A 230,686-nucleotide genomic window follows, 5' to 3' on the forward strand; every position below is an offset into this window, starting at 1 on the left:
CCGCCGGGCCACTGCCCGGTGGCGCACAGCTTCGAACCCGCCCTCGCCGAGCAGCTCGGCGGCGGCGCTCACAAGCGCGTACCGCCTGCGTTCCCCTTTGGGGGTCACTGCTGCTGTCACGCCCACCCATGCTGCCAGTCAAAGTGGTACTGCATTGCCATTTTAGCGAAACGGGCATGGCATGATGGCCCGCATGTCCGCCGTCAGCCGCCGTACCGTGCTGCGCCTCGGCGCGGGCGCGGCATGCGGTGCGGTCGGCGCATATGCGCTCGACATGCTCGTCCAGCCGCACCCGTCCGGCGCCGCCCCGATGTCCGGGAGTGGGACAAACGTTCCATTGGCCCCGGCACGTCCGCTGGATCCGGCTCCGTCCGGACAGGTGGCCCCGACGATGGTGACGGGTTCCTTCAACTCGGCCGCGCGGGGCGGGATTCCCACCAACTGGGCGATCGCGCGGCCGCCCGGTCAGACCAAACCGTTGCGGCCGGTCATCGCGCTGCACGGCAAGGGCAACGACGCGGCCGGCGTGATGGCCGGCGGCGTCGAGCAGGGTCTGGCCCAGGCCGTCAATGCCGGGCTGCCGCCGTTTGCCGTGGTCGCCGTCGACGGCGGTGGCAGCTACTGGCACAAGCGCGCCTCCGGCGAGGACTCCGGCGCGATGGTGCTCGACGAGTTAATCCCGATGCTGGGGGGCCAGGGCCTGGACACCTCGCGGGTGGCGTTCCTGGGCTGGTCGATGGGTGGCTACGGTGCGCTGCTGCTGGGCGGCCGCCTGGGGCCGGCCCGCACCGCGGCGATCTGCGCGGTCAGCCCGGCGTTGTGGACGTCGGCGGGAGCGGCCGCACCCGGCGCTTTCGACGGCGCCGACGACTTCGCGGCCAATTCGGTGTGGGGCATGCCGACGTTGGGTTCGATCCCGATCCGCATCGACTGCGGCGACAGCGACCCGTTCTATGCCGCGACGAAGCAGTTCATCGCCCAGCTGCCCAACCCCCCGGCGGGCGGGTTCTCTCCGGGTGGGCACAACGGCGGTTTCTGGAGTTCGCAACTGCCGGCCGAGTTGACCTGGATGGCGCCGATTCTGACGGCGTGAGCTGGTTTCCCCCAAGTGACCGGGCTGCAATCTGCCGTGCGTGGTTTCGCGGTGGCGTTAGGCTCGTGTGAGTGAATGCACCGTTCAGCTGGGACTTCCCGTACGCGTGGCCGCGGATGCCGGTGCTGGCCGCCAACGCGGTCTGCACGTCGCAGCCGCTGGCCGCCCAGGCCGGGCTGCGGATGCTCGCCGACGGCGGCAACGCGGTCGACGCGGCCATCGCCACCGCCATCACACTCACCATCGTCGAACCGGTGTCCAACGGCATCGGATCCGATGCGTTCGCCATCGTCTGGGACGGCGGCCAACTGCACGGCCTGAACGCGTCCGGCCGTTCCCCCGCGGCGTGGACACCCGAATACTTTGGCGGACAAGGGGTCCCGGCGCTGGGCTGGAACGCGGTGACCGTGCCGGGTGCCGTGTCGGCCTGGACCGAGCTGCATGCAAAGTTCGGCCGGCTTCCGTTCGATCGGCTCTTTGCGCCGGCTATCTCCTACGGTCGCAACGGTTTTCTGGTCTCGCCGACGGTGGCGTCGCAGTGGCAGGCCCAGGTTCCGCTGTTCGCCGACCAACCCGGATTCGCCCAAGCGTTCCTGCCCGGCGGCCGGGCACCGAAACCGGGGGAACTGTTCAGTTTTGCAGACCATGCCGCCACGCTGGAGCGGATCGCTGCGACCGGTGGTGAGGCGTTCTACCGGGGCGAGTTGGCCGAAAAGCTTGCGGCACACTCGCGCGCCAACGGCGGCGCGATGCGGGCCGACGACCTGGCCGCGCACCGCGCCGACTGGGTCGGCACCATCAGCGCAGACTATCGCGGGTACACGCTGCACGAAATACCGCCCAACGGTCAGGGCATCGTCGCACTGATCGCACTGGGGATCCTGGAAAACTTCGACTTGTCATCGCTGCCAGTCGATTCCGCCGACAGTGTGCACCTGCAGATCGAGGCGCTGAAGCTGGCGTTCGCCGATGCCCAGGCTTACATCGCCGATCTCGACCACATGGTGGTGCCCGCCGGGCGGTTACTCGACCGGGATTATCTGAAACAACGTGCCGCGTTGATCGACCCCAGCCGGGCTCGGGACGCCACCGCCGGGACACCAAGGGGCGGAACCGTTTACCTGACGGCGGCCGACTCCGCCGGACTGATGGTGTCGATGATCCAGTCCAATTACCTGGGCTTCGGTTCTGGCGTGGTGGTGCCCGGTACCGGCATATCGCTGCAGAATCGAGGAGCGAATTTCACTGCAGAACCGGGACATCCGAACCAGGTTGGTCCGGGTAAGCGCCCGTTCCACACCATCATCCCCGGTTTCGTGACCAAGGACGGCGCACCGGTGATGAGCTTCGGGGTGATGGGCGGCCCGATGCAGCCGCAGGGCCATGTGCAGGTGCTGGTCCGCATCGCCGACTACGGCCAGAACCCGCAGGCTGCCTGCGACGGCCCCCGGTTCCGCTGGGTGCAGGGCCTGCAAGTGAGCTGCGAGACCAGCTTTCCCGCAAAGACTCTCGACGAGTTGGGCCGGCGCGGGCACGAATTGCTCACCACCGACGACTACAACTCTTTCGGTAGCTGCCAGGCGATCTGGCGGCTCGACGACGGGTATCTTGCGGTCAGCGATCCGCGCCGCGACGGCCAGGCCGCCGCATTCTGACCCCGCAGCAGCCTCGATCGGACCGCGCTTCTCGTTTTGCCCGCACTCCCCGACCGAGGTCCGTTCAGGTCAAATTCAAAGGTGAACAAATGGTGAACTGCGGGTAGCTCGGTAGTAAATCGCAGGTGACGGCCATACACTATCCGCAGGCCAGCGACGGAGCCGGTCTGACATGGGTACGGGAGAGAGTTCGATGGTTGGGATAGCTGACATGACCCCTGGCGGCAGGTTGACTGCCGGTGAGGTGTTTGCCGACTACACGATCGTCCGGTTCTTGGGATCCGGCGGGATGGGCGAGGTCTACCTCGCCGAACACCCCCGGCTGCCCCGGCGTGAGGCGCTCAAGATCTTGGGCGGCGAAGTCTCCGCCGACGACGACTACCGGCGCCGCTTCATCCGAGAGGCCGACCTGGCGGCCGAACTCTGGCATCCGAACATCGTGCGCGTCAACGACAGAGGCGAGTTTCACGGACAGCTCTGGCTCGCAATGGACTTCGTCGACGGATCCGACGCGGCGACGCTGGTGCGGGAGCACTATCCGGTCGGCATGCCGGCAGATCAGGTGGCCCCGATCCTGTCGGCGATCGCCCGCGCCCTCGACTACGCCCACGAACACCATCACCTGATGCACCGCGACGTCAGCCCCGCCAACATCCTGCTGACCAAACCACAGCACGACAATCAGCGAATCCTGTTGAGCGACTTCGGAATAGCCCGCAGCATCAGCGACACCAGCGGCCTGACCGCGACCAACATGACGATCGGCACATTTCCCTACGCCGCGCCCGAACAGCTCACCGACGAGCCGATCGACGGACGCGCCGATCAGTACGCATTGGCGGCCAGTGTCTACCATCTGCTGACCGGATCGCCGCTGTTTCCGCACACCAACCCGGCGGTCGTGATCGGCCGCCACCTGAGCGCGCCGCCTCCCAAACTCGCCGAAACCCAGCCCATGCTGCGGGTTTTCGATCCCGTGCTCGCCGTGGCGCTCGCGAAGGATCCGGCCGATCGCTTCGCCCGCTGCACCGATTTTGCCGAAGCGTTCATCCGCGCCACCAGAACCGGCCGACACCCGGCGACGTCGGTTTCCACCATGCCCAGACCGCTGGCCATCAGACCGGCGAAAGCCGCGCCAGCCACGGATGCGGATACCGATAGCCCGCAGCGGCGCGGCAGTGGGTGGGCGGTGCTTGCGGCGGCATCCGCGGTCATCGGATTGACCGCGATAGCCGCCAGCGGCGGGCAACCGGAGGCCGGCAGGACCGCCGACGGGCAGAATACGCCGTCGGTGGCGTCCCCGGTTGCGGCGCCGCCGCAGCACCAAGTCGCCGAACCACCACCCGCCGCGCCTCCCGCGCCTCCCGCAGCTCCCACCCCGCAAGCGGCACCATCGCCGGCACTTCCCGCTGCGGCCGCGCCGGCTCCGCGAGCGCCGGCGGGGCTACCGAAACCACCGGCCGCGCCGGCACCCGCCGCCAAGCCACCGGTCGCGCAACCGCCGGCGCCGCCGCAACCGCCGGCCAACCCCGACCAGACCTACCTGAATCTGGTCTCCGGAATTCCCGGGGTCACCGTCACCGACCCCTCCGTGGCGGTGACCACCGGCCGAAACCTGTGCACGGTCCTGCAGAACGGCGGCAGTCCGAGCGACGCCGCCAACGCGACCGTCAACAACAACGAAGGAATCACACCCGCGCAAGCCGCCGCCGGAGTCAACGCGGCCATCACCGTGTACTGCCCGCAGTATCAGCGGTAAGGACTTAGACGCTGATCTTGCCCTCGGCCGCCCGCTGGCCGATGTCGGTCCGGAAATGGCTGCCCGGCAATCGAATTGAGTCCAGAATGTGGTAGGCATTTGCCCGCGCCTCGGACAGGTCGCTGCCCGTCCCCACCACCGAGAGCACCCGCCCGCCGGAGGAGACCACCGCGCCGTCGTCACGCCGCGCCGTCCCCGCGTGCAGGACGCCGTCCGCCTCGGATCCGGTCACGACGTCGCCGACCCGGGGCCGGCCCGGATAGTTCTCGGCGGCCAGCACCACCGTCACCGCGGCGCCGTCGTGCCAGCGCAGTTCGCCGAACTCAGCCAAGTTGCCACTGCCGGCGGCATACAGCAGCTGCCCCAGCGGTGACTCCAGCAGCGCCAGCACCGCTTGGGTTTCCGGATCGCCGAAACGGCAGTTGAATTCGACCACCGCCGGCCCGGCGGGCGTGATCGCCAGCCCAGCATACAACAACCCAGTGAACGGGCTGCCTCGCCGAACCATCTCGGCCGCAACGGGTTTCACGATCTGCTCGACGATCTCACGGTAGACGGTGTCGGGCAGCCAGGGCAGCGGCGCGTAGGCGCCCATGCCACCGGTGTTGGGACCGGTGTCCCCGTTGCCCACTCGCTTGAAATCCTGGGCGGGCAGCAGCGGCACCACGGTGGCGCCGTCGACCACACAGAACAGCGACACCTCGGGGCCGTCGAGGAACGTCTCCAGCAAGACCGGGTGCCCCGACTCGAGCAGGGCCGACGCATGCGCGCGGGCGACGTCACGGTCGGCTGTCACGACCACACCTTTGCCGGCCGCCAGCGAGTCGTCCTTGACCACCCACGCGGGTTCGCCGACCGGCGGCCCGAACCGGCCCAGCGCCGCATCCAAATGCGCTGGGTTGTCCACGATTTCGCTGGACGCGGTGCGCACCCCGGCCGCAGCCATCACATCTTTGGCGAACGCTTTGGAGCCCTCGATCAGCGCGGCACCCTTGCTGGGACCGAAGCAGGTGATGCCGGCGGCGCGCACCGCATCGGCCACCCCGAGCACCAACGGCACCTCGGGACCGATGACCACCAGGTCGGCTTCGACCTTGCGGGCCAGCGCGATGACCGCCGCCCCGGAGGTGATGTCGACGTCGTGCTGCTCGGCCAGCCGGGCCGTGCCGGCGTTGCCGGGCGCCACACTGAGCCCCGTCACCTGCGGGTCCCTGCTGAGGGCCAGCAGCAGGGCATGTTCACGGGCACCGGAACCGATCACCAGGACGCGCACGAGAGGTCAGACTAGCCGCAACCCGGCGGCCAGTCTTTTCCAGCGCATATCTGCTGACGCGGACGGGTAGCCACTGCCCGGAGAAGGAGGCGGGATGACTCAAGACGACGGCGCCGTCGACGACTTGCTGCAGGAACTGCTGTGGACCTACGGGCCGTGCGGTCAAGAGGACGCCGTGCGCGCGGTCTGCGCCCGCGAACTCCAACCGGTCGTCGACGACATGTGGGTGGACGAGGCCGGAAACCTGATCGGGTTCGTCGGCGCCAGCGCGCAGTCCGGGGCGGGCGGCCACCGGGGGAAACAGCCGGGGGCCCGCGGGACCGCCACACTCGTCATGGCGCACCTGGACGAGCTGTCCATGCTGGTCAAGCGGGTGGAACCGGACGGCACGCTGCACGTGACCCAACTGGGCGTGATGTATCCGGGCAACTTCGGCCTCGGACCGGTCGCCGTGCTGGGCGACCAGGAAACCTTCACCGCCGTGCTCACCCTGGGCTCCGAGCACACCACCAAGGAGAGCCCGCGGATCTGGGAGACCAAACCCGATCAGGGCGATCGGGCGCTGGACTGGCAGCACGTCTACGTGTTCACCGGCCGCACCCCCCGAGCAACTCGCCGCCGCCGGAGTACACGCCGGCACCCGGCTGTGCGTCGACCGCAGCAAGCGGACGCTGGTCGACGTCGGCGACGACTACATCGGCTCGTACTTCCTGGACGATCGCGCCGCGGTGCGGGCGCTGCTACGCGCCGCCCAGCTGCTGCGCGCACCGGACCGACGTCCCACCGCCGACGTGTACCTGGTGTTCACCACCAACGAGGAGATCGGCGGCGTCGGTGGCAGTTATGCCAGCGCGACGCTGCCCGGCACCCTGACCCTGGCGCTGGAGGTCGGCCCCACCGAGCGGGAGTACGCGACCAGTGTCACCGGGGGGTCCGATCGTGGGCTACAGCGACGCCCTGTGCGTCTACGACAAGGACGTCGCCGACCGGTTGATGCAGACCGCGAGCGCCCGGGGACTCTCACCCCAACCGGCGGTGCTCGGCGCTTTCGAGTCCGATGCCTCGCACGCGAAAGCCAACGGTTTGACGCCGCGCGCCGGGCTGCTGTGCCTGCCCACCCTCAGTACCCACGGATTCGAGGTGATCGCCCGCTCCGCGATCGAGGACATGGCCGGAATCGTCGCCGACTTTCTGACGCTCAGTCCCGCGTCTTGCCCGAGTGCATCTTCAACGCATCGTTGACGTTGCCCTTCTTGTCCTCGGCGGCGCCCTTGGCCGCGGCCTTCCTGCGCTTGGCCACCACGGTGTCGACGGCGCCGTTGAACGCCGAGCCCAGCGGGAAACCGAGGTAGTGGGTGAGGAACAGGGCCATCTCCTTGAGTTCGGTCTCGTCGAGTTCGCCGTTGAGCAGCGCAGCGTTGATCTGGATCTCGGCCAGGTCGCGGCTGCCCAGAGCCGTCACCGCGGTCAGGGTCATTATGCGTTTGTCCCGCATCGACAGCCCCGGCCGAGTCCAGATGGAGCCGAACAGGTGGTCGACGGTGAGGTCGAAGTAGGCGTCGCCCTCGATGTTGGGCATCTCCCAGCCGTAGACCTCGTTCATCTTGTCGAGACCCTTGCGGCGTAACTCGTCCATCAGGCTTCCTTCTGTGTGTGCGGGGCCTGTGCTTGCCCGACCTGTGTGTGCGGGACACCGAGCGCGGCCCCGAGCCGATCGAGCGCCAGCCTGGCCAGCGGTAAGTCCACCGAAAGCGAGTCCGCCAACGCCAGGGCCAGGCTCAGGTCCTTCTCCCCGAGCTCCCGGGTGTGGGTGAACCCGTCGTACAAAAAGTGGCCCGGCTCAAGGTCTTTCGCGTCATCGCGGTACATGATCGACCCGGCCCCGCCGGTCAGCTTGTCGGTGTGGCGCACCACCGCGCCCAGATCCTGCAGATTCAGCCCGGCGGCGTCGGCCAGCTTCCACGCCTCCCCCTACCGCCGCCCACGTGGTGAAGGTGATCATGTTGCGGGCCAGCTTCATTCGGGTACCCGCACCGGGCGGTCCGGCATGCACCACCAACTCCGCCCAGTGTTCGAAGGGTTCCTTCACCCGGGCGAAGACCTCGTCGCTGGCGCCCACCATGGTCGCCAGTTGACCGAACCGTGCGGCCCGCCCGCCGCCGCTGACCGGCGCATCGATCACGTGAATGTTCTGCGGTTCCAGCTCGTTGGCCAGCTCTTCGGCGGTGCTCTGGCTGATCGTGGAGTGAATGGCGATGATGGTGCCCGGTTTGGCATGTGCTGCAAGCTCGCTCACCACGCTGCGCACCTGTTCGTCGTTGAGCACGGTGACGCTGATGATGTCGGCGCCGGCGACGTCGGCGAGGCTGTCCGCCAAGATGGCGCCGCGTTCGGCCAGCGGGGTCATGGCCTCGGGCCGGATGTCGTAAATCGTCAACCCGCCGGGCCATTCGACCATCTTCTTGGCCATCGGCGTGCCCATGTTGCCCAGGCCGACGTAGCCCAGCTTCAGCTGCGAACTCATGACCGGATGATCTGTCCGCCGTCGACGTTGAAGATCTGCCCGGTGATCCAGGATGCCTGATCGCTGAGCAGGAACAGGCACATACCCACCAGATCCTCCGGAGTCCCCATCCGGGACAACGGAAGTCCCTTCACGATGTCCTGCACGATCTCCTGGGGTGTGGTGGTGCGATTGGCCTCGGTGTCGATGGGGCCGGGCGCGATGGCGTTGATCCGGATGTTCTGGCCGCCCAGTTCCCGCGAAAGTTGTTGCGTCAGACCGTTGATGCCGACCTTGGCCAGACCGTAGAAGTTCGCGTACAGCCACGCCGCGGTGGACGACTGATTCACGATCGCCCCGCCGCCGCGCTTGGCCATCTTCTTGTAGACGGCGCGGGTGCACCACAGGGCCCCGTCGAGGTTCACGCTCATGAACCTCCGGTAGTACTCGGGGTCGACGGTGAGCAGGAAGTCCAGCTTCATGCCGCCGAAGATCGCGGCGTTGTTCACCAGGTAGTCGATGCCGCCGAACTCGGCCAGGGTGCGGTCCGCCATCGCCTTTGCCGACGCCGGGTCAGACACGTCGACCGGGACACTGATGGCGGTGCCGCCGTCGGCGACGATCTGTTTGGCCACCGCATCGGCCGCCTCGGCGTTGATGTCGGCCACCACCACGGCCGCGCCCTCCCGCGCCAGCGCCTCGACGTACGCTTGGCCGATGCCACCACCGGAACCGGTGACGATCGCAACCTTGTTCTCGAACTGTCCCACGCGGTGCTCCCTCTGATTCGCTCTAATTCGCTTTAATTCGCTGCCGTCGCAATAAGTTTGATTTCCAGGTACTCCTCGAAACCGGCCAGGCCCATCTCGCGGCCGTTGCCCGACTGCTTGTAACCGCCGAACGGCGCGTCGGCCGAGTACCAGACGCCGCCGTTGACGTTGATGGTGCCGGCCCGGATACGCGCGGCGACGCCGGCGGCCCGGTCCGGGTCGGCGCCGTACACGGTGCCGGACAAGCCGTACGGGGAGTCGTTGGCGATGCGCACCGCGTCGTCGTCACCGTCGTGGGCGATCACGGTGAGCACCGGCCCGAAGATTTCTTCCCGCGAAACCTTCGCGTCGTTGCCCAGGCCCGCGATCACGGTCGGTTCGATGAAGAAGCCGACGTCGCGGCCTTCCGGGCGGCCCCCGCCGCAGGCGAAGGTTCCTCCTTCGGCGATCGCCGAGTCCAGGTAGCCCTGCACCCGGTCGCGTTGCCGGGCCGAAATCAGCGGTCCGCAAATGGTTTTCGGGTTGGTGGGGTCGCCGGCCCGGATCCCGCCCATGGTGGCCGCCGCGATGGCGACCGCCTCGTCGTAGCGGGCCCGCGGCACCACCAGCCGGGTGGTGATCGCACACCCCTGCCCGGCGTGCATGCACACCGAGAAACCGGCCACCCCGGCGGCGGCACCCAGATCGGCGTCGTCGAGCACCACGAACGCCGACTTGCCGCCGAGTTCGAGGAAGACCTTCTTGATGGTGGCCGCACCGTCGCTCATCACGCTGCGTCCGGTGGCGGTGGAGCCGGTGAACGAAACCATGTCCACCCGAGGGTCTTTGGCCAGCATCGCACCCACACCGTGGTCGCTGGAGGTGACGATGTTGACCACGCCGGGCGGAAAATCGGTGTGCTCGGCGATCAGTTCGCCGAGCACCGCCGCGCACCACGGGGGTGTCGGGCGCCGGCTTGAGGACGACGGTGTTGCCCGCGGCCAGGGCGGGTCCGAGCTTGGCCAGGTTGATCTGGTGCGGGAAGTTCCACGGGGTGATAGCGCCGACGACACCGACCGCCTCCCGGGCGATGGTGCGTTTGGTGGGGATGCCCATCGGCGCCGCCAGGCCCAGATCCTGTTGCCATTCATAGGATTCGGCGGTGTCCGCCGCGAAGGCGAGGTCGTTGACCGGCCCTTCCAGCTGTGCCATCGAGGTGAGCATCCGGGGCGCGCCGACCTCGGAGATGGTGATATCGCGCAGTTCTTCGATGTGCTGTTGCATCGCCTCGCGCAGCTGCCGCACGCAGCGCACCCGCAGTTCGGTGTTGCGCGACCAATCGGTGTCGTCGAAGGCCCGGCGGGCAGCTTCGATGGCGCGGTCCATGTCGGCCGCGTCGGCGTCGGCCGCCACGCCCAGCACCTCTTCGGTGGCCGGGTTGAGAGTCGGGAATGTTCCCGCCCCGCCTTGCGTCAACTTGCCGTCGATGAACAAAGCACTTGCGCCGTCGGCCAACAGGGCCATCTACCACTCCCACCAGAGTTCAGACTGAAATGGACAACTGTCCGATATTCTCGTTTCGAACCATAGCCCTCAGGTCCGCAGCAGGGCAAGGCCCGATCCCGTCGGGCTTTCGTCGACATCCCGATAATCTATCTTGACGTGCATATTCGCCTGGAGACCTTGCTTCCCGCCGTGCTGATCCTCTAGTTTGGACATGTGTCCAGCGATGCTCTGGCGACCACGCCGGTGACAGCACCGGCGGCGGCCCAGCCCCAGCCCCCGGCGGGGAGAATGCCGCGCAACCGCCGGCAGGAAGAGACCTTTCGCAAAGTGCTGGCCGCCGCTATGGAGACGATGCGGGAGAACTCGTTTGCCGACCTGACGGTGCGCATGGTGGCGGCGCGGGCCAAGGTCGCCCCGGCGACCGCCTACACCTACTTCTCGTCGAAAAACCATCTGATCGCCGAGGTGTATCTCGACCTGGTCCGGCAGGTCCCCTACTTCACCGACGTCAACGACCCCATGCGCACCCGGGTGCAGCAGGCGCTGCGTCATCTGGCGCTGGTGGTCGCCGATGAACCCGAAGTCGGCGCTGCGTGCACGGCAGCCCTGCTCGGCGGCGGCCCCGACCCCGCGGTGCGCGCGGTTCGGGACCGCATCGGCGCCGAGATCCATCGGCGCATCGCCTCGGCGATCGGGCCCGGCGCCGAACCGGGCACCGTGGCTGCGTTGCAGATGGCGTTCTTCGGCGCCCTGGTGCAGGCCGGCAGCGGGGAAATCACCTATCACGAGATCGCCGACCGGTTGGCCGGAGTGGTGAGCCTCATCCTTGCCGGGGCCGGCTCCGGTAACAGTGCCGAAAAGGGCGGTGACGCATGACCATTCACGTGGGTGGCCCCGAATTGGTGCTGGATCCCTACGATTACGACTTCCACGAGGATCCGTACCCCTACTACCGGCGACTGCGCGACGAAGCCCCGCTGTATCACAACGCCGAACTGGGCTTCTGGGCCGTGTCCCGGCACAGCGACGTGCATCAGGGATTCCGCAACAGCACCACCCTGTCCAACCGCGACGGCGTCTCCCTGGACCCGGTGTCCCGCGGGCCGCACGCGTCCAAGACGATGTCGTTCCTGGCCATGGACGACCCAGCGCACCTGCGACTGCGCACCCTGGTGTCCAAGGGCTTCACCCCGCGCCGAATCCGCGAATTGGAGCCCCGGGTAACCGAACTCGCCGTGCAGCACCTCGACGTCATGCTGGAGAAGTCCGGATCGGAAACGGTCGATTATGTCGCCGAGTTCGCCGGCAAGCTGCCGATGGACGTGATCTCGGAGCTGATGGGCGTGCCGGTGGCGGACCGCGACAACATCCGGGCCATGGCCGACGGAGTGATGCACCGCGAAGATGGCGTCACCGACGTGCCCGCCTCGGCGATCGAGGCGTCGATCAATCTGATCGTCTACTACCAGGGGATGATCGCCGAGCGCCGTAAGAAACTGACCGACGACCTGACGTCGGCGCTGCTGGAAGCCGAGATAGACGGCGACCGGCTCACCGACGAAGAAGTGCTCGGGTTCATGTTCCTGATGGTGATCGCCGGCAACGAGACCACCACCAAACTCCTTGCCAATGCCGCGTTCTGGGGCCACAAGTATCCCGATCAGCTGACGCCGGTGTATGACGACCTGTCCCGGGTGCCGCTGTGGGTCGAGGAGACCCTGCGCTACGACACGTCCAGCCAGATCCTGGCCCGCGTCGTCTCCGGGCCGCTGGAACTGTACGGCACCACCATTCCCCAGGGCGAGGTGATGTTGCTGTTGCCCGGCTCGGCGCACCGCGACGAACGTGTCTTCGACAATCCCGACGACTACGTGATCGGTCGCGAGATCGGGTCCAAATTATTGAGTTTCGGCAGTGGCGCGCACTTCTGCCTGGGCGCGCACCTGGCCCGGATGGAAGCCCGGGTCGCGCTCACCGAACTGTTCAAACGAATCCGTGGATACGAAGTCGACGAGGCCAACGCCGTCCGCGTCCACTCCAGCAATGTCCGCGGCTTCGCCCACCTACCCATGACCGTGGAGGTTTCCTAGATGCCCCGCTTCGATCCGCACCCCGCCCGCCGGCCCGCCATCGTGGCGGGCGCGTCTTCGGGCATCGGTGCGGCCACTGCGGTCGAGCTTGCCGCACATGGCTTTCCGGTGGCGCTCGGGGCACGCCGGGTGGAGAAATGTCAGGAGATCGCCGACAAGATCCGCGCCGACGGTGGCGAGGCCGTCGCGCTGCCCCTCGACGTCACCGACCCGGAGTCGGTGAAGAACTTCGTCCACCAAGCCACCGAACAGCTTGGCGACATCGAGGTGCTGGTCACCGGCGCCGGCGACACCTACTTCGGCAAGCTGCACGAAATCGACACCGAGGCTTTCGAATCGCAGCTGCAGATCCACCTGATCGGGGCGAACCGGTTGGCCACGGCCGTGCTCCCGGGCATGATCGAACGCCAGCGCGGCGACCTGATCTTTGTCGGATCGGATGTGGCGCTGCGCCAGCGCCCGCACATGGGCGCCTACGGCGCGGCCAAGGCCGCACTGGTCGCGATGGTCACCAACCTGCAGATGGAACTCGAGGGCACCGGCGTGCGGGCCTCGATCGTGCACCCCGGTCCGACCAAGACGGGAATGGGCTGGAGCCTGCCCGCCGAACTGATCGGCCCCGCCCTGGAGGACTGGGCCAAATGGGGCCAGGCCCGGCACGACTATTTCCTGCGCGCGGCCGACCTGGCCCGCGCGATCACCTTCGTCGCGGAGACCCCGCGGGGTGGCTTCGTGGTCAACATGGAGCTGCAACCCGAAGCGCCGTTGGCCGCGACGAAGGAACGCCAGCAGCTCAAAGTCGACGAGAAAGCGTTGAACAAATGACCGCGACAGTTAGTGTGCCCCGGGTTTCCGGCGGCGAGGAAGAACACGGCCATCTCGAGGAATTCCGCACCGACCCGATCGGGCTGATGCAGCGGGTCCGCGACGAGTGCGGCGACGTCGGCTGGTTCCAGCTGGCCGACAAGCACGTCATCCTGCTGTCCGGCGCCCAGGCCAACGAGTTCTTCTTCCGTTCCAGCGACGAGGAGCTCGACCAGGCGGCCGCCTATCCGTTCATGGCGCCGATCTTCGGCAAGGGCGTGGTGTTCGACGCCAGCCCCGAGCGGCGCAAGGAGATGCTGCACAACTCCGCGCTGCGTGGCGAACACATGAAAGGGCACGCCGCCACCATCGAGGACCAGGTGCGCGGAATGATCGCCGACTGGGGCGACGAAGGCGAAATCGACCTGCTCGACTTCTTCGCCGAGCTGACCATCTACACCTCGACCGCCTGCCTGATCGGGGTCAAGTTCCGCAACCAGTTGGACAGCCGATTCGCCCACTTCTACCACCAGCTGGAGCGCGGCACCGACCCGCTGTGCTACGTCGACCCGTACCTGCCGATCGAGAGCTTCAGGATCCGCGACGAGGCGCGTGTCGGCCTGGTGGCCCTGGTCCAGGAAATCATGAACCAGCGAATCGCCAACCCGCCCAAGGATAAATCCGACCGCGACATGCTCGATGTGCTGGTGTCGATCAAGGACGAGGAGGGCAACCTGCGGTTCTCCGCCGACGAAATCACCGGGATGTTCATCTCGCTGATGTTCGCCGGGCACCACACCAGCTCCGGTACCTCGGCGTGGACGCTGATCGAGCTGATCCGCCATCCCGACATCTACGCAGAGGTACTCGCCGAGCTCGAGGAGCTCTACGCCGACGGTCAGGAAGTGAGTTTCCATGCGCTGCGCCAGATTCCGAAGTTGGACAACGTGGTCAAGGAGACGCTGCGCCTGCACCCGCCGCTGATCATCCTGATGCGGGTCGCCCATGGCGAGTACGAGGTCGAGGGCTACCCGATCCACGACGGCGACTATGTCGCCGCGTCGCCGGCGATCTCCAACCGGATTCCGGAGGACTTCCCCGACCCCGACGAGTTCAAGCCGGACCGCTACAACAAACCGGAACAGGCCGACATCGTCAACCGGTGGACGTGGATTCCGTTCGGCGCCGGACGGCACCGCTGCGTCGGGGCGGCCTTCGCACAGATGCAGATCAAGGCGATCTTCTCAGTGCTGTTGCGCGAGTACGAGTTCGAGATGGCGCAACCGGCCGACAGCTACCACAACGACCACTCGAAGATGGTCGTGCAGCTGGCCCGGCCGGCCAAGGCCCGCTACCGCAAACGCGGCGCGTAGGGGTTGCAGCGCATGGGCTTTCGTATCGAGGTTGATCTGGACCTGTGCCAGGGCCACGCCATGTGCGAACTGGAGGCACCGGACTATTTCCGCGTGCCCAAGCGGGGCAAGGTCGAGATTCTCGACGCCGAGCCGCCCGAGGACGCCCGCGACGAGATCGAGCGAGCTGTCGAGATGTGCCCAACCCAAGCACTATTCATCAAAGAGAAAGAAGATTGACATGGCTTCACATCCTCGTGAGCAACTCGAGGCCTGGGTCGAGCGGTGGCTGGAAGCCAACCGCCTCGCCGAGCGGGAGGGCGATTGGAAGCCACTGGCCGACTTCTACGCCGACGACGCGACCTACGGCTGGAACATCGGGCCCAAAGAGGACGTGATGTGCGTGGGCATCGACGAGATCCGCGACATCGCGCTGGGCCTGGAGATGGAAGGCCTGGAAAACTGGCAGTACCCGTACCAGAAGGTTCTGATCGACGACAAGCAAGGCGAGATCGTCGGCTTCTGGAAGCAGATCGCCACCGACGCCGACGGCACCACCTCGGAGATCTACGGTATCGGCGGCAGCTGGTTCCGGCTCAACGCCGACGCGAAGATCGAGTGGCAGCGCGACTTCTTCGACTTCGGGCACGTGCAAGCGCTCTACCTGGATTTAATGAAAGCCGGCAAGTTGTCTCCGGGCATGCAGAAGCGGATCGAGCGCAGCCTGGCCGGGGAGAAGCTGCCGGGCTACTACCCGCTGGGTAAGGCACCCCCGCCCCGATCTGGTGAGGGCCCTGCCTTGCCCGCCGGCGCGGGCAAGAGCTGTTACAGTTAACGACCGTTCCCGTCAGAGAAATTGCATGACGCGACGAGTTCCCTGCTGGGAACAATGTCGTCCGGCCCGCACGAACGATCGTTACGGACGGCCGAGGCGTCGCGTCCGTTCGGAAGGAGCGGCGGGTGGATCGATCCGCGGTGGTCGTCGGCGCAGGATTGTCCGGACTTGCAGCGGCCCATCGTCTGCGGCAGGCGGGCCTGCAGGTCGTCGTCCTCGAGCGGGCCTCACGCCCCGGCGGGCTTGCCCGCACCGAGATGCACGACGGCTACCTGATCGACACGGGTCCGGATCTGATCAACTCGAGCTTCACCCGCTATCTCGACCTGGCCCGCGAGGTAGGGCTGGGCGACCGGATCGTCCCCAGCAGCCAAGTGGTCGACGTGCTGCGCGACGGGCACGCGGTGACGGTCGACCGCAGCCGGCGACTGGCATTGGCCACCAACCCGGTGCTGTCGGTGCGCGGCAAACTCGCCCTGGCGTCCGGATATCTGCGGCTGCTGCCGCGGCTGCGGCGGCTTGACCCCTATGCGCTGACCGATCACGCCGCGTCGGATCATGGGACCGCCCACGATCTGTGCGGCGACTACTTCAACGACGAAGTGACCGAGCAACTGGTGGATCCGATCCTGCGGGGATTCGCGGGCACCGGCACCAAGAACGCCAGCGCCCTGTCGGTGCTCGCCGCCTTCTCGATCGGGACCAAGCCGATGCTGGCGCTGCAGGGTGGCATGGCAACTCTGCCCGAGGCCCTGGCCGCGCGCCTCGACGTCCACTACCAAGCCGAAGTCACCTCGGTCGAGGAAACCCGCGACGGCGTCGCCGTCGGTTTCCGGGCGAACGGCAGTGTCACCAACGTCGAAGCCGGCACCTGCGTACTCGCGGTGCCCTACCACCAGGCGATTTCGCTGTGGCCCGCGCTGGACGACGCCGGAGGCGATTTCGGCCGCAGCCTCAAAGACGTTCCGCTGCTGAGCATTTCACTCGGATATGCCGCACCGTCGCCCACGCGCTCGTACGCGGTGCTGGTGCCGACCAAGGAATCCCCGGAGGTGTTGTTGGTGATGATGCAGCAGAACAAGTCGCCGGACCGCACGCCCCCCGGCAAGACACTGGTCACGCTGTACACCGAGGCCTCCGTCACCGCGAAGATGCTGCAGCGCAGCGATTCCAGGCTGGTGGACTGGGCGTCGGGATTCGTCGAGAAGTATTACCCGAGCCTTCGGGGGCACCTCGAGATGTCCACCGTGGCCCGCTGGCCGCACACCGGCTATTGGCCCTCGCCGGGCTACTGGAAGGGGATCGCCGATATGCGTGCCCGTCTGCCGAAGGGCAACATCCACACCACGAGTACCCTGTTCGGCTCCGGCGGCATGGAGCGCGCCGTGCTCGGCGGGCAACGCGCGGCGGACAGGGTGCTGCGCAGCGCCAAGCTCGAGATCGGGGCCGCATGAAACTCGGGGTGACCTTGCCGAGCCGGGTCGGGTCGATGGCCAACGTCAGCGCGCTGGCCGGCCTGGCCGATGCCGCCGGATTCGACGCGCAGTGGTCCTACGAGGTGTTCCGCAACCCGCTGTTGGTGACCGCGGCAGCAGCGATGTCCACCAGAGTCTCGCGCGTGGGCACCGGGATTGTCGCGGCGCTGTCCCGCAGCCCGTTCGACCTGGCCAACTCCGCCGCCGATCTCGACGACCTGTCCGGCGGACGGATGATGCTCGGTATCGGTACCGGAGCGCCCGAAGCCCTGCGCGCATTCCACAGCACCCACGGCGAGAGCCCCATCCCCCGCATGCGCGAGTACCTCGACGTGCTGCGGCGGTCCTGGGAATACCTGGCGACCGGCACCGCGCAACCTTTCGAAGGCGAGCACTTCAGCTTCCGCCCGCCGCCGATAAATCCTTGGGGTGCAAGGGAAATGGTGCGCGCGCAGATCCCCGTCTATCTCGCGGCGATGAGGCCGCACATGCTGCGCCTGTGCGGCAGCCGCGCCGACGGGTGGATCGGCTACTTCTACACCCCCGAACTGCTCGACTCCCACGTCCGCCCGCATCTTGCCCAAGGCGCGGCGAAAGCAGGGCGCGGCGACGTCGACATCGAAGTCTGCGTCGAGATGGTCTGTTCGATATCGCCAGATCGCGAGCTGGCGATGATGCGCGCTCGCCGCCAGGTCGGGTTCTACGCCGTCCATCCGATCACCGACTCGCTGCTGACCCAATACGGACTGATCGACGACGTGTGGGAGTTGCGTAAGCGGTTCCGGGCGCAAGGCGTGGACGCTTTCGCGCACACCAGCGACCGTCTGGTCGAAACGCTCTCGGTCACCGGCACACCCGACGAGGCCCGGCAAAAGCTGGCGGCCTACCGCGGCCATGTCGATCTGATGATGTTGCACACCCCGTACGTGCCACCGCTGACCGTCGACGACGCGACGGACGCGTTTTCCAACATCGTGACCACGTTCGCGCCGGGAAGGGTGGACGGCGCCTGCTGACTCGGCCGTCGTTCGGCCGATGCCAGGCGGCGACGACCCGTCTTGATACCAGCGCCCTCCCTACCGGTTGGTGGACCCCCCGGCTGTTTACGCACCGGTGACACAAGTCATAATGGTCGGCGAATGAGAACACGTTCTAAATCGTCATCCGGCCGCGGCCGGACCCTTTCACCGGCATTCGGGTCAGGGCTCGTTAGTGGAGGTCCTTCGTGAAGACAAAAGGCGCACTGATCTGGGAGTTCAATCAGCCCTGGTCAATCGAGGAAATCGAGATCGGGGACCCGCAGGCCCACGAGGTCAAGATCCAGATGGAAGCCGCCGGCATGTGCCATTCGGATCACCATCTAGTTACCGGCGGCATCCCGATGGCGGGCTTCCCGGTGCTCGGCGGCCACGAGGGCGCCGGCATCGTGACCGAGGTCGGGCCCGGCGTTGAGGACATCGCCCCGGGCGACCACGTGGTGCTCTCCTTCATCCCGTCCTGTGGGCAGTGTCCGACCTGTCAGGCCGGCATGCGCAACCTGTGCGACCTAGGCGCCGGCCTACTCGGTGGCGCCGCCGTGTCCGACGGCACCTTCCGCATCCCAGGCCCGCGGCCAGAACGTCTTCCCGATGACGCTGCTCGGCACGTTCTCGCCGTACATGGTCGTGCACCGCAGCTCGGTGGTGAAGATCGACCCGTCGATCCCCCTTCGAGGTCGCCGCCCTGGTGGGCTGCGGCGTGACCACCGGCTACGGTTCGGCGGTCCGCACCGCCGACATCCGGCCGGGCCAGGACGTCGCGATCGTCGGCGTCGGCGGGGTCGGTATGGCCGCGCTGCAGGGCGCCGTCGCCGCGGGTGCGCGCTACGTCTTCGCCATCGACCCGGTGGAGTGGAAGCGCGACCAGGCCCTGAAGTTCGGCGCCACCCACGTCTACCCCGACATCAACGCCGCGTTGATGGGCATCATGGAGGTCACCTACGGCCTGATGGCCCACAAGGTGGTGGTCACCGTCGGCGAGCTGCAGGGTGCCGACATCGACAACTACCTCAACATCACCCAGAAGGGCGGCACCTGCGTGCTGACCGCCATCGGCAGCCTGCTGGACACCAACGTCAACCTGAACCTGGCGATGCTGACCCTGATGCAGAAGAACCTGCAGGGCACCATCTTCGGTGGCGGCAACCCGCAGTACGACATCCCGCAGCTGCTGTCGATGTACAAGGCCGGCAAGCTCAACCTCGACGACATGGTCACCACCCAGTACCGGCTGGAGCAGATCAACGAGGGCTACCAGGACATGTTGGACGGCAAGAACATTCGCGGCGTCATCCGCTACACCGACGCCGACCGGTAGGTCCACCATGACGCAAACCGCGCAATCCCCGGCACTGACCGCCTCCCAATCGTCGTGGCGCTGCGTGCAGGCTCACGACCGGGAGGGCTGGCTGGCCCTGATGGCCGACGACGTGGTGGTCGAGGACCCGATCGGCAAGTCGGTCACCAACCCGGACGGCACCGGGGTCAAGGGCAAAGACGGCGTTGCGGCGTTCTACGACACCAACATCGCCGCCAACCAGCTGACGATCACCTGCGAGGAGACCTTCCCGTCCAGCTCGCCCAACGAGATCGCCCATATCCTGGTGCTGGACAGCCAGTTCGAGGGCGGCGTCACCAGTTCGGTGCGCGGGGTGTTCACCTATCGCGTCAACGACGAGGGACTGATCGAGAGCATGCGCGGCTACTGGAATCTGGACATGATGAAGTTCGGCCAGGAGTGAGTCGCTAACCGATCCGGCCCAGTCCGGTGATATTGCCCTGCATGATCTTGTTGTCCATCAACACCATCGACGCCGTCTGAATCGGGTCGCTGAGGATGGTCGCCGACTTCGGTTGCTGATGAAGCAATTTGCCGGTGTTGGGGTCGATGACGGAATAGGCGAAAATGTCCAGCGGCGTGGTCTGGTCCAGCCCGATCCGGGTGATCGTGTAGATCAACCCGTCCCCGGTGGACAGGTGCGGCAGCGCCGCGCTGCGAACCTTGCTCTCCCACACCGTATGACACCCCGGGTTGTCGACGTCGACCCGGGTCATGCCCCCCCACGAACGGAGCCGTCGCCGGTACGGCCGGACCGGCGTTCGCCGGCACCTGCGGGTAGGGATAGCCGTATGTGCTGGCGATGAACAGCGAATTGCCCACTCCGATAGGCGAGTTCTCGCTGCCCGGTCCGCCCTGGGTCAATACCGGTTGCTGACAGATCGGCACTCCGGTGCCGGCTTGGTAGACCAGGGCGTGCACCTGCGTGTCGGCGTTGTCGACAATCGTCAGGTAGTCGGCCCCGTTGGGTCCGAAATACGTTGGGGTGGAACCAGTTCCCCAACTCAGCTGGCCGGGCTTGCGTGCCGAGCCCCGATCGTAGGGTTGTCTCCACACCTGCTGCCGGGGTACCGCCGCCACCGAGGTCTATCTCGTAGAGCGCGAAGGTGGTGGCCACCGCGATGTGGTTCTGCGGTGAGGCCGAAATGCTGTTCGCCACTTGCTCTCCGGCCGGCAGTTGCAGACTGGCGACGCCGCCGCCGATCTTCGCCACCCCCACCACGCCGTTGGCCGTGGCGAACCAGACGTTGCCCTGGTAGTCGGGAACCACGCCAACGGAGCTGTCCCCGGCCGGGATCACGCCCGAAAGGTCGGTGGACTGGGTGACCTGCAGATGCCACGCACCGCGCTCGTCCCGGTTGTGCGCGATGCGTAGCAGGTGGTTGGTGCCGTCGATCAGCACCATCTGGTTGTTGTTGTCCAGGTAGGCGTAAACACCGCCCAGCAGACCCCCTTTGGCGATATCCATGCTGGCCAGTGGGATGACATCGGGCAGGATTCCGCCGGGGTTGATCAGATGCAGCACCGGCGCCTGTGCGGTGATCGTGGTACACAGCGCCAGCACCAGGCCGTCGGTGCCCTGCGTGATCGTCGGGCAGGCCGCCAGCAACGGGAAGGCGAAGACAGGCACCAGCCGGGCCCCCGGGCCGGGCAACGGACCCGCGTCGGCCGATCCGGCGTCGTTGTGCATCGACGCGATACCGTTGGGCGCCATGAACGGATTCGGCGGCGCCAGTGGCCCGAACGCGTCGGCGGCCCGTGCCGGGGTGATCAGGGACATCGCGCAGGCGGTCACCAACGCCACCGGAATCGCCAGCAGCGCTTTGGGAAACCGCACCAAGGTCCCCTATCGTGAGTTGGGTCACCTGGGATTCTGGCGTGGTTCGGGAACGACACCGCAACGGTGCGTTAACGATTCGGCCTCACCGGTTTAGCAGCGCTAAGCGTTGTGCGGTACGTACACTCCGATGCCCTGGGACATCCGCTGCAGCGTGTCATAGGCGATCCACACGAATCCCTGGTCGCCCCACCGTTTTCCGAAGCTGTTCTGCACACGGACCGCCGACAGGTGGTCGTCGTAGGCGGTGACGAGCATGACGTGGCCGGCCTTCTTGCCGGTGCTGTCGTGCATCCATTGCCCGTTTCCCACGTAGGGCGAGGGCTTGGCGCGGTAGTGCGGGAAGTCCGAATAGAGCCAGACTCCGAAGGCGACCGGCATGCCGTTGGCGACGACGGTCCGCAGATTGTCCAGACCGGCCGGCCCGGTGATCTTCGTGGTCTTGTGCTCAGGGATGCGGAACATCGGGTCGGGCGCGATGGTCTGCGACCCGTAATCCGCCCAGTTGGCGGCACAGGACGACGTGGCTTTCCGCCGGCCGAGGTTCGGTGCCGCCTGCAGCGACGGGGTGCCGCCGTTGTCGCGCAGCCAGTTCAGGCACTTGACGATCTGTCCTCCCTCACAAGTGTTTTCGGCAATCTTGTTGGCCTGCTGATAGCGGATGTAGGCGTAGTCCGGCCCGGCCCGGCGGGCGGGTGTGGTGGGCGCGATGTTGGACTTGCGGGCGGCATAGAAAGTCGCCAGCCCGTACACGGTGGCCCACACGAAACAATTCGGCATGGTCTGGCGGCCCACCGGGGGTAGCCACTCGGTTCGTACCGACGCTTTGGCCGGCAACTGACCGCGCCGCTCGGGCCGCTCCGGGTTTCCGGGCTCGGGGACGTCGGGGTCGTAGCCGTAGGCGGTGAGGTCGACGGGTTCCTCGTCGTCGGCCGCGTCACCGCAGCCCGGCAGCGCCGCGGCGGCTGCCGTAGCGGCCGCCAGCGCCAGCATCGAACGTCTGCCGAACCGTGCCTCCATCCGACTGACCCTAATTCGGCCCCACCTATGCTGGGGCGATGGCATCGATCTTCACCAAGATCATCAACCGTGAAATCCCCGGTCGCTTCGTCTACGAGGACGACGACATCGTCGCGTTCCTCACGATCGAGCCGATGACGCAAGGCCACACCCTGGTGGTGCCGCGCGACGAGATCGACCAGTGGCAGAACGTCGACCCCTCCGTGTTCACCCGGGTCATGGAGGTGAGCCAGCTGATCGGCAAGGCCGTGACCAAGGCGTTCGACGCCGACCGCGCCGGGCTGATCATCGCCGGACTCGAAGTGCCGCACCTGCACGTGCACGTGTTCCCCGCCCGCGATCTCAGCGATTTCGGCTTCGCACACGTCGACCGCAATCCGTCGGCGGAATCGCTGGACGAGGCGCAGGCCAAGATCAAGGCGGCGCTGGCCGAGTTGGTGTGATCTAACCGACCTGCGCCGGCACCTCGCTGATCCGCGGCAGCGCGACGCGGAAACAGCACCCCTGCCCCGGCGCGGTCGTCACGGTGACCCGGCCGCCATGCGCCTTGACCAGCGAGTCGACGATCGACAGTCCCAGCCCGGTGCCGCCGCTGGCGCGCGCCCGCGACGAGTCGGTGCGATAGAAGCGCTCGAAAATCCGGTCGGCATCCTGCTGGCTCATGCCCGGCCCCTGGTCGGCGACCTCGAGGACGGCGTCGTCACCCTGAGTGCCGACCCGCACCGTGATGTCGGCGGTGTCCGGGGTGTGCTGAATCGCATTGGCGACCAGGTTGCTCAGTACCTGGCGCAGCCGCGGTTCGTCGCCGAGCACTTCGGGGGTGCCAGGACCGTCGAGAACTTCCATCGTGATGTTGCGTCGGGGGCCCATCGCGCGCCCGTCGTGCACGGCGTCGCTGGCCAGCGCGAGCAGATCCACCCGATGGCTCTCCAGCGGCCGTTGCACGTCCAGTCGGGCCAGCAGCAGCAGGTCCTCGACCAGCAGACCCATCCGGCTGGCTTCACTTTCGATGCGCGACAGCAGCATGGACACGTCCGACGCGGCGCCCTGCCGGTACAACTCGGCAAACCCGCGAATAGTCGTCAGCGGGGTCCGCAGTTCATGACTGGCGTCGGTGATGAAGCGGCGCATCCGCTCCTCGGAGGTGCGGGCCGTCTCCGCCGAAGCCTCCGAGGCGGCCAGCGCTTCCTGAATCTGGGCCAGCATCCCGTTGAGCGCCGACGACAGCCGGCCCACCTCGGTACGAGGGTCGCGTTCGGTGACACGTCGATCGAGCTGTCCCCCGGCGATGGCCGCCGCGGTCTCCTCGACCTCGCCCAGCGGACGCAGACTGCGATGCACGACGGCGAAACTGGCGATCCCCACCACCACCAACACCACCGCCCCGATACCGACCTGCAGCCAGACCAGCGCCCGGACCGTGTGGTCCACGTCGGACAGGTCGATGGCCACGGTGGTCAACCCGCCCTGCGGACCGTGCACCGAGACCACGCGCCACTCGATGTCGGAGTCGCTGACCGAGGGCAGCGTCGTGGGATTGGGGCCGACATCGTTGTCGGCGGGCAGCGCCGGCTCGGCATTGCGGTCGTTGATCGCCGTCATCGTCTTGCCGTCGGGGCTGATCGCGCGGACGTAGAACTTCGACGGCGGACGGGCTGGGTCGGGACCGTCGGCGGTGGGCGGATGTGCTTCCACGGCGGCCTGCGCCCAGCTGCGGGTGGCGTCCATCAACGCCGAGTCGATGCGGCTGATCAGGCTGTGCCGCAGGATCGAGGTGACCGCCACGCCTGAAGCCAGCAAACCGCACAGCACCAGCGCCAGGGTGGCCGCAACCAAACCCACCCGCAACGGCACGCCGCGCCGGTATCTTCTGGCCGTGCCGGCCCGGGGCACGCTCAGCGGGGCTCCCGCAACACGTAGCCGACCCCGCGCAACGTGTGCAGCAGCCGCGTCTCGCCGGTGTCGATCTTGCGGCGCAGATACGACACGTAAGACTCGACGACGTTGACGTCACCACCAAAGTCGTAGCGCCACACATGATCCAGGATCTTGGGCTTGCTCAGCACGGTGCCCGCGTTAATGACGAAGTAACGCAGCAGCGTGAATTCGGTGGGCGACAACGAGACCGGCTGCCCAGCCTTCCACACTTCGTGCGTTTCCTCGTCGAGTTCGATGTCGGCGAACGTCAGGCGGGAGTTGCGCGGCTCATTGTTGTTGCCCTTACCCGCTCGCCGCAGGATCACCCGCAGCCGCGCGACCACCTCTTCCAGACTGAACGGCTTGGTCACGTAATCGTCGCCGCCGAGGGTCAGCCCGGCGATCTTGTCCTGCAACGAGTCTCGCGCGGTGAGGAACAACGCCGGCGCGTCGATGCCGTCGGCGCGCAGCCGGCGCAGCACCCCGAACCCGTCCATACCGGGCATCATCACATCGAGAATCACTGCGTCCGGCCGGGATTCACGGGCCCGGTCGAGCGCTTGCGGCCCATTGGAGGCGGTGAGAACCTCGAAACCCTGGAATTTTAAGCTGACAGACAGCAATTCGACGATGTTGGGCTCGTCGTCGACGACGAGGATGCGCGCCTCCGGCTGGGCGGCGGCTCCAGGATTTCCCATAGTCATTATCAGTACCTCAACCCGATCTTGTGTATTAGCTCCACACTAGTTGGAAGCTTCCTGTGAGGTAGGTGCGAGACTCCTGCAAGCATCCTGCCAGTGGGTCGTCGAATCGGCTCGGACCCGAGCGGCAAAATCGGGGTGCGCCGCTCGTAGACTCGCAGGATGAACCTCGTCAAAGCCGCCCTGGGCATCGCGACCGCACCCGCGCGTGCCGGCCTCGCGGCGGCCGAAGCCAGCCTGAACCTCGCCGGCGCGGCGGTGGGTGTGGCCAAGCAGGCACTGGGCGAGACCGGCGGCACCGGGTACAACCCGATGGCCAACATGCTGGGCCTTGACGACACGCTGGCGCGGGCCAACCGGCTGGCCCGGCTGCTCGACGACGACATGCCCCTGGGGCGGGCCATCGCGCCGAACGGGCCGATGGACCGGATGCTGCGTCCCGGCGGACTGGTCGACCTGCTGACCTCCGACGGCGGGCTCATCGACCGCCTGACGGCCGAAGGTGGCGGGCTGCAGCGCGCGCTTCAACCCGGCGGGCTGGCCGATCAGCTGCTCGCCAACGACGGGCTGGTCGAACGGGTGCTGGCCGAAGACGGGCTGGCCGACAAGCTGCTCTCCGAGGGCGGCCTGGTCGACAAGCTGACCGCCAAGAACGGTCCGCTGGAACAGCTGGCCGACGTGGCCGACACGCTGGCCCGGCTGGCGCCGGGGATGGAGGCGCTGGAACCGGCGATCGCCACGCTGCAGGAGGCGGTGATCTCGCTGACCATGGTGGTCAACCCGCTGAGCAGCATCGCCGACCGCATCCCGCTGCCGGGACGTCGTCCGCGGTCGTCGCCGCGGACGGTGCGCTCGCAGCGGATCGTCGACAGCGACTGACCCCAGCTAGGCTTTTACCGGTTTCACCGGTATTCACCGGTAAATCACCGGCCTCCTTAGCTCAGTGGTAGAGCACTCGCCTTGTAAGCGAGCGGTCGTCAGTTCAATCCTGACAGGGGGCTCCGAGCTGCTATCGGGTCAACTCCGGCACGCTGAGCACCGCGTCCAAGAACTCGGCGCTCCTCCGACCGATCGGCTACCACGAGATCCGCCTGCTGTGGGCCGTGCACGTGGTGCACCACAGCAGCCAGCGGTACAACTTCTAAGTCGCGCTGCGCCAACCCTGGGCGGTGCTCACCACCCTGCCCTTCCTGGTGCCGGTCGCACTGCTGGGCATCGACGCGCGGATCATCCTGGCCTGCTACGGATTCAACCTGCTCTACCAGTTCTTCCTGCATACCGAGCTCGTCGACAAGCTCTGGGCGCCAATCGAATTCGTGTTCAACACGCCCAGCCATCACCGCGTGCACCATGGATCGCAGGCCCGCTACCTCGATACCAACTACGGCGTCATCCTGATCATCTGGGATCGGTTGTTCGGCAGCTTCGAACCCGAGGGTGAGCGGGTGCGCTTCGGACTGACCAAGAACATCGACACCTACAACATCGCCAGGGTCGAGACCCACGAATTCGTGGCGATCTGGCGCTGCATGCGAAGCGCCGGCAGCCGGCGGGACCGATTGGGGTACCTGCTGCGCAGGCCGGGCTGGGCACCCGCGGTGAATCAGCGGGGCGGTGCCGCAGAACTGCGACCTCAACCACTGCCGGCCAGCGCCTGACCGCGGCCGCCGGGCCGCCGCCGCACGAACGTATGTGGAATATATGACCTTCGCCTGAATCCCCTGTTCAGCGCCTGCCAGGCCTTGATTTTGCCGGTTGAATCAGCTGCTTAACGGTTTTTGACAGCTGCACAGGGGGTCTGGTGGACCACGAGGGGACGCCGTTCGGCCGGTACCGGTTGATCGACTTGCTAGGCCGCGGCGGCATGGGCGAGGTGTGGCGGGCCTACGACACCGAAACCCAGCGGGTGGTTGCGGTGAAGGTGCTGCCGCCCAACCTGGCCAGTGATTCCACCTTCGTACAGCGATTCCGCCGCGAGGCGCTGGCCGCGGCGGGCCTCAGCGACCCGCACGTCATTCCGATCCACCACTTCGGCGAAATTGACGGCCGCCTCTACGTCGACATGCGGCTGATCACCGGCCGCGATCTGCACTCGATCATCGCCGACGGCGCCATGGACCCGGCGCGCGCCGTAACGATCATCGAACAGGTCGCCGCCGCCCTGCACGACGCGCACCGGATCGGGCTGGTGCACCGCGACGTCAAGCCCTCCAACATCCTGGTCACCCCCAACGACTTCGCCTACCTGATCGATTTCGGTATCGCCGCCGCCTCCGGGGACACCAGGATGACGGGTACCGGCAGCGTGATCGGGACCTGGGCCTACATGGCGCCCGAACGGCTCAACAGCGGCCAGAACGATCCGCGCAGCGACACCTACGCGCTCGCCTGCGTGCTGCACGAGTGTCTGACCGGGAGCCAGCCGTACCCGGGCAACAGCATCGAGCAACAGATCGGCGGGCACCTGGGACTGCCGGCGCCGCGACCGTCGGCCTTGCGCAGAGACTTGCCGGTACAGCTGGACGGGGTCATCGCCATCGGCATGGCCAAGAAACCCGAACAACGCTATTCGACCCCGACGGAGATGGCCGCGGCCGCCCGCGCGGCGATCACCCAGCCGACCCGGCTGCCACCGCCACCGCCGCGCGACACCGACCCGGGCCCATCCGATTCGCACACCATTGCCATCCCGACCGGCCCGCCGCGCAACTACTACCCGTCCAATCCCCAGGGCAGTGTGTCGAACACCGATCCGACCCAGTACCAGCAACTGGCCCCCGCGGGGGGACCGGACGTATCGGCGGGCCGACCCGGCGGTCAGCTGCCCCCACCGCCGTCGGCGGGGCCGGCCAGACCCGCATCGAACCCGTCACCGAACAAACGGCGGCGCAACATCATCCTCGCCAGCAGCATTGCCGCGGCGCTCGCGGTAATCGGTCTGGTCGCCGCCCTGGTGCTGCTCCCGGGAGACAAGAGCGCCCCCACAGCCGTTGCGCCGCAAGCGAATTCCGGACCGCTGACCGGAACCTACACCCTTGCCTTCGGCCAGAGCATCGGCATTTCGGGCAAGCCCGAACCGAACCAGGAACCGCCGGGCAACGAGACCTGGAAGCTGCGCTCGGTATGCGGCGCCAAAGGGTGCGTGGCAACCGCCGCGCGCAGCTCCGGATCCTTCAAGCACCCGGCAAGCCTGGTGTTCGACGACATCAACGGACGCTGGATCGCCGTCACCCTGGACACCGAACGATGCAACAACCAGGACATCGAGGAGTGGCACTGGATCTATCTGCTGCCGCGTCCGGACGGCAGCATGGCGGGCGAATGGATCGACGATTCCGTCCAGTGCTACAGCAAACGCAGCGTGACGTTCACCCGCACCGGTGACGCCGACCTCGCCGGGCTGCCCGACCCCGCCGCACTGCCGGCCCGGGTGGCATCACCGGCCCTGGGCCTGCGCGGCTTCTACCGCTCCCGGGTCACCACCGCCTCCGGCCAACCCAAGCTGGCCGACCAGGACTTCAGTGTGGACACCTTCTGCCTGCGCGGCGGCGATCGCTGCCTGAGTCGTTTCGTGCTGACCGATCTCACCGACCATCAACTGTTCATCTTCGCCAACAACGCCTGGACGGAGAACTCCGAAGAGGACGTGCCCTGCCCCGCCGGCGGGACGAGTCACGTCCGGATGACCGGCGTGTTCCCGCTGCCGAAGCCTGCCGCGGACCCCATCACCACACTGTCCGGCCACGGCATGGAGGACGTCTCGGGCAGTACCTGCAAAGGCGGCCCCTACGACCAGGTCTTCAACCGGATCAGGGACTGAGCGCGCCGGTCGGAGGAGCGCATCGGGCGCATTTAGAAAGTCTCAAGGCCGCCATCCCAGACTTCACTTCACCAGGAACAGCCCGTCCACACCGAAGTGAGCAAGCAGGCCAAAATGAGCAACCTCCGAACGATCAACCTGCACGGTGACCGTATCGCTTACCGCGACGAAGGCGCCGGCGACGTGCTGCTGCTGATCCACGGCATCGGCGGCAGCTCGAACAACTGGCGCGAGATCATCCCGGCCCTGTCCAAGAGGTTCCGCGTCATCGCCCCCGACCTGCTGGGCCACGGCCAGTCCGACAAGCCGCGCGGCGACTACTCGCTGGGCGCCTTCGCGGTGCTGCTGCGCGACTTCCTCGACGCGCTGGGCATCCCGCAGGCCACCATCGTCGGTCACTCCCTGGGCGGCGGCATCGCGATGCAGTTCGCCCACCAGCACCGCGACTACTGCGAGCGGCTGATCCTGATCAGCAGCGGCGGCCTGGGCGCCGAGGTGAGCCGGATGCTGCGGCTGGCTTCGCTGCCGGGCTCGGCGAGCGTGTTGCGGCTGATCTCGTCGAAGCCGGTGATCGCCGGGCGCAAAGCTATTTCGGCGCTGCGGACCACCGAACGAAGCGAGGCCAGGGCCAGCGACCACTGGGAAGCGCACGCGGCGCTGTCGAACCCGGAGAACCGCAAGGCATTGCTGCGCACCCTGCGCGCCGTCGTCGACAGCCGCGGCCAGTACGTGTGCGCGCTGAACCGCCTGCACTTCAACTCCGCCGTGCCGGTGCTGATCATCAGCGGCGACCAGGACCGGGTCATCCCCGTCAGCCACGCCTACGCCGCGCACGAGGCGATGCCGCACAGCCGCCTGCACATCATTCCCGGCGCCAAGCACCACCCCCACATGGAGCGCACCGACACCGTCGCGGCCCTCATCGACGACTTCATCGACGCCTCCGCCGACGCCGACGCCTACCCGCACCCGGCCCCGGCCGCGGTGTCCCTGGCCGACTGGTCGGCCACCCACTCGCCGCGCTCGGGTCTGCGGTCGGCGGCGGTGATGCAGCGCATGAACCGCCGCCGCGGTCGCCGCCACCTGCAGGCGGTGTCGGAAGCCAGCTGACCCGAAGCGGGAAGCCGCTCAGGCCACCGGCCGGCGAGGTCGTCGACCACCCCGACCGGGAAGCCGAGGGCCGCCCGCGGTCATCGCGTGCAGACCGTCGCGCACAGCACTGAGCAACGCTAAATCGCGCCCCTCGTGCCGGGCTTGCCGGACTTGCCGGACTTGCCGGACTTGCCGGACTTGCGGGACAGGAACGCACGCATGTGCTGCTGGGGTTCGCCGGTGAGGAACGCCAGGCCGAACTGTTCCACGCTGTCCTCGATCGCACCCTGCACCGTCATGTCGAACCACTTGTTGAGCAGTCGCTTCTGCTGCCGGACCGCGTGCGGTCCGAACCCGGCCAGCCGCGCGGCGAGCTGGGCGATGCGGTCGTCCAGCGTGTCGGGGGCCACGACCTCGTGCACCAGACCCCAGGTCGCGGCGGTCTGCGCATCGATGGTCTCGCCCGTCAGCAGCAGCCAGGCCGAGTGCGAGGCCCCGATCAGTGCCGGCATCAGCGCCGCATGGATCACCGACGGGATGCCGACGGCCACCTCCGGCATGCCGAACTTCGCGCCGGACTCCGCGATGCGCAGATCGCAGCACATCGCGACTTCCAGACCGCCGCCCAGACACCAGCCCGCCAACCGGGCGATGACCGGGACCGGGCACTGCCGGATCGCCTCGCAGAGCCCGGCCAGGCCGCGGATGAAATCTTCGGCGCTGGATCGGTCGAGGGTGACCATCTCGTTGATGTCGGCGCCGCCGATGAACGCCTTGTCCCCGGCGCCGCGCAGCACCACCACCCTGATCCCGTCGTCGCGCCCGACGGCGCGAAATGTTTCGGCGAGTTCCGAATTAGCTTGGCTGCCAATGATATTCAACGGTTGGGAGTAGATCAGTTCGATGGTGGCCAGACCATCGGCGCGCTGGTATCTGACCAACCGCCCTTCGGTGCTGCTCATCGGCTTGAGTGTCTTTTCGCGTTACGGCGCGCTGCGCCGGCCGAACCGAAACCGGCGCGATCGGCGCCCGTCAGTACAGCGGAACCCAGGTACCGAAGAACCAGTAGCCCCAGCCCCCGTACTGCCAGTTGAAGACCGGCAACACGGTGAAGGTGTTGTAGTTGAACGGGCCGAAATCACGCTGCCCGTAACCGATGTCGCGTGCCGGCGGGCCGTCCCACGGCCGGTTCCAGCCACCCGGAGGCGGCGGGCCGTTCCACCTCCGGGAGGCGGCGGGCCCTCCCAGTTGGGCGGCGGGTGGCCGGGGCGGGCCCGTCGTTGTAGCCGAAGCCACGCTGCGGCGGCGGAGGCGGCGCGCCGCGGTCGGGGAAGAGAATGCCGGCCAGGGTGTTCCGGGGCCCGCCGAATTGGTTGTTGGGTTGCGCCAGCGGACCGCGCGGGATGAACGGGGGATGCGGCGGCTGGGTGGCCGGTGCGTTGATGACGATAGTGATGCCGGGAGCGGCCGTCGTCGAGGTACTCGACTGCCCCGCCGGCACCGTCGTGGTCGTCGACCCACTCGCGGTGGTGGTCGACCCGGCCGCCGTGGTGGTGGTCACACCCGAGGAGGTGGTCGTCGTGGTGGTGGGCGTCGCAGCCGTCGTCGTGGTCTGCGAGGACGGTGCCGCACTGGATGCCGTGGTCGACGGCGGCGCCGACGTGGTCGCCGGAACCGTCGTGGTGGCCGGCGGCGCGGTGGTGGCCGGCGGCGCTGTAGTGGCCGGCGGCGCGGTGGTGGCCGGCGGCGCGGTGGTGGCCGGCGCGGCCGTGGTCACCGGCGCCGGCGAGTTCGTCTGCGCGGGCGGGGTGTGGGGTCCCGGCGTGTTCGGCCCCGGAGTCGGGGTGTCCGGCGCCAACGGACTGGGCACGAACGGCGCGGAGCTAGCGGTGCCCGCGTCGAACAGCACCGCCGAGATCCCCAGACCCGCCGCGACAGCCGCCGCGCCGACGACACGTTTCATGGTCATAGCTGCGTCCCCTCCTGGGATTCGACTGCCCGCCCTACGGGCAGGTCACGCTCATCTCGAACGGTTTGGTCACCGGCTTCGGGTCCTGCGGGTTGCTCACGTCGACACCCGAGGCGGTGCCCTTGATCGCGTACGTCTTGTCTTTGAGCGCGGCCCCGGCGTTGGTGGCCTGGTTGGGAGCGGCGTCGGAGAACCCGAGGGTGACGCCGTTGACCGGCCCCAGTCCGACCGCGTGCACGATCGGCGGATTGTCCTTGCTGACCACCGCGCCGATTCCGGCCGACGCGTCACCGATGCCGATGTTGATGTTGTTGCCGGACGGGTTGCACGTCACCGCGCCGGTGACATTGAGGTTCTGACCGTCGACGATCACGACCGGTCCGGAAGGCGCCGCGGCCTGCGGAGCCGAGGACGCCGCGCCCTTGTCGGACTTGCTCGAACAGCCGACGCAACCGCCCACCAATGCCAAACCGGCCAGCCCGGCCGCGATACCACGCTTCAAGACGCTTCTCCTCGTGTCGCAGGTGTCACAGGTGTCGCCCCAAACAAATGCGCGCTGCGCGCGGATACCCAATGCGCGGACACCGCAAACTAAGTCATACAACGTTCAGATGTCACCGACAAGGCCGTCAGCCAGCATCAACGTGCCGCTGGATGAATTCCAGGACGGCGTCAGCAAAGATGTCGTTACGGTCGCCGGCGACCATATGGCCGGCGCCGCGGACGTCGGTGAATTCGACCTGCGGGAAACGTTCCAGGAATTGGTCCGCGCGTTCCTGGCTGACCAGGTCACTCACCTGACCACGGACCAGCAGCATCGGCACACTGTCGGCGAGGATGGCGGCTACCGCCGCGTGCATGCGGTCGGATTCGACTACCTCCAGCGGCGGGTAGGCCGAGGAACCGTTGATGAACTGTGGATCCCAGTGCCAGTACCATCGGTCGCCGCGGCGGCGCAGATTGGTGGTCAACCCCTGCAGATCCGTGGGCCGCGGCCGGTGCGGGTTGTACTCGGCGATCGCGTCGGCCACCTCTTCGAGCGAGGCGAAGCCGGACTCCATCCGGTCGGCCATGAAGTTGTGGATGCGGTTGGCCCCGGACTGTTCCATGTCGGGCACGATGTCGACCAGCACCACGGCGCTGGCGATGCCCGGCGCCAGTTCTCCGGCCAGCAGCATTGAGGTGAAGCCGCCCAGCGACGCCCCCACCAGCACCGGGCGCGGGGGCAGGCCGCGCAGCACCTCGTGCACGTCGGAGGCGAAGCTGACCACGCGATAGTCGCCCTCGCTGGACCAGTCGGATTCGCCGTGGCCCCGCAGGTCGACGGTGACGGCCTGATAGCCGCGCTTGGCGACGGCGCTGGCCGCCCGGCCCCACGAGCGCCGGGTCTGGCCACCGCCGTGCAGGAAGACGACCGCGCGGGCCTGCGGATCGCCGTGCCGGTCCGAGACGATGCGAACCCCGCCGGGACCGTGCGTGATGAATGGTTCGGCTGCCGTCACCATCAGGAAATACTAAGACGCCGCCCGCTCGCGGCGGCGCCGCGTAAGCCGCAACCGTCGGCCGTCCCGGCCCGGTGCGATCAGCGAGATCAGGACGGCTGCTACGGCCACGATGACGGCCATCACCGTGTAGGAGGTGTTGGCGGCCGCCACGAACGCTTCCTTGCTGCGCTCGGCGAGTGCAACACCCTGCGGACCCAGTCGATCGGCGACAGCCAGGGCCGTGGCCAGTGAGTCCGACGCCGGAGCGCGCACCTGCTCGGGGTAGCCGGCCAGCGCGGCGCCGACGTGACGGCTGTAGCTGCCGGCCAGGATGGAACCGGCCAGCGCGATCCCGAACGCGCCACCCACCTCCCGGGTGGCATCGTTGACCGCCGACGCGACACCCTGTTTCTTCTCCGGCGCCGCGGTCATGATCGCCGATGTGGTTGGCGCCGTGCACAATCCGAAGCCGGTGCTGATCACCACCAGCGGCCAGGCCACCTCGAGGTAACTGGAGTGGGTGGTCAGCGTGCCCATACACAGGAACCCGATCGCGACCAGCGCCATGCTCGCGAACACCACGGCACGCAGCCCCAGCCTGGGCAGGTACCAGGGCGACAGGATCGACAGCGACAGCAACGGTAAAGCCATGGGGCTCAAGGCAATTGCGGCTGTCAACGCCGAGTAGCCGCGGACCTGCTGCAGATATTGGACCACCAGGAAGAACAGCGCGAAGGTGGCGAGAAACACCACGGTGATGGCGGCGGCGCCGGTGCCGAAGCTGGGATCGCGGAACAACCGGATGTCCAGCAGCGGTTGCCGGCGCCGCAACTCGACGAAACCGAACATCACCGCCAGCACCGCCCCGGCGAGGAGGCACCCGATGACGCGGGCGTCACTCCAACCGTGCGCGGGCGCCTGCAGGATGCCGAACACGAAGACGGCGACCGCCGCCCCGATGGTCACCGCACCCGGCACGTCCAGGCGCGGGGCGTCGTCGTCGCGGGACTCGGCGATGGTCAGCGTCAGCGCGAAAACCATCGCCGCGCCGATCGCCAGGGTCCAGAAGATCGACCGCCAATCCCAGAGCTGCACCAGCACTCCGGCGCCCAGCAGGCCGAACACCCCGCCGCAGCCGGCGACCCCGGCCCAGATGCCCACCGCTTTGGTGCGCGCCTCGGGCGGGTAGGCGGCCGTCAGCAACGACAGCGTCGCCGGCATCACGAACGCCGCCCCGGTCCCGGCCAGCCCCCCGGGCGGCGATGATCTGCAGCGGAGTGCCGAACACCAGCGGTGCGGCCGAGGCGACAGCGAACGTGGCCACCCCGACCAGCAATGCGCTGCGGCGCCCGTACCGGTCGCCGATCGCACCGGCCGGCAGCAGCAGGCAGGCCAGCAGCAGGGTGTAGCTGTCCACGATCCAGGTCAGCTGCGTCTGGCTCGCCGAGGTGGCTTTGGCGATGTCACCCAGCGCGGTGTTCAGCGCCACCATCGACGCGATGACCAGCACGACACCCGCGCACGCGATGAACAGAGTCCAGCCGCGCCGGGCCCGGGAGCCCCTGGGCGAACGAGTCGGCGGGGGCGCCGTCGGCAAGACTGGATGTGGTGACCGTAGGACCAGTCATGGGCCCGCTTCCTATGGACAGGAGCAAATCAAGACTGACAGTCTCGGTACGGGACTAATGGCCTCAGTACCCGTCCGGTAGCGGGGAGAAACGGCCGAGGCCTGATTCGGGCCCTGATTCTCGCCGATGCGGCGTCAGGCCCGGGACGCTCCGGGCAGCCGGTCGCGCACCCAGCCCGCGGCTCGGGCCAGCGGGTTGTCCGACCTCGTCGACTTCTTGATCCTGTCCAGGGCTTGCTCACCCTCGATGGCGTAATCCCTGACCGATTCGTCGCCTTCTTCAGCACGCATTGCCGAACTCCGTTCTCGTCTTCCACGTCGCGATCTCGACGTTGGACCTTCAACGGCCTACCCGCGCGGCGCGCGTTTGAAAACCGGCCCGGCCCAACCGGCGGTCAGCCGCCGGTGCGGGTGAACTTCATGTCGTACGGGCCGCCCTTGCACGAACTCCCGGATTCGTCCTTGACACCGTTACCGCTGAGAACGGCTATCGGGTCCTCCGGCGGTTCGGGCAGCGGAAAGGTCCCCTTGATCTTCACGTGCGAGGTGCCGCCGGCCGGACAAGCCGCGTCGTACTCGTCGTCGCGGGTCCAGACATTGTTGGCGAACTGCAGTAGCTGGGTGCCAGTGCTGGCGTTTCTGACAAAGCGGCTCAGACAGCGGTCACCGGTGCGCAGACAGAAGGTGTCCACGCTGTAGTCGGCTTCCTGCGGCTTGGGCGCGTCCGGGCCGGTATAGGTAGTCAGCAGGTGGTAGTTGCCGCGCAGCGCCTCGGCCGGTGAAACCACGCGGGCGGCCAGCTTGGTGGGGTCGGGCACGTTCGTACCGTCCGGGTCACCGGTCCGGGTGAACGTCACTGTCCGTTTGCTGTAGCAGTCCAGTGAGTCGGTGATCCATTCGCCGACCATGGTGCCGTCAGCGTGCGGCTGCAGCCAGACGTAATTCCATTTCTCGATGTTCTTGTCGTTGCACTTGCCGCCCTCCAGCGCCACGGCAATCCAGCGCCCCCGCACATAGTCGAAAGTCAGCCTCGGCGTGTGGTTGTAGGTGCCGTCGGTTCGCTGCGCCGAGGCCACGCATCCGTTGCCGTCACTGCCGCACGCTGAATGCAACACCCAGGTCTCGTGATCCGGCGGCTCGGAGTTTTCCACCGGCTTGCCCGCCAACGAGACCTTCGGACCGAAGTCGGCGGTGTAGGTGCCGGTGAACGACCCGGCCCCGGCTGCTCCGCCGGTGGGCTCGGCACCGCCGGGATGCGCTGCGGGCTGCTCGCTACCGCTGCTGCCGTGGCCGCCGGTCAGCACGATCGCAGCGACGACCCCGACGACGGTCACCAGCGCACCCACCCCCGCCAGCAGCAACGCAGTGCGGCGCCGCTTCGGCGCTGGCGCGGCGGGGCTGGGGCTGCTCTCCTCGGCAGGTGCCGGCCACGGCGGTGGCGTCTGAGGATCGCTCGGCAGCCGGAACACGGTCTGCTCTCCGCTGTTGGGGCGATAGATCTTCGGGTCGCTACTCGGCCGCCGCAACGTCGGGTCGGTGTTGGGTCGCTGCACGGCCGGTTCGGCCGGCGGGCGCTGCGGCACCGGTTCGGGGGCCAGCCGCTGCGGCTCGGCGGGCGGACGGTACCGATTCGGGTCGGCCGTCGGCCTGGGCTGGCTCTGCCGAACCGGCCCGCGGCGCTGGTTCGGGTCAGCGGGCGGGCGGCGGTGTCCAGGATCGGCATACCCCTGCCCCGGAGCGCCCCGCATCGGCGGTGGCTGGTTCGGCGGCGGCTGCTTCGGCGGGCCGGGCGGCGGCGCCAACTGAGTGCGTTGCTGCACGGGTTCGGGCCGGCGCACCGGAATCGGGCGGGTTCCGGTGACCGCCTCCCGCGCCGCCACCGCCAGATCGGTCACCGTCGGATAGCGCTGCTCGGGGTTCTTGGCCATCGCGGTGGCGATGACAGTGTCGAGTTCCTCCGGAATGCCCCGACGCAAGGTGGACGGGCGCGGCGGCGGCAGACTCAGATGGCCACCGATCTGCTGTTCGAGGCTGGCGCCGGGGAACGGTTGGCTGCCGGTCAGGCACTCGTGCAGCACACATCCGAGCGCATAAGTGTCACCGCGTGGGTCGGTCCGGCCGTTCGTGACCCGCTCAGGCGCCATATACGCCCAGGTCCCGATCACGTTGCCGGTCCCGGTCATGTGCGAATCGCCCTCCGCACGGGCGATCCCGAAGTCGATCAGGTACGCGAAGTCGTCCTCGGTGACCAGGATGTTGGATGGCTTGACGTCGCGGTGCACCAACCCGATCCGATGCGCGGACCGCAACGCCGAAGCGATCTGCTCGATGATGTTGACCGCACGCTCGGGGTCCAGCGGGCCTTCGGCGATGATGGCCTGCAGGTCGCGGCCCACGACCAGGCGCATGTCCACGTACAGCCGGCCCTCGATCTCGCCGAAATGGTGGATGGGCACCACGTGCGGATCGTTGAGCCCCGCCGCCGCCAGTGCCTCGCGCCGGAATCGCTGTTCGAAAGTGGGGTCGTTGGCCAGATTCGCCGGCAGGACCTTCACGGCGACGACGCGCTGCGTCTCGGTGTCGTAGGCGCGCCACACTTCGCCCATACCGCCGCGGCCCAGCAACTCGATGAACCGGTAGCGGCCGAAGGTCGTACCTTCCACTCCGCCCCCTCAAGCGAATTCTCGTCGATACTCAGCAAATACATTAAGGCCGCACATGCAGGGATGCACGACTGCACCGACAAGCTAAGCACGAAAGGGCACCGGCGCATACCACGGTTCGTCGCTCAGGATGCGCCGCAGCGGAACCGGCCTGCGCCATGCGACGGTGACCTCGGCCGTGACGCCGCCCGGCTCGTCAGCTCAGCGCACTGATCCCGTTGTAGAGCACCATCAGACCGATCAGGATCAGGACGGCGGCCAGCATGCCCAGGTGATTGCTCTCCATCCAGTCCTTGAGTTTGGTCAGTTGGTCCTCGAGGCGGTCGCCGGCGCTGAGGTAACCCAGGATCGGGAGGGCGGCCGTTGACGCGGACAGGACGACGAACACCGTGGCCAACACCCACTTGCCAGCCACCCCGAGTGAGCTGGTGCCGATAGCCAAGCCGCCCGCCAGGCACATGATCGACACCTCGAGTCGCACCACCGTGAGCACCAGCCCGGTGAGGCCTGCCCGTCGCGGGGTGATGGTGTCGAACGCCCGCATCCACCGGGGCGTGTCGGACTCCCGGTGCCGGGTCAGCCACCGGTAGATGCCGAACAGGATCAGCGCCGAACCCAGCACCACACGCGTCCAGGATGCCCAGTGCGGCGGCGACTTGTGCAGGCCGCCGAACAGACCGGATCCGGCCGTGAAAACGGCGGTCAGCGCGGCCAACCCGAGCACCCATCCGCCAAGGAACGCCAGACTCGTGGGCCGGGGCCGCGGCGAGTGCAGGACCAGCACCGCCGGGATGATCGTCAACGGTGACACCGCGATCACCAGAGCCAGCGGTATCAGCGTGGCCAGCAATGAACCCCAACTACCCGTCACGGGCAGCAATCTTCGCATTGAAACGCGCACCCTGACCGCATTGGGCGCAAAACCTCGCTTTCCGGCCATTTGCGTGCGTTGCCGGACCGGCACGAGTGGCTAGGCGCGGATCACTGCGTCCTACTTTCCTTGCTGGCCCTGACCGGATCGGCGCTCGGGGGCAGTTTGAGCAGGTTGCCGTGCCAGCTGCCCCGCGCGGTGCGCACCGTCACCAAGATCCAGGTGAACAGCAGGCCGACATACGCGGCGGCCGCGGCCACCTTGAACGCGGGCAGCTGGGTGTGCGAAGCCAGCTGCGAAGTTCCGGTGACGAAGGTGCCGACCGGAAACGTCAGGCTCCACCAGGTCAGGGCGAACGGCATGCCGCGCCGCAGGGTGCGCACCGTCAGCGAGGTGGCCAGCGCGATCCATAACACCGCGAAGCCCCACACCGGGACACCGAACAGGACGGCGAACGCGTTCATCGCCGCGGCCAGTCGGTGGTCGATCGCGCCGGTCGCCGCAGCCGACGCGAGCAGACCCGCGGCGGTGATGGACTGGCCGAGCGGCCCCAGCACGATCCACAGCGTCGGCACCCGCGCCGTGCCGGAGGTGCCGTACAGCACCAACCGGCTCCAGATCATCGCGATGATGTTCAGCGAGGCGAACAGCGAGAGTCCGAACATCGCGTAGCAACCGAACAGCATCGTCTCGCGTGGGGTGCCCGGCGGCAGGTGCGGCAGCAACAGCGCGCCCGTGGCGGCCGACACCATCGGCGGCACCACCGGCATCAGCCAGCCTCCGAACGCCGCGTCGGGCTCCACCTCCAACTGGGTGAACATCAGGTACGGGATGCTCACGGCGGTGAACAAGCCGCCGAGGGTGCCCGCCGTCCACAGCACCCAGTCCAGGTCGACGGCGACGCGCTGCCCGATCAGATCCCCGCTCACCAGCACCGCGCCCGCACCGACGGTCATCAGCGCCATCGGCGCGGCCCCGTAGAAGTGGGCCATCTGCGGATTGCGGGCATGGGCGCGCGCCACCCTCGGGTTGCGCAACCAGTGTCCGCCGACCAGCACGATCAACAGCACCAACAGGGTGGCGGCCAGCATCCACACACCGTGGGTGAAGCCACGCAACCCGGGCACGTGGACGGGCAGCGTCGCCCCGGCGATGGCCACGATCCCGGTGCCCATCACCGACGCGAACCAGTTCGGGCCGACATTGCCCAGGACTTCGACGCGGGTGGTCGGCGCCGGGGCGTCACCCGGGCTGGCAGGGGCCATAGCTGTGCAACCTACTGCCTTGCGGGGCCGTGCCCAGCGTCAAGACGCGCCTACACTGCGGTCAGGTGCCCCTCAGGAGTGGAAAGTGCAGATACGGACCCGCGCTCGAACCAAGACGTCGTTGGTGATCACGCTCGCCGCGGTGGCGGTGATCGCGGCGCTGGCGATGCCGATCAAGCAGCGATGCGGCGCCCCCGGCCATACCTGCGGCACCGCGGTGGACACCGACGGCAACGTGCATTACTACTACGAAGTCGAACCCTTCGGGATCGTACTGACCGAGATGGTGACCGGTTCGGACATCCCGCTGTTCTACCGGTCCGGCGAGGAGATCGTGAAGGTCCGATGAACGCGCGAATCGCGGCAGTGGTGGCGGTGGCGCTGCTGCTCGGCGGCGCCATCGCGGCGATCCCGATGACCGACGTGTCGCTGGCGACCAGGACCGAGAATTTCTGCGTCGTGGGCTATTCCTGTCCCGCCAGTCCCGCCGCCGACGGCGGCGACCAGGCCACCGCGGAGCGCCGAATCATCGACGGTTATGTGGCCAAGCAGGCCGGCTGCACACCGGAGGCCACGGCCGATCCGCAGTCGGTGACTTGGCAGCCGCCGGGGTTCACGCCCAACGTCGGCGGTGCGGGCAACGTCAACGACGCGGACGCGAGCCTGGGGGGCCATTTCGTCGCCGCCTACGTCAACGGCCGCTGGCATATCGACTACCAGTACTGCTGACGCCGCCGCAGCAGGCCCCCGGGCCGGGGCAGAACGTTCTGCTCAAGGCGGTTTTGGCGACTGGATCCCGGCACTCGGCTGGGCAGGATACCGGGCCTGGAGTGGGGGCTGCACAGCAATCTGCCGCATACTAGACGTCATGTCTGGAATGCCGTCACCGCAAACCGCCGGCCGTACGCCGGCCGGGCGGTGGCCGCTGGGCCGAGGACATTAGTGACACGTTCCGGCGGTGCTCACCGCCTCCGATCAAATCGACGTGCGGTCAAGCGGACGACGCTGCGCAAACGCGTCGCGCGCACCTTCATGACCGTGGTCTCGGTGGTGGCTGTCGGAACGACCGGCGCGGGTTACTGGGTAGCCCACGGCGCCCTCGGCGGCATCACGATCTCGCAGGCGCTGACCCCCGAAGACCCCAGGTCCAGCGGCAACAACATGAACATCCTGCTCATCGGCCTGGACTCGCGCAAAGACCAGGACGGCAACGACCTACCCTGGTCGATCCTGAAGCACCTGCACGCCGGCGACTCCGACCAAGGCGGCTACAACACCAACACGCTGATCCTGGTACACGTCGGATCGGACGGCAAAGTCGTCGCCTTCTCGATCCCGCGCGACGACTGGGTGGCCTGGAACGGCATCCCCGGCTACAACCACATCAAGATCAAAGAGGCGTATGGGCTGACCAAGCAGTACGTCGCCAACCAACTCGCCAACCAGGGCAACCTCTCGCAGCGTGAACTCGAAGCCCGCGGCCGCGAGGCCGGCCGGGCGGCAACGCTGCGCGCGGTGCGCAACCTGACCGGCGTCCCGATCGACTACTTCGCCGAGATCAACCTGGCCGGCTTCTACGACCTGGCCCAGACCCTGGGCGGCGTCGAAGTCTGTCTGAACCACCCGGTCTACGACTCGTACTCCGGCGCCGACTTCCCGGCCGGCCGCCAGCGGCTGGACGCGTCGCAGGCGCTGTCGTTCGTCCGGCAGCGACACGGCCTGGAGAACGGCGACCTGGACCGCACCCACCGGCAGCAGGCGTTCCTGTCGTCGGTGATGCACGAGCTGCAGGACACGGGCACCTTCACCAACCTCGACCGGCTCAACAGCCTGATGGCCGTGGCGCGCAAGGACGTGGTGCTGTCGGCGGGCTGGGACGAAAACCTGTTCCGCCGGATGGGTGAGCTGGCCGGCGGCAATGTGGAGTTCCGCACGCTTCCCGTGGTGCGCTACGACAACATCGACGGCCAGGACGTCAACATCATCGACCCGGCCGCGATCAAAGCCGAGATCGCCGCGGCTTTCGGTACAGCCGCCACCCCGTCGACGGCGGCGACCACGTCGACGAAGCCGAACCCGTTGACCGTCGTCGACGTGGTGAACGCCGGCGCCATCAGCGGGATGGCCTCCCAGTTGTCCAGCGCGCTGAAGAAGCGCGGCTACACCGCGGGTCAGGTCCGTGACCGCGAGTCCGGCGACCCGACGTCCACCACCATCCAATACGGCGCCGGAGCGGAGACGGACGCGCAGAACCTGGCCAACGTGCTGGGGGTGGACCCGCCCACCAAGCCGGACCCGAGCATCGCTGCCGGGCACATCCGGGTGACGGTGGACACCAACTTCTCGCTGCCCGTCGCCGAAGAGAGCGCGTCCACGACGACGTCCACCACCACCACGACGACCACGACGGCCCAGTCCAACGGCTACTACTACAACGGCACCTTCACGCCGTACCCGACACCCGATCGGGGCAAGCCGATCGACGGCGGCGGGGTGCCCTGCGTCAACTGACCGACGACCGCTCAGGCGTGCGTGCCGCCGTCGATACGGATCTCGGTTCCGGTGATGAACTGGCCGTCGTCGGACACCAGCATGGCGATGACGCCCGCCACCACCGACGGGTCGGCCATTCCGGCGCCGCTGGAGGTCTCGGTGGTGGGCAGGATCGGCATCAGCCGGCCGAACAGCGACCAGTCGGCGTCGGTGGGTATGTATCCGCCGGTGGCATCGGTGATACCGGACTTGATGCTGCCGGGCGCCACGCACACCGCGCGCAGCCCGGCCTTGGCGTATTCCAGCGCCACCGCATGCGTGAAGGACTGCACCCCACCCTTGCTGGCCGCATAGGCTGCCATGTATGGGTGCGCGAAGCTGGCCGAGGTCGAACTGAAGTTGACGATCGAGCTGCGCGGGTTGGCCAGCAGCGCCGGCAGCGCCTCGCGGACCACCAGGAACGTGCCGGTCAGGTTGACGGTGATGATCTGGTTCCACAGTTCGAGGCTGGTCTGGGTGGTGTGCGCGGCCCGCAACATGCCCGCCGCATTGACCACCGAATCCAGCCCGCCCAGGATGTCGACAGCCGAGCGCACCCCGTCGACCACCGAACGCTCGTCGGCGACGTTCATCTCGAGCGGGGTGAACCGGTCACCGCGGTTGCCGCGGGTTACGGCAAGGCCCGCTGTGTCGATGTCCGCGCCGACCACCGTCGCCCCCTCGTCGACCAGTCGCAGCGCTGTCGCCTGACCGATCCCCGACCCGGCGCCGGTGATCAAGATCCGCCGGCCCGCCAGCCGGCTCACCGGAATGCCCGGTTGCCGTACCGGTCCAGCGACACGAACTCGCCGACCGGCCGACGGCTGGTGGGACCGTACTTACCCATCGGCCAGCCCAGCGGGATCACCGCGCACGGGGTGACATTCCACGGCAGGCCCAGCACTCGCTTGGCGGCGAACGTGCTCCACAGCGGCATCGTGATCAGCGCCGCGCCCAGTCCGGCCGCGCGGGCCGCCAGCAACAGGTTCTGCACCGCGGGATAGATGGAGCCGTAGGCGCTGCTGGCCGCGATCGGCGGCACCGGCGGGATGATCCCTTTGAGGCAGGCCACCACGACGACGGGGATGTCGTCGAAGTGCTCTGCCTGCCAGCGCACGGCCTTCTCGACGCGCAGCATCTTGTCGTCCATCCGCTTTTCCAGGGTGCGCTTGTACAGCGGCCCGAAGGCCTTCATCGCCGCGCGATTCAACCGGCCCAGCCTGGCGACCACCTGGCGGTCCTTGACGACGATGAACTCCCAGTTCTGCGCGTTCGAACCGGTGGGTGCCTTCATCGCCAGTTCGAGGATGTGCAGGATCAGCGAGTCGTCGACCGGATCACTCTTGAGCCGACGGATCGCACGCTGGGTGCGCATCGCCTCTTCGAGCGGCATGTTCAGTGGTTCTTGTTGGGCCATGGCCCTCATTCCAGCACGGCCAGGCCACCGCCGGAACCGGCGGTGACCCTCAGACCACGCCGCGCAGCGCGTCGGCGCCGAACATCTGCTCCATCATCGACGAGTAGTCCGGGCCGCGGCGCACCATGTGGCCACCGTCGACGTTGATGCACTGCCCGGTGATGTAGCTGGCGGCGTCGCTGAGCAGGAACATCGCCAGGTTGGCCACATCCTCGACCTCGCCGACCCGCGGCAGCGGCGTGCACTGCGCATAGTCGCCGCTGATCTCCGGTGACTGGATGACGCTGGCGTCCACCAGGTCGGTGCGGATCAGACCCGGACGGATGCTGTTGGCCCGCACCCAGGAGGCGCCGAGTTCGTCGGCGGCCAGTTGCATCATGTGGTCGATGGCCGACTTGGTGACGCCGTAGGGACCGAACCAGCGGTGGGTGTTGCTGGCGGCGATCGACGAGATCGCCACGAACGATCCGCCGCCACCGCGCACCAACTCCCGCGCCACGTGTTTGAGCACGTACATCGTGCCGTTGACGTTGAGGTCGACGGTGCGACGCCACTGCTCGGAGTCGGTGTGGGTGAGCGGTCCGATGGTCAGCGAACCGCCGGCGCTGTGGACGGCGCCGTGCAGCCGGCCGTGCCACGCCGTGGCGGCGTCGACCACCCGGGCTACCTCGTCCTCGTTGGTCACGTCGGCGGGTTCATAGCGGATCGAGCCGGGCAGTTGCAGGCCCTCGATCTCCTTGACGGCCGCGGCCAGCCGGTCGGCGCTGCGGCCCATGATCATCACCGAAGCGCCGCCTTCGACCAGCCCGGTCGCCACCCCCTTACCGATACCGCTGCCGCCGCCGGTGACCAGATACGTCCGGTCCTGGAATGAAAGCTGCACTGGAAGCCTCCCGCGCCGAAAACTGAAACAGGTTCTAGCTATCGAATCATTGCGCGTCAGGGCTCGTCGCGGCGGGCGACCTGGGTGGGCCGGGCGGTGCGCCAGTCCTCGACTTCCGGCGGCAACCCGACCGGCATCCGGTTCTCGTTGTGGGCCGCCCAGTGCGCGTGGCCCAGTTCGTGGATGTGGAACGCGTGCCGCAGCGCCTCGGTGAAGCCCATCGCGTCGGACGCCGCGTTGACCGACGACTTCACCAGCAGCGCGGCCATCGTCGGACGCTCGGCGATGCGCCGCGCGAAAGCCAGCGTCTTCTGTTCCAACTCGTCGAGCGGGAAGACCTTGGACACCATGCCGAGCCGGTAGGCCTCGTCGGCGTCCAGCGAATCACCGGTCAGCAGCAGCTCTTTGGCTTTGCGCGGGCCGAATTCCCAAGGGTGCGCATAGTATTCGACGCCCGGCATGCCGAGCCGCACCGCGACCACGTCGCTGAATTTCGCGTTGTCGGCGGCGACGATCAGATCGCACGCCCAGATCAGCATCAGCCCCGCCGAGATCGCGTTGCCCTGCACCTGCGCGATGGTGATCTTGCGCAGGTCGCGCCAGCGGGCGGTGTTCTCGAAGAAGAAATGCCACTCCTGGTGGTAGAGCTTCTCCACGATCGGTTCCAGGGTGGCCCCGTGCGAACGGAACGTCGGGTGCTGCGTCGGACCCGGCTTACGCTCGGCCAGCGCCGCCTCCGAACCCAGGTCGTGGCCGGCGGAGAAGTTGCGGCCGCGGGCGGCCAGGATCACCACCCGGACGGTGTCGTCGGCCTCGGCCCGCAGGAATGCCTCGTCGAGCTGCACCAGCAGGGTGCGATTCTGCGCATTGTGCTCCGCCGGCCGATTCAGCCAGATACGGGCGATGCGTCCCTCGTCGAGGGTTTCGTAAACCACCATCTCGGGGGCCGCGGGCGCCTCGGCGTTGGTGTCGGTCTGGTCGGAGAGTGTCATTGCCCACCTCACTAGTCACGGGCTGGTCTTTACACATTACGGCCAGTGTGTAAGCGGAAATCGCTGGGGCTGCCGCGGCTGCCGACACCGAAAGAGATACTCGAGTGGCTTCCCTTACAGTTGAGGAATGCCTACCAAGACCGACCACGGTGATATCGGCGACGTCGAACCGCTGGCGGACAGCACCGCCAGCCAGGCCCGGCGCGTCGTCGCCGCCTACGCCAACGACGCCGACGAGTGCCGCGTCTTCTTGTCCATGCTCGGCATTGGTCCGGCGAAACACGAGAGAGCTAATGGCTCGAAAAGGCGGCGCCCGCTACGGCGACTCTGACTTCGTCGTCGTCGCCAACCGGCTGCCGGTCGACCTGGAACGCCTCCCCCGACGGCAGCACCACCTGGAAACGCAGCCCCGGCGGCCTGGTCACCGCGCTGGAGCCGCTGCTGCGCAAACGCCGCGGGGCCTGGGTGGGCTGGCCCGGTGTGGTGGATGCCGACGAGGACCCGATCGTCCAGGACGAACTGACGCTGCATCCGGTGCAGCTCAGCGCCGACGACGTCGCGGAATACTACGAAGGTTTCTCCAACGCCACGCTGTGGCCGCTGTATCACGACGTCATCGTCAAGCCGATCTACCACCGCGAATGGTGGGACCGCTATGTCGACGTCAACCGCCGCTTCGCCGAGGCCACCTCCCGCGCCGCGGCCGAGAACGGAACCGTCTGGGTACAGGACTACCAGCTGCAGCTGGTGCCGAAGATGCTGCGTGAGCTGCGTCCGGACCTGACCATCGGGTTCTTCCTGCACATCCCGTTCCCGCCGGTGGAGCTGTTCATGCAGCTGCCGTGGCGCACCGAGATCATCGAGGGACTGCTCGGCGCCGACCTGGTGGGCTTCCATCTGGCCGGCGGCGCGCAGAACTTCCTGATCCTGGCCCGACGGCTGCTCGGTGCCGAAACGTCGCGGGGAGCCGTCGGGGTGCGATCCCGGTTCGGCGAGGTGGTGCTCGACGCGCGCCGCATCCGGGTGGGTGCTTTCCCCATCTCCATCGACTCCAGCGCGCTCGACCAGGCCGCGCGGGACCGGAGCGTGCGGCGCCGGGCCCGCGAGATCCGCGCCGAGCTGGGCAACCCGCGCAAGATCCTGCTCGGCGTGGACCGGCTCGACTACACCAAGGGCATCGACGTGCGGCTCAAGGCGTTCAACGAGCTGCTCGACGAGGGCCGCGCCAAGCGCGACGACACGGTGCTGATCCAGCTCGCCACCCCGAGCCGGGAACGGGTGGAGAGCTACCAGATCCTGCGCAACGACATCGAACGGCAGGTCGGGCACATCAACGGCGAATACGCCGAGGTCGGCCACCCGGTGGTGCACTATCTACACCGGCCCGTCCCGCGCGACGAACTGATCGCGTTCTTCGTGGCCAGTGACGTCATGCTGGTCACCCCGCTGCGCGACGGCATGAACCTGGTCGCCAAGGAGTACGTCGCCTGCCGCAGCGACCTGGGTGGCGCCCTGGTGCTGTCCGAATTCACCGGCGCCGCAGCCGAACTGCGTCAGGCCTATTTGGTTAACCCGCACGACCTCGAAGGCGTCAAGGATGCCATCGAGGCCGCGCTCACCCAGTCCGACGAGGAGGGCCGCCGCCGGATGCGCGCGCTGCGCCGTCAGGTGCTCGCCCACGATGTGGACCGGTGGGCCCGCGCGTTTCTCGACGCGCTGGGCGAAAGCCGTCCGCAGGGCTGACCGGCAAGTCCCACCGAACCCGTGGTGTTGGCGGCGATTCGCTGTGATACTCAGATGCGGCGCTGCGGCGCGGAGGGAGGGGTGCAGGTGAAGATCCGTCGCGGGCTGGCCGCCGGTGCCGTCGTCAGCACAGCCGTCGCATTCGGCATGGCGCTGGATTCGGACACCCCGGCCTACGCGATCGGGCCGCCCCCGGACGGCACCTACGCGTTCAACCAGGCCGGCGTGTCCGGCGCCACCTGGACCATCGGCGCGCTGTGCGTGCAGCCGTCGGGAACGCGCAACATGAACGACTATTCGGACCCGATCGTCATCGCGATGAACTGCGCGCTGAACATCGTCAGCACCACCCCGGCGAACAACACCCGCGCCGAACATCTGCAGAACTTCAGCGGCCGGGCCCGGATGACCAGCATGCTGTGGACGCTGCAGGTCAGCAAGGCCGAAGGCGTGGTGTGCCCGGACGGCACCTTCGCCCCCCAGCAGCGAGACCTACGCGTTCAGCGACGAAACCCTGACCGGCACCCACACCACCCTGCACGGGGGCGGTGTGCGGCCTGCAGCCGGACATGAAGAAGGAGCCGTTCTCGCTGTCGCAGGTGGGGCCGCCGCCCAGCCCGATCGAACGTTATCCGTTGGAGTGCAACGACATTGCGATCTGCTTCTGATCGCGATCAGATCGGTTTGATGAAGGCGATCAGCCACTTGCCGCCGATGCGCTGGAACTCCACCCGCACCCGGATGCCTTCGTAGATCGGCTGGCGCGCCTTGTCGGTGACGGTGCGGTTCATGAACACCATCACCGCGGCGGAATTGCGGTTGGCCTCCATGACGCCCACGCCCACGACGTTGGCCTGGATCACCACCTCGCGCTTCTTGGCCTCCGGGATGATCTGCTCGTTGGCCCGCTTCTTGAACTCTTGGCGGTAGTCGGGCGTCATCATCGGATAGGTGTCGCCGAGGCTGCGCTCGACGGTTTGGAAGTCGTAGCCGAGGACCTGCGGCATCTCCTTGGCCACCAGCGTGGGCAAAGCGTCGCGCGCCGCCTGGGCACCGCGCGCCTGGACCCGGTCCCAGTAGTACCAGCCCCCCACGGCCGACAGCCCGACGATCGCGACGATCGCCAGGTAGGCGGCGGCGGTGGCAAGCCACCGCGACCATCGCATCAGTTGCCCCCGTCGGGGTACATCAGGTCGTAGGCGGTCATCCGGCCCGTCTCGTCCCGTGCACGATGACCCGCATCCGGTAGGGCTCCGACGGCTTGTTGACCCCGTCCATGTCGGCGACCGTCACCCGAACCGCCACCAGCACCGCCGCGTTGTCGCTGACCGAGTCGATGCTCTCCAGGCCAGCGCCGGTGATGACCGCTTCCGAGGACGAGTTGGTCTTGCGGAAGATCGTCTTGAGGATCTCGATGTTCTCCGCGCCGAACTTGGCGCGCAGCGGGCCGCTGGTCCCGTTGACGAAACGGCTCACCGCCTCGTCGATGTTGTCCATGGTGTGGCTGTACATGTTGACCACGGTCTGGGTGGCGGTGTCGACGAACCGCTGCTCACGGGCCTGCTCGGCCCGCGCGTTCCGATGTTGGGTCACCAGCGCGGTGACGCCGGCGGTCAGTGCGGCGATCACCATCACCGCCGCCACCAGCGACACCCAGCCGACCACGCGGCGGTTGGGCTGCCGGCGCCGCGGCGGCCGGACCGTCGGGCGGGTCTTGCTGGCTGCGGCCGGGTGTGCGGTCTTCTTCGGGGCGACGACGACGGTCTCGGCGGCACCCGCCGTCGCCTCGCGTTCGACCTGTTGGGTTTTCGGGGGGCCTGCTGCGCGCGCGGCCTTGCGGCGCACACGCTGCGTCGTCGGTACTTCTTCGGTCACCACTGAATCCACGTCGGCTGCTCGGCTAAAGCGGTTTGGGCGCGAGCATCAGGTCCACCCAGTTCTCGGCGCCGGCTGCGCCGGTCACGCCGGACGCGAAGATACCAGTGCCGCCCGCCGGATCCTTGAACAGGCCGGTCGACGGGTCATAGGTGGTGTAGGCCGGACCACTGGCCTGCGGTTCCGGACCGGGCGCCGGACCGGTGCCCAGCGGTGGCGGCGGCGGCTCGAGGTACTTGGGGTACGGCAGCTGCGGCGGCACCGGCGGGTAGTTCGGCGGCATGTACGACGGGTTGCCCGGCGGCGGCGGGACGTTGTTCGGCGGCGGCGGGTCGTAGGCCGGCTGATGCGGAGCCGGACCGGGGCCCGGGGTCACTCCGGGCGGCGGCGGGCCGACGATCGGGATGCCCGGGTCTGGGTCCGCACCCGGCGGAATGAAGGGGAAATGGTTGGGCGGCAGGATGTTCAGCCCGTTGGTGACCGGTGTGCCGTACGGGATCGGCGGTCCGCGCCACGGGTTGGTGCCCAGCGGCACGTACCCGCGCGGGTCACGGCACATCTGCACGGTGGGTGCCCGCTTGCCGGGGAATTCCTGGCAGGGATAGTTGCGGGCGCCACGCACCGTGGTCGGGTCGTTCTGCGCGGCCTTGCAGTACATGTCGCGCGGGACTTCGCGCACCGTCTCGTCGGCCGGTGTGCGCATCAACGGGGCCGGGATGAAGCCGGTGCTGCATGGCGGCGGGTCGTTGAGGTCCAGCTTGAAGTCCAGTTTCGCGCCCTCGTCCTGGGGTGCGCCGCCGGCCGCGGTGGTGATCGCGGCGAACAGGGCCGGGAACACGACCAGCAGCTGCTCGATCGACTTGTGATAGATCACGCCCACCCGGCCCAGGTTGGCCATGTTCGCCGCCAGCGCCGGGAACGACGGGCGGATCCCGGTGAGCGTCTCGTTGGCCTGGTCGATCGCCCCGGGCGCGATGGCCAGCGTGTCACGCAGCCGCGGGTCGGCCTGGCGGACCTCGGAGGTGAACCGCGCCAGCCCCTCGGCCAGCGTCTTGATGTCGGCGCCGGCGCGGACCTGTGCCTGCAGGAACGGCCCGGCCTGGTCGATCAGCTGCGACACCTGCGGGTAGTCGGCGTTGGCCTCGTCCACCAGCAGCCGGGCCGACTCGATCATCCTGGCCAACTCCGGACCGGTGCCGTTGGTGGCCAGGAACGCTTCGTGCAACACCTCCCGCAGCCGGGTGTCACCCAGGCTGTTGACCAGCGTCTCGGCCTTCTTCAGCAGGTCCGCGACGTCCTGACCGATGCGGGTGTTGGCGCGTTCGATCTTGGCTCCGTTACGCAGCTTGCCCGGCGCCGGATTCGCCGGGGGCACCAGGTCGATGTACTGCTCGCCGATCGCCGACACGCTCTTGACGGTGGCGGTGACGTTGGCCGGGATCGGGGTCCCGCTGTTGAGCCGCATTTGCGCGGTGACGCCGCTGGGGTTGAGCCCGACGGATTCCACCCGGCCGACGGCCACCCCCCGGTAGGTGACGTTGGCGTTCTTGTACAGCCCGCCGCCGGCCTCGAAGTCGGCGCTCACACCGTAGGTTCCGATGCCGAACGTGGCCGGCAACCGCAGGTAGAAGACGCCCATCACGGTCAGGGTGATGACCGTGATGATGGCGAATATCCACAGCTGGATTCTGGTGAGTCTGTCGATCATCTGGGCCGCCTCTACTGTGACGCCGTGCCGGGCGGGATCTTGAACGGGTCGGCCGCTTGTCCGGACAGGTTGGCCAGCTCACCCATCAGGAAGTTCGGCGCGTTGAGCACTTCGTCCATGTGCATCATGTTCGGGTCCAGCGCGTAGCTGGTGGTGAAGAACGTCTCCCCGATCCGGCGCAGGGTCAGGTCGAACGTGGTGAACACGTTGAGGTAGTCACCGCGCACCGCCTGCTTGATGCCGAAGTTGGGGAACGGGAACGTCAGCATGATCTGCAGCGACGTGACGAAGTTCTTGCGATTGTCGTTGAGCGCCTTGATCGCCGAGTACAGATCTTTGACGTCGGCGGCGAAGTCCGACTTGGTCTTGGACAGCACGTTGGAGGCGACGTTGGCCAGTCGCCGCAGCGAGCTGAACGCCTCCACGATGTGGTCACGGTTCTTGTTGAGCACGCGGATCGCTTCGGGCAGCGTGTCCAGCGTGCGACCCAGGTTGTCCTTGTCGCGCGCCAGGATCGACGAGAACCGGTCCAGCCCCTCCATCGCGCCGATGATGTCGTTGACCTGGCGGTTGAGGCCGGCGGTCAGCTCGGCCAGCCGGGGCACCAGGTCGACGAACTGGCCTTGGCGGCCGGCGACGGCCTGATACGTCTCGTCGGTGATCTCTTCCAGCGCACCGACATTGCCTTTGTTCACCACCACGCCCAGCGCCGAGAAGACCTCCTCGGTAGTCGGGAAGCGGCCGGTGTTGGCCTCGGGGATCCGCGCCCCGTTGCCCAGCCGGCCCTGCGCGGGCTTGTCGGTGGGCGCGGCCAATTCGATGTGCAGCGAACCCAGCAGCGAGGTCTGGGCAACTCTGGCGACTGCGTTGGCGGGCAGCACCACGTTTTTGTCCAGCGCCAATTTGACTGCCGCATAGAAAGATCCGTCGGCGCGCTGCTCGGCCGCGACACCGGCGACGCTGCCCACGGTGACGTCGTCGACGAACACCGGCGAGTTCTGCGGCAGGGTGGAGATGTCGGGCAGTTCCACGGTCACCGAATAGGCCCCGCTGCCGTGGCCCGCGGTTCCGGGCATGGACAACGAGTTCAAGCCGCCGAACGAGCAGCCGGCCAGCAACGTGCAGCCGACCAGCAACACGCTGCCGCGCAACAAGATTCGCCTCATCGGCCGCCCCTTGTTCGGCCGGCAACGGGCCGGGGGCGGGTCCCGGAGTGGCCCGGGGCTGCGGCAGGCGCGGCGGGACCGGGAGCTGCGGCGGGGCCGGGACCGGGCGCTGCGGCAGGGCCCGGGGCGGGACCGAAGCCCGGTGGCGAGCCCGCGGCCGGGGCCGGAGCCGCCGGCGGGTTCAACAGGCTCTGCAGGTCGGTGACGTTGCTGGGCGCCGGTCGTCCCGAACCGGGCGCAGGAATCCAGGTCAGCTCCGGAACCGGCGTCTCCGCCTTGGCCTGGGTGGCGGGCGTGTCGTAGATGATCTGGCCCTTGTAGGCGGTGATCGTGTTGATCGGGTGGAACATGATCGGCGGATAGTTCACGGTGAGCCGGCGCAGCACCGGCCCCAGCCGCTCGCGGCAGATCTCGGCGCGCCGGTAGTAGTCGGGCGCCGACGGCCCGCCCGCGGTGTCGAAGGATCCGCCGCAGATGAATTGCACCGGGTTCAGGAAGTTGGGCAGCGACAGCAGACCGTTCAGGGTGCCCTGCGCCGGGTCGTAGATGTTGTAGAAGTTCGAGATGCCGGGCCCCGCGACGTGCAGCACCTGCTCGATGTTGTCGCTCTGATCGCTCAGGGTCTGGGTGAAGTCCTTGAGTTGGTTGACAGTTTCGATCAGGTTCGAGTTGTTCTCCTGCAGAAAACCCCGCACGTCGGACAGCGCCTGGTTCAGGGTGCCCAGCGTCTGGTCGAGGTCGCGCGAGCTGTCCGCCAGCACCTGCGACACCGACGCCACATGGCCGGCGAACTGCACGATCTGCTCGTTGCTCTGGGACAGCGCGTCGACGAGAACCTGCAGATTCTTGACCGTGCTGAAAATGTCGCTACGCGAATCCCCAAGGCGCCCAGCCACTTGCGCGAGCTCGGTGAGTGCGCTGTGGAACGACTGGCCGTTGCCGTCCAGGGTGTTGGCGGCCTGGTTGATCGCCGCGCCCAGCGGACCCTGCATTTCGCCCGCGGCCGGGCTGAGCGACACCGACAGCTGGGTCAGCGCTTCCTTGACCTCGTCCCATTCCACCGGCACGCCGGTGCGGGTCAGGTCGATGACGGCACCCTCCGGTAGCACCGCGCCCCCGGTGTAGGCCGGCGTGAGCTGAATGAACCTCGCCGCCACCAGGTTCGGCGAGATGATCACGGCCTTGGCGTCCCTGGGGATCTTGACGTCGTCGGACACCTTCATGACGATCACCACGCGTTTGTCCTGCGGCTCGATCGATTCGATCTTGCCCACCGGCACACCCAGCACACGAACCTGGTCGCCCGGGTAGAGCCCGACGGCGGAGGTGAAGTACGCGGTCACCTTGCGGCCGCCGCCGCCGGCGGAGAACAGCACGTAGGCACCGCCCACCAGCGCCGCGACCAGCGCGACGATGGTGATGGTCCGCAGCCCCTTGCTGCCGAGTCGTCTGGGGCCGGTCATGGTGACTTCGGCCTGATCGTCCAGCGTTCCTGGATCATTCCGCGCAGGTAGTCGGCCAGGCTGTCGGGCAGCTTGCCGGGCTGGAAGACCACGTCGAACATGGTCGCCACCAGCGGGGCCGGGATCGCACCGAAGACGTTGACGTTGAATCCGGGACCCGAACCCACCACCTCGCCCAGGGTGGTGGCGTAGGTGGGCAGCCGCTTGAGCGCCTCGGTGATGTAGTCCCGGCGTTCGTTGAGATTGGCCAGCACCTGGTTGATCTTGGTCAGGGCCGGGCCGAACTCCCGGCGGTTGTCGTTGACGAAACCGGAGAGCTGCGCGGAGACGCCCTGGATGCCGGAGATCAGCGAACTCAGTGCGGCGCGGCGCTCGTCGAGAGCGGCGAACAACGCATCGCCGTCGTCCACCAGTTTGCGGACCTGCCCGGCCCGGTCGGACAGCACCGCCGTCACCGACTTGGCGTGCGCCAGCAGGCCCTGCAGCGCCTCGTCGCGGCTGTTCAGGGTGCGCGACAGCGTGGTGACGCCGTCCAGCGCGCCGCGCAGACCCGGGGTCGCGTCGTGCAGCGTGTCGGTGAGCACCTTCAGTGCGTGCTCGAACTGCGGCTTGTTCAGGTTGTTGGCGTTCTGGCCGAGATCCTCCAGCGCGCCGGCCAGCGTGTACGGCGTGGTGGTCCGGCTCAGCGGGATCGTGGTGGCATGCCCGGAGCCGCCCGGGCTCACCGAGATGGAGCGCTCACCGAGGATGGTGTCGGTGCGGATCGCCGCCAGCGACTGGTCGCCGACCACCACGTGGCGATCGACGCTGAACGTGACCTTGGCGCTGTCTCCGGCCAGGGCCACGTCCGACACCTTGCCCACCTTCACGCCCGACACCGTGACGTTGTTGCCCGGCGTGATGCCGCCGGCGTCGCTGAAGTAGGCGGTGTAGCTGTTGCCCTGCGGCCAGAACGGCAGGCTGGCGTAACCGAAGGCGATGAGCACGACGAAGGTGACCACCGCAAGGCCGATGATGCCGGTGCGCAGTGGATCCTGGTCGCGCTTGCTGGCCGGCTGTTTACTGCTTGGCAAAGGCACACCTCCCCTTGCTGGAGTCGACCTGGCCACCGAGTCCCAAGCGGATGTCCGAGCCGGCCGGCCCGTTGATTTTGATGGTGACCGAGCAGAAGTAGATGTTGAAGAACGATCCGTAGGTGCCGAGCGCGGCCAGCCGCAGGTAGTCCTCGCCCAGTTGCTCCACGTCGTTGTTGATCTCGGCTTTGCGGGTGTCCAACTCGGTGGCCAGCGGCCGGGCGTTCTCCAGCACACCCTGCAGCGGCCGACGCGAATTACGAAGCAGCTCAGCCAGATTCGTCGTGGTCGAGGCCAGCGGCGGGATGGCGCCGGCGATTGGATCACGGTTTTTGGCCAGCCCTTCGATCAGCTGCTGCAGTTGGTCGACGCTGGTGGAGAACTGAGCGCTGCGTGCATCGACGGTCCCCAGCACGGTGTTGAGGTTGGTGATCACGTCGCCGATGAGCTGGTCCCGCCTGCCCAGCGCCGAGGAGAAGGAACTGGTGTCGGCGAGCAGATTGGACAACGCCCCGCCCTGGCCCTGCAGCAGTTCGATCAGGGCACCGCTGATCGCGTTCACCTTGTCCGCGTCCAGCCCCTTGAGCACCGGCTTGAGCCCACCCAGCAGGGCGTCGAGGTCCAGGGCCGGCTGGGTGTGCGAGGAGTTGATGGTGCCGCCGGGCGGCAGTTTGCGCAGCTCGCCGGGCCCGGAGGTGATCTCCAAAAAACCGGTCACCGACCAGGTTCTCGTAACGGACCACCGCGCGGGTGGACGAGTACAGGGTGTAGCGCTCGTCGACGCCGAACTCGACGTCCACGGTGTTGTCCGGGTTCAGCTTGACCCCGGAGACCGCACCGACGGGCACGCCCGCGATCCGGACCTTCTGGCCGCCCTTGAGCCGGGACGCGTCCAGGAAGGTGGCGTGATACGTACGCTCCGAACCGAATCGGAAGTCGCCGAACACCACCACCAGCGCCGCACTCACCAACAGCATGACCACGGTGAAGATGCTCACCTTGATCACCATCGAGCGGTGCGACGGAACTGACCCGGCGGCCATCAGAAGTCGTCCCGTTCCGCGAGGGCGCCGTGGAAGAGGAACTGCAGCGTCGAGGGCGCGTCGAACTGGAACTCGGTGAACGGCTCGTAGGGAATCAACGCGTTGTCGGTGACCAGGAACGGCGCCCGGTAGAACGAGCCGCCGGTCTGCTTGGTCGGAATGTCGGGCAGGCCACGACAATTCGGCCCACCGGAGGCGTTGACCAGCGGCAAGCTCTCCGGATAGGTGTAGGCAGGCGAGCCGATGACGAAACTCGACGAGGTGAACAGGCCGGCCTTGCGCACGCCGAGCAGCGGGGCGAATTCCTTGACGCCACGGTCGATACCGGCCAGCAGGCAGCCGAACTCCGGTGAGTAGTCCGCGGCCACCTTCAGCGGGGCGCGCAACCGGTTGACGGTGTCGATCAGGTTCTGCTCGGCCGGGGCCAGCGTCTCATAGCCGTTGTTGGCCAAGCCGATTGCGGCCAGCAGCGTGGTGTTGAGGTTGTGCTGCTGATCCACGACCGTGCGGTTGATCGTCGGCAGGTTGTCGAACAGTGTGTTGAGGTCCGGTGCCGCGTCACCGTAGACGTTCGTCACGATGCTGGCCTTGCGGAAATCCTCCTGCAGCGTAGAAAGTTTTGGATTCGCTTGGCGGGTAAGGGTATTGAGGCCCGTCAGCAGCGACCCGAGGTCGTCGCCGTGGCCGCGCAGACCCTCGGACAAGGCGCTCAGCGTTCCGTTCAGTTCCACCGGGTCGACCTTGTGCAGCAGGTTGATCAGCGACTGGAACAGCGTGTTGACTTCCAGCTGCACCGCCGATGCCTGCACCTGTGCGCCCGGCCGCAGCGAGGTGGCGGCCGGGTCCTTAGGAGCAATGAACTCCACCGACTTGGCGCCGAAGATGGTGTTGCCGGCGATATGCACGGTCGCGTTCGACGGAATCCAGTGCAGATCACCGCTGTAGATGGCCAGCTTCAACCGGGCCTGGTCGCCGCTATAGGAGATGTCCTCGACCTTGCCGACCTGGATGCCGCGGAACTTGACCTTGGCGCCCTGCTCCATCACCAGGCCGGCGCGCTGCGACGAGACGGTGACGGTTTCCACCGGGGTGAAGTACGCGGTGTAGGACAGGTAGGTCAGCACGGCCGAGGCCACCAGCAGCCCCGCGAGCACCGCCGCGGCCACCCGGCCCGCGGTCTTACGTGATTGCGTATCTGACATCGCCTCAGCCCGAAAGGTTGAAGTTGCCGGTCGCGCCGTAGACGGCGAGCGAGATGAACAGGGTGATGACCACGACCACGATCAGCGAAGTGCGCACCGCCTGGCCGACGGCGACGCCCACCCCGACCGACCCGCCGCTGGCGTTGTAGCCGTAGTAGGTGTGCACCAGCATCACCGCGATCGCCATCGCGATGGCCTGCAGGAACGACCACAGCAGATCGGACGGGATCAGGAAGGTGTTGAAGTAGTGGTCATAGAGGCCCGCGGACTGGCCGTTGACGAACACCGTGGTGAACCGGGCGGCGAAGAACGCGGCGAGCACCGACAGCGAATACAGCGGAACGATCGCGACCAACCCCGCGACCAACCGGGTCGACACCAGATACGTCACCGAGTGCACCGCCATGCATTCGACGGCGTCGATCTCCTCGGATACCCGCATCGCGCCGAGCTGGGCGGTGGCGCCGGCGCCGATGGTGGCCGCCAGCGCGATGCCGGCGATCACCGGCGCGACGACGCGGACGTTGAGGAAGGCGGACAGGAACCCGGTGAGCGCCTCGATGCCGATATTGCCCAGCGACGAATAACCCTGCACCGCGATGACGCCGCCGGAGGCCAGGGTCAGGAACGCCGCCACCCCGACCGTGCCGCCGATCATCACCAGCGCGCCGGCGCCCAGCGTCATCTCGGCGATCAGCCTGATCGTTTCCTTGCGATACCGGGTGATGGCGCTGGGGACGAAGCGCAAGGTATCCCCGTAGAACAGCGCCTGCTCGCCGAAGTTGTCGACCGGTTCGGCGAACCTTGAGAAGAAGCGCTTGAAGCGGAGGGTGGAGTCGTAGCTCATCGCATCAACACCATCGCCGCTGCGTCGCCCATCGTTACGGTCATCCCTACTTGGCCGAGATTCTGACGCCGATGGCCGTCATGACCACGTTGATGACGAACAAGCAGATGAATGCGTAGACGACGGTTTCGTTGACCGCGTTGCCGACCCCCTTGGGGCCGCCCTTGACGGTGAGCCCGCGGTAGCACCCGACCAGTCCCGCCATCACCCCGAACAGGAGCGCCTTGACTTCGGCGAGGATCAGCTCGCGCAGACCGGTCAGCACGGTCAGGCCGTTGATGAAGGCGCCCGGGTTCACGCCCTGTAGGAAGACCGAGAACGCGTAGCCCCCGGACAGCCCGATGATGCACACCAGGCCGTTGAGCAGCAGGGCGACCAGTGTGGAGGCCAGCACCCGGGGCACCACCAGCCGCTGAATGGGGTCGATGCCGAGCACCCGCATCGCGTCGATTTCCTCACGGATGGTGCGCGCGCCCAGGTCCGCGCAGATCGCGGTGGCGCCGGCGCCGGCCACCACCAGCACGGTCACGATCGGCCCGAGCTGGGTGATGGTGCCGAAAGCCGTGCCCGCACCGGACAGGTCGGCCGCGCCGATCTCGCGCAACAGGATGTTCAGGGTGAAGGCGACGAGCACGGTGAACGGGATGGACACCAACAGCGTCGGCACCAGCGAGACCCGCGCGACCATCCAGGTCTGCTCCATGAACTCCTGGAACTGAAACGGCCGCCGAAAGGCGGCACGCGCTGTCTCGATCGACATCTCGAAAAATCCACCGACCGCACGGGCCGGTACGGCAAGTCGCTGCAACAACCGGGTCCCCCAATCTGCGGCTCGCGGCGTAGTTTTCGTGACCGGAACACACCGTTGGATGACTCGTTGCTTGGTGTGAGCGCGCTCATAGTAACTAGAACATGTTCGGGGTGTCGATGAACCCCGATATTTTTGCGGCAATAATGTCTAGCTGGTACTTCTCCTCCACAGACGCGCAATAAGGGCGATCCGGTCAGTCCATCAAATGGGTGGCGGCGAAGGTCACTTCCGGGTCCCGGCCGGCGAAGTAGCCCTGCAATGTGGTGCTCAGCTGGGCGGGATCCCAGGCCGCCGCGCCGGCGTCGAAGCGCTGCTCCACCGTCGGCGCGGCGACCAGTGTGACGCGCGGGCCGTACACGATGAACACCTGACCGTTGACCTCCGCGGCCGCCGGTGACGCCAGGAATCCGACCAGGGTGACCACGTGCTCGGGAGACAGCGGGTCCACCTCAGCGTCTTCGGGGGCGGCGCCGAACACGTCGGCGGTCATCGCGGTGCGGGCGCGCGGCGCGATCGCGTTGGCGCACACCCCGTACCGTCCCAGCCCGCGCGCGGCGGTCAGGGTGAGCGAGATGATGCCGGCCTTGGCGGCCCCGTAGTTGGCCTGCCCCACCGGTCCGACCAGGCCGGCCTCCGAGGAGGTGTTGATGATGCGGCCGAAGACCCGGCCCTCCTTGGTGTCTTTCGCCTTGGCGCGCCAATAGGTTGCGGCGTTGCGGGTGAGCAGGAAGTGGCCGCGCAGGTGCACGGCGATCACCTGGTCCCAGTCCTCGTCGGTCATGTTGAACAACATCCGGTCGCGGGTGATGCCGGCGTTGTTCACCACGATGTTCAGGCCACCCAGGCCGTCGGCCGCGGTGAGCAGGTCGTCGGCGGTGGACCGCGCGCTGATGTCGCCGGCCACCGCCACACCCTTGGAACCGGCCGCCTTGATCTCGTCGAGCACGTCGGAGGACTCCAGCGCCGGGGCGATGTCGTTGACGACGACGGTCGCGCCGAGTCGGGCCAGGCCGATCGCCTCGGCGCGGCCCAGGCCCGCCGCGGCGCCGGTCACCACGGCGACCTTGCCGGACAGATCGGTTGCGCTCGCCTCGCCGGCCGGAGCAGCGGGGTCAGTGGGTGCAGTCAATTTATGAATACCTCTAGTTTCGGTGTCAGTCTTCTCTTAGCAGGGCGGCGCGGGGGCATTCGGCGATCGACTGCTCAGCCAGATCCTCCTGGTCGGCCGGAATCGGATCCGTCTTGACCACGGCGTAGTCCTCGTCGTCCAGGTCGAAGATATCCGGCGCTATTCCCACGCAAACGGCATTACCTTCGCAACGGTCACGGTCTACTTTCACTCGCACGGCATCCTCCTTGAACTTGGGCTGGAAGTTGGGGAACACGCCTCTTTCGTCGGCAAATCAGTATGCAGCACCACCATAGAACGCACGCCCGCCTGAACAAACGGTCGCTGGATTCCCAGACTAGAACGTGTTACAACCGGGGTGACGAATGGGTGGCCGCCGCGCGTGTCAGGTGCCTGCCCTCAGACGGACGATCGCTCGATCGGAGGCGGCGGGAATGCAGATCAGTTACACCCCTGAACAGGAGGAGCTGCGTCGCGAGCTGCGTTCGTACTTCACCGCGCTGATGACCCCGGAACGTCGGGAGGCGCTGACCTCGACGCAGGGCGAGGTGGGAACCGGCACCGCATACCGGGACACGGTGGCCCAGATGGGCAAGGACGGCTGGCTCACCCTGAACTGGCCCAAGGAGTACGGCGGCCAGGACCGCTCCCCGATGGACTCGCTGATCTTCACCGACGAGGCGGCCGTCGCCGGTGTGCCGGTGCCGTTTTTGACCATCAACAGTGTGGCGCCGACCATCATGGCGTTCGGCACCGAGGAGCAGAAGAAGTTCTTCCTGCCCAAGATCGCCGCCGGCGAGCTGCACTTCTCCATCGGCTACTCCGAGCCCGAGGCCGGCACCGACCTGGCGAACCTGCGTACCACTGCGGTGCGCGACGGCGACGACTACGTGATCAACGGCCAGAAGATGTGGACCAGTCTGATCGCCTACGCCGACTGGGTGTGGCTGGCGGTGCGCACCAACCCCGAAGCCAAGAAGCACCGCGGCATCTCGATGTTGGTGGTGCCCACCACCGCCGAAGGTTTCTCGTGGACGCCGGTGCACACCATGGCCGGTGTGGACACCAGCGCCACCTATTACTCGGACGTGCGGGTCCCGGTGACAAACCTGATCGGCGAGGAGAACGGCGGCTGGAAGCTGGTGACCAACCAGCTCAACCACGAGCGGGTCGCCCTGGTGTCGCCGCAGCCGATCTTCCTGGCGCTGCGCGAGGTTCGGGAGTGGGCGCAGAACACCAAGGACGACGGCGGCGCCCGGTTGATCGACTCGGAGTGGGTGCAGCTCAACCTGGCCCGGGTGCACGCCAAGGCCGAGGTGCTCAAGCTGATCAACTGGGAGCTGGCCTCGGCATCCAGTGAAGCCCTGAACCCGGCGGATGCGTCCGCGGCCAAGGTGTTCGGCACCGAGCTGGCCACCGAGGCCTACCGGCTGCTGATGGAGGTGCTCGGCACGGCGGCCACGCTGCGCCAGGACTCCCCCGGTGCACTGCTGCGCGGCCGGGTCGAGCGGATGCACCGGGCGTGTCTGATCCTGACCTTCGGCGGCGGCACCAACGAGGTCCAGCGCGACATCATCGGCATGGTTGCGCTCGGCCTGCCGCGAGCCAACCGCTGATTCCCCTCTTTTTCCTCTCCAAAGGACGGTCCCCCCATGGATTTCTCGACGACCGAAGCGGCCCAGGACCTCGGCGGCCTGGTCGACAGCATCGTGAACTCGGTGTGCACCGCCGAGCACCAGCGTGAGCTCGACAAGCTGGACCAGCGCTTCGACCGGGACCTGTGGCGCAAGCTGGTCGACAGCGACATCCTGACCAGCGCGGCCGCCACCCAGGTGGGTGGCGATGGTTTCGGGGTGCTCGAGCAGGTCGCCATTCTGGTGGCGTTGGGTCACCAGTTGGCGGCGGTGCCGTATCTGGAGTCGGTGGTGTTGGGCTCCGGTGCGCTGGCCCGGTTCGGTTCTGAAGAGCTGCAACAGGATTGGGGCCGTGCCGCGGTGAGCGGCGAGAAGGTGCTGACGGTCGCGCTGGACGGTGAGATGGGCGAAGGGCCGGTGCGGGCGGTGAGCTCTGGTGACGGTTACCGACTCACCGGGACCCGCACGCAGGTGAGCTACGGCCCGGTCGCCGACGCTTTCCTGGTTCCCGCCGAAACCGATTCCGGCACAGTGGTATTCCTCGTCGCCGCCGATGACCCAGGGGTGACGGTGACGCCGCTGCGCACCACGGGTCTGGGCAGCGTCGGGCATCTGGCGCTGGACGGCACCGAAGTGCCGGTGGCCCGCAAGGTAGGTGACGCGGTGACGGTGGCGTGGCTGCGGCTGATCTCCGCGTTGGGTCGCAGCGCCTACCAGCTCGGCGTGCTCGAGCGCGGCCTGCAGATGACGGCCGAATATGCGCGCACCCGGGAGCAGTTCGACCGCCCGATCGGCAGCTTCCAGGCGGTGGGTCAGCGACTGGCCGACGGTTACATCGACGTCAAGGGCCTGCGGTTGACGCTGACCCAGGCCGCCTGGAAAGTGTCCGAGGACATTCCGGCCGAGGTCGACGTGGCGTCCGCGGCGTTCTGGGCCGCCGATGCCGGGCACCGGGTGGCACACAGCATCGTGCATGTCCACGGCGGCGTCGGCGTCGACACCGACCATCCGGTGCACCGATACTTCTTGGCGGCCAAGGAAATCGAGTTCGCGCTGGGCGGCGCCACTGGTCAGCTGCGCCGGATCGGACGCGAGCTAGCCGAGACCCCGGCTTAACCCGGTCGCGCGCGTTGACCGAGCCCACCGTCACCGACCTGCTGGTGCCGCTGGCCGAAATCGAGGACCGCGGCGTCTATTTCGAGGACACCTTCACCAGTTGGCGGGAGCACCTGCGGGACGGCGCTGCCCTGGCGGCTGCGTTGCGTGCCCGGTTCGATCCCGCGCGGCCGCCGCATGTCGGGGTGCTGTTGGAGAACACGCCGTCGTTCTCGGCGGCGCTGGTTGCCGCCGGGCTGTCCGGCATCGTCCCGGTGGGCCTGAACGCGGTGCGCCGCGGCGCGGCACTGATCCGCGACATCCGGCACGCCGACTGCCAACTGGTGCTGGCCGATGCGAATTCGGCTGCCGCGCTGGGTGATACCGAATACATCGACGTGGATTCGGCGGAGTGGGCCGAGGAGGTGGCCGCCTACCGGGACGCCGAGTTTCGGTTCCAATCCGCTTCTGCGGCAGATCTATTCATGCTGATTTTCACGTCGGGCACCAGTGGTGAACCTAAAGCGGTGAAGATCACCCACCGCAAGGTGGCCAGCGCCGGCCTGGGCATGGCAATGCGATTCGGCCTGGATGCCGACGACGTCTGCTATGTGTCGATGCCGTTGTTCCATTCCAACGCCGTGCTGGTGGGCTGGGCGGTCGCGGCGGCCTGCCGGGGCTCGATGGCGTTGCGGCGCAAGTTCTCTGCGTCGGGTTTTCTGCCAGACGTGCGCCGCTACGGCGCCACCTACGCCAACTACGTGGGCAAGCCGTTGTCCTATGTGCTGGCCACCCCCCGAGCAGCCCGACGACGCCGACAATCCGCTGCGCGCGGTCTACGGCAACGAGGGCGTTCCCCGCGACATCGAGCGCTTCGCCCGCCGCTTCGGTTGCCGGGTGCAGGACGGCTTCGGTTCCACCGAGTTGGGGGGTGGCCATCGCCCGGCTACCCGGCACTCCGCCGGGGTCGCTGGGGCCGCTGCCCGACGGGGTGGCGATCCTGCATCCCGAAACCGGACAGCCCTGCCCGCCGGGTGTGGTCGGCGAACTGGTGAACACCGCCGGCGCCGGCGGCTTCGAGGGCTACTACAACGACGCGGCCGCCGAGGCCGAGCGGATGCGCGGCGGCGTGTACCACAGCGGCGACCTGGCCTACCGCGACGAAGACAACTACGTGTATTTCGCTGGGCGACTAGGCGACTGGATGCGAGTCGACGGCGAGAATTTGGGCACCGCTCCCATCGAGGCAGTGCTGCTGCGCCATCCCGCGGTGACCGAGGTCGCGGTGTATCCGGTGCCCGACCCGGTGGTCGGCGACCGGGTGATGGCCGCTGTGGTGCTGGCGCCCGGTACCGGTTTCGACGCCGACGAGTTTCGCGCGTTCCTGGCCGAGCAGTCCGACCTCGGTCCCAAGCAGTGGCCGTCGTACGTGCGGGTCAGTACGGGGCTGCCCGGGACGGTGACCTTCAAAGTCCTCAAGCGACAGCTGTCGGCAGAGGGCGTGGACTGCGGCGAACCGGTGTTCGAGATTCGCCGGTAGGCGAGTCGAATCGCGGTCCTCGAGAACCCCTTTCAGCGGCGTCGACAGCCCCGTTCGGGGTTGCGTGGTCGCTGGTGCGTCCGATTGCGCGCGAATCCGGCCCGGCTTCACCGCGTTCGGTCAGACCAACTGGCCGCTGGCCCGGCAGGCACGGGTCGCCGCCAGCTCCACCGGACACCTGGCGCCGATCGGTGAATCTGCTTGTTCCCGAGCATCGTTGGGGGTTGTCCGGTGCCGGCTTCGCCGCGAAGAGCGGCTGGGGCCCCGGCGTCAGCGGCGACGACTACCTGGTCCGCCAGTTCGGCATGGTGCCCGCCGGCTCGACGCGCCTCGGTGTCGCCCTGGCCGCCGAGGCACCGAAGTTCGAGTCGGGCGTAGCTGTGCTCGACCAATTGGTGGAGTGGTTTATCCACCATTTGTTGGACCTCACGAAAATGTTTTCTGATTCAAATTTGATTTGGCGTTCTAGAACAGCACTCTAGAATCTGAACCCGCAAATATTCACTCGAAATACATTGCAAAATAAAATCTTCCGAACTTCATCATCCATTCGGCAGCTGCGTAATACTATCCCCGCATAAATAGCTGCGTCGCCATCGAGTGTTGCTGGCCCGCACTTCGAGCGACGGGAAATGTTGCCATGTCATTCGTCTCGATTTCACCCGACTTTGTGGCGGCGACGGCCGGCGAAGTGGCCAGAGTCGGCTCCACGATCGAAGCGGCCAACTCGGCGGCCGCAGCGTCCACGACACACATCCTGACCGCCGCCGCTGACGAGGTGTCCACGCGCATCGCAGCGCTGTTCGGCTCCTACGGCCAGGAGTATCGGGCGATCAGCGACCAGGTGGCTGCCTATCACAGCCAGTTCGTCGCCACGCTCAACGCCGGCTCCGGCGCTTACGCCACGGCTGAGGCACTCAACGCCGAACAGGCCCTGTTGGACGTCATCAACGCACCGACCCAAACCCTGTTGGGACGACCGTTGATCGGCAACGGCGCGAACGCCACCACGCCGGGCGGCGCCGGCGGTGCGGGCGGGATTCTTTACGGCAACGGCGGCAACGGCGCGGCCGGAACCGCCGGGCAGGCCGGCGGCGCCGGGGGCGCAGCGGGATTGTGGGGCAACGGCGGAACCGGAGGCACCGGCGGCGCGGGCGGCGCAACCGGAGGCGCCGGCGGCGCGGCCGGGCTGCTGTTCGGTGTGGGCGGCGCCGGCGGTGTGGGCGGCACCGGTGGCGGTACCGGTGGAGCGGGCGGCAGCGGCGGCTGGCTCTGGGGCGGCGGCGGAACCGGCGGAACCGGCGGGTTCGGGGGCGGTACCGGCGGCGCGGGCGGTCGCGCCGAGCTGCTGTGGGGTACCGGCGGTGCGGGTGGTGACGGCGGGGCGGGCACCGACGCGTCGGCCGGCGGCAGCGCCGGCGCCGGCGGCACCGGCGGTCATGGGGGCGGCGGCGGACTGTTCGCCGGTGGCGGGGCCGGCGGCAATGGTGGAGCCGGTGGGGCCGGCGCGGCGGGCAGCACCGGCACCGCGGTCGGGAACAGCGGCGGGGGCGGCGGTGCCGGTGGCAATGGGGCGCCGGCGGCCAGGGCGCTGTGTTCTTCGGGGCGGGTGGACACGGTGGCCTGGGCGGTTCCGGCGGCGTCGGCGGTCTGGGGGTCACGGCGGCGACGGCAGCGTGGCCGGTCTCGGCGGTATCGGCGGGGCCGGTGGAACCGGGGAACCGGCGGACACGCCGGTCAGGGCGGCGCGGGCGGTTCCGGTCAGTTGTTCAGCGCCGCAGGCTCGGTGGGTGCTGCCGGTATGGGCGGTCTGGGTGGCGACGGTGGCGCAGGAGGCGCCGGCAGCAACGGTGGTGCTGCAGCAGCGGGGACAGGCGCGGCCGGCGGCACGGGCTTCGCCGGCGGCGTAGGTGGCGCCGGCGGTGCGGGCGGTGATTCCGGCGCGGGCGGGGTCAATGGTTCCGGCGGCCGCGGCGGGGCCGGTGGCCTCGGCGGCGTGGGAGGCAACGGCGGCTCTGGCACCGTCGGCGGCTCCGACGGGGGCGCCGGCGGAGACGGCGGCCAGGGCGGTGCCGCAGGTGCCGGCGGGGCGGCCGGGACCGGCGGCAGCGGCGGCACCTCGGGCAACGCGGGCACCGGAGGCCATGGTGGCGACGGCGGCAAGGGCGGCGCGGGCAGCAAGGGTGCCAACGCGGCCGCAGGCTCGGGCGCGACGGGGCAGACCGGGTTCCGTGGCGGCGCGGGCGGCCAGGGTGGCGCAGGCGGCGACACGTTCCTGGGCGGAACCAACGGCACCGGCGGCACCGGGGGCTCAGGCGGGGGCGGCGGCCAGGGCGGCACTGGTGCGGCCGGCTTGACCTCGGGCGGTGACGGCGGCGCCGGCGGTGGCGGCGGCGACGCGGGCGCGGGCGGTAACGCCGGATCTGGCGGCTCGGGCGGCGCCGTCGGGAAGGCCGGCACCGGCGGCAGTGGCGGAGCCGGCGGCGACGGTGGCGCCGGTGCGGTGGGGATCGGCGTCGGTCAGGGCGGCTTCACCGGTGGTGACGGCGGCGTGGGCGGCGACGGCGGTTCGGCGGGTGAAGGCGGCACCAACGGCGCGGGTGGTGCCGGCGGCCACGGCGGCAACGGCGGTGCCGGGAAGGCGGCCGCCAACGGTTTCGGTGGCACCGGCGGACTCGGCGGTGACGGCGGCAACGGCGGCAATGGCGGCAAAGCGGGCGACGGGGCCGGCGCCGTGGCCGGCGGCGGCGCCGCCGGTACCGGTGGCGACGGAGGCGCGGGCGGCCGCGGTGGCGACGGCAGCCTCAACCGGGGCGGCGGCGACGGCGGTCAGGGCGGTCGCGGTGGTCAGGGTGGCATCGGCGGCCTGGACACCGGCTCTGCCGGCAGCGCCGTCAGCGGAACCGGTGGCAACGGCGGACTCGGCGGGAACGGCGGCACCGGCGGCAATGGCTCGGTCGGCACCGCCGGCATGGGCGGCGCCGGCGGGGCGGGCGGCGAGGCCGGTACCGGCGGTGTGGCCAATACCGGTGGCGTCGAAGGAAACGCCGGCACCGGCGGCGCCGGAGGCAACGGCGGAGACGGTGGAGTCGGCAGCGCCGCCGGGGGTGCCGGTCAGAACGGCTACCAGGGCGGCGACGGAGGTCGGGGCGGCGACGGCGGCGCCGCGGCCGCCGGTGGCACCAACGGAGCCGGCGGTGCGGGCGGGCACGGCGGAAACGGTGGTGCGGGCAAGGCTGCGGCCAACGGGTTCGGCGACACCGGCGGGCAGGGCGCCGACGGCGGGCAAGGCGGCGACGGCGGCAACGCCGGCTCCGGAGTGGGCGCGGCCGCCAGCGGCGGTGCGGCCGGTACCGGCGGCAACGGCGGCGACGGCGGCCGCGGCGCCGACGGCGGCCTCAACCAAAGCGGCGGCCAGGGCGGTCACGGCGGCCAGGGTGGCCGTGGCGGTCAGGGCGGCCTCGACACCGCTGCCAGCAGCAGCGCCGCCAGCGGAACCGGCGGTGACGGCGGCCGCGGCGGAGCTGGCGGTACCGGGGGTACCGGCACGGTCGACACCGCAGGAATGGGCGGCACCGGCGGGTTCGGCGGGGACGCCGGCGCCGGCGGTCTGGCCAACATCGGCGGGACCGAAGGCAGCGCCGGCAACGGTGGCAGAGGCGGAGACGGCGGCAACGGTGGCATCGGTGCCGCAGGCACTGCTCCGGGCCAAGCGGGTTATCAGGGTGGTGAAGGCGGTCTCGGCGGCAACGGCGGCTATGCCGGCGCGGGCGGTATCAACGGCGCCGGCGGCAACGGCGGTAACGGCGGTGACGGCGGTGCCGGTAAAGCGGCCGCCAACGGCTTCAGCGGGACCGGCGGCCAGGGCGGCGACGGCGGCGACGGCGGGGCCGGCGGAATCGCTGGATCGGGCACTGGCGGGGTCGCCAGCGGTGGCGCAGCGGGTACCGGCGGCGACGGCGGCGCTGGTGGCCGGGGTGGTGACGGTGGCATCAACCAAGTCGGTGGCGACGGTGGCAACGGCGGCCGCGGCGGCCAGGGCGGCGCCGGCGGCATCAACACTCCCGTAGCCGGCGGTGCCACCAGCGTCGCGAGTGGCACCGGCGGCGACGGCGGCCGCGGCGGCGACGGCGGTACGGGTGGCGCCGGCACCGCCACCAACGCGGGCTCCGGCGGCAACGGCGGACAGGGCGGCGACGCAGGCGCGGGCGGCCTCCCCAACCTCGCCGGTACCGTCGGTAACGCCGGCACCGGCGGCGACGGCGGCACCGGCGGGTCCGGCGGAAACGGCAACGACGGTCCCAATCTCGGCCAGAACGGCTTCTACGGCGGCAGCGGCGGCCAGGGCGGTGGCGGTGGCAACGCCGGTGTCGGCGGCACCAACGGCGACGGGGGCGCGGGCGGGCGAGGCGGCAACGGCGGCGACGGCAAAGTCGGCGCCAACGGCGTCGCCACCTCCGGAAGCGACGGCGGGTACGGCGGCAATGGCGGGGCCGGCGGCGACGGCGGCAACGCGGGTACCGGCAGCGGCGCGAGCGGCAGCGGCGGGGCCGGCGGGCTGGGCGGCAACGGCGGCGACGGCGCGCGGGGCGGAACCGGAGATGCCTACTTCGAGGGCGGCTTCGGCGGCAGCGGCGGCGAAGGAGGCCAGGGCGGCAGAGGCGGTCTCAACACCGATGGCGTCAGCAGCGTCACCAGTGCCAACGGCGGTAACGGTGGCACCGGCGGTACCGGCGGCACCGGCGGAGCCGGGTCCTGGGGCCCGCCGGGAGCGGCGGCACGGGTGGCATCGGCGGCGACGCGGGCGCGGGCGGTGACGCGAACGTCGGCGGCGCGCAGGGCTTCGCCGGTACCGCCGGCGACGGCGGTCAGGGCGCCGGCGGCACCGGATCCAACGGCGCTACCGGTACCGGCAACGACGGCGCGGGCGGCGGCACCGGTGGCCGCGGCGGCGACGGCGGCCGGGCCGGTGTCGGGGGCGCCAACGGCAACGGCGGGGCCGGTGGCCGCGGCGGCGACGGGGGTGACGGCGCCGGGGTGGACATCGTCGGCGGCGGTCCTGGCGGGCACGGCGGGAACGGCGGCGACGGTGGTCAAGGCGGCTTCGCCGGCAATGGTGCCGGCGCGACCGCTCTCGGTGGTGCCGCGGGCACCGGCGGGAACGGCGGCGACGGCGGTCGCGGCGGTGACGGCACGGCGAGCCAGACCGGCGGCCTGGGCGGTGACGGTGGCCGCGGGGGCGCGGGCGGCATCGCCGGCCTGAACTCCGGCGGAAACGGCAGTGTCGTCAGCGGTCTCGGCGGCAACGGCGGCAACGGCGGCACCGGTGGCACCGGTGGCGACGGGTCTGGCGGCGTCGTGGGCGCCGGCGGCCGGGGTGGCCTCGGCGGCGACGCCGGCGACGGCGGAGTGGCCAACACCGGCGGCGCCGACGGCAACGCCGGAGTCGGCGGTGACGGCGGCAACGGCGGTCGCGGCGGCAACGGCCTCAACGGCAATGTGGGCGGCCGCGGAGGCAACGGCGGCGGCGGCGGATCGGCGGCACTGGGCGGCACCAACGGCAGCGGTGGCGACGGCGGCAACGGCGGGCAGGGCGGCGCCGGTACCCAAGGCGCGAGCGGCACCGGCGGCACCGGCTCACCCGGCGGCACCGGCGGTGACGGTGGAGATGGCGGCAACGGCGGTGCGGGCAGCGGTGCGCCCGGCAATGGCGGCGACGCGGGCAACGGCGGCGCCGGAGGGGACGGTGGCAAGGGTGGTTACGGGTCGAACGCGAATAGGGGCGGCAACGGTGGCAGCGGCGGACATGGCGGCGAGGGCGGCCACGGCGGCCACCCCAGCGCGGGCGGCACCGGCGGGGAGGGGCGACGGCGGCACCGGTGGCACCGGCGGCGACGGCGGCGATTCGCAGTACGACCAAGCGGGCAATGGCGGCACGGGCGGCAACGGTGGCGACGGCGGTAACGGCGTCGGCTCGCCCGGCGGCACCGGCGGCAGCGGCGGCAGCGGCGGCCACGGCGGCACAAGCGGTGGCAACCTCAACGGCACGGGTGGCTCGGCCGGCAGCCCCGGCCACCACGGCCAGGTCAGCTGAGCACGGCTACCCCAGCAGCGACGGCACCACCGCGTCGATCAGGTGCGGACCGGGTTCGGCGAAGGCGTCCCGCAGCGCCTCAGCCAGCTCCTCGGCCGTCGTGGCCCGCCGCGCCGGCACCCCCATGCCTTGCGCGATATGCACGAAATCCATTGTGGGACGGGATATGTCGAGCAGGTCCAGCGCCTTGGGGCCGGGGGCCGACCCGGCGCCGACGCGTTGTAGCTCCAGTCGCAGGATGTCGTACCTGCCGTTGTTGTAGATCACGGTGGTGACGTCGAGGTTCTCTCGCGCCTGGGTCCACAATCCCGAAATCGTATACATGGCAGAGCCATCCGATTCCAGGCACAGCACCGGGCGGTCGGGGGCGGCGACGGCGGCGCCGACCGCGGTCGGGATGCCGTAGCCGATCGCCCCGCCGGTCAGGGTGAGCCAGTCATGGGCGGGCGCGCCGGCGGTGGCCGCGGGGAGCAGCAGGCCCGAGGTGTTCGACTCGTCGACGACGATGGCCCGTTCCGGCAGCAGCGCACCGACCACGTCGGCCGCCGACGCCGCCGTCAACGCACCCGACGGCAGCGCCGGACGCGATGCGGCCGCTACCGGAGCGCAGACGCCGGGCGCCACTTCGTCGGCCAATGCCGTCAAAGCTGCTGCGGCACCGCCGAATTCGGCGAGCGCATGGACTTCGCAGCCAGCCGGCACCAGATCGCTGGGCATGTCGGGGTAGGCGAAGAACGACACCGGGGACTTGGCACCGGCCAGCACCAGATGCTTGCTTCCGGTCAACTGCGCGGCGGCGGCTTCGGCGAAGTAGCCGAGTCGTTCGATCGCGGGCACCCCGGCGCCGCGCTCCAGCCGGGTGGGGAATGTCTCGCACAACAATCGGGCCCCGGTTGCTGCGCCGATCCGTGCTGCAGCGGCCAGGCCGGCGGCGCGGGTGGCGTCTCCCCCGACCAGGATCGTGGTGGGTTCGCCGCTGCGCAGCACCTCGGCCACTGCTCGCACGTCTGCGGGAGCCGCGGCCGCGCTCACCGCCACCGGTGTAACCGGTTGCCCGCCTTCGGACCACGAGGTGTCGGCGGGCAGAATCAACGTCGAGATATGCGAGTTCGAGAGGCTGGTGGCAATCGCTTCGGCGGCATCAGCGCCGACTTCGGCAGCGGTGGCGGTGCGGCGCACCCAGCCCGAGACGGTGCCGGCGACCGAATCGATGTCGGATTCCAGTGGGGCGTCGTACTTCTTGTGGTAGGTGGCGTGGTCGCCGACCACCACCACCATGGGCACCCGGGCGCGACGCGCGTTGTGCAGGTTGGCCAGACCGTTGCCCAGTCCGGGTCCCAGGTGCAGCAGCACCGCGGCGGGCCGACCGGCGATGCGCGCATAGCCGTCGGCGGCACCGGTGGCCACACCCTCGAAAAGGGTTAGCACGCCACGCATTTGGTCGACTGTGTCCAGGGCGGCGACGAAGTGCATCTCCGAGGTGCCCGGGTTGGAGAAACACACGTCGACCCCGCCGTCGACCAAGGTCTTGATCAGCGCCTGGGCACCGTTCATCGGTCCGCCTTTCCTGGGTGCATTTCGCGTGGGTCTTGCGGCGGCGCCGGCAGTTTGAACACCCGCTCGGCATTGCCGTGCACGACGTCTCGGCGAGACTGTTCTCCGAGTCCGAGTTCACTGCGCAGTAACCGCTGGGTTGGATGCTGCATCCACACGTCGATCGTCATCGCGCCTTGACTTTAGCTCGCTGACGATGCGCGCCGCGGAGCGGCGTGAGAAGGAAGCGGGCCATCCAACACAACTCGCTGACGATGCGCGCCGCGGAGCGGCGTGAGAAGGAAGCGGGCCATCCAACACAACTCGCTGACGATGCGCGCCGCGGAGCGGCGTGAGGAGGAAGCGGGCCAGGCCGGCCCCGGCAACGACGTCAGGATTCGAACGCGGCACGCGCCGCCGCACGCGTCTGACCCAGGTACCCCGTCCCGAACAGCACCACGTGCGCCAGCAGCGGGAACAACTGGTGCAGCCCCGCCCGCTCCCGCCACCCGGCCCGCAGCGACCGCACTTCCTGGTAGCCGGCGATCACCGCCTCGTAGTGCGGGCAGCCGAACAACGCCAGCATCGCCAGGTCGGTCTCGCGGTGACCGGCGTGCGCGGCGGGATCGATGAGCACCACCCCGTCGCGTGTCCACATCACATTGCCGCTCCACAGATCCCCGTGCAACCGGGCCGGCCGGTCGTCGTCGTCGAAGTCGCCTGCGCGACAACGTTTTACGACGCTCTCGACAGCGTCGCGGGTTGCTCCGTCGAGTCGCGAGCCGGCCAGCTCGGTCATCGGGACCAGCCGCTCGTCGGCGTAGAACTGCCCCCAGCGCTGGTGTCGTCGCAGCGACATCGGCAACGGTTGCGACAGCGGCCCGAAGAACCCCGGCCCGTCCCAGCCGTCGGGTCCGGCGCCGAACGCCGCGGCTCCGGCGTCGTGGGTGACGGCCAACCGGTTGCCGAACACCCGCGCCGTATCGATGCCCGGGCGCACCGATTCAAGTCGTTGCAGCGTCAGGCTGGTCGGCCCCACCGACACCACCCGCGCACACGGCACGCCGCCGTCGACGTCGGCGAGCCAGCGCAACCCGGCGGCCTCCCACGCGAAGAACCCGTCGGGTGCGTCGGCCCGGCCCTTGACGAAGTCGCTCACGACGCGACTGTAGACACCGGCTCCGGGTTCAGCCCGACGGCCCGGCTCGGCTTCCGGAAAACGCCACGCGCACAGCGCAATTGCGATAGATTTCAAATTAGTTGACGTTGACGTTAATTCTAGAATGATCCTCCAATATTCGTCGGAGTCGCGTGATGTCGTTCCTATTCGCCTCGCCCGCTGTGATCGCCGCCGCGACCGAAGACCTGACCGAGATCTGGTCGGCCCTGCACCAGGCGAACGCTGTTGCCGCACGTTCCACCACCAACCTGGCCGCAGCGGCCGCCGACGAGGTATCGGCGCAGATCGCCGCGCTGTTCGGTGCGCACGGCAGCGCCTACCAAGCGGTCAGCGCGCAGGCGGCCGCCTTCCACCAGCAATTCACCGGCGCGATCAGCGCCGCGGCCGCGGCCTACTCGAGCACCGAGTCCGCGTCGGCCGCCGCCATCGCCCAGCCCGCCATCTTCGGGCGACCCCTGTTCGGCAACGGCGCCGACGCCACCACCCCCGGCGGCAACGGCGGCGACGGCGGCTGGTTGTTGGGCAACGGCGGTAACGGCGCGGCCGGCGCCGCGGGACAGGCCGGCGGCAACGGCGGGTCGGCGGGGTTGTTGGGCCGTGGCGGCGCCGGCGGCACCGGCGGCGCGGGCAGTAGCGGCGGTGCGGGTGGCAACGGCGGCTGGCTACTCGGCGTCGGCGGCGCGCACGGGCGGCTCCGGCGGCGGCACCGGCGGTGCCGGAGGCAACGGCGGGCTGCTCTGGGGCGGTGGCGGCGCCGGGGGTACCGGTGGAACGGGAGGTGGCACCGGCGGGGCCGGCGGACGCGCGGAATGGCTGTTCGGTGCCGGCGGTGCCGGCGGGCGGGCGGCGCCGGCGACCCGGGGATCGACGGCGGCGGCACCGGCGGCGGCGGCGGGCACGGCGGGACCGGCGGCGCTGGTGGCCTGCTGGCCCGCGGCGGTGCCGGCGGCGCAGGAGGCATCGGTGGCACCGGCGGCACCGGCGCTACCGGCTCCGCGGGCGGCACCGGCGGAATCGGCGGCGACGGCGGAGCCGGTGGCCACGGCGCGCTGCTGCTGGGCCCGGGCGGGCACGGCGGAGCGGCCGGCGCGGGCGGCACCGGCGGCGTCGGGGAACCGGCGCGGACGGCGCACTCGCCGGGCTTGGCGGTATCGGGGGCAGCGGCGGCACGGGCGGTCAGGGCGGTGTGTCCGGCCACGCCGGTGCCGGCGGGCCGCCGGCGGGTTGTTCGGTGTCGCCGGCCATGCGGGCAGCACCGGCACCGGCGGCACCGGCGGCACGGGCGGCGCCGGCGGGACCGGACTGCAGGGCACGAACTCCGGAACCGGGCTGGTAGGCGGTGACGGCTTCGCCGGCGGGCGGGGCGGTCAAGGCGGCCAAGGCGGCAACGCGGTCGACGGTGGAATCAACGGCTCGGGCGGCACCGGCGGTAACGGTGGCGGGGGCGGCAAGGGTGGGTCGGGCGGCGCAGCCGCGGCCGGCAGCAACGGGGCGACAGGCGGAAGCGGCGGCGCGGGTGGCGATGCCGGACTCGGTGGCGCGGCCGGCACCGGCGGCCAGGGCGGCGCCGTCGGCAACGCCGGCACCGGCGGCACCGGAGGCCGCGGCGGAGACGGAGGCACCGGCAGTAACGGCACCGACGCCGCCGCCGGCTCCGGCGCCCCGGGCAATGCCGGGTTCGCCGGCGGTGCCGGCGGACAGGGCGGGGCGGGTGGCAACACCGGCACCGGCGGCACCAACGGCACCGGTGGGCAGGGCGGCACCGGCGGGCAGGGTGGCACCGGCGGCACCGGCGGGTCGGGTGCCACCAACCCCAGCGGTATCGGCCACGACGGTGGCGCCGGCGGCACCGGCGGAGACGCCGGCCAGGGCGGCGCGGGCGGAGCCGTCGGCAGTGGCGGGCACGGCGGTGCCGATGGTGCCCACGGCGACGCCGGTACCGGCGGTACCGGCGGAACCGGCGGCACGGGCGGGACCGGCGGCAACGGCACCACCGGGGCGTCGAATACCGGAGCCGACGGCACCGACGGTTTCGCCGGCGGCAAGGGCGGCAGAGGCGGCCAGGGCGGCAATTCCGGCGCCGGCGGCACCAACGGCAGCGGCGGCCACGGCGGTCTGGGCGGTGGCGGCGGCTACGGCGGCAACGGCGGATCCGGGTTCGCCAACGACACCGGCGTCGGGGGTGACGGTGGTAAAGGAGGCGCCGGCGGCGATGCGGGCGCGGGCGGGGCCGGTGGCGACGCCGGCAGCGGCGGAACCGGCGGCACTACCGGCGCCCAGGGACAACTCGGGTCCGGGGGTAACGGCGGCAAGGGCGGCAACGGTGGTGGCGGCGGGCCCGGCGGCAAGTCGACCAGCACGCCGGGCGCGTCGGGTGCCGCCGGCTTCGCCGGCGGCAACGGTGGCCAAGGGGGCGCCGGCGGCGCGGGCGGCGGTAACGGTGGCGCCGGCGGCAACGGCGGGCAAGGGGGCGACGGTGTCCGCGGCAACGACGGCGGCGCCCTCGGTCAGGCCGGCGGTGACGGTGGTGGCGGCGGTAGAGGAGGCAACGCCGGTGCCGGTGGCGCGGCCGGTGCCGGCGGCGGTAAGGGCGGCGACGGTGGCATGGGAGGCAGGGGCGGCGCGGGCGCCCGAGCCGGGGCCGGCACCACCGACGGTGCCCGGGGCGGCGACGGCGGCGACGGCGGCCGCGGCGGCAACGCCGGAGCCGGCGGCGACGCAGGCGTGGACGGCACCGCCGGCAACGTGGGCCAGGGCGGTCTCGGCGGAAATGGCGGCAATGGTGGCCAGGGTGCCACCGGTGCGCGCGGCGCCGACAGCACCGACGGCAGCACCGGCGGCACCGGAGGCACCGGCGGCCAGGGCGGCAACGGAGGGAACGGCGGCAAGGGCGGTGACGGCGTCGACGGTGTCGGCGGGGGCACCGGAGGCGACGGCGGGAAGGCCGGCAACGGCGGCCAAGGCGGGGTAGGCGGAACCAGCACCGGCGCCGCTGCGCACACCACCGGCGGCGACGGCGGCCGGGGAGGGATCGGCGGGAACGGCGGAAACGGCGGCCTGGCCGGTGCGGGCGGCGACGGCGGCGGCGCAGACGGCAACCCGGGCACCGTCGGCAACGGCGGAACCGGCGGGCAAGGCGGCTCGGGCGGTACCGGCGGCAAGGGCGTCAATCCCCCGCAGATACACATCGACAATGCCGTCGACGGCGCCGACGGCAAACCCGGCATCCCCTGGGGTACGGACGGTGCAGACGGCGTAAATGGCGTGACGACCGGCCAAAAAGGTGGCAACGGCGGCGACGGCGGCACCGGCACCAGCGGCAACATGATCGTCGCCAAGGGCGGCGCCGGTGGCGACGGCGGCAATGGCGGCACCGGCGCGAACGGCGGCAACGGTGGGCGCGGCGGCGACGCCGACCGCACCGTCAACAACAACTTCCCCAGCCAGGGCGGCCACGGTGGTGACGGCGGTACCGGGGGCGACGGCGGCAACGGCGGAAACGGTGGCGACGGCGGAGAAGTGCTCAGTCCGAACGCCTTTGATGTCGACTTCTACTACCACGCAGGCGACGGTGGCAACGGCGGAGCGGGAGGCATCGGCGGCAACGGCGGCAACGGCGGCAACGGTGGCCTTAGCTACAGCGCGTACGAGCCAGGTGGTAACGGTGGAACCGGTGGCCGCGGCGGCGACGCCGGCGGACTGAACAGCACCGGCGGCACCGGCGGCAACGGCGGCACGGGCGGCGCGGGCGGCAATGCCGGCACGATTGGCGATCTGACCGGCGCGGTCGGTGGCAAAGGCGGCCTGGGGGGCGAGGGCGGCACCGGCGGGGTAGGCGCGGCCGGCGGCGACGGCGGCAGTGGCGGCAACGGCGGTCCCGCCGCATCGAATGCCGCCAGCGGTAACGGCGGCAACGGCGGAAACGGCGGACACGGCGCCGACGGCGGGCAGGGCGGCAACGGTGGGCAGGGCGGGGCCGGCGGCTTCGGACCCACCGGTCAGGCCGCCGGCGGCTCGGGCGGCGATGCGGGCTTCGGTGGCCTCGGCGGAGCGGGCGGCGACGGAGGTGACCGTGGCGCCCCGGGCACCGCCGCCAATCCCGCCAATGTGGGTGAGTACGGAGTTGACGGCGTCGACGGCACCGCCGGGAACACCGGCGCCCGGGGCACGGTGGGCGCCCCGGGCTAGCAGCCGGCTATGTCAGGCGGTCACGTGTGCGGCGTGCACGTCGTCGGCCGGCCGGGCCTCGGTCTGCTCCTTGGCCCAGCGGTAGTCCGGCTTGCCGGCCGGTGAGCGCTTCACCTCGTCGACGAACCAAAGACTGCGCGGCACTTTGTATCCCGCGATCTCCGAGCGCACGAACCGGTCCAGCTCGGCCAGCGACGGGCGTGCTCCCTCCCGGGCCTGCACCACAGCCGCGACGTGCTGTCCGTAGCGCGGGTCGGGGACCCCGACCACCAACGCGTCGAACACGTCGGGATGGCCCTTGAGCGCCGCCTCTACCTCTTCGGGGTAGATCTTCTCACCGCCGCTGTTGATCGACACCGAGCCGCGGCCCAGCATGGTGACGCTGCCGTCCTCTTCGACCAGTGCGTAGTCACCGGGGATCGCGTAGCGCACTCCGTTGATGGTCTTGAACGTCTCGGCGGTCTTCTTCTCGTCTTTGTAGTAGCCGACCGGAATGTTGCCCTTTTTGGCGATGAAGCCGCGCTTACCGCTGCCGGGCTTGACCTCGTTGCCGTCTTCGTCGAGGACGACGGTGCGGTGGTCGATGGTGACGCGGGGTCCCCCACTGGGCGGGGAATCCTTTGTGACGATGCTGGTGCCGCCGAATCCGGTCTCGGATGCCCCGATCGAGTCGGTGATGACCCGGTTCGGCAGCAGCTCGAGGAATTTCTCCTTGATGCTCGGCGAGAACAGCGCGGCGGTGCTGGCGAGCAGGAACAGCGACGACAGGTCGTACTCGTTGCCGGCGTCCTGATGGGCCAGCAGAGCGTCCAGCAGCGGGCGGGCCATCGCGTCACCGGTGAAGAACAGCAGGTTCACCTTGTGCGTGTGGATGGTGCGCCACACCTCGTCGGCGTTGAATTCCGGTGCCAGCACGGTGGTTTGGCCGCTGAAGATCGACATCCAGGTGGCCGATTGGGTGGCGCCGTGGATCATCGGCGGGATCGGGTAGCGGACCATCGGCGGGTTGGCGGCCGCGGCCTTGGCGAGGTCGTACTCGTCTTTGATGAATTCGCCTGTGGCGAAGTCGGTTCCGCCGAACAGCACCCGGTAGATGTCCTCGTGGCGCCACATCACGCCCTTCGGGAAGCCCGTCGTGCCACCGGTGTAGAGCAGGTAGATGTCGTCGGCGCTGCGCTCGTCGAAGTCCCGCTCCGGGGAGCCCTCGGCGATCGCTTCGTAGAACTCGACGCCGCCGTAGCGCCGGTAGTCCTTGTCGGAGCCGTCCTCGACCACCAGGATCGTCTTGACGTTGGGGGTGTCCGGCAACACGTTGGCGACCCGGTCGGAGTACTGGCGCTCATGTACCAGCGCCACCATGTCGGAGTTCTCGAACAGGTAACGCAGTTCGCCCTCGACATAGCGGAAGTTGACGTTGACCAGGATGGCGCCCGCTTTGATGATGCCAAGCATCGCGATCACGATCTCGATGCGGTTGCGGCAGTACAGGCCCACCTTGTCGCCTTTTTGCACCCCGTGGTCGAGCAGGTAGTGCCCGAGGCGGTTGGACTTCTCTTCCAGTTGGGCGTAGGTCAACTGCTCGTCACCGCAGATGAGGGCTACACGGTCGGGCACAGCGTCGATGGCGTGCTCGGCGAGGTCAGCAATATTCAGAGCCACGGCCACCAAATTAGAACGTGTTACATTTCTTGACAAGCTGACTCCCCCTGACGCGCGAAAGGCGGTTGTAGTGTCTGAGACGCCAGCAAACGAATCTGGACCGGACGCACTGGTCGAGCAGCGTGGTCATACCCTGATCGTGACGATGAACCGACCGCATCGCCGCAACGCGCTGAGCACCGAAATGATGCAGATCATGGTCGAGGCGTGGGACCGCGTCGACAACGACCCCGACATCCGCGTCTGCGTTCTGACCGGCGCCGGTGGCTACTTTTGCGCTGGGATGGACCTCAAGACGGCAACCGCGAAGCCGCCGGGCGACTCGTTCAAGGACGGCAGCTACGACCCGTCACGGATCGATGCCCTTTTGAAGGGCCGGCGGCTGACGAAACCGTTGATCGCGGCCGTCGAGGGCCCCGCGATCGCCGGTGGCACCGAGATTCTGCAGGGCACCGATATCCGGGTGGCGGGCGAGAGCGCCAAGTTCGGCATTTCCGAGGCGAAGTGGAGTCTGTATCCGATGGGCGGATCCGCGGTGCGCCTGGTCCGCCAGATCCCCTATACGGTGGCGTGCGACCTGCTGCTGACCGGACGACACATCACCGCCACCGAGGCCAAGGAGATCGGGCTGATCGGCCACGTCGTGCCCGACGGTCAGGCGCTGACCAAGGCGTTGGAGATCGCCGAGGTGATCTCCAACAACGGGCCGTTGGCGGTCCAGGCGATCCTGAAGACCATCCGCGAGACCGAGGGCATGCACGAGAACGAGGCGTTCAAGCCCGACACCGCTAACGGTATCCCGGTGTTCTTGTCCGAGGACGCCAAGGAGGGGCCCCGGGCGTTCGCCGAGAAGCGAGCGCCGCAGTTCAAGATGCGCTAAAGCCCTCCCCCGGTGCCGAAACCGCCACACATCGCAGCGCGCGATCAGCGTCATCGACCGTGCGCCGCGCAGTGCTGCTGAATAGACCGGCCCTTTTTGCGATGCACGCCGGTAGGATTTCTTGGCATCAGTTAGCTGTCGGCTAGCTGCGGGGGAAGGAGCGGGGCAGCCGATGACTCTCAGGGTCACTCCGAGCGAGTTGCGTTCGGGCGCAAGCAAACTCGACGCCGAGAAGGCGGTGATCGCCGGGATTGTCGTGCCCGATGAGACAGCCGCAAAAGCAGGGCTGGAAGGTTTCGAGACCGCCGGCAAGCTCAGCGCGGCTAATGATGCGGTGAAGTCAGCGTTGAAAATCGTGGGGGGACGCGACGAAATCATGGCGAATCTGTTTCGCAACACGGGCAACGCGTACGAGCTGTCAGACTTGACCCTGGGGGGCACCGTGAAGCCGCCGTGGATGTCTGAGCAGGTCGCCGCCGGCTTGACCGGTATGGGCGATATGAACCTGTCCCGCAAGTAGCGCCATGGGTCGCCCGCAGAAGAGTCAGGTGTTCAAGGCCAACGTCAACGCCCTGGGGAATATCGCCCAGCCGCTGCGCGATGCCGCGAAAACCCTGGCCTCCTCCGGCGAAAGGGTCCACACGACGGTCCAGGAGTTCGACTGGGAGGGAGCGGCCCGCGAATCGGCCGTAGCCCGCTCAGATCGTGAGCTGACCCAGAACCGTATCGTTGCCGCCGACCTGGACGCGTTGGCCGATGCCTACGAGAACGGCAAGAAGACCATGGGGCCGATGATTGACGGCCTGAAATCCAAGGCCCGGGGCTTGGAAGGGAACCACTTCGAGGTTTCCGAAAACTGGGATGTCAAAGACACCTACGACTACGCCGCTGCTCGGAAACTCGCCACAATGATGGACCCCGCCGACACGGCGGGCCTACAAGAGCAGATCACCCAGCTACAGAACCGGCGAGCAAACGAGGCCGCCACCGAGGGCGGGAACCTAGGGCGATTGGCCGACGAGTTAGGCGTAGCCGACACCAACACCGCCACCGCCATCAGCAACGCAGTCGCCGCGCTGGGCGGAGCGAACGGACCGAAGCTGGCACCCCCGCCGCTGGCACCTGGTCAAGTCGCCAATCGCGGCGCTGTCGCCGGCACCGACAACCCAGGCGCCATTCCGGGCATCAGGGCTGCTGATCTCGGCGAAGTCATCCAGCTCCCCAACGGCAAATACGTGGCCATATTCGGAGATTCCTACGCCAACCCCGGGGTCGGTGGTGAAGGCAACCCGCACTACTCCTCGGTGGCGGTACCCGTCACTTTCGACGAACAGGGACGACCACATTTCGGGTCCCCGTTGAATGGGACAACGCTCAATCCGGGCTTACCCAACGAGGTGCAGGGTTCGAGCCCGTTGTTCCCGTTGCCGCAAGCAGCCATCAAGGCAGGAGCCAACAACACCCTGCCGGCAGGCAGCATCACTACCCGCGACGGACGCACCTACATGATGGTCGTGGGCACCAACACCACCGCCGCCGACCCACTCAAACCCGTGGGTTCCTGGCTGGTCGAAGTCAACAACAACCCGGCCGGAGGGTGGCGCGCAGTCGAGACCGACGGCCACGGCCACCCCCTGGACACCTACCGGTCCACCGGATCAAGCAGCGCACCCACCCAAATCAGCGGCTTCCAAGGAAGCGACGGCAACGTTTACATCGCGGCCGATAACTTCGACCGCAACAGCGGCGTCAGCGTGTACCGCGTGGATCCCGAACACATCGCCGACCGCGGCGCCTGGCAGCCCTACAAACCCCGCCAACAACTCCTGGGGAACCGCAGGGCAACCAGCCACCGCCACGATCACCCCGCCCAATCAGAAATGGGGGAGAAATCAGCTTCCGCGAAATCGACGGCAAAGCCGTCCTTGCTGGAGCAAACTTTCGCAACGGTCAACCGGAGAATTTCACCGTCGAGGTTCACGTCGGTGACAGCCCTACCAGCGTAGTACGGTCTAGCCCTATCGTGGTGATGAGCAACGCCCCTGGATCCCCCAACAACGTCCCAGCCCCCTACGGCGGCTACATCCTGCCAGGATCAACCCTGAACAACGTTGGAATCTTCGGTAGTCAGTGGTGGGGACCCAAAGACGCATTGGGCAATCCGCTCCCTGTGCACTACGACGTGCAGGACATCCGAGTGAATACGCCCGAACAACGATGACCGATGCTTCCAGGAGCTATAGGACAGCCCGATGATTCGCCTCATAACGGCACTCTTGCTCACCCTCGCGGGGCTGGCTTCGGCGTGCACAGCCACCGCCGACACACCCACACCCACCACCGAGCCCAGATTTGCGGATGCCGCACGGTTCCCCAACATGGACAGTTACACGGCAGCAAACCCCGACAACTACAAGACTGAATACGAAACCCCAGGCCGACCCGGTGCCAAGATGACCAGATACGGCTTCACCACACCAGACGGGATCGAGTGCGGCTTCGAACAAAGTCCGTCAGCAGGCTGTACCGGAATCCATTTCCCTTCGATGCCCCGAGCACTATGTGATCCATCGAATCAAAAATTCGCATTGTACGGGATAAGTACTAATAGCGGATTGCAACAATACGGCGACAGCAAGTGCGATGCGCCACCCGCCGCGAAGGTATTGCCGCCATTCCACACCCTCACGGTGTACGGCGTGACATGCGGCGTCGATGACAAGGGAACGACGGCCTGCAAAGACCCGCAAGGACAGGCTTTCGTGTTGTCACCGACGTGGTCCGGCTGGATTCCGAAAGTCTGAACATGTCAGACAATGCAGCGGACTGGCAGGCGGGCGAGCTGGACGTGATGCGTGCCTTGACTGATTTCGGCGGCCGACCCCCGTTACTGCCCACGCGCGCGAGCAGATCGAGCAGAACTGTGAACGCCGAATCTAGCCACCGTTGGGGCTCTCTGTCGTACGTCTACGCAACCCACCCGACGGCGACCGCGAAATCGACGGCAAACCTTTCGGGTAACAACTTCAAGACAACCACGCGAAATGAATTCCGACTTTCGAAGTTCACGTCGGTGATAGCCCCGCCTGCGTCGTACCGCCTAACACCACCATGGTGATGAGTAACGCGCCCCTGGATCTCCCAACAGCGTCCCAGCCCTTGAGGCGGCTATATCCTGCCAGGATCAACCCTGGACAATCTTGGCCTTTTTGGCAGCCAATGGTTCCAACCAAAAAAGATCACCAAGGCAACCCCATCGGACCCGTGCACTACGACGTACAGGACATCCGTGTGAACACCCAATCAGCACAGCGATGACCTACATTTCCCCGATCCACAGGACGATTTGATGATTCGTCTCATAACGGCACTGCTGTTCTCCACCACCGCAGGGCTAGCCTCGGCGTGCACGGCCACCGCAGACACACCTACACCCACCACCGACCCATCCAAATCACCCGAAGCCGCCAGATTCCCAGACATGAGCAACTACACCCCAGCCAACCCCGACGACTACATGTGGCAAACCGAAAACCCCGGACGACCCAACAAGTTGACTACCTACGGTTTTCGAACCCCTGATGGTGTCGAATGCACTTTCGGGCAGTCATCGTCTGCAAGCTGCGTAGGCAACAGGCTTCCGTCCATACCCCCGGTATGTGATCCGCCAAAACGAAATTACGGCGCGAATGAGATCAGCACAGACATCGGGTTACGAGAGGTTGGAATGCCCTGCGATGACACCTCGCTCAGCAACGTGTTGCCGCCATTCCACACATTGACGGTGTTTGGCGTGACGTGTGGTGTCGATGACAAAGGAACGACCGCCTGCAAAGACCCGCAAGGACGGGGTTTTGTGTTGTCACCGACGTGGTCTGGCTGGATCCCCAAGATCTGATCATGTCGGACATCCCGCATCTACACCCGTTGATGCAGGAAGCTCTGCGCTCAGGCACGGTGCCGTCGCGGGAAGAGCTGGCCCGCGCGTTGGGTAAGCGGGTCGAGGACATCCCTGACCTCGACACCGGAGACGAGGAAGACACCGCAGAGCTGGAGGACCCGGCTGCTGAGGAGTTCCGTGCCCGCTACCACCACATGGTGGCGCAGCAAATCGCGGACTGGCACGCCGCCGAGCAGGAACGTGAGGTGCGTGCATTAACCGATTCGGCGACCGACCCATTCCTGCCCACGTGCGAGAGCAGATCGAGCAGGACTGTCAACGCCGAATCCAGCAAGCGTGGCGCACTTTCTTGCATCAGCGCAACCAACCCGACGACGACCCCGACGGTGAAGGCGGTAGCCCTGCCTCATGGATGCAGTCGGTCCTGTAGAAACACACCCTGGTCACGTAGGCGGCCCCTTGGGCGATGCCGGGTCGGCGGGCTGACGATCAAATGCGCTGGCGCCGGACCTCTGCGCGTGTCCCGAACCTACGACAACACCGGCGCGCTCGGCGTGAACACCACCGGCATCGACTCCAGCCCACTCACGAAGTTCGCCGGCCGCAGCGGCAACGCCGACTCGTCGGCCAACCGCAGATCCGGCAGCCGCCGCAACACCCGTTCGGTCATCATCGACAGCTCCAGCCGGGCCAGCTGATTGCCCATGCAGAAGTGCGTTCCGAAGCCAAAGGCCAAGTGCGAGTTAGGGTTCCGCCGGATATCGAATACCTCTGGCTGATCGAACTGCGACTCGTCGAAGTTCGCCGACTCGAACAGCAGCATGATCTTCTCCCCGGCCTTCAGCGAGGTGCCGTGGAATTCGGCGTCAGCCGTCAACGTCCGGCACATGTTCTTCACCGGCGAGGTCCAGCGCAGCATCTCCTCGATCGCACCCGGCAGCAACGACGGGTCGGCCACCAGCTCCGCAAACTGCGCACGGTTGCGCACCAGCTGTTCGGTGCCGCCGCTCAGCGTGTGCCGGGTGGTCTCGTCGCCGCCGATCAGGATCAGCAGCGTCTCCATGACGATCTCGTCGTCCGACATCCGCTGGCCCTCGACCTCGGCGTTGATCAGGATCGAGTAGAGGTCGTCGGTGGGCTCGGCGCGACGCTTGCCGATCAGGTCCATGGTGAACGCGGTGTATCCGGCGAACGCCTCCATCACCGTCTGGAATTCCACGGACGTCGGGTCGATGTGCGACGAGAGCCCGCACACCAGGTCGTCGGACCACTTCAGCAGCATCTCCCGGTCCGAGGGCAGCACCCCGAGCATGTCGCCGATCACTGCCATCGGCAGCGGCGCGGCGATGTCGCGGACGAAGTCGCACTCGCCGCGTTCGCACACCGCGTCGATCAGCGTGTCGCACAGTTCGCCGATCGCGGCTTCCTTGTCCTTGACCCGCTTACGGGTGAAGCCCGCGTTGACCAGCTTGCGCCGCACCAGGTGCGCCGGATCGTCCATGTCGATCATGTACGGCATGCCCGGCTGGTCGGGCCGGATTCCGCCGGTGCTGGAGAACAGCTCCGGATTGCGTTCGGCATCGAGGATGGCCTGATACGTTGTCGCGCCGGCCAATCCGTTGCGGTCACGAAAGATGGGCTGATTCAACCGCATCCAGCGATACGCCTCCCGCGCCCCGACTCCGTCGGCATAGAAGTTGCCGTCGGCCAGGTCGATGTTCAGGATCGTCTCAGGGATAGTCGAAGTCATCTACAGCCTCCAGTTTTCTGCCTCGAGCCCATTACAGTAAGCCCCATGTCTGTCTCGCAACACACCATCGCCGGCACGGTCCTCACCATGCCGGTGGTCATCCGCAAAGCCGACCAGCACTCCGCGATGTTCTCGGTCGACGCCAAAGCCGCGCAGCGGCTGATCGACTACAGCGGCCTGCAGGTCTTCGAATACCTGCCCGGTCGGGCGATCCTGCTGCAACTGCTGGTCCGCTACATCGACGGCGATCTGGGCCGCTACCACGAGTACGGCACGGCGTTCCTGGTGAACCGGCCGGGCACCCACGCCAAGGGTTTTCGCGCGATGGCCGATGCGGCGACGTTCATCCACCGTCTGCCGGTCGATCAGGAATTCACCCTCGAGGCCGGCCGCACCATCTGGGGCTACCCGAAGATCATGGCGGACTTCAACGTTCAGGAGGGCCGCAAGTTCGACTTCGACGTCAGCGCCGACGGCCAGTTGATCGCCGGGATCGAATTCAGCCCCGGCCTGCCGCACCCGGCGATGAAGGCGCAGACCCTGACGACGTATTCGCATTTGGACGGCGTCACCCGGGAGACGTCCTCGACGATGACGACGACGGGCGCCCGAACCCGACTCGGCGGCGCCCGCATCAGGCTGGGCGACCACCCTTACGGCAGGGAGCTGGCGTCGCTGGGCCTGCCCAAGCGGGCCTTGATGACGCAGTCGGTCGCCAACGTGGAGATGTCGTTCGACGACGCGCGTCCCCTGTGAGCCCACCGGGCCAATCTAGAACGTGTTCTAACGAAGCCGCAAGCCGCCCCGTCAGGTCAGCGCGGCGAGGTCGCGTACCTGCTCAACGCTGCGGGCGCCGACCACCATCATGGTGACGCCGGCCGCCTCCCAGACTTCGATTTGCTTACGCACGTAGTCCAGGTCGCCGACGATCATGGCGTCGTCGACGAGTTCGTCGGGGATCACCTTCGCCGCTTCGTCCTTGCGGTCGGACCGGAAGAGTTTGGTGACCTCGTCGACCACCTCGGCGTAGCCCATCCGGCGGTAGACGTCGGCGTGGAAGTTGGTGTCCTCGGCACCCATGCCGCCCATGTACAACGCCAGGAACGGCTTGACCGCGGCGAACGTCCCGGGCCGGTCGTCGGTCACCACCACCTGCGCCGTCGCGCAGATCTCGAAGTCCTCTCGCGAGCGCCGGGCACCCGGCCGGGCGAACCCCTCGTCCAGCCATTCGTTGTAGGTGTCGGCCATCCGCGGCGAATAGAAGATGGGTAGCCAGCCATCGCAGATCTCGGCGGCCAGCGCGACGTTCTTGGGCCCCTCGGCGCCCAGCATGATCGGGATGTCGGCACGCAACGGGTGTGTGATCGGCTTCAACGACTTGCCCAAACCCGTTGTGCCCGCACCGGTCAACGGCAGCGGGTAGTGCGGGCCGGCACTGGTGACCGGAGCCGAGCGGGCCCACACCTGGCGCACGATGTCGATGTACTCGCGGGTGCGGGCCAGCGGCTTGGGGAACTTGGCTCCGTACCAGCCTTCGACCACCTGCGGCCCGGACACGCCGAGCCCCAGGATGTGCCGCCCACCGGAGAGGTGGTCCAACGTCAGCGCGGCCATCGCACACGCCGTCGGGGTACGCGCGGACAGCTGCACCACCGAGGTGCCCAGTCGTACCCGCTTCGTCTCCCGCCCCCACCAGGCGAGCGGCGTGTAGGCGTCCGACCCCCACGCCTCGGCGGTGAAGATCGCATCGAATCCGGCCTCTTCGGCTGCGGCGACAAGTTCCGCGTGGTTCTCCGGCGGCCGGGCGCCCCAATATCCGAGTTGCAGACCGAGCTTCATCGATGTCTCTCCCAGACCAGTGTTGAAACGATTCTTAGAACCTGTTCTACTCGAAGGCGTGACAGCCAGTTCGAGCGGCCCAGCCCTGATCGATCACCCTGAGCCGCCCCTCTCCGCGCCGTTGACATTGTCCTTCGACTACACCCGTTCGGTGGGTCCCACGCTAGGGAAGTTCTTCACCGCACTGCGTGATCGCCGCGTTCTGGGAGTACGCGGTTCCGATGGCCGGGTGCACGTGCCGCCACCGGAATATGACCCGGTCACCTACGAGCCGCTGGGCGAAATGGTACCGGTGGCCAGCGTCGGGACCGTGGTGTCCTGGACCTGGCAGCCCGAGCCGCTCGGCGGTGAGCCGCTGGACCGCCCGTTCGCCTGGGCACTGATCAAACTCGACGGCGCCGACACCCCCCTGATCCACGCGGTCGACGCGAAGACGCCGGACCAGATCAAGACCGGCGACCGGGTGCGCGTGCACTGGGCCGACGAGACGGTGGGCGCGATCACCGACATCGCCTACTTCGTGCCTGGCGACGAGGAAGAGCCGGTCGAACCGGCCTCCTCCGATAAAGACCCGGTCACCATGATCGTCACCCCGGTCTCGCTGACCATCCAGCACACCGCCTCGCACGAGGAGAGCGCTTACCTGCGGGCGATCGCGCAGGGCAAGCTGATCGGGGCCAGGACCGGCGAATCCGGAAAGGTGTACTTCCCGCCGCATGGCGCCGACCCGGCCACCGGCCTGCCCACCACCGAATTCGTCGAACTGCCCGACAAAGGCACGGTGACGACGTTCGCCATCATCAACATCCCGTTCCAGGGCCAGCGCATCAAACCGCCGTACGTGGCGGCCTACGTGCTGCTCGACGGCGCCGACATCCCGTTCCTGCACCTGGTCGCCGACGTCGACGCGCACGAGGTCCGGATGGGCATGCGGGTGGAGGCGGTCTGGAAACCCCGCGAGGAGTGGGGATTCGGCATCGACAACATCGAGTACTTCCGGCCCACCGGCGAACCGGACGCCGACTACGACACCTACAAGCACCACCTGTAAAGGGCTCAACCACACATGAGTGATCGCAACGTTGCGGTGGTCGGCTTTGCCCACGCTCCGCATGTCCGCCGCACCGACGGCACCACCAACGGTGTCGAGATGCTGATGCCGTGCTTCGCCCAGCTCTACCAGGACCTGGGCATCACCAAGTCCGACATCGGCTTCTGGTGCTCGGGTTCCTCGGATTACCTTGCCGGACGGGCCTTTTCGTTCATCTCGGCGATCGACTCGATCGGTGCCATGCCGCCGATCAACGAGTCGCACGTCGAGATGGATGCGGCCTGGGCGCTGTACGAGGCTTACATCAAGATCCTCACCGGCGAGGTGCAGACCGCGCTGGTGTACGGATTCGGCAAGTCCTCGGCGGGAATCCTGCGCCAGATCCTGACCCGGCAGACCGACCCCTACACCGTCGCGCCGCTGTGGCCGGACTCGGTGTCGTTGGCCGGCCTGCAGGCTCGGGTCGGTTTGGACTCCGGTAAGTGGACCGCCGAGCAGATGGCGCAGGTCGCTCTCGACTCGTTCGCCCAATCGGAGCGCAACGACTCGGTGCAGCCGGCCGAGAGCATCGACGAGCTGCTCTCGCGGCCGTTCTTCAACGACCCACTGCGACGGCACGACATCGCCCCGATCACCGACGGCGCCGCGGCGATCGTGCTGGCCGCCGGTGACCGGGCTCGCGAGCTGCGCGAAAACCCGGCCTGGATAACGGGAATCGAGCATCGGATCGAGACGCCCGCGCTCGGGCTGCGCAGCGACCTGACGGTGTCGGCGTCCACCGCGGCGTCGGCCAAAGCGGCCAAGAACGGCAACGACGCGATCGAGGTCGCCGAGATCCACGCCCCGTTCACCCACCAGCATCTGATCCTGACCGAGGCGATCGGGTTGACCGACAGCACCAAAGTGAATCCGTCCGGCGGCGCGCTGGCCGCGAACCCGATGTTCGTCGCCGGGCTGGAACGTATCGGCTTTGCGGCACAACACATCTGGAACGGCTCGGCGGGGCGGGTGCTGGCGCACGCCACCAGTGGGCCTGCGCTGCAACAGAATCTGGTCGCGGTCATGGAAGGACAGAACTGATGGCCGGCGCAGGAGCCAACCTGGCCGCGGTGCTGGGCACCGGGCAGACCAAGTACGTCGCCAAGCGCAAGGACGTGTCGATGAACGGCCTGGTGCGCGAGGCCATCGACCGCGCACTGGAAGACTCGGGGTCCACCTTCGACGATATCGACGCGGTCGTGGTGGGCAAGGCGCCCGACTTCTTCGAGGGCGTGATGATGCCCGAGCTGTTCATGTCCGACGCGATGGGCGCCACCGGCAAGCCGCTGATCCGGGTGCACACCGCTGGCTCGGTCGGCGGTTCCACCGCGATCGTGGCGGCCAGCCTGGTGCAGTCGGGCAAGTACCGCCGCGTGCTGGCGATGGCGTGGGAGAAGCAGTCGGAGTCGAATGCCATGTGGGCGTTGTCGATTCCGATCCCGTTCATCAAGCCGGTCGGTGCCGGTGCGGGCGGATACTTCGCGCCGCACGTGCGGTCCTACATCCGCCGGTCCGGGGCGCCCAATCACATCGGCGCCATGGTGGCGGTCAAGGACCGGCTGAACGGGGCGCGTAACCCGTTGGCGCATCTGCACCAGCCCGACATCACCGTCGAGAAGGTGATGCAATCCCCCATGCTGTGGGACCCGATCCGTTACGACGAGACTTGCCCGTCCTCCGACGGCGCCGCGGCCGTGGTGATCGGCAACGAGGAGAGCGCCGATGCGCGGCTGGCGCAGGGACATCCGGTGGCCTGGATCCACGCCACCGCGCTGCGCACCGAGCCGCTGCAGTTCTCCGGTCGCGACCAGGTGAACCCGCAAGCCAGCCGGGACGCTGCCGCCGCGTTGTGGAAGGGCGCCGGGATCACCAGCCCCATCGACGAGATCGACGCCGCCGAGATCTATGTGCCGTTCTCCTGGTTCGAGCCGATGTGGTTGGAGAGCCTGGGTTTCGCCCCGGAGGGCGAAGGCTGGAAGCTCACCGAGGCCGGCGAGACGGCGATCGGCGGACGGCTTCCGGTGAACCCGTCCGGCGGGGTGCTCTCGTCCAACCCGATCGGCGCCTCCGGCCTGATCCGCTTCGCCGAAGCCGCGATTCAGGTGATGGACAAGGGCGGCGACCACCAGGTGCCGAATGTGCGAAAGGCGTTGGGCCACGCCTACGGTGGCGGCGCCCAGTACTACTCGATGTGGGTGGTCGGTAAGGACAAACCGCAGCGGACCGGCGAATGAAGTACACCTGCAGCATCGCGATGGGTCAGATCGACCAGCTGATCGAACTGGCCAAGACCGCCGAAGAGGTCGGGTTCGACTCGATCGCGCTGCCGGATTCGATCTTCTATTTCGAGAAGCAGTCCGTCGACTACCCCTATACCGCGGACGGTAAGCGGATGTTCGACGAGAACACGCCCTGGGTGGACCCGCTGATCCTGGCGGGCGCGATGGGCGCGGTCACCACCAAGCTGCGGTTCTACACCAACGTGATGAAGCTGGGGTCGCGCAACCCGTTGTTGGTGGCCCGACAGGTGGGTTCGGTGGCCAACCTGACCAACAACCGGTTCGGCTTCGGGGTCGGGATCGGCTGGGCGCCCGAGGAATTCGAGTGGTGCGGGGTGCCTTATCAGCGCCGCGGCAAGCGCGTCGACGAGATGATCGAGGTCATCAAGCTGGTACTGGCCGGCGGCATGGTCGAATTCCACGGCGAGTTCTACGATTTCGACCGGCTGCAGATGAGCCCGGCGCCCAGCGAGCCGGTGCCGTTCTACGTGGGCGGCCACACCGACGTGGCGCTGCGCAGAGCGGCCCGCGTGGGCGACGGCTGGACCAGCGCGATGATGACGCATGCCGAGCTGGCCGAGACGATCACCAAGCTCAACGAGCTGCGCGCCGAATACGGCCGCGCGGAAAAGCCTTTCGAGTTCCAGGCGGTGTGCATCGACAAGTTCGGGCTGGACGGACATCGCGAGCTCGCCGAGATCGGGGTGACCGACTACATCACCGTGCCCTGGATTTTCGACGGTCACGGCTTCGACGCGCCGCTGGACAAGAAGCAGGATTCGTTGAAGCGCTTCGCCGACAACTACATTCATTCCGGTTGGCAGGACAAGTGAGCAAGGTCGACGACGAAGGCCGAATGCTGGCGCTGCGCGCCTATTGGGAGCTGGATAAGGCCACCGCCTCCGCGCGGCGGATGTAATCCCTCAGTACCCGCGCGTATTGGCGACTTCCGCACCGTCGACCCTGACGACATAGTGTGCCGGCCGCAGGCCGCCGAACATCTGCGGACGCACTTTCTCGATCTCTACCGTGTGCCCGCGGTGGGAAACTCGCCAGGTCTTGAGCGTTTTCATGCTGAAGTACGTGGCGGGGTTGAAAGGGCTTGACACCGAAGTTTTCTGGGAGTCGACGATCACGGATGCGCTTCCGGTGATCGGACTCCGACGGAACTGCGCCGCGCTCCCGCCGACCTGAAAGTTGATCTCCATGGCTCCCTCCGGGGGTCGGGTTCATCGAAACGCCGTTGCACGAGGAGCCGCGCTTGACGTCTCAGCACGGTCGCATGCGGTACTTGACGGATTCTTGAAGCAGGCCGCCCCTCTTCAGGCCTTCATTTCCGGCACGGGTTTGCGCGCGCGCACCGCGAACAAAACCAGCAAAACCAGCGCGGTCATGCCCCAGACGCTGCCCAGCAGATGCTGCCCGGCACTCCACAGGCGTTCGCGGTCGTCGCTGTTCGGCAGGTGCGCCCACGGCGCCCACAGCGAGATGCCCGCGACCAGCACCCCGGCAACTACGTCGGATGCCGCCCCCACCGCGGCCCAGCGCACCAGGAAGTACACCGCAGCCGCCGGCAGCCACACCCAGTGGTGACCCCAGGACACCGGCGAGCACAGCAACCCGATGAACGCGGCGGACAGCAGCGCGGCGACCGTGTCGCCGCGCCGCCGGTTGACCTCGATCGCCGTCACGGCCAGCGCCAGCACCAGCACCGTCGCCACCATCCAGACCGCGCCGTGCACGGAATCGAGCTTCGGCAGGCGCTCGAGGATTCCGCGCACCGACTGGTTCGAGGAGTAGGCCAGCCCGCCGATCCTGGCCGGGTCGAACGCGGTCGAGGTCAGGTAGCGCACTGTGTCGGCGGGCAGCACAAGCCAGCCGACCAGCACCGCAAGCACCGTCGTCACCACCGAGACGACCAGCGGCCGCCACGCCCGGGTCACCAGGAAATAGCCGACGAAGACGGCGGGCGTCAGCTTGATCGCGACCGCGATGCCGACCAGCAGGCCCCGCGGCCACGGCACCCGCGGCGGCAGAATGTCCAGGGCGACCGCGGCCGCCAGCAGCAGGTTGACCTGGCCGTAGGTCATGTTGTGCTCCACCGGCACGCTCAGGGTGAACACGATCGCGGCGATCACCAGCACGACCGCGGTCTTGACCGAGACAGCCCCGGTCAGCGCGTGCCGGCTGCGCAGTCGGTCCCAATTTCCTTGCGTCGCAACAACGATCAGCGTGAACAGCAGCAACGCGGCGGAGGTGTTGAACAACAGCATCAGGGTCTTGGCGACACCGACCGGGACGATCGCCAGCGGCACGAAGACCACGGCGGCGAACGGCGGATAGGTGAACGACAGTCCGTTCGGCGACTGGTTGGCCGCGGCGAAGTCGGCCGCGTAGATCGAGTGGCCGTGCAGCACCGCGTGACCACCGGCGCGGTACACCAGCAGGTCGATCAGGTCGGTGTAGCTGCGCGCCCACAGCAGATATCCGACGAACAACCAGGCGAACACCGCGGCCACCACCGCCAGCGTCACCAGTGTCAACCTGCGCCCGGCTCGGGTCTCGGGTGAGCTCTGGGTCGCGCTGTCCTCGATAATCTGCAACGTCCAATCGGTTGTCGACGCCGCTGCGGCGTCGGCGTAACCCTAAACCGGTTTCAACCCGGCGATGTGCCGCTGTGCCAGATCACGATAAGCCTGCGGGTTGACGTTGACCCACATTTCGGCGCCGGTTCCCTCAATGGGCCCCTTGACCTTTGCCGGGGTGCCGGTCACCAGCATCCCCGGCGGTACCTGGGTGCCCCCGACGACCAGCGACCCCGCTGCCACCATGCAGCGAGCGCCGATCACGGCGCCGTCCAGCACCGTGGCATGGTTGGCGATCAGGGCCTCCGAGCCGATGTGGGCGCCGTGAATGACGCACAGGTGTGCGACCGTGGCGCCAGGACCGATGTCGACGGGGATACCGGGCGGCGCGTGCAGCACCGACCCATCCTGGACGTTCGCGCCCTCGCGAACGACTACCGGCGCATAGTCACCGCGCAGTACCGCGTTGAACCAGACCGACGCGCCCGCTTCGACGGTGACGTCACCGATCAGGGTCGCCGTCGGGGCCACGAACGCGGTGGGATCGACCTTCGGCGCGCGACCCTCGAAACTGAACAGCGGCATGTTCTAGATATACCGTAGCCATATACCGCACCATGCATATGCCGTGGTTAGGGTCACCGTCGTTGCGCTCTCCCGCCCCAAAACTGTAACGTGTTCTAGTTAGCAGCCCAATCTGGAGGTGACAGCGGATGACTACCGACACAAGCGACGTCGGCGTCCGGGAGATCGATGCCGGCGACCTGCCGACCCGCTACGCGCGCGGCTGGCACTGCCTGGGCGTCGCGAAGGACTTTCAGGACGGCAAACCGCATTCGGTTCAGGCGTTCGGCACCAAGCTGGTGGTGTTCGCCGACTCACAGGGCGACATCAAGGTTCTCGACGGCTACTGCCGGCACATGGGCGGCGACCTGTCCATGGGCACCGTCAAGGGCGACGAGGTGGCCTGCCCGTTCCATGACTGGCGCTGGGGCGGCGACGGTCGCTGCAAGCTGGTGCCGTATGCCAAGCGCACCCCCAAGCGGGCCCGCACCCGGGCCTGGACCACCGACGTGCGCGGTGGCCTGCTGTTCGTCTGGCACGACCACGAGGGCAATCCGCCCGACCCGGCAGTCCGCATTCCCGAGATTCCCGAGGCGCACAGCGACGAGTGGACCGAGTGGCGGTGGAACCGCATCCTCATCGAGGGATCCAACTGCCGCGACATCATCGACAACGTCACCGACATGGCGCACTTCTTCTACATCCATTTCGGGTTGCCGACGTACTTCAAGAACGTCTTCGAGGGTCACATCGCCTCGCAGTACCTGCACAATGTGGGCCGGCCCGACGTCGACGACCTGGGCACGTCTTACGGTGAGGCGCACCTGGATTCGGAGGCGTCCTACTTCGGACCGTCGTTCATGATCAACTGGCTGCACAACAGCTACGGCGGTTACAAGGCCGAGTCGATCCTGATCAACTGCCACTACCCGGTCACGCAGGATTCGTTCGTGCTGCAGTGGGGTGTGATCGTCGAAAAGCCCAAGGGCATGGACGAAAAGATGACCGACAAGCTGTCGCGGGTGTTCACCGAGGGGGTCAGCAAGGGCTTCCTGCAGGACGTGGAGATCTGGAAGCACAAGACCCGGATCGACAACCCGCTGCTGGTCGAGGAGGACGGCGCCGTCTACCAGATGCGCCGCTGGTATCAGCAGTTCTACGTCGACGTCGCCGATATCACCCCAGAAATGGTGGAGCGCTATGAGATCGAGGTCGACACCTCCCGCGCCAACGAGTTCTGGAACGCCGAGGTGGCCGAGAACATGAAGGCCAGGGAGGCCGAAGCGGTGTCCGACGAAGTTCCCGCCGAGCAGCACTAGTCGCCATGGCTGACGATCGTCCGGAGGTGCCCGACGTCGATCGCCTGGCGCGGTCGATGCTGCTGCTGCACGGCGATCAGCACGACCACGACGAGGAGCCCACCAGCAACGACGGGTCCGGATCGTGGTCGAAGTCAAGGGATTTCAGCAATGATCCACAGCGCGCCGCGTCGGTGGCCGAAGCCAGCCGCGCCGACCGGGAACGCTACCTGACCGCGGGTCTGCAGCCGGTGGACTGCCGGTTCTGCCACGTCACGGTGAACGTGCGGCGGCTCGGGCCGGGGCACACGGCGGTGCAGTGGAATACCGAGGCATCGCAGCGGTGTGCTCACTTCGCGCAGGTGCGTGCCGCCGGCGGTGACACGGCGCGAACCAGATCGTGCCCGCGGCTGTCCGACAGCATCGAGCACGCGGTGGCCGAAGGCTACCTCGACCGCAGCGCGGAAGACTGACAGCGAAGCCGAGTCTGCGAGCACCGGACAATCGTCGGTGAACTCTGTCTACATTTCATGTGAACTTCTCCGGCGAGCAGTGTGATGCCCGTAGTAGAGGGTTACCCATCCGCTACGCGATGCTGCGTCGTTGCAGCGCAACAGCACCAAAGCGCAACAACACCAAAGCTTTTTCAGGAGGTATCTCTCATGCGGAAGCGCCTTCTCATAGCCGTGGCGTTCGGGTTGCTCGGACCCCTGGCGTCGGTCTCGGCCGCTCACGCCGACGCCAACGATGCCAAATTCCTCTCTACGCTGCGCTCTGAGGGCATCACCGACCACGTACCGGACGACTACGCGATCCAGGCAGCTCATGCCGTCTGTGACAACCTGGACAGCGGCAAGTCGCCCAAGGAGATGGCGGCTGAAATGGTCGACAAGGCTGGGATGACCGCCTACCACGCCGGCTACTTCGTCGGGGCCAGCATCGACGATTACTGCCCGAAGCACCTACCCGAACTCTTGGGCAAGAAGTCCAGCTGACGTGCCTCACAAGCCGGCGAAGCGCTCCTTGACCTGCTCGGCGGTCAGCCCGTAGTCGGCCAGCGAGTACTTGTGTTTCGGCGCGCGCTCACCCTGCTGGCTCTCGGAGTGGCTGGCTTCCATGGCCTTTCGCGCCTCGTCGGTCAGCGTCAACCCGAAGTGGCGGTAGATGTCGGCCACCGTGCCGAGCGGGTCGGCGACCAGGTCCTGGTAGTCGACGTCGTAGAACTGCGCCGAGTCGTAGTTGGCGCGGGCGGTGTTGAACCGCTCCAGCCCGCGCGACCAGGTGTCCATCGAGTCGGTACCGATCTGCTCCGGGGTGAACGCCTTCGACCAGCCTTCGGCGGTGTGCTGGGCCAGCGAGCACATCGAGGCCATGATCGTCTCCACCGGCCGGTGGGTCTGAATCACCAGTGCGTCAGGGTAAGTCGCCATCAGCGCATCCAGCGCGAACAGGTGGCTGGGGTTCTTGAGCACCCAGCGCTTGTCGGTGTCGTTCATCCCGATCAGCTGTAGGTTGCGGCGATGCCGTTGGTAGGACGGCGTCCAATCCTGCTCAGATAGCCACTTCGCGTAGCTCGGCACGTGCGCCAGCGTCTCGTAGGACACCGAGTGCACCGACTGGCGCAGCAACTGCCAGCACTCCTCGAGCTCGTAGGCGGCCATGAAGTGCAGACCGGTGTAGCCGGGGTTGTCGGCGTGGTGCTGGTTGAACTGGTCATCGAGCCTGCGGTACAACGGGTTCGAGTCCCAGGTTTCGCGCGGCGGTCGCGGCTGCGGGAACTCGGCCAGCCACATGTGCAGGCCTTGGGCCGCCGGGTCGGCGCCCAGCAGCCGGTGCAGCACGGTCGTCCCGGTGCGCACCAGGCCCGTCACGAAGATCGGCCGCTGGATCGGTACGTCGGCGTACGCCGGGTGCTGCTTCCACGCGGATTCGGACAGCAGCCGGGCCACCAGCGCGCCGCGCAGGAAGAACCGATTCATCTTGCTGCCCAACACTGTCAGGTCGGCCTCGCGCCGATAGGCGTCCAGCAGGACGCCGAGCGCTTCCCGGTAGTTGTCGTCGTCGGTGCCGAAATCGTCCAGCCCGGTCAGCTTGGTCGCCGACGCGTGCAGTTCTTCGACGGTGCCGACGTCAGTGCGTTCGGGGCTCATCAGGCGTGGTACTCCCCGCAGTTGACGTCCAGGGTCTGCCCGGTGATGCCGCTGGACAGATCGCTGGCCATGAACAGGATCGCCGAAGCCACCTCGTCTTCGGTGGGCAGCCGCTTGAGGTCGGAGTTGGCCGCGGTGGCCTGGTAGATCTGCTCGGCGGTGGTGCCGTACTTGCCGGCCTGGTGATTGAAGTAGCCCTGCAACGTGTCACCCCAGATATAGCCGGGCGCAACGGAATTGACCCGGATGCCCTGCTCGCCGAGCTCGGTGGCCAGGGACTGCGACATGGCCAGCAGCGCCGACTTGGCCATCTTGTAGGCGCCGTACTTGGCTTGCGAGTGTCTGATCACCATCGAGTTGACGTTGACCACCGAGCCGTGCGTCTGCGCCAATACCGGGGTGAAGCCCTGGATCAGCCGCAGCGCGCCCAGCGCGCTGAGCTCGATGGCGTCCCGGATGTGCTGGAAGGTGGTGCCGGCCAACGGTTTCATCGACGGCACCCGGAAGGCGTTGTTGATCAGCACGTCGATTTTGCCGAACGCCTCCAAGGCGGCGTCGACGAGGTTGTTCACCTGGTCGTCGTCGGTGATGTCGGTGGGCACCGGCACCGCTTTGCGGCCCAGATCGACGACCTGCTTGGCGACGTCGTCCAGGCGGTCGGCGCTGCGCGCCGCCAGCACCAGGTCGGCGCCTTCGGTCGCGCACCGGCGCGCCAAGGTGGTGCCCAGGCCGGGACCCACCCCGCTGATCACCACCACCTTGCCGTCGAGCAGCTTCGTCATCCCAGCATCCTTGCCGCAATTTGGATCTGGCGCAGCGCAATTCGCGCCCGCCAGTCGTCGTCGGAGATCTTGTTGTGGTCGAAGTACGGCAGCGCCGCGGGCACCGCGTCGATGTCCACCAGTTCGACGGTGGGGCCGTCGGCCTCGGTGAGCTGCCGGGACACCCGTTGCCAGCGGAACTGTAGAAAACCACGTCGATGACCCAGTGTCTCAACCCAATTGGTCACGCCCGGGTTCTGGTCGCTGACGACGATGCGCGCCTTGCCATCCGGATCCGGCTGTGCCTGGGTGTTGTTCAGCGACGTCTGGTGGTTGATGTAGTCCAGCGAGATGTACCACAGGCTGCCCAGCTGGAAGCCGAGGTAGGGCGCATCGCTGACCGGCACCGTGATCACCAGCGCCTGGTCCGGGCGCAGGTCGAAGTGACCCACCGAGGAGTACTGCGTCGCCAGCCCACCCGGGGTGAGCCGCGGCGGCACCATCGTGTTGACCGGGAGGTCTAGGTAGAACCACTGCGGGAACTGCAGCCAGGTCTTGACCCGGTTGATCAATTGCTTTCCGGCTGTGACATAACGTTTTTCGATCGTCGCGCGGGTCAGCGGCGGCGGCGCGGTGCCGGCGGTGTCCAACCGTTGGATGGTCAGCGTGCCGCGCCGGGCGGACCAGTCGCCGTACACCTCGCGCATCACCAGTTGCCCCGGAGCGGTCGGCCGGAAGCGCCACTCGAAGCTGCCGTCGGGGGCGATGTCGAGTTCGCGGTCGTCGAACGCGGCCTGGCTGGCCGGCACGTTGTCGTCGGTGTACTCGCCGCCGAGCAGTTGGAAGCTCAGGTCGGTGGTGGTGCCGCGCACTCCCCGGACCACGTAATCGCGGTCGGCGTGCACGCGGGTGCCGAAGTAGAGGGTGTCGGGGTTGTCCAGGCCCATTTTGGTGAACGGCCCGGTGCCCGACTGCAGGAAAGGGTGGTCGCGGTCGTAGTCGAACGCCAGATGGATGCAGGCGGACACGCAGCCGGCCAGGTACTGCAGCCCTTCCAATAGGTCGGCTTCGGTCTCGATGAATGGAGCTGCGGCCACCAATTTCTCGGCTTCCGCGATTGCGGCGGTCAAGGGCTCGGAGACGCGTGGGTCGGACACGACATCGACGCTAGAACGTGTTCCTGTTTTGAGTCAACCGCTAACATTTCCGCGCGTCGTAGGCGCGGCCTCGGGACGAAGCCCGCTCACCTCACGGCATGCAGGTGTTGGCCCCGTCGACCAGCGTGTGCCGCACGTCGGGGTGCTGATTCAGGAAGTCGACCACGGAAAGGCCGTTGTTCGCGGCGCGCGCGGTGATCGTAGCCTTCACGTCCGGGTGGCGGTCCAAGTAGGCCATCGCCTCTTGGATAGCAGTTTGCCCAACGGTGGTGCACGGGGGTGCGGCATTGGACACGGGCGCGGCGATCACTGCCGTAGCAGCAACACCGGCCAGCAGCGCGGCAATACTCGGGATCTTGATCATCAATAGAGGTTACTGCGACGTCAGGTATTTATATATCGCTATTTTGCTGGGCCGCTATTCTGCTCGCGCCGGGCTGCGATCGCAGCGCAATTCACGACGTGCATTCGTTGGCCAGGGTGATCAGCGCCTGCCGGACATCCGGGTGCCGGTTGAGGTAGTCGATCACGTTGGTGCCCGACCCTGCCTTGGCTTGCAGTTGTGCCTTCACGTCGGGATGGCGGTCCAGGTAGCCCTGGACCTGTTGGGACGCGGTCTGGCCGAACGTGGTGTTGCACGGTTCGGCGCCGGCGACCGGCAACGCGATGGTCATCGCTGCGACTGCGCTCAGCATGCCGCCGACAACCAGGCCGGCAGTCCTCGAAATCGCCATCGGAATACCCCTTCTACCGGTGCAAGCTGCTGGTATTTCGAGGCTACGCGCGCCGAAGCCGGCATCGCTGTGAGCGGTCTGGCCTCACCGGGAAACCGCGTCAGCCGGCCGCCGAACTCACCTGGGGGTTGCGCCGCTTTCCTGCTCGCGTTTGATCTCCAGCGCAATGTCGATGAGTTGGTCTTCCTGACCGCCGATCAGCTTGCGCTGCCCGGCCCGGTGCAGCAACTGGTGGGCCGGTACGCCGTAGCGCTCCGACTGGCGCACGGCGTGCTTGAGGAAGCTGGAGTAGACGCCCGAGTAGCCCATGATCAGCGCGTTGCGGTCCAGCAGGCATTCGGCCGGCATGGCCGGGCGCACCACATCCTCGGCGGCATCGGCGATGTCGAAGAAGTCGATGCCGGTCTTGACGCCGATCTTGTCGAACACCCCGATCAGCGCCTCGACGGGCGCGTTGCCGGCCCCGGCGCCGAACCGGCGCACGCTGCCGTCGATCTGCTTGGCGCCGGCGCGGACCGCCTCCACCGAGTTGGCTACCCCGAGTCCGAGGTTCTCGTGTCCGTGGAAGCCCACCTGGGCGTCGTCGCCGAGCTCGGCGACCAGCGCCGACACCCGGTCGGCGACGCCGTCGAGCACCAAGGCACCCGCCGAGTCGACGACGTAGACGCACTGACAGCCGGCGTCGGCCATGATGCGCGCCTGGGCGGCCAGCTTCTCCGGCGGGATGGTGTGCGACATCATCAGGAAGCCGACGGTCTCCAGACCGAGTTCGCGGGCCAGCCCGAAGTGCTGGATGGAGACGTCGGCCTCGGTGCAGTGGGTGGCGATGCGGCAGATCGATCCACCGTTGTCCTGGGCCTCTTTGATGTCTTCCTTGGTGCCGACCCCGGGCAGCATCAGGAAGGCGATCTTGGCCTCGGTCGCGGTCTCGGCGGCCAGCTTGATCAGTTCCTGCTCGGGGGTCTTGGAGAAGCCGTAGTTGAAGCTGGAGCCGCCCAGGCCGTCGCCGTGCGTCACCTCGATCACCGGCACCCCGGCGGCGTCCAGCGCCGTGACGATCGCCCGCACCTCGTCCTTGGTGAACTGGTGCCGCTTGTGGTGCGACCCGTCCCGCAACGACGTGTCGGTGATCCGGATGTCCCAGGCCGCGTCGAAGAAGATGTCGGTACTCATGCCTGCGCGCCTCCCGTCACGGCCAGTGTCTCCTTGGCGATCTCCTCGCCCACCTTGGTGGCGGCCGCGGTCATGATGTCCAGGTTCCCCGCGTAGGGCGGCAGGTAGTCCCCGGCGCCTTCCACCTCGACGAACGTCGTCACCAGGTGGTTACCGCCGTTGACCACCGAGGGCTCGTCGAACTGCGGCTCGTTGAGCAGCCGGTAGCCGGGCACATATGTCTGAACCTCGGCCACCACCTCTTTGATGGACTTGGCGATCGCGTCGTGGTCGGCGTCCTCGGGGATGGCGCAGAAGATGGTGTCGCGCATGATCATCGGCGGGTCGGCCGGGTTGAGGATGATGATCGCTTTGCCGCGGGCGGCACCGCCGATGGTTTGTACGCCGCGCGACGTGGTCTTGGTGAACTCGTCGATGTTGGCGCGGGTACCCGGCCCCGCCGAGACCGAGGCGACGGAGGCGACGATCTCCGCGTACGGCACCTGCACCACGCGGCTCACCGCGTAGACGATCGGGATGGTGGCTTGGCCACCGCAGGTGATCATGTTGACGTTCGGGGCGTCGAGGTGTTCGCGCAGGTTCGCCGGCGGGATCACCGCCGGACCCACCGCGGCCGGGGTCAGGTCGATGGCGCGGATGCCCGCCGCCTCGTACTTGGGTGCGGCGTCGCGGTGCACGTAGGCGCTGGTCGCCTCGAACACCAGGTCGGGCTTCTCGGACTGCTCCAGCAGCCAGTCGGCGCCCTTGTGGCTGGTCTCCAACCCGAGCTTGCGGGCCCGCGCTAGGCCTTCGCTGTCCGGGTCGATGCCCACCATCCAGCGCGGCTCCAGCCAGTCCGAGCGCAGCAGCTTGTAGAGCAGGTCGGTGCTGATGTTGCCCGACCCGACGATGGCCACAGATGCCTTAACCGGCATGAGATCGCTCCTCTTATTCGAATTATTCGAATGACAGCCGGACCGGACCCAGGCCCGCGAAGTCCGCGACGAACTCGTCGCCGGCATGCACGTCGACCGCGAAGGTGCACGATCCGGGTAATACGATGTCACCTTTTTTCAACCGCACCCCGAAGCTTTCCACCTTGCGGGACAGCCAGGCCACCGCGGTCGCCGGATTCCCCAGCACCGCGTCGCTGCGGCCCTCGGCGATCAGCTCGCCATTGCGGGTCAGCTTCGCGTCGATCGCGGTGACGTCGATGTCGGCCGGCGCCACCCGTGCCGCGCCCAGCACGAAGCCTGCCGAGGAAGCGTTGTCGGCGATGGTGTCGCACAGCGCGATCTTCCAGTCCCTGATGCGGGTGTCGATCAACTCGATCGACGGGACCACGGCCTCGGTCGCGGCCAGCACGTCGGCTTCGGTGCAGCCCGCGCCGGGCAGGTCGTCGCCCAGGATGAATCCCACCTCGACCTCGACCCGGGGCAGCAGGTAGCGGGCCGTCTTGACTGGGACGTCCTCGAACACCTGCATCTCGTCGAGCAAATGCCCGTAGTCCGGCTCGTCGACGCCCATCATCTGCTGCATCACCTTCGACGACAGACCCACCTTGTGCCCCACCACGCGGGCGCCCTCGGCCACCCGTTGCCGGATGTTGATCAGCTGGATCTCGTAGGCGTCGACGACGTCGATCTCGGGGTGGAGGGACGTCAACGGGGCGATGCCGGTCCGGTTGCGCTCGGCCTCCGCCAGGTCGGCAGCCAGCTCGTCGCGGGTCGCAACATCGAGCATTTACCGAATTCCCTTCGCGCTTGTGACCGGGCCAGTAGCGCCCGACCGGGGCAATTCTATAACGTGTTCTACATGACAGCACAGGAGTACGACGTCGTCGTGGTTGGCAGCGGCGCCGCCGGCATGGTGGCTGCTCTCACCGCAGCGCACCGCGGCCTCTCGACAGTAGTCATCGAGAAGGCCGCACACTTCGGCGGCTCCACCGCCCGCTCGGGCGGCGGCGTCTGGATTCCCAACAACGAGGTCCTGCAGCGGGCCGGGGTCAAGGACACACCCGAAGCGGCGCGCAGGTACCTGCACGGCATCATCGGCGACGTCGTGGAGCCGGAGCGCATCGACACCTATCTGCAGCGCGGACCGGAGATGCTGTCCTTCGTCCTCGAGCACACACCGTTGAAGATGTGCTGGGTGCCGCGCTACTCCGACTACTACCCGGAGGCGCCGGGCGGCCGGGCCGAGGGCCGGTCCATCGAGCCGAAACCGTTCAACGCCCGCAAGCTGGGCCCCGACGAGGCGGGGCTGGAGCCTGCCTACGGCAAGGTGCCGCTCAATGTCGTTGTGATGCAGCAAGACTACGTGCGGCTCAACTTGTTGAAGCGACACCCGCGGGGAGTGCTGCGCAGCCTGAAGGTCGGCGCCCGCACCATGTGGGCCAAGTCGACCGGCAAGAACCTGGTCGGCATGGGCCGTGCGCTGATCGCTCCGTTGCGAATCGGGCTGCAGCGCGTCGGTGTTCCGGTGGTGCTCAACACCGCCCTGACCGACCTCTATGTCGAGGACGGCGTGGTGCGCGGAGTTTACGTGCGCGATTCTGGATCGGCCGAGTCTGACGAGCCGCGGCTGATCCGGGCCCGGCGCGGGGTCATCCTGGCCTCGGGCGGATTCGAGCGCAACGAGCAGATGCGGGTGAAGTACCAGCGCGCACCCATCACCGCCGACTGGACCGTCGGCGCGCAGGCCAACACCGGCGACGGCATCGTGGCCGGCGAAAAGCTGGGCGCCGCATTGGAATTCATGGAAGACGCCTGGTGGATCCCCACAGTGCCGCTGGTCGGTGCGCCGTGGATCGCTCTGTCCGAGCGCAACTCACCCGGCGCGATCATGGTCAACATGTCCGGCAAGCGGTTCATGAACGAATCGCTGCCCTACGTCGAAGCCGGTCACAAGATGTACGGCGGCGAGCACGGCCAGGGCCCCGGGCCAGCCGAGAACATTCCGGCCTGGCTGGTGTTCGACCAGCAATACCGCGACCGCTACATTTTCGCCGGACTGCAACCGGGGCAACGTATTCCGCGCAAGTGGCTGGAGTCCGGCGTCATCATCACGGCCGACACCATCGAGGAGCTGGCCACCAAAGCCGGCCTGCCGGTCGACGAATTCACCCGGACCGTCGCGCGGTTCAACGGCTTCGCCCGCTCCGGCGTGGACGAGGACTTCCACCGCGGCGAGAGCGCCTACGACAAGTACTACGGCGACCCGACCAACAAGCCCAACCCGAACCTCGGTGAGATCAGCCACGCACCGTACTATGCGGCCAAGATGGTCCCCGGTGACCTGGGCACCAAGGGCGGCATCCGCACCGACGTGCACGCGCGTGCCCTGCGCGACGACGGCAGCGTCATCGAAGGTCTTTACGCCGCAGGCAATGTCAGCGCGCCGGTGATGGGCCACACTTACCCGGGGCCGGGCGGCACCATCGGTCCGGCCATGACCTTCGGTTACTTGGCAGCGCTGCACATCGCGGGAGAGAACTGACATGCCGATCGACGTCGACGTCGCGCTGGCCGCCGAGTTGGAGCCCATCGAATTCTCTTGGACCAGTAGCGATATCCAGCTGTATCACCTGGGTCTGGGTGCCGGCGCGGATCCGATGGACCCGCGCGAGCTGCGCTATCTGGTCGACGACACCCCGCAGGTGCTGCCGACCTTCGGCAACGTGGCGGCCAGCTTTCACATGACGGCGCCGCCGACCGTCCAGTTCCCCGGCATCGACATCGAGTTGGCCAAAGTGCTGCATGCCTCCGAGCGAGTGGAAGTGCCTGCGCCGCTGCCCCCTTCGGGCTCAGCCAATGCAGTTACCCGGTTCACCGACATCTGGGACAAGGGCAAGGCCGCGGTGATCTGGAGCGAGACGACGGTTACCGACCCGTCCGGTGAGCTGCTGTGGACGCAGAAGCGGTCGATCTTTGCCCGCGGCGAAGGCGGATTCGGCGGCGATCGCGGCCCGTCGGGGTCTGATGCCGCGCCGGACCGGGCCCCGGATCTGGAGCTGTCAGTGCCGCTGCTGCCGCAGCAGGCGCTGTTGTATCGCCTGTGCGGCGACCGCAACCCGCTGCACTCGGATCCCGAATTCGCTGCTGCAGCAGGTTTTCCCAGGCCGATTCTGCACGGTCTATGCACCTACGGCATGACCTGCAAAGCGATCGTCGACGCGTTGCTGGACGGCGACGCCGCCGCCGTCCAGGCCTACGGCGCCCGCTTCGCGGGTGTGGCGTTCCCCGGCGAGACGCTGCAGGTCAACGTCTGGAAGGAGTCCGGCCGATTCCTGGCCGGGGTCGTCGCGCCGGCACGCGACAATGCAGTGGTGCTCTCCGGCGTCGAGCTGGTGCCGGCCTAGCCGCAGTTCGCCCCGGCCGACCCCGGTCCCATCTCGCCGGTACCCCTTTCCCGTTCCCCTTTCCATTCTCTTCTCGCCGAGCGTCACCCCAGCGCAACACTCGACACCGACCGTCACGCCAGCGCAACACCCCGCAACCGGTCGGTGCACCCCCAACCACCCCCCTCGCCCAACATCACCCCAGCGCAACACTCGACACCGACCGTCACGCCAGCGCAACAGCCCGCAACCGGTCGGTACACCCCCAACCACCCCACCTCGCCCAGCATCACCCCAGCGCAACACTCGACACCGACCGTCACGCCAGCGCAACAGCCCGCAACCGGTCGGTACACCCCAACCAGCCCACCTCGCCCGACATCACCCCAGCGCAACACTCGACACCGACCGTCACGCCAGCGCAACACCCCGCAACCGGTCGGTACACCCCCAACCACCCCACCTCGCCCAACATCACCCCAGCGCAACACTCGACACCGACCGTCACGCCAGCGCAACACCCCGCAACCGGTCGGTGCAGCCACAGCTGGCCCGCGCGGCAGCGACCCGCCGAATGATGACGGCCGGCCGATCCCCCGCCACGACCCGGACCACAATCCAGCCGCATCGCTGAATCTTTTCTTGCCGCTGGATATCCCACGTGTACCGCCACCTGTTGGTTCGATGTTGTTCACCGTCGTATTCGACGGCAACCTGCACGTTTTCCCATCCCATATCCAGGTGGGCGAACTCGTCTCCGAGTCCGTCACTCACGGCGATCTGCGTCTGTGGACGCGGGAAACCGGCCCGGATCAGCAGCAGTCGTAGCAAAGTTTCCTTCGGCGATTGCGAACCACCATCGGCCAGGTCGAAAGCGATCCGCGCGTTGCGGATCCCACGCCGGCCGCTATAGCGCCCGGCCAGTGCCTCGACCTCACTGATCTTCACGTCGACAGATGCCAGCAAGGCGTCGATTGCAACGACCGCGTCGTCCGTCGGATACCAGCAGCCCAAGTCGAGGACTGTTCGCGCCGGAATCGTCACCGGCATCCCGTCGATCCGGGCGATCTCGTCGGCTTCGATGTGATCGCCACGAACCTGTAAGCCCGGCAACGAGTTTCGGTTGGTGTGCAGTATCTCCAAGGGCGCGTCGGGCGCAACCCATTCGGCACCGTGCACCGCGCTGGCAGTCAAGCCGGCAACGGTGCCCCGCCGTCGTGACCACAGCCACACCGCTCTGGCCCTGAGCTCGGGCGTCATCTCGACGTACGGGCCGACGTACACGTCACGAAGTAACTTCTTGTACCGCGCCCGCAGCTCGGTCTTGGTGACGTCCCCATTGGCAACGGCTTCGCTGCCGATAAATGGCTGTGACATGGGGTAGGAGAGTTTCACGGTCGCGGCCAGTGGGCACTTTAGCGGTGGTGAACAGTCCACAAACCCCCATGAAGCAGCACGCCGGCTTGACGTGCGGGGAGAAACCCGTGCGGCGAGATGCCCCCACCGGGTGTCACGCTGGCGTGACGCCCGGCGACACAAGTCACGCCAGCGTGACGTTCGGCGCGAAGACCGGCGGCGCGAAGACCGGCGGCGCGAAGGCGGTCGACGCGGAAACGGACGGACAACCTGCGGCTTTCGGGGGGAATCGGCCCAGCACCGGTAAGGTGGGCCGACTGGTCTGCGCTGACCGACCTATGCCTGGCGAAGCGCCGCTGAACCGCGCTAATCAAACAAAAAACGGAAAGTTGTTGCGATGCCCGAAAAGCAATCAAATACTGAGCAACTGAAGCCGCATTTCGACGATGTTCAGGCACATTACGACCTTTCCGACGAATTCTTCCGGATCTTCCTCGATCCGTCGCAGACCTACAGCTGCGCTTACTTCGAGCGCGACGACATGTCACTCGAGGAAGCCCAGCTAGCCAAGATCGACCTCTCGCTGGGCAAGCTCGGCTTGGAGCCCGGTATGACGTTGCTGGACATCGGCTGTGGCTGGGGCGCCACCCCTCGCGCGGGCGCTCGACCGCTATGACGTGAACGTGGTGGGTTTGACACTGAGCCGCAATCAGCAAGCGCACACCCAGCGGTTGCTCGAGGAGCATCCCAGTTCACGTAGCAAGCGGGTGTTGCTGCAGGGCTGGGAGCGGTTCGACGAGAGCGTGGATCGCATCGTCTCGATCGGGGCGTTCGAGCACTTCGGCCGTGACCGCTACACCGACTTCTTCAAGATGGCCTACGCGGCGCTTCCCGATGACGGCGTGATGCTGTTGCACACGATCATCCAGCCCAGCGGGGAAGAGTTCAGCGAGCGTGAACTGCCCGTCACCATGACCAAGCTGCGGTTCATCAAGTTCATCATGGAAGAGATATTCCCTGGTGGCGATCTGCCGGCCGCGCAAGCCGTGGTGGACCATGCGGAGGCCGCCGGGTTCTCGGTAAAGCGAGTGCAGCAGTTGCGCATGCACTACGCACGCACCCTGGACATCTGGGCCGCCACTCTGGAGTCTCGTCGCGACGAGGCCATCGCCGTGCAGTCCGAGGAGGTTTACGACCGGTACATGAAGTACCTGACCGGTTGCGCCGACCTGTTCCGTGAGGGCTACACGGATATCGCCCAGTTCACTCTCGCCAAGGACTAACCGGCCCCGACTCCCGTTGGTCGACCGACGGCCCGCACCGAACGCGTTTCCCGTGCATATTTCGGACAGTAGCGGGTCAGGTCCTCCCACCGCGTGATACGGTACTGCATGTTGCATAAGCCGTTATGCCACCCGCGCCGGCGGCACGAGGTGACCAGGAGGCCGCGTCATGAACACGCTGGAGCAATATCGCCGGAACTGGCCACGGGTGGGTGCGGTGATCGGCATGGCCGCCGGCGGCGCACTCGCGTTGGCCTCCCGCGGCCGGATGACGAATCTGCGCGCGCTCTCGGCATTTAACGGCATCGCGCTACTCGCGCACCAGTATGAGGAGTACGAAGACCCGGGCTACTTCCCCCGGACAGTTCAACCGCGGACTGTTCAACAGCGACCAGCCCCGGAACTATCCGCTGAACACCCAGACCGCGATGTGCATCAACACCGCCGTTGCCTACCCGTTCTACGCGCTGCCCGTGTTGTTCCCCAAAGTGAAGTGGCTGGGCATTGGACCGGTGCTGTTCGGAATGGCGCAAGCGGTCGGACACGGCGTCGTCTTCCCGGTGCTTTCGCGATCCAGGTACAGCCCCGGCTTCTTGGCATCGATCTTCTTGCACACCCCCATCGGCTTGGCCTACTTCGCCGCACTGAAGGCGGAAGATCCTGTGGCAAAGGCTGATTGGGCTAAGGGCATCGCCTATACGGTGAGCGTCGCGGCGCTCGGGGTGGCGGCTCCCAACGTGCTGGCCAGGAACAGGCACAGCCCCTACGCCTTCACGGAAAAACAAATGGGCCGGTTCGCCGTCCCAGCCGTCGGCGTTGCCGACTGAAGCGATGAACGTCGCCAATTACGAGCCCCCCCCGGGCCGGCTTCGCCAGGAACACCACCCACGGGCCACCAGCTTGATGCATTGAAAACGTCAAGGACACAGCGGTTCTCGTTGTTACGCAAACTCGGTCGACGCTGGGTGCTGGTAGTCACCGTGGTAGTCGTCGCGCTGGCCGGCTTCACGGTATATCGCCTACACGGCATCTTCGCGTCCCAAGACGTGACGTCGACACCTAAAGGCATCAGCGACGACTCGGCTCCGTTCAACCCCAAGCACGTGGTCATCGAGGTTTTCGGTCCGCCCGACACACAGGCAACCATCACTTATCTCGACGTGGACGCCCAGCCTCAGCGCGCCGACGCCGTGATGCTGCCGTGGTCTTACGATACGACCACCACCCAACCGGCGGTGTTCGTCTCCGTCTCCGCTCAGGGCAACCGCGACTGGATCGGCTGCCGGATCAAGATCGACAACGACGTCAAGGACGAGAGAAGGGTGAACACCTTGCACGCCTTCACCTACTGCCTGGACAAGTCCGGATGAGCACTCAGAGCGGCTCGCGACAACATTCGGTCCCGAATTTCATCCGCCGGTTCGCCGTCCTGATCGCATTCTTCTGGATCGCGGTGGCCATGGTCACGAATGTCTTTGTGCCGCAGCTGGAGAAGGTCGCCCAGGCGCATAACGTGTCGCTGAGTCCGCACGACGCGCCATCGCTGCAAGCCAGCAAACGCATCGGCAAGGTCTTCGGAGAGTTCGACTCCGACAGCGCGGCGATGATCGTGCTGGAAGGAGATCGGCCGCTGGGCGCCGAGGCACACCACTACTACGACGGCTTGGTCGACCAGCTCACCCGAGACACCAAGCATGTCCAGCACATTCAGAATTTCTGGGGGGGACCCACTGACCGCCGCCGGCTCGCAGAGTTCCGACGGCAAGGCGGCATTGGTGCAGGTGTACCTCGCCGGTAATCAGGGCGAGTCGTTGGCCAACCAATCCGTCGATTCGGTGCGCAACATCGTCGACCACTCCACACCGCCGCCGGGTGTCAAAGCTTATGTCACCGGTCCCGCGCCGCTGGTCACCGACCAGTTCGAAGTAGGCGGCAAGGGGACGCTCAAGACCACACTGATCACCATCGGGGTGATCCTGGTGATGCTGATCTGGATCTACCGGCGGGTCAGCACCGCGGCGCTGGTGCTTTTTCACTGTCATGATCGAGTTGACCGCATCGCGCGGAGTCGTCGCGGTGCTGGCCAACGCCGGCATCATCGAACTCTCGACGTACTCGACCAATCTGTTGACGCTGCTCGTCATCGCCGCCGGCACCGATTACGCGATCTTCATCCTCGGCCGCTTTCACGAGGCGAGATACGCCGGGCAGGACCGGGTTTCGGCATTCGAGACGATGTACCACGGGACCGCCCACATCATCCTGGGCTCCGGCCTGACGATCGCGGGCGCAGTGTTCTGTCTGACTTTCACGCGGCTGCCGTATTTCCAGAGCCTCGGCATCCCCGCGGCATCCGGGGTCCTCATCGCGGTGCTCGCAGCCCTGACCCTGGCACCCGCCATGCTGATCATCGGACGGCATTTCGGTTTGCTCGAGCCCAACCGCCAGATGAACACGCAGCGGTGGCGGCGGATCGGCACGTCCATCGTGCGCTGGCCCGGCCCCATCCTGCTGGTCACGCTCGCCATCGCCCTCATCGGTCTGCTCGCCCTGCCGGGCTTTAAGACGAGCTACGACGTCCGCCCCTACATGCCGGCCAACGCCCCGGCCAATGTCGGTTATGCCGCTGCCGAGCGCCACTTTTCGCAAGCGCGGCTCAATCCCGAACTGCTGATGATCGAAGCCGACCACGACCTGCGCAACTCCACCAGCATGATCCTGCTCGAGCGGGTCGCCAAGGCGATCTTCCATACCGACGGCATCGCGGAGGTGCAATCGATCACCCGTCCATTGGGTACACCGCTGGATCACACCTCGATCCCGTTCCAGATCAGCGCGGGCAGCGCGTCGCAGATCAATAACCTCCCGTTTCAGCAGTCCCAGACGTCGGATCTGCTCAAGCAGGTCGCGGTGATCAACAACTCGATCGACATTCTGCGGCAGCAGTATGCGCTGCAGCAGCAGTCCAGCGCCGTCACCGACGAGCAGGCGAAGGCATTTCAGCGCACGGTTGCCATCGCCCAGGATCTGCGCGACAAGATCGCTAATTTCGACGACTTCTTCCGGCCGATCCGCAGCTATTTCTATTGGGAGAAACACTGTTACGACATACCGATCTGCGCCACGCTGCGGTCGTTGTTCGATGCCCTCGACGGTATCGACGCGCTGACCGACGAACTGAGCAGCGTCTCGAGCAGCATTGCGAAATTGGATGCGCTGCAACCGAAGCTGCTCGCGCTGATACCGCCGCAGATCGCGAGCCAGGAAACCAACCGCGACCTGACGATGTCGAATTACGCCACCTCCTCGGGGCTGAACAATCAAGCGGCAGAGGCATTGCAGAACGCCACCGCCCTCGGTCAGGCTTATGACGCGTCGAAAACCGACGATTCGTTTTATCTACCGCCGGAAGCGTTCACCAACCCCGAATTCCAGCGCGGCCTGAAGTTGTTCCTGTCGCCGGACGGTAAGGCCGCCCGGATGATCATCACCCATGACGGCGATCCGGCTACGCCCCAAGGCATTTCGCACATCGCCGCGATCAGGCACGCTGCGCAGGAGGCCGTCAAGGGCACCCCGCTGGCCGGATCCAAAATCTACCTCGCCGGCACCGCCGCCACCTACAAGGACATCCAGGACGGCGCCAAATACGACCTCATGATCGCCGGAATCGCTGCGCTCAGCCTCATTCTGCTGGTGATGATGGCCATCACCCGCAGCGTCGTCGCCGCGCTGGTCATCGTAGGCACCGTGGCCCTGTCGCTGGGTGCGTCGTTCGGACTTTCCGTGCTGATTTGGCAGGATATCCTCGGCATCCAGCTGTACTGGATTGTGTTGGCGCTGGCCGTGATCCTGCTGTTGGCGGTCGGTTCTGACTACAATCTGTTGCTGATCTCGCGGTTCAAGGAGGAGATCGGTGCCGGCCTGAAGACCGGCATCATCCGGTCGATGGGCGGCTCCGGCGCAGTGGTGACGTCGGCCGGTCTGGTGTTCGCGGCCACCATGGCTTCTTTCATATTCGCAGACCTGCGCATCCTTGGGCAGATCGGAACCACGATCGCTCTCGGCCTGCTGTTCGATACGCTGATCGTGCGCTCGTTCATGACGCCCTCCATTGCCGCGCTGGTCGGCCGATGGTTCTGGTGGCCGCTCAAGGTGCGCCCGCGCCCCGCCAGTCAGATGCTGCAGCCCTACGGATCACGCCAGGCGGTCCGCCAATTACTGCTGTGGGAGGACGACGATCCGGTGGCGCCCGGGTCGCTGCCACGGTCGTCGCCCACCGCCGGCAGCACGCACACCTGAGATACGAAAGCAAAGGAACAAGCAGCATGGTTTCCGGACCCTGGGGGTTCCTCACCGTCGTCGCGGCGGTGTCCGCGGTGGCCTGCGCCGCATGCGTGTTCGTCTACATCGGGCGGCTGGAGAATCGAACGCCGGCACCGCTGGGCGAGAAAGTGGGCGCCCACAAGGCCGTGCTGGCCAAACTGCGCAAACGGGAACCGCTGACCCAGGACGAATTCGACTACGCGAAGGAACTGGTGGCCGACGCCCGATCACCGCTGGCCTATGCGGTACCCGCCACCTTGTTCTCCGCCGGATTCTTCTACATCGTCGGCTGTCTGTTCGAGCTAGAGATGTACGGCGGAAACCCCTCGTTTCGAACGTTCATCGGGCTACTCCCGATGTTGGGCTCCTTCAACATATTCGCTCAGCTGCGCCGAGTCGCGCGACTGCACAAGCGGCTCGAGGGTGTCGAGATCGTCGCCGATGACCAGACCGACGACGCCGATGTCGCGCAGAGCAAGCGCTGACCGGGCCGCCATCGTGGTCGACCATCCCCCCCGTGCCCCCGGAGTTGATCGAGGCCGCGGTGCGGGCCGCCGAAGTCCTGAACCGCGACATCGCCGAGGTTCCGGTCAGTGCCATTGCCGCCGAGGCCGGCATCTCCCGCAGCACGTTGCTGCGCAGACTCGGCGGATCACGTAGCCCGCTGGATGCCGCAGTTCGCGCCGCCGGCATCGATCCTGGTGGCCGGCCGCCGGTACGCCTGCGGGCACTGACCGCTGCAGCGGCCCTGATCAGTGAGAACGGCTTGGCGGCAGCCACACTCGAGGCGATCGCCGAACGCGCGGACTGCTCGGTGTTCAGCTTGCACGCCGCATTCGGGGGGGCGTGACGAGCTCATGCGCGCGGTGTTCGATCAATTCAGTCCCATTCGCGACATCGAGGAGTTCCTGGCCCGGGCGCAGGGTGATTTCGACGCCACGGTGCACGGCTTCTACCGCACCGTGGCCAACGCGCTCAACCGTGAACCCCGCGTCACACCAGCGGTGTTCGCCGAGGCGTTCTCGCGGCCGACGAGTACCGCGGTGCAGTCGCTGGCCCGCTATGCGGTACCTCGGATGTTCGGCACGCTCGGGGTGTGGTTCGAGGCCGAGATCCGCGCGGGACGCATCCGCGATCAGCCGGTAATCGTGCTGACCCAAAACCTTCTGGGACCGATCCTGATCCACATGCTGATGCGTCCCGCCTTCCCCGATGTTCCCGGGCTCGCCCTGCCGGACGTCGACGACGTCTGTGATGCCTTCGCCGCCAACTTCATTCGCGCGGTGGCGACGCCGGAGCACCGGAAGCCCACGTGACCGCCGAGAAAGTTGCACTGTCTGCAAGGTTTTCGCCGCGATGGCGGGGATCAACCGCCCGGCGTAGGTACCGCCCGGTGGCCGATTCACGAATATGTTGCCGTTGGCGATTGCCTCGTCTCGCCGCCGCTCGATAATCTCGGGTGCGATGACTTTCGCAACGGTACCTCAGCACCTCGGAACCGGTTCCGGGATCACACCGGTTCGGCTCCACCACCCAACACAACGGCGGCCAGCATGGCAGCGCTGAGAACGGGTGAGGGCTTTCCCGACGTCGTCGTCACCGCGGTGGCATCGACCACGTCGATCGCCCCGGACGCCGAGGAGACCTGGCAGCAGCTGCCTGCAGGGGCGCAGCGGGATCCGGGAGCTCGACAAGCCGTTCGTCGCGGAGTTCCACTCGCCGGTTCGGATCGGCGGCGCGCTGCGGGAGAACTTCGACGAGCATCTGAGCCGGATCGAACTGCGCCGATTCGCATTCATGCAGAAGATGGCCGCTGTGCTGGGCCGGCGGGTGTGGGAGCAGGCCGGGTCGCCCGAAGTCGACGTCAACCGGCTGATGGTGTCGGTCGGCCTGGGCCTGGGCAGCACCGAAGACATCCCCTACTGGTACGACATCTGGAAGGTCAAGGGCCTGCGCGCGGTCACGCCGCTGTCGGTGCAGAAGTACATGCCCAACGCGCCCGCCGCCGCGATCGGGCTGGACCGCAAGGCCAAGGCGGGTGTGGTGTCGCCGGTGATGGCCGACGCGTCGGGCACGGCGGCGATAGCGCAGGCCTGGCAGCACATCGTCCTGGGCGAGGCCGACATCGCGATCTGCGGCGGCATCGAGACCGTGGTCGAGGCCGTCCCGGTCGCCGCGTTCTGGCGGCTGGGCATCCTGTCCACCAACAACGACGACCCGCCGGGCGCCTGCCGCCCGTTCGACGCGCAGCGCGACGGGATGGTGTTCGGCGAGGGCGGCGCGCTGCTGGTCATCGAGACCGAGGAGCACGCCAAGGCGCGGGGCGCGCCGATCCTGGCCCGGCTGATGGGCGCGGCCGTCACCTCGGATGGATACGACATCGTGCAGCCCAACCCGACAGGCGAGCGGGCCGGGCACGCGATCATCCGCGCGGTCGAGCTGGCCGGGTTGACGCCGGCCGACATCGATCATGTCAACGCGCATGCCGCCGGCACCACCTTCGGCGACGTGGCCGAGGCGCGCGCCATTCGCCGGGCGCTGGGCGACCACGCGCCGGCGGTGTACGCGCCGAAGGCGGCGCTGGGTAACTCGCTGGGAGCCGCCGGCGCCATCGAGGCGGTGCTGACCGTGCAGGCGCTGCGCGACGGAATAATTCCGCCCACACTGAATCTCAGCGAGCCCGACCCCGAGATCGACCTCGACATCGTCGCCGGTGCGCCCCGCCGCGGGAACTACCGCTACGCCGTCACGGAGTCGTTCGGCCTCGGCGGCAACAACGCCGCGGTGGTGTTCGGCGCCGCCTGACCGCGCCCAAAGCCGGGGATCAGCCCAGTATCAATCCCGATGTCGGCACGCCGGTGCCGGCGGTGACCAGCACGTGCTCCACGTCGGGTACCTGGTTGACCGAGGTGCCGCGCAATTGCCTTACCCCCTCGGCGATTCCGTTCATGCCGTGGATGTAGGCCTCGCCGAGTTGCCCACCATGGGTGTTGATGGGCAGTCGCCCGCCGATCTCGATCGCGCCCTCGGCGATGTAGTCCTTGGCTTCGCCGCGGCCGCAGAATCCCAACTCCTCCAACTGAATCAGGGTGAACGGCGTGAAGTGGTCGTAGAGCACCGCGGTCTGGATGTCGGTGGGCTTGCACCCCGACTGCGCCCACAGCTGCCGGCCCACCACGCCCATCTCGGGCAGCCCGAGTTCGGGCCGGTAGTAGCTGACCATGGTGTACTGGTCCGGGCTGGAACCCTGCGCCGCCGCCTCAATGACGGCTGGGCGGTGTTTGAGGTCACGCGCCCGCTCCGCCGAGGTCACCACGATCGCCACCGCGCCGTCGGTCTCCTGGCAGCAGTCCAGCAACCGCAACGGCTCGGCGATCCACCGCGAATTCTGGTGGTCCTCAATGGTTATCGGCTTCTGGTAGAAGTACGCCTTCGGGTTTTTGGCGGCGTGCCTGCGGTCGGCCACCGAGATGGCGCCGAAGTCCCGGCTGGTCGCTCCGGACATGTGCATGTAGCGCCGCGCAATCATGGCCACCTGGGCGGCCGGCGTGGACAACCCGTGCGGGTAGGAGAAGGAGTTGTCTGCGGTGGTCGAATCCGCTTGGTCCCCGCCGCTTCCCACCAACCTGGTCTGCACCTGCCCGAACCGCATCCCGGAGCGCTCGTTGAATGCCCGGTAGGCCACCACACAGTCGGCGACCCCGGTGGCGACCGCGATTGCGGCCTGCTGCACGGTCGCGCACGCCGCGCCGCCGCCGTAGTGGATCCTGGAGAAGAACTTCAGATCCCCGATACCGGCCGCGCGTGCCACCGCGACCTCGGTGTTGGTGTCCATCGTGAACGTGGTCAAGCCGTCCACGTCGGACGGCGACAGGCCCGCGTCGTCGAGCGCGTCCAACACGGCCTCGGCGGCCAGCCTCAACTCGGAGCGGCCGGAGTCCTTGGAGAAGTCGGTGGCCCCGATCCCGACAATGGCGGCTCGACCACTGAGTAATCCGGTCGACATCTACACGTCCCCCATCGTCAGCGTCACCGTGGCAATGACATGGTGGCCAAGACTGTTGGCGCCCAACACTTTCACGGTGATCAGGCCGTCCTCGACGGCGGTCACCTCACCGGTGAACGTCACCGTGTCGTAGGCGTACCAGGGCACGCCTAGTCGCAGCCCTATCGACTTGATCCGCGCCGACGGTCCGGCCCAGTCGGTGATGAAACGCTGCACCAGCCCGGTGTCGGTGAGGATGTTGACGAAGATGTCCTTGGAGCCTTTGGCCTGCGCCTTGTCCCGGTCGTGGTGCACATCCTGAAAGTCCCTGGTGGCCAGGGCTGTCGAGATGATGAACGTCGGGTCGCCGTACAGCTTGAGTTCCGGCAGCACGGTGCCGACCTCGACGGTGGGGGCGCTCATGCGTCCGGCTCCCAGGCGTAGAGGGTCCATTCGGGGCCGCTGTCCCCGGCGGGGAAGTCGATGTATGTGGCCCGCACCGGGGTGCCGATCTGCACCGCCGCCGGGTCGATACCGCGCAACTCGCCGAGCATCCGCACCCCTTCCTCCAGTTCCACCAACGCGATCACGAAAGGCAGTGTGCGGCCTGGGACTTTCGGTGCGTGATGCACCACGAAGCTGAACACGGTGCCGCGTCCGCTGGACACCACGTAGTCGATCGGGGCGGCGGGGTCCTGCCACAGCGCCGGCACCGGTGGGTGCTGCAGCGTGCCGTCCGCCAGCTTCTGGATCCGTAACTCGTGCGCCTTGACGCCGTCCCAGAAGAACGCGGTGTCCCGCGACGACGACGGCCGCATCATCGCATCGGCATCCAGATCGTCGGGCACCGAGCCGCCCGAAGCCGAATCACTCTCGGCCGGGCGGAATTTGAGGATGCGCCACTCCATCTCGGCGACGTCCTCGTCTCCCACCCGCCACACGATGTGCTGGTTGATGAAGAAGCCTTCACCGAGCGCGGTCCGCTTGGGGCCCACCACGTCGCGCATCTCGGAGTGGATGGTGACCTGCTCGCCGGGTCGCAGATAGCGGTGGTAGGTCTGTTCGCAGTTGGTCGCCACCACACCGATGTAGCCGTTGTTGTCGAACAGCTCCATCATCGGGCCCATCGGGTCGTCGGTGGGACGCTGCCCGCCGAGGCCGAACATGGTCCACACCTGGATCATCGCCGGTGGAGCGACCAACCCCGGGTGCCCAACCGCGCGCGCGGCGTCCTCGTCGATGTAGATCGGGTTGCGGTCGCCGAGGGCTTCCACCCAGTTGTTGATCATCGGCTGGTTCACCGGGTCGCGACCGGTGCGCGGCTTGGGGCCGCCGGCCGCGACGATTTCCGCGACGGCTGCGTGAATGTCGGTCATCGAGGAACCCTCGGCACCTTCAATCCGGACGCGGCGATCATCTCCCGCATGACCTCGTTGACACCGCCGCCGAAGGTGATCACCAGGTTTCGCTTGGTCTGGGCATCCAGCCATTGCAGCAACTCGGCGGTCTGCGGTTCGGCCGGGTTGCCGTACTTGCCGACGATCTCCTCGGCGAGCCGCCCGATGTACTGAATCTTCTCGGTGCCGAAGACTTTCGTCGATGCGGCGTCGGCCACGTTGATGTCCTCGCCGGCGGCGGCCACCTGCCAGTTCAGCAGTTCGTTGATCCGCCACAGCGAATAGATCTCGCCCAGTGCACGTTTGACGTCGTGGTGGTCGATCGGGGTGACGCCGTTGCCGCCCGGCTGGGACGCCCAGTCGCGCACGCGGTCGTAGATGCCGGCGGTGCGGCCCGCCGGCCCCAACATCACCCGTTCGTTGTTGAGCTGCGTGGTGATCAGCCGCCAGCCGCCGTTCTCCTCGCCGACCAGCATGTCGGCCGGCACCCGTACGTCGTTGTAGTAGGTGGCGTTGGTGTGGTGGGCGCCGTCGGACAGGATGATCGGCGTCCAGGAATAGCCGGGGTCCTTGGTGTCGACGATCAGTATCGAAATACCTTTGTGTTTAACGGCTTCCGGGTCGGTTCGGCAGGCCAGCCAGATGTAGTCGGCGTCGTGGGCGCCGGTGGTGAAGATCTTCTGGCCGTTGACGATGTATTCGTCGCCCTGACGCACCGCGGTGGTGCGCAACGCCGCCAGGTCGGTGCCGGCATCCGGTTCGGTGTAGCCGATCGCGAAGTGCACCTCGCCCGCCAGAATGGCCGGCAGGAACTTCTTCTTCTGCAGTTCGCTGCCGAATTGCTGCAGGGTCGGGCCGACGGTCTGCAGCGTGACGGCGGGCAGCGGCACGTCGGCGCGGTGCGCCTCGTTGACGAAGATGGACTGCTCAATGGGGCCAAAACCCAAGCCGCCGAACTCTTTCGGCCAGCCCACGCCAAGTTTGCCGTCTTTGCCCATCCTGCGGATCACCGCCCGGTAGGCCTCATTGTGCCGGTCGGACTCCATCGCTTTCGCCTCATCGGACGAAATCAGGTTCGAGAAGTATTCGCGAAGCTCCGCCTGCAGCTGCCGCTGCTCGGGAGTCAAGTCGATGTACATTACGGAGCTCCCACCAGATTGTCTGGGCGGCGACCCGCAGCGCCCGGCTCCGCCGCGCTCGCGATCCCCACCAAATCAAGACGATGCGAGGGCCCGCCCAGCAACCGGGTCAGGGTCAGGTCCTTGATCGTGGAGTAATACCGGTGCATCGGATAGGTGACGTCCATACCCATGCCGCCGTGCAGGTGATGGCAGATCTGCATCACCGGCGGCGCCTGCGACGCCAGCCAGTAACCGAGCACGTCCAAATCGGTTGCGGCGTCCCGATCTTCGGACAGCTGCCAGATCACCGCCTTGGCCGCCAAATCGATGGTGCGCGAGGCGATGTACACCTCGGCCCAGCTGCGCGGCCACCGTCTGGAAAGTCGAGAGCGGTTTGCCGAACTGTTTGCGGCCTGCGACGTAATCGGCCGTCAGCCGCAACGCGCCGGCCACCAGTCCGTCGGCGTAGCCGCCGATCGCGGCCAACGCCAACTGGTTCACCCGAGCCGCTGTCGCGCCCGCCAGCACATCGGAGTCCGGCACGGCCACATCGGCGAACGTCACGGTGTATTCGTCGGAACCGTTGGAGGTGGGCGTGCGTACCACCGCCACGCCGTCGGCCTTCGGTGAGACCACCACCACCGCGCTGTCGGCGGTGACCACCATCCAGTCGGCCGAATCGGCATATCCGACACCGACTTTCACACCCGACAGTCGACCGCCACGGAACGCGGTCGACGGCCGGTCGGGCAGCGCCGCCCCGGGCTCGTTGAGCGCGGCGGTCAGCACCGAGCCCTTGGGCACCCCGGCCAGGAACCGGTCCTGCTGCTCCTCGGACGCCAGGTCCAGCAGCGGCAACATCCCGAAACCCAGCGTCGCCAGGGCGGGGGTGATCGCGCCATGCCGGCCTACCTCGGTCAACACGGTGCCCACCTCGGGCAGGCCCACCCCGTCGCCGCCGAGGCGCTCAGGTACCGGCAGTGCCGTCACTCCCCCGTCGACCAACGCCGTCCAGGTCAGCTCGCGCTCCAGCACGGACGTGACGACGTCGGCGACGGCTTGCTGCGTCGCGGTGAGTTCGAAGTCCATCAGGACGTCACCGACGCGTTGCCCGCGTAGTCGACCTGCCAGTGCTTGATGCCGTTGAGCCACCCCGACCGCAACCGCTCCGGCTCCGAGAGCGGCGTCAGATCCGGCATGTGGTCGGCAACGGCGTTGAAGATCAGGTTGATCGTCATCCGGGCCAGGTTGGCGCCGATGCAGTAGTGCGCGCCGGTGCCACCGAAACCGACGTGCGGGTTGGGGTCGCGCAGGATGTTGAACGAGTACGGGTCGACGAAGACGTCCTCGTCGAAATTGGCTGAGCGGTAAGACATCACCACCCGCTGGCCCTTTTTGATCAGCACGCCGCCCAGCTCGATGTCCTTGTTGGCGGTGCGCTGGAAGGCGCTGACCGGCGTCGCCCAGCGGACGATCTCGTCGGCCGTGGTGGACGGGCGTTCCTTCTTGTACAGCTCCCACTGGTCCGGGTTGTTCGCGAAGGCGATCATGCCGTGGGTGATCGAGTTGCGGGTGGTCTCGTTGCCCGCGACGGCGAGCATGATGACGAAGAAGCCGAATTCGTCGTCGGAGAGCTTCTCCCCGTCGATGTCGGCCTGGATCAAGGCGGTGACGATGTCCTCGGTCGGGTTTTTCGTCCGCTCCTCGGCCATCGCCATGGCGTAGGTGATCAGTTCCAGCGAGGACTGCGCGGGATCGATGTCGGCGTATTCGGGGTCCTCGCCGCCGGTCATCTCGTTGGACCAGCGGAACAGCTTGTCGCGGTCGTCCTGCGGCACGCCCAGCAGGCCGGCGATCGCCTGCAGCGGCAGCTCGCAAGAAACCTGCTCGACGAAGTCGCCGGCACCCGCGGCGGCGGCGGTCTTGGCGATGTTCTGGGCGCGCTGGTTGAGTTCGTCCTCCAGCCGGCCGATCGCGCGCGGGGGAAGCCGCGGGAGATGATCTTGCGCAGCCGGGTGTGGTGCGGGGCATCCATGTTGAGCATCACGTTGCGCTGCAACTCGACGTTCTCGCGGGTCATCTCTTTGGGCCAGGTCGGTATCGCGCCGTTCTCCCAGCTGGAGAAGTCGTCGCTGCGGCGCGACACTTCCTTGACGTCGGCGTGCTTGGTGAGCAGCCAGTAGCCGTGGTCCCCGAAACCTCCGCAGCCGTCGGGCACGTCGACCCAGTGGATCGGCTCGGATTTGCGGAGCTGCGCGAGCTCCTCGACGGGGAGACCGGCCAGGTTGATGTCGGGGTCGAGAAAGTCGTAGTCGGCCGGAATATTCGGGGGTGCCATTAGGGGTGATCTCCTAAATTGCGACGTGGTCTAGTGTCAGTAAAACATGCCTCTACCGCAGACAAAAGGCGCTAAGGCATCCTCGCTTGTCATAGTAATGAAACGTGTTCTAGCCTGACCTCATGGGTAACCCGGTAATCGTCGAAGCCACCCGTAGCCCGATCGGCAAGCGCATGGGATGGCTGTCAGGGCTGCACGCCACCGAACTGCTCGGGGCTGTCCAGAAGGCGGTTGTGGAGAGGGCCGGCATCGACGCGGGCGACGTCGAACAACTCATCGGCGGCTGCGTGACGCAGTTCGGCGAGCAGTCCAACAACATCACCCGGGTGTCCTGGTTGGTGGCCGGGCTGCCCGACCATGTCGGCGCCACCACGGTGGACTGCCAGTGCGGCAGCGCCCAGCAGGCCAACCACCTGGTGGCCGGGCTGATCGCCGCGGGTGCCATCGACATCGGCATCGCGTGCGGCATAGAGGCGATGAGCCGGGTGGGCCTGGGCGCCAACGCCGGGCCGGACCGCGGGATTCTGCGGCCCGCGTCCTGGGACATCGACCTGCCGGATCAGTTCACCGCTGCCGAGCGGATCGCCAAGCGGCGCGGCATCACCCGCGAGGACATCGACCAGTTCGGTTTCGATTCGCAGCGCAAGGCCAAGCAAGCCTGGGCGGAGGGCCGGTTCGACCGGGAGATCTCGCCGATCGAGGCCCCGGTGCTCGACGAGAACAAGCAGCCGACCGCCGAACGCGCCCCGGTCACCCGTGACCAGGGCTTGCGCGACACCACCCTCGAAGGCCTCAGCCAGCTCAAGCCGGTGCTGGAGGGCGGCATCCACACCGCGGGCACGTCCTCACAGATCTCCGACGGCGCGGCTGCGGTGCTGTGGATGGACGAGGACAAGGCCAAGGCTTTGGGTCTGCGGCCGCGGGCCCGGATCGTCGCCCAGGCCAATGTCGGCGCCGAGCCCTACTACCACCTCGACGGCCCCGTGCAGTCGACGGCCAGGGTGCTGGAAAAGGCCGGGATGAAGATGGGCGACATCGACATCGTCGAGATCAACGAGGCGTTCGCGTCGGTGGTGCTGTCCTGGGCGCGGGTGCACGAGCCCGACATGGACCGGGTGAACGTCAACGGCGGCGCGATCGCGCTGGGACACCCGGTGGGCAGCACCGGCAGTCGGCTGATCACCACCGCCCTGCACGAGCTGGAGCGCACCGACCAAAGCACCGCGCTGATCACCATGTGCGCCGGCGGCGCGCTGTCGACCGGGACCATCATCGAACGTCTCTGATCCGCGGATCCAGCTGCCGCGAGCGGGCCGGGCCGGGCGCCTGACCCAGGATTCCGACGACAAAGGAGTGGTGATGCCGAAATCCCGTCCGCGGTTTCTGAATTCGCCGTTCACCGACCACTTCATGAAGTGGATGGCGCGGGCGAACACCTGGATGTACCGCCGCAACGGCGGGGAGGGCATGGGCAGCACGTTCCAGAAGAGCCCGGTGGCGCTGCTGACCACCACCGGCCGCAAGACCGGTGAGCCCCGGGTCAGCCCGCTGCTCTTTCTGCGCGACGGCGACCGGGTGATCCTGGTGGCCTCGCGCGGCGGCTCCGACAAGAACCCGATGTGGTATCTCAACCTGAAGGCCAACCCCGCGGTCAAGGTGCAGATCAAGCAGGAAGTGCTGGATCTGACCGCACGCGACGCCACCGACGCCGAGCGCGACCGGTACTGGCCACAGCTGGTGCAGATGTACCCGGCGTTCGAGGACTACCAGTCCTGGACCGATCGCAAGATTCCGATCGTCATCTGCGACCCTTAGCAGCTATGACCGATCGGCTGAACGACGTCGTCTCCAACCAGTACGAAAAGTGGACCTACCCCGAACCGATCCAGGACATCGGCGAATGGCTGGTCGACGGCTGGCAATGGTTCGACCCCAGCCACGCCTACCTGCAGTTCTGGCCCGACCGCGAGTACAAACCCGACCTGGACATCCTGATCGCGGGTTGCGGTAGCAATCAGGCGGCGATCATCGCCTACAACAACCGCGCCGCCCGGGTGGTGGCGATCGACGTCAGCCAGCGGTCGCTGGATCACGAGCAATACCTCAAGGACCGGCACGGGCTGTCGAACCTGGAACTGCATCGGCTCCCCATCGAAGAGGTGTCGACGCTGGGCCTGGATTTCGACCTGATCATGTCCACCGGCGTGCTGCATCATCTGGCCGATCCCCCCGCTGGGCATGAAGGCTCTGGCTGATTGCCTGCGGCCTGGTGGCGCCGTCGGCCTGATGCTCTATGCGCGGTACGGCCGCATCGGTGTCGAACTGATGCAGTCGGTCTTTCGCGACCTGGGGTTGCGGCAGGACGAGGACGGCATCCGGGTGGTGAACGAGACCATCTCCATGCTCGACCCCAACCACCCGTTCCTGGTCTACCGGGACGCCGCGCCCGACCTGTATTACGATGCGGGACTTGTCGATACGTGCCTGCACGGCCGCGACCGCAGCTTCACCACCGAGGACTGCATCGACCTGCTCGGCTCGGCCGGGCTGGTGTTCCAGCGCTGGTTTCACAACGCGCCGTACTACCCGCACGACATCAACAGCCTGTCGTCGCCGGCGACCGAGTTCTACGAGATCATGAGCGCGTTGCCGGAGCGGAAGATGTGGTCGCTGCTGGAGAAGATGCGTACCTCCAACTCGTGTCACTTTTTCGTTGCCGCCCATCCCGACCGTCCGAAAAGCAGTTACCTCATTGACTTTTCGTCGCCGGAGGCGCTGGACTACGTGCCGCGGATGCGGCTGAGCTGCGGGCTGTCCGGCGCGGAGCTCCATCGCCCGCATTGGGACATGACGCTCAACGCCGCCGAACTGCCCTACGTCCAGCACATCAACGGGCAGCGCACCATTCGCGAGATCGCGGCCGCCGTCGGACGTAACGAGACCGACAGCTTCAAGCTGGGCCTGTACGAGAACTTCGGCCGCGGGCTGTTCCAGTCGCTGTGGCGACTGGACTTCATCGAGATGAGCCTGGAAGCGGTGCGCCGATCCTGAGCGGGCGCTAGGAACCCGCGCCGTAGACCGGCACCGGTGGGCGCGACTTTGCCAGCAGGTCGCTGACGACGGGCCCCAACTCAGCGGGCTCCCACCGTGCACCCTTGTCGATCTGCGGGCCATGGGCCCAGCCCTCGGCGACCCGGATCAGGCCCGCCTCCACCTCGAACACCTTGCCGGTGACGTCGCGCGACTCGACGCTGCCTAGCCAAACCACCAGTGGGGAAACGTTTTCCGGTGCCATCGCATCGAACCCGCCGTCCTCGGGTGCGGCCATCGTCTCGGCGAACACCGCCTCGGTCATCCGGGTTCGGGCGGCCGGCGCGATGGCGTTCACGGTGATGCCGTAGCGCCCGAGTTCGGCCGCGCCGACCAGGGTCAGCGCGGCGATCCCGGCCTTGGCCGCCGAGTAGTTACCCTGCCCGACGCTGCCCTGCAGTCCGGCCGCCGAACTGGTGTTGATGATGCGGGCATTGAGATCGTCGGGCCCGACGGTGCCGCCCTTGATCTGCCGGCGCCAGTAACCTGCCGCGTGCCGCAACGTCGCGAAATGTCCCTTGAGGTGGACGCGGATCACGGCATCCCACTCACTTTCGCTGGTGTTGGCCAACATTCGGTCGCGAATGAAGCCGGCGTTGTTCACCAGGACGTCCAGGCCGCCGAAGGTGTCCACCGCGGTGTCGATCAGATTCTGCGCGCCCGTCCAGTCGGCGACGTCGTCGCCGTTGGCGACGGCCTCGCCGCCGGCCGCTTTGATCTCGTCGACGACCTGCTGGGCCGGGCTTTCGCCGGCGGACCCGTCCAGGCCGACACCGATGTCGTTGACCACCACCCGGGCCCCCTCGGCCGCGAAGGCCAAGGCGTGCGCGCGGCCGATGCCGCGGCCGGCTCCGGTGACAATGACCACTCGGCCGTCAACCACACCCATATTTCCTCGTCTCCTCTACTTGATCGCGCTCGCGTTCGTGGTGGCCAGATAGTGCGGCGGCTCGCCCCCGCCGTGTACCTCCAACGCGGCCCCGCTGATGTAGGCCGCCGCGTCGGAAGCCAGAAATGCTGCAGCCCAACCGACATCCTCCGGTTTGGCCAATCGGCCCAGGGGCACGTTCTTGGAGATCGCGGCGATCGAGTCGGCGTCGCCGTAGAACAGGTCGGCCTGCTCGGTCTCGACCATGCCGACCACGCAGGCGTTCACTCGGACCTTCGGTCCCCATTCGACAGCCAGCGTCTCGGTGAGGCTTTCCAGGCCGGCTTTGGCCGCCCCGTACGCCGCGGTGCCCGGGCTGGGCCGTCGGCCACTGAGACTGCAGATGTTCACGATCGACCCGCCACTGGGTTGGGTTTGCATCTTTTCGTTGGCGAATTGCGAAACCAGCAGGCCGCCAATCAGATTGAGTTCGATGATCTTGCGGTTGAACTTGGGGCTGGAGTCGGCGGTCAGCACGTAGGGCGAACCGCCGGCGTTGTTGACCACGACGTCGAGCCGGCCGTGCCGTTCGACGATCGAGTCGATCAGCGACTGGACGGCGTGTTCGTCACGGACGTCGCAGCTGTGGAACTCGTGCGGGAAATCTTCGACGGACCGTCGCGCACAGGCGATCACCGTCGCGCCCTGCGCGGCGAAAACCGCGCTGATACCGGCGCCGACACCGCGGACGCCGCCGGTCACCAGCACCACGCGGCCGGCCAGACCGAAGTTGAGGCCGTCGGTGCTCGGGGGGGCTGAGTCCGATCGGGTCACTGTGCTAGCGTACCAAGCAAGTGCTTGCTTAGGTAATTGCCCCCCAGTTCCGAAGGCCCCGACCAGGAAGTGCCATGACCATCACCTCCAAAACACTCGAGCCCGGCATCGTGGCGGTCACGGTCGACTACCCACCGGTCAACGCCATCCCGTCCAAGGGCTGGTTCGAACTCGCCGACGCCATCACCGCGGCCGGCGCCGACCTGAGCACCCACGCGGTGATCCTGCGGGCCGAGGGCCGCGGCTTCAACGCCGGCGTGGACATCAAGGAGATGCAGCGCACCGAAGGATTCACCGCGCTGATCGACGCCAACCGCGGCTGCTTCGCCGCGTTCCGCGCGGTGTACGAGTGCGCGGTGCCGGTGATCGCCGCGGTCAACGGGTTCTGCGTGGGTGGCGGCATCGGTCTGGTCGGCAACGCCGACGTGATCGTCGCCTCCGACGACGCCACGTTCGGGTTGCCGGAGGTGGAACGCGGGGCGCTCGGTGCGGCGACCCACCTGTCCCGGCTGGTGCCGCAGCACATGATGCGGAGGTTGTTCTTCACCGCGGCCACCGTGGACGCAGCCACCTTGCACCACTTCGGCTCGGTACACGAGGTGGTTCCGCGCGAGCAGCTCGACGAGGCCGCACTACGCGTAGCCCGCGACATCGCCGCCAAGGACACCCGGGTCATCCGGGCCGCCAAAGAGGCGCTGAACCTCATCGACGTGCAGCGGGTCAACTCGAGTTACCGCATGGAGCAAGGGTTTACCTTCGAGCTGAACCTGGCCGGAGTGGCCGATGAGCACCGCGACGCGTTCGCCGGCACCGAGAAGGGCAAGAAGTGAGCAACAAGCTGACCTCTCTCGACGACGCCGTCGCCTGCGTCGAAAGCGGCATGACCATCGGCATCGCGGGTTGGGGTTCGCGCCGCAAGCCGATGGCGTTCGTGCGCGCCCTGCTGCGCACCGATGCCACCGACCTGACCGTCGTCACCTACGGCGGTCCCGACCTGGGCCTGTTGTGCTCGGCCGGCAAGGTCAAGCGGGTCTACTACGGGTTCGTGTCCCTGGACTCGCCGCCGTTCTACGACCCATGGTTCGCCAAGGCCCGCACCAGTGGCGCCATCGAGGCCCGCGAGATGGACGAGGGCATGCTGCGCTGCGGGCTGCAGGCGGCAGCACAACGGTTGCCGTTCTTGCCGATTCGTGCCGGGCTGGGCAGCTCGGTGCTCGACTTCTGGGAAGGTGAACTGAAAACCGTCACTTCGCCCTACCAGGCGCCCGGTGGCGGACACGAGACATTGATCGCGATGCCGGCGCTGAAGCTCGATGTCGCCTTCGCGCACCTGAATATCGGTGATGCCCGTGGTAATGCCGCCTACACCGGCATCGACCCCTATTTCGACGACCTGTACCTGATGGCCGCCGAAAAGCGATTCCTGTCGGTGGAGCGGGTAGTGCCCACCGAGGAACTCGTCAAGTCCGTGCCCCCGCAGGCACTGCTGATCAACCGGATGATGGTCGACGGCGTCGTCGAGGCTCCGGGTGGAGCGCACTTCACCACGGCCGCACCGGATTACGGCCGCGACGAGAAGTTCCAGCGACACTACGCCGAGGCCGCGTCGACCGAGGACGGCTGGGCGCAGTTCGTGGCTACCTACCTGTCCGGCAGTGAGGACGACTACCAGGCCGCGGTACGCAAGTTCGGCGAGGAGGCAGCCAAGTGAGCACCCGGGCAGAGGTCTGCGCGGTCGCCTGCGCTGAATTGTTTCGCGACGCAGGCGAAATCATGGTGAGCCCGATGACCAACATGGCTGCGGTCGGTGCCCGGTTGGCTCGGCTATCGTTCTCCCCCGACATCCTGCTGACCGACGGTGAAGCCCAGTTGCTGGCCGACACACCCGCGTTGGGCAAGACGGGAGCCATCGAAGGCTGGATGCCGTTCGGCCGCGTTTTCGAGACCCTGGCCTGGGGACGGCGGCACGTCGTGATGGGCGCCAATCAGGTTGACCGGTATGGCAATCAGAACATCTCGGCGTTCGGTCCGCTGCAGAAGCCGACCCGGCAGATGTTCGGCCTGCGCGGCTCGCCGGGCAACACCATCAACCACGCGACCAGCTACTGGGTGGGCAACCACTCCAAGCGGGTGTTCACCGAATCCGTCGACATCGTCTGCGGCATCGGCTACGACAAGGTCGACCACGACAATCCGGCGTTCCGGTTCGTCAACGTCTACCGCGTCATCTCGAATCTGGGCGTGTTCGATTTCGGCGGCCCGGGCCGAACCATGCGGGCGCTGTCCCTGCACCCCGGGGTTACGGCCGACGAGGTCCGCGAGGCCACGTCGTTCGAGATACACGGACTCGACGAAGCCGGCGAGACCCGGCAGCCGACCGACGAGGAGCTGCGGCTCATCCGCGAGGTAATCGACCCGAAAGCACTGCGCGACAGAGAGATTCGCTAGTGAGGATCAAGACGCCGCTGACCGAGTTGGTCGGTATCGAGCATCCGGTGGTGCAGACCGGGATGGGCTGGGTGGCCGGTGCGCGGCTGGTGTCGGCCACGGCCAACGCCGGCGGCCTGGGCATCCTGGCCTCGGCCACCATGACGCTGGACGAACTGGCTACGGCCATCGGCAAGGTCAAGTCCGCCACCGACAAGCCGTTCGGCGTGAACATCCGCGCGGACGCCGCCGACGCCGGCGACCGCGTCGAACTGATGATCCGCGAGGGCGTCAAGGTGGCGTCGTTCGCCCTGGCTCCCAAGAAGGAGCTGATCGACCGGCTCAAAGAGGCTGGCGCGGTTGTGGTTCCGTCGATCGGCGCGGCCAAACACGCCCGCAAGGTCGCTGCCTGGGGTGCCGACGCGATGATCGTGCAGGGCGGCGAGGGCGGCGGGCACACCGGCCCGGTCGCGACCACGCTGTTGCTGCCGTCCGTACTGGATGCCGTTCAAGGGACCGGAATCCCGGTGATCGCCGCGGGCGGCTTCTTCGACGGCCGCGGCCTGGCCGCCGCTTTGTCCTATGGCGCGGCCGGGGTGGCGATGGGGACCCGCTTCCTGCTCACTTCGGACTCCACCGTGCCCGACGCCGTCAAGCGCCGTTATTTGGATTCCGCGCTGGACGGCACGGTGGTGACCACCCGGGTGGACGGCATGCCGCACCGCGTGTTGCGTACCGGCTTGGTGGAGAAGCTGGAAAGTGGCTCGCCGATCAGGGGTTTGACCGCCGCAGTGCGCAACGCCGGCAAGTTCAAGCACATGTCGGGGATGACGTGGCGATCGATGATCCAGGACGGCCTGGCCATGCGGCACGGTAAAGAACTGACCTGGTCGCAGGTGGTGATGGCGGCCAACACCCCGATGCTGCTCAAAGCCGGCCTGGTCGAGGGCAATACCGAGGCCGGGGTGCTGGCGTCGGGCCAGGTGGCCGGCATCCTCGACGACCTGCCGTCGTGCGCCGAGTTGATCGAGTCCATCGTCGCCGACGCCGTCAAGCACCTGCAGGCCGCGTCGGCTTACATCGAGTAGTCAAGCCTCGACGACCATCAGGGTGTGCCCGGTCGGGTCGCGGAACCAGAACAGCGGCGGAACCGGCTCGCCCATTCGCGAGACCTGGGGGTCGATATCGACACCGAGCTCTTTCATCGCCGCGTGGGTGGCGTCGATGTCGTTGGTGTTCAAGGTGATTCCGGTGACCGTCGGCTGCACCGGCCCGCTGTCCGGCGGCGGCGGCGCGAGCGCGATGCCAGTCGTTCCACCCGGCAGGTACACCTCGATCCACCGCTGGCCACCGTGAAACGGCGTGTCGGTGCGCTTCTCGAACCCGAGCGACTCGTAGAACGCGACCGCCTTGTCCTGTTCGATTGTCGGCACACAGACCAGGTTGATTCCCTGCAGACCAGTCGTCATCGGGCATCCTTTCCGTAAGCACGTGCGATGTCCTGCGAGCTCCCCCAGCGACTGAAGGTCGGTGACTGCGGCCAGCCGTCCGGCGAGTCCTGCCACTCCTCCTGACGGCCATAGGGGAGGAGGTCGAGCAGGCCGAAGACGTGTTGCATCAGCTCGGTGCCGCGGCCGTTGGTGTGCCAGGTCCGGTAGACGTTATCCCCTGCGCGCAGAAAGACATTCACGCCGAATCCGCCGCCCGCCGGGGCATCGACGTCGGCGCCGAACGGGCTGTTGGCGGTGGAGTACCAGGTCATCTGGTTACCCACCCGCGCCTTGTAGGCCAGCGCTTCGTCGATCGGCCCCTGGGTGACGACGACGAAACGGGCGTCCCAGTTGTCCAGGAACTCCAGCCGGGTGTATTGCGACGTGAGGCCGGTGCATCCGGGGCACTGCCACTCCTGGCCGGCAAACCACATGTGGTGGTAGACGATCAGCTGCGACTTACCGTCGAAGATGTCGACCAGCCGCACCGGTCCGTCCTCGCCTTCCAGGGTGTATTCGGGCATTGCGACCATCGGCAGCCGGCGCCGCTGCGCGGCGATCGCGTCGAGTTCACGAGTGGCGGCCTTCTCCCGGACTCGCAGCGCCTGCAGTTCCCGTTCCCAGGTCCGCTGGTCCACAACGGGCGGCAAAGCTGCTGTGCGCAACACAATCCCCCTCCAATTCAAATGTTCACGGCGTACACATGGTAATGTTCACACCGTACACTTCTACGTCGGGAAGGGTCAAGAGTTGGCCACCGCGAAGACCGGCTACCACCACGGCGATCTGCGGACGGCGTTGATCGACGCCGGCTTGGCGCTGACTCGGACCGGCGGACCGGAGGCGTTGACGATCCGGGAAGCGACTCGGCGAGTGGGCGTTTCACCCAACGCCGCCTACCGCCACTTCGCCGACCGGGAAGCTCTGCTGAGTGCGGTTGCGTCGGCGATCCAGCATCAGATGGCGGCGCGGATGGCGCGCAGACACGGTTCGGAGCTTCAACTGAGCGCCGTCGGGTTGGGCTACATCAAATTCGCGCTTGACGAACCGGGATGGTTCGCGGTGGCATTCTTCGGCGCCGGTGCCGGCGAGACGGCTGGCGCACCGCCGTATCTGGCATTGGTCGAGGCGCTGGACGCAATGGTGGAGTCCGGTCAGCTCTCGGCGAAACGCCGTGCGGGCGCGGAGTGGCCGTGCTGGTCGGCAGTGCACGGGTTCGCCGAACTGGCGCTGCGCGGACCGCTCAAGAACGCGGGCCGCCGCGACGTCGAGGCGCTGGCGCGGCGGACCGTCGACGACATCATCGCCGGAATACGGTAAACCGGCGCGCGGTACCGGTCGATGTCCCGTTTACGCTGCTGCGGATCGTCCAACGGTGCGAACGACAGGGCATCGTCGGATGCACGCCCGGCGGGAAAAGCGAACTAGAGTCGCTCGATGATGGTGACGTTGGCGGTGCCGCCGCCCTCACACATCGTCTGCAGACCGTAGCGGCCGCCGGTGCGCTCCAACGTGTTGAGCATCGTAGTGAAAAGCTTTGCGCCAGTGGCACCCAACGGGTGGCCCAGTGCGATTGCGCCGCCGCTGGGGTTGACCTTCTCCGGGTCGGCCTTGATCTCCTTGAGCCAGGCCATCACCACCGGCGCGAACGCCTCGTTGATCTCCACGGTGTCGATGTCGTCGATGGAGAGCCCGGTCTTCTCCAGCGCGTAGCGGGTGGCCGGAATGGGACCGGTGAGCATGAACACCGGGTCGGCGCCCCGGGTGCTGATGTGGTGGATGCGAGCGCGCGGAGTCAGCCCGTGATCCTTGACGGCCTGCTCGGAAGCCAGCAGCACCGCCGAGGCGCCGTCGGAGATCTGGCTGGCCATCGCCGCCGTCAACCGACCGCCTTCGACCAGGGTCTTGAGCCCGGCCATCTTCTCCAGCGACGACTCGCGGGGTCCTTCGTCGATCCGGAACGGACCGGTTTCCGTTTCTACCGTGAGGATTTCGTTGTCGAAGTTGCCGCCGCGGATTGCGGCGAAGGCACGCTCATGACTGGTCAGCGCGTACTGTTCCATCTCTTCGCGGGACAGGTTCCACTTCTCGGCGATCAGCTCCGAGCCGCGAAACTGAGAGATCTCCTGATCGCCGTAGCGGTGCAGCCACTGCTTGGATTCGTTTGTGGGCGAAGTGAATCCGAATTGTTCGCCGACGATCATCGCCGACGAGATCGGGATCTGGCTCATGTTCTGCATGCCGCCAGCCACGATCAGGTCGGCGGTCCCGGACATGATCGCTTGTGCGCCAAAGGAAATCGCCTGTTGACTGGAGCCGCATTGGCGGTCCACGGTGACGCCGGGCACCTCTTCGGGATAGCCCGCGGCCAGCCAGGACAGCCGGGCGATGTTGCCGGCCTGACCGCCGATGGCGTCGACGCAGCCGGCGATCACGTCGTCGACCGCGCCCGGGTCGACGTCGTTGCGGTCGAACAGTCCACGCCATCCCAGCGCGCCCAGGTCCACGGGGTGGACTCCGGCCAGCGCGCCACCGCGCTTGCCAACCGCGGTACGCACAGCGTCGATGACGTACGCTTCCGGCATTTTCAGACTCCTTCTTTCTGGATTCCGCCCAGGACTATGGCGAGGTATTTCTGGCCCACCTGTTGGGCGGTGAGCGGTCCGCCGGGTTGATACCAGCGCACCGACACCCAGGTGGTGTCACGGATGAAGCGGTAGACCAGATCGACATCGAGGTCGGTGCGAAAATAACCGCCCTCGATGCCCTGGTGCAGCACGTCCAACCACATCTGGCGCTGCTGTTTGTTGCGTTCCTCGAGGTAGGAGAACCGCGGTTGCGAGGACAGTCGCTGGGCTTCGTCCTGGTAGATGACGACTTGTGCATGCCGATGCTCGATAGCCTCGAACGACGCCATGAACAGGCCCTTGAGCCGTTCCAGCGGGTTGGGTTCGCTGTCGACGATCTCGCGGTACCTGGTGAATAGCCAGTCCAGGAAGCCGCGCAGCAGTTCGTCGACCATCTCCTCCTTGGAGGCGAAATGGTGGTAGAGGCTGCCGGACAGGATGCCGGCGCCGTCGGCAATGTCGCGCACGGTGGTGGCGCGCAGGCCACGCTCGGCGAACATCACCGCGGCGAGCTCCAACAACTCGTCGCGGCGGCTGTTCGCCTGACCGGCCACCCGTTCCACCGAATCAGCGTATCAACCAAGCGCTTGCTCGGCCAGCGGGTGCGGCACCCGCTCCGCAGAGCGGGCGTCAGGTCAACGTCACCACTGGCGGGGTCTGGGAGACGTCGGCCTTAGCACCCACGAAGGCGCGGACCTGACCCGTCTTGGTTCCGCCGGATTTCGTCTGGGCGCTGAGCGGGAACACCACTTCGCCCATCACCCGGACCTCCAGCTGGTACGGGTCGAAGAAGGAGACCTTCAACCCACTCAAATCCGGTTGACCCCAGGCCACAGTGCCGTCGACGATCTCCGGGTCGCGGGCCCGTTGCGGGCAGTTGGGCGGCGCCAACTGGTTGGACCTGGTGCAGGCGGCCAGGCTCGCCGAGATTCCCGACATGATCGCCGACTGTCCGTTGTCGCTCAGCGAGTAGTCCATGTCGTTGAAATAGCCACCGCCGGAGAGGCTGTCGAGCAGGAATGGCTTTTTCAGCTTGACCGCCACGTTCGCGTTGTCGCTACCCACTTCGACGTAGCCGGGGAACACATACGTCGGCGACCTGCCGACCGAACTTCCGAAGAACGTCAAGGTATCCCGGGCCTTGTTTTCGGACACGGTCGACGGGTCCACCTTGATCGCACTGTGTTCCAGCTTCCAATCCTTGCCGGACTTCTTCACCGACAGCGTGACGTCGGAGACGTTGTCACCGAATTTGGCCGAGACGTGCACCTGTCCGTAGGAGAACGCCCCGCTGTCGCTGAGGATCCTGATGTCGCTAATCGGCCACCGAGCGATCTGCTTCTTGAGGATGTCGTCGGTGAGCAAATCCCTCGACCCGGGCTGGTCGTCGCTGTAACTCAACGCCGCGGCCGCATCACCCTTGGCGAGCGCTTCGAGGTAACCCCGGACGGCGTCGCCCGCGCTGCCCGATTTGCTGCTGCCGGTGAGCGCGATCACCGCCACGACGACGACGATCACGATGACGACGACGGCCGCGACGCTCAGGCCGATGATCAGGGGCTTGCGGCTGCGTTGCCCCGGCGGGCCCGGCGGGGGCCCGAATTGGCCGCCCATCGGAGGGCCCGACGGCCACGCCTGGTAACCGGGCGCCGAATTTCCCTGCGCAGGCCAGCCCGACGGTGGCGCCGGTGGCCCCGGTGGCGCCGGTGGCCCCGGTGGCAACCAAGCGGCTTGGGTGGCGTCGTCAGCCGGATTGGGAGGTTGGCCCCACGGATGCGGACCCGGCCCATAGTTCACGGACAACCCCTCCTACCGAAGCTTTAACTGACCATCGAATTCCCCCGTTGGACGGCTACCGATGGGCACGCCACATCGTGAGCTCGCAGGTAATCGTAAGTCACCTGCACGGAGCAATTGCTCACCGGAATTCACGGACGGTCTGCAGCCTCGTTCGCCGGCCTCAGTTCAGTCCCACGAGGTTCCACGGGTCGGGTTGATGTTGATCACCGCAGACCTGCCGAGCGCGCGACGAGGTATTCCAACTGGGGCTTGTCCTGACGAATGTCGCCGACGTCAGCAGGATCCGCGGCTTCGGCATCGGAAACTCGAGCGACATCGGATTCCGGAATTCCGACCGGGCGAACTTCGGTCTCGGGATTGAGCTACGCATTTTGCTCACTTCGGCCGCTGGCAGAGCAAATTCCGCGAAACCGCATACCAACTCCGCCCCAGCGCCGTATGTTCTCTGCGTCGGGTCTCGGTTGGCGGGTAATGGAGGTCAGCGCAATGAGCTTTTTCGGATTCCCACCGGAAGTCAATTCGTGGCGAATGTTCAACGGCGCGGGACCAGCCCCCATGTTGGCCGCCGCCGCATCCTGGACCGGGCTCGGTGAAGAACTCGAGACCGCCGCGCAGTCCTTCGCCTCGGTAACGGCCAACCTGGCCGGCCAAGCCTGGCAAGGCCCCGCCTCGCTGGCCATGACGCGGGCGGCCGCACCCTATTCGGCGTTCCTGCAAGCCGCAGCCCAGCAGGCGCACAACGCATCCCGGGGCGCCAACGCCGTGGTCGCGGCCTTCGAACAAGCCCAGGCCGCCACCATCCACCCGCTGGAAGTCCTGGCCAACCGCAACGCATTCGTGCTGGCCGCCCGCACCAACCTCTTCGGCCTCAACAGCCACCTCATCGCGTCGCTGGAAGGCCTCTACAACGACTTCTGGGCCGCCGACGTGACCGCGCTGGCCAACTACCATGCGGGCGCCTCCGCGGCAGCCGCACAACTCTCCTCCTGGCAAACCACCCTGCAGAACCTGCCCGGCATCGGCCAAATCCTCAGCGGTGCAGCAGCATCCACCAGCCCCAACATCGGTGTAGGCAATAAGGGTGGCGGCAACTTCGGTGGTGGCAACACCGGTGACAGCAACATCGGTAATGGAAACACCGGCAACTCCAACTTCGGCGGTGGCAACCACGGCAGCAACAATGTCGGCAGCGGAAATATCGGCAACGGGAATTACGGCCTGGGCAACCTCGGCGACAAGAACATCGGCCTGGGCAACGTCGGTAGCGTCGGGGGCAACGTCGGCCTGGCCAACGCCGGAAACAACAACATGGGACTGGCCAACTCCGGCACCGGAAACCAGGGTGCTGGAAATACCGGCAACAACAACGTGGGCTTCGGACTCACCGGCAACAACCTGACCGGCATCGGCAACGCCTATTACGACCGGACGAACGGCACCTTCCACTTCACCGGCCTGAACTCCGGCACCGGCAACATCGGCTTCGGCAATTCCGGCACCAACAACATCGGGTTCTTCAACTCCGGCGACGGCAACGTCGGCCTCTTCAGCTCGGGTGCCCACGTCGCCAACCCCGCCGACATCGGCAAGATCCAGAGCTTCGGCATCGGCAACACGGGCCTCGGCAATATCGGTCTGGGAAATTCAGGCCAGGGAAACTTCGGGTTCGGCAACGCCGGTCAACTGAATACCGGCATCGGGAACGGGGGCAGCTTCAACACCGGCATCGGAAACGCCGGAGGGTTGAACACCGGCATGGACAACTCCGGGACCGCAAACACGTTCGGGGGGAACTCGGGCAGCATCAACACCGGCTACTGGAATTCCGGCAACTTCAACACGGGCCTCGGCTCCGCCACCAACGTCAGCGGCACCACCACCTCAGGCTTCTTCAACAGCGGTTCCTACGTCTCGGGCATCAACACCCACCTCAGTGGCAACGGGAACGCCTATGCTTCGGGCTTCTTCAACAGCGCCAGCGGCGGTTCATCGCAGAACGGCTACGTGACGGGCTTCTTCAACACCGGCATCACCGGCCCAATCCAGACTGCCCCGAGCGGTGTGATCAGCGGCTACAACACCGGTGTGTTGAACTTCGGCACCGGCCTGTCAGGGTTGTTCAGCATCACCCAGTTACTCAAACTCGTGACCGGCTGATCGGCCCACCGAGTGTGAAATCGACGACGCGACACGCCGATTAACCGTCGCTAGATTGCGCCGCCAACCACAAAAGCTCAGGGGTGCTGGCTGGAAACCGAGATCACCTCTCCGGTCAGGTAACTCGAGTAGTCACTGGCCAGAAAAGCTATGGTGGCCGCCACCTCCCACGGCTCGGCGGCACGGCCGAACGCCTCACCGGCCGAGAGCCGGTCCAGCAGTTCAGACGACGACGTCTTGTCCAGGAATTTGTGCCGCGCAATGCTGGGTGACACCGCGTTGATGCGCACCCCATATTCCGCGGCTTCGATTGCGCTGCAACGGGTTAACGCCATGACGCCGGCCTTGGCCGCGGCGTAGTGCGATTGCGAGTGCTGCGCCCGCCAGCCCAGCACGCTGGCGTTGTTGACGATCACCCCGCCGTGATCGGCGTCCCGGAAGTATCGCAACGCCGCCCGGGTGGCACGGAACACCGACGTCAGCGAGACGTCCAGCACCCGGTCCCACTCCTCGTCGGTCATGTCTGCCACTGGCGTCTGCCCACCCAACCCGGCGTTGTTGACCAACACGTCCAGGCGCCCGAAACGCGCTGTCGCCGTGGAGATCAACGCGTCGACCTGGGCGGTGGATGCCACGTCGCACACCACGTGCTCCACCCGGCCCAGTCCCAGCGAAGCCAATTCCGCGGCGGTCTCACCCAACCGTCGTTCGTGGTGATCGGAGACCAGCACGTCGGCCCCTTCCACCAGGGCACGGCGGGCAGTCGACGAACCGATACCGGTTCCCGCGGCCGCGGTCACCACCACCACCTTGCCGTCCAACAGGCCGTGTCCGGCAATCTCTTTCGGCGCCTCGGACAAGCTCACCCTTTTACCTCCCTGGGCAGGCCGAGCACCCGCTCGGCGATGATGTTGCGCTGAATTTCGTTGGAGCCGCCGTAGATGGTGTCGGCACGGGTGAACAGGTACAGGCGTTGCCATTCGTCGAACTCGCCGTCGGTCAGCGTCAGCCCCGGCTTGCCGATGACGTCCATGGCCAGCTCGCCCAGGCTGCGATGCCAGTTGGCCCACAACAACTTCGACACGTTGTCCTGGCCCGGTTGCTCGACATCCATGGTGGCCAGCGCGTACGAGCGCATCGCCTGAAGACCGGTCCACGCCCGGGTCAACCGCTCCCGGATGAACGGGTCGTCGATCGCGCCGGTGCGCCGCGCGAGGTCGATGAGGTTGGAAAGCTCACGGGCATACACGATCTGCTGGCCCAGCGTGGAGACCCCACGTTCGAACGTCAACGTCCCCATCGCCACCCGCCACCCGTCGCCGGGCTGGCCGACCACCAGCGAGGCGTCGGTGCGCGCGTCGTCGAAGAACACCTCGTTGAATTCCGCGGTCCCGGTGATCTGGATGATCGGGCGCACCTGCACGCCCGGCTGGTCAAGTGGCACAAGCAGATACGACAACCCGGCGTGCCGCTTGGAACCTTTCTCGGTGCGCGCCACCACGAAACACCACTGCGACAGATGTGCCAGCGACGTCCACACCTTCTGGCCGTTGATCACCCACTGGTCGCCGTCGAGTTCGGCGGTGGTGGCGACGTTGGCCAGGTCGCTGCCCGCGCCGGGCTCGGAATAGCCCTGACACCACAATTCGGTGACGTCGAGAATCCGCGGCAGGAACCGCTGCTGTTGCTCCGGGGTGCCGAACGCGATCAGGGTGGGCCCCAGCAGCTCCTCACCGAAGTGGTTGACCTTGTCCGGGGCGTCGGCCTTGGCGTACTCCTCGTAGAACGCCACCCGGTGCGCGGTGGACAGCCCGCGACCGCCGTGCTCGACCGGCCAACCCAGGCACGTCAGCCCCGCAGCGGCCAGATGTTGATTCCAGGCCCGGCGTTCCTCGAACGCCTCGTGCTCGCGCCCCGGGCCACCGAGACCCTTGAGTGCTGCGAATTCGCCGACCAGATTGTCCGCGAGCCAATCGCGGACCTCCGACCGGAACTCTTCGACGTCCTGCATAACCTGTAGGCTAACCTACCAAGCACTTGCTTTGTTCGCCCGGTCCGGCTCGGCCGGGCCCAGAAGGAGCATCCCCGTGACCGGCGTCCCCCGCACCATTCCCGCGGCGCTGGATCGTCTCGCGCGCTCCTACCCCGACCACGACGCGCTGATCACCGACGACCGCAGCTTCACCACCACCGCCCTGCGCGACGAGGTCCATCGCGCCGCGGCCGCCCTGGTCGCGCTCGGCGTCGAACCGAACGACCGGGTGGCCATCTGGTCGCCGAACACCTGGCATTGGGTGATCGCGTGCCTGGCCATCCACCACGCCGGAGCGGCCATGGTTCCGCTGAACACCCGCTACACCGCCGAGGAGGCCTCCGACATCCTGGCCCGCACGCACGCGCCGGTGCTGTTTGCCGCCGGCCGGTTCCTCGGTGTTGATCGCGCGGCCGACCTGGACCTTGGTGCGCTGCCCGCGCTGCGTCACATCGTGCGCATCCCGATCGACGAAGACGACGGAACCTGGGCGCAGTACGTCTCCCGCGGCGACGACGCGCAAGCCGCCGCGACCGCACGCTCGCGCGCCGCCGCCGTCAGCCCCGAGGACGTCAGCGACATCCTGTTCACCTCCGGCACCACCGGCCGCAGCAAAGGCGTGTTGTGCGCGCACCGCCAGTCGCTGAGCGCCTCCGCCGCGTGGGCGGCCAACGGGAAGATCACCAGCGCCGACCGCTACCTGTGCATCAACCCGTTCTTCCACAACTTCGGCTACAAGGCCGGCATCCTGGCCTGCCTGCAGACCGGCGCGACGCTGATCCCGCACCTGACGTTCGACCCGTTGCGCACCCTGCAGGCCATCGAGCAGCACCGCATCACCGTGCTGCCCGGCCCGCCCACCATTTACCAGACGCTGCTGGACCACCCCGCCCGCGGCGACTACGACCTCAGTTCGCTGCGGTTCGCGGTGACCGGGGCGGCCACGGTTCCGGTGGTGCTGGTGGAGCGCATGCAGTCCGAACTCGACATCGACATCGTTCTGACCGCCTACGGTCTGACCGAAGCCAACGGCATGGGCACCGCCTGCCGCCCCGAGGACGACGCGGTGACGGTGGCCACTACCTGCGGCCGCCCGTTCGCCGATTTCGAACTGCGCATTGACGATTCGGGTGAAGTCCTGTTGCGCGGCCCGAACGTGATGCTGGGCTATCTCGACGACCCGGAGGCGACCGCGGCCGCCATCGATTCCGACGGCTGGCTGCACACCGGGGACATCGGCGTCATCGACGACGCCGGAAACCTGCGGATCACCGACCGACTCAAGGACATGTACATCTGCGGCGGGTTCAACGTCTATCCGGCCGAGATCGAACAGGTGCTGATGCGACTCGACGGCGTGGCCGACGCCGCGGTGATCGGGGTTCCCGACGAGCGCCTCGGTGAGGTGGGCCGCGCGTTCGTGGTGACCCGGCCCGGCGCTGATCTCGACGAGGCAGCGGTGATCGCCTACACCCGTGAACATCTGGCGAACTTCAAGACACCGCGATCGGTACGGTTCGTCGACGCGTTGCCGCGCAATCCGGGCGGCAAGGTGCTCAAACCACAACTGCGAGAGTTGGCTTGAATTGGATCTGAACTTCGACGAAGAAACATTGGCCTTTGCGGCCGAGGTACGCGAGTTCCTCACTGCCCACCGGGACTCGATTCCCACCAAGTCGTACGACAACGCCGAAGGCTTCGCCCAGCACCGCGTTTGGGACAAGGTGCTGTTCGACGCCGGCCTGTCGGTGATCACCTGGCCGAAGAAGTACGGCGGCCGGGAGTCGCCGCTGCTGCACTGGGTGGTCTACGAAGAGGAATATTTCCGCGCCGGCGCACCGGGGCGGGCCAGCGCCAACGGCACCTCGATGCTGGCGCCGACCCTGTTCTCGCACGGCACCGAGGAACAACTGGACCGTATTCTTCCGAAAATGGCCAGCGGGGAACAGATCTGGGCACAAGCGTGGTCGGAGCCGGAGTCCGGCAGCGATCTGGCATCGCTGCGGTCCACCGCAACCAAGACCGACGGCGGCTGGCTGCTCAACGGGCAGAAGATCTGGAGTTCACGAGCGCCGTTCGCCGACATGGGATTCGGGTTGTTCCGCTCCGACCCCGGCTCGCAACGCCATAACGGGCTCACGTACTTCATGTTCGACCTGAAAGCCGACGGCATCACGGTGCGCCCCATCGTCCAACTCGGCGGCGACACCGGGTTCGGTGAGATCTTCCTCGACGACGTCTTCGTGCCCGACCAGGACGTGATCGGCACTCCGCACGACGGCTGGCGCGCGGCGATGAGCACCTCGAGCAACGAGCGCGGCATGTCGCTGCGCAGCCCGGCCCGCTTCCTGGCCGCGGCCGAACGACTGGTGCAGCTGTGGCGGGACAACGGTTCGCCCCCCGAGTTCGCCGACCGCGTCGCCGACGGCTGGATCAAGGCACAGGCCTACCGGCTGCAGACATTCGGGACGGTAACCAGGCTGGCCGGCGGCGGCGAGCTCGGCGCGGAATCCTCGGTGACCAAGGTGTTCTGGTCGGATCTGGATGTGCAGCTGCATCAGACCGCGCTCGACATCCGGGGCGCCGACGGTGAATTGGCCGGCCCGTGGACCGAGGGGCTGCTGTTCGCGCTCGGCGGCCCGATCTACGCCGGCACCAACGAGATTCAGCGCAATATCATTTCGGAACGGCTGCTCGGACTGCCCCGAGAGAAGAAGGGGTAGAAGCGATATGGACTTCGCACTCGACGATCAGCAGCGCGATTTCGCTGCCAGCATCGACGCAGCCCTGGGTGCCGCGGATCTGCCCGGCGCGGTGCGGGCCTGGTCGGCCGGCGACGCCGCACCCGGCCGCAAGGTGTGGCAGCAACTGGCCAACCTCGGCGCCACCGCGCTGCTGGTGCCCGAGAAGTTCGACGGTATCGACGCCGCACCGGTGGACCTGGTGGTCGCGTGCGAGCGGCTCGGCTATTGGTGCGTGCCCGGCCCGGTCACCGAATCCATTGCCGTCGCACCGATATTGCTTGCCGACGACGAGCGGTGCGGCGAGCTGGCCGCCGGTGAGCTGATCGCCACGGTGGCGTTGCCGCCGGACGTGCCGCGCGCCGTCGACGCCGATACCGCGGGCCTGGTGTTGTCGGTGGGGCCCGATGGGGTGCGGGAAGCCGAAGCAGGCGACCGCCACGAGTCTGTCGACCCCAGTCGCCATCTGTACGACGTGACCGCGACCGGCGACCCCTGGCAGGCAGACATCCAGCGCGCCTACCAGTTCGGCGTGCTGGCCACCGCTGCGCAACTGGTGGGCGCGGCCGAAGCGTTGCTGGCCGGCAGCGTCGACTACGCCAAGCAACGTTCCCAGTTCGGCCGGGTGATCGGCTCCTACCAGGCGATCAAGCACAAGCTCGCCGATGTACACATCGCGATCGAGTTGGCCCGGCCCCTGGTGTACGGGGCGGCGGTGACGATGGCACCGCGCGATGTCAGTGCGGCCAAGGTCGCCGCCGGAGAGGCCGGGCTGCTGGCCGCACGCTCCGCGTTGCAAACTCATGGAGCGATCGGTTTCACCCAGGAACACGACCTGTCGCTGCTGTTACTGCGGGTGCAGGCGCTGCGCTGCGCCTGGGGTACCCCGGAATCGCACCGACGCCGAGTACTGGAGGCGCTATGACGTCCGATACCGCCGGCGACGACGCAGCGCGAAGCAATGAGGAGGAGCGGCGCCATGTCTGAAGAGCGGGCGATGCTGGCCGACACCGTGGCGGCCCTGGTGGCCAAGCATGCCGGTCCGGCTGCCGTGCGTGCGGCGATCGAATCCGAGCACGGCTACGACGAGTCGCTGTGGCAGCTGCTGTGTGAGCAGGTCGGTGCCGCCGCCCTGGTGGTGCCCGAGGAGCTGGGCGGCGCCGGGGGCCAATTGGCCGATGCCGCAACGGTTCTACAGGAGTTGGGTCGCGCATTGGTGCCGTCGCCGTTGCTGGGCACCACGCTCGCCGAGCTCGCCCTGCTGGCGGCGGGGGAACCCGACGAGGAAACACTCGGCGCGCTGGCCGAAGGCAGCTCGATCGGGGCGCTGGTGCTCGACCCGGACTACGTGGTCAACGGCGACATCGCCGACGTCGTCGTCGCCGTCGAAGGCGGCCGGCTGAGCCGGTGGACCAGGTTCAGCGCGGAGCCGGTCACCACCATGGACCTGACCCGCCGGCTGGCCCGGTTGACACCCGAGGAGACCGCCGAACTGGGCGAGGATCCGGGTCTTGCCGACGCGGCGTCGATCCTGCTGGCGGCCGAGCAGATCGGTGCCGCCGAGCGCTGTCTGGACCTGACCGTCGAATACACGAAGAGCCGGGTGCAGTTCGGTCGCCCGATCGGCAGCTTCCAGGCGCTCAAACACCGGATGGCCGACTTGTACGTCACCGTCGCAGCTGCCAAGGCCGTGGTGAACGACGCCTGCAACGAGCCCACCGGGCGCAACGCAGCCGCGGCGCGGCTGGCCGCTACCGAGGCGCTGAATATCGTTGCCGCCGAGGGTATCCAGCTCCATGGCGGCATCGCGATCACCTGGGAACACGACATGCACCTGTACTTCAAGCGTGCACACGGCAGTGCGCAATTGCTCGACCCGCCGCGTGAGCTGCTGCGCCGACTGGAGCCCGAGATACTCTCGAAATCGTGACCGGACATGTCGCCCTGCGCGCGGGCATCCCACCGTTCTACGTGATGGACGTCTGGCTGGCCGCCGCGGAGCGGCAACGCACCCACGGCGATCTGGTGAACCTCTCCGCCGGCCAGCCCAGCGTCGGCGCCCCGGAGCCGGTGCGGGCCGCAGCCGCATCCGCCCTGCACCTCAATCAGCTCGGTTACACCGTGGCGCTGGGCATTCCGGAGTTGCGGGCCGCCATCGCGACGGATTATCAACGCCAGCATGGCCTTTCCATCGAACCCGACGCGGTGGTGGTGACCACCGGATCATCCGGCGGCTTCCTGTTGGCATTCTTGGCCTGCTTCGACGTGGGTGACCGGGTAGCCATGGCCAGCCCCGGCTATCCCTGCTACCGAAACATCCTGTCCGCGTTGGGTTGTGAGGTGGTGGAGATCCCGTGCGGACCCGAGACCCGGTTCCAGCCCACCGCCGCGATGCTCGCCGAACTCGATCCGCCGATCAAGGGCGTCATAGTCGCCAGCCCGGCCAACCCCACCGGCACCGTGATTCCGCCCGAGGAACTGGCGGCGATCGTTTCCTGGTGCGACGACAACGATGTGCGGCTGATCAGCGACGAGGTCTATCACGGACTGGTCTACCAAGGGGCGCCACCGACCAGCTGTGCGTGGGAGACGTGTCGCGAAATGCCGTGTTGGTCAACAGCTTTTCCAAGTATTACGCGATGACCGGATGGCGACTGGGCTGGCTGGTGGTACCCGAAGAGTTGCGTCGCGCGGTGGATTGCCTGACCGGCAATTTCACCATCTGCCCACCGGTGCTGTCCCAGATCGCGGGCGTGTCGGCGTTCACGCCCGAGTCGAGGGCCGAGGCTCAGGCGAATCTGCAGCATTACGCCGTCAACCGGCTGATGCTGCTGGACGGGCTGCGCCGCATCGGAATCGAGCGACTGGCGCCGACCGACGGGGCGTTCTACGTCTACGCCGACGTCTCCGACTTCACCACCGATTCGCTGGCGTTCTGCTCGAAGTTGCTGACCGATACCGGAGTTGCGATCGCGCCGGGCATCGACTTCGACCCGACCCGCGGCAATTCCTATGTCCGGCTGTCGTTCGCCGGGCCGACCAGTGATATCGAAGAGGCGCTACGCCGGATTCGCGGCTGGCTGCCGAGCCAGTAGCGCTTCGACGCGCGATTGCAGCGCGGCGCGGTCGAAGTCTGCCAGGTTGATCCCGAACCGCTCCTGAAGGGCGTCGAGCACCGCGGCGGCACCGTCCAGCCCGATCTTCTCGCTGCCGTCGCCACGGTGGATGACCAGGTTACGGCCGGCCAGATTCAGCCGCGCATCGCCGGCCACCCGCGCCACCATCAGGCCGGTGACGAAATGCGACGACGGGTGCGTGGAGACCCACCAACTGCCCACCGCCAGGTCGATCTGTGGGCAGGTCTGGGTGGTGAACTCATACAGCGACTGCCACCCGTCGCGGATCTTCGCCTGCAGCACCAGGCCGTCGCCGTGGTCCTCGAGGCGGTACGGCTCGTGCGTAGTCGCCTGCTCCCCGCCGGTCAGCAAGCGCAACGGTGAGGTGGGGGTCTGCCCGCCGAATCCGACGTCGACCAGGTACGGACCCGCGCCCCCGGGGAAGGTCACCGCAAGCACGGTGTGAGTCATGGCCGGGGTCGGGGCACCGGTCGGCTGCATCCAGACCACCCGGCCGGCCAGCCGACGCACCCGGAAGCCGAGTTCGGCCAGCACGTAGCCCATCAAGCCGTTCTGTTCGTAGCAGTACCCGCCGCGGCGGCGGTGAACCAGCTTGTCGGTCAACGCTTCCGGGCTCAGGTCATCGACCGGTATGCCGGTGAACGGGTCCAGGTTCTCGAACGGGATGGCGCCGGTGTGCGCGGTGATCAGGTCCTGTAGCACAGCCAGGCCCGGCCTCGTGTCACCCCCGTAATCGACCCGGTCGAAGTATGCGGAGAGATCCATGTCCATGAAGGTAGCCGCCGACCACCGCGGGCGGTGTTTTATCTCTGTCGAATATGGGGACCCGTTGAAGACGACAGCTATGCACACCGATCTAGCAACGGGAGTCAGTGATGAGTACCAGCAACATCGTCTGGATTGTGATCGCCGCACTGGTGGTCGTCGCGCTGATCGTGGCAGTGGTCGCTGTGTCGGCCCGTGCCAAGCGGCGCCGCCGCGTGCAGCAGGCCGAGGAGATCCGCGAGCAGGCCAGATTGGAATCCGCGCGCGTCCAGCGTCGCGAAGCGCTCGCCGAGGAGACCGCCGCCAAGGCCCGTGCCGCGCAGGCCGAGGCCGAGGCCAAGGCCGCCGAGGCGGCCCGACTGCAGGACCGCGCCGCCGCGCACCAGAACGAGGCGGCCACATCTCGCGAACAACTCGACGAACAGTGGAAGCGCGCCGACGACCTCGACCCGACAGCCCGCACCGAGCCACCCCACACCGAGCAGCCCGGCCAGGCCCGCGACACCGAGCACTACCGTGGGGCACACACCTGAGCGGTCCCGATCCCGTAACGCTGCTGCGACCCCTCCACTCACTTTGTCGCAGCAGCGTTACCTGGTACCTAGTCCCAGGGATAGGCTGGTTCGCCACGCCGCCGGCCAGTCAACTGCTGTACGACCCACTGGTTCATCGACACTCCCTCTTCCTGGGCTTCCAGCGCAAGGCGCAGGTGCAGCGCAGTCGAGGTTCGGACGATGAAGGTGCCGCTGTAGTTGCGGTCGGTGAGCGACGGCGGCGGATGCTCGCCCAACTCCTGCATGATCGCCAATTTCTCGTCGAGGGCTGCCACCACCAGAGCGACGGCCTGTTGCGCGGTTGGCGCCCGCTCCCTCAAGTACGGGAATTCCAGACACTTTGCGACGTATTCGTCGTTGTCCGGGCACCACTGCGCGCGGTACGTGTAGCGGTTCACCCGGGATTGTTAACACCCGCGGCACTGGGTTCGGTAGTCACCCGGCGGACCGGCTGGCTAAATGGAGTCATCGCTCTTTTCGCGAAAGCGCTAGCGCCGGTGATATCAACTTTCAGAAAAGACAACCGACTACTGGCGGGGCTCCTGCGTGCCCGGCGGTCTGGCGGCCGATGCCGCTCAGAGCCCCCGCACCGCCTCCCGGCTGCGCGCCGCGACCTGCTGCTCGCGCGCATAGAGCAGCCCGTAGGTAAAGCCGTTCTCACCCTGAGCCGTTCCCGCTGTCACCGCCAGGCGACGCAACACATCGCAAGCCACCACCGCATCCTGATGATCACCCAGAACGGTCTGAATTCGCTTGTACTTCTTGATATTTCGACGATATCCCGGCTGCACAGGCCGGCACAGCTCGGCGGCGTAGCGGGCCCGCTTGGCGGCCTTCCGGGCGCGGTGCAGCATCTCACCCGAACCGTCGGCCAGGGCGGCCTCCAACCGGCGATCCGCCTTACGGCGCGCGTGGTCCGCCCGTTTGCGTAGCCGCTTCTCCGTGATTCCTGCTACGACAGGCGGTTTGGTGCGCAGTTCGAGCAGCGTCGCCATCAGTTGCTGGTAGCGTTCGGAATCCATCTCCTCGCCCACCCGGGCACGCGCCGGCAGTTCGATCGCTTTGAGGTCGTTGCGGATCCGCGACTTGACCGGACCCAGCACCAGCACGTCGGGAAGCTCGTCGACGGCCTCGGCGAAGCGGCGCAACTGCACTTGACAGTCACGCACCTCGCCGAGCAGGCCGGCGAACCACTTCAGCTCGTCGTCCAGGCCGTCGATCGCCGCGCCGTCCAGCACCGCACCGAACACGCGCAGTGTGCTGCGCAGCCGGCGGATCGCCACCCGGGTGTCATGTATCGGGTCGTCCCCGCCTCGCAGGCCGACGTCACCGGCCATGACCTGATCGATCTGCGTGTTCAGATATCCGACGAGTACGTTGGTGGCGGGCTTTTTCGACATTCCCAACGTATTTCCGCGTCAAGCGGTGCCAAACCTGCGTCAGCGAGCGTTCTTGTGGGACAAGGTTCCGCGCACCCGCATCAGAGCCAGGTGTCCTCGGTGGTGGTGGTCAGGAACGCCTCCAGGTCGTCGCGCCACTGCGCCGGGGTGTTCTTGTCCGGCTCGATGCCGGTGTACTCGCCGCGATAGAACAACAGCGGACGGGGCTTGATCTTGGGCGCCTCCGACAAGGACTGCACCGCACCGAACACCACGAAATGGTCGCCGCCGTCGTGCACCGAGGCCACCGTACAGTCGATGTAGGCCAGCGAACCGTCGATGATCGGTGAACCGAGTTCCGAAGGGCGCCAATCGATCCCCGCGAACTTGTCCGGCTCCTTGGAGCCGAACCGGGCCGAGACGGGTTTCTGCGCCTCGGTCAGCATGTTCACGCAGAACCGGCCGCTGGCCTCGATCGCCTGCCAGGACCGTGACACCTTGGTGGGGCAGAACAGCACCAGCGGGGGATCCAGCGACAGTGCCGCGAACGACTGGCAGGCGAAGCCGACCGGTACGCCGTCATGCACGGTGGTGATGATGGTGATCCCGGTGCAGAACTGGCCCAGCACATTGCGGAAGGTGCGCGGGTCGATCGGCGGAGCGGCCATGATGCAGGGTAGGAATCTAAGCCTTGAAGCCGACGCTGAAGTCGTGGCCCCACAAGCTGATTGCCGTGCTCTCCCGGGCGATCCAGTCGTCGTCTTCGACTTGTCTTCCCTCGCAACCGAATTCGACATCGAATCCACTGGGGGTCTTCATGTAGAAGGACAGCATCAGATCGTTGACGTGGCGACCCAGCGTCGCCGACATCGGTACCTTCTTCCGCAGCGCGCGGTCCAGGCACAGCCCCACGTCGTCGGCCTCTCCCACTTCGACCATCAGGTGCACGATGCCGCTGGGGGTCTGTCCGGGCATGAAGGCAAGGCTGTGATGACGCGGGTTGCAACCCAGGAACCGCAGCCAGGCGGGTGGACCGTCGGCCGGCCGGCCTACCACCTGCGGCGGCAGTCGCATCGAGTCACGCAGCTTGAAGCCCAGGACGTCGCGGTAGAAGTGCAACGTCTCTTCGTCGTCGCGAGTGGTCAGCACCACATGCCCCAGGCCCTGCTCGGCGGTGACGAACTTGTGCCCGTACGGGCTGACCACCCGACGGTGTTCCAGCGCGGCGCCGTGAAAGACCTCCAGGCAGTTACCGGACGGATCGGAGAACCGGATCATCTCGTCGACCCGGCGGTCAGCCAGTTCGGCGGCGGTGGCTTCCTTGTAGGGCGTGCCCTCGACATCGAGCCGGTTCCGGATCTCCTGCAGCCCAGCGGCGTTCGCGCATTCCCAGCCGGCCTCGATGAGCCGGTCCTGTTCGCCCGGCACGATCACCAACCGGGCCGGGAAATCGTCCATCCGCAGATAGAGCGCGCCCTCCGTGGTGCCCTTGCCCTCGACCATGCCGAGCACCTTAAGACCGAATTCACGCCAGGCGGCCATGTCGGTGGCCTCGATGCGCAGGTAACCCAATGACCGGATGCTCATCTGGAACCTCCCAGGAAATCGATGGTCAGGTTGTTGAACTCGTCGAACTTCTCCACCTGAGCCCAGTGCCCGCACTGCCCGAACACATGCAGCTGCGCGCGGGGAATGGTCTTGAGCGCCACCAACGCACCGTCGAGTGGGTTGACACGGTCTTCCCGGCCCCAGATCAACAGCACCGGCTGGCGCAGCTTGTACACCTCTCGCCACATCATGCCGAGCTCGAAATCGGCCCCGGAGAACGACATTCCCATTGCCCGGGTGGCGGCCAGCGACTCCGGGGTGCTGGCCAGCTCGAAACGCTGGTCGATCAACTCGGGGGTGATCAGCTTCTGGTCGTAGACCATTACGCGAAGGAACGCCTCGAGGTTCTCCCGGGTGGGCTCAACGGAGAACTTGCCCAGCCGCTTGACCCCCTCGGTGGGGTCGGGCGCGAACAGGTTGACGCTCAGACCACCCGGCCCCATCAGCACCAGCTTGCCTGCCAGCTCCGGGTAGTCCAGCGCGAACCGCACCGCAGTACCGCCGCCCAGCGAATTGCCGACCAGCGGAACGCGTTTGAGGTCGAGTTGGTCGAACAGGCCCTTGAGCGCCCGGGCCGCGTAGCGGTTGAACTGCCCGTGCTCGGCGCGCTTGTCGGAGTGCCCGTAGCCCGGCTGGTCGACGGCGAGGACGTGGAAATGCTGGGCCAGCACCGCGATATTGCGGGAGAAGTTCGACCAACTCGAGGCCCCGGGCCCGCCACCGTGCAGCAGCACCACCGTCTGATGGTTGCCTGCCCCGGCCTCGTGATAGTGCAGCTTCAGCGGCCCGTCGACGTCGACTTCGGCGTAGCGCGAGGTGGATTCGAACGTGAGCTCGTCGGTACTGGTCATCAAACCATGGTGTCGCCGGGCGGCAACCCGAACTCGTTGTTGCCGAAGATCACATACGCCCGCTCGGGGTCGTTGGCCGCGTGCACCCGGCCGGCGTGGGCGTCGCGCCAGAACCGTTGCACCGGTTGGTCGATGCCCAGCGCGGTGGCGCCGGATGCCTCGAAGAGCCGGTCGATCGAGGCGATCGCGCGGCCGGTGGCACGCACCTGGTCGCGACGGGCGCGGGCGCGCAATTCGAACGGGATCTCCTTGCCGGCCGACAGCAGCGCGTACTCGTCGGCGACGTTGCCGCTCAGCTGGCGCCACGCGGCGTCGATGTCGCTGGCCGCCTCGGCGATGCGGATCTTGGCGAACGGGTCGTCCTTGGCCTTCTCGCCGGCGAACGCGGCGCGCACCCGCTTGCCCTGATGCTCGACATGCGCGGCGTAGGCGCCGTAGGCCATTCCCACGATCGGAGCCGAGATAGTGGTGGGATGCATTGTGCCCCAAGGCATCTTGTAAACCGGTGCAGTGTTGCGCTGGTACCCCCCGGCGGTGCCGTCGTTCATCGCCTTGTAGGACAGGAACCGGTGCCGGGGCACGAACACGTCCTTGACGACGACGGTGTTGCTGCCGGTGCCCTTAAGACCGACCACGTGCCAGACGTCGTCGATGCGGTAGTCGCTGATCGGGATCAGGAAGCTGCCGAAGTCCACCGGCCGGCCGTCCTTGATCACCGGCCCGCCCAGGAAGGCCCAGGTGGCGTGGTCGCAACCCGAGGACCAGTTCCAGGAACCGTTGACCAGGTAACCGCCGTCGACCACCACGCCGGCACCCATCGGGGCGTAGGAAGACGAGATGCGCGTCGAGGTGTCCTCGCCCCAGACCTCCTCCTGAGCCTGCTGGTCGAACAACGCGAGGTGCCAGTTGTGCACCCCCAGGATCGAGCTCACCCAACCGGTGGAGCCACACGCACTGGCGATCCGCCGCACCGCCTCGTAGAACAGCGCGGGGTCGCACTGCAGGCCGCCCCACTGCTCGGGCTGCAACAGGGTGAAAAAGCCCGCTTCGTCGAGTTCGGCCACCGACTCCTCGGGCAGCCGGCGTAGGTCTTCCGTCGCCTGCGCACGTTCGCGAATCCGCGGGAGCAGATCGTCGACGGCAGCTAACACCTGCTGCGCATCACGCTGTTGAATGGTGGTCACTTACGTTTGCCTCCTGTGGGAGTGCGGGCTGAGTCGCACCTAGACCAAGACTAGACAAAGACTAGAACACGTTCCGATTTGTGTCGAGCAGGGTATTCCTGCGGCTGGTAGAGATATGAATCGGGTTTTCTATAACATGTTCTAGTTGAACCGGAAGAGAGGGCGCGCCTTGACCGAGGCGGATCTGGACCAACTACCCGACGAACCGCTCGGCGACCACGTCCTTACGCTGCGGATCGCCGAGGTCGTCGCGGAAACCGACGATGCGCGGTCGCTGGTGTTCGCGGTCCCCGACGGACCAGACGACCCGCAGATCCCGCCCGCCCGGCTGCGCTACTCCCCGGCCAGTTCCTGACCCTGCGGGTGCCCAGCGAACGCACCGGATCGGTGGCGCGCTGCTACTCGCTGTGCAGCTCACCGTTCACCGACGAGGCGTTGACGGTGACGGTCAAACGCACCGCCGACGGCTACGCCTCCAACTGGCTGTGCGACCACGCGCACCCGGGCATGCACATCCACGTGCTCGCCCCGTCGGGCACCTTCGTGCCCAAAACCCTCGACGACGATTTCCTGCTGCTGGCCGCCGGCAGCGGCATCACCCCGATCATGTCGATCTGCAAGTCGGCGCTGTCCGAAGGCAGCGGCCAGGTGACGGTCATCTACGCCAACCGCGACGAGAACTCGGTGATCTTCTGCGATGCGCTGCGGGAGCTGTCCGGAAAGTACCCCGACCGGCTCACCGTGCTGCACTGGCTGGAATCGCTGCAGGGACTGCCCAGCGCGGCCGCGCTGGCCAAACTGGCCGCCCCGTTCACCGACCGGCCGGTCTTCATCTGCGGACCCGGCCCCTTCATGGAAGCGGCGCGGGTTGCGCTGGAAACACTGAAAGTCCCTGCGGCGCAAGTGCATATCGAGGTGTTCAAGTCGCTGGAATCGGACCCGTTCGCGGCGGTCAAAATCGACGACGCCGCCGACGAGGACGACGCGGGTCCGGCTACCGCGGTCGTCGAGCTGGACGGGGAAACCTACACGGTGTCGTGGCCGCGCAGCGCCAAGCTGCTCGACGTGCTGCTGGCCAAGGGTCTGGACGCGCCGTTCTCCTGCCGCGAAGGCCACTGCGGCGCGTGCGCCGTCACCCTGCGCGGGGGCAAGGTGAGCATGGAGGTCAACGACGTGCTGGAGCAGCAGGACCTGGACGAGGGCCTGATCCTGGCCTGCCAAGCGCACCCGGAGACCGATTCGGTGGAAGTCACTTACGACGACTGATCACAGCGGTTAAGTTCAGCTGGTACCCGGCGGAAGGGGAGCAGGATGAAGCGGCTGATACCGGGTGTTGCGCTGGCCGGGCTCCTGACGGCGCTGCTGCCCACTCCGATCGCCGGCGCCGGCGCCAACACCGCAACCACGCTGTTCCCGGTGGACGACGTCACCCAGATCGAGACGCACTCCTTCGTCGACTGCCACGGCGGTGGCAACTGCGACTTCGTCGCGGGCGCCAACCTGCGCACCCCGGACGGGCCGGCCGGCTTCCCGTCCGGCCTGTGGGCGCGCCAGACCACCGAAATCCGGTCGAACAATCGCCTGGCGTACTTGGACGTGCACGCCACCAGCCAATTCGAGCGGGTCTTCAAAGAAGGCGGGATCGACACGGTCACCACCGTGTATTTCGGCGACGGACCACCGGAGAAGTACCAGACGACCGGGGTCATCAACTCGACGAGTTGGTCGACGGGCCAGCCGCTGTCGGCGAACACGGTGGTATACGTGTGCACACACATGCAGGTGGTCTATCCGGGAGTCAACCTCACCTCGCCCAGCACCTGCGCACAGACGCCGATCACCTGAAAGCTCGACCGAGCCAGCGGCTACGGTGACTCAGAAGGCGACTTTTCCTCCCAGGCCTGAAGTGCCTGATGGAGCTCGGCGCGGGATCGGATGCCGAGTTTGCGATAGATGTGGCTCAGGTTGACCTCCACGGTTTTCGGGCTCACGAACATGGCGGCGGCAATGTCGCGGTTGGTCATGCCCAGGACGGCCATGCCGGCGACGCGTTCCTCGGTGGCGCTCAAACCTGGGTTGCGGTCCCGGACCGGCACGCCGCGTGCCAGTTCGTAGTCGGCGCGCTCGACCCACACCGCAGTCCCGAGTTGCTCGAATGTCCTCCGCGCCTCGCGCAGCGCCACACCAGCCGCGTCGCGGCGGCGCTGACGGCGCTGCAACTGGCCGGACAACAGCAGGGTGCGAGCTCGTTCGAACGGCATCGGAAGGCGCTGGTGCTCGGATAAAGCCTGCTCGACACTAGCGATGGCGCCTGCGACGTCACCGCGCGCGGCCTGCAGCATGGCACGACAGCGCAGACCCACCGCCAGCGTCCATGCGCGGTCGAGTCGGCGGCCATTGCGTTCCAACTTGTCCACCATCGGCTCGGCCTCGTCCAATCGACCAAGACCTATCAGGGCCTCGACGGCCTCGGGGACAAACGACGACGAGATGATCTCGCAGGTGTCCGGAAAGAGTTCCAGCATGGGAAACAGCGGTTCGAGCGCATCCAGGGCGGCGTGGTAGTTACCCGCCGACACCTCGACGAATCCGGCCAACGTCGCCGACCACTCGCCCAAACGTGTTGAGCCGCAACGTCTGGCAGCTGCTATCGCCTGGCTCAGATCGCTTCGCGCGTCGTCCAGGTGGCCGACATAGGCGGCGACCGCCGCCCGAAGGGTGAGTGCGATGAACAGGGGGGAAGTCTCCGCCCAGCTGGAGTGCCCGTTCCATGGTGACGTCGGCGACGGCCGCCGCGCCGGTGAGGTCGCCGCGCCAGATATCGATCATCACCAGGTGAAAGCCGATGAACACCAGCTCGGCTTCTTCACCGAGGGCAAGACACTCCTGTTCCACCTGCGCCAACTCCGCACGCGCACGGCCCAATTCGCCCGTCCAGGCCCGCAGCAGGTTCATTTGTACGCGAGGCCGCTGAGCCAACGGGACGAGCGAACGCGGCACCTCGATTTGCACCGCGCGGTGGAGGGTCGGCTCGTCAAACCCCCTTGCCGCCCATGAAGTCCAGCACCGCGCGCATGCCCAGAGCGGGAGCGAGCAGAGCAGCGGCCCCCAACTGCTCGGCATCGGCCACCGCCTGCCGGACGCGGTCGCAGGCGTCCTCGTGCCGGCCGGCGTTGACGAGGGCGAACGTCAAGCTGATCAGGATGAGCACCCGCAACCCGGTGTCGGCGTCACTCTCGTTCAGTGCCTCTTCGAGTAGTTGCGCTGCCTCGTGGAAGCTGTCGTCGGAGAGGACGACCAGCCCCAGTTGATGCAATGCCTCGGCGCGGATCGGGCCGGACGGGACCGCCCCGACAGCCACGTCGAGCATCCGTCTAGCTCGGCCGGTGTCGCCTGCAATGAAATAATCTGTCGCACAGCGAATTTTGCGTCGCGGATCGTTGTCACCGGCTAGACCGACGGCTAGTTCGAGAAGTTCGGCGGCAGCGGCCGGCGCTCCTCTGTCACGGGCGATCGCGGCGGCCGCGTCCAGCGCGGCGATGGTCTCCGGCTTCCCGGATGTATCGGCAAGCGCGAGGTGTCGGGCGTGCAATTCGGGCTGATCGATGAGTTCGGCTAGCCGCCGGTGCATTTCGCGGCGACGACCGGGCTCCGTTGTGCTGTAGACGCCATGCGAAAGAAGGGGATGGGTGAAGCGGAGTCGGCTCCCCTCGATGGTCACCACCGCCTGGTTCTCGGCTGCACTGAGCGATTTCACCACCCGCTCCGGCGTCGAGTTGGTGGCCTGCGCCACCATCGTCACCGTCGGATCAGGCAGGCTCGCGATGGCGAGCAGAACATCTTCGGCGCCGACCCGACTGATCCTCGCACGGACCAGGCCACTGAGGCTGTCCGGCAAGCTCCATTCGACGGCTCGGTCGCCGGTGTCGAGCTCTCGGGCCAACTCGAGTGCGTAAAACGGGTTGCCGCCGGTCATTTCGTGAATGCGCAGCAGGGTGGGACGCGCCGCTGACTGCCCCAACCGGATCAACAGCAACTGATGTAACTCGCCCACGGTGAATGGCCGCATCCGGACCCGACGTACTGCGTCGGAACTCGGCAACTGCAACCGCGCACCGGCCTCCTCCGTGCGCGTCGTGCACAACAGACCAGCACCGGACGGCAGCCGGCGCGCGGTATACGCCACCACATTGGCGCTGGAGGCGTCTGCCCACTGCAGATCGTCGATGGCGATGACGATGGGACGAAGCGCCGAGAGCCGAACAACAACCGCCAGGAACGCCGCCGCCACGGCCCTGGGATCAATCCCGGAAGCCGCGACCGGGCGCCGCAGCAGCGCACCATCCAGGGCCTGCTGCTGCGGAGCGGGCAGGTCCGCCCACACGGTGTCGTCCACGGCACCGAGCAGATCGGCCAGCACCGTATATGCCAGCACCGACTCGGCCGCGGCGGCGCGGCAACTCAACACGCGATATCCGCGCTCGCCGGCCCGACGGACCGCGTCCCCCCACACCGTCGTTTTGCCGATCCCCGCCTCGCCCTCGATGACCAGGGCACCCGGCCTGACTGGCACAGAGTCGAGGAAATCGCCGACGGCCAGCTCTTCGGCCTGCCGACCGACAATTCGCTCCGTCACATCAAACTCACACAATCCAAATATTCTGCCCCCTCGCCTTCACCGGCAACGTAGCGACAGCGGCCTGTCTTCATGCCCGACACGCATGCCGTTGACTCCTTACAATCTTGGAGTCCGACCGGCCGGTGTTACCTAGAATATTCTCGCAGAACTGCGCTGACCCGGTCGATGTACTGACTCGAGGACGTGCCGGGGCGGCTTGGCGGCGCCGTCGAGCCGGGCGTCAGCAATTCTCGGGCCGCACCCAACCGACGCCGCCGCTGATCCGTTCCGCGGGTGCGCCGACGTCGCCGCAGATCAGCGCGACGACCTCGGCTGATTCGGCGGCGAAGACCCCGAACGTGTAATTGTCGCCCGGCACCGTCATCGCCGTCAGGAGCCGGACCACCGTCCCACGAGTAGCCATGAATTCAGCCCGGCCGTTGAGCAGATCGACGATCTCCCCTATCGGGCGGGCGCACGTTCGCGGCCCGTACCACTCGACGAGGAACTGTTGTGGTTGCGCCATGGTGTTCGCCACCGTTCCAGAGGATATGGACGCCGTCGATCCGGGTTGTGCGCACGTCACACCCATTTCCGTTGCCGCAGTGCAGGATTGCCTGCGGGCTGAGTTACCGTCGCCGTCAGTACAGCGGTATCCACGTACCGAAAAACCAGTAACCAAAGCCCCCGTAGTCCGCGTTGAAGACGGGTAGGACGGTGAAGTCGTTGTAAGTGAACGGCGCGTAATAGTTCTGTCCGTAGGACGCGTCTACCGGCGTCCCTTGCCAGGGTTGGTTCCAGCCGCCGGCGGGCGCCGGCCCGTTCCAGCCACCGGCGGGCGGCGGGCCTTCCCAGTTCGGGGGCGGGGACCCGGGGCGGGACCATTGCTCCACCCGTAACCGCTGGGCGGCGGCGGGGGCGGCGCTCCTGCCCTGGCACGCAGAAGCCACTCGGCACGTTGGCGGGACCACCTATTTCACCGGTGGGACGCAAGATGGGCGGGCGCGGCGGGTAGTACGGCGGGTGGGGAGGTTGGGTCCACGGCGCGTTGAGGACGGGGCGAGTAGCCGTCGGCGGGTATGAGGTGCGCTGGCCCGGTTGACTGGTGGTTCCGGTCCAGGGTGCCCCGGTGGTTGGCGACGTACCGCTCCATTGCGCCCCGGTGGTGGGTGGCGTCGAGCCCCCGTATCCGGGACCGGTGTTGGGGGCCGCGGTGCAGTTCTTGTACCAGCTGGGACATTCCGTCGGCAGCGATGACGTGGTGCCGATCGTCGGCGTCTGCTTCCAGGAGCTCGGTGGCGTGGTACCGGCGCCCCCGGTCCCGGGCGTGCTGGGGGCCGCGGAGCAATTCCTGTCCCAGCTGGGACATTCCGTCGGCATCGGGGACGATGTGCTATTCGCGGGCGGCTTCTGCCAGGTACTGGACGTCGGCGGTGGTGTGCTGCGCGTCGGGGTCGACTGCCAGGTGGTCTGCGGTGGCGGCGTGCTGTGCGTCGGGGTCGGCGTCGTCTGCGGCGGCGTGCTGTGCGTCGGAGTCGGGGTCGGGGTCGGCTGCCAGGTGGTCGGGGGCGGCGTGCTGTGGGTCGGCGGCGGCGTGGTGCGCGGCGCGGGGCTGCCGGCGGCAGCGTGGCGGTGCCCCCGTAACCGGGATTGGGATTAGCGGGATTGGGGTTACCGGAGCAGCCCCGCTCCCAACTGGGACATGGCGACGGGTCCAGCGGGGCCGAATTCGCCGGTCGCTCGTTGACCGCCAGCACCGATATGCCCAGGCCCGTCGCCACCGCCGCTGCTGCGGCTAAACGCTTGACAGACATTGCATTCGTCCCCTCTCGGGCGTTCTAACGATTGCTGGGCCAGGGCTACGGACAGGTCACGTCCATCTCGAACTGTTTGGTCACGGGCTTGGGCCGGTGCGGATCGCTCACATCGGCCCCGCTCGCCGTGCCCTTAATCTGGATCGCGTTGTCGGCGACCGCTGCTCCGGCGTTGCCGCCCTGACCCTTTGCGGCGTCGGAAAAACCGAGCGTAATGCCGTCGACGTTGCCCAGTCCGACCGCGTGAACGATGGGCGGATTGTCCTTACTGACCACTGCCCCAATGCCTTTGGACGGGTCACCGATGCCGATGTTGATCGTGTCGCCGGTCGTCTTGCAGGTGACCGGACCGCTGACGTTCAGGTTTTTACCGTCCACGATCACCTGTGGCCCAGCCGCGGCCGGTGCCGAGTTCGACGCTGACGAGTTCGAATTATGGCTGGAACATCCAGCAACACAGGCGATTACCGTGACCAGGCCGATGAGACCGACGACGATCTGACGCTTCACCGCTGCTCTCCCTTACCTCGGCGGGTTTGCACTGTCCGAGACTCTCACTTCGCAGCCCCGATGCAATTACTGTGCGGGGCCGGGGATTTGGTAGGCGCACCTACCGGCCTTGTGTTCGGTGAGCGCGACGGGTTGGCCGTCCACCTCGATCGCGCAGTCGTGCGGTCCACCGGATTTGTCGGTGTAGTTCAGCGCCAGGTACGGGCTTCCGGTGACCTTCACGGTCTGCGACCAGGGGACCGGGACCCAGGTCGTGGTGCTCGCCGGATAAACCGCGGTCCCGGGGTCGGGTATGACCGAGTACACATCGCCGCCGCCGAGGATCCGGTAGACGACGGTGTGCCGTGCCGGATCGGCATTGGCTGCGGGCGGGATGCCCAGCGGGACAACAACAATCGCTGCGGCCGCAGCAGCGAGCAATCCGGCGGAGGCGCTCGGCCCCCGCCCCCGGGCCGCACGACCCCGTGGCCGAGAGCCGACGTGGCTGCGTTGGCAAGCTGAATCCCTCGACATGGTCTCCCTTTCCACGCGACTGCGCGACACGCAGTCATGCCGCCCGATCTCGTGTGTTCGGCGATGTTGGCAACTACGCCTCCGCGATGGCTCAACCTAAAGCCGCTGGCGCACCCGTCTCAATTAGGGATTTCCCTATGTTTTCAGTCCCGACGGTTTCGCCGGCTCGCGGTCGACCGGCCACACCGGCGGTTGCCCGTCGCGCACCCGAGCAGCCGGCTGGGGACCGGCGTTGGATGAACCCGCTAGCGGGGCAGGCCGAGCAGCCGCTCGGCAGCGACGGTGAGCAGGATCTGCTCGGTGCCCCCGGCGATGGTCAGGCAGCGGGTGTTGAGGAAGTCGAACACCGCCCGGTCGTTTCGCGCCCGGTTGTCGACGAGTCCGCCGCCGTCGGAGACGTCCATGGTGAACTCGGCCAGTTCCTGCCGATACCGCACCCCGATCAGCTTGCGCACGCTGGACTGGGCGCCGGGGTCCTGGCCGCCCACGGCCAGCTGGGCGATGCGCTGATCCAGCAGCGCGCCGGTCTGTGCCAGCAGGATCAGCTGGGCGAGCCGTTCCTGTTGGGAGACGTCAAGATCGAGCGCGGCGAGCAGTTTGAGCAGCTCCTCCATCGGATTTCCCAGCGCGGTGCCGTTGGCCATCGCGATCCGCTCGTTGGCCAGCGTGGTGCGGGCCAGCCGCCAGCCGTCGTTGACGTTGCCGACCACCATCTCGTCGGGAACGAAGACGTTGTCCAGAAAGACCTCGTTGAACAGTGAGTCGCCGGTGATCTCGCGCAGCGGTCGGATCTCGATGCCCGGTGCCTTCATGTCGACCAGGAAGTAGGTGATGCCTTTGTGCTTCGGGACGTCCGGGTCCGTGCGGGCCAGGCACACCCCCCAGGCGGCCTTGTGCGCCGCCGACGTCCACACCTTCTGGCCGGTGAGCAGCCAGCCCCCGTCCCCCCGGACCGCCTTGGTGCGCAGCGACGCCAGGTCCGACCCGGCGCCCGGTTCGGAGAACAACTGGCACCACAGGAAGTCGCCGCGCAGGGTGGCCGGCACGAACCGCTCGATCTGCTCGGGCGTGCCGTGCTCGAGGATGGTCGGCGCCGCCCACCAACCGATCACCAGATCGGGTCGCTCGACGCCGGCGGCGGCCAGCTCCTGGTCGATCAGCAGCTGTTCGGCCGGACCCGCGCCGCGCCCGTAGGGCGGCGGCCAGTGCGGTGCCTGCAGGCCCTTTTCGGCCAGCGCCGCCTGCCGCTGGTCGGCGGGCAGCGCGGCCACCTCGGCGACGGCCGCGGCGATCTCGTCGCGACGACCCTCGACCTCGGTGAGGTCGATCGACAGTTGCCGACGGACGCCGTCCTGGGTGAGCGCGGCGACCCGGCGCAGCCAGCGTTGCGGACCGCCCAGGAATCGGCCGATGCTGTGGGCACGACGTAAATACAGATGCGCGTCGTGTTCCCAGGTGCAGCCGATGCCGCCAAGCACCTGGATGCAGTCTTTGACGTTGGCCTTCGCGGCGGCGATGCCAAGGCTGGCGGCCAGCGCAGCCGCGATGGCGAACTGCTCGCCATCGGATTCGCCGGCGGCGCGAGCCGCGTCGGCGGCCGCCACCTCGGCCTGCTCGGCGCGGCACAGCATCTCCGCGCAGATGTGCTTGATGGCCTGGAAACTGCCGATCGGCCTGCCGAACTGCTCGCGCACCTTGGCGTAAGCGACCGCGGTTTCCAGCGCATAGCGGGTGACGCCGGCCGCCTCGGCGGCCAGCAGGGTGGCCGCGAGGTCCGTCACGTCGGTGGCCTGCAACGCGACCGCGGGCGCCGACGTCAGCGTCACCCGGCCCAGCGGCCGCGAGAAGTCGGTGGCCGGCAACGGCTCCACGACGACGCCCTCGCCGTCCAGGTCGACCAGCAGCCACACCCCACCCGAAGACACCAGTAACACACCGCCGGCCGCGGCGCCCAACGCCCAGGGAACGGCACCGGAGGCGGCCTGACCGTCGAACTGCACGTCACCTTCCAGCGCCAGCCCGGCGAAGCGCTCACCCGTCGCCAGCGCGCCCAGCAGGTCCGCGTCGGTGACAACAAGAGTGGCCAGCGCCGTCGTTGCGACCGGCCCGGGCACCAGCGCCTTGGCGGCCTCCTCGACCATCGCGCAGAGGTCCTCGACGCTGCCCCCGGCACCACCGGCGTCCTCGGACACCGCGACACCGAACAGCCCCAGCTCGGCCAGCCCGGCGAACACCGGCCGCCAGGCGTCGACGTCGCCCTGTTCGACTTCCCGGATCGCGGCGATCCCGGCCGCACTGCGCGCCCAATCGCGCACCAGTTCGCGCGCCGCGAACTGTTCATCGGTGACGGTCGCTACCACCAGCAGTCCTCCGAGTCGTCAAATTCACACACCAAGATATCTTTTCTCCACACTAGAACGTGTTCTAATAGTGCATACAATCGACCGTCAAGTAGGCGGTTATCGAGCCAGTACACGTCGTTGTCCCGGCTGCGGGGAGGTGGGAGATTCACGCCGAGAATGCGTATCGTTTTCAACCATGTCGCCACCGAACGCCAGCCAGGGCCGCGCTCCTGACAATCAGCCTCGCGAGGTTGTGAACGTGGCGGTGCTGGCTGAGTCCGAGCTCGGTTCCGAGGCGCAACGCGAACGCCGCAAGCGCATCCTGGACGCCACCATGGCCATCGCCTCCAAGGGCGGCTACGAGGCCGTGCAGATGCGCGCCGTCGCCGACCGCGCCGATGTCGCCGTCGGCACCCTGTACCGGTACTTCCCGTCGAAGGTGCACCTGCTGGTGTCGGCGCTGGGCCGCGAGTTCAGCCGCATCGACGCCAAGACCGACCGGTCCGCGGTGGCCGGCGGCACCCCTTTCCAGCGGCTGAACTTCATGGTCGGCAAGCTCAACCGGGCGATGCAGCGCAACCCCCTGCTCACCGAGGCGATGACGCGGGCCTACGTGTTCGCCGACGCCTCGGCGGCCAGCGAGGTCGACCAGGTGGAGAAGCTGATCGACTCGATGTTCGCCCGCGCGATGGCCGACGGCGAACCGACCGAGGATCAGTACCACATCGCGCGGGTGATCTCCGATGTGTGGCTGTCCAATCTGCTGGCCTGGCTCACCCGCCGCGCCTCTGCCACCGACGTGAGCAAACGCCTCGATCTGGCGGTGCGGCTGCTGATCGGCAACCACGAGAACTGCTAGTCGCGATCGCAAGCGCGGCCGCAGGCGCGGCCGCAGCGGGTCGCGACCATCGGGCTAGTCGCGATCGCAAGCGCGGCCGCAGCGGGTCGCGCGATGATCGGGCTAGGCCGGCGGCCCGCAGGTACGACCGCGGACCAGCTCGGTCTGCAGCAGTTCGACCACCGGCAGACCGTTGCGTGGCGGATTTAGCACCAACTCCCCCGCCCGGCGACCCTTCTGCAGGCTGGGTTGCGCGACCGTGGTCAACCCGCGTCCGAGCGCTTCCTGCACGCCGTCGAAACCGGTGACGGTCAGCTGCCCCGGCACGTAAATGCCATGTGCGCGAAGGTAATCCATCGCCGACAAGGCCAGGATGTCCGCGGTGCACAGCAGCGCGGTGATCCTCGGATTGGCCTCCAGCGCCACCTTGGCCGCATCCCCGCCCGAAGTCGGCAGATGCTCGTCACTTTCCACCACGGTCAACGAATCCGGGTCCAGGCCGGCGGCCGACATCGCCTCCCAGACACCGATGATGCGCTCACGCTGCACGTCGAACGTCGGGGACCTGAGCCGTTCGGGATCAACCAACCCCTGACGCCGGACCCGACCCAGCCGCATGGTCAGCAGCCCGATCTCGCGGTGGCCGAGCCCTAATACGTATTCGGCCAGCTCCCGCATCGCGGCCCGGTCGTCGATGCCCACCCGGGACACTCCGGCCAGACCAATCGGCTGATCGACGACCACCACCGGCAGCCGCCGCTGCAACACCACCTGCAGATAAGGATCGTCGTCACGGACCGAATACACCACGAAGCCGTCCACCCCGGCGCCCAGGATGGCGGTGGTGCCGTCTTCGATGCTGCGACCGGGGCCGACGGCTACCAGCAGCAGGCCCTGCCCCAGCTCCTCGCACGACTGTGCCACCCCCGCAACGAAATCCCGCGCCGCCGGATCGCTGAACGAGTAAGTCAGCGCCTCGGTCATCACCAGTCCGACGGCGCCGGCCTTGCGGGTGCGCAACGACCGTGCCACCGGGTCCGGTCCCGCGTAACCGAGCCGTTTGGCGGTGTCCAGCACCCGCTGACGAAGTTCGGGCGAAAGCTGATCGGGCCGATTGAAGGCGTTCGAGATCGTGGTGCGCGATACCTTGAGCTCGGCCGCCAACGACGCCAGAGTCGCCCGCCTGCGCGGTGTGGGACTCACGTTTCGTGAGGCTACCGGGCGTTCAGCGGGCGTTCGCGCAGGACGACGCGGTCGACTTTCTAATGGAAACGATTTTCATTATGATGGTGTGTCGGCCTACCGGCCCCGAGAGGACACCGAGTGCGAATGAGCTGGCGCAGACTGCTGCGCGTCGGCGTTCCCGCGCTCGGCTCCTGCCTGCTGGCCGCGACCGCTCTGAGCGGCTGCGCCAGCAATGGTCCTTCCCACCCGGGCGCCGTCGCGGTGGTGGCCTCCACCGAGGTGTGGGGCAGCGTGGCGCGCGCCGTGGCCGGCAACCACATCCCCGTCAAGTCGATCCTCTCCGGCGCGGGCGCCGATCCGCACTCCTACCAGGCCACTCCTGCCGATGCGGCGGCATTGGCCGATGCCGACCTGGTGGTCTACAACGGCGGCGGCTACGACCCCTGGGTCGACCGAGTGCTGGCCGGCCACCCCGACATCCCGGCGGTGGACGCCTACACCTACCTGGGACCGCACGCCGGGTCACCCGACGAACACGTCTTCTACAACCTCGGCGTCGCCAAAGCGGTGGCCACCGAGATCGCCGAACGGCTGGCGGTCATCGACCCGGGCCACTCCGCGGACTATCGCGCCAACGCGGCCACCTTCGGACACGGCGCCGACGCGATCGTCAGCGCCGAACGCGCGATCGCCACCGACTACCCCGCCGCCGGGGTGATCGCCACCGAACCCGTCGTGCATTACCTGCTGGACGCGTCGGGACTGATCGACCGCACCCCGGTGGCCTTCGCCGCTGCCAGCGAGAACGACAACGACCCCGCCCCCGCCGACCTGGCCTCGGTGCTCGATCTGATCAACCACCGGCAGGTCGCGGCGCTGCTGGTCAACCCGCAGACCGCCACCGCCACCACGGCAGATCTGCAAGCCGCCGCCCGCCGGTCGGGGGTACCGGTGACCGAGGTGTCCGAGACCCTGCCGAGCGGTTCGGACTACCTGAGCTGGCAACGCGACACCGTCAACCGGCTGGCCGCGGCGCTGCGGTCCGGCCGCTGATCACCCCGCCATGAGCACTGTCGCGTTGACCGGCGCCCGGCTGGCCTTCGGGAACCGCGTGCTGTGGGACCACCTCGACCTGTCGGTGTCACCGGGCGAGTTCATCGCCGTGCTGGGCCCCAACGGCACCGGCAAGACCTCGCTGCTCAAGGTGCTGCTCGGCCAGCTGCGGCTCAGCGCCGGCTCGGTGCGGGTAGCCGGCCCGATAGGCTATGTGCCGCAACATCATCCGATCGACCCGGACGTGATGTTGCGCGGGCGCGACCTGGTCACGCTGGGCGTGGACGGGCATCGCTGGGGAGCGATGCCGCTGCGCCGGGCGGGTCGGTCCCGCCGCCGCGAGGCGGTGCATCGGGCACTGCAACAGGTCAACGGCGAGGCGCTGGCCGACGTGCGGGTGGGACTGATGTCCGGCGGCGAACTGCAGCGGATGCGCATCGCCCAGGCCTTGGTCAGCGACCCGGCTCTACTGCTGTGCGACGAGCCGCTGCTGACCCTGGACCCGGCCCACGCCCGGACGGTCGCCGGCCTGATCGACCGCCGCCGGCGCGAGGCCGGAACCGCGGTCATCGTGGTCACCCACGAGGTCAACCCACTGCTGCCCTACGTCGACCGGGTGCTCTACCTCGTGGACGGGCGGTTCCGGGTCGGCACCGTCGAAGAGGTGATGACCAGCGAGACACTCTCGACGCTGTACCGGTCCGACATTCAGGTGGTCCGGGTGCAGGACAACTACATCCTGGTCGGCGGGCCGCCCGAGCAGGGCCGATGAACGACCGGCTCACCGACCTGTTCGGTCACCTTTTCGCGTTCGACCTCACCGCCCATCTGCTGCGACACGACTTCGTCCAACAGGCGCTGGTGGCGGCCGCGCTGCTGGGTTTGGTCTCCGGGCTGATCGGGCCGTTCATCGTGATGCGGCAGATGTCTTTCGCCGTGCACGGTTCGGCCGAATTGTCGCTGACGGGAGCGGCATTCGCGTTGCTGACCGGTTTCGAGGTGGGGCTGGGGGCGCTGATCGGCAGCGCACTGGCCGCGGCGCTGTTCGGCATCCTCGGCCGCCGGGACCGGGAACGCGATTCGGTGATCGGGGTGGTGCTGGCGTTCGGGCTGGGTCTGGCGGTGCTGTTCATCCACCTCTACCCCGGCCGCAGCGGAACCAGTTTCGCGCTGCTGACCGGCCAGATCGTCGGGGTGGGGTATTCCGGCCTGACCATGCTCGCGGTGGTGTGCGCGCTGGTGATCGTAGTGCTGGTGATCTGTTATCGGCCACTGCTGTTCGCCACCGTCGATCCCGACGTCGCGGCCGCCCGCGGGGTGCCGACCCGCGCGCTGGGCATCGTGTTCGCCGCACTCGTCGGTGTGGTCGCCGCCCAGGCGGTGCAGATCGTCGGGGCGTTGCTGGTGATGTCGCTGCTGATCACCCCGGCCGCCGCGGCCACCCGGGTGGTGTCCGCGCCGGTCGCGGCAATCGCCGTCTCGACGGCCTTCGCCGAGGTGGCCGCGGTGGGCGGAATCGTGCTGTCGCTGGCGCCGGGCGTGCCGGTATCGGTGTTTGTGGCCACCATCTCGTTCGTGATCTACCTGGTTTGCTGGTTGCTCGGGCGACATCGTCGGAGCCAGCGCATAAGCTGTTGAGCACCCAGTGAGCGAGGTTAGGGGAAGGGGGAAGGTGCGTCAGCAGATTGCCGCAGTAGCCGCACTGACCGGTGCGTGTGTGCTCTTAGCCGCCTGCACGAACATCGTCGAGGGTAAGGCCGCACCCGGCCCGAAAGCCGGGCTGGCGAATCAAGCCGAAATCCCGGTCGGTTCGCTGGACAACGTCTTGCTGGACACCAGCCAGATCAACACCGTGCTGGGCGCCACCTCGATGAAGGTCTGGTTCAGCGCCAAGGTCATGTGGGACTGGAGCAAGAACGTGACCGACATCGGCTGCCTGGCGATCGACGGGGCGGCCCAGGAAAAGGTGTACTCCGGCACCGGTTGGACGTCGATCCGCGGACAACGCCTCGACGACAGCCCCGACAACAGCACCAATCGCTCGAATCTCGCGATCCAGGCCGTCGTCGCGTTCCCGAAGGCGACCGACGCCAACAACTTCTACAACAACTCGGTCCAGAGCTGGAAATCCTGCTCGAACCGTCAGTACAGCGACGTCAACAACTCCGGACACGAAACGGTCTGGTCGGTGAGCGGAGCGAACAACGACAACGGCATGCTGAGTTCGGCCCAGGTAGAACAGGCCGGCGGCGGCTGGGGCTGCCAGCGTGCCTTGACCGTCCGCAGTAACGTCGCGATCGACATCATGACGTGCAAGAACAACGCCAACGGAAACCCCGCGGTCGACATCGCCAACCAGATTGCCGGCAGGATCGCCAAGCTGCAGTGACCCGCATCGATCTCAACGCGGACCTGGGCGAAGGATTCGGCGCCTGGCAACTCGGGGACGACGAAGCCATGCTCGAGATTGTCACCAGTGCCAATTTGGCTTGCGGCTTCCACGCCGGCGACCCGGCCGGACTGCTCCGCGTATGCCGGTCGGCAGCGCAGCGCGGGGTACGCATCGGCGCGCAGGTCGGCTACCGCGATCTGGCCGGATTCGGTCGACGCTTCATCGACGTCGCCCCCGAGGACCTGCTCGCCGACGTGGTGTATCAGATCGGCGCGTTGCAGGCGCTGGCGCACGGTGCCGGCTCGGCGGTTCGTTACGTCAAACCGCATGGGGCGCTTTATAACTCGATTCTCACCCATCGGGAGCAGGCCGCCGCCGTCGCCGAGGCGGTGCATCTGGCGGATCCGTCCTTGCCGGTCCTCGGAATGCCGGGATCGGCGTTCTTCGAAGAAGCCGACCGGCTCGGCTTGCGCACCGTTGCCGAAGCCTTCGCCGACCGCGCCTACACCCCGGAGGGGCATTTGGTCTCCCGCCGCGAGCCCGGCGCCGTGCTGGACGATCCGGCGGCGATCGCCCACCGGGTAACCACCCTGGTCACCTCCGGAGAGCTGACGGCCGTCGACGGCACCACCGTCAAACTGAACGTGGAATCGATTTGCGTGCATGGTGATTCACCCGGGGCCGTCCAGATCGCCGCTGCCGTACGCGACGGCCTGCAAGCCGCCGGCCTGCAGCTGGAAGCGTTCTGCTGATGCGCCTCAAACTGGGTCGTCCCGATCTTGCCGACTATGCGAACCGCTTCGATGTTCCTGTTGCAGAGCAGGATTCGCCGCTATCGGCGACTTGGCTGGGCGTGGCCACCTTGCTACTCGACGACGGCTCGTCGGCGCTGATGACCGACGGTTACTTCTCCCGCCCGGCACTGACGCGGGTGGTGGCCGGCAAGGTGGCACCGTCGGCGGCGCGGGTGGACGGCTGCCTGGCCCGGGCCAACATCTCCCGACTCGTCGCCGTCATTGCGGTGCACACCCACATCGACCATGTCATGGACTCCGCCCTGGTCGCCGAACGCACCGGCGCACAGTTGGTCGGCGGTGAGTCGGCCGCCAATGTCGGCCGCGGACACGGGCTGCCGGAGGACCGGCTCGTCGTCGCGGTCTCCGGTGAACCAATCACGCTGAGCGCCTTCGATGTTACGTTGATCGAGTCACACCACTGCCCACCGGACCGGTTTCCCGGCGTGATCGCCGCGCCGGTGGTGCCGCCGGTGCGGGCGTCGGCCTATCGTTGCGGCGAAGCATGGTCCACGCTGATCCGGCACCGTCCGTCGGGGAGAGGCGTGTTGATCCAAGGCAGTGCCGGTTACGTCCCCGGCGCACTGCAGGGCAGGCAGGCCGACGTCGTCTACCTGAGCGTGGGGCAACTGGGCGTGCAGCCCCGGTCGTATGTCGTCGAGTACTGGAACCAGACGGTGCGCGCCGTGGGCGCCCGCCGCGTCGTCCTCATCCATTGGGACGATTTCTTCCGCCCACTGTCAAAACCGTTGCGGGCCTTACCCTATGCCGGTGACGACTTGGACGTATCCATCCGGGTGCTCGACGAACTGGCCGCACGGGACGGCGTCGGGGTGCACCTGCCAACACTGTGGCAGCGTGCCGACCCCTGGGCTTAGCCGGTTTCAGCCTGCCGCCGGAGGCCTGGTCATGAATGTCAGCCGCTGCCCGTAGGCGGGAGTTCTGCGGCCGTTGCCGGCGTTGACGAACTGCCCGAACGGCGGGGCAACCGGGACATTGCTGCCGACGGCGCCTTCGGCCGCGGCCGAAATAGAGGTGGCGTTGCTGATGGCGGTCACCCCGGATCCGGCCTGCGCGGTCGCCGAAGTCCAGCTCACCGGTACCGACAACCCGCTGCTCAGCGGAACGGCCCGACCCAGGCCCGCCGCAACTCCCCCGACGCTGCTGGACAGTTTGGGTACGGCAGCGGTGGCGGCTTGCGCTGCCGCCTCGGCCGCCTGCGCCGCGCTGCCGATGTCGTTGGCGACGCTGCCGAGTTTGGCGAAGCCCGCGGTTTCGTCGCCCACGAAAAGGGTGTCCTGGAAGAAGAACGCCACCGAATTCATGTACGGCGAAATGTATTTGGTGTAGAGCGGCACGAGGTCGTCGAACGGCGTGTCGGCAACCAGCCACTGATCAATCAAGCTGCCTTCGCCATTCAACGGCGACGAAAGCGTCTGTAGCACATCACCGATTCGTGGTATCAGCTGTGCCCCAACGTTGTTCAGCTGGGTCTGGACGGCCTGACCCGCGCTCTTGAACACCGCTACCGCTTGGTCGGCCACTCCGCCCGGATTCACGACCTCGGCCGGTTCCGGTAACTCGGTCAGCTCGGAGGCTGCCGCCGAACTTCCCGCATAGTTGTACATGGCCGCGGCGTCCTGCGCCCAGAATTCCAGGTAGAGGGCCTCGGTTGCCGCGATCGCCGGGGTGTTCTGCCCGAGGAAGTTGGTCGCGACCAACGCCGCCAGTAGCGCCCGGTTGGCTGCGATCACCGGCGGCGGAACCGATGCCGCGAACGCAGTCTCGAAGGCGGCCGCGGCGGCGAACGCCTGAACCGCCGCCTGCCCGGCCGAGTCGGCGCTGCCGTCCAACCAGCTGATGAACGGTGTGGCGGCCGCGACCAATGCCGCCGAGGCCGGCCCCACCCACGGGCCACCGGTCAGCTCGGAGATCACCGATCGATGCCCCCGCCGCGGCGGCGGAAAAGTCCGCGGCCAGTCCGCTCCATGCGGCCGCGGCGGCCAGCATCGGCCCTACCCCCGGCCCGGTGTAGATGCGCCCGGAGTTGATTTCGGGCGGCAAAAAGGCCATAGTCGACCATCGCTTGTATCCTCTGATGCCTGTTGACAGCTCAGCTTTGTGAATGTTGCGGTGATCGTGCCGGTTAACCGGCGGCCGGCGGTTTGGCCATGATCGACGGCTTGAAGCCGTACTGCGGGGCATTGCGTCCGTAACCGCCGTTGACGAACTGCCCGAACGGCGGTGCCATCGGGAAGCTGTTGGAGCCTGCCCCCGTCTCCAGAGCGGCCGGAATCGCGCTAGCCACACCGGGATTGGTGGTTGATTGCCATGGGACCCAGTTCGCGGGCACCGACAAGCCTCCGATCGGCACCGCCTTGCCCAGGCTGCCGGCCACCCCGCCCAGACCCGCTCCCAGATTGCCCGCGGCGCCTGCCGCGGCCTGGCCGGCTCCGCTGGCCGCCGCTGCCGCGCCTTCGGCCGCCTTGGCCGCTGCCGGGGCAGCGGGCTTGAGCAGCGTGTTGGCAAGGTTGCCGATACCCGACCAACCGCTGGTGTTCTGCCCGATCGTCTGCGTCGACTGGATCATCGCCGCGAGCGAGTTGACGTACGGCGAAAGGTATTTGCTGTAGAGCGGGACGATGTCGTCGAACGGCGTGTTGGCGACGATCCACGAATCGATCGCGGTGCCCTGCCCGTTGAGCGGCGAAGAAAGCGTCTTCACCACGTCACTGAATTCCGGAACCACCTGTGCGCCTATGGCGTTGAGTTGGTTCTGCACGCCTTGGCCCCCGGCCTTGAAGACCGCGACAGCCTGGTCGGCCAGCCCCTTCGGATCGACAACCTCGGCCGGCGCTGCCAACGGCGTCAATTTGGTTGCCGCCGCGGAACTTCCGGCGTAGGTGTACATCGCCCCCGAATCCTGCGCCCAGAACTCGCCGTACTGAGCCTCGAGCAGCGAGATCGCGGCGCTGTTCTGGCCGAGCAGGTTGGTGGCGACAAGCTGTTGCAGCAGGGTGCGGTTTGCGGCGATCAAGGGTGGGGGGACGCTGGCGGCGTACGCCCTCTCGTAGGCGGCCGCGGCGGCGGTCGCCTGCCGGCCTGCCTCGGCGGCCTGCTCAGAGCTGCTGCTCAGCCACGAAATGAACGGCGCGACAGCCGAAGCCAGCTGCGCCGAAGCCGGACCCAGCCATTGCCCGGTGGTCAACGCCTCGATCACCGAACGATGCCCCGCGGCCGCAGCCTGAAAATCAGCGGCCAGCCCATTCCACGCCGTCGCCGCGGTTACCAGCGAGGCCGCTCCGGGCCCGGCATAGATACGCGCAGAGTTGATCTCGGGCGGCAACATACCGTAGTCCACCATCGCTATGACTCCTATTGCCTCGGGGTCGGTCAGTGCGCCGATGCGGCGTTGGCCGCTTCGGTTTCGGCGTAGGAGCCCCCACTGGTGGCCAATGTCGCCGAGAGCATCGCCTGGATCCTGGACGCCTGCGCGCTCAGCTCCTGAAACCGCTGCGCATGCGTCGCGAACTGCATGGCCGTCAGAATCGACACCTCGTCGACGGCCGCGGGCACCACGGTGGTGATTGGCACGTCAGCAGCCGCGCTACCGACGTTCAGTGCCGCACCCAATGACTGCAGGTTGCTGGCGGCGGCCGCCAAGTGCTCTGGATACGTGCGTACGAAAGACATGCGGATACCTCCGGCGAGACGTGTGGGGTTGCTGCAACACCCAGCTGCGTTGTCTGGGTGTTGCCATTGATGAGCCGTCGTTAGATTCAGGCACTCACGGGGTATTCAGCGCCAAAAAACGGCGCATTATACCCGTAGTTGGTGTTCTAGACCAGAATCAGCGGTCGACTCATGCGACACACAGTAAGTTGAAAGCTATTGCGCAGAAAGCAGAAGCGCCGACTGTTCACCTCGCGAGGACTTTTGTTCAGCGTGCGTTCAATGCAGCGCAAGCGGTACGGCCCAGTGAGCTGCGGAAATGACCGGCCGCGCACTGATCGCCCGGAAGAGTTGTCGGCTCGCCGACGTCTATGAATCCCTTATGCGGCGGCTGGATTCTGTGAACGCTCACAGGAAAGCGGCTGCGCATGACCGAACCGCAACGAGCCGACGCTCGACCCTCGAGGGGTCCGGTGGCCCGGTGTGCGCCCGACGATCACCGAATGCGACGTTGGCGCGCGATCTCGGCGAGCACTACTCCGGCGGCCACCGCGGCATTCAGCGACTCGGTCTGACCGGCCATCGGGATGGACACCACTTCATCGCAGGTTTGGCGCACCAGGCGGGACAGTCCCTTGCCCTCGGAGCCGACCACCACCACGGTCGGGTCGCGGCCGTCGAGCTCGTCCAGCACGGTGTCACCGTCGGCATCCAGCCCGACCACCCGCAGGCCGCGGCCGGCCCAATCCTTCAGCGTCCTGGTCAGATTCGTTGCCCGGGCCACCGGGATCCGCGCCGCCGCGCCGGCGCTGGTGCGCCAGGCCACCGCCGTCACCGAGGCCGACCGGCGCTGCGGGATCACCACGCCGTGGCCGCCGAACGCCGCGACAGACCGCACGATCGCGCCCAGATTGCGCGGGTCGGAGATGTTGTCCAACGCGACCAGCATCGCCGGCGGCGCTGCGATGGCGGCGGCGACCAGGTCGTCGGGGTGGGCGTAGTTGTAGGGCGGCACCTGCAACGCGATGCCCTGATGCAGGTGGTTGGCCGTCATCCGGTCCAGGTCGCCGCGCGGCACCTCCAAGATCGAGATACCGGAATCGGCTGCCCGGGAGACGGATTCGGTGAGCCGCTCGTCGGCCTCGGTGCCCAGCGCAACATAGAGTGCGGTCGCCGGCACCCCGGCACGCAGACATTCCAGCACCGGGTTGCGTCCCAGCACGGTCTCGGCTTCGTCGACCTTCTTGGCAGGGCGCTGCTGCGTCGGCTTGGACCGCTTGGCGGCCGGATGGTGGGGGCGCAGGTGAGCCGGCGGAGTGGGGCCACGGCCTTCCAGGGCGCGGCGCCGCTGGCCGCCCGAGCCGACGGTCGGCCCCTTTTTGCTGCCGGCCTTTCGGATCGCCCCCCGGCGTTGGGAGTTGCCGGCCATCTACTTGCCGCCCCCGCCCAGCGTCCATTGCGGACCGTCCGCGGTGTCGGTGACCTCGATACCGGCCCGCTTGAGCCGGTCCCGGATTTCGTCGGCCAACGCCCAGTTGCGTTCCGCACGGGCCTTCTGCCGGTTTTCCAACTCGGCCCGGACCAGCACGTCCACCGCGGCCAGCGCGGCCAGCGTCTCGTCCTTGGACTCCCAGCGCTCGTCGAGCGGGTCGCAGCCCAGGATGCCCATCATCGCGCGGATGGCGGCGGCGCTGCGCAGGGCGCCTTCGTGATCCCCCGCGTCCAGGGCGCGGTTACCCTCGGCGCGGGTGTGGTGGATCTCGGCCAGTGCCGCCGGGACCGCGAGGTCGTCGTCCAGCGCCGCGGCGAATCGCGGGGTCCATTCCCCGGGGCATACCGCCCCCACCCGGCTGCGCACCCGGTGCAGGAACTCCTCGACACCGACGTAGGCGTTGACCGCGTCCTGCAGTGCGGTCTCGGTGAACTCCAGCATCGAGCGATAGTGCGCGCTGCCCAGGTAGTAGCGCAGTTCGGCGGGACGCACCCGCTGCAACATCGCCGGGATGGCCACCACGTTGCCCAGCGATTTGCTCATCTTCTCGCCGCCCATCGTCACCCAGCCGTTGTGCAGCCAGTAACGGGCGAACCCGTCCCCGGCAGCGCGGCTCTGGGCGATCTCGTTCTCATGGTGCGGGAAGATCAAATCCATTCCGCCGCAATGGATGTCGAACTCGGGACCCAGATAGGTGCGGGCCATGGCCGAGCATTCGATGTGCCAGCCCGGGCGGCCGCGCCCCCACGGCGACGGCCAGGACGGCTCGCCGGGCTTCTCGCCCTTCCACAGGGTGAAGTCGCGCTGGTCCCGCTTGCCGGTGGCCACCCCCTCGCCCTGGTGGACGTCGTCGATCCGGTGCCCGGACAGCTGGCCGTAGTCGGGGTAGCTGAGCACGTCGAAGTAGACGTCGCCGGCCGCTGCGTAAGCGTGCCCGGTTTCGATCAGCCGTTGCATTAATTCGATCATCTGGGTGATGTGGCCGGTAGCCAGCGGCTCCGCCGAGGGCGGCAGGACGTCGAGGGCGTCGTAGGCCGCGGTGAACGCGCGCTGATGGGTCGCGGCCCATTCCCACCACGGCCGCCCCGCGGCGGCCGCCTTGTTCAGGATCTTGTCGTCGATGTCGGTGACGTTGCGGATGAAGGCGACGTCATAGCCACGCGCCAGCAGCCAGCGGCGCAGGATGTCGAAGGCCACGCCGCTGCGGACGTGGCCGATGTGCGGCAGCCCCTGCGGAGTTGCGCCGCACTGGTAGATGGAGACGTGCCCGGCCCGCAGCGGCAGAAAATCACGCACGGCGCCGGTCGCCGTGTCATGGAGCCGCAGGACGGCACGATCGGTCACGACGTGCCAGCTTACTGCCTATGCCCTGCGGTCCCATTCAGCGGAGCGGAATCAGCATCGCCGTCGCGATAGCTGCCAGGCCCTCGCCACGTCCGGTGAGACCGAGTCCGTCGGTGGTGGTGGCCGCCACCGATACCGGCGCGTTGAGCAGCCGGGACAGCACCGCCTGAGCCTCGGAGCGTCGCGGACCGATCTTCGGCCGGTTACCGACCACCTGGACCGCGGCATTACCCACCCGGTATCCCTCGCCGGTGAGCAGCGCCACGACGTGCCGGAGCATGTCGGCGCCACTCACCCCCTGCCAGCGCGGATCGTCGACACCGAACACACCGCCGATGTCGCCGAGCCCGGCGGCCGAGAGCACGGCGTCACACAAGGCATGCACCGCCACGTCGCCGTCGGAGTGGCCGGAGCAGCCGTCCGCACTGGGGAACAGCAGACCCACCAGCCAGCACGGGCGGCCGGGCTCGATCGGGTGGACGTCCACCCCCAACCCCACCCGGGGCAGCTGCATCATCGGCCCACGATCGACTTGGCCAGCAACAAGTCCAGCTGGGTGGTGATCTTGAAGGCCAGCGGATCGCCGTCGACGACCTGGATCTGGCCGCCGATCTGCTCCACCAGTGCTGCATCGTCGGTGAACTCGGCTCCACCTGGCCGTGCGAAGGCCTGTTGGTAGGCGCGCAGCAGCAGGTCGGTGGCGAAACCCTGCGGTGTCTGCACCGCCCGCAGCCCGGCCCGCTCCGGGGTGCCCAACACCACCCCGTTGGCGTCGACGGCTTTGACGGTGTCCGACAGCGGCAATCCGGGCACCACGGCGTCGTGGCCCGCCCGCAGCGCGTCCACAACCCGCACGATCAGCGACGGTGGCGTCAGCGCGCGCGCTGTCGTGCACCAGCACGAACGACGGACGCGACCCGGAAAGCTCGGAAATGGTTGAAAGCGCCAGATTCACCGATTCGGGACGGCTGCGGCCACCGGCCACGATCGTCGCCAGATGTCCGAGGATCAGTTTGGCCTCGTCGGTGCGGTCGGCGGGCACCGCCACGATCACGCTGTCCACCACGCCGGACGCCCGCAGACCTTCGACGGCCCGCTCGACCAGCGACTCACCCTCGAGTTGATAGAACGCCTTCGCCATACCGGCGCCGAGCCGCTCACCGGACCCCGCGGCCGGGACGATCGCGACTACGTCTTCGGCTCCCGTGCCCACTCAGAGCCCCGGGCTATTCAGGAGGCGGCAGCCAGAACCTCGTCCAGGATGGTCTCGGCCTTGGCGTCGTCGGTGCTCTCGGCCAACGCCAGCTCACCGACCAGGATCTGCCGCGCCTTGGCCAGCATCCGCTTCTCGCCCGCCGACAGGCCTCGCTCCTGGTCACGACGCCACAGGTCACGCACGACCTCGGCAACCTTGTTCACGTCGCCGGAAGCCAATTTTTCGAGGTTGGCCTTGTACCGGCGCGACCAGTTGGTGGGCTCCTCGGTGTGCGGAGCACGCAGCACCTGGAAGACCTTGTCCAGACCTTCCTGGCCTACGACATCGCGGACGCCGACGTACTCGGCGTTGTCGGCAGGGACTCGAACGGTCAGGTCGCCCTGCGCAACTTTCAAGACGAGATACTCTTTTTGCTCCCCTTTGATGGTTCGAGTTTCGATCGCCTCGACTAACGCAGCACCGTGGTGTGGGTAGACAACGGTGTCACCGACCTTGAAGATCATCTGATTCGAGCCCCTTTCGTTAATTCAGTCTAACACGCGGGACCGACGCGTGCGGATCAACGGTGCAGGTCAGGGGCATGCCACGCGCATATTGAGGGTTGACAGGCGGGCTCTGACGTGCAGGGGGACCAGCTCTGGCGTCGCATTCGGCCCCGGTGCACGGGCCCGAATCCGCCCATAAAGAATAGCTGGTCGACCGGTCCGAAATTCAACGGGGACCGGGACGGGGCCCGCCCAGATGTCCGGCAGGGGTCCGGCGCCCGACATCGGGAGTCCCGCGCTACCGCGGACGGTGCCTTGCTACTACTGTGCATAGTTGAAATTCGGGGTTGAGCAGCAGGAGGCACTGAGTGAACCGCTTCGACATCCGCCTGCCGTTGCGCCCGGCCAGGCTCACCACCTGGCTGGCGGCCGTCGGCTTGGCCGCGACCGTGCTCACCGGCTGCGGAACCGGCCAGATCGCCCAGACCGCGGCGCAGGAGCCCGCCGTCAACGGCAACCGGGTCACCATCGGCAACTTGGCGCTGCGCAACATCCGCATTCAGGCCACCCAGACCGGCGACTTCCTGCAGCCCGGCCGCAGCGTGGAACTGGCCTTCGTGGCGGTGAACAATTCGGCGGACGTCGACGACCGCCTGACCGGCATCAGCAGCGACATCGGCCCGGTGGCGCTGTCCGGGGACGCCAAGCTGCCGGCCGGCCGGATGCTCTTCGTCGGGTCGCCGGAGGGGCAGGCCGCGGCGCCGGGGCCGCCCGGACCCAACGGGGCCGCCAAGGCGACCGTCAACTTGACCAAGCCGATCAGCAACGGCCTGACCTACAAGTTCACCTTCAAGTTCGAGAAGGCCGGCGAGGGCAGCGTCGAGGTGCCGCTGGCCGCCAGCTCGGAACAGCCGCGCGAACAGGGCGCCAACCACTCCTAGGCCCGCCGGTCCGGCCTGTCGGCACCGGCCTGTCGGTCGCCGGAGATACGGTCACGGCGTGGCCAATGCACGTTCGCAGTATCGCTGCTCGGAATGCCGCCATGTCAGCGCCAAATGGGTCGGGCGCTGCATGGAGTGCAATAGCTGGGGCACGGTCGAAGAGGTCGCCGTGCTCGCCGCGGTGGGCGGCGGACGGCGCGCAGCCGCCACCGGTTCGCAGGCGGTGCCGATCAGTTCCGTCGAACCCAACACCAGCCGGCATCGCTCGACCGGAGTCGACGAACTCGATCGGGTGCTCGGCGGCGGGGTGGTGCCGGGATCGGTGACGCTGCTGGCCGGGGAGCCCGGCGTCGGCAAGTCCACGCTGCTGCTCGAGGTCGCCCACAGCTCGGCGCAGCGCGGCCAACGGGCGCTGTACGTATCCGGCGAGGAATCCGCCGGGCAGGTGCGGTTGCGCGCCGACCGGATCGGTTGCAGTGGTGGCGGGTTCGACGAGGTCTACCTGGCCGCCGAGTCCGATCTGCACACGGTGCTGGGCCACATCGACACGGTGCATCCGGAATTGGTCGTCGTCGACTCGGTGCAGACGATGTCCACCAGCGAGTCCGACGGCGTCACCGGCGGTGTCACCCAGGTGCGCGCGGTGACGGCCGCGCTCACCGCCGCGGCCAAGACCAAGGGCGTCGCGATGATCCTGGTCGGGCACGTCACCAAGGACGGGGCGATCGCCGGGCCGCGGTCCCTCGAGCATCTCGTCGACGTCGTCCTGCACTTCGAAGGCGACCGAACCAGCTCGCTGCGCATGGTCCGCGGCATCAAGAACCGCTTCGGTGCGGCCGAGGAGGTCGGGTGTTTCCTGTTGCACGACAACGGGATCGAAGGTGTTGCCGACCCGTCGCACCTATTCCTGGACCAGCGCCCGGCGCCGGTGCCCGGCACCGCGATCACGGTGACCCTGGACGGCAAGCGCCCGCTGATCGGGGAAGTCCAGGCCCTGCTTGCGGTGCCGAACGGCGGTTCGCCGCGGCGGGCGGTCAGCGGTATCGACCACTCGCGAGCCGCGATGATCACCGCCGTGCTGGAGAAACACGGTCGGCTCAAACTCGGCGCGGTCGAGATCTACCTGTCGACGGTGGGCGGCATGCGGTTGACCGAGCCGTCCTCGGACCTGGCGGTCGCGGCGGCGCTGGCCTCGTCGTACACCGGCCTGGCTCTGCCCACCACCGCGGTGGTGGTCGGGGAGGTGGGGCTGGCGGGCGACCTGCGCCGCGTCCACGGCATCGAGCGGCGGCTGGCCGAAGCCGCCCGTCAGGGCTTCACCGTCGCGCTGATCCCACCGGGATGCAAGGAAGTCCCGGCCGGCATGCGGGCGTTGAGCGCGGCGACCATCGGCGAGGCGCTGAACCACCTCGTCGACATCGCCGAGCGGCGCACCCCCACGCGCGTGAAGTCGTATCGGCTCGACAGCGCCGAGTAGGGGTCCCGCATCGATGGCCGGCGTAGCAGAATGCACGCTGTGACTCGTCCGACCCTGCGTGAGGCCGTCGCCCGACTGGCACCCGGCACCGGGCTGCGCGATGGCCTGGAGCGCATCCTGCGCGGCCGCACCGGCGCCCTGATCGTCCTCGGGCACGACGAGAACGTGGAAGCCATCTGCGACGGCGGCTTCGCGCTCGACGTGCGGTACGCGCCGACCCGACTACGCGAACTGTCCAAGATGGACGGAGCGGTGGTGTTGTCCACCGACGGCAGCCGCATCGTGCGGGCCAACGTGCAGCTGGTTCCGGATCCGTCGATCCCCACCGACGAATCGGGAACCCGGCACCGCTCGGCCGAGCGGTCGGCGATCCAGACCGGATACCCCGTGATCTCGGTGAGCCACTCGATGAACATCGTGACCGTCTACGTAGCCGGCGAACGTCACGTGCTGACCGATTCCGCGACGATCCTGTCCCGCGCCAATCAGGCCATCGCCACCCTGGAGCGCTACAAGACCAGGCTCGACGAGGTCAGTCGGCAGCTGTCGCGGGCCGAGGTCGAGGACTTCGTCACGCTGCGGGACGTGATGACGGTGGTGCAGCGGCTCGAACTGGTCCGCCGCATCGGGTTGGCGATCGACTACGACGCCGTCGAACTGGGCACCGACGGGCGGCAGCTGCGGCTGCAGCTCGAAGAGCTGCTGGGCGGCAACGACACCGCCCGCGAACTCATCGTGCGCGACTACCACGCCAATCCCGAACCGCCGTCCAGGGCGCAGATCGCCGCCACGCTGAGCGAGCTGGACGCGCTGTCGGACAGCGACCTACTGGAGCTGACCGCGCTGGCCAAGGTCTTCGGGTATCCGACCACGGCCGAGGCGCAGGATTCGGCGCTCAGCCCTCGCGGCTACCGCGCCATGGCCGGCATCCCCCGGCTGCAGTTCGCCCACGTCGACCTGTTGGTCCGCTCGTTCGGCACGCTGCAGGGGCTGCTGGCCGCCAGTGCCAACGACCTGCAGTCGGTGGACGGGATCGGTGCTATGTGGGCCCGGCATGTGCGCGAGGGATTGTCCCAGCTGGCGGAGTCGACGATCGCCGACCACTGATATCCCGCGAATGTGTTATCCGCCCGCGGCAGGCGGTGCTTCCGGAGGCGGCGCCTGGGCCGGCCCCGGCGCGGGCACCGGGCCCGGTGGCTGCGGCGGCTGGTTCAGCACGAAGGGGACCGGTTGCGAGCGCAGGTTGCCCAACTGGACCACCAGGTTGTAGGTGCCCGGCCCGATCGCCGGCCTCGGCAACGGGCATTTCGGCGCCGAACCCATCCCGGTCCAGGTCACGGCGGTGGTCACCTGCTCGCCCGGGGTGAACGTCTTGACCAGCGTCTCGTTGGAGGGCGCGCAGTCCAGGTTGGACCACAGCCGCTTGTTGTCCAGCGAGTACACGTAGGCCGCCAGCACCGCCGCGCCGACATCGCGCTTGCAGGACACCAGCCCGATGTTGGTCACCACCATGGTGAATTTGGGCTGGTCGCCGATGTAGTACTGGGGCGCGTTGGTCAGCCCCTTGACGGCCAGCGTCGAGTCGGGGCAGTCGTCGCCGTCCTTGAGTACGGGTGGCGGCTGCACCGCGGCGGTCGGGGTGGGCGACTCCGGGTTCAGGGTCCCCGGCGGCGCGCCGGGCGCGGGGGATGCGCTCTGTCCGGCCGGCTCGGGGCCGGCCGGGGCGCCGGGAGCCGGGGACGCGCCGGGATGCTCCTGGGCCGCCGCGGGCTTATTCGCGGGCTTGCTGCCCGAGTTGCTGCTGACGACGGCGATGACGATTGCGACGGCAATCCCGATCACGACGGCCGCGATGCCCAGGGCAAGTCCCCTGCGCCGCCAATAGATCTCGGTAGGTAGCGGGCCCCGCGGTTCTAGATCCAGCACGTTCACACCGTAAGGCCAGGTCACACCGACTCGGCTGACCCGCCTCGGCGTGTCGTCAGGTTAGTCGGTGAGCGGTCGTGTAGTGACGGTCACGCCTGCTCGCCGATGTCGCCGATGTGGTCGACCAGCGCCGCCTTGCCGTCGGCCAGCTTGTAGGTGACCCCGGCGAGCGCGAGGGTCCCGGCGGCGACCCGCTCCGCGATGGCCGAGGAGCGCGACACCAGCTGGGCCAGCGTCTCGCTGACATGCCGCGCCTCGATCTCGTCGACGCGGGTCAGGCCGTCCCGCCGGCCCGCCAGCACCGACGGCACCACGCGCTCCACCACGTCACGCACGAAACCACCGGGAATCTCGCCTTCGTCGAGGGCGGCGATGGTGGCCTTGACCGCGCCGCAGCTGTTGTGGCCGAGCACCACGATCAGCGGCACGTTGAGCACTGCGACGGCGTATTCGATGGAGCCCAGCACGGCGGTATCGATCGCCTGTCCGGCGGTGCGCACCACGAACACGTCGCCGAGGCCCTGGTCGAAGATCAGTTCGGCCGCCACCCGGCTGTCCGCGCAACCGAAGATCACCGCGGTCGGCTTCTGCCCGCCGGCCAGGCTGGCCCGGTGGTCGACACTTTGGCTGGGGTGCTCGGGCTTACCGGCGACGAATCGCTCGTTACCCTCTTTGAGTGACTTCCAGGCGCTTATCGGGTTGCTGCTAGGCATGGCACACATTGTGCCGCACGGACCCGCGCACGTCTGCCCAAACATATCCGCCGCAAATCTGCTGTCCTGGTACCGGAGTTCGCGCCGCGACCTGCCCTGGCGGGAACCCGGCGTCGACGCCTGGCAGATCCTGGTCAGCGAGTTCATGCTGCAACAGACACCGGTCTCCCGGGTGCTGCCGATCTGGACCGAGTGGGTGCGCCGGTGGCCCACCCCGTCGGCCACCGCGGCAGCCACCGCCGCGGACGTACTGCGCGCGTGGGGCAAATTGGGCTACCCAAGGCGGGCCAAGCGTCTGCACGAGTGCGCCGTCGTCATCGCACGCGACCACGGCGACGTGGTACCCGACGATGTCGATGTGCTGCTGACACTGCCCGGCGTCGGAAGCTACACGGCGCGCGCGGTGGCCTGCTTTGCCTACCGGCGGCGGGTACCGGTGGTGGACACCAACGTGCGCCGGGTGGTCGCCCGCGCGGTACACGGCCGCGCCGACGCGGGCCCACCTTCGGCCACCCGCGATCACGCCGACGTGGCCGCACTGGTACCGAATGACGAACGCGCACCTGAGTTTTCGGTGGCCTTGATGGAGTTGGGTGCGACGGTGTGCACGGCGCGAAGCCCGAAGTGTGGGCTGTGCCCCCTTGATTCGTGCGCCTGGCGCCAGGCCGGCTACCCGCCGGCGACCGGACCCGCCCGCCGTGTGCAGACCTACGCCGGCACCGATCGCCAGGTTCGCGGACGACTACTCGATGTGCTGCGCGACAACAACTCTCCGGTCACCCGCGCTCAACTCGACGTGGCCTGGCTGACCGATACCGCACAGCGGGACCGGGCGTTGTACTCGTTGTTGGACGACGGCTTGGTAGTGCAGACCGCTGACGGGCGATTCGCGCTGGCTGGCGAGGAGTAACGGCTAGCCCAGGCCGGAAACGAACGACTCGACCGCGTGCCGGTAGGCCTCCGGAGCGTCGTCGTGCACCAGGTGGCCTGCCCCTGCAACATGCAGATATGTTGTCGGAGAATCTGTTTCGTGCATCTGGCGCATCTGCCCCGGCGGGGTGACCGAACTGCCGGCCTCGATCAGCAGCGCCGGTGCGCGGACCGCCCGCCACTGCGACCAGTAGTCGCGGGTACCCCACTCCGCGGCGATCTCGATCCAGCGCGCCGTGTGCCCGTGCAGCCGCCAGCCGGTGGCGGTGCGGTCGAACGCCTCCAGGAAGTACTGTCCGGCGACCGGCCCGAACTCGGCGAATACCCGTTCAGCAGAGTCGAATTCGACGGGCAAGGCGTGCAGCCACGGCTCCCACGGCCCAGTGGTCCGGCCGACGAAATCCGGGGCCATGTCCTCCACCACCAGCGCGCTGACCAGGTCGGGACGTTCGGCGGCCAGGCACCAGGAATGCAGGCCACCCATCGAATGCCCGACGAGTGTGACCGGCACTTCCAGCCCGCTCACCGCGTCGCCCAAGTCGGCCACGAAACGCTCGGTGCTGATCGGATGCGGGTCCGCGACGTCCCGGCCGCGGTGCCACGGCGCGTCGTAGGTGTACACCGAGCCCAACCGGGCCAGCCACGGCAGCTGACGTGACCAGGTCGTTCCCCGGCCCATCAGTCCGTGCACCAGCACCAAGGGTCTGCCCTGTCCGCCGCGATGGGTCAACAGATCGGTCGGCATGCGGGGCACGGTAACCTAACCGCATGCCAGTGGTGAAGATCAACGCAATCGAGGTGCCCGCCGAAGCTGGCCCGGAGCTGGAGAAGCGATTCGCTCACCGCGCTCACGCGGTGGAGAATTCGCCCGGGTTTCTCGGCTTCCAGCTGCTGCGGCCGGTCAAGGGTGAGGACCGCTATTTCGTGGTGACGCACTGGGAGTCCGAGGAGGCCTTCCAGGCCTGGGCCAACGGGCCCGCCATCGCAGCGCACGCCGGGGAGCGGGCGAACCCGGTGGCAACCGGGGCGTCGCTGCTGGAGTTCGAGGTTGTGATGGACGTTGCCGGGAACCCGAAGGCTGAATAGCCGCCCGAGTCAACGACGCACCCGGGTCCTGGCGTCGAGCGCCGCGGCGGTGCTGGTGTTGGCGCTGGCGCCCGGGTGTGCCACGTCACCCACCCCGTCGGCCAACGCAGCCGACGTCGGGCATCGGATCGACACCACGACGCCCCCCGGGCTGCGGGCACAGCAGACGATGGACATGCTCAACTCGGACTGGCCGATCGGGCCGGTCGGGGTCGGCACCCTGGCCGCACCGGAGAAGGTCGAGTCGGTGGAAGCCACCATGGAAAGTCTCTGGTGGGACCGTCCGTTCACGCTGGACAGCGTGGACGTCGGCGCCAGCGCGGCCACCTTGCACCTGATCTCGTCCTACGGCGCGCACCAAGACATCCGGATCCACACCAACGACGGCGGCTGGGTCGACCGTTTCGAACTCGAAACGCTCCCGCCACCGACGATCAAGGCCTGGCGTGACATCGATGCCGTGCTGAGCAAGACCGGCGCCCGCTACTCCTATCAGGTGGCCAAAGTCGACGACGGCCAGTGCAACCGGGTTGCGGGCACCAACACCGCCGAGTCCCTGCCACTGGCGTCGATTTTCAAGTTGTACGTGCTGCACGCGCTCGCGAACGCCGTCAAGAACGGGACCGCATCCTGGGACGATCAGCTGACGGTGACCGCCAAGGGCAAGGCCGTCGGCTCCTCCGGCTTGGAACTTGCTGTCGGCGAACATGTCTCAGTTCGCACAGCGGCCGAGAAGATGATCGCCACCAGCGACAACATGGCCACCGATCTGCTGATCGGCAGGCTGGGGACCCATGCCATCGAGCAGGCCCTGGCCAGCGCCGGCCACCACGACCCGGTCAGCATGACGCCGTTTCCCACCATGTACGAACTGTTCTCGGTCGGCTGGGGTCAGCCCGATCTGCGCGAGCAGTGGAAGAACGCCTCCCAGCAACAGCGCGCTGCACTGCTGCAAGCAGCGAATTCCACCGATTACCAACCAGATCCGACCCGCGCCCACACTCCCGCCTCAGCGTTCGGCGCCGAGTGGTACGGCACCGCCGAAGACATCTGCCGGGTGCACGTGGCGCTCCAGGCGGATGCCGTCGGCGAGGCCGCGCCAGTCCGCAAGATCCTGTCCGCCGTCGCCGGCATCCAGCTGGACCGCAACGTGTGGCCCTACATCGGTGCGAAAGCCGGTGGCCTGCCCGGGGATCTGACGTTCAGCTGGTATACGGTAGACAAGACGGGGCAGCCGTGGGTGGTCAGCTTCCAGCTGAACTGGCCTCGTGACCACGGCCCCACGGTGACCAGCTGGATGTTGCAGGTCGCCAAGCAAGCCTTCGCGCTGGTCGCCCCCAACTAAGCCGTCACACAACTAAAGTCGCAGCGTCCAGCGTTGCCCACGGTAATGCAGACTGGTCCGGCTCAGTGGAGCAACGTCGATGCGCCAGAACGATTTCGGCGGTATCTCCAGGGCCACCAGCAGCGCGGCGCGCACCACCGCCGGATGCGTCACCGCCACCGTCCGGCCGGCCTGGGACGCCACTCCGGCCAACCAGCCGGCCACCCGATCGACGAGGTCGACGACGGATTCGCCGCCGTGCGGGGCCTGACCCGGATCGGTCAGCCAGGTCTGCAGATCGGCGGGCGCCACGTCGGGCAGCGCGGTACCGCGCCATTCGCCGCAATCCAGGTCGGCCAGCCGGGGTTCAAGCACGGGTTGCAGCCCGAGGAGTTCCGCGGTCTGCCGGGTCCGCCGCTCGGGGCCGGCGAGCTGACGCGTGTCGTCGTTGATCCGCAGCGCCGTGACCTGGCGGCCGGTGTCACGCAGCGGCTCGTCGGCGGGAAACCGTCCGGCCGCCATCGCTTCGGTCATGGCGTGCGACACCAGGGTCAGCCGCGACACCGCACTCACCGGGGGGTGCTCGCCTCCTGCTGCGCGCCGGCGGGCAGTGCCCGCGTTGCGAGCACCCCGAACACCAGCCCGATCCCCACCCACAGCACCAACTGCGTGGCCAGCGACACCAGCCTGAATTCGTAGAGGACATCCGCGGGAAATCCGGCGGGTACCTCGGCCACCGCAGGCAGCACCAGCGCCACCAGCGCGACTGCTGCGGCATAGGCGGCCGCGGCCACCCAGCCGGCGTTGAACGCCCCGAACCGCGCCGCCAGCCGCCGCGCCAGCCAAAGCGCGGCGATGGCCAGCACCACCGACGCCAGCACCATGATCAAATACCACCAAGTGCGCGCGCCGATGGTGTCCGCTTGACCGACGGCAGGCGGATTCGCCGGGTATTTCAGGAACGGCACCAGGTACGCCGCTACCAACCCGCCCAGCGCCAGGCGAATCGAAAGTAGCTGCGGCGCAACACATTCCGAGTTCCGGTAAGCGAGGCAGAACGCTACCGCGAACAGCGCACCCAGCGCGACGCCGAAGACGAGCACGCCGAAACCCAGCCCGGCATTGCCCTGTACCCCGCGGGAGAACAGCTCGGCACCGTGTTCATGCACCCCCGGGGCGGTGCGGGCTTCCTCGAATTGCACCGCACGGGAAATGACCGGCTCGGCGAACACGCGGCCGAAGACGAACGCCAGCACCGCGCCCACCGCACCCGCCAGCAGCCCGCGAAGGATCAGCCGCTGCTCCACCTGTCAGCCGACCGCGGGTCAGTGGCAGGGAAACCCGAGCAGATGCCTTGCGTCGTGGAAGAATTCGTGCACATGCGTGTCGCTGCCGAACAGCGACACGGCGCCCTGGTCGACGCCGACGAAGTAGATCGCGAGCAGCGCCAGCACGGCGGTGGCCACCAGCCACACCGTTGCGCGTGCCCCCGACAGGTCAACCGATCCGGCCCGGGCGGTCTGCGATGTGGCCACAATCATCTCCTTCTGGGATCTCGCGTCCCACGGTCAATGCTCCCGCGTGCCGGGACCAGGTCTGACTATCGACAGTGGCGCGACCGTTCTGGAGTTTCACCAGATTCCGGTACCCGACAACAGTGGCCAGTGTAGACCCGCTGCCCAATGCAGCATCGGAGTAAGCCCCGGGTGGGGCTTACTCCGATGCGGTCAGGCTGTTGCGGCTACTGGGCTTCGTGCGCTCCGGCCTTGGCCAGATCCACGTCGACCGGCGGCTTGCGGGTGCCGACGAAGGTGAACTTCGCGTCCTCGCCGGCGCTTTCGCCGTCCCAATCCGCCACGTCGACGGTGACGACCTGCCCCGGACCGACCTCGTCGAACAGGATCTTCTCCGAGAGCTGGTCTTCGATCTCGCGCTGGATGGTGCGCCGCAGCGGACGGGCACCCAGCACGGGGTCGAAGCCGCGCTTGGCCAGCAACGCCTTGGCCTTGTCGGTCAGCTCGAGCGCCATGTCCTTGCTCTTGAGCTGGTTGGCGACGCGCCCGATCATCAGGTCGACCATCTGGATGATCTCGTCCTTGGTCAGCTGGTGGAAGACGATGATGTCGTCGATGCGGTTGAGGAACTCCGGGCGGAAGTGCTTCTTCAGCTCGTCGTTGACCTTCTGCTTCATCCGCTCGTAGTCGTTCGCACCGCCCCCCTGGGTGAAACCGAGGCCGACGGGCTTGGAGATGTCGGACGTGCCCAGGTTCGAGGTGAAGATCAGCACGGTGTTCTTGAAGTCGACCGTGCGGCCCTGACCGTCGGTGAGCCGGCCGTCCTCGAGCACCTGCAACAGGCTGTTGTAGATCTCCTGGTGGGCCTTCTCGATCTCGTCGAACAAAACGACGGAGAACGGCTTGCGTCTGACCTTCTCGGTGAGCTGACCGCCCTCCTCGTAGCCGACATAGCCCGGCGGTGCGCCGAACAGCCGCGAGGCGGTGAAGCGATCGTGGAACTCGCCCATGTCGATCTGGATCAGCGCGTCGTCATCGCCGAACAGGAAGTTCGCCAGCGCCTTGGACAGCTCGGTCTTACCGACACCGGACGGCCCGGCGAAGATGAACGATCCCGACGGCCGCTTCGGGTCCTTCAACCCGGCGCGGGTACGACGGATCGCCTTGGAGACCGCCTTGACGGCGTCCACCTGGCCGATGATCCGCTTGTGCAGCTCGTCCTCCATGCGCAGCAGACGAGTGGTCTCGGCCTCGGTGAGCTTGAACACCGGGATGCCCGTCCAGTTGCCCAGCACCTCGGCGATCTGCTCGTCGTCCACCTCGGCGACGACATCGAGGTCGCCGGAACGCCACTGCTTCTCCCGCTCGGCACGCTGCGCGACCAGCTGCTTCTCCCGGTCGCGCAGGCTGGCGGCCTTTTCGAAGTCCTGGGCGTCGATCGCCGACTCCTTCTCCCGGCGCGCCTCGGCGATCTTCTCGTCGAACTCGCGCAGGTCTGGCGGCGCGGTCATGCGGCGGATCCGCATCCGGGCGCCGGCCTCGTCGATCAGGTCGATCGCCTTGTCCGGCAGGAACCGGTCGTTGATGTAGCGGTCGGCCAGGGTGGCCGCGGCCACCAGGGCACCGTCGGTGATCGACACCCGGTGGTGCGCCTCATAGCGGTCGCGCAGACCCTTGAGGATCTCGATGGTGTGCTCCACCGTCGGCTCGCCCACCTGGACCGGCTGGAAACGACGCTCCAGCGCGGCGTCCTTCTCGATGTACTTGCGGTACTCGTCGAGCGTGGTGGCGCCGATGGTCTGCAGCTCGCCGCGGGCCAGCTTCGGCTTCAAGATGCTGGCGGCGTCGATCGCGCCCTCGGCGGCGCCCGCTCCGACCAGCGTGTGCAGCTCGTCGATGAACAGGATGATGTCGCCGCGGGTGTTGATCTCCTTGAGCACCTTCTTGAGGCGTTCCTCGAAGTCACCGCGATAGCGGCTGCCGGCGACCAGCGAACCCAGGTCCAGGGTGTAGAGCTGCTTGTCCTTGAGCGTCTCGGGCACCTCACCGTGCACGATCGCCTGGGCCAGACCCTCCACGACGGCGGTCTTGCCGACGCCGGGCTCGCCGATCAGCACCGGGTTGTTCTTGGTGCGCCGGCTGAGCACCTGCATCACCCGCTCGATTTCCTTCTCGCGGCCGATGACGGGGTCCAGCTTGCCTTCCATGGCGGCCGCGGTGAGGTTGCGACCGAACTGGTCGAGCACCAGCGACGTGGACGGGCTGCCGGACTCGCCGCCGCGACCACCGGTGCCGGCCTCGGCGGCCTCCTTGCCCTGGTAGCCGCTCAGCAGCTGGATCACCTGCTGACGCACCCGGGTCAGCTCGGCGCCCAGTTTGACCAGCACCTGGGCCGCCACGCCTTCACCCTCGCGGATCAGGCCCAGCAGAATATGTTCGGTGCCGATGTAGTTGTGGCCGAGTTGCAGCGCTTCGCGCAGGCTCAGCTCGAGGACCTTCTTGGCGCGCGGCGTGAACGGAATGTGGCCGGACGGCGCCTGCTGGCCCTGGCCGATGATCTCCTCGACCTGGCTGCGGACGCCCTCCAACGAGATCCCCAGCGACTCCAGCGACTTGGCCGCCACGCCTTCACCCTCGTGGATCAACCCCAACAGGATGTGCTCGGTGCCGATGTAGTTGTGGTTGAGCATCCGGGCCTCTTCCTGGGCCAGGACGACCACCCTGCGGGCACGATCGGTAAAACGTTCGAACATTGGTGGTTACCTGCTCTCCATCACCATGGGTACTCCGTGTCGCCAAGACTCTGTCGGCACAGGGGCCGACACCGCGTACCTGCCGTCCACTCTAATGGTCGGCCCGCGAGGGTTCATAACCTCACCGTGCGCAGCGGCGCCGAAGCACAAGAGACTAACGGCGCAAAGCCGCGGCGTGTTTCCCGGGCACGGCATTATTGCGTTCGCCGCAAGCGAAACAAATAAAAATCCGGCGCCCGGGCTGCGGTGAGCACGGGCGCCGGAAATTGCTTGTCTGGCTGCTACGTCGCGGCGTGGAAAGCGTCGATGACGTCGGCTGGGATGCGGCCGCGGGTCGACACGTTGTGCCCGTTGCGACGCGCCCATTCCCGGATCGCGGCACTCTGCTCGCGGTCGATGGCGCCCCGGCCCCGGCCCGAACCCGACCGCCCACGCCGCCTGCCGCCGACGCGCCGCCCAGCGGCCACCCAGCCTTTCAGGTCGTTGCGCAGTTTCGCCGCATTTTTACTGGAAAGGTCGATTTCATAGGTCACCCCGTCAAGCCCGAATTCGACCGTTTCGTCGGCTGCGCCGGCACCGTCGAAATCATCGACCAGGGTGACGGTCACTTTCTTCGCCATTGGCTTACCCTCACGTTTCTTCCCGAGCGGTTACAGAACCAGTTTAGATAGACTCCCCGGGAACCAATGTGCCATAAGAACGAAAAATGCACAATCCGACACAACTCCGAGCAGTTCAGTTCGAGTGCGGCCGAACAATCGGGAACAAAACTGTCTCCCTAATTGACAGGCCGGTCAAACACATCAACAGCCGGTCGATTCCCATTCCCGTTCCCGTGCACGGCGGCATACCGAACTCCAGCGCCGCGAGAAAATCCTCGTCGAGTTGCATCGCCTCGTCATCGCCGGCCGCCGCGGCCCGCGCCTGATCGGCAAATCTTTCACGCTGGACTACCGGGTCGTTCAATTCCGAGTATCCGGTGGCCAGTTCGACTCCGTGCAGGTAAAGGTCCCACTTCTCGGTCACTCCGACGATACTCCGGTGTTGTCGCGTCAACGGCGTGGTTTCAACTGGGAAATCCCTGACAAATGTCGGAGCGGTCAACCGCTTACCCACGACATGCTCCCAAAGTTCTTCGACGAGTTTGCCGTGACCGAAGCCGCGGTCGTCGCGAATCTCCACATCGAGTCGGGCCGCGATACGTCGCAGGCTTTCGACCGACGTCTGCGGGGTGATCTCTTCGCCGAGTCCATCGGACAGCGAGGAATACATCTCAAGAGTTGCCCATTCGCCGTCGATGTTGTAGACGGTGCCGTCCGGCATCGGGAGTTCTCGAGTGCCGATCGCCTCGTCGGCTACCTCTTGAATAAGCTCTCTGGTGACGATGGCGGAATCGTCATAGGTGCCGTAGGTCTGGTACGTCTCCAGCATGGAAAATTCCGGGGAATGGGTGGAATCGGTTCCCTCGTTTCGAAACACTCGATTAACTTCGAAGACCTTGTCGAAACCGCCGACGATGCAGCGCTTGAGGAACAGCTCGGGCGCGATCCGCAGGTAAAGGTCGATGTCGAGCGCATTGGAATGCGTGACGAAGGGCCGCGCAGCCGCGCCACCGGCCAGCGTCTGCAACATCGGCGTCTCGACTTCCAGGAACCCACGCCGCTCCAACGAATTCCTTATGGCGCGGATCACCGCGATGCGCTGCCGGGCCACCGAGCGAGCCTGCGGACGCACGATCAGGTCGACATAGCGCTGCCGCACCCGGGCTTCCTCGCTCATCTCCTTGTGGGCCACCGGTAACGGCCGCAGCGCCTTGGCGGCCATCCGCCAGGAATCGGCGAGGACGGACAATTCGCCGCGCCGCGAGCTGATCACCGTGCCGTGCACATAGACGATGTCGCCCAGGTCGACGTCGGCCTTCCACGCGTCCAGCGCCTGCCGGCCCACCTTGTCCAGGCTGATCATCGCCTGCAACTGGGTGCCGTCCCCGTCCTGCAATGTCGCGAAGCACAGTTTGCCGGTGTTACGCGCGAAGACGACCCGGCCGGCGATGCCGACCACGTCCTCGGTGGCGGTATCGGTCGGCAGATCGGGGTAAGCGGCGCGGACCTGCGCCAGCGTGTGGGTTCGTTCGATGGCCACCGGGTAGGGGTCACGACCCTCCGCCAGCAGCCGGGCACGCTTGTCCCGACGGATCCGGAACTGTTCGGGAAGGTCCTCGACGGGGTCTTGATCGGCGGCACTCACGACGTGCCAGCTTAATTGCAGTCGGGCGGTGCTCAGCGTGCGGTCTTGAGCCGGCCGCGCTGGGCGTCGCGGTTGCGCTCGAAGACCAGCCGAAGACCGTGCAGCGTCAGGTGCTGGTCGTAGTGCTCGACGCTGTGCAGTTCGGGCAGCAACAACGGCGCGGTGTGCCCGGTGGCGACCACCGCGACGTCGTCGGAGGCGGAGAAACCCTGGACGTCGTCGCGGATCCGGCCGACCAGCCCGTCGACCAGCCCGGCGAACCCGAACACGGCGCCGGCCTGCATGCATTCCACGGTGTTCTTGCCGACCACGGAGCGGGGCCGGGACAGCTCGACGCGGCGCAGCGCCGCCGAACGTGCGGCCGCGGCGTCCGAGGACACCTGCACCCCGGGGGCGATGGCGCCGCCGAGGAACTCCCCTTTGGCCGAGACCACGTCCACGCAGATCGACGATCCGAAATCGACGACGATCGCGGCCTTACCGAACCTGCTGAATGCCGCCAGACAGTTGACGATCCGGTCGGCACCGACCTCTTTGGGGTTGTCGACCAGCAGCGGGATGCCGGTACGCACTCCGGGTTCGATCAGCACCTGCGGCACCGACGGCCAGTACTGCTCGAGCATGATCCGCACCTCGTGCAACACCGACGGGACCGTGGACAGCGCCGCGGCGCCGGTGAGCTGTTCGGAATCCTCACCGATCAGGCCGTCGATGGTGAGCGCCAGCTCGTCGGCGGTGACTTCGGGTTCGGTGCGAATCCGCCACTGCTGCAGAACTTTTTGCGTGGTCCTTGATTCCGGACAGCAGGCCGACGACGGTGTGGGTGTTGCGGACGTCGATCGCCAGTAGCACGGCTACCGCACACCGATCCGGGGGGTCGAGCAACTCGTCCACGCCGTCCGGCACGAACGCCGGGTCGCTTCCCAGGTCGATCTGCTTGTTCGCTGCGTCCACGAAAACGATCCGAGGCTGGTAGGCGCGCGCCTCGGCGTCCTCCATGACGCCATAGGCGATCAGAATCACCAGGTCGCCGGGATGCACGAGATGCGCTGCGGCGCCATTGATCCCGATGATCCCACTGCCGCGCTCGCCGGTGATCGCGTAGGTGACCAGCCGAGCTCCGTTGTCGATGTCGACGATGGTGACCTGCTCACCCTCGAGCAGGTCGGCGGCATCCATCAGGTCGGCGTCGATGGTCACCGATCCCACGTAGTGCAGATCGGCCTGCGTGACGGTGGCACGGTGGATCTTCGACTTGAGCATCGTCCGTAACATCAGTTCCTCCATTGTGATTCGACGTCCGGCCCAGTGGTGCCGGCGAGATTCCCGATTTGGATTGCGACATTGTCCAGCAACCTGGTGGTGCCCAGCCGGGCCGCGACCACCAGCCGGCCCGAACCGCCGGTGGGTTCGGGGCCCAGGTCGGTGTCACGCAGCTGCAGGTAGTCGACCACCACGCCAGGGGTGGCGTCGAGCACCGCACGGGCTGCGTCCAGCGCGGCCTGCACCCCGTGCGACGCGGCATGCGCGCCGGCGGTGAGGGCCGCCGAAAGTGCCACTGCCGCTTCACGTTGCACCGGGTCGAGGTACCGGTTGCGCGACGAGCGGGCCAGACCGTCGGCTTCGCGTACCGTCGGCACCCCGACGATCTGGGTGTCGATGTTCAGATCGGCCACCATCTGCCTGATCAGCACCAGCTGCTGGTAGTCCTTCTCGCCGAAGAACGCCCGGTCCGGGCGCACGATCTGCAGCAGTTTGAGCACGACCGTCAGCACTCCGGCGAAATGCGTTGGGCGAACGGCTCCTTCGAGCTCGGCAGCCAGCGGGCCGGGCTGCACGGTGGTGCGCAGGCCGTCGGGATACATCGCCGCCGCGGTCGGGGCGAACACGATCTCGACACCTTCGGCCCGCAGCAACTCGAGATCTTCCTGCAGAGTACGGGGGTAGGCGTCGAGATCCTCGTTGGCGCCGAACTGCAGCGGGTTGACGAAAATCGACACCACCACCACCGAGCCGGGCACCCGCTTGGCGGCACGCACCAGCGTCAGGTGACCCTCGTGCAGCGCTCCCATGGTGGGCACCAACATGATCCGGCGACCGGTTTGTCGCAGGGCGCGGGCGACATCGGAGACCTCCCGGGGCGTGGTGTAGACGTTGAGTTGATCCCGCTCGAACGTCGGGGTCTTGGCCGGTCTCATCGGGCCAGCACCTCGACGACCTCCTCGGGGGCGTGCGCACGCGCCGCGGTGCGCAGCGCGTTGACCCGATACGCCTGAGCCAGTTGCGGATCCGCCTCGTGCAGCGCTCGCAGATGCCCGGCGACGGCGGCCGCGTCACCGCGGGCCACGGGTCCGGTCAGCGCGGCCTGGCCACGTTGCAGGGTGTTCTCCAGCGCGGCGCGGGCCAGCGGTCCGACGATGCGTTCGGCGATCCCGCCCGGCTGGTTGTCCACCCGCTGCTGCCCCAGCAATTCGTCGCCGCGCACCGCCACCCGCAACGCCTCCAGCGCATCCGCAAGCACCGTCACCAGGTGATTGGAGGCGTGCGCCAGCGCGGCGTGATAGAGCACGCGCGCCTCCTCGCGCACACAGAACGGTTCGCCGCCCATTTCCAGCACCAGCGACGCGGCGATGGCATAGCCCACCTCGTCGGCGGCGGTGACACCGAAGCAGGTGTCGGGCAACCGGGCGATGTCCTCGTCGGAGCCGGTGAACGTCATCGCCGGGTGAATCGCCAGCGGAATGCAGCCCAACTCGGTCAGCGGCGCCAGGACGGCGATACCGTTGGCGCCGGAAGTGTGCGCCACGATCGTGCCCGGCCGTACCGCCGAGGTGGCGGCCAATCCGGACACCAGGCCGGCGAGTTCGCTGTCGGGGACCGCCAGCAACAGCAGCTCAGCTCCGGCTGCGACGTCGGGGGGACCCAGCACCGGGGTGTCGGGCAGTCGGCGCGCGGCCCGCTGCCGGGACGCGTGCGAAACGGCGCTGCAGGCGACCACGACATGGTCGGCGCGCTCCAGCGCGACGCCCAGCGCGGTGCCCACCCGGCCCGCGGAGATGATTCCGACCTTGAGCCTGGCCGGCCGCAAACCGTCGAACTGCTCCATCGCAGACGACCTCACAGTGATCTTCGTTCGTTCCAGTCCCGCTGCTGGGGTACCGGACGGTCACTAAGACTGTAGTCGATGCGCCGAAGGCAGCACAGCGTGTCAACCGTCACGCCGGCGCCGGCGGCCACCGCCGCCGGGCTGCACCTGCAGCCGCGCCATCAGGTCCGCGACCGTCTGGCCACCGGATTCCTGGTCGGCCTGGTCCGGCGTGTTCTCGATCTCCTCGGCGCTGCGATGCCGGGGAGCCGGCGGCGGGGCCAGTCGGGGCGGCACCGGCTCGGGTGCCGGAGACTCCGGCGGCGGCGGCGGCTCGTCGGCGCGGGGCCCCGACTCGGCCTCGGGCGGGCGGCCGAAATTGCCGACCCCGTACTGGCGGTATTCCGCCGAGTGGCGGGATCGCGAACGGCGACCGCCGTATTCGGGTCCGGTGTCGGCCGGCGGGCCGATGCCTGCGCCGGGCGGGACGTCGGCGGCGGGAGCAACGGGAGGGATATAGCCGCCCGGCGGCACATTGACGCCACCGAACGGCGTCGCGCCGTCCTGGGGTTCCGAGTGCCGGGCGCGCCGGCGCCGTCCGGACGGCTCCGGGGCCCCGGGGCTTCGCCGGATGCCCAGTGGCTGCCCGGCGCACCGGGCGGCAACCACTGGCCCTCGGCGGCGACCGGCTGCCACGGCGAGGGCTGCGGCGGTGGGGGCGCTGGTGGCGGGACCGGCGGCGGCCGATGACGCGGCGCGAACCCCGGTTCCGGCTGCGGGAAGGACGGCTGAGGCTGCGAGAAAGCCGGCTCGGGCTGCTGGAACGGCGGTTCGGGCTGCTGGAAAGGCGGTTCGGGCTGCTGGAACGGGGCTGGGGTGCCGGCGGCGGCGTGTACTCCCGTGGGGGTGCCGGCGGCCGGGGCGGCACCAGTGGCTCCTCGGGCACGTCGATGATGGCGGAGTCGTCGGCGCGGGTGGGCCGGTCGTCGCGGCGAACCGCGGTGACCCGGTCGCTGGTGACCCAGTCAGCCGGTGGGATCTCACCGTTCTGGGCGCCGCGGCTGGCTCGATCGGTCAACGCCCGGGCGGATTCCCGGTCCAGGGTCTCCAGCGCCGGACGCTGCTCGAGATCGGTGTCGAACAGGATCTCCAGACTGGTCCGAAGCGAAGATAACTCGGCGCGCAGTGCCGCGATCTCGTCGGCGGCCTGCGCGTGTATCTCGGCGGCCAGCTCACGACGCAACTGGGACTCCACAGTCAGCTCGTACTCGCGACGCGCCGAGATCTCCCGATCCAGCTGCAGGTCGTACACCAGTTTCATGTCCCGGGCCCGCGCTTGGTCGGCTTCGGCCTGCCGCCGGTACAGCACCGACACGAAAGCACCGGCGACGGCGGCCCACAGCGCCAGGATCACAGCCAGCTTGAGAAGTTCCACGCGATCGGTGAAAACCAGCGCGGAACTCGCCCCGATCGCGAGGACCAGCAACGTCGTCAAGAGCACCCACCCCGGCCTGCGGCCGCCGCGCCGGACCCGGGCGCCGCGGGACAGAACGGTCATGGGCTGACTGTACCCGGGCGAGGTCATTCCGCGTGTCGCGCCAGTCCGGCGATTCTCAGGCTGGACGGCCCGCGCTCAACTCTCTGCGCCTTCCCCGTGTTCGGGTGGATCCGGCGGTGACTTGCAGCAATGCTGCAGCCACAGGGCGGCGACCACCAGGGCCAAAGCGCTGGCCGCGGCGACCACGGCTCCGGAGGTGTCCTGCGCGACCACCCGCAATGACCTGCGTGGCAGGAAATACACCAGTACCCCCAGCCACCAGCCCAGCACCAGCGCGCCCACCCACGCGGACGCCTTGGCCACCACCAGGCTGCGCGCCACCGCGAGCGGGTGCAGCCGGCCGGCCCCGTCGCCGATCTCGCCGTCGTCGATCTTGGTGCGCACGAAGCGACCCCACCGCCACTCGGCCGCCGCGACGACCAGCAGCGAGATACCGGTCCACAGCGTGATCGGCGGGAACCAGCGGTACAGCACGGTGATGAGCAGGTAACCGACCACTGCGGCGCCGACCGCCACCGCGGTCAGATCGCGTTTGCGGGTCGGTCCCATCAGCGACCCAGATGCACTGCGGCGGGCCGCACGCCGGCCCGGTCGTCGGGGTGCAACCGGGCCAGCAACCCGGCGACCGGATGCGGGCCGTCCGCGAGCGTCAGCACCGCGCCCGGATCGACGTCCAGCCACGGGATCAACACGAACGCCCGCAGGTGGGCCCGCGGGTGCGGCAAAGTCAGGTCCGGGTCGTCGCTGACGATCTCTTCGTGCCCGTCGTAGCAGGCGATCAGGTCTACGTCGAGGGTGCGCGGCCCCCAGCGCAACCCGCGCTCCCGTTGCGCCGCCCGTTCGAAGTCGCCGGCTCGGTGCAGCCAGCCCCGGGCATCGCAGGCCGGGTCGTCGGCGATCAGGACCGCGTTGAGGAACGGGTCCTGCTCCACTCCCCCCCACGGATCGGTCTCGTAGACGGGCGAGACCGCTACAACCGCGCCGGCCAGTCCGGTGATCACCGACTGCAGCCGGGCCCGCCGGTCCCCCAGGTTCGACCCGATGGACAGCACCACCCGAGTCATGTGGCGGCCGGAATCACCGAGCCGCGCCCGCCCCGGCGGGAACGCCGGGTCACGACGGCGACGTCGTCGAACCCCTGGGAGATGGGCGCTTGCGGCTTGTGCACCGTCACCTCGACGGCGTGCACCCGCTCGTCCTTGATCACCTCGTCGGCGATCTCGGCGCCGACCGTCTCGATCAGGTTCCTCGGCGGGCCACCGACGACGTCGGCGGCCAACTGGGCCAGCATGCTGTAGTCGTAGGTGTCGGCCAGGTCGTCGCTGGCCGCCGCGCGGGCCAGGTCGATCCACACGGTCATGTCGACGACGAAGTCCTGGCCGTTTCGCCGTTCGTGTTCGAAGACGCCGTGCCGTCCGCGAACTATCAAGCCGCGCAACTCGATTCGATCAGCCATCGATTGTCGCTCCTCTTTCCCAGGCTCCGACGACCGCGAGCGCGTCGGCCGAGGCGCGCACGTCGTGCACACGGACCCCCCAGGCACCGTGCTGGGCCGCCAGCGCCGAGATCACCGCGGTCGCGGTGTCGCGGCCGTCGGGCGGGCGCGGTGTGCCGTCGGCACCGGCCAGCAACGCGCCGAGAAATCGCTTGCGGGAGGCGCCGACGAGTACCGGCACCCCGGTTCCGATCAACTCGGGCAAGCCGTGCAGCAAGGCCCAATTGTGTTGTGCGGTCTTGGCGAAACCCAGCCCGGGGTCGATCACCAGCATGGCCGGATCGACGCCGGCGGCCACCGCGTCGTCGACGCTGGCGAGCAATTCGGCACGCACCTCGGCCACCACGTCTCGATAGGCCGGCACCTGGTGCGGGCTTCGCGCCGACACCGGCCGCCAGTGCATCAGCACCCACGGCACTTTCGTCTCCGCCAGCAACGGGGCCATCGCCGGGTCGGCCCGGCCGCCGGACACGTCGTTGACCAGCTGCGCGCCGCGGTTCAGCGCGGCGTCGGCCACCCGCGCGTGCATCGTGTCGATGCTGACGGTGATTCCTTGTGCGGCAAGCTGTTCGACGACGGGAAGCACCCGGCGGGCTTCAATGTCCGGATCCACCGGGGTGGCGCCGGGCCGGGTGGAGGCTCCCCCGACGTCGACGATGTCCGCCCCCTGGGCCGCCAGCGCCAGACCATGCTCGACGGCACCGTCGGGATCGAGGTATCGCCCGCCGTCGGAGAACGAGTCGTCGGTGACGTTGAGCACTCCCATCACCTGCACGGACGCCGAATTCACTTGCGCAGTATGAGATCGAGCGCTTCGGCTCGAGAAGCGGCGTCGGTCTTGAACTGACCGCGCACCGCCGACGTCGTGGTGGTGGAACCGGGCTTGCGCACCCCCCGCATCGCCATGCACAGGTGCTCGGCCTCGACCACCACGATCACGCCACGCGGATTGAGCTTCTGCACCAGGGCGTCGGCGATCTGACTGGTGAGACGTTCCTGCACCTGCGGCCGCTTGGCGTAAAGATCGACCAGCCGAGCGATCTTCGACAAACCGGTGACCCGACCGTCCGCACCCGGGATGTAACCGACATGGGCCACACCGTGAAACGACACCAGATGGTGTTCGCAGGTGGAGTACATCGGGATCTCTTTGACGATCACCAATTCGTCGTGGTCTTCGTCGAACATGGTGTTGAGCACCGACGCCGGGTCGGTGTAGAGGCCGGCGAATATCTCCCGATAGGCCCGCACGACGCGAGCGGGCGTGTCCCGCAGCCCATTTCGATCGGGATCCTCACCGATCGCGATCAGCAGTTCGCGAACGGCGGCCTCGGCGCGCGCCTGGTCGAACTCGCGCACCCGGCTATCCCTGGAATCCAGCTGCGTCATCGAAGTCTCCGTCGTTCAGCCGTGGGCCGGCGGGTTGGACCGAGTCACGTCCTTCTCGAGCCGAGGGGGGCGGGACTCGTCGGTGTCCGAGTCGGTATCCGGGCTGGGATAACTGGGGGCTGGTTGGGGACGATTCGGCGACGAGGTGGGCGGCCACCCGGGGGCGCTCCAGCCGGCCGGGGCGCCGTAGTCGGGCTGGGTGGCGCCGTGCGAACCGTTGGGGCCTTGCGAGCTGTTGTCGCCGTTGCCGGTGGATTTGCCCGAGGCTTCTTCGGCGGCCCGGCTGGCCTGCGCGATCGCGGCCTTGAAGGCCGGCTCCGGCACCGGCTGGGGCCACGGCTCACCGCGCTCGATCGCCAGTTCTCCGGGCGTCTTGATGGGCGGTTTGTCCGACGGGATGCGGCCGCCGAAGTCGTCGAACATGGTCAACCTGGGCCGCTTTTCGACGTCGCCGAAGATCGCCTCGAGCTCCGGCCGGTGCAGGGTTTCCTTTTCCAGCAGTTCGCCGGCCAGGGTGTCCAGCACGTCCCGGTATTCGGTGAGGATTTCCCAGGCCTCGGTGTGCGCGGCCTCGATCAGCTTGCGGACCTCTTCGTCGATCTCGCGGGCGACCTCGTGGGAGTAGTCGGACTGCGTTCCCATCGAGCGGCCCAGGAACGGGTCGCCGTGTTCGGTGCCGTATTTGACCGCGCCCAGGCGCGCGCTCATGCCGTATTCGGTCACCATGGCGCGGGCCACCTTGGTGGCCTGCTCGATGTCGGAGACCGCGCCCGTGGTCGGCTCGCGGAACACCAGCTCCTCGGCCGCACGTCCGCCCATCGCGAACACCAGCTGGGCGATCATCTCCGAGCGGGTCCGCAGCCCCTTGTCGTCCTCGGGCACCGCGACCGCGTGCCCGCCGGTGCGGCCGCGGGCCAGGATCGTCACCTTGTACACCGGGTCGATGTCCGGCATCGCCCAGGCGGCCAGGGTGTGGCCGCCCTCGTGGTAGGCGGTGATCTTCTTCTCCAGCTCGCTGATCAGCCTGCCCTTGCGGCGCGGGCCGCCGATGACCCGGTCGACCGCCTCTTCCAGCGCGGCACCGGTGATGACGGTGCCGTTCTCGCGGGCGGTCAGCAGCGCGGCCTCGTTCACGACGTTGGCCAGGTCGGCGCCGGTCATGCCGACGGTGCGTTTGGCCAGGCCGTCCAGGTCGGCGTCCTCGGCGATGGGCTTGCCTTTGGAATGCACCCGCAGCACCGCCCGGCGACCGGCCAGGTCGGGGTTGGACACCGGGATCTGCCGGTCGAAACGACCGGGCCGCAGCAATGCCGGGTCCAGGATGTCGGGACGGTTGGTGGCCGCGATCAGGATGACCCCGGCGCGATCACCGAAGCCGTCCATCTCGACCAGCAACTGGTTGAGCGTCTGCTCGCGCTCGTCGTGTCCGCCGCCCAGGCCGGCGCCGCGTTGGCGGCCCACGGCGTCGATCTCGTCGACGAAGATGATGCACGGGCTGTTCTGCTTGGCCTGCTCGAACAGGTCCCGCACGCGGGACGCGCCGACGCCGACGAACATCTCGACGAAGTCCGAACCGGAGATGGTGAAGAACGGCACCCCCGCTTCGCCGGCCACGGCCCGGGCGAGCAGCGTCTTGCCGGTCCCCGGTGGGCCGTAGAGCAGCACACCCTTGGGGATCTTGGCGCCCAGCGCCTGGTAGCGGCTGGGGTTCTGCAGGAAGTCTTTGATCTCGTAGAGCTCCTCGACCGCCTCGTCGACCCCGGCGACGTCGGCGAAGGTGGTCTTGGGCATGTCCTTGGACAGCTGTTTGGCGCGCGACTTGCCGAAGCCGAAGCCCATCCGTGCGCCGCCCTGCATGCGGGAGAACATCACGAACAGGCCCACCAGCAGCAACAGCGGCAGCGCGTAGACCAGCAGTTCGCCGATCAGGCTGCCTTCGTTGACGACGGTGCCGACCTTGGCGTTCTTGGCGTTGAGCGCGTTGAAGAGTTCGACGCCGTAGCCCGTCGGGTACTTGGTGATGACCTTGTCGGAGTTCTCCGTGTCGCCGTTGCCCTTCTTCAGGGTCAGCCGCACCTGCTGTTCACGGTCGTCGATCTGCGCGCTCTTGACGTTGTCCGCGCTGATCTGAGCCATCGCCACCGAGGTGTCCACGGGTTTGTAACCGCGGGTGTCGTCGCTGAAATAGAAGAACGACCAGCCGAGCAGCACCAGGACGGCGACCGCCGTCAAGGTGCGGATCACGTTTCTACGATTCATCAAGCATCGGCCGCGCCGGCCACGTCCTTCCCGATACACACAGCTGGAAATGTCCAGGTTACCGCTATCGCCTCCAACCAATGGTGGCAGAGCGGAGCTAGGTCCCTGGTGGTAACTCGTGAGAGCCAACCGGGGTTCCCGGCGCCGGCCCCCTGTCCGCTGCCCCGGGGCTATTCGTAGTAGCGGGCTTCCACCACGTTGCCGTCCGGATCGGCGAAGTAATAGCCCTGCGGCGCCCACCCGCGCGCACCGAAGGTGTTGTCGAGTCGCGCGCTGGTGTCCACCCCCCTCGGCCTGCAGCCGTCCATCCAGCGCGTCGTATTCGTCCTTCGACATCGCCAGGCAGACGTGGTTCACCCGATGACCCGCACTGCCCGCGACCTTCGTCATCGACTCGGTGAAGACGGCACCCTCGGTCGCCATCAGGTCGATGATGGCGTCGTCGCACACCCGCACACTCGGGAACGGCGCCTGGCCGGCCAGGTATTCGTCGAAACGCACCGGTTGCAGGCCCACCACGCGGGTGTAGAAATCCATCGACGCGCGCGGATCCTGTGTCCAGAGCACGACGTGGTCCAGCCTCATCAATCCCACCTCATGAATCCCAATGGTGCGCGCCGCGACCCGAGCCTTCTCAGCCGGGTGCCGTTGTGATTTGGTGTGACGGTGGGCTCGTCAACTGAGCGGTTAGTCGATACCAACGGTGTGCGGCTGCGGGTGACCGAGGCCGGCGATCCCGGGGCGCCGGTGGTGGTGTTGTGCCACGGATTTCCCGAGCTGGCCTACTCCTGGCGGCACCAGATTCCGGCCCTGGCCGACGCCGGTTACCGGGTGCTGGCCCCTGACCAGCGCGGCTACGGCGGTTCGTCGCGCCCGGAGCCGATCGAGGCCTACGACATCCACCAGTTGACCGGCGACATCGTCGGGTTGCTCGACGACGTCGGCGCGGACCGGGCCGTCTGGGTCGGCCACGACTGGGGTGCCGCCGTGGTGTGGAACGCCCCGCTGCTGCATCCCGACCGGGTGGCCGCCGTCGCCGCGCTCAGTGTGCCGGTCACCCCGCGCCCGAAGGTCGCTCCCACGACGGCGTGGCGGCGCATGTTCGGGGACAACTTCTTCTACATCCTCTACTTTCAGCAGCCCGGTGTCGCCGATGCCGAACTCAACGGCGACCCGGCCCGGACCATGCGCCGGATGATGGGCGGCCTGCGGCTCTCGGAGGACCAGACTGCGGCCTTGCGGATGGTGGCTGCAGGCCCCGAAGGGTTCATCGACCGGCTGCCCGAGCCCGACGGGCTGCCCGACTGGATCACCGAGGCCGAACTCGGCCACTACATAAGCGAATTCACCCGCACCGGATTCACCGGTGGACTGAACTGGTACCGCAACTTCGACCGGAACTGGGAGACCACCCCCGAGCTGGCCGGCGCCACCATCCCGGTGCCCTGCCTGTTCATCGGCGGCACGGCCGACCCGGTGCTGAGCTTCACCCGCACCGACCGGGCCGCAGCAGCGATCACCGGCCCCTACCGCGAGGTGATGATCGACGGCGCCGGCCACTGGATTCAGCAGGAGCGGCCCGAGGAGGTCAACACGACGCTTCTCGAATTCCTCAAAGGAGTGCAATGGTGAGTGCCCCAATGCGTTTCGGTGTTTTCATCACGCCCTTTCACCCCACCGGGCAATCCCCGACGGTGGCACTGGAATACGACATGGACCGGGTCGTTGCGCTGGACCGGCTGGGCTACGACGAAGCGTGGTTCGGCGAACACCATTCCGGCGGTTACGAATTGATCGCCTGCCCGGAGGTGTTCATCGCCGCCGCGGCCGAGCGGACCAAACACATCAGGCTGGGCACCGGCGTGGTGTCGCTGCCCTACCACCATCCGCTGATGGTCGCCGACCGGTGGGTGCTGCTCGATCACCTGACCCGCGGCCGGGTCATGTTCGGCGCCGGCCCCGGGGCGCTGCCGTCCGACGCCTACATGATGGGCATCGACCCGGTCGATCAACGCCGAATGATGCAGGAGTCCCTGGAGGCGATTCTGGCGTTGTTCCGCGCCGCGCCCGAGGAGCGCATCGACCGTCACGCCGAATGGTTCACCCTGCGCGATGCGCAACTGCACATCCGCCCGTATACCTGGCCGTACCCCGAGATCTCCACGGCGGCAATGATTTCCCCGTCGGGTCCGCGGCTGGCCGGAGCGCTGGGCACCTCACTGCTGTCGCTGTCGATGTCGGTGCCCGGCGGTTACGCGGCGCTGGAGAACACCTGGGAGGTGGTGTGCGAGCAGGCCGCCAAGGCGGGCCGGGAGCAACCCGACCGCCGCGACTGGCGGGTGCTGAGCATCATGCACATCGCGGACTCCCGGGACCAGGCGATCGAGGACTGCACGTACGGGTTGCTGGATTTCGCCAAGTACTTCGGCGCCGCCGGGTTCGTCCCACTCGCGAACACGGTCGAGGGCGCGCCGTCTCCCCGCGAGTTCGTCGAAGACTATGCGGCCAAAGGGAATTGCTGCATCGGCACACCCGACGACGCGATCGCCCACATCGAGGATCTACTGGAACGTTCCGGCGGCTTCGGCACCCTGTTGCTGCTCGGCCACGACTGGGCGTCGCCGCAGGCCACCTTTCATTCCTATGATCTGTTCGCCCGCAAGGTGATTCCCTATTTCAAGGGACAACTCGAAGCGCCGCGGGCCTCGCACGAATGGGCCAAGGACAAACGCGAGGAACTCATCGGGCGGGCCGGCCAGGCCGTCGTGCAGGCCATCACCCAGCACGTTGCCGAACACGACGGGGCCGGCAGCTGATGCGGGCTTCGGTGCTGCGGGACGGACGCATGGTCTACCGCGACGACGTACCCGACCCGGTACCCGGACCGGGCCAGGTGCTGGTGGCGGTGCGGGCTTGCGGAATCTGCGGTTCCGACCTGCATTTCGCGGCGCACGGCCAGAAGGTGCTGGAGATGAGCAGCCAGGTGGCCGGTGACGGCGGTGGCATGGCGGTCGACCTGGGCCGCGACATCTTCATGGGCCACGAGTTCAGCGCCGAAGTGCTCGAGGCCGGACCCGACACCGCGACGCATCCGCCGGGCACGTTGGTCACCTCGCTACCGGTGTTGTTGTCCGGCAAGGGCGCCGAGCCGATCGTCTACAGCAACACCACGCTCGGCGGCTATGCCGAGCGGATGTTGCTGTCGGCGCCGCTGCTGCTGCCCGTTCCGAACGGTCTGGACCTCAAACACGCGGCGATGACCGAGCCGATGGCGGTGGGCCTGCACGCCGTGAACAAGTCCGGGATCAAGTCCGACGAGCCGACGCTGGTGCTGGGTTGTGGCCCGATCGGACTGGCGATCATCGCGGCCCTGAAACTGCGCGGTGTGCAGAACATCGCGGCAGCTGATTTCTCACCCAAACGTCGCGAGCTGGCCACCGCCATGGGTGCGCACCAGACGTTCGATCCCGCTCAGGGCTCGCCGTTCGACGCCGTCAAGGCGGCCGTGGTGTTCGAGGCGGTCGGCGTGCCCGGAATCATCGACGACGTGTTGCGCCGGGCCCGGCGCGGGACCCGGCTGGTGGTTGCCGGGGTGTGCATGGAATCCGACATCATCCACCCGTTCTTCGCCACCGCCAACGAGATCAGCATCCAGTTCTCGCTGGCTTACGACATGGCGGAATTCACCGAGTCGCTGCGCGCGATCGCCGAAGGCGACATCGACGTCGGGCCGATGATCACCGGTGAGGTCGGATTGGACGGCGTCGGAGCGGCTTTCGACGATCTGGCCGACCCCGAGCGGCACTGCAAGATCCTGGTCACGCCCTGACGCTGCGGGGCATCGACCTGCTAGGGCAGTGGCGCCGGCGAATGCGGGCGGGTCCGGGGAAACCGGTGCCGCAGGTTGTCCAGCATCTGGTGGGCTTCGTGCAGCTCGCGGCGCAGATCGGCGTCGCGCCGGACGCGGTGGTGTCGATTACGCGAAGCCGACGGGCGGCGACGGTGCGGCGGAGTGTCGAGTTGACCTGAAATCTCGGTGATCGTATCCCGCAACATCCGGGCCAGGATCGCCGCCTGCATTGCGTCAGCATCGTTCACCCCGGTTATTCTGCCGGAGAATCAGTACGGGACGTATCCGGAGAGTGACGATCGAGCGACCGGAATCTGAACACGAGTTGACGGGGAGTCCGTTCTGTCGCAGTCTGTTTCCCGTGATCGAGACCGCTGAGGAGCGACTGATCATCCAGGTGGAGCGGCGACTGACCGCCAGCTACCGACATCTTCGGCGGGAACAGATCGCGGTCGCGGTTCGCAGCGCCCATGCGGCGTTCGACCGGAGTCCGATCCGCGACTTCATTCCGCTACTCGTCGAGCGGCGGGCCCGCGCTGAACTCGCGCAGACCGCGTCTTTGAACCGAACGTAGAAAGCCGCCGGAGCGCTTGGGCCCCGACGGCGTTCCACCCTGATCTTCCGGCCCGCGGTTACCCTCCGGCCGGGGGTTGTGCGATGACCGTCGGCTTGAACCCGTAGCGGGGCGCGGCGAAATTGGCCACGCTGCGACCGGTGCCCGCGCCGGGCACCATCGGCAGCCCACCGAAGGCGGCCGTCGCCGGCTCCGCGGCAGCCGCGCCGGCGGCACCGTTGAGCGCCACCGAGATCGGCGTTGCCGCCGGGGCGGCCGTCCAGCTCGCCGGGACCGACACCGCGCCGACCTTGGACGCGTTACCGACCGCTCCGGTGATCCCGCCCAGCGCGTTGCCAAAGCCACTGCCGAAGGTGGGTGCGGCCGCCGCGGCCGCTCCCTCGGCGGCCTTCGCGGCGCCCTCGGCGGCCTTGCCCAAGGTGGGAAACGCGCTGTGCAACAACCCGTCGATGTCCTTCATCGCCGTGGTGCTGAGCCGGAACGGCGACACCAGCCGGATGTAGGAGTCGAAGCCGGTGCTGGCGTCCAGCGTTGCCGACCCGGTGAGCCCCTCTAGGACGTCACCCACCAAGCCGTTCACCACAATCCCGTCGCCGGTGGCGTTCCAGGTATGTCCGGTCAGGCCGAGCGCTGCCTGCGGATTGGCGAGCCAGGGCGGAGTGTTGGTCAACCCGGCCATCTGGCTGAGCGCCTTGACCACGTCGTGGTACCCGGCGGACGCCAGAGACGAGTTGACCGCGTTGATCTGGGCGTTGAATTGCGCATAGAGACCGCTGAGGTTGGCGGCTACCGACTGCGGTGTCAGCGTCGGCAACTCCGCTGCCGCCGCCGACGCACCCGAGTAGCCGTACATGGCAGCGGCATCCTGCGCCCAGAACTCGAGGTACTGCGCCTCGGTGGCGGCGATGGCCGCGGTGTTCTGGCCCAGGAAATTCGTGGCCAGCAGGCCGGCCAGCAGCGCCCGGTTGGCCTCGATCACCGGGGGCGGCACCGTCGCGAGGAAGGCCGCCTCGTACGCGCTCGCCGCGGCGACGGCCTGCGCGCCGGTCTGCGCGGCCTGCTCGGCGGTGCTGGTCAGCCACGCGATCTGCGGCGTGGCCGCGGCCGCCATGGACGCCGCAGACGGACCCTGGCCACGGCCCGTCGGTCAGGCCCTGAACCACGGCTCCGTAGGAGGCCGCCACGGCTTGCAGGTCACCGGCCAGGCCCTCCCAGGCAGCGGCGGCGGCCAGCATCGGACCCGAGCCGGGTCCGGCATACATCAGCGCGGAGTTGACCTCCGGCGGTAAAGCAGCGAAATCCACCATCGGACTACCCGCCCTAACCGACCGCAGCGGCGTTGGCCGACTCGGTGGTGGCGTACGAATTGCCGCTGATGCCCAGCGTGGCCGCCAACTGCTCCTGCACAGCGGCGGCCTGCGCACTGATCGCCTGGTACAGATTGGCGTGGTTGACGAAATGGTTGGCCATCAGCAGTGACACCAGGTCGGCAGCGGCCGGCACGACCGCCGTAGTGGGGCCCGCGGCGGCTGAGTTGCCGGCGCGCATTGCCGCGTTGATTGACATGAGCTCGCCCGAAGCACCACCCAGCACTTCCGGTTCGGCGAAAACGATCGACATTTGAGTCCTCCCTCAATTTCCCGTGCACAACAGCAATAAGCGACCAATGACGTCACTCGTCACTCGTCGCTGAGCTGGTTCCGCGATCACGCTATGGCAGGCAGGACCGATCAAACAGGCCGCAAGCGCCTTGTTCACTATCGAGTTAGGAATTATTCATTTGCTAATGCAAATTCCCAGGTAAGGTACAAATCATATATGACTCTTATATGACTCCACATATCTTTGAGAATTGTATGAGTTATCCGGATTCGCTTTGATTCGGCGCTATTATGCGCACCGCGCGAGCGGACTCAGGATCCCGGCGCATGTTGTGTGGCGAGCCGAATGCAGCTGCGCAGCCCATGTTTCGGCGCGGTCTTTCAGCCCGGCCAGCAGGTCGTAAATGACGGAATGCGTTGGTGAAATTGAATTTTGGTCGCAGCCCTCGAAGTTTGACGGCTGGTGGCCCTACGACGCGCCGTTAGCGACACCCGTTAGGCAAGCCGCCCCACGGGGTAGCCGCGCACCCCGGCCGAGCCGCCGGAGCCGGCGGCAATTCAAGTGTTCGACAGTCACACATGCGGGCTGCTGCGCAGACGTAGAATTAATGAGGCCGACCTGCAATTTCTAGCTGAAACCGAGAAGCTATCTGGGCATAATCAGGTTTGCTGGAAGTTATCCAGGTCACAATCCCGAGATGTTCTTACGCCAGTTTTGTCCGCCGCTCAGGGGGCGCCTAGCCGCCGTTAGTTTAACAAATGGTGACGGGAAGTCGTCGCTTTGGCGAATGTGCGTACATCCCCGGAGTCGGCGTCTTAACCGCTAGGGTCCCTAGACATGGCGCCCCGAACAAACTCCCCCCTCGCGCGCAGGTTGACGGCAGTGGCCGCCGCCCTGGTGGCGGTCCTCGCCCTGCCGTCCTGCGACTCCCACCCCGCGACGCCCACCCCGGGGATCGCTCCACGCCAGGTGACCGTGTACGGATCGGGGCAGGTCCAGGGCGTCCCGGACACCCTCACCGCCAACCTGGCGATCGAGTTCACCGCCCCCGACGTCTCGACCGCGATGAAACAGACCAACGACCGGCAGCAGGCGGTGATCAACGCACTCGTCGGTGCGGGCCTGGACCGCAAAGACATCCGCACCACCCAGGTGAGCCTGCAGCCGCAGTACAGCACGCCCGAACCCGCCGGCCCGGCCGCCGTCAGCGGCTACCGCGCCACCAACGCCATCGAGATCAAGATCCACCCCACCGACACCGCCTCGACGCTGCTGGCTCTCGTCGTGAGCACTGGCGGTGACGCCACCCGGATCAACTCGGTCAGCTACTCGATCGCCGACGACTCCCAGCTGGTCAAGGACGCCCGGGCGCGCGCCTTCGACGACGCGAAGAACCGCGCCCAGCAGTACGCCCAGCTGGCCGGCCTGAACCTGGGCAAGGTGCTGTCGATCTCGGAGGCAACCGGCTCCACACCGCCGCCGACCGGGGTCCCGGCGCCGCGCGCCGCGATGGCCCCGCTGGAACCCGGTCAGCAGACGGTGAGCTTCTCGGTGACGGCGGTCTGGGAGCTGACCTGAGCTATTGATAGATCCGCGGATCCAGAGTCCCGATGTAGGACAGGTCGCGGTAGCGCTCGTCGTAGTCCAGCCCGTAGCCGACGACGAACTCGTTGGGGATGTCGAAGCCCACGTAGGCGATGTCGACGTTGGCGCCCACCGCCTCCGGCTTGCGCAACAGCGTGCACACCCGCAGCGAGCGTGGATGCCGGCTGGTCAGGTTGCGCAACAGCCACGACAGCGTCAGCCCGGAATCCACCACGTCCTCGACGATCAGCACGTCGCGGTCGTGGATGTCGCGGTCGAGGTCCTTGAGAATCCGCACCACCCCCGACGACGACGTCGAGGAACCGTAGGAGCTGACCGCCATGAACTCGAACTGGGTCGGTAGCGGGATGGCGCGCGCCAGGTCGGTGACGAACAGCACCGCGCCCTTGAGCACCGTGATCAGCAGCAGATCCTGGCCGGTGTCGGCGGCAAGAGTGCGGTAATCCTCGCCGATCTGCCGGCCGAGTTCGGTGATCCGGAGCTGAATCTGCTCCTGGGTGAGCAGCACCGATTTGATGTCCCCCGGATACAGCTCCGCCGTCACGATGCACAGCGTGCCACGCCGAGCCATGAACGACCAACGCAGACCTCAGATTGCCTCCGGCGACAAGGTGAGCCGTCCCGCGCGGCGGCCGGCGACCAGGCGCCGACCGCGCAACTCGGACCCCACCGCCACCCCACCCTGACCGCGCCACGCAGTGACCAGCCGGTCCACCCCGCGGATCTGCTTGTCGGTGAGCCCCACCGCACCGCCGGACTGCAGCCAGGCGCGAATCACCCGTCGCCGCACCGGGTCGGGCAGGGCGGACAACGCCCGAGCGTCGAGGCCCTCACCGGAGGAAACGTCGACCAGCGCGGCGGCGGCCATCGCGTCGAGGAACTCGGTGTCCTCGCGCAGCGCCGTCGCGGTGCGCGCCAACGCCTCGGCGACCCCGCCACCGAGCACGTCTTCCAGCAGCGGCAGCACTTCGCGGCGCAGCCGGACCCGGGTGAAGCGGCGGTCGGCGTTGTGCGGGTCCGCCCACGTCTTAAGGCCCAGCTCCGCACAAGCGGCGTGGGTGACGGCCCGGCGCACCCCCAGCAACGGCCGGCACCACGGTGAGTCGAACGGGCGCATGCCGGCGATGGAGCGGGGACCCGAGCCGCGACCCAGCCCCAGCAGCACTGTCTCGGCCTGGTCGTCGAGGGTATGCGCAAGCAGCACCGGGCCGTCGCGATGGGCCCGCAGGGCTGCGTAGCGGGCGGTGCGCGCCGCCGCCTCCGGCCCTCCGGCGCCCGCCAGGTCGCACTGGACACGCAGCACCCGGGCGTCCACGCATCCTAACGAAAGAGCTTGCGCGCGTGCGGCTTCGGCGACATCGGCCGAATCCGTCTGCAAGCCGTGGTCGACGATCAACGCCACCGTGGGCCGCAACCCCGCGGCAACGGCGGTCAGCGCCAACGAGTCCGGCCCGCCGGACAGACCGACACACCACCTGCCCTGGTCAGCTACATAGATGCGCGCGAATTCGCTTGCCGCCCTGCGTAGCTGGGCTACAGCACCCGGTCGATCCATCGCTGCGGATGTTCGATCTCGTCCGGGAGCGGTAACGTCTCCGGACCCGTCCAGATGGTGTTGAAGCGCGTCATCCCGACCCGGTCCACCACCGCGTCGACGAACACCTTGCCGCGGGTGTACTGGCTCAGCTTGGCGTCCAGACCCAGCAGTGCGCGCAAGATCCGTTGCAGCGGAGGCTGCTTGCGTTGCCGACGTTCGTCGAACCGATTGCGGATGGTGGCCACCGACGGAACCACCATCGGCCCGACCGCGTCCATCACGTGCTCGGCGTGGCCTTCCAGCAACGTTCCCAGCACCAGCAGCTGGTCCAGCGCCTTGCGTTGCGGCTCGGACTGCACGGCCCGCACCAACCCCAGGATGCCCTCGGAACCGAAGTCGTCAGAACCCTTCCCGCGGCTTCGGATGAACCCGGCCAGCCGGCTCGCCACCTCGCCGAGGTCTTCGGCCGGCTCCTGGGTGAGCAGGCCCAGCGAACTCGACATGTAGCCGGCGATCCACGGGTTGGCGGTGAACTGCACGCGATGGGTGACCTCGTGCAGGCACACCCACAGGCGGAAGTCGGACGGCTCGACGTTCAGCTGGCGCTCCACCGCGATCACGTTGGGGTAGACCAGCAACAGGCTGCCGACCTGGGCGTCGTCGAAGGCTCCGAACGGGTCGTACTGGCCCAGGATGCCGGAGGACACGTACGCCAGCACCGCGCCCGTCTGCGCGCCGGTGAGCCGGCCGGTGATCAAACCGCGCGGCTTGTCACCGCCGTTGGTCATCGCGCGCATCGACTCGGTGGCCGCGCGGACCCACTGCGGCCGGTCCACCACGCGGGCCGGCGGCACCGCGCCGTCGGTGATCAGCCCGGTGACGTCGCGGACCGGCGGCTCGGCCTGCTCGGCGGCACTGACCAGCTCGTCGATCACCTGGCGGCGGGTGTAATCGGAGGTGACCGGACCCCCGCGGGTCAGCTTCTCCCCCACGGTGGCGGCGAAGCCCCAGTCGACGGCATTGCCCATCGTCACCGCGTCGCTCATCCGGCACATCCGCAGAACCACAGCCGGGTGGCCAGGGCATCGATCGCGTTGCGGCCGTTGGGGCCGGCGTCGTTGGAGATGAACGCGAAGGTGAGCACCCGTCCGCTCGCGTCGGTAAGCACCCCCACCAGCGAGTTGACCGCGGTCAGCGAGCCGGTCTTGGCGCGCAGCCAGCCGGCCGGACCCTGATCGGTGGACCGGTCCAGGAAGCGTTCACCCAGCGTGCCGGAGCCGCCGGCGATCGGGAGCAGATCCAGCAATGCCCGCAATGACGGCTGATCCGGACCCGCCGCGGCCTGCATCACGCCGTCCAGCGTGCGTGCGGTCAGCCGGTTGTCCGCCGACAGCCCACTGGAATCGACCAGGGCGGCGCCGGCGGTGTCCACATGCGCGGTGTTCAGCCGGTTGGTCACCGCGTCGACCGCGCCGGTGAAACTCCGCGGCCGGTTGATGGCGGCGGCCACCTCACGCGCGATGCACTCGGCCATCACGTTGTCCGAGGCGTTCATCATCTGGGACAGCCGCTGGATCAGCGGCGCGGACTGGACGACGGCCAGCTGGCGGGCGCCCGACGGCGCCGACGCGATGGTTACCGCAGCCGGGTCCAGCCCCAGGGCCTTGGCCAGCTCCCGTCCGGCGTCCAGCGCCGGGGTCCGGGAGCGGCGGGAGTTGACGGTGGTGGGCTGGATGCGGCCGGCATCGATCATCGCCGCCTCCATCGGCGCGACGTCCCCGTTGTCCACGTCGGCCAGATCCCAGCCCGCGGCGATGGTGGGACCGCTGAACGCCGAGATGTCGACCTGCACCGACGTCGGCGTCATACCGCTGCGGTGCACCTGCTCGACCAGGTCGCTGATCCGCGCCGCGCCGCGATACCAGGTGTCGACGCCCGGCGGAGCGGCGGACAGCGTCGGGTCCCCGGCGCCCACCAGCACCACCGGCCCCTGCGAGCTCTGCGCGGCGGCCACCACCCTGGTGCTGATCCGGGCCTGCCGGTCCAGGGTGAGCAGCGCCGCGGCCGCGGTCAGCACCTTGTTGACCGACGCCGGCACCAACGGCACGTCGTCGAGCTGGCGCCACAGCTCCTTGCCGGTCATGGCGTCGGTGATCCGGCCGCCCAATCTGCCCAGATTGGAGTCGGCGGCAGCGGCCGCCAGCGCCGCGGCCACACCGCCGGCCGACGGCGTCTCCGCGCTGTCCGACACCGGACTCACCCCCGCCTTGACGGTGGGCGGTCGCGGCGGGGGCACCGGGGAACGCGTCCCACTGGCGCCGTGTCCACCGGTGGTGAACAGCACGGCCGCCGCAACCACGGCGGCGACGAACGCAACCACCGCCAACCCCACCAACACGTGGGTGGTTCTGCGCCAGCGTTTGGGACCCATCGATCTGCGAACTCCTGTCTTCTGCGCCCCATTCTGCCGAACCGGCCACGGAGCAGCGCCGCGGCACTGCTCGACTACTGTGTATCCGTGCAATTCGACGTGACCATCGAAATCCCGAAGGGCCAGCGCAACAAGTACGAGGTCGACCACGAGACCGGCCGCGTGCGGTTGGACCGCTACCTCTACACCCCGATGGCGTATCCGGCCGACTACGGCTTCATCGAGGAAACCCTCGGCGAGGACGGCGACCCGCTGGACGCGCTGGTGTTGCTGCCGCAGCCGTTGTTCCCCGGGGTGCTGGTGGAGGTACGGCCGGTGGGCATGTTCCGGATGGTCGACGAGGCCGGCGGCGACGACAAGGTGCTGTGCGTGCCGGCCGGCGACAAGCGGTGGGACCACATCCAGGACGTCGGCGACGTGCCGGAGTGGGAACTCGAGGCCATCAAGCACTTCTTCGTGCACTACAAGGACCTGGAGCCGGGCAAGTTCGTCAAGGCCGCCGACTGGGTCGGCCGCGCCGAGGCCGAGGCCGAGGTCCAGCGTTCGGTCGAGCGATTCAAGACCAGCGGCCACTGACGCCTAACCCGTGACGGACGGCGCGAGCACCCACGGCGCGTCGGCGGGACCGATCGCGCGCGCCAGCGTCGCGCGGGTAGGCACCGCGACTGCGGTGACCGCGCTGTGCGGCTACGCCGTGATCTATCTGGCCGCCCGCAACCTCGCGCCGGGCGGCTTCTCCGTATTCGGGGTGTTCTGGGGCGCATTCGGCCTGGTCACCGGCGCCGCCAGCGGCCTGCTGCAGGAGGCGACCCGGGAGATCCGGGCCATGCAGTACCTGGATGCGTTGCCGCCACGCCGGACACATCCGATTCGGGTCGCCGCGCTGGTCGGCCTGGCCTCGGCCGCCGCGATCGCGGGGACCTCGCCGCTGTGGAGCGGGCGGGTGTTCGTCGAGCAGCGCTGGTTGTCGGTAGTGCTGCTCAGCGTCGGGCTGGCCGGGTTCTGCCTGCACTCCACCCTGCAGGGAATGCTGGCCGGCACCAACCGGTGGGGCCAGTACGGGGCGCTGATGGTGACCGACGCCGTCATCCGGGTGACGGTGGCAGCGGCGACCTTCGTACTCGGCTGGGGGCTGGCCGGTTTCCTGTGGGCGACCGTCACCGGCTCGGTGGCCTGGCTGATCATGCTGGCCGGCTCGCCCGCCGCACGGGCGGCGGCGCGCCTGCTGACCCCCGGCAGCACCGCGACGTTCCTGCGCGGCGCCGCGCACTCGATCACCGCGGCCGGCGCCAGCGCAATCCTGGTGATGGGCTTTCCGGTGCTGCTCAAGCTCACCTCGAGTGAGCTGGGCGCCCAGGGCGGCGTAGTCATCCTGGCGGTCACGCTCACCCGGGCGCCGCTGTTGGTGCCGCTGACGGCCATGCAGGGCAACCTGATCGCCCATTTCGTCGACGAGCGCGGCCACCGGCTGCGTGCCCTGCTTGCACCGGCGCTGCTGATCAGCGGTATCGGCGGGGCGGGGGTGCTACTGGCGGGCCTGGTGGGCCCCTGGCTGCTGCGGTTCGCGTTCGGGCCGGACTATCAGGCCAGCAGCGCGCTGCTGGCCTGGCTGACGGCTGCTGCGGTGTCGATCGCGCTGTTGACCCTGACCGGCGCGGCCGCGGTCGCGGCCGCCCTCCATCGGGCGTACGCGCTGGGCTGGGTTTCAGCCACGGTGGCGTCGGGCCTGTTGCTGCTGCTGCCGCTAGCGCTGGAGACCCGCACCGTGGTTGGTTTGCTGTGCGGTCCGCTGGTGGGAATCGGCGTCCATCTGCTCGCCTTGTGGCGTGCCGGACGCGCGCACGGCTGATGACGGCCTGTTCCGGCGTGTAACTTGTGGGCTTGTATATGGGCACTGAAGAAATGGGCACCCAACCGCGTTACCCCGACGCCTGGATCGTCGTTCCCGCCTACAACGAAGCCACTGTGATCGGCGAGGTCGTCGCCGAATTGCGTTCGGTATTCGATCACGTCGTCGTCGTGGACGACGGCAGCAGCGACGGTAGCGGTGAGGTCGCCCGGCAGGCGGGTGCGCACCTGGTGCGTCATCCGATCAACCTCGGCCAGGGTGCGGCCATCCAGACCGGCATCGAGTATGCGCGCAGGCAACCCGGGGCTCAGGTGTTCGCCACCTTCGACGCCGACGGCCAGCACCGGGTCAAAGACGTCGCCAAGATGATCGACCGGCTCAAGCGCGGTGACGTCGACGTCGTGATCGGGACCCGGTTCGGGCAGTCCGTCGCCAGCCGGCCCCCGCTGCTGAAGCGGATCGTGCTGCAGACCGCGGCGCGGTTGAGCCGACGTGGCCGCCGGCTCGGCCTGACCGACACCAACAACGGTCTGCGGGTGTTCAACAAGACGGTGGCCGACGGCCTGAACATCACCATGAGCGGCATGAGCCACGCCACCGAGATCGTCATGATGATCGCCGAAAACCATTGGCGGGTAGCCGAAGAGCCCGTCGAGGTGCTCTACACCGACTACTCCAAGTCCAAGGGGCAGCCGCTGCTCAACGGCGTCAACATCATCTTCGACGGGTTCTTGCGAGGGAGGATACGTCGATGAACTGGATCAAGGTGCTGCTGATCGGCTCGATCATCGCGCTGCTGGTCTTCCTGCTGCGGTCGCGCCGCAGCGCACGCGCCCGAGCCTGGGTCAAGGTGGGCTACGTCCTGTTCGTGGTGCTCGGCATCTACGCCGTGCTGCGCCCCGACGACACCACCGTGGTGGCGCACTGGTTCGGGGTCAACCGCGGCACCGACCTGATGCTGTACGCGCTGATCATGGCGTTCAGCTTCACCACATTGAGCACCTACATGCGATTCAAGGACCTGGAGTTGCGCTACGCGCGGCTGGCGCGGGCGATCGCCTTGAGGGCGCGCAGGAACCCGATCCGACCCCGGATTTCGCCCCGCCCTTACCCCGCGAGAGTGAACCCTGCGACGCTCCCCGGCGTGTCCGCCGCGAAACTCACAGTGGGCCATGAGTAATGGGCCGGCAGGTCAGCCGGTGTGCTTGTGCCGGAAGTACTCCACCGTGCGCCGCACCCCCTCGTCCAGTTCCACCTGCGGACGCCAGCCCAAAACCTTTGCCGCCAAACCGATGTCGAGGCAGGAGCGCTTCAGGTCACCGAGGCGCGGCGGGTGGAACTCCGGGTCGTCGGGACCACCGACCGCCGCGGCCACCGCCGAATGCAGTTGCCGGTCTGAGGTTTCCACGCCGGTGCCGACGTTGAAGCGCTGCCCGCCGCCCGCCTCCCCGGCGGCCTTGACGAAGGCGTCGACGACGTCGTCGACGAACACGTAGTCGCGGGTGTTGGAGCCGTCGCCGAACACCTTGGTGGGCTTGCCCTCCAGCAGCGCCTGGGCGAAGATCGCCACCACCCCGGCCTCCCCGTGCGGGTCCTGGCGCGGACCGTACACGTTGGCCGGGGCGATGTGCGAGCAGTCCAGTCCATACAGATGCCGGAAGGTGTTCAGGTAGATCTCGCCGGCCACCTTGCCCGCAGCATACGGCGACGCCGGATCGGTGGGCACCGTCTCTGGCGTCGGATACTGCGGCGGCACACCGTAAATGGAGCCTCCTGAGGAGGTGTGCACCACCTTTCGCACCTCGGCCCGGCGGGCCGCCTCGGCCAGCCGGATGGTGCCGATCACGTTGACCGAGGCGTCGAACTGCGGGTTGGCCACCGAATGCCGCACGTCGATCTGGGCGGCCAGGTGGAACACCACCTCGGGCCGGTGCTGGTCGAGGATGCCGTCCAGGTCCGCGGTCACGATGTCGGCCTCGACGAACGCGTACGCCGGGTGGTCGGCAAGGTGCTCGATGTTGGTCGCCCGGCCGGTGGCGAAATTGTCCAGACCCACCACCGTGTGGCCGTCGGCCAGAAGACGGTCGACTAGCGTCGACCCGATGAAACCGGCTGCCCCGGTGACCAGTGCGCGCACCGGCCCACCATACCGAGTGGCCTCGGCGGCGCTGGCGCTGATCGTGTTGCAGCTGGTGATCCGCGGTGTGCTGGCGTTTCGCGGCTATTTCTACTGGGACGACCTGATCCTGGTCGGCCGCGCCGGCACCCAGGGACTGCTGTCGCCGTCGTATCTGTTCGACGACCACGACGGGCACGTGATGCCGGGCGCCTTTCTGGTGGCGGGCGCGATCATCCGGCTGGCGCCGCTGAACTGGACCGGGCCGGCGATCAGCCTGGTGCTCATGCAGCTGCTGGCCTCGGGGGCGTTGCTGCGGGCGTTGCACGCGATCCTCGGTTGGCGACCGGTGCTGCTGATCCCGTTGACGTTCGCATTGTTCACCCCGCTGGGGGTGCCGGGGTTCGCGTGGTGGGCGGCGGCGCTGAACTCGCTGCCGATGCTGGCGGCGCTGGCCTGGGTGTGTGGCGACGCGGTGCTGCTGGCGCGCACCGGGCGGCAGCGGTACGCAGTCACCGGGCTGCTGGCGTATTTCGGTGGCTTGCTGTTCTTCGAGAAGGCCGCGGTGATCCCGTTCGTCGCGTTCGCGGTAGTCGCGCTGCTGAGCTATGTGGCGGGTGACCGGGCGGCGGTGCGGACGGCGTGGCGGGGCAGCATCCGATTGTGGGTGCCGTCGCTGGCGCTGACGGCCGGCTGGGTGGCGCTGTACCTGGCGGTGGTGAATCAGCGGCGGTGGAGCTCGGACCTGTCGATGACGTGGGCGTTGCTGCGGCGCTCGGTCACCCATGGCATCGTGCCGGGTTTGGCCGGGGGGCCGTGGCAGTGGGCGCGGTGGGCACCGGCCTCGCCGTGGGCAACTCCCGGCCCGGTGGTGATGACGCTCGGATGGCTGGTTCTGGCTGCGGTGCTTGCGGTTTCGGTGCTGCGCAAACAGCGCATCGCGCCGGTCTGGTTGACTGCGGCCGGCTATGCCGTGGCGTGCCAGGTGCCGATCTATCTGATGCGCTCGTCCCGGTTCACCGCACTCGAACTGGCCCAGACGCTGCGCTACTTCCCGGATTTGGTGGTGGTGCTGGCGTTGCTGGCCGCGGTCGGATTCACCGCGCCCAATCGTCCATCGGCGGGTTGGCTGGATGCCTCCCGCTCACGGGCTGTGGCGACAAGCATTGCGGTGCTGCTGTTTTCGATCAGCAGCCTGTACTCGACGTCGACCTTCCTGACGTCCTGGCGCGACAACCCGGCCGAGCCCTACCTGAACAATGCCCGCGCCGGTCTGGCGATTACGAATCCGACTGTGCCGCTGCTGGATCAGGAAGTCGACCCGCTGGTGCTGCAGCGGGTGGCCTGGCCGGAGAACCTCGCCAGCCACCTTTTCGCGTTGGTGCGGGATCGGCCCGAATTCGCCTCGGCGACAACCGAACTGCAGATGTTCAACAGCAAGGGACAGCTCGTCCCGGCGCGGGTCACCTGGGTGCGGACCATCAAGCCGGGCCCGGTCGGGAACTGCGGATACTTCACCCAGCCGGATCATCCCGCACGAATGGCGCTGGACGGTCCGCTATTGCCGGCCGACTGGACCGTCGAACTGCACTACCTGGGTAACAGCGACGGCTCGATGACGCTGGCGCTGTCCGAGGGGCCCGAGGTCAAGGTGCCGGTGCATCCGGGGCTCAATACCGTCTACGTCCGACTGCCCGGGGCGGGAGACGCGATCATGGTGCGCGCCAATACGGCCGCGCTCTCGCTGTGCCTGTCCTCCGGGCCGGTCGGTTTCCTGGTCCCGTCGCGGCCTAGTTGACAGCTGACGGGTCCCCTGATGGATGGAGCCGCCTAGGAGAATCGAACTCCTGACCTATTCACATATTGACGTAGAACGATAGCGTTCAAGAGAGTCCGCTAAGATATTGCAGCGCAACGTGATACACGATTCACCGTCCGCTAGCGTGCCCGCGCATCCGGGGTGATTTAGGGGCGTTTGTATCAGGAAAGTGGAGACCCGTCTATTTTGTCGGTGCCTCCTATTACAGTCACCCGCATGAGCACCAACATCAGCGTTCAGACCACTACATTCGGCGGTTCCGGCCAGCCGCCGCACTACCTTCCTGGCCCGCGTCCTGACGACTTGCCGATTTCGGCCGCCGTCTGGGACGTGGCGAAGAACTACGGCAAGCAATCTGAGTCAGTGGTAATCGCGCTATACGAAGCGGTGAAGAAGCTCGAGGCCGCTCAAAAGGGCGTACAGCTGTGAGTGGCCTCGACGAGCACGTGACCAAATGGTGGGGCCGACTCAACGACGATCAGCGATCACGGGTCAAGAAGGCCGCCGAAAACCACCGGCTCGACGCGGACGGCACCAGGGCGTTGATCGACACTCGCTGCCCCATCGGGCCGGTAGGCACCAGGTGGGATGCAGACCCGGAGTACGCGTGGACGTGGCCCGAGTCGCTCCGGCAGTTCGTGCTCGACCAGGAATAGCTTCAAGCGAGTAGAGCGGCCGGGTATCAGTTCAGGAAGTGGAGATTTCAGTGCTTCAGGACTGATATCCCACATCTCACCAGCAGGTCGGGCATACTGGGGTGTGCCCTGTACGTTTCGGTTCTGCGAAGATATGACGACCAACTTGAGCGGAAAGCCGGAATGACCACTCTTCATGACCCGCAGGTAGTGCGGGTGAACAAGAAGTCGCAGCTGGTGGTCCAGGGCGGGCACCCCATGGAAGAGTTTGTTGTGCTCCAAGATGAACATGGCGGAGTGCACCTGCTACCCAGGCACTTCTACGAAGAGATCCAGCAAGCGACGGGCGAGCTCAAGAGCGCCGTCGAAGACCGTCGTGAGTACCTTCGCAAACTGAAAGCAGAGATGCCCGAGCAGAAGAACGAGGGCGACCTGTCCGGTCTGGTGGATGAGGTGCGCAGCTTCGGTTGGCTTCGGCAGCTGGTCAATCGGCTCATCTGAGGCATGGCGAAACCACCGATTGTCAGAGGTGGCGTCTACTTCGTGCCGGACGACATCCTGATCCTGTTACCCAGCCAGCTCCGCAGGGTTATTCACACTGGAAGACGGTATTTCGTAGTCCTCAGTGGTGACGAGACCAATTCAGACGGTGATTGGCCCATTGTCTCGGGGTGCCCGATCTCGAGCCAGACAAAGTGGAAGACGAAGTTCGACGTCGCGCTCGGCTCCGGCGAAGCGGGTGTTCAGAAGAAATGTTGGGTGCGGGTCCCGGCATTGCAATCCATCGAGAAGCAGCACCTTGAGGACTTCACAGGGCACCTCGACCCTGCCCGACTAGATCAAATCGACGTCTCCCTGTTCTCCTACCTCGGACAGGTTTAGCATCAGGGCCGCGGCGGGCCCCGAAATCGTTGCAACAGAAACCCGAAAACCCGTATGGAACCCGAGACGCTATGCCTAGTCGGCGCGGGCGATTCGGGTTTGGGATTGCCCCCCCAGGGGCCCCCTGCTTCCCCGCCGCCTGATCTGCGTTTGTGCTGATGCCCAGTCTGGTTGCCTGCACTCCATAGTGACAAAGCGCAGGTCAGACGTGGTCTGATCGGCGGAGCGAGGGTGTGGCAGCGGTGGCGCAGGTGCACGCTCGTGGTTAGGAGCCGGGTCGTGGCGTGCCCTTGCCGGTGGCTAACGAATGCGAAAGGGCCGGGTTGACGCCCGCCGCTGCCATGTCTTTACGGGGTGGTGTTGACCTTGATGACTGCGGCTGGGTAGGTGAAGCCGAACCCGATGCGCAGTGTGGACCGCACGGCTACCCGGTCGGAGGTGAAGTAGACGCTGGTGTCGGTGACCACGGTGGCGTCTTGGCGTATGACCATGATGCTGTGGCTCTGCGGGATTCCCCAGACGATGCCGTCGGCGACGGCTGGGGAGGTGTAGAGCGGTAGGCCGGCGATGACGCGACTGGTGGGCTGTGTCGGGTCGGAGGCGAGCAGCGACTTGTTCGAACCGGTCGTCAGTTCTTTCAGTGATGCCAGTGCGAGCGCGGTGGCGGGGCTGGCGACGAACGCCGTGAGTGTGGTGTGCACGGTCTCGGCGGCGGACTTCGCGGCCTCGGCCCAGTCGAGGTTGGTCCAGGTGTCGCCGGCGTCGATGACGGTGGACGACAGGGACAGCAGCCCGGCCGGCCCGTTGGTGGTGGTGTTGCCGAAGTAGGCGGCGTCGAGCTTGCGTTTGAGGTCGCGCACCAGGCCGTCGCCGACAACCTGCAGCGCGGCCGGTGAGGAGTCGGCGGCCAGCTCGTTGCTGATGACGGTCAACCCGGCCAACTTCTTGGGCGTGACCAGGACCTCGGTGATGGTCGGGTCCGAGGCAGTGATTTCAGCGCCTTCAGCGGTCCAGGCCGCAGTGGGGTCCGCGCTGACGATGGGGACGCGGAAGTCATGCGAGTTGGTGGGGACGACGGTCGAAACCTGGGCTGCGACCGAGGTTTCCATCAGTGGTCTGATGACGAGGGCGCCGACTTCCTCGGGGGTGAGGATGGATGCGCCGCTGCTGGTGGTGAGTGCCATTAGTTGAATCTTCCTTGGGTATCAAGCGAACACGGTGAATGAACGTGAGTGGTTGTCACGTAATGATTCGCGGCCTGTCCAGCAGGTTCGCGGTGTTCGCCTCCAAGGGCGGTGTTGGTCGTGGCGGGGCGCTCACCCTTCGGGGTCAACGCCCTACAACCACAGTCAGTTTAGCGTAGCGGGCCGACGCGAGAGCTGATTGCCTCAGACCATGTCGGTTGTGGCTCCGGCGTGTAATCCGAGGGCGTGGCGCCGGGCCGCAGTCCTTCGATGGGCCGGTCACTCGGCGGTGCTGGCGTCGGCTTGTAATTCGTGCCGAGGTGCGGCTTCTCGGTCAGCAGTGTGGTGGCGGCGGTGGCGATCTTCTCGGGGTCCGGCATCCCGTACTCGTCGTAGAAGTCCTTGCCGGTGGTCCAGATGTCGGCCGGGTCGATGAGGTGTTCGGCGGCGACGCGCTGGACCTCGTTCATCTGCATCGCGTCATACCGGGTGACGGCGGCTTCGTAGTCGGACTCGAGGGTACGGAGCCGTTCGCGCAGGTTGCGGTTCTCGCTGCGCAGCCGTTTCGCCGCTTCGAGGTTCTGCGGGAGATCAAGGCTGTCGTCGCCGTGGTCGACGCCTGGGCTGGTGTCGGGTGTGTCGGTCATGCTGATTCCTCCTGGGATTCGAGTTGTGGCCAGCGGCGGTTCCGCGTGCCGGTACTGGGATAGGTGATGGCGGTGAAGAGTTCGGCTGGCAGCTCGTGACCGAGGTGCTCGAGCAGTGTGCGTTCGGCGTCGGTGGCTGGCCGCACGTTGACGCGCCAGCTGCTCATGCCGGCGGCGGTGAGGATGCGGCGGGCGCGGGCCTGGATGGCGGCCAGTCCGGCGGGGTCCGATGTCCCCCACACGGCGGGCAGGTTGAACGCCGAGAACTGTTGCCGTTGGTGGTCTGCGGCCTGGGTGGCGTCCTCGGCGCGCTGCAAATCGTCAGGCAGATGCTCGAAGACAAGCCAGCCGCGGGGGTCGGTGCCGGCGGCGGCGCGATCGTGCTGGGGACCGATCGTGTCTGCGGTCATTGCGCACCGTGCTCTTGCAGGATTGGCTATGACAGTTTGATTCAGGACCGGTGTGACGGCCTGATTCAGGACCACCTTCTTTCAGACCGGTGTGTTGTGACGGTTTGATTCAGGACCACCCTCGACGGTTGGCGTGTCGATTATTGGCTCGCTGTCGGAGGGTTCCGGATGGGAAGTCGTGTGGAGCTGTTCGCCCAGATACGTAGGGACGCCCGGGTCGAGGGTTTGGGTATTCGGGCGCTTGCTCGTAAGTACAAGGTTGGCCGGGATACGGTCCGGCACGCGTTGGCGAATCCGGAGCCGCCGAGGCGGAAGACACCGGTGCGGGAGTCGCCGAAACTGGGCCCGCTCAAACCTGCGATTGATGCGATGCTGCGGACCGATCTGGATGCGCCCCGCAAGCAACGCCACACTGCGACAAGGATTTGCAATCGTCTGGCCGATGAACACGGCGTTGAGGATGTGTCGTATTCGTCGGTGCGTGACTATGTCCGGGTCCGTCGTGCGGAGATCATCGCCGAGTCCGGTAAGCAGGCGCAGGAAGCGTTCGTGCCGCAGGAACACCCGCCCGGCGCTGAAGCTGAGGTTGATTTCGGCGAGGTTCACGTCATCCTCGCTGGTGTCAGAACCCGCTGCTACATGTTCGTTTTCCGAATGTCGATGTCCGGCAAGGCAGTCCATCGGGTGTATGCGACTCAGTCGCAGGAGGCGTTCCTCGAAGGCCACATCGAAGCATTCGACGTGATCGGCGGCATCCCGGTGCGCCATATCCGCTACGACAACTTGAAGTCTGCGGTCACCTCGGTGGTGTTCGGCCGCGGTCGGGGCAGGGTCGAGAACGACCGGTGGGTGCTGTTCAGATCGTTCTACGGGTTCGACCCGTTCTACTGCCAGCCGGGAGTGAAAGGCGCCCACGAGAAAGGCGGAGTCGAGGGCGAGATCGGACGTTTCCGCCGCACCTGGCTCACGCCCATGCCGGAAGTGGACTCGCTGTCAGAGCTCAACGACTACATCCGCCGCTGCGAAGCACGTGAGGATCATCGGCGGGTCACCGGCCGGCTGCACACCGTGGGCCAGGACTTCCAGACCGAACGAGAACATCTCGCCGCTCTGCCTGCCGAGCGGTTCGACCCGGGCTGGTGCTGCATCCACGGGTGGACCGGTCGGCGCTGATCACGGCGCGGTCGGCGAAGTACTCGGTTCCCGCCCGGTTGATCGGACGCAAAGTCAGGGTGTCGCTGCGGGCCTCGGAGTTGGTCGTCTTCGACGGCCGCACTATCGCCGCACGCCATGAACGCGTCACGACCCGCAACGGGCAATCGATCAACCTCGACCACTATCTGGAGGTGTTGCACTGCAAACCCGGCGCGTTGCCCGGCTCCACCGCGCTTGCTCAGGCCCGCGCCGCCGGCACTTTCACCGCAGCGCACGAGGCGTTCTGGCAGCAGGCCCGCCGCGTCGACGGCGATGCTGGCGGGACTCGCTCGCTAATCGACGTGCTGCTGCTGCACCGCAGCATGCGCGCTACCGATGTGATCGCCGGGATCCACGCCGCCCTGTCGGTCGGTGCCGTTTCAGCGGATGTGGTCGCGGTCGAAGCACGCCTGCATGCCGCCGGTGGTGGTCTCGAATCAGACCGTCACGCCGGTAACCATGCCAATACCGTCGATTACCGGGTCGTCAGTCTGACCCAGCGCCGCCTGGCTGATCCAGCGACCGTGATCGCCGGCCTGCCACCCGACACCCGGCCGCTGCCTGACGTCGCGGCCTACGACGAGCTGCTCCAACGCAGACCCCCAACACCGCCACCCGGTGACGGAATGGAAGGAACGACTGGATCATGAGCACGGCCACGAAAGTCACCAACACCCTGCGCCGCCAACGCGGGATGACCCCACAAGCGGCCCAAGCCGCCGTCGATTCCGCATGCCGACGCCTGCGGTTGCCGACCGTGCGTGCGGTGATCGACGAAGCAGTGAAAGTCGCCGAGCGTGAACAGCTCACCTACCACGGCTTCCTCGCCGAACTGCTCCTGGCCGAATGCGATGACCGGGACCGCCGATCCACCTTGCGGCGAGTCGCAGCGGCCGGGTTTCCACGTCAGAAATGGTTGGGCGACTTCGATTTCGACGCCAACCCAAACATCAACGCCGCCACCGTACATACCGTCGCCCAAGGCGATTGGATACGCCGAGGCGACCCGCTCTGCCTGATCGGCGACTCGGGCACCGGCAAGTCCCACCTGCTCATTGGTGTGGGCACCGCCGCCGCCGAGCAAGGCTTCCGCGTCCGCTACACACTGGCGACCAAACTGGTCAACGAACTCGTCGAGGCCGCCGATGAAAAGCAACTCGCCCGCACGATCGCCCGCTACGGCCGCGTCGATCTTTTATGTATCGACGAACTCGGCTACATGGAACTCGACCGCCGGGGCGCGGAGTTGCTGTTCCAAGTACTCACTGAACGCGAGGAAAAGGCGTCAGTAGCCATCGCATCCAACGAGAGTTTCTCCGGCTGGACCAAAACCTTCACCGACCCCCGACTCTGCGCCGCGATCGTCGACCGACTCACCTTCCACGGCACCATCATCGAAACCGGCACCACCTCATACCGGCTCAGCCATACCCGCGGTAGCAGCTCGCGATCACAGCCTACGAAGACGCCTGAGCCACCACCTCCTCGCCGAGGTGGTCCCGAATCAAGCCGTCACAGTGGTCCTGAGTCAGGTTGACATAGAGACAGGATGTCGTCGCGGGCCGCGGCGAGGTCGCCAGCCAGACGAGCGATGGTCAACTCTTCACCTTGGGCGCCGATGGCGGTGACGGCGAAGTGTTCGAGCAACGCCACGAGCATCTGCGGGCCGCTGTCCTCAGATTTGATGTCGCGGTGGAACAACACAAAGGCGTGGTTGAAATCGTGGCTGCGAGACACGTACAGGCGCAGCAGCTCGATCGCGCGGGCTCGCTGCGCGGCTGTCGGCCGCCAAGGATCCAACCAGTCGCCGAAGCGCGGGTCGTCGGGGTGCGGCGGCTCGGTGCTCCAGTCACCCGGGTAGTCGGTCATTGCATCGTTCCCTTCAGTTGTTCGGTGTTAGCAGTTGGTCTGCCGACGGGTTTGGGTTTGCGGATCTGCCCGGCGATCACGCCGTCTGGGCGCTTCCTGGCTGGTAGCGATTGGAGCCAGTCACCGCAGTGGGCCAGCGCCGGGCAATGTTGGCAGAGGCCGACAGCCTGGGTGTGGCGCTGGGTGACGACGTCGGGATGCTCACCACGTGCCGCCGCGTCGAAGAGGTGGTGGCGGCCTCGGCAGCGAGCGCCGGGAAGGCTTGGTGCCCCAGCGATTACGTCGAGCAAGTCGGCCAACTGCACGTTCATCCGGCGTTCTCCTCTTCGGCGGGATCCACGATGTGCCAGACCCGCGCATTTTTCGCGTTGCCAACCACGGGGCGGCTGTCGACTCGGTCGCACTTGACCGCGGCGTGCCGAACGGCGTCCCAGCTGTAACCCGCGCCCTGTGCAGCCTGTTGCAGCGCGCCGGGATCGAGAACTTCCGTTCCAGCGGGTAGGGCGTCGATGTAGGCGAGAACCCAGTCCCCGGCGGTCACGTAGCCGTCGCTGTCGCCCGTCAACGACCAGGTGGTGACGCCGGCCTTGACTTCGATAACTCGGACGTCTGGATGGGCGCTCGCCGCTGTGGCGATGCTGCCTTTCTTGAACCCTGCCCGTTCGCCGGCTTCGCGGACAGCAAACGATTCGATGGTGGTGTGACCGGCAGCGCGCAGCTCGGCAATGTAGTTGTCGAACCAGATCCGGCACGACACCTTCGGCTTGGCAGGTTCGTGCGACCTGCGAGAGTCAAGGTCTGTGACCGTGGCCTCGGTAATCCGGCCGCGGGTTTGCTGCTGCTGCCGTCGGCACCCTTCGCAATAGCCACGCTCGACGGAATCGGGAGCGATCAGGCGTTGCCCGCACGCGGCGCAATTGACAGTTGGATCAGCAGTCGGCTCACTCTCCCCGGCGTGAGCTGACTGGGAAATCGGCCCAGTCGGCTCATTGTGTTTGTGCTGGTCGGACCCAGTTGGCTCAGTTGGCTCACGTTTTTGAGAGACGGGGGGTGCGCTGAGCTGACTGGGCAGGTACCACGTCGAGGTCCGTGGGAACCCTGACGAGCGGTCTTCGATGCCGAGTTTCTTCTTTGCTCGTTTGAGGGTGGCCTCGCTGAACCGTTCCTTGGCGGCATCGTTCTTCACCCGCTTCGATGCCGTAGGGCCGTTCGCGGTCAGGTAGTCCTGCAGCCAGTTCTCGGCAGCGGTCCGTTCGTCGCTGTCCTCTTCGGATTCGGGCGTAGCGAGCAAACCCCGTGCGTCGTGGTGAGTGGTGCCGAGCCACTCGACATGGGCTACGCCATGCTCTGGGCTATCGACCAAGCGGTACGCCAGAGATTGCGGCATGACGCCGAGGTTGGACTTCACGCATGCCAGCACCCGCTGCATCGGGTTGTTGGGGTCCGCGGCCACCAGCAGGCCGGCTCGGGCAGCACCGACGATTCCGATTGACCCACCACCGCGATACATCGGGTCACCGCCCTTGGCTTTATTCAGATGCCGCAGCAAGAGCACAGTGCAGCGGTTGCGGTCGGCGGCCGCGCCCAGCGCCGATAGAACCCTGCGAACGTCTTGGTCCTTGTGCGCATCAGTTCCGGCTGGAAGGAACGCCATGAGAACGTCGACGATCAACAACCGGGCGTCGGTGGCGGCCATTGCGGCGTCAAGATCCACAACATCGGCCAACGACAACGGACGCAAGTAGCGTTCGCCGCTCTCGGGATCGATGAGCGTCTTGCCTTCAATTGCATGAACACGACCGACGTCAGCACCGGCGGCATCCAGTCGTGGACGTGTCGTATCCGCCAGGCCGTCCTCGGCTGACAGCAGAAGAACATCACCGGGGTGCTGACAGATATCCCCAGTCGGCCATTGCCCGCCGGTCGTGACCGTGGCGGTCATGTCGAGCGCCAGTGTGGACTTACCCAAGCCGGGGTCTCCGTCAAGGGTGACGGGCTTGCCCAGCGGAAGCCGGTCCTGCCACAACCATTCGACCCGTTCCGCCTGGACGTCGGAGAGGCGCGTGAGCTTGAGACTGTGTTCGATCGTCAAGCCGACCTCCGTATGTAAGCCCCAGCGCGGCTGCGGATCTCGCGGGCGACCGCCGGCCAGTCCGCAGCTGCAGCAACGGCTTTCGATGCATCGGCCGCTGCCTCCTGGGCGGTCTCGACGCGCAGCACGTGGTGCTCGCCGTCGATGGCCACAGCCAGCAGCTTGCGGGGGTCGCCGTCGGCCAGGGCGCACCACGGCGGTGTACCGGCGGCCGGGATGGGGCCGTAGTTCGCCTGCTGTACAACGGCTTCGAGGAATTCGTGGACCGGCCACCAGGCGCGCTGCTGGGATGGTGGAGGACCGGCCCCGAAGGGCCGGCCTCTTACCTCTTGCGAGTCGGTCACTGGGGAGGCCACTTCACGGCGGGGCCAATGATGACGTGGTCGCCGTCGATCCGCTCCGCGAGGAACTCCTGCTCTCCGACGCACTCAGGGCACGGTGCGGTGTAATTCCACCTGCCCGTGGTGAGTCGGACCTCCTTGCTGTCGTTGCAGAACAGACAGATACCGCCAGTGGCGAGGAACCGGCATTCTTCCAACAGCGTGGCCACATTCGCTGACACGGCAGCGAGGTCAGAGAACACATCGGGATGGGTGGCCACGACATCAGCGACGCCGCAGGTGTCCGGCAACCCGTCGATGTAGGCCTCGAACCCGACTTCCATTGGCTTGTTGTCCTTTTCGTCCCAGTACGCGAAGCGGCGCACGACCGCCGTGATTTCCTCAGCGCTCACCTCGGCGTAGGTGTCCCACAGAAAGATCGGGTTATCCCCGGATGTCGGTGTGGGCAGCGTCGGTAGTTCGAACCGCTTGACCTCGAGGCCGGTCATCGCACACCGCCGTCGATCTCATCAGCGACTGCGATCAGGTGAGCGGCGAGCTGGCGCGCCTCGTCCGCGGTCACCTGCAAGTTAATGTCCAGGTCGAGGTATTTGTTCTCACTGGGACGGTAAAGATGCAGATAGACGCAGCTGCGCCAGCCGGGCGTACGGCGGTAGGGATTGACACCGATTCTCGGAGGGTCGAAGTGGCCCTCCAAGCCCGGCAGCGCACCGTGCGGGTAGCCGTCCTCCATGGTCAGATTCACGTAGTAGTCGGCGCCCCAGCACGCTGGGTCACCGGGGTGGTCACCAGGGTCGGTGCACCATGTTTCGCAACACGCGTTGACCTTCTCAATGGCGTCGGCCGCGGCGCGCAGCTGGTCTGACAGCGGGGCTTCTGGGCAGCGGGACGTTTCATGCCAGCCGTATCGGCCGCAGTGGTCACAGCGGACGAGCTCAGGAGCGCCCGCGAACGGGTCGTCGTCGGCAATTGGTTGTGTCATGATGATGGGGCCTTTCTGTTCTCTGGTGGATGGAGGGTTGCAGCGGCTCCCGCCAGGTGTTGGCGCATCTGGGATTACGGGGGCCGCTTCGCTATTGAAGGGGTTCATTAGGCGGCGTCACCGCCGCTAGCCTGTTCAAGGCGAGCCAGATACTCCTCGAGCTGGCGGTCGGTAGAGAAGCGTCGGCGGCCTATCGTCACCGACTCGAGCTCCCCTGATGCCCACAGATTGAAGACCGCGCTGCGGCCCACGCCGAGTCGTTGTCCGACTTGCCTATGGTCGTTGTTCTTGTTCATCGCCTTCCCTTATGTCGTGATCGCGACAAAAACTGTCGTGTCCGCAACACTACACGGACTGACGCGGACGCGACAAGACGACGTGGCAGAATGTCGCCATGTCGACAAATTGGGCCGAGCAGATCGGGCAAGAAATCAAGAGGCAGCGGATACGCGCCCGACTCAAGTTCAACTCCCTGTCGGATCGAACGAGGGAGATCAAGCGGCCGGTCCACCGTGTTGCAATACCGAAGCTCGAATCCGGCGAACGCGATATCACGGTTGGCGAGCTAGTTGGCCTTGCCGGGGCGCTCGGCCTGCCGCCGCTAGCACTGCTGTTCCCGGATATTCGCGAAGACGTCGAGTTGTTCCCCGGCAACGTCGTGGCCGGGGTAGACGCCTTAGGCTGGTTCACGGGAACCGGCGATCACCTCGGGCAAGACGCTTCGGCGATTGAACTTGCACTTGCACTAGTGACGAACGAGGTGGCTCTGAAAGCGCAGCGCCACAACTTGTTTCAAAGTGAGCGTGGACTCGAGCTGGAAGAGGCTGGAAGTCTTTCGATGGTTGCCGGCATGCGGGAGCAAGAGGAGAAGAACGTCAAGCAGACCCGAGAGCGAATCAAGTTTCTCGAGTCTCGACGGGAAGAACTGCTACATACCTACGGCCGACTGGTGAACGGTGAGTTCGATGCCTAGGCAGCGGATGGAACCTGGTGAGCACGGCCGGATCACTGAGAGAGTCAGCGGTGGAAAGTATTTCGCCTCTACCTATGTGCGTGACCCGGATGGTGTACGGCGGCGCGTGGAGCGGTCTAGCGAAAAATCGGTCGAGGATGCTCGGCGGAACCTCCAGCGACACTTGACTAAACGGCGGTCTCCACTGTCGGGGCAGCTCGTTACCGACAGGACGACGCTCGGAGAGTTGTTCGAGGTGTGGATTGAGGGCAAGACATTCGAGGATGGCATTAAGCCGCAGACGGCCGGTCAGTACCGCCAGATCTGGGGGAAGTATGGCGTCGGCCAGTTGGGCGCGCTGCGGGTGACTGAGCTTCCGACGTCGCGGGCCAACGCGCATATTCAGGCCGTTGCCGCGACCACTTCATCTCAGGCCGGCTATCTGCGGATCATTCTGCGCGGCATGTTCTCGTTGGCCGTGCGCTTTGACATCCTGGCGGTGAATCCCATCTTGGAGACCAAGACGGCGAAGTTGCACAGGAAACCAGCCCGCGCGATGACACCCGCCGAGTTCGAGCGAGTGCGGGCCGCTGTCGGCGCGTACGTGAGCCGTGACGGGCATGCCGGCCCGAAGCCCGGTCGACTGCTGCCGGCATTCATCGAAGTGTTGGCCGCGACCGGCGCCCGTCCCAGTGAGGTGCTGGCATTGCGGTGGTCAGATGTCGATCTGCTCGCGGACCCGCCGACTGTGACAATTTCGGGCACCCTGGTCGACCACCAGCGGATCCCTGGCAAGGGGCTGCACCGTCAGGAAGCCCGCAAGGGTGATGCGCCGGAGCACACCGTGGTACTCCCCCGATTCGGCGTCGAGGCGTTCACGGCGCTGCTTGGCGAGACTGGCCCGACGGGGCCGGTGTTCGCCAACCGTGACGGCGGATGGATGTCGCTGTGCAATCTACGACGGGCGCTACGGACCGCATTGCCGGACGATCTTCGATGGGTCACGCCGCACTCGTTTCGCCGCACGGTGGCGACGGTGGTCCGTGATGACTTGGGGCCGGCGTTGGCGCAGCAGCAGCTGAGCCACTCGAAGCTGGCCACTACCGAAGCGCACTATTTGCAGCGTCACACCCGCGGCCCGGATGTACGGAACACGCTAGACAAATTCGCCTCCGGGAAGGTGGCGGCTGAAAGTATCAGGAAAGTATCAAGTGGACCGGATTCCGACGGGTCCAGCACCCCAGTGTGAGTGCATTTGCGCTGGTAGATGGAGCCGCCTAGGAGAATCGAACTCCTGACCTATTCATTACGAGTGAATCGCTCTACCGACTGAGCTAAGGCGGCCTGCCTGCCCTCTTCTCGGGCGGCCCGAGTCTACGGCAGCCCCACCGCCACACCCAAGTCCACTACCGCAGTTCCTGCCCGATGGTGGCCACCATCGCGTCCACGGCGAACTTGGGTTTGACATTGATCGCCAGTGCCTCGCGGCATTCCAGCACCGCCTCCACACAACGCAGCAACCGTTCCGGGCTGGCGTGCGCGGCCAGCGAACCCACCCGCTCGGCCATGTCCGGGTGGTTGGGCCGCACCCCCGCGGCGCCGGAAGACACCAGCACCGCGTCACGGAAATACGAGGCCAGGTCGATCAGCGCGCGGTCCAGGGCATCGCGCGAGGCGCGGGTCTGCCGGGATTTCTGCCGGCGCTCCAGGTCCTTGATGGCACCGGCCGAGCCTCGCACCGCCCCAGCGGCCCCTTTCCCGTACCACCCGCCCCCAGAGCGGTACGCAGCTCCTCGGTCTCGGCTTCGGCGCGCCCAGCCGTCAGCGCCACGGCTTCGGCCTCAGCTGCGGCGACCAGCTCCTCGGCCGCCAGAAACGCCCGCGACGGCCGCGCGGCATCGCGAACCAGCTCCAGCGCCTGCTGCCGCCGTTGCCGGGCTTCGGCGTCGGTGGCCAGCCGGCGCGCCCGCCCGACATGACCACCGCTGACCGACGCCGCCCAGTGCGCCGTCTCGGCGTCCAGCCCGTCGCCGTCGATCAGCACCTGCGCGATCGCCTCGTTGGACGGCGTCACCAGCGCGACGTGCCGGCACCGGGACCGCAGCGTGATCGCGATGTCCTCGGGGTCCACCGACGGCGCGCAGAGCAGGAAGACCGTCGACGGTGGCGGCTCCTCGACCACCTTCAGCAATGCGTTCGCGGCGCCCTCGGTCAACCGGTCGGCGTCCTCGACGACCACGATCTGGTGCTGGCCGGTGGTCGGGCGCCGCGACGCGATCTGCACGATGCCGCGCATCTCGTCCACACCGATCGACAGGCCTTCGGGAATCACCCGGCGCACGTCGGCGTGGGTGCCGGCCATCGTCGTCGTACAGGCCCGGCAGGTCCCGCAGCCGGGGTCGTCGTCGGAGGTGCACTGCAGGGCCGCCGCAAAGCACAACGCCGCCACCGACCGACCCGACCCCGGCGGCCCGGTGATCAGCCAGGCGTGTGTCATATTCCCGAAGCCCGGGGTGGCGTGAGGCGAATCACTCCCCCCGGCAGCACGGGCCGCCCGGGCTGCAGCAAGCAGCTCGGCCTCCACCACGTGCTGGCCTACCAGCCGCGTAAACACCCCTGTCATCAACGGCAACAGTAGTGAGCACCCCCGACGGAGACCGATCAGCGTCCGATTCGCGACAATTTTGTGATCTTTCCTGCTCATTCGCCCCCGGTGGGCGACTTGCCGAGGCACATTTAAGTTTCCGACGAGTCCCCGCCGACCGATACGGTGGTTTC

General features: G+C 67.5%; 206 protein-coding genes, 2 tRNA genes and 32 pseudogenes (2 of these 240 only partly in view). 107 read left to right on the plus strand and 133 right to left on the minus strand.

The window, feature by feature from the left end:
* A protein-coding gene (locus tag L6444_RS26770) for a TetR/AcrR family transcriptional regulator (protein ID WP_236978252.1) crosses the window boundary here: on the minus strand, positions 1–126 show its start. It extends 540 nt beyond the left edge of the window; only the first 126 of its 666 coding nucleotides appear in the window; its start codon is at positions 124–126; its stop codon lies off the left edge, out of view.
* 55 nt (positions 127–181) lie between these two features.
* Here L6444_RS26770 and L6444_RS26775 point away from each other — a divergent pair, with 55 nt between their 5' ends.
* The 3 genes from L6444_RS26775 to L6444_RS26785 all read left to right on the plus strand — a co-directional run bounded on the left by L6444_RS26775 (position 182) and on the right by L6444_RS26785 (position 4,507).
* Complete coding sequence (locus tag L6444_RS26775; protein ID WP_236978254.1) at positions 182–1,093, plus strand: alpha/beta hydrolase-fold protein; 912 nt, start codon at positions 182–184, stop codon at positions 1,091–1,093.
* A 71-nt stretch (positions 1,094–1,164) separates the two neighbouring features.
* The gene (ggt, locus tag L6444_RS26780; RefSeq protein ID WP_236978255.1) at positions 1,165–2,748 is read left to right on the plus strand and encodes a gamma-glutamyltransferase; all 1,584 of its coding nucleotides are present in this window, start codon (positions 1,165–1,167) and stop codon (positions 2,746–2,748) included.
* Between the two features lie 193 nt (positions 2,749–2,941).
* The gene (locus L6444_RS26785) at positions 2,942–4,507 is read left to right on the plus strand and encodes a serine/threonine-protein kinase (protein ID WP_236978256.1); all 1,566 of its coding nucleotides are present in this window, start codon (positions 2,942–2,944) and stop codon (positions 4,505–4,507) included.
* A gap of 4 nt (positions 4,508–4,511) precedes the next feature.
* Here the strand turns inward: L6444_RS26785 and purD are convergent, their stop codons facing one another.
* Positions 4,512–5,780 carry a phosphoribosylamine--glycine ligase gene (gene purD / locus L6444_RS26790; RefSeq protein ID WP_236978257.1) on the minus strand — a complete coding sequence of 423 codons (1,269 nt, stop codon included), beginning with the start codon at positions 5,778–5,780 and terminating at the stop codon, positions 4,512–4,514.
* A 94-nt stretch (positions 5,781–5,874) separates the two neighbouring features.
* On the opposite strand from purD, the pseudogene L6444_RS26795 reads away from it, so the two are divergent.
* Positions 5,875–7,022 (plus strand): annotated as a pseudogene (locus L6444_RS26795) (peptidase M42).
* On the opposite strand, the gene L6444_RS26800 reads toward L6444_RS26795, so the two are convergent.
* The 4 genes and pseudogenes from L6444_RS26800 to L6444_RS26815 form a co-directional block, all read right to left on the minus strand.
* Positions 6,979–7,416 (minus strand): carboxymuconolactone decarboxylase family protein, encoded by a 438-nt coding sequence (locus L6444_RS26800; RefSeq protein WP_236978258.1) that lies wholly within the window; start codon positions 7,414–7,416, stop codon positions 6,979–6,981. The pseudogene L6444_RS26795 and the gene L6444_RS26800 sit on opposite strands and share 44 nt — an antisense overlap.
* Positions 7,416–8,304: pseudogene (locus tag L6444_RS26805) on the minus strand (NAD(P)-dependent oxidoreductase). Before L6444_RS26805 ends, L6444_RS26800 begins: the two are co-directional and overlap by 1 nt.
* Positions 8,301–9,053, minus strand: coding sequence for an SDR family oxidoreductase (locus tag L6444_RS26810; RefSeq protein WP_236978260.1), 753 nt, complete (start codon positions 9,051–9,053; stop codon positions 8,301–8,303). Before L6444_RS26810 ends, L6444_RS26805 begins: the two are co-directional and overlap by 4 nt.
* Before the next feature lie 32 nt (positions 9,054–9,085).
* Positions 9,086–10,556 (minus strand): annotated as a pseudogene (locus tag L6444_RS26815) (aldehyde dehydrogenase).
* A gap of 195 nt (positions 10,557–10,751) precedes the next feature.
* On the opposite strand from L6444_RS26815, the gene L6444_RS26820 reads away from it, so the two are divergent.
* The 10 genes and pseudogenes from L6444_RS26820 (at position 10,752) to L6444_RS26865 (ending at position 19,873) form a co-directional block, all read left to right on the plus strand.
* Entirely contained in the window at positions 10,752–11,414 is a 663-nt protein-coding gene (locus L6444_RS26820) for a TetR/AcrR family transcriptional regulator (RefSeq protein ID WP_236978262.1), read from the plus strand.
* Complete coding sequence (locus tag L6444_RS26825) at positions 11,411–12,628, plus strand: cytochrome P450 (protein ID WP_236978264.1); 1,218 nt, start codon at positions 11,411–11,413, stop codon at positions 12,626–12,628. Before L6444_RS26820 ends, L6444_RS26825 begins: the two co-directional genes overlap by 4 nt.
* On the plus strand, positions 12,629–13,453 hold the full coding sequence (locus tag L6444_RS26830) for an SDR family oxidoreductase (RefSeq protein ID WP_236978266.1): 825 nt from the start codon (positions 12,629–12,631) through the stop codon (positions 13,451–13,453).
* Positions 13,450–14,805: a cytochrome P450 gene (locus L6444_RS26835; protein WP_236978268.1), complete on the plus strand. Its 1,356-nt coding sequence runs from the start codon at positions 13,450–13,452 to the stop codon at positions 14,803–14,805. The genes L6444_RS26830 and L6444_RS26835 overlap by 4 nt, the downstream gene beginning before the upstream one ends.
* A gap of 12 nt (positions 14,806–14,817) precedes the next feature.
* Entirely contained in the window at positions 14,818–15,024 is a 207-nt protein-coding gene (locus L6444_RS26840) for a ferredoxin (protein ID WP_236978271.1), read from the plus strand.
* Between the two features lies 1 nt (position 15,025).
* Complete coding sequence (locus L6444_RS26845) at positions 15,026–15,619, plus strand: Cif family virulence factor (protein WP_236978272.1); 594 nt, start codon at positions 15,026–15,028, stop codon at positions 15,617–15,619.
* 125 nt (positions 15,620–15,744) lie between these two features.
* Positions 15,745–17,073 (plus strand): protoporphyrinogen/coproporphyrinogen oxidase, encoded by a 1,329-nt coding sequence (locus tag L6444_RS26850; RefSeq protein ID WP_236978274.1) that lies wholly within the window; start codon positions 15,745–15,747, stop codon positions 17,071–17,073.
* A gap of 8 nt (positions 17,074–17,081) precedes the next feature.
* On the plus strand, positions 17,082–18,110 hold the full coding sequence (locus L6444_RS26855; protein WP_236978281.1) for an LLM class flavin-dependent oxidoreductase: 1,029 nt from the start codon (positions 17,082–17,084) through the stop codon (positions 18,108–18,110).
* 209 nt (positions 18,111–18,319) lie between these two features.
* Positions 18,320–19,449 (plus strand): annotated as a pseudogene (locus L6444_RS26860) (NDMA-dependent alcohol dehydrogenase).
* Between the two features lie 7 nt (positions 19,450–19,456).
* On the plus strand, positions 19,457–19,873 hold the full coding sequence (locus L6444_RS26865; protein ID WP_236978282.1) for a ketosteroid isomerase family protein: 417 nt from the start codon (positions 19,457–19,459) through the stop codon (positions 19,871–19,873).
* 4 nt (positions 19,874–19,877) lie between these two features.
* Here L6444_RS26865 and L6444_RS26875 read toward each other — a convergent pair.
* Both L6444_RS26875 and L6444_RS26880 read right to left on the minus strand, forming a co-directional pair.
* Positions 19,878–21,307 (minus strand): annotated as a pseudogene (locus L6444_RS26875) (hypothetical protein).
* A 102-nt stretch (positions 21,308–21,409) separates the two neighbouring features.
* Entirely contained in the window at positions 21,410–22,327 is a 918-nt protein-coding gene (locus L6444_RS26880) for a C1 family peptidase (RefSeq protein ID WP_236978285.1), read from the minus strand.
* A gap of 38 nt (positions 22,328–22,365) precedes the next feature.
* On the opposite strand from L6444_RS26880, the gene L6444_RS26885 reads away from it, so the two are divergent.
* Positions 22,366–22,770, plus strand: a complete 405-nt coding sequence (locus L6444_RS26885; protein ID WP_236978286.1) for an HIT family protein — start codon at positions 22,366–22,368, stop codon at positions 22,768–22,770.
* Between the two features lies 1 nt (position 22,771).
* Here L6444_RS26885 and L6444_RS26890 read toward each other — a convergent pair whose 3' ends face one another.
* Both L6444_RS26890 and L6444_RS26895 read right to left on the minus strand, forming a co-directional pair.
* Entirely contained in the window at positions 22,772–24,181 is a 1,410-nt protein-coding gene (locus tag L6444_RS26890) for a sensor histidine kinase (RefSeq protein ID WP_236978287.1), read from the minus strand.
* Between the two features lie 41 nt (positions 24,182–24,222).
* Entirely contained in the window at positions 24,223–24,948 is a 726-nt protein-coding gene (locus L6444_RS26895) for a response regulator transcription factor (RefSeq protein ID WP_236978288.1), read from the minus strand.
* Between the two features lie 159 nt (positions 24,949–25,107).
* Between L6444_RS26895 and L6444_RS26900 the strand changes: the two genes are divergently transcribed.
* The 5 genes from L6444_RS26900 to L6444_RS26920 all read left to right on the plus strand — a co-directional run bounded on the left by L6444_RS26900 (position 25,108) and on the right by L6444_RS26920 (position 29,875).
* Positions 25,108–25,824 carry a hypothetical protein gene (locus L6444_RS26900; RefSeq protein ID WP_236978289.1) on the plus strand — a complete coding sequence of 239 codons (717 nt, stop codon included), beginning with the start codon at positions 25,108–25,110 and terminating at the stop codon, positions 25,822–25,824.
* Between the two features lie 50 nt (positions 25,825–25,874).
* Positions 25,875–25,946, plus strand: a tRNA-Thr gene (locus L6444_RS26905).
* 168 nt (positions 25,947–26,114) lie between these two features.
* Positions 26,115–26,603: a sterol desaturase family protein gene (locus tag L6444_RS26910; RefSeq protein ID WP_236978291.1), complete on the plus strand. Its 489-nt coding sequence runs from the start codon at positions 26,115–26,117 to the stop codon at positions 26,601–26,603.
* Between the two features lie 143 nt (positions 26,604–26,746).
* Positions 26,747–28,765, plus strand: coding sequence for a serine/threonine-protein kinase (locus L6444_RS26915; RefSeq protein WP_255731069.1), 2,019 nt, complete (start codon positions 26,747–26,749; stop codon positions 28,763–28,765).
* A 114-nt stretch (positions 28,766–28,879) separates the two neighbouring features.
* On the plus strand, positions 28,880–29,875 hold the full coding sequence (locus L6444_RS26920) for an alpha/beta fold hydrolase (RefSeq protein ID WP_236978292.1): 996 nt from the start codon (positions 28,880–28,882) through the stop codon (positions 29,873–29,875).
* A 119-nt stretch (positions 29,876–29,994) separates the two neighbouring features.
* Here the strand turns inward: L6444_RS26920 and L6444_RS26925 are convergent, their stop codons facing one another.
* From L6444_RS26925 to L6444_RS26965, 10 genes and pseudogenes are all read right to left on the minus strand, one after another.
* Positions 29,995–30,819: an enoyl-CoA hydratase gene (locus L6444_RS26925; RefSeq protein WP_236978293.1), complete on the minus strand. Its 825-nt coding sequence runs from the start codon at positions 30,817–30,819 to the stop codon at positions 29,995–29,997.
* A 176-nt stretch (positions 30,820–30,995) separates the two neighbouring features.
* Positions 30,996–31,826: a hypothetical protein gene (locus L6444_RS26930; RefSeq protein ID WP_236978295.1), complete on the minus strand. Its 831-nt coding sequence runs from the start codon at positions 31,824–31,826 to the stop codon at positions 30,996–30,998.
* Between the two features lie 34 nt (positions 31,827–31,860).
* Positions 31,861–32,328: a lipoprotein LpqH gene (locus L6444_RS26935; protein WP_236978297.1), complete on the minus strand. Its 468-nt coding sequence runs from the start codon at positions 32,326–32,328 to the stop codon at positions 31,861–31,863.
* 127 nt (positions 32,329–32,455) lie between these two features.
* Positions 32,456–33,331 carry an alpha/beta fold hydrolase gene (locus L6444_RS26940; RefSeq protein WP_236978299.1) on the minus strand — a complete coding sequence of 292 codons (876 nt, stop codon included), beginning with the start codon at positions 33,329–33,331 and terminating at the stop codon, positions 32,456–32,458.
* Positions 33,332–33,340: 9 nt separating this feature from the next.
* Positions 33,341–34,531: an MFS transporter gene (locus tag L6444_RS26945; protein ID WP_459551882.1), complete on the minus strand. Its 1,191-nt coding sequence runs from the start codon at positions 34,529–34,531 to the stop codon at positions 33,341–33,343.
* Positions 34,532–34,622: 91 nt separating this feature from the next.
* A pseudogene (locus tag L6444_RS30870) lies at positions 34,623–34,802 on the minus strand (MFS transporter); the annotation flags it as partial.
* Positions 34,803–35,072: 270 nt separating this feature from the next.
* Positions 35,073–35,228: a hypothetical protein gene (locus L6444_RS26950; RefSeq protein ID WP_236978300.1), complete on the minus strand. Its 156-nt coding sequence runs from the start codon at positions 35,226–35,228 to the stop codon at positions 35,073–35,075.
* A gap of 104 nt (positions 35,229–35,332) precedes the next feature.
* A complete protein-coding gene (locus L6444_RS26955) occupies positions 35,333–37,600 on the minus strand; it encodes a serine/threonine-protein kinase (protein ID WP_236978302.1) in 2,268 nt (755 codons plus the stop codon).
* A gap of 196 nt (positions 37,601–37,796) precedes the next feature.
* Entirely contained in the window at positions 37,797–38,489 is a 693-nt protein-coding gene (locus L6444_RS26960) for a GAP family protein (RefSeq protein WP_236978304.1), read from the minus strand.
* A 92-nt stretch (positions 38,490–38,581) separates the two neighbouring features.
* The gene (locus L6444_RS26965) at positions 38,582–39,736 is read right to left on the minus strand and encodes a TDT family transporter (RefSeq protein WP_236978306.1); all 1,155 of its coding nucleotides are present in this window, start codon (positions 39,734–39,736) and stop codon (positions 38,582–38,584) included.
* Positions 39,737–39,902: 166 nt separating this feature from the next.
* Between L6444_RS26965 and L6444_RS26970 the strand changes: the two genes are divergently transcribed.
* The 3 genes from L6444_RS26970 (at position 39,903) to L6444_RS26980 (ending at position 42,247) form a co-directional block, all read left to right on the plus strand.
* Positions 39,903–40,085, plus strand: a complete 183-nt coding sequence (locus L6444_RS26970; RefSeq protein WP_236984448.1) for a hypothetical protein — start codon at positions 39,903–39,905, stop codon at positions 40,083–40,085.
* Positions 40,082–40,465, plus strand: a complete 384-nt coding sequence (locus L6444_RS26975) for an integrase (RefSeq protein WP_236978308.1) — start codon at positions 40,082–40,084, stop codon at positions 40,463–40,465. The genes L6444_RS26970 and L6444_RS26975 overlap by 4 nt, the downstream gene beginning before the upstream one ends.
* A 213-nt stretch (positions 40,466–40,678) precedes the next feature.
* The gene (locus L6444_RS26980) at positions 40,679–42,247 is read left to right on the plus strand and encodes an LCP family protein (RefSeq protein ID WP_370653040.1); all 1,569 of its coding nucleotides are present in this window, start codon (positions 40,679–40,681) and stop codon (positions 42,245–42,247) included.
* 11 nt (positions 42,248–42,258) lie between these two features.
* On the opposite strand, the gene L6444_RS26985 is transcribed toward L6444_RS26980, so the two are convergent.
* The 4 genes from L6444_RS26985 to L6444_RS27000 are packed head-to-tail and all read right to left on the minus strand — an operon-like array spanning position 42,259 to position 45,560.
* Positions 42,259–43,035 carry an SDR family NAD(P)-dependent oxidoreductase gene (locus L6444_RS26985; RefSeq protein ID WP_236978310.1) on the minus strand — a complete coding sequence of 259 codons (777 nt, stop codon included), beginning with the start codon at positions 43,033–43,035 and terminating at the stop codon, positions 42,259–42,261.
* Positions 43,032–43,685 carry a nitroreductase family protein gene (locus L6444_RS26990; protein ID WP_236978315.1) on the minus strand — a complete coding sequence of 218 codons (654 nt, stop codon included), beginning with the start codon at positions 43,683–43,685 and terminating at the stop codon, positions 43,032–43,034. The genes L6444_RS26985 and L6444_RS26990 overlap by 4 nt, the downstream gene beginning before the upstream one ends.
* A gap of 49 nt (positions 43,686–43,734) precedes the next feature.
* Positions 43,735–44,568 carry an SDR family oxidoreductase gene (locus tag L6444_RS26995; RefSeq protein ID WP_236978317.1) on the minus strand — a complete coding sequence of 278 codons (834 nt, stop codon included), beginning with the start codon at positions 44,566–44,568 and terminating at the stop codon, positions 43,735–43,737.
* A gap of 56 nt (positions 44,569–44,624) precedes the next feature.
* The gene (locus tag L6444_RS27000) at positions 44,625–45,560 is read right to left on the minus strand and encodes an enoyl-CoA hydratase (RefSeq protein WP_236978318.1); all 936 of its coding nucleotides are present in this window, start codon (positions 45,558–45,560) and stop codon (positions 44,625–44,627) included.
* A 127-nt stretch (positions 45,561–45,687) separates the two neighbouring features.
* Between L6444_RS27000 and L6444_RS27005 the strand changes: the two genes are divergently transcribed.
* From L6444_RS27005 to L6444_RS27015, 3 genes and pseudogenes are all read left to right on the plus strand, one after another.
* Positions 45,688–45,891, plus strand: coding sequence for a hypothetical protein (locus L6444_RS27005; RefSeq protein ID WP_236978319.1), 204 nt, complete (start codon positions 45,688–45,690; stop codon positions 45,889–45,891).
* Positions 45,854–47,303, plus strand: a pseudogene (locus L6444_RS27010) (alpha,alpha-trehalose-phosphate synthase (UDP-forming)). The gene L6444_RS27005 and the pseudogene L6444_RS27010 overlap by 38 nt, the downstream one beginning before the upstream one ends.
* A gap of 87 nt (positions 47,304–47,390) precedes the next feature.
* Positions 47,391–47,971: pseudogene (locus L6444_RS27015) on the plus strand (hypothetical protein).
* A 6-nt stretch (positions 47,972–47,977) separates the two neighbouring features.
* On the opposite strand, the gene L6444_RS27020 reads toward L6444_RS27015, so the two are convergent.
* The 12 genes and pseudogenes from L6444_RS27020 to L6444_RS27075 all read right to left on the minus strand — a co-directional run bounded on the left by L6444_RS27020 (position 47,978) and on the right by L6444_RS27075 (position 59,837).
* Positions 47,978–48,469 carry a mammalian cell entry protein gene (locus L6444_RS27020; protein ID WP_236978320.1) on the minus strand — a complete coding sequence of 164 codons (492 nt, stop codon included), beginning with the start codon at positions 48,467–48,469 and terminating at the stop codon, positions 47,978–47,980.
* Positions 48,469–49,190 (minus strand): annotated as a pseudogene (locus tag L6444_RS27025) (mammalian cell entry protein). Before L6444_RS27025 ends, L6444_RS27020 begins: the two are co-directional and overlap by 1 nt.
* 13 nt (positions 49,191–49,203) lie before the next feature.
* Positions 49,204–50,886 (minus strand): virulence factor Mce family protein, encoded by a 1,683-nt coding sequence (locus L6444_RS27030; protein WP_236978321.1) that lies wholly within the window; start codon positions 50,884–50,886, stop codon positions 49,204–49,206.
* 11 nt (positions 50,887–50,897) lie between these two features.
* Positions 50,898–52,052 carry an MCE family protein gene (locus L6444_RS27035; RefSeq protein WP_236978322.1) on the minus strand — a complete coding sequence of 385 codons (1,155 nt, stop codon included), beginning with the start codon at positions 52,050–52,052 and terminating at the stop codon, positions 50,898–50,900.
* Entirely contained in the window at positions 52,049–53,515 is a 1,467-nt protein-coding gene (locus L6444_RS27040; RefSeq protein ID WP_236978324.1) for a virulence factor Mce family protein, read from the minus strand. The genes L6444_RS27035 and L6444_RS27040 overlap by 4 nt, the downstream gene beginning before the upstream one ends.
* Complete coding sequence (locus L6444_RS27045) at positions 53,512–54,588, minus strand: virulence factor Mce family protein (RefSeq protein ID WP_236978326.1); 1,077 nt, start codon at positions 54,586–54,588, stop codon at positions 53,512–53,514. The genes L6444_RS27040 and L6444_RS27045 overlap by 4 nt, the downstream gene beginning before the upstream one ends.
* Positions 54,575–55,631 (minus strand): annotated as a pseudogene (locus tag L6444_RS27050) (MCE family protein). The gene L6444_RS27045 and the pseudogene L6444_RS27050 overlap by 14 nt, the downstream one beginning before the upstream one ends.
* Positions 55,631–56,833 (minus strand): MCE family protein, encoded by a 1,203-nt coding sequence (locus L6444_RS27055; protein WP_236978328.1) that lies wholly within the window; start codon positions 56,831–56,833, stop codon positions 55,631–55,633. Before L6444_RS27055 ends, L6444_RS27050 begins: the two are co-directional and overlap by 1 nt.
* A 4-nt stretch (positions 56,834–56,837) precedes the next feature.
* Positions 56,838–57,680, minus strand: a complete 843-nt coding sequence (locus L6444_RS27060) for an ABC transporter permease (RefSeq protein WP_236978332.1) — start codon at positions 57,678–57,680, stop codon at positions 56,838–56,840.
* 46 nt (positions 57,681–57,726) lie between these two features.
* Entirely contained in the window at positions 57,727–58,491 is a 765-nt protein-coding gene (locus tag L6444_RS27065; protein WP_236978333.1) for an MlaE family ABC transporter permease, read from the minus strand.
* Positions 58,492–58,684: 193 nt separating this feature from the next.
* On the minus strand, positions 58,685–59,620 hold the full coding sequence (locus L6444_RS27070) for a 3-oxoacyl-ACP reductase (RefSeq protein WP_236978334.1): 936 nt from the start codon (positions 59,618–59,620) through the stop codon (positions 58,685–58,687).
* A 25-nt stretch (positions 59,621–59,645) separates the two neighbouring features.
* The gene (locus L6444_RS27075; protein WP_180919227.1) at positions 59,646–59,837 is read right to left on the minus strand and encodes a ferredoxin; all 192 of its coding nucleotides are present in this window, start codon (positions 59,835–59,837) and stop codon (positions 59,646–59,648) included.
* A 217-nt stretch (positions 59,838–60,054) separates the two neighbouring features.
* On the opposite strand from L6444_RS27075, the gene L6444_RS27080 reads away from it, so the two are divergent.
* The 5 genes and pseudogenes from L6444_RS27080 (at position 60,055) to L6444_RS27105 (ending at position 69,152) form a co-directional block, all read left to right on the plus strand.
* Positions 60,055–61,236, plus strand: coding sequence for an acyl-CoA dehydrogenase (locus tag L6444_RS27080; protein WP_236978336.1), 1,182 nt, complete (start codon positions 60,055–60,057; stop codon positions 61,234–61,236).
* A gap of 36 nt (positions 61,237–61,272) precedes the next feature.
* Positions 61,273–62,370, plus strand: coding sequence for an acyl-CoA dehydrogenase family protein (locus L6444_RS27085; protein ID WP_236978338.1), 1,098 nt, complete (start codon positions 61,273–61,275; stop codon positions 62,368–62,370).
* Between the two features lie 14 nt (positions 62,371–62,384).
* A pseudogene (gene fadD17 / locus L6444_RS27090) lies at positions 62,385–63,889 on the plus strand (long-chain-fatty-acid--CoA ligase FadD17).
* A gap of 224 nt (positions 63,890–64,113) precedes the next feature.
* A complete protein-coding gene (locus L6444_RS27100; protein WP_236978340.1) occupies positions 64,114–64,371 on the plus strand; it encodes a hypothetical protein in 258 nt (85 codons plus the stop codon).
* 158 nt (positions 64,372–64,529) lie between these two features.
* Positions 64,530–69,152 carry a PE family protein gene (locus L6444_RS27105; protein WP_459561263.1) on the plus strand — a complete coding sequence of 1,541 codons (4,623 nt, stop codon included), beginning with the start codon at positions 64,530–64,532 and terminating at the stop codon, positions 69,150–69,152.
* Between the two features lie 837 nt (positions 69,153–69,989).
* Here L6444_RS27105 and L6444_RS27110 read toward each other — a convergent pair.
* Entirely contained in the window at positions 69,990–71,537 is a 1,548-nt protein-coding gene (locus L6444_RS27110; protein ID WP_236978341.1) for an acetolactate synthase large subunit, read from the minus strand.
* 370 nt (positions 71,538–71,907) lie between these two features.
* Positions 71,908–72,675 carry a fructosamine kinase family protein gene (locus L6444_RS27115; RefSeq protein ID WP_236978342.1) on the minus strand — a complete coding sequence of 256 codons (768 nt, stop codon included), beginning with the start codon at positions 72,673–72,675 and terminating at the stop codon, positions 71,908–71,910.
* Between the two features lie 155 nt (positions 72,676–72,830).
* Here L6444_RS27115 and L6444_RS27120 point away from each other — a divergent pair.
* Positions 72,831–76,884 (plus strand): annotated as a pseudogene (locus L6444_RS27120) (PE family protein).
* Between the two features lie 12 nt (positions 76,885–76,896).
* Here the strand turns inward: L6444_RS27120 and L6444_RS27125 are convergent.
* Positions 76,897–78,549, minus strand: a complete 1,653-nt coding sequence (locus L6444_RS27125) for an acyl-CoA synthetase (protein ID WP_236978343.1) — start codon at positions 78,547–78,549, stop codon at positions 76,897–76,899.
* Between the two features lie 64 nt (positions 78,550–78,613).
* On the opposite strand from L6444_RS27125, the gene L6444_RS27130 reads away from it, so the two are divergent.
* From L6444_RS27130 to L6444_RS27155, 6 genes are all read left to right on the plus strand, one after another.
* Positions 78,614–79,423, plus strand: a complete 810-nt coding sequence (locus tag L6444_RS27130; protein WP_255731075.1) for a crotonase/enoyl-CoA hydratase family protein — start codon at positions 78,614–78,616, stop codon at positions 79,421–79,423.
* A gap of 172 nt (positions 79,424–79,595) precedes the next feature.
* Positions 79,596–79,943: a hypothetical protein gene (locus L6444_RS27135; RefSeq protein ID WP_236978344.1), complete on the plus strand. Its 348-nt coding sequence runs from the start codon at positions 79,596–79,598 to the stop codon at positions 79,941–79,943.
* 4 nt (positions 79,944–79,947) lie between these two features.
* The gene (locus L6444_RS27140) at positions 79,948–81,429 is read left to right on the plus strand and encodes a DUF4185 domain-containing protein (protein WP_236978348.1); all 1,482 of its coding nucleotides are present in this window, start codon (positions 79,948–79,950) and stop codon (positions 81,427–81,429) included.
* 23 nt (positions 81,430–81,452) lie between these two features.
* Positions 81,453–81,644: a DUF4185 domain-containing protein gene (locus L6444_RS27145; RefSeq protein ID WP_236978349.1), complete on the plus strand. Its 192-nt coding sequence runs from the start codon at positions 81,453–81,455 to the stop codon at positions 81,642–81,644.
* 31 nt (positions 81,645–81,675) lie between these two features.
* Entirely contained in the window at positions 81,676–82,227 is a 552-nt protein-coding gene (locus L6444_RS27150) for a hypothetical protein (protein ID WP_236978350.1), read from the plus strand.
* 677 nt (positions 82,228–82,904) lie between these two features.
* The gene (locus L6444_RS27155) at positions 82,905–83,321 is read left to right on the plus strand and encodes an SUR7/PalI family protein (protein WP_236978351.1); all 417 of its coding nucleotides are present in this window, start codon (positions 82,905–82,907) and stop codon (positions 83,319–83,321) included.
* Between the two features lie 532 nt (positions 83,322–83,853).
* On the opposite strand, the gene L6444_RS27160 is transcribed toward L6444_RS27155, so the two are convergent.
* A complete protein-coding gene (locus L6444_RS27160) occupies positions 83,854–85,074 on the minus strand; it encodes a cytochrome P450 (protein WP_236978355.1) in 1,221 nt (406 codons plus the stop codon).
* Between the two features lie 45 nt (positions 85,075–85,119).
* Here L6444_RS27160 and L6444_RS27165 point away from each other — a divergent pair, with 45 nt between their 5' ends.
* Entirely contained in the window at positions 85,120–85,830 is a 711-nt protein-coding gene (locus L6444_RS27165) for an acetoacetate decarboxylase family protein (protein ID WP_236978357.1), read from the plus strand.
* 51 nt (positions 85,831–85,881) lie between these two features.
* On the opposite strand, the gene L6444_RS27170 is transcribed toward L6444_RS27165, so the two are convergent.
* Positions 85,882–86,913 carry an LLM class F420-dependent oxidoreductase gene (locus tag L6444_RS27170; protein WP_236978361.1) on the minus strand — a complete coding sequence of 344 codons (1,032 nt, stop codon included), beginning with the start codon at positions 86,911–86,913 and terminating at the stop codon, positions 85,882–85,884.
* Positions 86,914–86,971: 58 nt separating this feature from the next.
* Here L6444_RS27170 and L6444_RS27175 point away from each other — a divergent pair, with 58 nt between their 5' ends.
* From L6444_RS27175 to L6444_RS27190, 4 genes are read left to right on the plus strand one after another with little or no spacing between them, the layout of a single operon-like run.
* Complete coding sequence (locus L6444_RS27175; RefSeq protein WP_236978363.1) at positions 86,972–87,964, plus strand: Zn-ribbon domain-containing OB-fold protein; 993 nt, start codon at positions 86,972–86,974, stop codon at positions 87,962–87,964.
* A gap of 15 nt (positions 87,965–87,979) precedes the next feature.
* Positions 87,980–89,044, plus strand: coding sequence for a thiolase domain-containing protein (locus tag L6444_RS27180; protein ID WP_236978364.1), 1,065 nt, complete (start codon positions 87,980–87,982; stop codon positions 89,042–89,044).
* Positions 89,044–90,237, plus strand: a complete 1,194-nt coding sequence (locus L6444_RS27185; RefSeq protein ID WP_236978365.1) for a thiolase domain-containing protein — start codon at positions 89,044–89,046, stop codon at positions 90,235–90,237. The genes L6444_RS27180 and L6444_RS27185 overlap by 1 nt, the downstream gene beginning before the upstream one ends.
* Positions 90,234–91,115, plus strand: coding sequence for a TIGR03619 family F420-dependent LLM class oxidoreductase (locus L6444_RS27190; protein ID WP_236978366.1), 882 nt, complete (start codon positions 90,234–90,236; stop codon positions 91,113–91,115). Before L6444_RS27185 ends, L6444_RS27190 begins: the two co-directional genes overlap by 4 nt.
* 90 nt (positions 91,116–91,205) lie before the next feature.
* Here L6444_RS27190 and L6444_RS27195 read toward each other — a convergent pair whose 3' ends face one another.
* The 3 genes from L6444_RS27195 to L6444_RS27205 all read right to left on the minus strand — a co-directional run bounded on the left by L6444_RS27195 (position 91,206) and on the right by L6444_RS27205 (position 93,452).
* Entirely contained in the window at positions 91,206–91,490 is a 285-nt protein-coding gene (locus L6444_RS27195; protein ID WP_236978367.1) for a hypothetical protein, read from the minus strand.
* A 114-nt stretch (positions 91,491–91,604) separates the two neighbouring features.
* Positions 91,605–92,885, minus strand: a complete 1,281-nt coding sequence (locus L6444_RS27200; RefSeq protein WP_236978370.1) for a glycosyltransferase 87 family protein — start codon at positions 92,883–92,885, stop codon at positions 91,605–91,607.
* 42 nt (positions 92,886–92,927) lie between these two features.
* Complete coding sequence (locus tag L6444_RS27205) at positions 92,928–93,452, minus strand: gamma carbonic anhydrase family protein (protein ID WP_236978371.1); 525 nt, start codon at positions 93,450–93,452, stop codon at positions 92,928–92,930.
* 128 nt (positions 93,453–93,580) lie between these two features.
* On the opposite strand from L6444_RS27205, the gene L6444_RS27210 reads away from it, so the two are divergent.
* The 3 genes from L6444_RS27210 (at position 93,581) to L6444_RS27220 (ending at position 95,724) form a co-directional block, all read left to right on the plus strand.
* On the plus strand, positions 93,581–94,750 hold the full coding sequence (locus tag L6444_RS27210; RefSeq protein ID WP_236978372.1) for a Rieske 2Fe-2S domain-containing protein: 1,170 nt from the start codon (positions 93,581–93,583) through the stop codon (positions 94,748–94,750).
* 5 nt (positions 94,751–94,755) lie between these two features.
* Positions 94,756–95,202: a hypothetical protein gene (locus L6444_RS27215; protein WP_236978375.1), complete on the plus strand. Its 447-nt coding sequence runs from the start codon at positions 94,756–94,758 to the stop codon at positions 95,200–95,202.
* A gap of 189 nt (positions 95,203–95,391) precedes the next feature.
* On the plus strand, positions 95,392–95,724 hold the full coding sequence (locus L6444_RS27220) for a DUF732 domain-containing protein (protein WP_236978377.1): 333 nt from the start codon (positions 95,392–95,394) through the stop codon (positions 95,722–95,724).
* A gap of 6 nt (positions 95,725–95,730) precedes the next feature.
* On the opposite strand, the gene L6444_RS27225 is transcribed toward L6444_RS27220, so the two are convergent.
* The 8 genes from L6444_RS27225 to L6444_RS27260 form a co-directional block, all read right to left on the minus strand.
* A complete protein-coding gene (locus L6444_RS27225; protein ID WP_236978379.1) occupies positions 95,731–96,879 on the minus strand; it encodes a sulfotransferase family protein in 1,149 nt (382 codons plus the stop codon).
* Positions 96,879–97,661, minus strand: a complete 783-nt coding sequence (locus L6444_RS27230) for an SDR family oxidoreductase (protein ID WP_236978380.1) — start codon at positions 97,659–97,661, stop codon at positions 96,879–96,881. The genes L6444_RS27225 and L6444_RS27230 overlap by 1 nt, the downstream gene beginning before the upstream one ends.
* Positions 97,658–98,797 (minus strand): hypothetical protein, encoded by a 1,140-nt coding sequence (locus L6444_RS27235; protein ID WP_236978382.1) that lies wholly within the window; start codon positions 98,795–98,797, stop codon positions 97,658–97,660. The genes L6444_RS27230 and L6444_RS27235 overlap by 4 nt, the downstream gene beginning before the upstream one ends.
* Positions 98,798–98,888: 91 nt before the next feature.
* Positions 98,889–99,161, minus strand: a complete 273-nt coding sequence (locus tag L6444_RS27240; RefSeq protein ID WP_236978383.1) for a hypothetical protein — start codon at positions 99,159–99,161, stop codon at positions 98,889–98,891.
* A gap of 91 nt (positions 99,162–99,252) precedes the next feature.
* Positions 99,253–99,531: a hypothetical protein gene (locus L6444_RS27245; RefSeq protein ID WP_236978385.1), complete on the minus strand. Its 279-nt coding sequence runs from the start codon at positions 99,529–99,531 to the stop codon at positions 99,253–99,255.
* Between the two features lie 117 nt (positions 99,532–99,648).
* Entirely contained in the window at positions 99,649–100,704 is a 1,056-nt protein-coding gene (gene dmpG, locus L6444_RS27250) for a 4-hydroxy-2-oxovalerate aldolase (RefSeq protein ID WP_236978388.1), read from the minus strand.
* Positions 100,701–101,618, minus strand: coding sequence for an acetaldehyde dehydrogenase (acetylating) (locus tag L6444_RS27255; protein WP_236978389.1), 918 nt, complete (start codon positions 101,616–101,618; stop codon positions 100,701–100,703). Before L6444_RS27255 ends, dmpG begins: the two co-directional genes overlap by 4 nt.
* A 22-nt stretch (positions 101,619–101,640) precedes the next feature.
* Entirely contained in the window at positions 101,641–102,426 is a 786-nt protein-coding gene (locus L6444_RS27260; protein ID WP_236978391.1) for a 2-keto-4-pentenoate hydratase, read from the minus strand.
* 72 nt (positions 102,427–102,498) lie between these two features.
* Between L6444_RS27260 and kstD the strand changes: the two genes are divergently transcribed.
* Entirely contained in the window at positions 102,499–104,181 is a 1,683-nt protein-coding gene (kstD, locus tag L6444_RS27265) for a 3-oxosteroid 1-dehydrogenase (protein ID WP_236978393.1), read from the plus strand.
* Position 104,182: 1 nt separating this feature from the next.
* Complete coding sequence (locus L6444_RS27270) at positions 104,183–105,043, plus strand: MaoC/PaaZ C-terminal domain-containing protein (RefSeq protein WP_236978395.1); 861 nt, start codon at positions 104,183–104,185, stop codon at positions 105,041–105,043.
* A 483-nt stretch (positions 105,044–105,526) separates the two neighbouring features.
* Here L6444_RS27270 and L6444_RS27275 read toward each other — a convergent pair whose 3' ends face one another.
* Entirely contained in the window at positions 105,527–106,399 is an 873-nt protein-coding gene (locus tag L6444_RS27275) for a hypothetical protein (RefSeq protein WP_236978403.1), read from the minus strand.
* Between the two features lie 376 nt (positions 106,400–106,775).
* Here L6444_RS27275 and L6444_RS27280 point away from each other — a divergent pair.
* The 8 genes and pseudogenes from L6444_RS27280 (at position 106,776) to L6444_RS27315 (ending at position 114,792) form a co-directional block, all read left to right on the plus strand.
* Positions 106,776–107,661: pseudogene (locus L6444_RS27280) on the plus strand (cyclopropane mycolic acid synthase family methyltransferase).
* 326 nt (positions 107,662–107,987) lie between these two features.
* A complete protein-coding gene (locus tag L6444_RS27285; RefSeq protein ID WP_236978404.1) occupies positions 107,988–108,488 on the plus strand; it encodes an HXXEE domain-containing protein in 501 nt (166 codons plus the stop codon).
* 138 nt (positions 108,489–108,626) lie between these two features.
* Entirely contained in the window at positions 108,627–109,031 is a 405-nt protein-coding gene (locus L6444_RS27290; protein ID WP_236978405.1) for an MmpS family transport accessory protein, read from the plus strand.
* Between the two features lie 89 nt (positions 109,032–109,120).
* Positions 109,121–109,631 (plus strand): annotated as a pseudogene (locus L6444_RS30875) (MMPL family transporter); the annotation flags it as partial.
* 70 nt (positions 109,632–109,701) lie between these two features.
* Positions 109,702–111,963 carry an RND family transporter gene (locus L6444_RS27295; RefSeq protein WP_459551883.1) on the plus strand — a complete coding sequence of 754 codons (2,262 nt, stop codon included), beginning with the start codon at positions 109,702–109,704 and terminating at the stop codon, positions 111,961–111,963.
* A 26-nt stretch (positions 111,964–111,989) separates the two neighbouring features.
* The gene (locus tag L6444_RS27300) at positions 111,990–112,472 is read left to right on the plus strand and encodes a hypothetical protein (RefSeq protein WP_236978406.1); all 483 of its coding nucleotides are present in this window, start codon (positions 111,990–111,992) and stop codon (positions 112,470–112,472) included.
* A gap of 32 nt (positions 112,473–112,504) precedes the next feature.
* A pseudogene (locus L6444_RS30880) lies at positions 112,505–113,303 on the plus strand (TetR/AcrR family transcriptional regulator).
* 237 nt (positions 113,304–113,540) lie between these two features.
* A pseudogene (locus L6444_RS27315) lies at positions 113,541–114,792 on the plus strand (KasA/KasB family beta-ketoacyl-ACP synthase).
* A gap of 19 nt (positions 114,793–114,811) precedes the next feature.
* On the opposite strand, the gene L6444_RS27320 reads toward L6444_RS27315, so the two are convergent.
* The 6 genes and pseudogenes from L6444_RS27320 to L6444_RS27345 all read right to left on the minus strand — a co-directional run bounded on the left by L6444_RS27320 (position 114,812) and on the right by L6444_RS27345 (position 120,828).
* Positions 114,812–115,993, minus strand: coding sequence for a lipid-transfer protein (locus L6444_RS27320; protein WP_236978412.1), 1,182 nt, complete (start codon positions 115,991–115,993; stop codon positions 114,812–114,814).
* Positions 115,994–116,395, minus strand: coding sequence for a MaoC family dehydratase (locus tag L6444_RS27325; protein ID WP_236978414.1), 402 nt, complete (start codon positions 116,393–116,395; stop codon positions 115,994–115,996).
* Positions 116,392–117,348 carry a bifunctional MaoC family dehydratase N-terminal/OB-fold nucleic acid binding domain-containing protein gene (locus L6444_RS27330; RefSeq protein WP_236978417.1) on the minus strand — a complete coding sequence of 319 codons (957 nt, stop codon included), beginning with the start codon at positions 117,346–117,348 and terminating at the stop codon, positions 116,392–116,394. Before L6444_RS27330 ends, L6444_RS27325 begins: the two co-directional genes overlap by 4 nt.
* Positions 117,345–118,508, minus strand: a complete 1,164-nt coding sequence (gene fadE29, locus L6444_RS27335) for an acyl-CoA dehydrogenase FadE29 (RefSeq protein WP_236978419.1) — start codon at positions 118,506–118,508, stop codon at positions 117,345–117,347. The genes L6444_RS27330 and fadE29 overlap by 4 nt, the downstream gene beginning before the upstream one ends.
* Positions 118,508–119,579, minus strand: a pseudogene (locus L6444_RS27340) (acyl-CoA dehydrogenase family protein). The gene fadE29 and the pseudogene L6444_RS27340 overlap by 1 nt, the downstream one beginning before the upstream one ends.
* Positions 119,579–120,828: pseudogene (locus L6444_RS27345) on the minus strand (cytochrome P450). Before L6444_RS27345 ends, L6444_RS27340 begins: the two co-directional pseudogenes overlap by 1 nt.
* Before the next feature lie 122 nt (positions 120,829–120,950).
* Here L6444_RS27345 and L6444_RS27350 point away from each other — a divergent pair.
* From L6444_RS27350 to L6444_RS27360, 3 genes and pseudogenes are all read left to right on the plus strand, one after another.
* Positions 120,951–122,114: a steroid 3-ketoacyl-CoA thiolase gene (locus L6444_RS27350; RefSeq protein WP_236978420.1), complete on the plus strand. Its 1,164-nt coding sequence runs from the start codon at positions 120,951–120,953 to the stop codon at positions 122,112–122,114.
* A gap of 73 nt (positions 122,115–122,187) precedes the next feature.
* On the plus strand, positions 122,188–122,643 hold the full coding sequence (locus L6444_RS27355) for a nitroreductase family deazaflavin-dependent oxidoreductase (protein ID WP_236978422.1): 456 nt from the start codon (positions 122,188–122,190) through the stop codon (positions 122,641–122,643).
* A 5-nt stretch (positions 122,644–122,648) separates the two neighbouring features.
* Positions 122,649–123,879, plus strand: a pseudogene (locus L6444_RS27360) (class I SAM-dependent methyltransferase).
* 7 nt (positions 123,880–123,886) lie between these two features.
* Here L6444_RS27360 and L6444_RS27365 read toward each other — a convergent pair.
* Together L6444_RS27365 and L6444_RS27370 are read right to left on the minus strand one after the other, a co-directional pair.
* Positions 123,887–124,807 (minus strand): SDR family oxidoreductase, encoded by a 921-nt coding sequence (locus L6444_RS27365; RefSeq protein WP_236978424.1) that lies wholly within the window; start codon positions 124,805–124,807, stop codon positions 123,887–123,889.
* Between the two features lie 15 nt (positions 124,808–124,822).
* On the minus strand, positions 124,823–125,620 hold the full coding sequence (locus L6444_RS27370) for an SDR family oxidoreductase (protein WP_236978426.1): 798 nt from the start codon (positions 125,618–125,620) through the stop codon (positions 124,823–124,825).
* A gap of 74 nt (positions 125,621–125,694) precedes the next feature.
* On the opposite strand from L6444_RS27370, the gene echA20 reads away from it, so the two are divergent.
* The 4 genes from echA20 to ipdC are packed head-to-tail and all read left to right on the plus strand — an operon-like array spanning position 125,695 to position 129,135.
* A complete protein-coding gene (gene echA20 / locus L6444_RS27375) occupies positions 125,695–126,450 on the plus strand; it encodes a (7aS)-7a-methyl-1,5-dioxo-2,3,5,6,7,7a-hexahydro-1H-indene-carboxyl-CoA hydrolase (protein WP_236978428.1) in 756 nt (251 codons plus the stop codon).
* The gene (gene ipdA, locus L6444_RS27380) at positions 126,447–127,331 is read left to right on the plus strand and encodes a cholesterol ring-cleaving hydrolase subunit IpdA (RefSeq protein ID WP_236978430.1); all 885 of its coding nucleotides are present in this window, start codon (positions 126,447–126,449) and stop codon (positions 127,329–127,331) included. The genes echA20 and ipdA overlap by 4 nt, the downstream gene beginning before the upstream one ends.
* The gene (ipdB, locus tag L6444_RS27385) at positions 127,328–128,068 is read left to right on the plus strand and encodes a cholesterol ring-cleaving hydrolase subunit IpdB (protein ID WP_236978432.1); all 741 of its coding nucleotides are present in this window, start codon (positions 127,328–127,330) and stop codon (positions 128,066–128,068) included. Before ipdA ends, ipdB begins: the two co-directional genes overlap by 4 nt.
* On the plus strand, positions 128,068–129,135 hold the full coding sequence (gene ipdC, locus L6444_RS27390; protein ID WP_236978433.1) for a (3aS,4S,5R,7aS)-5-hydroxy-7a-methyl-1-oxo-octahydro-1H-indene-4-carboxyl-CoA dehydrogenase: 1,068 nt from the start codon (positions 128,068–128,070) through the stop codon (positions 129,133–129,135). The genes ipdB and ipdC overlap by 1 nt, the downstream gene beginning before the upstream one ends.
* Here ipdC and L6444_RS27395 read toward each other — a convergent pair whose 3' ends face one another.
* Complete coding sequence (locus L6444_RS27395; protein WP_236978436.1) at positions 129,136–129,516, minus strand: VOC family protein; 381 nt, start codon at positions 129,514–129,516, stop codon at positions 129,136–129,138.
* Positions 129,513–130,202: a DUF899 domain-containing protein gene (locus tag L6444_RS27400; RefSeq protein ID WP_236978437.1), complete on the minus strand. Its 690-nt coding sequence runs from the start codon at positions 130,200–130,202 to the stop codon at positions 129,513–129,515. Before L6444_RS27400 ends, L6444_RS27395 begins: the two co-directional genes overlap by 4 nt.
* Positions 130,203–130,287: 85 nt before the next feature.
* Between L6444_RS27400 and L6444_RS27405 the strand changes: the two genes are divergently transcribed.
* Positions 130,288–130,857 (plus strand): TetR/AcrR family transcriptional regulator, encoded by a 570-nt coding sequence (locus tag L6444_RS27405; protein WP_236978438.1) that lies wholly within the window; start codon positions 130,288–130,290, stop codon positions 130,855–130,857.
* Positions 130,858–130,961: 104 nt separating this feature from the next.
* Here L6444_RS27405 and fadA6 read toward each other — a convergent pair whose 3' ends face one another.
* From fadA6 to L6444_RS27420, 3 genes are all read right to left on the minus strand, one after another.
* Positions 130,962–132,122, minus strand: coding sequence for a steroid 3-ketoacyl-CoA thiolase FadA6 (gene fadA6 / locus L6444_RS27410; protein WP_236978439.1), 1,161 nt, complete (start codon positions 132,120–132,122; stop codon positions 130,962–130,964).
* 2 nt (positions 132,123–132,124) lie between these two features.
* On the minus strand, positions 132,125–132,727 hold the full coding sequence (gene kstR2 / locus L6444_RS27415; protein WP_236978442.1) for a TetR family transcriptional regulator KstR2: 603 nt from the start codon (positions 132,725–132,727) through the stop codon (positions 132,125–132,127).
* Between the two features lie 67 nt (positions 132,728–132,794).
* Positions 132,795–133,778 carry a hypothetical protein gene (locus L6444_RS27420; RefSeq protein WP_236978444.1) on the minus strand — a complete coding sequence of 328 codons (984 nt, stop codon included), beginning with the start codon at positions 133,776–133,778 and terminating at the stop codon, positions 132,795–132,797.
* Between the two features lie 672 nt (positions 133,779–134,450).
* Here L6444_RS27420 and L6444_RS27425 point away from each other — a divergent pair.
* A complete protein-coding gene (locus L6444_RS27425; protein WP_236978446.1) occupies positions 134,451–136,121 on the plus strand; it encodes a PPE family protein in 1,671 nt (556 codons plus the stop codon).
* Between the two features lie 77 nt (positions 136,122–136,198).
* Here the strand turns inward: L6444_RS27425 and ipdF are convergent, their stop codons facing one another.
* Positions 136,199–136,987, minus strand: coding sequence for a (5R,7aS)-5-hydroxy-7a-methyl-1-oxo-2,3,5,6,7,7a-hexahydro-1H-indene-carboxyl-CoA reductase (ipdF, locus tag L6444_RS27430; RefSeq protein ID WP_236978449.1), 789 nt, complete (start codon positions 136,985–136,987; stop codon positions 136,199–136,201).
* Complete coding sequence (gene ipdE1, locus L6444_RS27435; RefSeq protein WP_236978451.1) at positions 136,984–138,132, minus strand: acyl-CoA dehydrogenase IpdE1; 1,149 nt, start codon at positions 138,130–138,132, stop codon at positions 136,984–136,986. The genes ipdF and ipdE1 overlap by 4 nt, the downstream gene beginning before the upstream one ends.
* Before the next feature lie 76 nt (positions 138,133–138,208).
* On the opposite strand from ipdE1, the gene fadD3 reads away from it, so the two are divergent.
* The 5 genes and pseudogenes from fadD3 to L6444_RS27460 all read left to right on the plus strand — a co-directional run bounded on the left by fadD3 (position 138,209) and on the right by L6444_RS27460 (position 143,989).
* Positions 138,209–139,738 carry a 3-((3aS,4S,7aS)-7a-methyl-1,5-dioxo-octahydro-1H-inden-4-yl)propanoate--CoA ligase FadD3 gene (gene fadD3, locus L6444_RS27440; RefSeq protein ID WP_236978452.1) on the plus strand — a complete coding sequence of 510 codons (1,530 nt, stop codon included), beginning with the start codon at positions 138,209–138,211 and terminating at the stop codon, positions 139,736–139,738.
* A gap of 1 nt (position 139,739) precedes the next feature.
* Positions 139,740–140,876, plus strand: a complete 1,137-nt coding sequence (locus L6444_RS27445; RefSeq protein ID WP_236978453.1) for an acyl-CoA dehydrogenase family protein — start codon at positions 139,740–139,742, stop codon at positions 140,874–140,876.
* A gap of 7 nt (positions 140,877–140,883) precedes the next feature.
* Positions 140,884–141,819 (plus strand): acyl-CoA dehydrogenase family protein, encoded by a 936-nt coding sequence (locus L6444_RS27450; protein ID WP_236978454.1) that lies wholly within the window; start codon positions 140,884–140,886, stop codon positions 141,817–141,819.
* 54 nt (positions 141,820–141,873) lie between these two features.
* On the plus strand, positions 141,874–142,824 hold the full coding sequence (ipdE2, locus tag L6444_RS27455) for an acyl-CoA dehydrogenase IpdE2 (RefSeq protein ID WP_236978455.1): 951 nt from the start codon (positions 141,874–141,876) through the stop codon (positions 142,822–142,824).
* A pseudogene (locus L6444_RS27460) lies at positions 142,821–143,989 on the plus strand (pyridoxal phosphate-dependent aminotransferase). Before ipdE2 ends, L6444_RS27460 begins: the two are co-directional and overlap by 4 nt.
* Here the strand turns inward: L6444_RS27460 and L6444_RS27465 are convergent.
* Complete coding sequence (locus L6444_RS27465; RefSeq protein ID WP_236978456.1) at positions 143,954–144,802, minus strand: arylamine N-acetyltransferase family protein; 849 nt, start codon at positions 144,800–144,802, stop codon at positions 143,954–143,956. The pseudogene L6444_RS27460 and the gene L6444_RS27465 overlap by 36 nt on opposite strands.
* A 104-nt stretch (positions 144,803–144,906) precedes the next feature.
* Between L6444_RS27465 and L6444_RS27470 the strand changes: the two genes are divergently transcribed.
* Positions 144,907–145,329: a hypothetical protein gene (locus tag L6444_RS27470; RefSeq protein ID WP_236978457.1), complete on the plus strand. Its 423-nt coding sequence runs from the start codon at positions 144,907–144,909 to the stop codon at positions 145,327–145,329.
* 68 nt (positions 145,330–145,397) lie between these two features.
* Here L6444_RS27470 and L6444_RS27475 read toward each other — a convergent pair whose 3' ends face one another.
* From L6444_RS27475 to hsaA, 6 genes are all read right to left on the minus strand, one after another.
* Complete coding sequence (locus tag L6444_RS27475) at positions 145,398–145,748, minus strand: type II toxin-antitoxin system HicB family antitoxin (protein WP_236978458.1); 351 nt, start codon at positions 145,746–145,748, stop codon at positions 145,398–145,400.
* A gap of 177 nt (positions 145,749–145,925) precedes the next feature.
* Positions 145,926–146,750: a CHAD domain-containing protein gene (locus tag L6444_RS27480; protein WP_236978460.1), complete on the minus strand. Its 825-nt coding sequence runs from the start codon at positions 146,748–146,750 to the stop codon at positions 145,926–145,928.
* Between the two features lie 80 nt (positions 146,751–146,830).
* Positions 146,831–147,397, minus strand: coding sequence for a 3-hydroxy-9,10-secoandrosta-1,3,5(10)-triene-9,17-dione monooxygenase reductase subunit (gene hsaB / locus L6444_RS27485; protein ID WP_236978462.1), 567 nt, complete (start codon positions 147,395–147,397; stop codon positions 146,831–146,833).
* A 16-nt stretch (positions 147,398–147,413) separates the two neighbouring features.
* The gene (gene hsaC, locus L6444_RS27490; protein WP_236978463.1) at positions 147,414–148,316 is read right to left on the minus strand and encodes an iron-dependent extradiol dioxygenase HsaC; all 903 of its coding nucleotides are present in this window, start codon (positions 148,314–148,316) and stop codon (positions 147,414–147,416) included.
* On the minus strand, positions 148,313–149,188 hold the full coding sequence (gene hsaD / locus L6444_RS27495; protein WP_236978464.1) for a 4,5:9,10-diseco-3-hydroxy-5,9,17-trioxoandrosta-1(10),2-diene-4-oate hydrolase: 876 nt from the start codon (positions 149,186–149,188) through the stop codon (positions 148,313–148,315). Before hsaD ends, hsaC begins: the two co-directional genes overlap by 4 nt.
* A complete protein-coding gene (gene hsaA / locus L6444_RS27500; protein WP_236978465.1) occupies positions 149,188–150,372 on the minus strand; it encodes a 3-hydroxy-9,10-secoandrosta-1,3,5(10)-triene-9,17-dione monooxygenase oxygenase subunit in 1,185 nt (394 codons plus the stop codon). Before hsaA ends, hsaD begins: the two co-directional genes overlap by 1 nt.
* Before the next feature lie 169 nt (positions 150,373–150,541).
* Here hsaA and L6444_RS27505 point away from each other — a divergent pair.
* Both L6444_RS27505 and L6444_RS27510 read left to right on the plus strand, forming a co-directional pair.
* Positions 150,542–151,638: pseudogene (locus L6444_RS27505) on the plus strand (2Fe-2S iron-sulfur cluster-binding protein).
* A gap of 45 nt (positions 151,639–151,683) precedes the next feature.
* Positions 151,684–152,217 carry a hypothetical protein gene (locus L6444_RS27510; protein ID WP_236978466.1) on the plus strand — a complete coding sequence of 178 codons (534 nt, stop codon included), beginning with the start codon at positions 151,684–151,686 and terminating at the stop codon, positions 152,215–152,217.
* Positions 152,218–152,237: 20 nt separating this feature from the next.
* Here L6444_RS27510 and L6444_RS27515 read toward each other — a convergent pair whose 3' ends face one another.
* Entirely contained in the window at positions 152,238–152,990 is a 753-nt protein-coding gene (locus tag L6444_RS27515) for a helix-turn-helix domain-containing protein (RefSeq protein ID WP_236978467.1), read from the minus strand.
* A 100-nt stretch (positions 152,991–153,090) separates the two neighbouring features.
* Between L6444_RS27515 and L6444_RS27520 the strand changes: the two genes are divergently transcribed.
* Complete coding sequence (locus tag L6444_RS27520) at positions 153,091–153,429, plus strand: hypothetical protein (RefSeq protein ID WP_236978468.1); 339 nt, start codon at positions 153,091–153,093, stop codon at positions 153,427–153,429.
* Here L6444_RS27520 and L6444_RS27525 read toward each other — a convergent pair.
* The 3 genes from L6444_RS27525 to L6444_RS27535 all read right to left on the minus strand — a co-directional run bounded on the left by L6444_RS27525 (position 153,407) and on the right by L6444_RS27535 (position 155,940).
* A complete protein-coding gene (locus L6444_RS27525; RefSeq protein WP_236978470.1) occupies positions 153,407–155,008 on the minus strand; it encodes an ATP-binding protein in 1,602 nt (533 codons plus the stop codon). The two genes, L6444_RS27520 and L6444_RS27525, sit on opposite strands and share 23 nt — an antisense overlap.
* A gap of 223 nt (positions 155,009–155,231) precedes the next feature.
* Positions 155,232–155,528 (minus strand): hypothetical protein, encoded by a 297-nt coding sequence (locus L6444_RS27530; RefSeq protein ID WP_236978471.1) that lies wholly within the window; start codon positions 155,526–155,528, stop codon positions 155,232–155,234.
* Between the two features lie 103 nt (positions 155,529–155,631).
* On the minus strand, positions 155,632–155,940 hold the full coding sequence (locus L6444_RS27535) for a hypothetical protein (protein ID WP_236978472.1): 309 nt from the start codon (positions 155,938–155,940) through the stop codon (positions 155,632–155,634).
* A 179-nt stretch (positions 155,941–156,119) separates the two neighbouring features.
* Here L6444_RS27535 and L6444_RS27540 point away from each other — a divergent pair, with 179 nt between their 5' ends.
* On the plus strand, positions 156,120–156,650 hold the full coding sequence (locus tag L6444_RS27540) for a hypothetical protein (protein ID WP_236978473.1): 531 nt from the start codon (positions 156,120–156,122) through the stop codon (positions 156,648–156,650).
* 199 nt (positions 156,651–156,849) lie between these two features.
* Here L6444_RS27540 and L6444_RS27545 read toward each other — a convergent pair whose 3' ends face one another.
* The 3 genes from L6444_RS27545 to L6444_RS27555 all read right to left on the minus strand — a co-directional run bounded on the left by L6444_RS27545 (position 156,850) and on the right by L6444_RS27555 (position 160,187).
* Positions 156,850–157,314 carry a lipoprotein LpqH gene (locus tag L6444_RS27545; RefSeq protein ID WP_236978475.1) on the minus strand — a complete coding sequence of 155 codons (465 nt, stop codon included), beginning with the start codon at positions 157,312–157,314 and terminating at the stop codon, positions 156,850–156,852.
* 66 nt (positions 157,315–157,380) lie between these two features.
* Positions 157,381–157,734: a hypothetical protein gene (locus L6444_RS27550; protein WP_236978478.1), complete on the minus strand. Its 354-nt coding sequence runs from the start codon at positions 157,732–157,734 to the stop codon at positions 157,381–157,383.
* Between the two features lie 338 nt (positions 157,735–158,072).
* Positions 158,073–160,187: an acyl-CoA dehydrogenase gene (locus L6444_RS27555; RefSeq protein ID WP_236978480.1), complete on the minus strand. Its 2,115-nt coding sequence runs from the start codon at positions 160,185–160,187 to the stop codon at positions 158,073–158,075.
* Between the two features lie 241 nt (positions 160,188–160,428).
* Here L6444_RS27555 and kstR point away from each other — a divergent pair, with 241 nt between their 5' ends.
* Positions 160,429–161,028, plus strand: a complete 600-nt coding sequence (gene kstR / locus L6444_RS27560) for a cholesterol catabolism transcriptional regulator KstR (protein ID WP_236978482.1) — start codon at positions 160,429–160,431, stop codon at positions 161,026–161,028.
* Positions 161,029–161,130: 102 nt separating this feature from the next.
* Here kstR and L6444_RS27565 read toward each other — a convergent pair whose 3' ends face one another.
* Entirely contained in the window at positions 161,131–162,210 is a 1,080-nt protein-coding gene (locus L6444_RS27565) for a LacI family DNA-binding transcriptional regulator (protein WP_236978484.1), read from the minus strand.
* A gap of 126 nt (positions 162,211–162,336) precedes the next feature.
* Between L6444_RS27565 and L6444_RS27570 the strand changes: the two genes are divergently transcribed.
* From L6444_RS27570 to L6444_RS27595, 6 genes are read left to right on the plus strand one after another with little or no spacing between them, the layout of a single operon-like run.
* The gene (locus L6444_RS27570) at positions 162,337–163,245 is read left to right on the plus strand and encodes a metal ABC transporter solute-binding protein, Zn/Mn family (protein WP_236978494.1); all 909 of its coding nucleotides are present in this window, start codon (positions 162,337–162,339) and stop codon (positions 163,243–163,245) included.
* 10 nt (positions 163,246–163,255) lie between these two features.
* Entirely contained in the window at positions 163,256–164,017 is a 762-nt protein-coding gene (locus L6444_RS27575) for a metal ABC transporter ATP-binding protein (protein ID WP_236978495.1), read from the plus strand.
* A complete protein-coding gene (locus L6444_RS27580; protein ID WP_236978501.1) occupies positions 164,014–164,883 on the plus strand; it encodes a metal ABC transporter permease in 870 nt (289 codons plus the stop codon). The genes L6444_RS27575 and L6444_RS27580 overlap by 4 nt, the downstream gene beginning before the upstream one ends.
* Positions 164,884–164,917: 34 nt before the next feature.
* Positions 164,918–165,634, plus strand: a complete 717-nt coding sequence (locus tag L6444_RS27585; protein WP_236978503.1) for a sensor domain-containing protein — start codon at positions 164,918–164,920, stop codon at positions 165,632–165,634.
* On the plus strand, positions 165,631–166,389 hold the full coding sequence (locus L6444_RS27590; RefSeq protein ID WP_236978504.1) for a LamB/YcsF family protein: 759 nt from the start codon (positions 165,631–165,633) through the stop codon (positions 166,387–166,389). The genes L6444_RS27585 and L6444_RS27590 overlap by 4 nt, the downstream gene beginning before the upstream one ends.
* Positions 166,389–167,309, plus strand: a complete 921-nt coding sequence (locus L6444_RS27595) for an MBL fold metallo-hydrolase (protein WP_236978507.1) — start codon at positions 166,389–166,391, stop codon at positions 167,307–167,309. Before L6444_RS27590 ends, L6444_RS27595 begins: the two co-directional genes overlap by 1 nt.
* A gap of 6 nt (positions 167,310–167,315) precedes the next feature.
* Here the strand turns inward: L6444_RS27595 and L6444_RS31310 are convergent, their stop codons facing one another.
* The 9 genes and pseudogenes from L6444_RS31310 to carD form a co-directional block, all read right to left on the minus strand.
* Positions 167,316–167,756 (minus strand): PPE family protein, SVP subgroup, encoded by a 441-nt coding sequence (locus L6444_RS31310; RefSeq protein WP_459561291.1) that lies wholly within the window; start codon positions 167,754–167,756, stop codon positions 167,316–167,318.
* A gap of 180 nt (positions 167,757–167,936) precedes the next feature.
* Positions 167,937–168,504 (minus strand): annotated as a pseudogene (locus L6444_RS31315) (PPE family protein); the annotation flags it as partial.
* Positions 168,505–168,577: 73 nt separating this feature from the next.
* A complete protein-coding gene (locus tag L6444_RS27605) occupies positions 168,578–169,795 on the minus strand; it encodes a PPE family protein (RefSeq protein ID WP_236978510.1) in 1,218 nt (405 codons plus the stop codon).
* Between the two features lie 29 nt (positions 169,796–169,824).
* Entirely contained in the window at positions 169,825–170,124 is a 300-nt protein-coding gene (locus L6444_RS27610; protein WP_236978512.1) for a PE family protein, read from the minus strand.
* A 475-nt stretch (positions 170,125–170,599) separates the two neighbouring features.
* Positions 170,600–171,532 (minus strand): 23S rRNA (guanosine(2251)-2'-O)-methyltransferase RlmB, encoded by a 933-nt coding sequence (gene rlmB, locus L6444_RS27615; protein WP_236978516.1) that lies wholly within the window; start codon positions 171,530–171,532, stop codon positions 170,600–170,602.
* Entirely contained in the window at positions 171,533–172,939 is a 1,407-nt protein-coding gene (cysS, locus tag L6444_RS27620; protein ID WP_236978517.1) for a cysteine--tRNA ligase, read from the minus strand.
* Between the two features lie 37 nt (positions 172,940–172,976).
* Positions 172,977–173,456 carry a 2-C-methyl-D-erythritol 2,4-cyclodiphosphate synthase gene (gene ispF / locus L6444_RS27625; RefSeq protein ID WP_236978519.1) on the minus strand — a complete coding sequence of 160 codons (480 nt, stop codon included), beginning with the start codon at positions 173,454–173,456 and terminating at the stop codon, positions 172,977–172,979.
* Positions 173,453–174,080: pseudogene (gene ispD / locus L6444_RS27630) on the minus strand (2-C-methyl-D-erythritol 4-phosphate cytidylyltransferase). Before ispD ends, ispF begins: the two are co-directional and overlap by 4 nt.
* Positions 174,081–174,169: 89 nt before the next feature.
* Positions 174,170–174,658 (minus strand): RNA polymerase-binding transcription factor CarD, encoded by a 489-nt coding sequence (gene carD, locus L6444_RS27635; protein ID WP_007166539.1) that lies wholly within the window; start codon positions 174,656–174,658, stop codon positions 174,170–174,172.
* Positions 174,659–175,008: 350 nt separating this feature from the next.
* On the opposite strand from carD, the gene L6444_RS27640 reads away from it, so the two are divergent.
* The 3 genes from L6444_RS27640 to disA are packed head-to-tail and all read left to right on the plus strand — an operon-like array spanning position 175,009 to position 178,165.
* Positions 175,009–175,581, plus strand: a complete 573-nt coding sequence (locus L6444_RS27640; RefSeq protein WP_370653042.1) for a hypothetical protein — start codon at positions 175,009–175,011, stop codon at positions 175,579–175,581.
* A 58-nt stretch (positions 175,582–175,639) separates the two neighbouring features.
* Positions 175,640–177,058 (plus strand): DNA repair protein RadA, encoded by a 1,419-nt coding sequence (gene radA / locus L6444_RS27645; RefSeq protein ID WP_236978522.1) that lies wholly within the window; start codon positions 175,640–175,642, stop codon positions 177,056–177,058.
* A 30-nt stretch (positions 177,059–177,088) separates the two neighbouring features.
* Positions 177,089–178,165 carry a DNA integrity scanning diadenylate cyclase DisA gene (gene disA / locus L6444_RS27650; protein ID WP_236978524.1) on the plus strand — a complete coding sequence of 359 codons (1,077 nt, stop codon included), beginning with the start codon at positions 177,089–177,091 and terminating at the stop codon, positions 178,163–178,165.
* Between the two features lie 15 nt (positions 178,166–178,180).
* Here the strand turns inward: disA and L6444_RS27655 are convergent, their stop codons facing one another.
* Positions 178,181–178,984, minus strand: coding sequence for a hypothetical protein (locus L6444_RS27655; RefSeq protein ID WP_236978526.1), 804 nt, complete (start codon positions 178,982–178,984; stop codon positions 178,181–178,183).
* A gap of 89 nt (positions 178,985–179,073) precedes the next feature.
* Positions 179,074–179,697, minus strand: a complete 624-nt coding sequence (locus L6444_RS27660; protein ID WP_236978528.1) for a carbonic anhydrase — start codon at positions 179,695–179,697, stop codon at positions 179,074–179,076.
* On the opposite strand from L6444_RS27660, the gene L6444_RS27665 reads away from it, so the two are divergent.
* Positions 179,696–180,607, plus strand: coding sequence for an HhH-GPD family protein (locus L6444_RS27665; RefSeq protein ID WP_236978530.1), 912 nt, complete (start codon positions 179,696–179,698; stop codon positions 180,605–180,607). The genes L6444_RS27660 and L6444_RS27665 overlap by 2 nt on opposite strands.
* Positions 180,608–180,610: 3 nt before the next feature.
* Here L6444_RS27665 and L6444_RS27670 read toward each other — a convergent pair whose 3' ends face one another.
* Entirely contained in the window at positions 180,611–181,381 is a 771-nt protein-coding gene (locus tag L6444_RS27670) for an alpha/beta fold hydrolase (RefSeq protein WP_236978531.1), read from the minus strand.
* A gap of 14 nt (positions 181,382–181,395) precedes the next feature.
* On the opposite strand from L6444_RS27670, the gene mhuD reads away from it, so the two are divergent.
* Together mhuD and L6444_RS27680 are read left to right on the plus strand one after the other, a co-directional pair.
* The gene (gene mhuD, locus L6444_RS27675; protein ID WP_236978532.1) at positions 181,396–181,713 is read left to right on the plus strand and encodes a mycobilin-forming heme oxygenase MhuD; all 318 of its coding nucleotides are present in this window, start codon (positions 181,396–181,398) and stop codon (positions 181,711–181,713) included.
* Positions 181,688–183,058 (plus strand): serine hydrolase, encoded by a 1,371-nt coding sequence (locus tag L6444_RS27680; protein ID WP_236978534.1) that lies wholly within the window; start codon positions 181,688–181,690, stop codon positions 183,056–183,058. Before mhuD ends, L6444_RS27680 begins: the two co-directional genes overlap by 26 nt.
* Positions 183,059–183,070: 12 nt before the next feature.
* Here the strand turns inward: L6444_RS27680 and L6444_RS27685 are convergent, their stop codons facing one another.
* The 18 genes and pseudogenes from L6444_RS27685 to L6444_RS27775 all read right to left on the minus strand — a co-directional run bounded on the left by L6444_RS27685 (position 183,071) and on the right by L6444_RS27775 (position 199,922).
* Positions 183,071–183,610: a histidine phosphatase family protein gene (locus L6444_RS27685; RefSeq protein ID WP_236978536.1), complete on the minus strand. Its 540-nt coding sequence runs from the start codon at positions 183,608–183,610 to the stop codon at positions 183,071–183,073.
* On the minus strand, positions 183,607–184,344 hold the full coding sequence (locus L6444_RS27690; RefSeq protein ID WP_236978538.1) for a CbtA family protein: 738 nt from the start codon (positions 184,342–184,344) through the stop codon (positions 183,607–183,609). Before L6444_RS27690 ends, L6444_RS27685 begins: the two co-directional genes overlap by 4 nt.
* 18 nt (positions 184,345–184,362) lie before the next feature.
* Positions 184,363–184,578, minus strand: a complete 216-nt coding sequence (locus L6444_RS27695; RefSeq protein ID WP_236978539.1) for a CbtB domain-containing protein — start codon at positions 184,576–184,578, stop codon at positions 184,363–184,365.
* Between the two features lie 200 nt (positions 184,579–184,778).
* Positions 184,779–187,304, minus strand: coding sequence for an ATP-dependent protease ATP-binding subunit ClpC (gene clpC1 / locus L6444_RS27700; protein ID WP_236978546.1), 2,526 nt, complete (start codon positions 187,302–187,304; stop codon positions 184,779–184,781).
* Between the two features lie 281 nt (positions 187,305–187,585).
* Positions 187,586–187,924: a histone-like nucleoid-structuring protein Lsr2 gene (gene lsr2 / locus L6444_RS27705; RefSeq protein ID WP_236978550.1), complete on the minus strand. Its 339-nt coding sequence runs from the start codon at positions 187,922–187,924 to the stop codon at positions 187,586–187,588.
* A 115-nt stretch (positions 187,925–188,039) separates the two neighbouring features.
* On the minus strand, positions 188,040–189,551 hold the full coding sequence (lysS, locus tag L6444_RS27710; protein ID WP_236978554.1) for a lysine--tRNA ligase: 1,512 nt from the start codon (positions 189,549–189,551) through the stop codon (positions 188,040–188,042).
* 32 nt (positions 189,552–189,583) lie between these two features.
* A pseudogene (locus L6444_RS27715) lies at positions 189,584–190,403 on the minus strand (type III pantothenate kinase).
* Positions 190,404–190,424: 21 nt separating this feature from the next.
* A pseudogene (gene panD / locus L6444_RS27720) lies at positions 190,425–190,826 on the minus strand (aspartate 1-decarboxylase); the annotation flags it as partial.
* Entirely contained in the window at positions 190,826–191,749 is a 924-nt protein-coding gene (gene panC, locus L6444_RS27725; RefSeq protein ID WP_236978555.1) for a pantoate--beta-alanine ligase, read from the minus strand. The gene panC and the pseudogene panD, both read right to left, overlap by 1 nt.
* Complete coding sequence (locus L6444_RS27730; RefSeq protein ID WP_236978556.1) at positions 191,746–192,657, minus strand: Rossmann-like and DUF2520 domain-containing protein; 912 nt, start codon at positions 192,655–192,657, stop codon at positions 191,746–191,748. Before L6444_RS27730 ends, panC begins: the two co-directional genes overlap by 4 nt.
* A 534-nt stretch (positions 192,658–193,191) precedes the next feature.
* Positions 193,192–194,194: pseudogene (locus L6444_RS31320) on the minus strand (DUF6779 domain-containing protein); the annotation flags it as partial.
* Between the two features lie 75 nt (positions 194,195–194,269).
* Positions 194,270–194,743 (minus strand): DUF3180 domain-containing protein, encoded by a 474-nt coding sequence (locus L6444_RS27745; RefSeq protein WP_236978559.1) that lies wholly within the window; start codon positions 194,741–194,743, stop codon positions 194,270–194,272.
* Positions 194,743–195,258 (minus strand): 2-amino-4-hydroxy-6-hydroxymethyldihydropteridine diphosphokinase, encoded by a 516-nt coding sequence (gene folK / locus L6444_RS27750; protein WP_236978560.1) that lies wholly within the window; start codon positions 195,256–195,258, stop codon positions 194,743–194,745. The genes L6444_RS27745 and folK overlap by 1 nt, the downstream gene beginning before the upstream one ends.
* A complete protein-coding gene (gene folB, locus L6444_RS27755) occupies positions 195,255–195,650 on the minus strand; it encodes a dihydroneopterin aldolase (RefSeq protein WP_236978562.1) in 396 nt (131 codons plus the stop codon). The genes folK and folB overlap by 4 nt, the downstream gene beginning before the upstream one ends.
* Positions 195,643–196,479: a dihydropteroate synthase gene (gene folP / locus L6444_RS27760; protein WP_236978563.1), complete on the minus strand. Its 837-nt coding sequence runs from the start codon at positions 196,477–196,479 to the stop codon at positions 195,643–195,645. The genes folB and folP overlap by 8 nt, the downstream gene beginning before the upstream one ends.
* Complete coding sequence (gene folE, locus L6444_RS27765) at positions 196,476–197,078, minus strand: GTP cyclohydrolase I FolE (RefSeq protein WP_236978564.1); 603 nt, start codon at positions 197,076–197,078, stop codon at positions 196,476–196,478. The genes folP and folE overlap by 4 nt, the downstream gene beginning before the upstream one ends.
* Positions 197,079–197,093: 15 nt before the next feature.
* A complete protein-coding gene (gene ftsH, locus L6444_RS27770; protein WP_236978566.1) occupies positions 197,094–199,337 on the minus strand; it encodes an ATP-dependent zinc metalloprotease FtsH in 2,244 nt (747 codons plus the stop codon).
* Between the two features lie 170 nt (positions 199,338–199,507).
* Positions 199,508–199,922: pseudogene (locus L6444_RS27775) on the minus strand (VOC family protein).
* Positions 199,923–200,003: 81 nt separating this feature from the next.
* Here L6444_RS27775 and L6444_RS27780 point away from each other — a divergent pair.
* From L6444_RS27780 to L6444_RS27790, 3 genes are read left to right on the plus strand one after another with little or no spacing between them, the layout of a single operon-like run.
* Positions 200,004–200,969 (plus strand): alpha/beta fold hydrolase, encoded by a 966-nt coding sequence (locus L6444_RS27780; RefSeq protein WP_236978567.1) that lies wholly within the window; start codon positions 200,004–200,006, stop codon positions 200,967–200,969.
* A complete protein-coding gene (locus tag L6444_RS27785) occupies positions 200,966–202,153 on the plus strand; it encodes an LLM class flavin-dependent oxidoreductase (protein WP_236978568.1) in 1,188 nt (395 codons plus the stop codon). The genes L6444_RS27780 and L6444_RS27785 overlap by 4 nt, the downstream gene beginning before the upstream one ends.
* Complete coding sequence (locus tag L6444_RS27790) at positions 202,153–203,166, plus strand: zinc-binding dehydrogenase (RefSeq protein ID WP_236978569.1); 1,014 nt, start codon at positions 202,153–202,155, stop codon at positions 203,164–203,166. Before L6444_RS27785 ends, L6444_RS27790 begins: the two co-directional genes overlap by 1 nt.
* Positions 203,167–203,186: 20 nt before the next feature.
* Here L6444_RS27790 and L6444_RS27795 read toward each other — a convergent pair whose 3' ends face one another.
* Positions 203,187–203,435 (minus strand): hypothetical protein, encoded by a 249-nt coding sequence (locus L6444_RS27795; RefSeq protein WP_236978570.1) that lies wholly within the window; start codon positions 203,433–203,435, stop codon positions 203,187–203,189.
* 113 nt (positions 203,436–203,548) lie between these two features.
* On the opposite strand from L6444_RS27795, the gene L6444_RS27800 reads away from it, so the two are divergent.
* Positions 203,549–203,761, plus strand: coding sequence for a three-helix bundle dimerization domain-containing protein (locus tag L6444_RS27800; protein ID WP_236978571.1), 213 nt, complete (start codon positions 203,549–203,551; stop codon positions 203,759–203,761).
* 58 nt (positions 203,762–203,819) lie between these two features.
* Here the strand turns inward: L6444_RS27800 and L6444_RS27805 are convergent.
* Together L6444_RS27805 and L6444_RS27810 are read right to left on the minus strand one after the other, a co-directional pair.
* Positions 203,820–205,068, minus strand: a pseudogene (locus tag L6444_RS27805) (PPE family protein).
* A 13-nt stretch (positions 205,069–205,081) separates the two neighbouring features.
* Positions 205,082–205,381 carry a PE family protein gene (locus tag L6444_RS27810; RefSeq protein WP_236978572.1) on the minus strand — a complete coding sequence of 100 codons (300 nt, stop codon included), beginning with the start codon at positions 205,379–205,381 and terminating at the stop codon, positions 205,082–205,084.
* An 819-nt stretch (positions 205,382–206,200) separates the two neighbouring features.
* On the opposite strand from L6444_RS27810, the gene L6444_RS27815 reads away from it, so the two are divergent.
* Entirely contained in the window at positions 206,201–206,941 is a 741-nt protein-coding gene (locus tag L6444_RS27815; RefSeq protein ID WP_236978574.1) for an SIMPL domain-containing protein, read from the plus strand.
* Between the two features lies 1 nt (position 206,942).
* Here L6444_RS27815 and hpt read toward each other — a convergent pair.
* From hpt to dacB, 4 genes and pseudogenes are all read right to left on the minus strand, one after another.
* Positions 206,943–207,561, minus strand: a pseudogene (gene hpt, locus L6444_RS27820) (hypoxanthine phosphoribosyltransferase).
* On the minus strand, positions 207,558–208,523 hold the full coding sequence (gene tilS / locus L6444_RS27825; RefSeq protein ID WP_236978577.1) for a tRNA lysidine(34) synthetase TilS: 966 nt from the start codon (positions 208,521–208,523) through the stop codon (positions 207,558–207,560). Before tilS ends, hpt begins: the two are co-directional and overlap by 4 nt.
* Positions 208,502–209,551, minus strand: a complete 1,050-nt coding sequence (locus tag L6444_RS27830; RefSeq protein WP_236978579.1) for a zinc-dependent metalloprotease — start codon at positions 209,549–209,551, stop codon at positions 208,502–208,504. Before L6444_RS27830 ends, tilS begins: the two co-directional genes overlap by 22 nt.
* Positions 209,548–210,936 carry a D-alanyl-D-alanine carboxypeptidase/D-alanyl-D-alanine endopeptidase gene (dacB, locus tag L6444_RS27835; protein WP_236978585.1) on the minus strand — a complete coding sequence of 463 codons (1,389 nt, stop codon included), beginning with the start codon at positions 210,934–210,936 and terminating at the stop codon, positions 209,548–209,550. The genes L6444_RS27830 and dacB overlap by 4 nt, the downstream gene beginning before the upstream one ends.
* Positions 210,937–211,023: 87 nt before the next feature.
* On the opposite strand from dacB, the gene L6444_RS27840 reads away from it, so the two are divergent.
* The 4 genes from L6444_RS27840 to L6444_RS27855 are packed head-to-tail and all read left to right on the plus strand — an operon-like array spanning position 211,024 to position 213,965.
* Positions 211,024–211,512 (plus strand): inorganic diphosphatase, encoded by a 489-nt coding sequence (locus tag L6444_RS27840; protein WP_236978586.1) that lies wholly within the window; start codon positions 211,024–211,026, stop codon positions 211,510–211,512.
* Between the two features lie 10 nt (positions 211,513–211,522).
* Positions 211,523–212,785, plus strand: coding sequence for a polysaccharide biosynthesis protein (locus L6444_RS27845; RefSeq protein WP_236978587.1), 1,263 nt, complete (start codon positions 211,523–211,525; stop codon positions 212,783–212,785).
* A gap of 53 nt (positions 212,786–212,838) precedes the next feature.
* Positions 212,839–213,540, plus strand: coding sequence for a glycosyltransferase family 2 protein (locus L6444_RS27850; RefSeq protein ID WP_370653205.1), 702 nt, complete (start codon positions 212,839–212,841; stop codon positions 213,538–213,540).
* Positions 213,537–213,965: a DUF2304 domain-containing protein gene (locus tag L6444_RS27855; RefSeq protein ID WP_236978590.1), complete on the plus strand. Its 429-nt coding sequence runs from the start codon at positions 213,537–213,539 to the stop codon at positions 213,963–213,965. The genes L6444_RS27850 and L6444_RS27855 overlap by 4 nt, the downstream gene beginning before the upstream one ends.
* A 12-nt stretch (positions 213,966–213,977) precedes the next feature.
* Here L6444_RS27855 and L6444_RS27860 read toward each other — a convergent pair whose 3' ends face one another.
* Complete coding sequence (locus tag L6444_RS27860) at positions 213,978–214,922, minus strand: NAD-dependent epimerase/dehydratase family protein (protein WP_236978591.1); 945 nt, start codon at positions 214,920–214,922, stop codon at positions 213,978–213,980.
* Between L6444_RS27860 and L6444_RS27865 the strand changes: the two genes are divergently transcribed.
* The 5 genes from L6444_RS27865 to L6444_RS27885 all read left to right on the plus strand — a co-directional run bounded on the left by L6444_RS27865 (position 214,888) and on the right by L6444_RS27885 (position 218,237).
* The gene (locus tag L6444_RS27865; protein WP_236978592.1) at positions 214,888–216,699 is read left to right on the plus strand and encodes a hypothetical protein; all 1,812 of its coding nucleotides are present in this window, start codon (positions 214,888–214,890) and stop codon (positions 216,697–216,699) included. The genes L6444_RS27860 and L6444_RS27865 overlap by 35 nt on opposite strands.
* A gap of 237 nt (positions 216,700–216,936) precedes the next feature.
* Positions 216,937–217,149 (plus strand): hypothetical protein, encoded by a 213-nt coding sequence (locus tag L6444_RS27870; RefSeq protein WP_236978593.1) that lies wholly within the window; start codon positions 216,937–216,939, stop codon positions 217,147–217,149.
* Positions 217,146–217,376 (plus strand): hypothetical protein, encoded by a 231-nt coding sequence (locus L6444_RS27875; RefSeq protein ID WP_236978594.1) that lies wholly within the window; start codon positions 217,146–217,148, stop codon positions 217,374–217,376. The genes L6444_RS27870 and L6444_RS27875 overlap by 4 nt, the downstream gene beginning before the upstream one ends.
* 162 nt (positions 217,377–217,538) lie before the next feature.
* Entirely contained in the window at positions 217,539–217,856 is a 318-nt protein-coding gene (locus L6444_RS27880; RefSeq protein ID WP_236978595.1) for a hypothetical protein, read from the plus strand.
* A gap of 42 nt (positions 217,857–217,898) precedes the next feature.
* Entirely contained in the window at positions 217,899–218,237 is a 339-nt protein-coding gene (locus L6444_RS27885; protein ID WP_236978596.1) for a type II toxin-antitoxin system PemK/MazF family toxin, read from the plus strand.
* A 347-nt stretch (positions 218,238–218,584) separates the two neighbouring features.
* Here the strand turns inward: L6444_RS27885 and L6444_RS27890 are convergent, their stop codons facing one another.
* The 3 genes from L6444_RS27890 to L6444_RS27900 form a co-directional block, all read right to left on the minus strand.
* Positions 218,585–219,421, minus strand: a complete 837-nt coding sequence (locus L6444_RS27890) for a phage major capsid protein (RefSeq protein ID WP_236978597.1) — start codon at positions 219,419–219,421, stop codon at positions 218,585–218,587.
* 170 nt (positions 219,422–219,591) lie between these two features.
* The gene (locus L6444_RS27895; protein ID WP_236978599.1) at positions 219,592–220,068 is read right to left on the minus strand and encodes a hypothetical protein; all 477 of its coding nucleotides are present in this window, start codon (positions 220,066–220,068) and stop codon (positions 219,592–219,594) included.
* Positions 220,065–220,478, minus strand: coding sequence for a hypothetical protein (locus L6444_RS27900; RefSeq protein WP_236978601.1), 414 nt, complete (start codon positions 220,476–220,478; stop codon positions 220,065–220,067). The genes L6444_RS27895 and L6444_RS27900 overlap by 4 nt, the downstream gene beginning before the upstream one ends.
* Before the next feature lie 168 nt (positions 220,479–220,646).
* On the opposite strand from L6444_RS27900, the pseudogene istA reads away from it, so the two are divergent.
* Positions 220,647–222,322: pseudogene (gene istA / locus L6444_RS27905) on the plus strand (IS21 family transposase).
* Positions 222,319–223,209 (plus strand): IS21-like element helper ATPase IstB, encoded by an 891-nt coding sequence (gene istB, locus L6444_RS27910; RefSeq protein WP_082275278.1) that lies wholly within the window; start codon positions 222,319–222,321, stop codon positions 223,207–223,209. The pseudogene istA and the gene istB overlap by 4 nt, the downstream one beginning before the upstream one ends.
* Here the strand turns inward: istB and L6444_RS27915 are convergent.
* The 7 genes from L6444_RS27915 to L6444_RS27945 form a co-directional block, all read right to left on the minus strand.
* On the minus strand, positions 223,185–223,541 hold the full coding sequence (locus tag L6444_RS27915; RefSeq protein WP_236978602.1) for a hypothetical protein: 357 nt from the start codon (positions 223,539–223,541) through the stop codon (positions 223,185–223,187). The genes istB and L6444_RS27915 overlap by 25 nt on opposite strands.
* Complete coding sequence (locus L6444_RS27920; RefSeq protein ID WP_236978603.1) at positions 223,538–223,852, minus strand: hypothetical protein; 315 nt, start codon at positions 223,850–223,852, stop codon at positions 223,538–223,540. The genes L6444_RS27915 and L6444_RS27920 overlap by 4 nt, the downstream gene beginning before the upstream one ends.
* The gene (locus tag L6444_RS27925; protein WP_236978604.1) at positions 223,849–225,633 is read right to left on the minus strand and encodes an AAA family ATPase; all 1,785 of its coding nucleotides are present in this window, start codon (positions 225,631–225,633) and stop codon (positions 223,849–223,851) included. Before L6444_RS27925 ends, L6444_RS27920 begins: the two co-directional genes overlap by 4 nt.
* Complete coding sequence (locus tag L6444_RS27930; RefSeq protein WP_236978605.1) at positions 225,630–225,977, minus strand: DUF2742 domain-containing protein; 348 nt, start codon at positions 225,975–225,977, stop codon at positions 225,630–225,632. The genes L6444_RS27925 and L6444_RS27930 overlap by 4 nt, the downstream gene beginning before the upstream one ends.
* Positions 225,974–226,462: a hypothetical protein gene (locus L6444_RS27935; RefSeq protein WP_236978606.1), complete on the minus strand. Its 489-nt coding sequence runs from the start codon at positions 226,460–226,462 to the stop codon at positions 225,974–225,976. Before L6444_RS27935 ends, L6444_RS27930 begins: the two co-directional genes overlap by 4 nt.
* Positions 226,459–226,956: a hypothetical protein gene (locus L6444_RS27940; RefSeq protein ID WP_236978607.1), complete on the minus strand. Its 498-nt coding sequence runs from the start codon at positions 226,954–226,956 to the stop codon at positions 226,459–226,461. The genes L6444_RS27935 and L6444_RS27940 overlap by 4 nt, the downstream gene beginning before the upstream one ends.
* Before the next feature lie 107 nt (positions 226,957–227,063).
* Positions 227,064–227,252 (minus strand): hypothetical protein, encoded by a 189-nt coding sequence (locus tag L6444_RS27945; protein WP_236978608.1) that lies wholly within the window; start codon positions 227,250–227,252, stop codon positions 227,064–227,066.
* A 98-nt stretch (positions 227,253–227,350) separates the two neighbouring features.
* On the opposite strand from L6444_RS27945, the gene L6444_RS27950 reads away from it, so the two are divergent.
* Entirely contained in the window at positions 227,351–227,929 is a 579-nt protein-coding gene (locus L6444_RS27950) for a hypothetical protein (RefSeq protein WP_236978611.1), read from the plus strand.
* Positions 227,922–229,157, plus strand: coding sequence for a tyrosine-type recombinase/integrase (locus L6444_RS27955; protein ID WP_236978613.1), 1,236 nt, complete (start codon positions 227,922–227,924; stop codon positions 229,155–229,157). The genes L6444_RS27950 and L6444_RS27955 overlap by 8 nt, the downstream gene beginning before the upstream one ends.
* A 19-nt stretch (positions 229,158–229,176) precedes the next feature.
* On the opposite strand, the gene L6444_RS27960 is transcribed toward L6444_RS27955, so the two are convergent.
* Together L6444_RS27960 and L6444_RS27965 are read right to left on the minus strand one after the other, a co-directional pair.
* Positions 229,177–229,252: transfer RNA gene (locus tag L6444_RS27960), tRNA-Thr, on the minus strand.
* Between the two features lie 62 nt (positions 229,253–229,314).
* Positions 229,315–230,531: pseudogene (locus L6444_RS27965) on the minus strand (DNA polymerase III subunit delta').
* Positions 230,532–230,632: 101 nt separating this feature from the next.
* Between L6444_RS27965 and L6444_RS27970 the strand changes: the two are divergent.
* Positions 230,633–230,686: pseudogene (locus tag L6444_RS27970) on the plus strand (adenylate/guanylate cyclase domain-containing protein) (its annotated part continues 1,627 nt past the right edge of the window); the annotation flags it as partial.

Source organism: Mycobacterium kiyosense, from assembly GCA_021654635.1.
GTDB classification, from domain to species: domain Bacteria; phylum Actinomycetota; class Actinomycetes; order Mycobacteriales; family Mycobacteriaceae; genus Mycobacterium; species Mycobacterium kiyosense.

Coding starts and splice junctions, on each gene's coding strand:
- L6444_RS26775 (WP_236978254.1), top strand. CDS start 182: ATGATGGCCCGCATGTCCGCCGTCAGCCGCCGTACCGTGCTGCGCCTC.
- L6444_RS26785 (WP_236978256.1), top strand. CDS start 2,942: ATGGTTGGGATAGCTGACATGACCCCTGGCGGCAGGTTGACTGCCGGT.
- L6444_RS26800 (WP_236978258.1), bottom strand. CDS start 7,416: ATGGACGAGTTACGCCGCAAGGGTCTCGACAAGATGAACGAGGTCTAC.
- L6444_RS26825 (WP_236978264.1), top strand. CDS start 11,411: ATGACCATTCACGTGGGTGGCCCCGAATTGGTGCTGGATCCCTACGAT.
- L6444_RS26830 (WP_236978266.1), top strand. CDS start 12,629: ATGCCCCGCTTCGATCCGCACCCCGCCCGCCGGCCCGCCATCGTGGCG.
- L6444_RS26835 (WP_236978268.1), top strand. CDS start 13,450: ATGACCGCGACAGTTAGTGTGCCCCGGGTTTCCGGCGGCGAGGAAGAA.
- L6444_RS26840 (WP_236978271.1), top strand. CDS start 14,818: ATGGGCTTTCGTATCGAGGTTGATCTGGACCTGTGCCAGGGCCACGCC.
- L6444_RS26845 (WP_236978272.1), top strand. CDS start 15,026: ATGGCTTCACATCCTCGTGAGCAACTCGAGGCCTGGGTCGAGCGGTGG.
- L6444_RS26865 (WP_236978282.1), top strand. CDS start 19,457: ATGACGCAAACCGCGCAATCCCCGGCACTGACCGCCTCCCAATCGTCG.
- L6444_RS26880 (WP_236978285.1), bottom strand. CDS start 22,327: ATGGAGGCACGGTTCGGCAGACGTTCGATGCTGGCGCTGGCGGCCGCT.
- L6444_RS26885 (WP_236978286.1), top strand. CDS start 22,366: ATGGCATCGATCTTCACCAAGATCATCAACCGTGAAATCCCCGGTCGC.
- L6444_RS26895 (WP_236978288.1), bottom strand. CDS start 24,948: ATGACTATGGGAAATCCTGGAGCCGCCGCCCAGCCGGAGGCGCGCATC.
- L6444_RS26900 (WP_236978289.1), top strand. CDS start 25,108: ATGAACCTCGTCAAAGCCGCCCTGGGCATCGCGACCGCACCCGCGCGT.
- L6444_RS26920 (WP_236978292.1), top strand. CDS start 28,880: ATGAGCAACCTCCGAACGATCAACCTGCACGGTGACCGTATCGCTTAC.
- L6444_RS26925 (WP_236978293.1), bottom strand. CDS start 30,819: ATGAGCAGCACCGAAGGGCGGTTGGTCAGATACCAGCGCGCCGATGGT.
- L6444_RS26930 (WP_236978295.1), bottom strand. CDS start 31,826: ATGACCATGAAACGTGTCGTCGGCGCGGCGGCTGTCGCGGCGGGTCTG.
- L6444_RS26940 (WP_236978299.1), bottom strand. CDS start 33,331: ATGGTGACGGCAGCCGAACCATTCATCACGCACGGTCCCGGCGGGGTT.
- L6444_RS26945 (WP_459551882.1), bottom strand. CDS start 34,531: ATGCCGGCGACGCTGTCGTTGCTGACGGCCGCCTACCCGCCCGAGGCG.
- L6444_RS26950 (WP_236978300.1), bottom strand. CDS start 35,228: ATGCGTGCTGAAGAAGGCGACGAATCGGTCAGGGATTACGCCATCGAG.
- L6444_RS26960 (WP_236978304.1), bottom strand. CDS start 38,489: ATGCGAAGATTGCTGCCCGTGACGGGTAGTTGGGGTTCATTGCTGGCC.
- L6444_RS26965 (WP_236978306.1), bottom strand. CDS start 39,736: ATGGCCCCTGCCAGCCCGGGTGACGCCCCGGCGCCGACCACCCGCGTC.
- L6444_RS26970 (WP_236984448.1), top strand. CDS start 39,903: ATGCCGATCAAGCAGCGATGCGGCGCCCCCGGCCATACCTGCGGCACC.
- L6444_RS26975 (WP_236978308.1), top strand. CDS start 40,082: ATGAACGCGCGAATCGCGGCAGTGGTGGCGGTGGCGCTGCTGCTCGGC.
- L6444_RS26990 (WP_236978315.1), bottom strand. CDS start 43,685: ATGGCCCAACAAGAACCACTGAACATGCCGCTCGAAGAGGCGATGCGC.
- L6444_RS27000 (WP_236978318.1), bottom strand. CDS start 45,560: ATGACACTCTCCGACCAGACCGACACCAACGCCGAGGCGCCCGCGGCC.
- L6444_RS27005 (WP_236978319.1), top strand. CDS start 45,688: ATGCCTACCAAGACCGACCACGGTGATATCGGCGACGTCGAACCGCTG.
- L6444_RS27020 (WP_236978320.1), bottom strand. CDS start 48,469: ATGCGATGGTCGCGGTGGCTTGCCACCGCCGCCGCCTACCTGGCGATC.
- L6444_RS27030 (WP_236978321.1), bottom strand. CDS start 50,886: ATGATCGACAGACTCACCAGAATCCAGCTGTGGATATTCGCCATCATC.
- L6444_RS27035 (WP_236978322.1), bottom strand. CDS start 52,052: ATGAGGCGAATCTTGTTGCGCGGCAGCGTGTTGCTGGTCGGCTGCACG.
- L6444_RS27040 (WP_236978324.1), bottom strand. CDS start 53,515: ATGACCGGCCCCAGACGACTCGGCAGCAAGGGGCTGCGGACCATCACC.
- L6444_RS27055 (WP_236978328.1), bottom strand. CDS start 56,833: ATGTCAGATACGCAATCACGTAAGACCGCGGGCCGGGTGGCCGCGGCG.
- L6444_RS27060 (WP_236978332.1), bottom strand. CDS start 57,680: ATGAGCTACGACTCCACCCTCCGCTTCAAGCGCTTCTTCTCAAGGTTC.
- L6444_RS27080 (WP_236978336.1), top strand. CDS start 60,055: ATGCAGATCAGTTACACCCCTGAACAGGAGGAGCTGCGTCGCGAGCTG.
- L6444_RS27085 (WP_236978338.1), top strand. CDS start 61,273: ATGGATTTCTCGACGACCGAAGCGGCCCAGGACCTCGGCGGCCTGGTC.
- L6444_RS27105 (WP_459561263.1), top strand. CDS start 64,530: ATGTCATTCGTCTCGATTTCACCCGACTTTGTGGCGGCGACGGCCGGC.
- L6444_RS27110 (WP_236978341.1), bottom strand. CDS start 71,537: ATGAACGGTGCCCAGGCGCTGATCAAGACCTTGGTCGACGGCGGGGTC.
- L6444_RS27135 (WP_236978344.1), top strand. CDS start 79,596: ATGACTCTCAGGGTCACTCCGAGCGAGTTGCGTTCGGGCGCAAGCAAA.
- L6444_RS27140 (WP_236978348.1), top strand. CDS start 79,948: ATGGGTCGCCCGCAGAAGAGTCAGGTGTTCAAGGCCAACGTCAACGCC.
- L6444_RS27145 (WP_236978349.1), top strand. CDS start 81,453: ATGAGCAACGCCCCTGGATCCCCCAACAACGTCCCAGCCCCCTACGGC.
- L6444_RS27150 (WP_236978350.1), top strand. CDS start 81,676: ATGATTCGCCTCATAACGGCACTCTTGCTCACCCTCGCGGGGCTGGCT.
- L6444_RS27155 (WP_236978351.1), top strand. CDS start 82,905: ATGAGCAACTACACCCCAGCCAACCCCGACGACTACATGTGGCAAACC.
- L6444_RS27160 (WP_236978355.1), bottom strand. CDS start 85,074: ATGACTTCGACTATCCCTGAGACGATCCTGAACATCGACCTGGCCGAC.
- L6444_RS27165 (WP_236978357.1), top strand. CDS start 85,120: ATGTCTGTCTCGCAACACACCATCGCCGGCACGGTCCTCACCATGCCG.
- L6444_RS27170 (WP_236978361.1), bottom strand. CDS start 86,913: ATGAAGCTCGGTCTGCAACTCGGATATTGGGGCGCCCGGCCGCCGGAG.
- L6444_RS27180 (WP_236978364.1), top strand. CDS start 87,980: ATGAGTGATCGCAACGTTGCGGTGGTCGGCTTTGCCCACGCTCCGCAT.
- L6444_RS27185 (WP_236978365.1), top strand. CDS start 89,044: ATGGCCGGCGCAGGAGCCAACCTGGCCGCGGTGCTGGGCACCGGGCAG.
- L6444_RS27190 (WP_236978366.1), top strand. CDS start 90,234: ATGAAGTACACCTGCAGCATCGCGATGGGTCAGATCGACCAGCTGATC.
- L6444_RS27195 (WP_236978367.1), bottom strand. CDS start 91,490: ATGGAGATCAACTTTCAGGTCGGCGGGAGCGCGGCGCAGTTCCGTCGG.
- L6444_RS27205 (WP_236978371.1), bottom strand. CDS start 93,452: ATGCCGCTGTTCAGTTTCGAGGGTCGCGCGCCGAAGGTCGATCCCACC.
- L6444_RS27210 (WP_236978372.1), top strand. CDS start 93,581: ATGACTACCGACACAAGCGACGTCGGCGTCCGGGAGATCGATGCCGGC.
- L6444_RS27215 (WP_236978375.1), top strand. CDS start 94,756: ATGGCTGACGATCGTCCGGAGGTGCCCGACGTCGATCGCCTGGCGCGG.
- L6444_RS27220 (WP_236978377.1), top strand. CDS start 95,392: ATGCGGAAGCGCCTTCTCATAGCCGTGGCGTTCGGGTTGCTCGGACCC.
- L6444_RS27225 (WP_236978379.1), bottom strand. CDS start 96,879: ATGAGCCCCGAACGCACTGACGTCGGCACCGTCGAAGAACTGCACGCG.
- L6444_RS27230 (WP_236978380.1), bottom strand. CDS start 97,661: ATGACGAAGCTGCTCGACGGCAAGGTGGTGGTGATCAGCGGGGTGGGT.
- L6444_RS27240 (WP_236978383.1), bottom strand. CDS start 99,161: ATGATCAAGATCCCGAGTATTGCCGCGCTGCTGGCCGGTGTTGCTGCT.
- L6444_RS27245 (WP_236978385.1), bottom strand. CDS start 99,531: ATGGCGATTTCGAGGACTGCCGGCCTGGTTGTCGGCGGCATGCTGAGC.
- dmpG (WP_236978388.1), bottom strand. CDS start 100,704: ATGAGTACCGACATCTTCTTCGACGCGGCCTGGGACATCCGGATCACC.
- L6444_RS27255 (WP_236978389.1), bottom strand. CDS start 101,618: ATGCCGGTTAAGGCATCTGTGGCCATCGTCGGGTCGGGCAACATCAGC.
- L6444_RS27260 (WP_236978391.1), bottom strand. CDS start 102,426: ATGCTCGATGTTGCGACCCGCGACGAGCTGGCTGCCGACCTGGCGGAG.
- kstD (WP_236978393.1), top strand. CDS start 102,499: ATGACAGCACAGGAGTACGACGTCGTCGTGGTTGGCAGCGGCGCCGCC.
- L6444_RS27270 (WP_236978395.1), top strand. CDS start 104,183: ATGCCGATCGACGTCGACGTCGCGCTGGCCGCCGAGTTGGAGCCCATC.
- L6444_RS27275 (WP_236978403.1), bottom strand. CDS start 106,399: ATGTCACAGCCATTTATCGGCAGCGAAGCCGTTGCCAATGGGGACGTC.
- L6444_RS27285 (WP_236978404.1), top strand. CDS start 107,988: ATGAGGAGTACGAAGACCCGGGCTACTTCCCCCGGACAGTTCAACCGC.
- L6444_RS27295 (WP_459551883.1), top strand. CDS start 109,702: ATGATCGAGTTGACCGCATCGCGCGGAGTCGTCGCGGTGCTGGCCAAC.
- L6444_RS27300 (WP_236978406.1), top strand. CDS start 111,990: ATGGTTTCCGGACCCTGGGGGTTCCTCACCGTCGTCGCGGCGGTGTCC.
- L6444_RS27320 (WP_236978412.1), bottom strand. CDS start 115,993: ATGTCGACCGGATTACTCAGTGGTCGAGCCGCCATTGTCGGGATCGGG.
- L6444_RS27325 (WP_236978414.1), bottom strand. CDS start 116,395: ATGAGCGCCCCCACCGTCGAGGTCGGCACCGTGCTGCCGGAACTCAAG.
- L6444_RS27330 (WP_236978417.1), bottom strand. CDS start 117,348: ATGACCGACATTCACGCAGCCGTCGCGGAAATCGTCGCGGCCGGCGGC.
- fadE29 (WP_236978419.1), bottom strand. CDS start 118,508: ATGTACATCGACTTGACTCCCGAGCAGCGGCAGCTGCAGGCGGAGCTT.
- L6444_RS27350 (WP_236978420.1), top strand. CDS start 120,951: ATGGGTAACCCGGTAATCGTCGAAGCCACCCGTAGCCCGATCGGCAAG.
- L6444_RS27355 (WP_236978422.1), top strand. CDS start 122,188: ATGCCGAAATCCCGTCCGCGGTTTCTGAATTCGCCGTTCACCGACCAC.
- L6444_RS27365 (WP_236978424.1), bottom strand. CDS start 124,807: ATGGGTGTGGTTGACGGCCGAGTGGTCATTGTCACCGGAGCCGGCCGC.
- echA20 (WP_236978428.1), top strand. CDS start 125,695: ATGACCATCACCTCCAAAACACTCGAGCCCGGCATCGTGGCGGTCACG.
- L6444_RS27395 (WP_236978436.1), bottom strand. CDS start 129,516: ATGACGACTGGTCTGCAGGGAATCAACCTGGTCTGTGTGCCGACAATC.
- fadA6 (WP_236978439.1), bottom strand. CDS start 132,122: ATGCCGGAAGCGTACGTCATCGACGCTGTGCGTACCGCGGTTGGCAAG.
- L6444_RS27420 (WP_236978444.1), bottom strand. CDS start 133,778: ATGGGCGGCCAATTCGGGCCCCCGCCGGGCCCGCCGGGGCAACGCAGC.
- L6444_RS27425 (WP_236978446.1), top strand. CDS start 134,451: ATGAGCTTTTTCGGATTCCCACCGGAAGTCAATTCGTGGCGAATGTTC.
- ipdE1 (WP_236978451.1), bottom strand. CDS start 138,132: ATGCAGGACGTCGAAGAGTTCCGGTCGGAGGTCCGCGATTGGCTCGCG.
- L6444_RS27450 (WP_236978454.1), top strand. CDS start 140,884: ATGGACTTCGCACTCGACGATCAGCAGCGCGATTTCGCTGCCAGCATC.
- ipdE2 (WP_236978455.1), top strand. CDS start 141,874: ATGTCTGAAGAGCGGGCGATGCTGGCCGACACCGTGGCGGCCCTGGTG.
- L6444_RS27465 (WP_236978456.1), bottom strand. CDS start 144,802: ATGGACATGGATCTCTCCGCATACTTCGACCGGGTCGATTACGGGGGT.
- L6444_RS27470 (WP_236978457.1), top strand. CDS start 144,907: ATGAGTACCAGCAACATCGTCTGGATTGTGATCGCCGCACTGGTGGTC.
- L6444_RS27480 (WP_236978460.1), bottom strand. CDS start 146,750: ATGTCGAAAAAGCCCGCCACCAACGTACTCGTCGGATATCTGAACACG.
- hsaB (WP_236978462.1), bottom strand. CDS start 147,397: ATGGCCGCTCCGCCGATCGACCCGCGCACCTTCCGCAATGTGCTGGGC.
- hsaC (WP_236978463.1), bottom strand. CDS start 148,316: ATGAGCATCCGGTCATTGGGTTACCTGCGCATCGAGGCCACCGACATG.
- hsaD (WP_236978464.1), bottom strand. CDS start 149,188: ATGACCAGTACCGACGAGCTCACGTTCGAATCCACCTCGCGCTACGCC.
- L6444_RS27510 (WP_236978466.1), top strand. CDS start 151,684: ATGAAGCGGCTGATACCGGGTGTTGCGCTGGCCGGGCTCCTGACGGCG.
- L6444_RS27570 (WP_236978494.1), top strand. CDS start 162,337: ATGAGCTGGCGCAGACTGCTGCGCGTCGGCGTTCCCGCGCTCGGCTCC.
- L6444_RS27575 (WP_236978495.1), top strand. CDS start 163,256: ATGAGCACTGTCGCGTTGACCGGCGCCCGGCTGGCCTTCGGGAACCGC.
- L6444_RS27580 (WP_236978501.1), top strand. CDS start 164,014: ATGAACGACCGGCTCACCGACCTGTTCGGTCACCTTTTCGCGTTCGAC.
- L6444_RS27595 (WP_236978507.1), top strand. CDS start 166,389: ATGCGCCTCAAACTGGGTCGTCCCGATCTTGCCGACTATGCGAACCGC.
- L6444_RS31310 (WP_459561291.1), bottom strand. CDS start 167,756: ATGAATTCGGTGGCGTTCTTCTTCCAGGACACCCTTTTCGTGGGCGAC.
- L6444_RS27605 (WP_236978510.1), bottom strand. CDS start 169,795: ATGGTGGACTACGGTATGTTGCCGCCCGAGATCAACTCTGCGCGTATC.
- L6444_RS27610 (WP_236978512.1), bottom strand. CDS start 170,124: ATGTCTTTCGTACGCACGTATCCAGAGCACTTGGCGGCCGCCGCCAGC.
- rlmB (WP_236978516.1), bottom strand. CDS start 171,532: ATGGCCGGCAACTCCCAACGCCGGGGGGCGATCCGAAAGGCCGGCAGC.
- ispF (WP_236978519.1), bottom strand. CDS start 173,456: ATGATGCAGCTGCCCCGGGTGGGGTTGGGGGTGGACGTCCACCCGATC.
- carD (WP_007166539.1), bottom strand. CDS start 174,658: ATGATCTTCAAGGTCGGTGACACCGTTGTCTACCCACACCACGGTGCT.
- disA (WP_236978524.1), top strand. CDS start 177,089: ATGCACGCTGTGACTCGTCCGACCCTGCGTGAGGCCGTCGCCCGACTG.
- L6444_RS27665 (WP_236978530.1), top strand. CDS start 179,696: ATGGCACACATTGTGCCGCACGGACCCGCGCACGTCTGCCCAAACATA.
- L6444_RS27660 (WP_236978528.1), bottom strand. CDS start 179,697: ATGCCTAGCAGCAACCCGATAAGCGCCTGGAAGTCACTCAAAGAGGGT.
- mhuD (WP_236978532.1), top strand. CDS start 181,396: ATGCCAGTGGTGAAGATCAACGCAATCGAGGTGCCCGCCGAAGCTGGC.
- L6444_RS27695 (WP_236978539.1), bottom strand. CDS start 184,578: ATGATTGTGGCCACATCGCAGACCGCCCGGGCCGGATCGGTTGACCTG.
- clpC1 (WP_236978546.1), bottom strand. CDS start 187,304: ATGTTCGAACGTTTTACCGATCGTGCCCGCAGGGTGGTCGTCCTGGCC.
- lsr2 (WP_236978550.1), bottom strand. CDS start 187,924: ATGGCGAAGAAAGTGACCGTCACCCTGGTCGATGATTTCGACGGTGCC.
- panC (WP_236978555.1), bottom strand. CDS start 191,749: ATGAGACCGGCCAAGACCCCGACGTTCGAGCGGGATCAACTCAACGTC.
- L6444_RS27730 (WP_236978556.1), bottom strand. CDS start 192,657: ATGGAGCAGTTCGACGGTTTGCGGCCGGCCAGGCTCAAGGTCGGAATC.
- L6444_RS27745 (WP_236978559.1), bottom strand. CDS start 194,743: ATGGGACCGACCCGCAAACGCGATCTGACCGCGGTGGCGGTCGGCGCC.
- folK (WP_236978560.1), bottom strand. CDS start 195,258: ATGACTCGGGTGGTGCTGTCCATCGGGTCGAACCTGGGGGACCGGCGG.
- folB (WP_236978562.1), bottom strand. CDS start 195,650: ATGGCTGATCGAATCGAGTTGCGCGGCTTGATAGTTCGCGGACGGCAC.
- folE (WP_236978564.1), bottom strand. CDS start 197,078: ATGACGCAGCTGGATTCCAGGGATAGCCGGGTGCGCGAGTTCGACCAG.
- ftsH (WP_236978566.1), bottom strand. CDS start 199,337: ATGAATCGTAGAAACGTGATCCGCACCTTGACGGCGGTCGCCGTCCTG.
- L6444_RS27790 (WP_236978569.1), top strand. CDS start 202,153: ATGCGGGCTTCGGTGCTGCGGGACGGACGCATGGTCTACCGCGACGAC.
- L6444_RS27810 (WP_236978572.1), bottom strand. CDS start 205,381: ATGTCGATCGTTTTCGCCGAACCGGAAGTGCTGGGTGGTGCTTCGGGC.
- L6444_RS27815 (WP_236978574.1), top strand. CDS start 206,201: ATGGCGCCCCGAACAAACTCCCCCCTCGCGCGCAGGTTGACGGCAGTG.
- tilS (WP_236978577.1), bottom strand. CDS start 208,523: ATGGATCGACCGGGTGCTGTAGCCCAGCTACGCAGGGCGGCAAGCGAA.
- L6444_RS27830 (WP_236978579.1), bottom strand. CDS start 209,551: ATGAGCGACGCGGTGACGATGGGCAATGCCGTCGACTGGGGCTTCGCC.
- dacB (WP_236978585.1), bottom strand. CDS start 210,936: ATGGGTCCCAAACGCTGGCGCAGAACCACCCACGTGTTGGTGGGGTTG.
- L6444_RS27850 (WP_370653205.1), top strand. CDS start 212,839: ATGGGCACCCAACCGCGTTACCCCGACGCCTGGATCGTCGTTCCCGCC.
- L6444_RS27855 (WP_236978590.1), top strand. CDS start 213,537: ATGAACTGGATCAAGGTGCTGCTGATCGGCTCGATCATCGCGCTGCTG.
- L6444_RS27865 (WP_236978592.1), top strand. CDS start 214,888: ATGAAACCGGCTGCCCCGGTGACCAGTGCGCGCACCGGCCCACCATAC.
- L6444_RS27870 (WP_236978593.1), top strand. CDS start 216,937: ATGAGCACCAACATCAGCGTTCAGACCACTACATTCGGCGGTTCCGGC.
- L6444_RS27880 (WP_236978595.1), top strand. CDS start 217,539: ATGACCACTCTTCATGACCCGCAGGTAGTGCGGGTGAACAAGAAGTCG.
- L6444_RS27890 (WP_236978597.1), bottom strand. CDS start 219,421: ATGGCACTCACCACCAGCAGCGGCGCATCCATCCTCACCCCCGAGGAA.
- L6444_RS27895 (WP_236978599.1), bottom strand. CDS start 220,068: ATGACCGACACACCCGACACCAGCCCAGGCGTCGACCACGGCGACGAC.
- L6444_RS27900 (WP_236978601.1), bottom strand. CDS start 220,478: ATGACCGCAGACACGATCGGTCCCCAGCACGATCGCGCCGCCGCCGGC.
- istB (WP_082275278.1), top strand. CDS start 222,319: ATGAGCACGGCCACGAAAGTCACCAACACCCTGCGCCGCCAACGCGGG.
- L6444_RS27915 (WP_236978602.1), bottom strand. CDS start 223,541: ATGACCGACTACCCGGGTGACTGGAGCACCGAGCCGCCGCACCCCGAC.
- L6444_RS27920 (WP_236978603.1), bottom strand. CDS start 223,852: ATGAACGTGCAGTTGGCCGACTTGCTCGACGTAATCGCTGGGGCACCA.
- L6444_RS27935 (WP_236978606.1), bottom strand. CDS start 226,462: ATGACCGGCCTCGAGGTCAAGCGGTTCGAACTACCGACGCTGCCCACA.
- L6444_RS27940 (WP_236978607.1), bottom strand. CDS start 226,956: ATGACACAACCAATTGCCGACGACGACCCGTTCGCGGGCGCTCCTGAG.
- L6444_RS27945 (WP_236978608.1), bottom strand. CDS start 227,252: ATGAACAAGAACAACGACCATAGGCAAGTCGGACAACGACTCGGCGTG.
- L6444_RS27950 (WP_236978611.1), top strand. CDS start 227,351: ATGTCGACAAATTGGGCCGAGCAGATCGGGCAAGAAATCAAGAGGCAG.
- L6444_RS27955 (WP_236978613.1), top strand. CDS start 227,922: ATGCCTAGGCAGCGGATGGAACCTGGTGAGCACGGCCGGATCACTGAG.